Source organism: Pseudomonas sp. TE4620, from assembly GCF_056279045.1.
This window is the reverse complement of record NZ_JBWBQO010000001.1, coordinates 5,491,822-5,722,507: the sequence shown is the minus strand read 5'-3', so window position 1 is coordinate 5,722,507 and position 230,686 is coordinate 5,491,822. Positions and strand designations below refer to the sequence as shown.

General features: G+C 63.0%; 194 protein-coding genes, 2 tRNA genes, 7 pseudogenes and 2 riboswitches (2 of these 205 running past the window's edge). Of the genes and pseudogenes, 89 read left to right on the top strand and 114 right to left on the bottom strand.

The genetic code is table 11. The annotated features are described in order from the left end of the window. Together pncB and nadE are read left to right on the top strand one after the other, a co-directional pair. A protein-coding gene (gene pncB, locus ACZ9A3_RS26510) for a nicotinate phosphoribosyltransferase (RefSeq protein ID WP_045196893.1) crosses the window boundary here: on the top strand, positions 1-478 show its end. 725 nt of this gene lie to the left of the window's left edge; 478 of the gene's 1,203 nt are visible here — the last part of the coding sequence; its start codon lies beyond the left edge, outside the window; its stop codon occupies positions 476-478. Between the two features lie 3 nt (positions 479-481). Continuing rightward, entirely contained in the window at positions 482-1,309 is an 828-nt protein-coding gene (gene nadE, locus ACZ9A3_RS26505; protein ID WP_476253280.1) for an ammonia-dependent NAD(+) synthetase, read from the top strand. 62 nt (positions 1,310-1,371) lie between these two features. Here nadE and azu read toward each other — a convergent pair whose 3' ends face one another. Then, positions 1,372-1,818, bottom strand: coding sequence for an azurin (azu, locus tag ACZ9A3_RS26500; RefSeq protein ID WP_045196890.1), 447 nt, complete (start codon positions 1,816-1,818; stop codon positions 1,372-1,374). Between the two features lie 355 nt (positions 1,819-2,173). Here azu and ACZ9A3_RS26495 point away from each other — a divergent pair, with 355 nt between their 5' ends. Continuing rightward, positions 2,174-2,761, top strand: coding sequence for an LOG family protein (locus ACZ9A3_RS26495; RefSeq protein ID WP_045196888.1), 588 nt, complete (start codon positions 2,174-2,176; stop codon positions 2,759-2,761). A gap of 28 nt (positions 2,762-2,789) precedes the next feature. On the opposite strand, the gene ACZ9A3_RS26490 is transcribed toward ACZ9A3_RS26495, so the two are convergent. The 11 genes from ACZ9A3_RS26490 to rnr form a co-directional block, all read right to left on the bottom strand. After that, positions 2,790-3,695 carry a transglutaminase family protein gene (locus ACZ9A3_RS26490; protein ID WP_476253279.1) on the bottom strand — a complete coding sequence of 302 codons (906 nt, stop codon included), beginning with the start codon at positions 3,693-3,695 and terminating at the stop codon, positions 2,790-2,792. After that, entirely contained in the window at positions 3,695-6,181 is a 2,487-nt protein-coding gene (locus ACZ9A3_RS26485) for a circularly permuted type 2 ATP-grasp protein (protein ID WP_476253278.1), read from the bottom strand. Before ACZ9A3_RS26485 ends, ACZ9A3_RS26490 begins: the two co-directional genes overlap by 1 nt. Before the next feature lie 39 nt (positions 6,182-6,220). Next, the gene (locus ACZ9A3_RS26480; protein ID WP_258596137.1) at positions 6,221-9,505 is read right to left on the bottom strand and encodes a transglutaminase family protein; all 3,285 of its coding nucleotides are present in this window, start codon (positions 9,503-9,505) and stop codon (positions 6,221-6,223) included. A gap of 200 nt (positions 9,506-9,705) precedes the next feature. Then, on the bottom strand, positions 9,706-12,009 hold the full coding sequence (locus ACZ9A3_RS26475; protein ID WP_093376702.1) for a YgiQ family radical SAM protein: 2,304 nt from the start codon (positions 12,007-12,009) through the stop codon (positions 9,706-9,708). Positions 12,010-12,110: 101 nt separating this feature from the next. Next, entirely contained in the window at positions 12,111-13,508 is a 1,398-nt protein-coding gene (dnaB, locus tag ACZ9A3_RS26470) for a replicative DNA helicase (RefSeq protein ID WP_045196878.1), read from the bottom strand. A 110-nt stretch (positions 13,509-13,618) separates the two neighbouring features. Then, positions 13,619-14,065, bottom strand: coding sequence for a 50S ribosomal protein L9 (gene rplI / locus ACZ9A3_RS26465; protein WP_093376705.1), 447 nt, complete (start codon positions 14,063-14,065; stop codon positions 13,619-13,621). Positions 14,066-14,086: 21 nt separating this feature from the next. Beyond that, a complete protein-coding gene (locus ACZ9A3_RS26460) occupies positions 14,087-14,986 on the bottom strand; it encodes a hypothetical protein (RefSeq protein WP_045196874.1) in 900 nt (299 codons plus the stop codon). Between the two features lie 36 nt (positions 14,987-15,022). Continuing rightward, positions 15,023-15,253 carry a 30S ribosomal protein S18 gene (rpsR, locus tag ACZ9A3_RS26455; RefSeq protein WP_009403887.1) on the bottom strand — a complete coding sequence of 77 codons (231 nt, stop codon included), beginning with the start codon at positions 15,251-15,253 and terminating at the stop codon, positions 15,023-15,025. Positions 15,254-15,281: 28 nt separating this feature from the next. Further along, complete coding sequence (rpsF, locus tag ACZ9A3_RS26450) at positions 15,282-15,704, bottom strand: 30S ribosomal protein S6 (RefSeq protein ID WP_045196870.1); 423 nt, start codon at positions 15,702-15,704, stop codon at positions 15,282-15,284. Positions 15,705-15,958: 254 nt separating this feature from the next. Next, entirely contained in the window at positions 15,959-16,711 is a 753-nt protein-coding gene (gene rlmB / locus ACZ9A3_RS26445) for a 23S rRNA (guanosine(2251)-2'-O)-methyltransferase RlmB (protein WP_045196868.1), read from the bottom strand. Then, complete coding sequence (gene rnr, locus ACZ9A3_RS26440; RefSeq protein WP_045196866.1) at positions 16,708-19,305, bottom strand: ribonuclease R; 2,598 nt, start codon at positions 19,303-19,305, stop codon at positions 16,708-16,710. Before rnr ends, rlmB begins: the two co-directional genes overlap by 4 nt. A 266-nt stretch (positions 19,306-19,571) precedes the next feature. Here rnr and ACZ9A3_RS26435 point away from each other — a divergent pair. The 4 genes from ACZ9A3_RS26435 to ACZ9A3_RS26420 all read left to right on the top strand — a co-directional run bounded on the left by ACZ9A3_RS26435 (position 19,572) and on the right by ACZ9A3_RS26420 (position 22,590). Further along, positions 19,572-19,658 (top strand) — tRNA-Leu (locus ACZ9A3_RS26435). A gap of 87 nt (positions 19,659-19,745) precedes the next feature. Further along, positions 19,746-19,832 (top strand) — tRNA-Leu (locus ACZ9A3_RS26430). A 176-nt stretch (positions 19,833-20,008) separates the two neighbouring features. Beyond that, positions 20,009-21,022, top strand: a complete 1,014-nt coding sequence (locus ACZ9A3_RS26425; protein WP_045196863.1) for an extracellular solute-binding protein — start codon at positions 20,009-20,011, stop codon at positions 21,020-21,022. Further along, complete coding sequence (locus tag ACZ9A3_RS26420) at positions 21,022-22,590, top strand: ABC transporter permease (RefSeq protein ID WP_258609119.1); 1,569 nt, start codon at positions 21,022-21,024, stop codon at positions 22,588-22,590. The genes ACZ9A3_RS26425 and ACZ9A3_RS26420 overlap by 1 nt, the downstream gene beginning before the upstream one ends. 96 nt (positions 22,591-22,686) lie before the next feature. Here ACZ9A3_RS26420 and ACZ9A3_RS26415 read toward each other — a convergent pair whose 3' ends face one another. The 13 genes and pseudogenes from ACZ9A3_RS26415 to ACZ9A3_RS26355 form a co-directional block, all read right to left on the bottom strand. Continuing rightward, on the bottom strand, positions 22,687-23,391 hold the full coding sequence (locus ACZ9A3_RS26415; protein WP_408980944.1) for a methyl-accepting chemotaxis protein: 705 nt from the start codon (positions 23,389-23,391) through the stop codon (positions 22,687-22,689). 201 nt (positions 23,392-23,592) lie between these two features. Continuing rightward, positions 23,593-23,805 (bottom strand): annotated as a pseudogene (locus ACZ9A3_RS26410) (methyl-accepting chemotaxis protein); the annotation flags it as partial. Positions 23,806-24,759: 954 nt separating this feature from the next. Continuing rightward, positions 24,760-26,052, bottom strand: coding sequence for an adenylosuccinate synthase (locus ACZ9A3_RS26405; RefSeq protein WP_010221599.1), 1,293 nt, complete (start codon positions 26,050-26,052; stop codon positions 24,760-24,762). A gap of 54 nt (positions 26,053-26,106) precedes the next feature. After that, a complete protein-coding gene (locus tag ACZ9A3_RS26400) occupies positions 26,107-27,294 on the bottom strand; it encodes an ATP phosphoribosyltransferase regulatory subunit (protein ID WP_045193730.1) in 1,188 nt (395 codons plus the stop codon). 275 nt (positions 27,295-27,569) lie between these two features. Continuing rightward, positions 27,570-28,439: a protease modulator HflC gene (gene hflC / locus ACZ9A3_RS26395; RefSeq protein ID WP_045193732.1), complete on the bottom strand. Its 870-nt coding sequence runs from the start codon at positions 28,437-28,439 to the stop codon at positions 27,570-27,572. Next, on the bottom strand, positions 28,439-29,599 hold the full coding sequence (gene hflK, locus ACZ9A3_RS26390) for an FtsH protease activity modulator HflK (RefSeq protein ID WP_045193733.1): 1,161 nt from the start codon (positions 29,597-29,599) through the stop codon (positions 28,439-28,441). Before hflK ends, hflC begins: the two co-directional genes overlap by 1 nt. 96 nt (positions 29,600-29,695) lie before the next feature. Further along, positions 29,696-30,997, bottom strand: coding sequence for a ribosome rescue GTPase HflX (gene hflX / locus ACZ9A3_RS26385; protein WP_010221595.1), 1,302 nt, complete (start codon positions 30,995-30,997; stop codon positions 29,696-29,698). 12 nt (positions 30,998-31,009) lie between these two features. Next, positions 31,010-31,270 carry an RNA chaperone Hfq gene (gene hfq / locus ACZ9A3_RS26380; RefSeq protein WP_010221594.1) on the bottom strand — a complete coding sequence of 87 codons (261 nt, stop codon included), beginning with the start codon at positions 31,268-31,270 and terminating at the stop codon, positions 31,010-31,012. A gap of 96 nt (positions 31,271-31,366) precedes the next feature. Then, on the bottom strand, positions 31,367-32,338 hold the full coding sequence (miaA, locus tag ACZ9A3_RS26375) for a tRNA (adenosine(37)-N6)-dimethylallyltransferase MiaA (RefSeq protein WP_213602624.1): 972 nt from the start codon (positions 32,336-32,338) through the stop codon (positions 31,367-31,369). Position 32,339: 1 nt separating this feature from the next. Further along, on the bottom strand, positions 32,340-34,241 hold the full coding sequence (gene mutL / locus ACZ9A3_RS26370) for a DNA mismatch repair endonuclease MutL (RefSeq protein ID WP_045193737.1): 1,902 nt from the start codon (positions 34,239-34,241) through the stop codon (positions 32,340-32,342). Further along, positions 34,238-35,662 (bottom strand): N-acetylmuramoyl-L-alanine amidase, encoded by a 1,425-nt coding sequence (locus ACZ9A3_RS26365; RefSeq protein ID WP_213602626.1) that lies wholly within the window; start codon positions 35,660-35,662, stop codon positions 34,238-34,240. The genes mutL and ACZ9A3_RS26365 overlap by 4 nt, the downstream gene beginning before the upstream one ends. Before the next feature lie 3 nt (positions 35,663-35,665). Then, positions 35,666-36,136 (bottom strand): tRNA (adenosine(37)-N6)-threonylcarbamoyltransferase complex ATPase subunit type 1 TsaE, encoded by a 471-nt coding sequence (gene tsaE, locus ACZ9A3_RS26360; RefSeq protein ID WP_045193739.1) that lies wholly within the window; start codon positions 36,134-36,136, stop codon positions 35,666-35,668. Next, positions 36,124-36,984: an NAD(P)H-hydrate dehydratase gene (locus ACZ9A3_RS26355; protein WP_258596116.1), complete on the bottom strand. Its 861-nt coding sequence runs from the start codon at positions 36,982-36,984 to the stop codon at positions 36,124-36,126. Before ACZ9A3_RS26355 ends, tsaE begins: the two co-directional genes overlap by 13 nt. Before the next feature lie 62 nt (positions 36,985-37,046). Between ACZ9A3_RS26355 and queG the strand changes: the two genes are divergently transcribed. After that, a complete protein-coding gene (queG, locus tag ACZ9A3_RS26350) occupies positions 37,047-38,144 on the top strand; it encodes a tRNA epoxyqueuosine(34) reductase QueG (RefSeq protein ID WP_476253277.1) in 1,098 nt (365 codons plus the stop codon). A gap of 46 nt (positions 38,145-38,190) precedes the next feature. Here the strand turns inward: queG and ACZ9A3_RS26345 are convergent, their stop codons facing one another. Together ACZ9A3_RS26345 and orn are read right to left on the bottom strand one after the other, a co-directional pair. Continuing rightward, positions 38,191-38,802 (bottom strand): trimeric intracellular cation channel family protein, encoded by a 612-nt coding sequence (locus tag ACZ9A3_RS26345; protein ID WP_038997454.1) that lies wholly within the window; start codon positions 38,800-38,802, stop codon positions 38,191-38,193. A gap of 100 nt (positions 38,803-38,902) precedes the next feature. Next, on the bottom strand, positions 38,903-39,445 hold the full coding sequence (gene orn, locus ACZ9A3_RS26340) for an oligoribonuclease (RefSeq protein ID WP_045193742.1): 543 nt from the start codon (positions 39,443-39,445) through the stop codon (positions 38,903-38,905). Positions 39,446-39,536: 91 nt separating this feature from the next. Here orn and rsgA point away from each other — a divergent pair, with 91 nt between their 5' ends. Next, complete coding sequence (gene rsgA, locus ACZ9A3_RS26335; RefSeq protein WP_093376733.1) at positions 39,537-40,568, top strand: small ribosomal subunit biogenesis GTPase RsgA; 1,032 nt, start codon at positions 39,537-39,539, stop codon at positions 40,566-40,568. A gap of 258 nt (positions 40,569-40,826) precedes the next feature. Beyond that, positions 40,827-41,309 carry a TIR domain-containing protein gene (locus ACZ9A3_RS26330; RefSeq protein WP_045193744.1) on the top strand — a complete coding sequence of 161 codons (483 nt, stop codon included), beginning with the start codon at positions 40,827-40,829 and terminating at the stop codon, positions 41,307-41,309. Positions 41,310-41,375: 66 nt separating this feature from the next. On the opposite strand, the gene motB is transcribed toward ACZ9A3_RS26330, so the two are convergent. Together motB and motA are read right to left on the bottom strand one after the other, a co-directional pair. After that, the gene (motB, locus tag ACZ9A3_RS26325; protein WP_213602628.1) at positions 41,376-42,398 is read right to left on the bottom strand and encodes a flagellar motor protein MotB; all 1,023 of its coding nucleotides are present in this window, start codon (positions 42,396-42,398) and stop codon (positions 41,376-41,378) included. Between the two features lie 3 nt (positions 42,399-42,401). Continuing rightward, positions 42,402-43,253, bottom strand: coding sequence for a flagellar motor stator protein MotA (motA, locus tag ACZ9A3_RS26320; RefSeq protein ID WP_038997459.1), 852 nt, complete (start codon positions 43,251-43,253; stop codon positions 42,402-42,404). Between the two features lie 131 nt (positions 43,254-43,384). Between motA and ACZ9A3_RS26315 the strand changes: the two genes are divergently transcribed. The 3 genes from ACZ9A3_RS26315 to asd are packed head-to-tail and all read left to right on the top strand — an operon-like array spanning position 43,385 to position 46,649. Next, positions 43,385-44,920, top strand: coding sequence for an HDOD domain-containing protein (locus tag ACZ9A3_RS26315; protein WP_093376743.1), 1,536 nt, complete (start codon positions 43,385-43,387; stop codon positions 44,918-44,920). 46 nt (positions 44,921-44,966) lie between these two features. Beyond that, positions 44,967-45,776 carry a rhodanese-like domain-containing protein gene (locus tag ACZ9A3_RS26310; protein ID WP_093376749.1) on the top strand — a complete coding sequence of 270 codons (810 nt, stop codon included), beginning with the start codon at positions 44,967-44,969 and terminating at the stop codon, positions 45,774-45,776. A 9-nt stretch (positions 45,777-45,785) separates the two neighbouring features. Further along, positions 45,786-46,649, top strand: a complete 864-nt coding sequence (gene asd, locus ACZ9A3_RS26305; protein WP_045193749.1) for an archaetidylserine decarboxylase — start codon at positions 45,786-45,788, stop codon at positions 46,647-46,649. Positions 46,650-46,705: 56 nt separating this feature from the next. Here asd and serB read toward each other — a convergent pair whose 3' ends face one another. Further along, a complete protein-coding gene (gene serB / locus ACZ9A3_RS26300; protein ID WP_045193750.1) occupies positions 46,706-47,920 on the bottom strand; it encodes a phosphoserine phosphatase SerB in 1,215 nt (404 codons plus the stop codon). 135 nt (positions 47,921-48,055) lie between these two features. Between serB and ACZ9A3_RS26295 the strand changes: the two genes are divergently transcribed. Beyond that, on the top strand, positions 48,056-49,555 hold the full coding sequence (locus ACZ9A3_RS26295; protein WP_476253276.1) for a histidine kinase: 1,500 nt from the start codon (positions 48,056-48,058) through the stop codon (positions 49,553-49,555). Between the two features lie 505 nt (positions 49,556-50,060). Here the strand turns inward: ACZ9A3_RS26295 and ACZ9A3_RS26290 are convergent. From ACZ9A3_RS26290 to ACZ9A3_RS26250, 9 genes are all read right to left on the bottom strand, one after another. Then, positions 50,061-50,768, bottom strand: a complete 708-nt coding sequence (locus ACZ9A3_RS26290; protein WP_045193753.1) for a PqiC family protein — start codon at positions 50,766-50,768, stop codon at positions 50,061-50,063. A 176-nt stretch (positions 50,769-50,944) separates the two neighbouring features. Further along, on the bottom strand, positions 50,945-53,203 hold the full coding sequence (gene parC, locus ACZ9A3_RS26285; protein WP_045193754.1) for a DNA topoisomerase IV subunit A: 2,259 nt from the start codon (positions 53,201-53,203) through the stop codon (positions 50,945-50,947). 10 nt (positions 53,204-53,213) lie between these two features. After that, positions 53,214-53,732, bottom strand: coding sequence for a retropepsin-like aspartic protease family protein (locus ACZ9A3_RS26280; RefSeq protein ID WP_045193755.1), 519 nt, complete (start codon positions 53,730-53,732; stop codon positions 53,214-53,216). Beyond that, positions 53,729-54,715, bottom strand: coding sequence for an esterase-like activity of phytase family protein (locus ACZ9A3_RS26275; RefSeq protein ID WP_476253275.1), 987 nt, complete (start codon positions 54,713-54,715; stop codon positions 53,729-53,731). The genes ACZ9A3_RS26280 and ACZ9A3_RS26275 overlap by 4 nt, the downstream gene beginning before the upstream one ends. Next, positions 54,712-56,616 carry a DNA topoisomerase IV subunit B gene (parE, locus tag ACZ9A3_RS26270; RefSeq protein ID WP_045193757.1) on the bottom strand — a complete coding sequence of 635 codons (1,905 nt, stop codon included), beginning with the start codon at positions 56,614-56,616 and terminating at the stop codon, positions 54,712-54,714. Before parE ends, ACZ9A3_RS26275 begins: the two co-directional genes overlap by 4 nt. 36 nt (positions 56,617-56,652) lie before the next feature. Beyond that, the gene (locus ACZ9A3_RS26265) at positions 56,653-57,261 is read right to left on the bottom strand and encodes a YqiA/YcfP family alpha/beta fold hydrolase (protein WP_045193759.1); all 609 of its coding nucleotides are present in this window, start codon (positions 57,259-57,261) and stop codon (positions 56,653-56,655) included. Positions 57,262-57,363: 102 nt separating this feature from the next. Then, on the bottom strand, positions 57,364-58,179 hold the full coding sequence (gene cpdA, locus ACZ9A3_RS26260; protein ID WP_093376759.1) for a 3',5'-cyclic-AMP phosphodiesterase: 816 nt from the start codon (positions 58,177-58,179) through the stop codon (positions 57,364-57,366). An 84-nt stretch (positions 58,180-58,263) separates the two neighbouring features. Then, the gene (locus ACZ9A3_RS26255; protein ID WP_045193762.1) at positions 58,264-58,716 is read right to left on the bottom strand and encodes a DUF1249 domain-containing protein; all 453 of its coding nucleotides are present in this window, start codon (positions 58,714-58,716) and stop codon (positions 58,264-58,266) included. Next, complete coding sequence (locus ACZ9A3_RS26250; RefSeq protein ID WP_093376764.1) at positions 58,707-59,327, bottom strand: NUDIX domain-containing protein; 621 nt, start codon at positions 59,325-59,327, stop codon at positions 58,707-58,709. The genes ACZ9A3_RS26255 and ACZ9A3_RS26250 overlap by 10 nt, the downstream gene beginning before the upstream one ends. Before the next feature lie 186 nt (positions 59,328-59,513). On the opposite strand from ACZ9A3_RS26250, the gene ACZ9A3_RS26245 reads away from it, so the two are divergent. Further along, on the top strand, positions 59,514-60,260 hold the full coding sequence (locus ACZ9A3_RS26245) for an RsiV family protein (protein ID WP_093376769.1): 747 nt from the start codon (positions 59,514-59,516) through the stop codon (positions 60,258-60,260). Here ACZ9A3_RS26245 and cytX read toward each other — a convergent pair. Next, positions 60,229-61,521 (bottom strand): putative hydroxymethylpyrimidine transporter CytX, encoded by a 1,293-nt coding sequence (gene cytX, locus ACZ9A3_RS26240; RefSeq protein ID WP_195885542.1) that lies wholly within the window; start codon positions 61,519-61,521, stop codon positions 60,229-60,231. The two genes, ACZ9A3_RS26245 and cytX, sit on opposite strands and share 32 nt — an antisense overlap. Before the next feature lie 99 nt (positions 61,522-61,620). Continuing rightward, positions 61,621-63,507 (bottom strand): phosphomethylpyrimidine synthase ThiC, encoded by a 1,887-nt coding sequence (gene thiC, locus ACZ9A3_RS26235; protein WP_476253274.1) that lies wholly within the window; start codon positions 63,505-63,507, stop codon positions 61,621-61,623. Positions 63,508-63,664: 157 nt separating this feature from the next. Next, a riboswitch (TPP riboswitch) is annotated at positions 63,665-63,769 on the bottom strand. Positions 63,770-63,910: 141 nt separating this feature from the next. Between thiC and ACZ9A3_RS26230 the strand changes: the two genes are divergently transcribed. Further along, positions 63,911-65,344: a TolC family outer membrane protein gene (locus ACZ9A3_RS26230; RefSeq protein ID WP_476253273.1), complete on the top strand. Its 1,434-nt coding sequence runs from the start codon at positions 63,911-63,913 to the stop codon at positions 65,342-65,344. Between the two features lie 88 nt (positions 65,345-65,432). Here ACZ9A3_RS26230 and waaA read toward each other — a convergent pair whose 3' ends face one another. Next, a complete protein-coding gene (gene waaA / locus ACZ9A3_RS26225) occupies positions 65,433-66,701 on the bottom strand; it encodes a lipid IV(A) 3-deoxy-D-manno-octulosonic acid transferase (RefSeq protein ID WP_476253272.1) in 1,269 nt (422 codons plus the stop codon). 14 nt (positions 66,702-66,715) lie between these two features. Then, positions 66,716-67,606 carry a LysR family transcriptional regulator gene (locus ACZ9A3_RS26220; RefSeq protein WP_045193769.1) on the bottom strand — a complete coding sequence of 297 codons (891 nt, stop codon included), beginning with the start codon at positions 67,604-67,606 and terminating at the stop codon, positions 66,716-66,718. A gap of 86 nt (positions 67,607-67,692) precedes the next feature. On the opposite strand from ACZ9A3_RS26220, the gene ACZ9A3_RS26215 reads away from it, so the two are divergent. From ACZ9A3_RS26215 to ACZ9A3_RS26200, 4 genes are all read left to right on the top strand, one after another. Continuing rightward, entirely contained in the window at positions 67,693-68,025 is a 333-nt protein-coding gene (locus ACZ9A3_RS26215; RefSeq protein ID WP_476253271.1) for a DMT family transporter, read from the top strand. 67 nt (positions 68,026-68,092) lie between these two features. Next, positions 68,093-69,268, top strand: a complete 1,176-nt coding sequence (locus ACZ9A3_RS26210; protein ID WP_093376795.1) for an NAD(P)/FAD-dependent oxidoreductase — start codon at positions 68,093-68,095, stop codon at positions 69,266-69,268. Continuing rightward, entirely contained in the window at positions 69,265-70,074 is an 810-nt protein-coding gene (locus tag ACZ9A3_RS26205) for an aldo/keto reductase (protein ID WP_476253270.1), read from the top strand. The genes ACZ9A3_RS26210 and ACZ9A3_RS26205 overlap by 4 nt, the downstream gene beginning before the upstream one ends. 47 nt (positions 70,075-70,121) lie before the next feature. Further along, entirely contained in the window at positions 70,122-71,084 is a 963-nt protein-coding gene (locus tag ACZ9A3_RS26200; RefSeq protein ID WP_045193775.1) for a hypothetical protein, read from the top strand. A gap of 33 nt (positions 71,085-71,117) precedes the next feature. Here the strand turns inward: ACZ9A3_RS26200 and hldE are convergent, their stop codons facing one another. The 3 genes from hldE to ACZ9A3_RS26185 form a co-directional block, all read right to left on the bottom strand. After that, on the bottom strand, positions 71,118-72,539 hold the full coding sequence (gene hldE / locus ACZ9A3_RS26195; RefSeq protein ID WP_045193776.1) for a bifunctional D-glycero-beta-D-manno-heptose-7-phosphate kinase/D-glycero-beta-D-manno-heptose 1-phosphate adenylyltransferase HldE: 1,422 nt from the start codon (positions 72,537-72,539) through the stop codon (positions 71,118-71,120). A gap of 131 nt (positions 72,540-72,670) precedes the next feature. After that, a complete protein-coding gene (msbA, locus tag ACZ9A3_RS26190; RefSeq protein ID WP_045193777.1) occupies positions 72,671-74,479 on the bottom strand; it encodes a lipid A export permease/ATP-binding protein MsbA in 1,809 nt (602 codons plus the stop codon). Between the two features lie 15 nt (positions 74,480-74,494). Next, positions 74,495-75,670 (bottom strand): O-antigen ligase family protein, encoded by a 1,176-nt coding sequence (locus ACZ9A3_RS26185; RefSeq protein ID WP_213602637.1) that lies wholly within the window; start codon positions 75,668-75,670, stop codon positions 74,495-74,497. A 99-nt stretch (positions 75,671-75,769) separates the two neighbouring features. On the opposite strand from ACZ9A3_RS26185, the gene ACZ9A3_RS26180 reads away from it, so the two are divergent. Continuing rightward, complete coding sequence (locus ACZ9A3_RS26180) at positions 75,770-76,372, top strand: BUD32 family EKC/KEOPS complex subunit (RefSeq protein WP_093376803.1); 603 nt, start codon at positions 75,770-75,772, stop codon at positions 76,370-76,372. A gap of 5 nt (positions 76,373-76,377) precedes the next feature. Here ACZ9A3_RS26180 and ACZ9A3_RS26175 read toward each other — a convergent pair whose 3' ends face one another. The 8 genes and pseudogenes from ACZ9A3_RS26175 to ACZ9A3_RS26140 all read right to left on the bottom strand — a co-directional run bounded on the left by ACZ9A3_RS26175 (position 76,378) and on the right by ACZ9A3_RS26140 (position 84,534). Then, positions 76,378-77,472, bottom strand: a complete 1,095-nt coding sequence (locus tag ACZ9A3_RS26175; RefSeq protein ID WP_093376807.1) for a glycosyltransferase — start codon at positions 77,470-77,472, stop codon at positions 76,378-76,380. 48 nt (positions 77,473-77,520) lie between these two features. Beyond that, positions 77,521-78,294, bottom strand: coding sequence for a glycosyltransferase family 2 protein (locus ACZ9A3_RS26170; RefSeq protein ID WP_093376811.1), 774 nt, complete (start codon positions 78,292-78,294; stop codon positions 77,521-77,523). Positions 78,295-78,361: 67 nt separating this feature from the next. Beyond that, positions 78,362-79,318, bottom strand: coding sequence for a glycosyltransferase family protein (locus tag ACZ9A3_RS26165; protein WP_045193782.1), 957 nt, complete (start codon positions 79,316-79,318; stop codon positions 78,362-78,364). 51 nt (positions 79,319-79,369) lie between these two features. Beyond that, positions 79,370-80,464 (bottom strand): annotated as a pseudogene (locus ACZ9A3_RS26160) (PIG-L deacetylase family protein); the annotation flags it as partial. A 98-nt stretch (positions 80,465-80,562) separates the two neighbouring features. After that, a pseudogene (locus ACZ9A3_RS26155) lies at positions 80,563-80,770 on the bottom strand (PIG-L family deacetylase); the annotation flags it as partial. Continuing rightward, a complete protein-coding gene (locus ACZ9A3_RS26150) occupies positions 80,767-81,663 on the bottom strand; it encodes an antimicrobial resistance protein Mig-14 (protein ID WP_093376821.1) in 897 nt (298 codons plus the stop codon). The pseudogene ACZ9A3_RS26155 and the gene ACZ9A3_RS26150, both read right to left, overlap by 4 nt. Further along, positions 81,663-82,793, bottom strand: a complete 1,131-nt coding sequence (locus tag ACZ9A3_RS26145; protein WP_093376825.1) for a glycosyltransferase — start codon at positions 82,791-82,793, stop codon at positions 81,663-81,665. The genes ACZ9A3_RS26150 and ACZ9A3_RS26145 overlap by 1 nt, the downstream gene beginning before the upstream one ends. Then, on the bottom strand, positions 82,777-84,534 hold the full coding sequence (locus ACZ9A3_RS26140; RefSeq protein WP_038997493.1) for a carbamoyltransferase family protein: 1,758 nt from the start codon (positions 84,532-84,534) through the stop codon (positions 82,777-82,779). The genes ACZ9A3_RS26145 and ACZ9A3_RS26140 overlap by 17 nt, the downstream gene beginning before the upstream one ends. Before the next feature lie 311 nt (positions 84,535-84,845). Here ACZ9A3_RS26140 and ACZ9A3_RS26135 point away from each other — a divergent pair, with 311 nt between their 5' ends. Then, positions 84,846-85,673 (top strand): lipid II-degrading bacteriocin, encoded by an 828-nt coding sequence (locus ACZ9A3_RS26135; protein ID WP_082075371.1) that lies wholly within the window; start codon positions 84,846-84,848, stop codon positions 85,671-85,673. Positions 85,674-86,141: 468 nt separating this feature from the next. Here ACZ9A3_RS26135 and ACZ9A3_RS26130 read toward each other — a convergent pair whose 3' ends face one another. Together ACZ9A3_RS26130 and putP are read right to left on the bottom strand one after the other, a co-directional pair. Continuing rightward, positions 86,142-86,978 (bottom strand): 23S rRNA (adenine(2030)-N(6))-methyltransferase RlmJ, encoded by an 837-nt coding sequence (locus tag ACZ9A3_RS26130; RefSeq protein ID WP_476253269.1) that lies wholly within the window; start codon positions 86,976-86,978, stop codon positions 86,142-86,144. Between the two features lie 262 nt (positions 86,979-87,240). Then, positions 87,241-88,725: a sodium/proline symporter PutP gene (gene putP / locus ACZ9A3_RS26125; protein ID WP_045193789.1), complete on the bottom strand. Its 1,485-nt coding sequence runs from the start codon at positions 88,723-88,725 to the stop codon at positions 87,241-87,243. A gap of 352 nt (positions 88,726-89,077) precedes the next feature. Here putP and putA point away from each other — a divergent pair, with 352 nt between their 5' ends. Then, positions 89,078-93,031, top strand: a complete 3,954-nt coding sequence (gene putA / locus ACZ9A3_RS26120; protein WP_258609055.1) for a trifunctional transcriptional regulator/proline dehydrogenase/L-glutamate gamma-semialdehyde dehydrogenase — start codon at positions 89,078-89,080, stop codon at positions 93,029-93,031. A 285-nt stretch (positions 93,032-93,316) separates the two neighbouring features. Here the strand turns inward: putA and ACZ9A3_RS26115 are convergent, their stop codons facing one another. Further along, a complete protein-coding gene (locus ACZ9A3_RS26115) occupies positions 93,317-93,916 on the bottom strand; it encodes a hypothetical protein (protein WP_195885528.1) in 600 nt (199 codons plus the stop codon). Positions 93,917-94,105: 189 nt separating this feature from the next. On the opposite strand from ACZ9A3_RS26115, the gene ACZ9A3_RS26110 reads away from it, so the two are divergent. From ACZ9A3_RS26110 to yccS, 7 genes are all read left to right on the top strand, one after another. After that, positions 94,106-95,908, top strand: coding sequence for an acyl-CoA dehydrogenase (locus tag ACZ9A3_RS26110; protein WP_476253268.1), 1,803 nt, complete (start codon positions 94,106-94,108; stop codon positions 95,906-95,908). 32 nt (positions 95,909-95,940) lie between these two features. Further along, positions 95,941-97,383, top strand: a complete 1,443-nt coding sequence (locus ACZ9A3_RS26105; RefSeq protein WP_093376844.1) for a TldD/PmbA family protein — start codon at positions 95,941-95,943, stop codon at positions 97,381-97,383. Then, positions 97,383-98,714 carry a TldD/PmbA family protein gene (locus ACZ9A3_RS26100; protein WP_093376848.1) on the top strand — a complete coding sequence of 444 codons (1,332 nt, stop codon included), beginning with the start codon at positions 97,383-97,385 and terminating at the stop codon, positions 98,712-98,714. Before ACZ9A3_RS26105 ends, ACZ9A3_RS26100 begins: the two co-directional genes overlap by 1 nt. Positions 98,715-98,784: 70 nt before the next feature. After that, on the top strand, positions 98,785-100,212 hold the full coding sequence (gene mdtD / locus ACZ9A3_RS26095; protein WP_195885525.1) for a multidrug transporter subunit MdtD: 1,428 nt from the start codon (positions 98,785-98,787) through the stop codon (positions 100,210-100,212). 105 nt (positions 100,213-100,317) lie between these two features. Next, the gene (gene dbpA, locus ACZ9A3_RS26090) at positions 100,318-101,655 is read left to right on the top strand and encodes an ATP-dependent RNA helicase DbpA (protein ID WP_249744453.1); all 1,338 of its coding nucleotides are present in this window, start codon (positions 100,318-100,320) and stop codon (positions 101,653-101,655) included. Positions 101,656-101,754: 99 nt separating this feature from the next. Beyond that, positions 101,755-102,936, top strand: coding sequence for a BaiN/RdsA family NAD(P)/FAD-dependent oxidoreductase (locus tag ACZ9A3_RS26085; protein ID WP_045193795.1), 1,182 nt, complete (start codon positions 101,755-101,757; stop codon positions 102,934-102,936). 118 nt (positions 102,937-103,054) lie between these two features. Further along, on the top strand, positions 103,055-105,238 hold the full coding sequence (yccS, locus tag ACZ9A3_RS26080) for a YccS family putative transporter (RefSeq protein ID WP_093376854.1): 2,184 nt from the start codon (positions 103,055-103,057) through the stop codon (positions 105,236-105,238). On the opposite strand, the gene ACZ9A3_RS26075 is transcribed toward yccS, so the two are convergent. Next, positions 105,239-105,979 carry a substrate-binding periplasmic protein gene (locus ACZ9A3_RS26075; protein ID WP_093376858.1) on the bottom strand — a complete coding sequence of 247 codons (741 nt, stop codon included), beginning with the start codon at positions 105,977-105,979 and terminating at the stop codon, positions 105,239-105,241. It abuts the gene before it with no gap. A gap of 232 nt (positions 105,980-106,211) precedes the next feature. On the opposite strand from ACZ9A3_RS26075, the gene ACZ9A3_RS26070 reads away from it, so the two are divergent. Next, positions 106,212-106,664, top strand: coding sequence for a GNAT family N-acetyltransferase (locus ACZ9A3_RS26070; RefSeq protein ID WP_093376860.1), 453 nt, complete (start codon positions 106,212-106,214; stop codon positions 106,662-106,664). 80 nt (positions 106,665-106,744) lie between these two features. Here ACZ9A3_RS26070 and ACZ9A3_RS26065 read toward each other — a convergent pair whose 3' ends face one another. From ACZ9A3_RS26065 to tkt, 9 genes are all read right to left on the bottom strand, one after another. Then, positions 106,745-107,041, bottom strand: a complete 297-nt coding sequence (locus tag ACZ9A3_RS26065; RefSeq protein ID WP_093376863.1) for a winged helix-turn-helix domain-containing protein — start codon at positions 107,039-107,041, stop codon at positions 106,745-106,747. Positions 107,042-107,058: 17 nt separating this feature from the next. Further along, positions 107,059-107,559: a YgjP-like metallopeptidase domain-containing protein gene (locus tag ACZ9A3_RS26060; RefSeq protein ID WP_045193804.1), complete on the bottom strand. Its 501-nt coding sequence runs from the start codon at positions 107,557-107,559 to the stop codon at positions 107,059-107,061. A 39-nt stretch (positions 107,560-107,598) separates the two neighbouring features. Further along, on the bottom strand, positions 107,599-109,719 hold the full coding sequence (locus ACZ9A3_RS26055) for a putative bifunctional diguanylate cyclase/phosphodiesterase (RefSeq protein WP_213602647.1): 2,121 nt from the start codon (positions 109,717-109,719) through the stop codon (positions 107,599-107,601). Positions 109,720-109,932: 213 nt separating this feature from the next. Next, positions 109,933-110,997 carry a class II fructose-bisphosphate aldolase gene (fba, locus tag ACZ9A3_RS26050; protein ID WP_043863595.1) on the bottom strand — a complete coding sequence of 355 codons (1,065 nt, stop codon included), beginning with the start codon at positions 110,995-110,997 and terminating at the stop codon, positions 109,933-109,935. Positions 110,998-111,092: 95 nt separating this feature from the next. Next, positions 111,093-111,419 carry an MliC family protein gene (locus tag ACZ9A3_RS26045; protein WP_045193810.1) on the bottom strand — a complete coding sequence of 109 codons (327 nt, stop codon included), beginning with the start codon at positions 111,417-111,419 and terminating at the stop codon, positions 111,093-111,095. A 51-nt stretch (positions 111,420-111,470) separates the two neighbouring features. Next, positions 111,471-111,689: a hypothetical protein gene (locus ACZ9A3_RS26040; protein ID WP_045193812.1), complete on the bottom strand. Its 219-nt coding sequence runs from the start codon at positions 111,687-111,689 to the stop codon at positions 111,471-111,473. 31 nt (positions 111,690-111,720) lie between these two features. After that, entirely contained in the window at positions 111,721-112,884 is a 1,164-nt protein-coding gene (locus ACZ9A3_RS26035) for a phosphoglycerate kinase (RefSeq protein WP_045193813.1), read from the bottom strand. Positions 112,885-112,896: 12 nt separating this feature from the next. Further along, positions 112,897-113,964, bottom strand: coding sequence for an erythrose-4-phosphate dehydrogenase (gene epd, locus ACZ9A3_RS26030; protein WP_093376873.1), 1,068 nt, complete (start codon positions 113,962-113,964; stop codon positions 112,897-112,899). 103 nt (positions 113,965-114,067) lie between these two features. Then, positions 114,068-116,065: a transketolase gene (gene tkt / locus ACZ9A3_RS26025; RefSeq protein ID WP_476253267.1), complete on the bottom strand. Its 1,998-nt coding sequence runs from the start codon at positions 116,063-116,065 to the stop codon at positions 114,068-114,070. A gap of 259 nt (positions 116,066-116,324) precedes the next feature. Between tkt and ACZ9A3_RS26020 the strand changes: the two genes are divergently transcribed. From ACZ9A3_RS26020 to ACZ9A3_RS26005, 4 genes are all read left to right on the top strand, one after another. Next, on the top strand, positions 116,325-117,326 hold the full coding sequence (locus tag ACZ9A3_RS26020; RefSeq protein WP_045193817.1) for an ArsR/SmtB family transcription factor: 1,002 nt from the start codon (positions 116,325-116,327) through the stop codon (positions 117,324-117,326). 12 nt (positions 117,327-117,338) lie between these two features. Then, positions 117,339-118,529 carry a methionine adenosyltransferase gene (metK, locus tag ACZ9A3_RS26015; RefSeq protein ID WP_038997515.1) on the top strand — a complete coding sequence of 397 codons (1,191 nt, stop codon included), beginning with the start codon at positions 117,339-117,341 and terminating at the stop codon, positions 118,527-118,529. Between the two features lie 154 nt (positions 118,530-118,683). Then, on the top strand, positions 118,684-120,372 hold the full coding sequence (ligB, locus tag ACZ9A3_RS26010; protein ID WP_371128633.1) for an NAD-dependent DNA ligase LigB: 1,689 nt from the start codon (positions 118,684-118,686) through the stop codon (positions 120,370-120,372). Between the two features lie 59 nt (positions 120,373-120,431). Beyond that, on the top strand, positions 120,432-120,827 hold the full coding sequence (locus ACZ9A3_RS26005) for a DUF1090 domain-containing protein (protein WP_045193820.1): 396 nt from the start codon (positions 120,432-120,434) through the stop codon (positions 120,825-120,827). Positions 120,828-120,873: 46 nt separating this feature from the next. On the opposite strand, the gene ACZ9A3_RS26000 is transcribed toward ACZ9A3_RS26005, so the two are convergent. Continuing rightward, a complete protein-coding gene (locus ACZ9A3_RS26000; RefSeq protein ID WP_093387186.1) occupies positions 120,874-121,320 on the bottom strand; it encodes a c-type cytochrome in 447 nt (148 codons plus the stop codon). Positions 121,321-121,450: 130 nt separating this feature from the next. Between ACZ9A3_RS26000 and mltA the strand changes: the two genes are divergently transcribed. Beyond that, positions 121,451-122,602, top strand: a complete 1,152-nt coding sequence (gene mltA, locus ACZ9A3_RS25995) for a murein transglycosylase A (RefSeq protein WP_476253266.1) — start codon at positions 121,451-121,453, stop codon at positions 122,600-122,602. 6 nt (positions 122,603-122,608) lie between these two features. Here mltA and ACZ9A3_RS25990 read toward each other — a convergent pair whose 3' ends face one another. Continuing rightward, positions 122,609-122,995: an MAPEG family protein gene (locus ACZ9A3_RS25990; RefSeq protein WP_093376890.1), complete on the bottom strand. Its 387-nt coding sequence runs from the start codon at positions 122,993-122,995 to the stop codon at positions 122,609-122,611. Between the two features lie 25 nt (positions 122,996-123,020). Beyond that, positions 123,021-123,854 carry an EamA family transporter gene (locus tag ACZ9A3_RS25985; protein ID WP_476253265.1) on the bottom strand — a complete coding sequence of 278 codons (834 nt, stop codon included), beginning with the start codon at positions 123,852-123,854 and terminating at the stop codon, positions 123,021-123,023. Positions 123,855-124,054: 200 nt separating this feature from the next. Between ACZ9A3_RS25985 and ACZ9A3_RS25980 the strand changes: the two genes are divergently transcribed. Next, entirely contained in the window at positions 124,055-125,290 is a 1,236-nt protein-coding gene (locus ACZ9A3_RS25980) for a cation:proton antiporter (protein WP_045193825.1), read from the top strand. Between the two features lie 66 nt (positions 125,291-125,356). On the opposite strand, the gene ACZ9A3_RS25975 is transcribed toward ACZ9A3_RS25980, so the two are convergent. Next, positions 125,357-125,755, bottom strand: a complete 399-nt coding sequence (locus tag ACZ9A3_RS25975) for an acyl-CoA thioesterase (protein WP_010221517.1) — start codon at positions 125,753-125,755, stop codon at positions 125,357-125,359. 336 nt (positions 125,756-126,091) lie between these two features. On the opposite strand from ACZ9A3_RS25975, the gene ACZ9A3_RS25970 reads away from it, so the two are divergent. The 7 genes and pseudogenes from ACZ9A3_RS25970 to ACZ9A3_RS25940 all read left to right on the top strand — a co-directional run bounded on the left by ACZ9A3_RS25970 (position 126,092) and on the right by ACZ9A3_RS25940 (position 133,910). Continuing rightward, the gene (locus ACZ9A3_RS25970; RefSeq protein WP_123564896.1) at positions 126,092-126,598 is read left to right on the top strand and encodes an inclusion body family protein; all 507 of its coding nucleotides are present in this window, start codon (positions 126,092-126,094) and stop codon (positions 126,596-126,598) included. A 78-nt stretch (positions 126,599-126,676) separates the two neighbouring features. Beyond that, positions 126,677-127,186, top strand: a complete 510-nt coding sequence (locus ACZ9A3_RS25965) for a hypothetical protein (RefSeq protein ID WP_093376898.1) — start codon at positions 126,677-126,679, stop codon at positions 127,184-127,186. 99 nt (positions 127,187-127,285) lie between these two features. Continuing rightward, positions 127,286-127,390, top strand: a riboswitch (S-adenosyl-L-homocysteine riboswitch). Between the two features lie 21 nt (positions 127,391-127,411). Further along, a complete protein-coding gene (ahcY, locus tag ACZ9A3_RS25960) occupies positions 127,412-128,821 on the top strand; it encodes an adenosylhomocysteinase (RefSeq protein ID WP_045193826.1) in 1,410 nt (469 codons plus the stop codon). Positions 128,822-128,914: 93 nt separating this feature from the next. After that, positions 128,915-129,762, top strand: a pseudogene (gene metF, locus ACZ9A3_RS25955) (methylenetetrahydrofolate reductase [NAD(P)H]). Between the two features lie 109 nt (positions 129,763-129,871). After that, positions 129,872-130,954 (top strand): hypothetical protein, encoded by a 1,083-nt coding sequence (locus tag ACZ9A3_RS25950; RefSeq protein ID WP_093376904.1) that lies wholly within the window; start codon positions 129,872-129,874, stop codon positions 130,952-130,954. A 65-nt stretch (positions 130,955-131,019) separates the two neighbouring features. Then, positions 131,020-131,805 carry a substrate-binding periplasmic protein gene (locus ACZ9A3_RS25945; RefSeq protein ID WP_093376907.1) on the top strand — a complete coding sequence of 262 codons (786 nt, stop codon included), beginning with the start codon at positions 131,020-131,022 and terminating at the stop codon, positions 131,803-131,805. Positions 131,806-132,026: 221 nt separating this feature from the next. Further along, positions 132,027-133,910, top strand: coding sequence for an RNA helicase RhlE2 (locus tag ACZ9A3_RS25940; protein ID WP_045193831.1), 1,884 nt, complete (start codon positions 132,027-132,029; stop codon positions 133,908-133,910). Positions 133,911-133,974: 64 nt separating this feature from the next. Here ACZ9A3_RS25940 and ACZ9A3_RS25935 read toward each other — a convergent pair whose 3' ends face one another. The 3 genes from ACZ9A3_RS25935 to ACZ9A3_RS25925 form a co-directional block, all read right to left on the bottom strand. After that, positions 133,975-134,553, bottom strand: a complete 579-nt coding sequence (locus ACZ9A3_RS25935) for a YceI family protein (RefSeq protein WP_476253264.1) — start codon at positions 134,551-134,553, stop codon at positions 133,975-133,977. A 34-nt stretch (positions 134,554-134,587) separates the two neighbouring features. Continuing rightward, complete coding sequence (locus ACZ9A3_RS25930; RefSeq protein WP_045193834.1) at positions 134,588-135,139, bottom strand: cytochrome b; 552 nt, start codon at positions 135,137-135,139, stop codon at positions 134,588-134,590. Between the two features lie 262 nt (positions 135,140-135,401). Next, positions 135,402-137,252, bottom strand: coding sequence for a flavin monoamine oxidase family protein (locus tag ACZ9A3_RS25925; RefSeq protein ID WP_476253263.1), 1,851 nt, complete (start codon positions 137,250-137,252; stop codon positions 135,402-135,404). Between the two features lie 190 nt (positions 137,253-137,442). On the opposite strand from ACZ9A3_RS25925, the gene ACZ9A3_RS25920 reads away from it, so the two are divergent. Then, complete coding sequence (locus ACZ9A3_RS25920; RefSeq protein WP_045193839.1) at positions 137,443-138,849, top strand: adenosylmethionine--8-amino-7-oxononanoate transaminase; 1,407 nt, start codon at positions 137,443-137,445, stop codon at positions 138,847-138,849. 99 nt (positions 138,850-138,948) lie between these two features. Next, positions 138,949-139,668 carry a 16S rRNA (uracil(1498)-N(3))-methyltransferase gene (locus tag ACZ9A3_RS25915; RefSeq protein ID WP_476253262.1) on the top strand — a complete coding sequence of 240 codons (720 nt, stop codon included), beginning with the start codon at positions 138,949-138,951 and terminating at the stop codon, positions 139,666-139,668. On the opposite strand, the gene trhA is transcribed toward ACZ9A3_RS25915, so the two are convergent. The 9 genes and pseudogenes from trhA to ACZ9A3_RS25870 form a co-directional block, all read right to left on the bottom strand. Then, complete coding sequence (trhA, locus tag ACZ9A3_RS25910) at positions 139,665-140,282, bottom strand: PAQR family membrane homeostasis protein TrhA (RefSeq protein ID WP_045193841.1); 618 nt, start codon at positions 140,280-140,282, stop codon at positions 139,665-139,667. The two genes, ACZ9A3_RS25915 and trhA, sit on opposite strands and share 4 nt — an antisense overlap. A 55-nt stretch (positions 140,283-140,337) precedes the next feature. Further along, positions 140,338-140,805, bottom strand: coding sequence for a chemotaxis protein CheW (locus ACZ9A3_RS25905; protein WP_093376918.1), 468 nt, complete (start codon positions 140,803-140,805; stop codon positions 140,338-140,340). Next, a pseudogene (locus ACZ9A3_RS25900) lies at positions 140,798-141,184 on the bottom strand (response regulator); the annotation flags it as partial. The gene ACZ9A3_RS25905 and the pseudogene ACZ9A3_RS25900, both read right to left, overlap by 8 nt. Before the next feature lie 129 nt (positions 141,185-141,313). After that, positions 141,314-145,096 (bottom strand): annotated as a pseudogene (locus ACZ9A3_RS25895) (chemotaxis protein CheA); the annotation flags it as partial. A gap of 1,039 nt (positions 145,097-146,135) precedes the next feature. Next, a complete protein-coding gene (locus tag ACZ9A3_RS25890) occupies positions 146,136-148,181 on the bottom strand; it encodes a methyl-accepting chemotaxis protein (RefSeq protein ID WP_045193845.1) in 2,046 nt (681 codons plus the stop codon). 15 nt (positions 148,182-148,196) lie between these two features. Next, a complete protein-coding gene (locus ACZ9A3_RS25885) occupies positions 148,197-148,751 on the bottom strand; it encodes a chemotaxis protein CheW (RefSeq protein ID WP_082075373.1) in 555 nt (184 codons plus the stop codon). Beyond that, positions 148,748-149,113: a twitching motility response regulator PilH gene (gene pilH, locus ACZ9A3_RS25880; protein ID WP_045193983.1), complete on the bottom strand. Its 366-nt coding sequence runs from the start codon at positions 149,111-149,113 to the stop codon at positions 148,748-148,750. The genes ACZ9A3_RS25885 and pilH overlap by 4 nt, the downstream gene beginning before the upstream one ends. A gap of 43 nt (positions 149,114-149,156) precedes the next feature. Continuing rightward, positions 149,157-149,567 (bottom strand): twitching motility response regulator PilG, encoded by a 411-nt coding sequence (pilG, locus tag ACZ9A3_RS25875; RefSeq protein ID WP_045193849.1) that lies wholly within the window; start codon positions 149,565-149,567, stop codon positions 149,157-149,159. Positions 149,568-149,604: 37 nt separating this feature from the next. Continuing rightward, positions 149,605-149,883 (bottom strand): hypothetical protein, encoded by a 279-nt coding sequence (locus tag ACZ9A3_RS25870; protein WP_143013254.1) that lies wholly within the window; start codon positions 149,881-149,883, stop codon positions 149,605-149,607. On the opposite strand from ACZ9A3_RS25870, the gene gshB reads away from it, so the two are divergent. The 15 genes from gshB (at position 149,882) to ACZ9A3_RS25795 (ending at position 164,826) form a co-directional block, all read left to right on the top strand. Beyond that, on the top strand, positions 149,882-150,835 hold the full coding sequence (gshB, locus tag ACZ9A3_RS25865) for a glutathione synthase (RefSeq protein WP_045193851.1): 954 nt from the start codon (positions 149,882-149,884) through the stop codon (positions 150,833-150,835). The genes ACZ9A3_RS25870 and gshB overlap by 2 nt on opposite strands. 109 nt (positions 150,836-150,944) lie before the next feature. Continuing rightward, positions 150,945-151,850 (top strand): energy transducer TonB, encoded by a 906-nt coding sequence (locus ACZ9A3_RS25860; RefSeq protein WP_038997538.1) that lies wholly within the window; start codon positions 150,945-150,947, stop codon positions 151,848-151,850. A gap of 84 nt (positions 151,851-151,934) precedes the next feature. Then, on the top strand, positions 151,935-152,918 hold the full coding sequence (locus ACZ9A3_RS25855; RefSeq protein WP_093376935.1) for an ankyrin repeat domain-containing protein: 984 nt from the start codon (positions 151,935-151,937) through the stop codon (positions 152,916-152,918). A 71-nt stretch (positions 152,919-152,989) separates the two neighbouring features. After that, positions 152,990-153,559: a YqgE/AlgH family protein gene (locus ACZ9A3_RS25850; protein WP_045193852.1), complete on the top strand. Its 570-nt coding sequence runs from the start codon at positions 152,990-152,992 to the stop codon at positions 153,557-153,559. Further along, entirely contained in the window at positions 153,559-153,990 is a 432-nt protein-coding gene (gene ruvX / locus ACZ9A3_RS25845) for a Holliday junction resolvase RuvX (RefSeq protein ID WP_093376944.1), read from the top strand. The genes ACZ9A3_RS25850 and ruvX overlap by 1 nt, the downstream gene beginning before the upstream one ends. 62 nt (positions 153,991-154,052) lie before the next feature. Next, a complete protein-coding gene (gene pyrR, locus ACZ9A3_RS25840; RefSeq protein ID WP_010221492.1) occupies positions 154,053-154,571 on the top strand; it encodes a bifunctional pyr operon transcriptional regulator/uracil phosphoribosyltransferase PyrR in 519 nt (172 codons plus the stop codon). 12 nt (positions 154,572-154,583) lie between these two features. Then, the gene (locus ACZ9A3_RS25835) at positions 154,584-155,588 is read left to right on the top strand and encodes an aspartate carbamoyltransferase catalytic subunit (RefSeq protein ID WP_010221491.1); all 1,005 of its coding nucleotides are present in this window, start codon (positions 154,584-154,586) and stop codon (positions 155,586-155,588) included. Continuing rightward, positions 155,585-156,856, top strand: a complete 1,272-nt coding sequence (locus ACZ9A3_RS25830) for a dihydroorotase (protein WP_476253261.1) — start codon at positions 155,585-155,587, stop codon at positions 156,854-156,856. The genes ACZ9A3_RS25835 and ACZ9A3_RS25830 overlap by 4 nt, the downstream gene beginning before the upstream one ends. A gap of 177 nt (positions 156,857-157,033) precedes the next feature. After that, positions 157,034-157,564 carry an ATP-dependent protease subunit HslV gene (gene hslV / locus ACZ9A3_RS25825; RefSeq protein ID WP_028945572.1) on the top strand — a complete coding sequence of 177 codons (531 nt, stop codon included), beginning with the start codon at positions 157,034-157,036 and terminating at the stop codon, positions 157,562-157,564. A 77-nt stretch (positions 157,565-157,641) separates the two neighbouring features. Next, positions 157,642-158,979 (top strand): ATP-dependent protease ATPase subunit HslU, encoded by a 1,338-nt coding sequence (hslU, locus tag ACZ9A3_RS25820; protein ID WP_045193855.1) that lies wholly within the window; start codon positions 157,642-157,644, stop codon positions 158,977-158,979. A 97-nt stretch (positions 158,980-159,076) separates the two neighbouring features. Further along, positions 159,077-159,454 carry a gamma-butyrobetaine hydroxylase family protein gene (locus ACZ9A3_RS25815; protein WP_045193856.1) on the top strand — a complete coding sequence of 126 codons (378 nt, stop codon included), beginning with the start codon at positions 159,077-159,079 and terminating at the stop codon, positions 159,452-159,454. Positions 159,455-159,804: 350 nt separating this feature from the next. After that, entirely contained in the window at positions 159,805-161,484 is a 1,680-nt protein-coding gene (gene phaC / locus ACZ9A3_RS25810) for a class II poly(R)-hydroxyalkanoic acid synthase (protein WP_213602665.1), read from the top strand. Between the two features lie 60 nt (positions 161,485-161,544). Then, positions 161,545-162,396 carry a poly(3-hydroxyalkanoate) depolymerase gene (gene phaZ, locus ACZ9A3_RS25805; protein WP_045193860.1) on the top strand — a complete coding sequence of 284 codons (852 nt, stop codon included), beginning with the start codon at positions 161,545-161,547 and terminating at the stop codon, positions 162,394-162,396. 119 nt (positions 162,397-162,515) lie between these two features. Then, entirely contained in the window at positions 162,516-164,198 is a 1,683-nt protein-coding gene (phaC, locus tag ACZ9A3_RS25800) for a class II poly(R)-hydroxyalkanoic acid synthase (RefSeq protein WP_213602667.1), read from the top strand. A 13-nt stretch (positions 164,199-164,211) separates the two neighbouring features. Further along, positions 164,212-164,826, top strand: a complete 615-nt coding sequence (locus ACZ9A3_RS25795; RefSeq protein WP_045193863.1) for a TetR/AcrR family transcriptional regulator — start codon at positions 164,212-164,214, stop codon at positions 164,824-164,826. Positions 164,827-164,943: 117 nt separating this feature from the next. On the opposite strand, the gene ACZ9A3_RS25790 is transcribed toward ACZ9A3_RS25795, so the two are convergent. The 3 genes from ACZ9A3_RS25790 to ACZ9A3_RS25780 form a co-directional block, all read right to left on the bottom strand. Further along, positions 164,944-165,729, bottom strand: coding sequence for a phasin family protein (locus ACZ9A3_RS25790; protein ID WP_476253260.1), 786 nt, complete (start codon positions 165,727-165,729; stop codon positions 164,944-164,946). Positions 165,730-165,739: 10 nt separating this feature from the next. After that, complete coding sequence (locus ACZ9A3_RS25785) at positions 165,740-166,159, bottom strand: phasin family protein (protein ID WP_476253259.1); 420 nt, start codon at positions 166,157-166,159, stop codon at positions 165,740-165,742. Positions 166,160-166,393: 234 nt separating this feature from the next. Further along, entirely contained in the window at positions 166,394-166,669 is a 276-nt protein-coding gene (locus ACZ9A3_RS25780) for a polyhydroxyalkanoic acid system family protein (RefSeq protein ID WP_045193867.1), read from the bottom strand. Between the two features lie 124 nt (positions 166,670-166,793). On the opposite strand from ACZ9A3_RS25780, the gene ubiE reads away from it, so the two are divergent. The 11 genes and pseudogenes from ubiE to ACZ9A3_RS25725 all read left to right on the top strand — a co-directional run bounded on the left by ubiE (position 166,794) and on the right by ACZ9A3_RS25725 (position 174,762). Then, complete coding sequence (gene ubiE, locus ACZ9A3_RS25775) at positions 166,794-167,564, top strand: bifunctional demethylmenaquinone methyltransferase/2-methoxy-6-polyprenyl-1,4-benzoquinol methylase UbiE (RefSeq protein WP_045193869.1); 771 nt, start codon at positions 166,794-166,796, stop codon at positions 167,562-167,564. Then, entirely contained in the window at positions 167,564-168,187 is a 624-nt protein-coding gene (locus ACZ9A3_RS25770) for a ubiquinone biosynthesis accessory factor UbiJ (protein ID WP_123564872.1), read from the top strand. The genes ubiE and ACZ9A3_RS25770 overlap by 1 nt, the downstream gene beginning before the upstream one ends. Beyond that, a complete protein-coding gene (gene ubiB, locus ACZ9A3_RS25765) occupies positions 168,184-169,791 on the top strand; it encodes a ubiquinone biosynthesis regulatory protein kinase UbiB (protein WP_045193871.1) in 1,608 nt (535 codons plus the stop codon). The genes ACZ9A3_RS25770 and ubiB overlap by 4 nt, the downstream gene beginning before the upstream one ends. Before the next feature lie 72 nt (positions 169,792-169,863). After that, positions 169,864-170,256 (top strand): phosphoribosyl-AMP cyclohydrolase, encoded by a 393-nt coding sequence (hisI, locus tag ACZ9A3_RS25760; protein WP_093376980.1) that lies wholly within the window; start codon positions 169,864-169,866, stop codon positions 170,254-170,256. 1 nt (position 170,257) lies between these two features. Beyond that, complete coding sequence (locus tag ACZ9A3_RS25755; protein ID WP_010222337.1) at positions 170,258-170,593, top strand: phosphoribosyl-ATP diphosphatase; 336 nt, start codon at positions 170,258-170,260, stop codon at positions 170,591-170,593. A gap of 25 nt (positions 170,594-170,618) precedes the next feature. Beyond that, positions 170,619-170,888, top strand: a complete 270-nt coding sequence (locus tag ACZ9A3_RS25750; protein ID WP_045193875.1) for a twin-arginine translocase TatA/TatE family subunit — start codon at positions 170,619-170,621, stop codon at positions 170,886-170,888. A 3-nt stretch (positions 170,889-170,891) separates the two neighbouring features. Further along, on the top strand, positions 170,892-171,275 hold the full coding sequence (tatB, locus tag ACZ9A3_RS25745; protein ID WP_045193877.1) for a Sec-independent protein translocase protein TatB: 384 nt from the start codon (positions 170,892-170,894) through the stop codon (positions 171,273-171,275). Continuing rightward, positions 171,272-172,063, top strand: a complete 792-nt coding sequence (gene tatC / locus ACZ9A3_RS25740; protein ID WP_045193879.1) for a twin-arginine translocase subunit TatC — start codon at positions 171,272-171,274, stop codon at positions 172,061-172,063. Before tatB ends, tatC begins: the two co-directional genes overlap by 4 nt. Then, a complete protein-coding gene (locus tag ACZ9A3_RS25735; protein ID WP_476253258.1) occupies positions 172,060-172,767 on the top strand; it encodes a 16S rRNA (uracil(1498)-N(3))-methyltransferase in 708 nt (235 codons plus the stop codon). The genes tatC and ACZ9A3_RS25735 overlap by 4 nt, the downstream gene beginning before the upstream one ends. Positions 172,768-172,791: 24 nt before the next feature. Continuing rightward, a pseudogene (locus ACZ9A3_RS25730) lies at positions 172,792-173,907 on the top strand (methyl-accepting chemotaxis protein); the annotation flags it as partial. Continuing rightward, positions 173,890-174,762, top strand: coding sequence for a methyl-accepting chemotaxis protein (locus tag ACZ9A3_RS25725; RefSeq protein ID WP_374045263.1), 873 nt, complete (start codon positions 173,890-173,892; stop codon positions 174,760-174,762). The pseudogene ACZ9A3_RS25730 and the gene ACZ9A3_RS25725, both read left to right, overlap by 18 nt. A gap of 63 nt (positions 174,763-174,825) precedes the next feature. Here ACZ9A3_RS25725 and ACZ9A3_RS25720 read toward each other — a convergent pair whose 3' ends face one another. From ACZ9A3_RS25720 to hutC, 14 genes are all read right to left on the bottom strand, one after another. After that, on the bottom strand, positions 174,826-175,560 hold the full coding sequence (locus ACZ9A3_RS25720) for an amino acid ABC transporter ATP-binding protein (protein ID WP_093387192.1): 735 nt from the start codon (positions 175,558-175,560) through the stop codon (positions 174,826-174,828). Next, positions 175,553-176,515 carry an amino acid ABC transporter permease gene (locus ACZ9A3_RS25715; RefSeq protein ID WP_045193883.1) on the bottom strand — a complete coding sequence of 321 codons (963 nt, stop codon included), beginning with the start codon at positions 176,513-176,515 and terminating at the stop codon, positions 175,553-175,555. The genes ACZ9A3_RS25720 and ACZ9A3_RS25715 overlap by 8 nt, the downstream gene beginning before the upstream one ends. A gap of 76 nt (positions 176,516-176,591) precedes the next feature. Next, positions 176,592-177,392, bottom strand: a complete 801-nt coding sequence (locus ACZ9A3_RS25710; protein ID WP_176794300.1) for a transporter substrate-binding domain-containing protein — start codon at positions 177,390-177,392, stop codon at positions 176,592-176,594. Between the two features lie 251 nt (positions 177,393-177,643). Further along, positions 177,644-180,217, bottom strand: coding sequence for a glucans biosynthesis glucosyltransferase MdoH (gene mdoH, locus ACZ9A3_RS25705; RefSeq protein ID WP_045193885.1), 2,574 nt, complete (start codon positions 180,215-180,217; stop codon positions 177,644-177,646). After that, entirely contained in the window at positions 180,210-181,925 is a 1,716-nt protein-coding gene (locus tag ACZ9A3_RS25700; protein ID WP_258595970.1) for a glucan biosynthesis protein G, read from the bottom strand. The genes mdoH and ACZ9A3_RS25700 overlap by 8 nt, the downstream gene beginning before the upstream one ends. Positions 181,926-182,186: 261 nt before the next feature. Further along, positions 182,187-182,624 (bottom strand): D-aminoacyl-tRNA deacylase, encoded by a 438-nt coding sequence (gene dtd, locus ACZ9A3_RS25695; RefSeq protein ID WP_045193886.1) that lies wholly within the window; start codon positions 182,622-182,624, stop codon positions 182,187-182,189. Then, on the bottom strand, positions 182,621-183,592 hold the full coding sequence (pip, locus tag ACZ9A3_RS25690; protein ID WP_045193887.1) for a prolyl aminopeptidase: 972 nt from the start codon (positions 183,590-183,592) through the stop codon (positions 182,621-182,623). The genes dtd and pip overlap by 4 nt, the downstream gene beginning before the upstream one ends. Positions 183,593-183,752: 160 nt before the next feature. After that, a complete protein-coding gene (gene hutG, locus ACZ9A3_RS25685) occupies positions 183,753-184,556 on the bottom strand; it encodes an N-formylglutamate deformylase (RefSeq protein WP_045193888.1) in 804 nt (267 codons plus the stop codon). 10 nt (positions 184,557-184,566) lie between these two features. Further along, complete coding sequence (hutI, locus tag ACZ9A3_RS25680; protein WP_258608991.1) at positions 184,567-185,772, bottom strand: imidazolonepropionase; 1,206 nt, start codon at positions 185,770-185,772, stop codon at positions 184,567-184,569. 15 nt (positions 185,773-185,787) lie between these two features. Then, on the bottom strand, positions 185,788-187,191 hold the full coding sequence (locus ACZ9A3_RS25675; protein ID WP_093377005.1) for an amino acid permease: 1,404 nt from the start codon (positions 187,189-187,191) through the stop codon (positions 185,788-185,790). A gap of 112 nt (positions 187,192-187,303) precedes the next feature. Then, positions 187,304-188,836, bottom strand: coding sequence for a histidine ammonia-lyase (gene hutH, locus ACZ9A3_RS25670; RefSeq protein ID WP_045193891.1), 1,533 nt, complete (start codon positions 188,834-188,836; stop codon positions 187,304-187,306). A 67-nt stretch (positions 188,837-188,903) separates the two neighbouring features. Beyond that, positions 188,904-190,583, bottom strand: coding sequence for a urocanate hydratase (gene hutU / locus ACZ9A3_RS25665; RefSeq protein WP_045193892.1), 1,680 nt, complete (start codon positions 190,581-190,583; stop codon positions 188,904-188,906). 298 nt (positions 190,584-190,881) lie between these two features. Next, complete coding sequence (locus ACZ9A3_RS25660) at positions 190,882-191,451, bottom strand: HutD/Ves family protein (protein ID WP_093377014.1); 570 nt, start codon at positions 191,449-191,451, stop codon at positions 190,882-190,884. After that, positions 191,448-192,158 (bottom strand): histidine utilization repressor, encoded by a 711-nt coding sequence (gene hutC / locus ACZ9A3_RS25655; RefSeq protein ID WP_184959372.1) that lies wholly within the window; start codon positions 192,156-192,158, stop codon positions 191,448-191,450. Before hutC ends, ACZ9A3_RS25660 begins: the two co-directional genes overlap by 4 nt. Before the next feature lie 143 nt (positions 192,159-192,301). On the opposite strand from hutC, the gene ACZ9A3_RS25650 reads away from it, so the two are divergent. After that, a complete protein-coding gene (locus ACZ9A3_RS25650; RefSeq protein WP_476253257.1) occupies positions 192,302-193,666 on the top strand; it encodes a formimidoylglutamate deiminase in 1,365 nt (454 codons plus the stop codon). A gap of 64 nt (positions 193,667-193,730) precedes the next feature. On the opposite strand, the gene ACZ9A3_RS25645 is transcribed toward ACZ9A3_RS25650, so the two are convergent. Together ACZ9A3_RS25645 and ACZ9A3_RS25640 are read right to left on the bottom strand one after the other, a co-directional pair. Further along, the gene (locus ACZ9A3_RS25645) at positions 193,731-194,306 is read right to left on the bottom strand and encodes a lipocalin family protein (RefSeq protein WP_045193896.1); all 576 of its coding nucleotides are present in this window, start codon (positions 194,304-194,306) and stop codon (positions 193,731-193,733) included. After that, positions 194,303-194,557 carry an outer membrane protein assembly factor BamE gene (locus ACZ9A3_RS25640; protein WP_213602683.1) on the bottom strand — a complete coding sequence of 85 codons (255 nt, stop codon included), beginning with the start codon at positions 194,555-194,557 and terminating at the stop codon, positions 194,303-194,305. The genes ACZ9A3_RS25645 and ACZ9A3_RS25640 overlap by 4 nt, the downstream gene beginning before the upstream one ends. Positions 194,558-194,791: 234 nt before the next feature. Here ACZ9A3_RS25640 and ACZ9A3_RS25635 point away from each other — a divergent pair, with 234 nt between their 5' ends. Beyond that, complete coding sequence (locus tag ACZ9A3_RS25635; protein ID WP_476253256.1) at positions 194,792-196,684, top strand: methyl-accepting chemotaxis protein; 1,893 nt, start codon at positions 194,792-194,794, stop codon at positions 196,682-196,684. A gap of 98 nt (positions 196,685-196,782) precedes the next feature. Here the strand turns inward: ACZ9A3_RS25635 and ACZ9A3_RS25630 are convergent, their stop codons facing one another. The 3 genes from ACZ9A3_RS25630 to ACZ9A3_RS25620 form a co-directional block, all read right to left on the bottom strand. Continuing rightward, on the bottom strand, positions 196,783-197,379 hold the full coding sequence (locus ACZ9A3_RS25630; RefSeq protein WP_476253255.1) for a DUF924 family protein: 597 nt from the start codon (positions 197,377-197,379) through the stop codon (positions 196,783-196,785). Between the two features lie 3 nt (positions 197,380-197,382). Continuing rightward, positions 197,383-198,393 (bottom strand): class 1 fructose-bisphosphatase, encoded by a 1,011-nt coding sequence (locus ACZ9A3_RS25625; RefSeq protein WP_045193898.1) that lies wholly within the window; start codon positions 198,391-198,393, stop codon positions 197,383-197,385. 142 nt (positions 198,394-198,535) lie between these two features. Further along, on the bottom strand, positions 198,536-200,986 hold the full coding sequence (locus ACZ9A3_RS25620; protein WP_045193899.1) for a glycogen/starch/alpha-glucan phosphorylase: 2,451 nt from the start codon (positions 200,984-200,986) through the stop codon (positions 198,536-198,538). A 199-nt stretch (positions 200,987-201,185) separates the two neighbouring features. Between ACZ9A3_RS25620 and ACZ9A3_RS25615 the strand changes: the two genes are divergently transcribed. The 3 genes from ACZ9A3_RS25615 to ACZ9A3_RS25605 all read left to right on the top strand — a co-directional run bounded on the left by ACZ9A3_RS25615 (position 201,186) and on the right by ACZ9A3_RS25605 (position 202,383). Then, positions 201,186-201,596 carry a YkgJ family cysteine cluster protein gene (locus ACZ9A3_RS25615; RefSeq protein WP_230090916.1) on the top strand — a complete coding sequence of 137 codons (411 nt, stop codon included), beginning with the start codon at positions 201,186-201,188 and terminating at the stop codon, positions 201,594-201,596. Positions 201,597-201,703: 107 nt separating this feature from the next. Next, complete coding sequence (locus ACZ9A3_RS25610) at positions 201,704-201,955, top strand: helix-turn-helix transcriptional regulator (RefSeq protein ID WP_123564854.1); 252 nt, start codon at positions 201,704-201,706, stop codon at positions 201,953-201,955. Further along, the gene (locus ACZ9A3_RS25605; protein ID WP_476253254.1) at positions 201,952-202,383 is read left to right on the top strand and encodes a HipA N-terminal domain-containing protein; all 432 of its coding nucleotides are present in this window, start codon (positions 201,952-201,954) and stop codon (positions 202,381-202,383) included. The genes ACZ9A3_RS25610 and ACZ9A3_RS25605 overlap by 4 nt, the downstream gene beginning before the upstream one ends. 75 nt (positions 202,384-202,458) lie before the next feature. On the opposite strand, the gene typA is transcribed toward ACZ9A3_RS25605, so the two are convergent. After that, a complete protein-coding gene (gene typA / locus ACZ9A3_RS25600; protein ID WP_045193901.1) occupies positions 202,459-204,279 on the bottom strand; it encodes a translational GTPase TypA in 1,821 nt (606 codons plus the stop codon). Positions 204,280-204,407: 128 nt separating this feature from the next. Next, positions 204,408-205,862 carry a tRNA uracil 4-sulfurtransferase ThiI gene (gene thiI, locus ACZ9A3_RS25595; protein WP_093377039.1) on the bottom strand — a complete coding sequence of 485 codons (1,455 nt, stop codon included), beginning with the start codon at positions 205,860-205,862 and terminating at the stop codon, positions 204,408-204,410. Between the two features lie 330 nt (positions 205,863-206,192). On the opposite strand from thiI, the gene glnA reads away from it, so the two are divergent. The 4 genes from glnA (at position 206,193) to ntrC (ending at position 211,406) form a co-directional block, all read left to right on the top strand. After that, a complete protein-coding gene (glnA, locus tag ACZ9A3_RS25590; RefSeq protein WP_038997584.1) occupies positions 206,193-207,599 on the top strand; it encodes a glutamate--ammonia ligase in 1,407 nt (468 codons plus the stop codon). Between the two features lie 144 nt (positions 207,600-207,743). Further along, the gene (locus ACZ9A3_RS25585; protein WP_093377049.1) at positions 207,744-208,631 is read left to right on the top strand and encodes a chorismate mutase; all 888 of its coding nucleotides are present in this window, start codon (positions 207,744-207,746) and stop codon (positions 208,629-208,631) included. Between the two features lie 256 nt (positions 208,632-208,887). Beyond that, the gene (glnL, locus tag ACZ9A3_RS25580; RefSeq protein WP_038997586.1) at positions 208,888-209,973 is read left to right on the top strand and encodes a nitrogen regulation protein NR(II); all 1,086 of its coding nucleotides are present in this window, start codon (positions 208,888-208,890) and stop codon (positions 209,971-209,973) included. Beyond that, entirely contained in the window at positions 209,970-211,406 is a 1,437-nt protein-coding gene (gene ntrC / locus ACZ9A3_RS25575) for a nitrogen regulation protein NR(I) (RefSeq protein WP_093377053.1), read from the top strand. Before glnL ends, ntrC begins: the two co-directional genes overlap by 4 nt. A gap of 265 nt (positions 211,407-211,671) precedes the next feature. On the opposite strand, the gene ACZ9A3_RS25570 is transcribed toward ntrC, so the two are convergent. Next, positions 211,672-212,109, bottom strand: coding sequence for a hypothetical protein (locus tag ACZ9A3_RS25570; protein ID WP_195885494.1), 438 nt, complete (start codon positions 212,107-212,109; stop codon positions 211,672-211,674). On the opposite strand from ACZ9A3_RS25570, the gene ACZ9A3_RS25565 reads away from it, so the two are divergent. Beyond that, positions 212,108-212,563 (top strand): tRNA (cytidine(34)-2'-O)-methyltransferase, encoded by a 456-nt coding sequence (locus ACZ9A3_RS25565; protein WP_195885493.1) that lies wholly within the window; start codon positions 212,108-212,110, stop codon positions 212,561-212,563. The two genes, ACZ9A3_RS25570 and ACZ9A3_RS25565, sit on opposite strands and share 2 nt — an antisense overlap. Before the next feature lie 50 nt (positions 212,564-212,613). On the opposite strand, the gene secB is transcribed toward ACZ9A3_RS25565, so the two are convergent. From secB to ACZ9A3_RS25550, 3 genes are read right to left on the bottom strand one after another with little or no spacing between them, the layout of a single operon-like run. After that, a complete protein-coding gene (secB, locus tag ACZ9A3_RS25560; protein ID WP_476253253.1) occupies positions 212,614-213,105 on the bottom strand; it encodes a protein-export chaperone SecB in 492 nt (163 codons plus the stop codon). Between the two features lie 40 nt (positions 213,106-213,145). Further along, positions 213,146-213,400: a glutaredoxin 3 gene (gene grxC, locus ACZ9A3_RS25555; protein ID WP_045193908.1), complete on the bottom strand. Its 255-nt coding sequence runs from the start codon at positions 213,398-213,400 to the stop codon at positions 213,146-213,148. Between the two features lies 1 nt (position 213,401). Continuing rightward, the gene (locus tag ACZ9A3_RS25550; RefSeq protein ID WP_010222286.1) at positions 213,402-213,818 is read right to left on the bottom strand and encodes a rhodanese-like domain-containing protein; all 417 of its coding nucleotides are present in this window, start codon (positions 213,816-213,818) and stop codon (positions 213,402-213,404) included. A 217-nt stretch (positions 213,819-214,035) separates the two neighbouring features. Here ACZ9A3_RS25550 and gpmI point away from each other — a divergent pair, with 217 nt between their 5' ends. The 4 genes from gpmI to ACZ9A3_RS25530 all read left to right on the top strand — a co-directional run bounded on the left by gpmI (position 214,036) and on the right by ACZ9A3_RS25530 (position 219,221). Continuing rightward, positions 214,036-215,571: a 2,3-bisphosphoglycerate-independent phosphoglycerate mutase gene (gene gpmI, locus ACZ9A3_RS25545; protein WP_093377059.1), complete on the top strand. Its 1,536-nt coding sequence runs from the start codon at positions 214,036-214,038 to the stop codon at positions 215,569-215,571. Positions 215,572-215,723: 152 nt separating this feature from the next. Then, on the top strand, positions 215,724-217,010 hold the full coding sequence (locus ACZ9A3_RS25540; protein WP_213602693.1) for a murein hydrolase activator EnvC family protein: 1,287 nt from the start codon (positions 215,724-215,726) through the stop codon (positions 217,008-217,010). Positions 217,011-217,097: 87 nt separating this feature from the next. Then, positions 217,098-218,426 (top strand): S41 family peptidase, encoded by a 1,329-nt coding sequence (locus tag ACZ9A3_RS25535; protein WP_045193911.1) that lies wholly within the window; start codon positions 217,098-217,100, stop codon positions 218,424-218,426. Between the two features lie 9 nt (positions 218,427-218,435). Then, the gene (locus tag ACZ9A3_RS25530) at positions 218,436-219,221 is read left to right on the top strand and encodes a divergent polysaccharide deacetylase family protein (RefSeq protein WP_476253252.1); all 786 of its coding nucleotides are present in this window, start codon (positions 218,436-218,438) and stop codon (positions 219,219-219,221) included. A 7-nt stretch (positions 219,222-219,228) separates the two neighbouring features. Here ACZ9A3_RS25530 and ACZ9A3_RS25525 read toward each other — a convergent pair whose 3' ends face one another. The 3 genes from ACZ9A3_RS25525 to betT form a co-directional block, all read right to left on the bottom strand. Further along, on the bottom strand, positions 219,229-223,968 hold the full coding sequence (locus ACZ9A3_RS25525; RefSeq protein WP_476253251.1) for a dermonecrotic toxin domain-containing protein: 4,740 nt from the start codon (positions 223,966-223,968) through the stop codon (positions 219,229-219,231). Between the two features lie 79 nt (positions 223,969-224,047). Next, positions 224,048-224,788, bottom strand: a complete 741-nt coding sequence (locus ACZ9A3_RS25520; RefSeq protein ID WP_093377071.1) for a substrate-binding periplasmic protein — start codon at positions 224,786-224,788, stop codon at positions 224,048-224,050. A gap of 128 nt (positions 224,789-224,916) precedes the next feature. Beyond that, positions 224,917-226,920 carry a choline BCCT transporter BetT gene (betT, locus tag ACZ9A3_RS25515; protein WP_045193915.1) on the bottom strand — a complete coding sequence of 668 codons (2,004 nt, stop codon included), beginning with the start codon at positions 226,918-226,920 and terminating at the stop codon, positions 224,917-224,919. Between the two features lie 422 nt (positions 226,921-227,342). Here betT and betI point away from each other — a divergent pair, with 422 nt between their 5' ends. From betI to betA, 3 genes are all read left to right on the top strand, one after another. After that, positions 227,343-228,008, top strand: coding sequence for a transcriptional regulator BetI (gene betI / locus ACZ9A3_RS25510; protein ID WP_093377074.1), 666 nt, complete (start codon positions 227,343-227,345; stop codon positions 228,006-228,008). A gap of 31 nt (positions 228,009-228,039) precedes the next feature. Further along, positions 228,040-229,512, top strand: a complete 1,473-nt coding sequence (betB, locus tag ACZ9A3_RS25505; protein ID WP_045193917.1) for a betaine-aldehyde dehydrogenase — start codon at positions 228,040-228,042, stop codon at positions 229,510-229,512. A gap of 176 nt (positions 229,513-229,688) precedes the next feature. Next, positions 229,689-230,686, top strand: the 5' portion of a protein-coding gene (gene betA, locus ACZ9A3_RS25500) for a choline dehydrogenase (protein WP_093377077.1). The gene runs 694 nt beyond the window's last position; only the first 998 of its 1,692 coding nucleotides appear in the window; the start codon lies at positions 229,689-229,691; its stop codon lies off the right edge, out of view.

The following is a 230,686-nucleotide window of genomic DNA, read 5'->3' as shown; positions in this document are numbered from 1 at the left end:
TGCCGCGCTCGATTGTTGGGTGCGCGAGTACCGCGGGCTGCTGGGCATCGCCCTGACCGATTGCATCACCATGGATGCTTTCCTGACCGATTTCGACCTGTACTTCGCCAAGCTGTTCGACGGCCTGCGCCATGACTCGGGCGATCCGGTGCAGTGGGCGGAAAAGGCCATCAGCCACTATCGCAAGCTGGGGATCGACCCGATGACCAAGACCCTGGTGTTCTCCGACGGCCTGAACCTGACCAAATCGCTGGAGATCTTCCGGGCCCTGCGCGGGCGCATCAATGTCAGCTTCGGCATCGGCACCAACCTCACCTGCGATCTGCCCGGGGTGGCGCCGATGAGCATCGTGCTTAAAATGACCGACTGTAACGGCCAGCCCGTCGCCAAGATTTCCGATGAGGCGGCCAAGACCCAATGCCGCGACGAAAACTTCGTCGCCTACCTGCGCCACGTCTTCAAAGTGTCCAAGGAGTAATTCATGCAAGCCGTCCAGCGAGAGATTGCGCAAGCGCTCAAGGTCCAGCCGCCGTTCGCCGACAGCGCCGCGCTCGAAGCCGAAGTGGCCCGGCGCGTGGCCTTCATCAAGACCTGCCTGCACAACGCACGGCTCAAGACCCTGGTGCTGGGTATCAGTGGTGGTGTTGACTCGCTGACCGCCGCGCTGATGGCGCAACGGGCGATCAATGAACTGCGCAGCGAGACGGCTGATGAGCAGTACCGCTTCATTGCCGTGCGCCTGCCGTACCAGGTGCAGCACGACGAACACGATGCCCAGGCCTGCCTGGAAGTGATCAAGGCCGACGAGGTGCACACTGTCGACATCGCTCCGGCCGTGCGTGCCCTGGCGACCGAGGTCAAGGCCCTGGAAAACGGCGCGCCGGCGATGGTCGATTTCGTCGTCGGCAACACCAAGGCGCGCATGCGCATGGTTGCCCAGTACACCATCGCCGGCGCCCGCCAGGGCCTGGTGATCGGCACCGACCATGCCGCCGAAGCGGTGATGGGCTTCTTTACCAAGTTTGGTGATGGTTCCTGCGACCTGGCACCGCTCAGTGGCCTGGTGAAAAACCAGGTGCGGGCCATCGCGCGCAGCTTTGGCGCGCCGGAGTCACTGGTGGGGAAGGTGCCGACTGCAGACCTTGAGGACCTGGCGCCAGGCAAGCCGGACGAAGCGTCCCACGGCGTCACCTATGCGCAGATCGATGCGTTCCTGCATGGCGAGGCGGTGAGCCAGGAAGCGTTCGACATCATCAGCGCCACCTACCGCAAGACCCAGCACAAGCGCGAGATGCCGTTCGCGCCTTGAACGCATCGCGGGGCAAGCCCGCTCCTGTGGGAGCGGGCTTGCCCCGCGATCAGGTACCCGAATTACTTCAGGGTAACAGTGCCTTTCATCATCGAGATGTGGCCAGGGAACGAGCAGAAGAAGCCGTACTTCTCGTCAGCTTTCAGCTTGGACACGTCGATGGTCAGCGAATCCTTCTCGCCAGCGCCGATGATCTTGGTGTGGGCGATCACGCGCTCGTCGCCTTCTTTCAGGTAGCTCTTGTCGATGCCGGCAGCCAGGCCGTCGGTGGCGATCGGCTGCATGTCAGCTTCTTTGCTGATGACCAGGTTGTGGCCCATGACGTTCTTCGGCAACGAACCGGAGTGGGTCAGTTCGACAGTGAAGGTCTTGCAGCTCTTGTCGATTTCGATGGCCTTGGTGTTGAAGGACATCTGGTCGGTGGAGTCGATCGTCGCCTTGCACTCAGCGGCAAATACCTGAGTGCTGGCGAGGGTCAGCAAGGATACTGCGACAACTTTGGCAAACATCGTGAATCTCCATGGCAGGGGTTTTTTATCAGTTTGCAGACTGCCTGAAACCGCAAGGCCGGCCCATGATGTGGGTCAAGCACTGGCCGAAGAGCCAGGCAGTGAATTTGTTCTATGGATTGTATACAGGAAATCTAAGTGCCCATCATGCACCTTTGAGGGAGGATGAGACAACCTCTCATTTAGGAGTAAACGATCATGTCCTTTGGTACTTTCTTCAATGGCCTGCTGGCCGCCTACGCCTGCGGCGCTGCGGGCGCCTCATGCGAATTCGCCCGGCCGGAGTAACGACTGCGGGCTTGGAAGCGAGCGGCCAGCACCTTACTCTGTGTGCGCTTGTAACCGGAGAGAAGCAATGCCCGTACGTTCCGTTTGTGTGTTCTGTGGCGCCAGCACCGGCGTCAACCCGGCCTACCGCGAGGCGGCCATCGCCCTCGGCCAGGCCATCGCCGCGCGCGGCCTGACCCTGGTGTACGGCGGTGGCGCCGTGGGCCTGATGGGTATCGTTGCCGATGCGGCCATGGCCGCCGGTGGCGAAGTCATCGGCATCATCCCTGAAGCGCTGAAAAACGCCGAGATCGGCCACACCGGCCTGACCCGCCTGGAAGTGGTCGACGGCATGCACGCGCGCAAGGCACGCATGGCCGAACTGAGCGACGCATTCGTGGCCCTGCCCGGTGGCCTGGGCACCCTGGAAGAGCTGTTCGAAGTCTGGACCTGGGGCCAGTTGGGTTACCACGCCAAGCCCCTGGGCCTGCTCGACGTCAACGGCTTCTACAGCAAGCTGGGCAGCTTCCTTGACCATGTGGTGGAAGAAGGCTTCGTGCGCCCGCAACACCGCGCCATGCTGCAACTGGCCGACTCGCCAGCCGAGCTGCTCGAGGCCATGGACAACTTTGAAGCCCCGGTGCTGCCCAAGTGGGTCGACAAGAAGCCTGATTGACCCGCCTCATCGCGGGGCAAGCCCGCTCCTACAAGGCTGTGGCCTCATCCAGCGGCATCACCGTGACCTGCACCTGCGGGTCATGGCTGCCGCCACCGAGGATCACCCCACGCAGCGGCGAGACATCGGAAAAATCCCGGCCCCAGGCCAGGGTGATGTGTTCCAGCGCCGGGCGCAGGTTGTTGGTGGGATCGAAATCGATCCAGCCCTGCCCCGGGCAAAACACTGAAATCCACGCATGCGAGGCATCGGCGCCGATCAGCCGTGGCTGGCCGGGTGGCGGCCGGGTCAGCAGGTAGCCGCTGACATAACGCGCCGCCAGGCCGCGCGAGCGCAGACAGGCGAGCATCAGGTGGGCAAAGTCCTGGCACACGCCGCGGCGGCGCTCCAGCACCTCCACCAGCGGCGTGGCGACCTGGGTCGCCTCGGCATCGAAGGTGAACTCGCAGAAGATCTTCTCCATCAACGCCTGCACGCCTTCCAGCAATGCCCGGCCAGGCTCGAAAGAGGATTCGCTGAAGGCCACGAAGCGCTGCTTGAGGCGTACATAAGGCGACTCGAATCGATAACGGCAGGCTTCCAGAAGCGCCGCTGCCATCGGCTGACTGGCATAGGTCAGGGCCTCGCGCACCTGCTCCCAGGCCGGCGAGGCGGCAAAGTCCGGCGCCGCCCGCTCGAGCACTTCAACCTGCAAGCGCGCCACCACCCGCAACTGCTCATGCTGGCGCTCGAACGCCAGGCGCGTCAGCGGGTTGCCGAACACGTCCCACTCATCGCGCCGCAGGGTCGGCTGCGGGCTGACCTGCAGGGCCTGGGCCGTGCAGCGTTGCCAGGCGCAAGGCCGTGGCCACAGGTGCGCCAGCTGCTGGGCCAGGGACACCGGGCTGTCGTAGCGGTAATGGGTGTCGTGGATAATCTGGTAGCGCGCACTCATCACAGCGACACCGTCTGCTGGCTGACATCGTCGACGTGAGCGAAATGGCGCAGGGCCAGGCGCTCGGAAATCTCGCCACTGGCCAGGGCCACCCCTTGCAGCAGGTCAGCAAGCCCCGACAGCACCGCTTGTACACTGGCGCTGCCGAACAACGGGTCTTCCAGGCTGCGCAGGTCGAAGTGACGCAATTGCTCGGCCAGTAGCGCCAGAGCCGGGTCGCGCGGGCTGTCGAATTCCTCGCTCAAGCGTTGGTTGGCACGCACCAGCAGTTTGAGCTGGAACAGCACGGCGTGGGGGTTCTGTTCATCGAGCAGGAGCAGATCGAGCACCGGGATCAACTGCGCCACCGCCAGGTAGCGCGAGCGGTAGGTGATGCTGCTATTGCCCAGCTCCAGCAACCATTCAAGCCCGGCCTGGTCGTACACCGCCGGCCCGCGCAGAAACGCCGCCAGGCTGCTGCACAGTGACTGCAATCGCTCGATACGCCGGCCAATCATCAGGAAGCGCCAGCCTTCGTCGCGGGTCATGTCGTCGAGGGCAAAACCCGACAGCGCCGCCAGCGACATCACCAGGCGGTTGAGAAAATCCACCCGCTCGCCAAAGTCCGCCTCGGCATCTTCCAGGCATTGCGCCTCCCGCTGCAGCTCGACCAGCGCCTGCCAGTTCTCCCGCGAGAGCTTGCCGCGCACCTGCGACGCCGCCCAGTGCAGGCGCTGCAAATTGGCCCGCAGGCTGAAGGCCCAGTCGCCATCGTCCAGCGCCGCGCGCAGGCGCTCGGGCAACTCACCCTCCTCCGGCAGCAGCGACAATTCATCGGCCAGTTCCACCGCCGCCTGCAGGGCCAGCGGATCGTCGCCGTCCAGGTAGCGGGTGAGGATGATCCGCAGCAGGCGCGCACTGGCATCGCAGCGCTCGCAGTAGCGCCCGAACCAGAACAGGTTCTCCACCACCCGCGACGGCAGGTAAGGGTCCTGGCGGATCAGCTCGGCCACGCCGATGGTGCGCTGGGCCCGCCATTGCTCGCCCGCTGGCGCCGCTTCGCCGAGCACCCAGGTGTCCTTGCTGGCGCCACCGCGCTGCATCGACACCACCTCGGCGTCAGCTTGCGCAGCAACCCGGGTCAGGCCACCGGGCAGCACCCGATAACCGTCCGCCGAGGCCACCGCGTACACACGCATGCCAATGGCCCGCGGCTGCACCTGGCCCTTGTCGGCCTGCCACACCGGCGCCTGGGACAACTGCGCCAGCTCCTGGGCGACATAGGCGTAGGGCCGTGCCTGGATGCGTTCGGCCAGGGCCTGGCGCTGGGCCGGGTCGAGGTCACGGCCGAACACCGGGCTGAAACTCTGTGACGGGAACGCCGGCTTGACCAATAGCTTCGGCAACTGCTCCAGTGCCCGCGCCATCACCGGTGGCTCACCGCACCACCAGGTGGCGATCGACGGCAGGCTCAGTTCTTCAGCAAACAAGCGCTGGTTGATCGCCGGCAAGAAACCGAGCAGGCCCGGCGACTCAAGCACGCCGCTGCCCAGCGCATTGGCCACCAGCACCCGGCCCTGGCGCACGGCATCGAGCAAGCCGGGCACGCCCAGGGCCGAGTCGGTGCGCAGCTCCAGCGGGTCGCAGAAATCATCGTCCAGGCGCCGCATGATTGCGTGCACCCGGCGCAGGCCGCTCAGGGTCTTGAGGTATACGGTGGCATCGCGCACGGTCAGGTCGCTGCCCTCGACCAGTGGATAACCCAGCTGCCGCGCCAGGTACAGGTGCTCGAAATAGCTCTCGTTGAAGCGCCCTGGGGTCAGCAGCACCACCAGTGGCGCCTCCTGGTCATTGGGTGCCAGGCGCGCCAGGGTCTGTTGCAGGGTGCGGAAGAAACCGGCCAGGTGTTGCACCTGCAAGTCGCGGTATAGCTCGGGCAACGCCCGCGAAACGATGGTGCGATTCTCCAGCGCGAAGCCTGCGCCCGACGGTGCCTGGGTGCGGTCTGCCGTCACCCACCAGCGCCCGTCCGGGGCACGGGCCAGGTCCACCGCGTAGACATGCAGGTAGGTGCCTTCAGGTGGCGCTATACCCTGGCAGGGCCAGAGGAAATTGTTATGGCCATAGACCAGCTCGGCGGGCAGCAGGCCTTCGCTGATCAACTGCTGCGGCCCGTAGATATCGGCCAGTACCGCATTGAGCAAGCGCGCGCGCTGTTCGACACCGGCGGCCAGTTGCTGCCATTCGGCGGCAGGCAGCAGGTGCGGCAACAGGTCCAGCTCCCAGGGCCGGTCGGCGCCCTTGGGGTCGGCGTAAACGTTGTAGGTGACGCCGTTCTCGCGCAACTGGCGGGTCAGCGAGGCCTGGCGCTGGGCCAGCTGCGCCGGCCCGCTGCGCTGCAGGTAGGCGCACAACGGCTGCCAGTGCGCACGCACCGCACCCTGGCTTTCGAGCATCTCGTGATAAGTCCCCGCACTCAGCGGGTAAGCATCCAACAGGTCAGGCATGGCAATGCTCGAAGGCCACAGGTCAGTTCAGAGTAGCGCTCAGCCGCGGCGCAAATCCAGGGTAAAGGGTAGTTCCGGGTTCACCTGCGCCGATGGTATGTCCACTACACCCGGGCTGTGTCCGAGGCGGAAGAAGCGTGCCTGGCGCCGGCTCTGGGCTTCGTTGGCATTGACCGGCAGGGTCTGGTAGTTGCGACCGCCCGGATGCGCCACGTGGTACTGGCAACCGCCCAGCGAGCGGCCCATCCAGGTATCGAGCAAGTCGAACACCAGCGGCGCCTGCACCGCAATGGTTGGCTGCAGGCAATTGGCCGGCTGCCAGGCGCGATAGCGCACCGCCGCGACGAACTCACCGACGCGCCCGGTGGCTTGCAAGGGTAGCGCCCGACCGTTACAGGTCAGTTGATAACGCTCCGGCGGCAGGCCGCTGACCTTGACCTGCAGGCGCTCCAGCGACGAGTCGACATAACGCACCGTGGCACCGCCAGTACCCTCCTCGCCCAGTACATGCCAGGGCTCCAGGGCCTGGCGCAGTTCCAGCTCGATGCCGTTGACGGCATAGTCGCCGACCTTGGGGAAACGAAACTCCAGGTGTGCGGCAAACCACTCGGCACGCAGCGGGTAGCCTGCGGCGTTGAGCTCGACCAGCACATCGGCAAAGTCCTGCTCGATAAAGTGCCCCAGCATGAACCGGTCATGCAGCTCGGTGCCCCAGCGGGCCAGGCGCTTGGGCGCATAGGGCTCACGCCAGAAACGCGCGACCAGGGCCCGCAGCAGCAGTTGCTGGACCAGGCTCATGCGCGCATGCGGCGGCATCTCGAAGGCGCGCAGTTCCAGCAACCCCAAACGCCCGGCCGGGCCGTCCGGGGAGTACAGCTTGTCGATGCAGAACTCGGCGCGGTGGGTATTGCCGGTAACGTCGATCAGCAAGTTGCGCAGCAGCCGGTCGACCAGCCATGGCGGGCCTTCCTCGCCCGCTGCCGGCATCTGCGCGAAAGCGATCTCCAGCTCATACAGCGCATCGTTACGCGCTTCATCCACCCGCGGCGCCTGGGAAGTCGGACCAATGAACAGGCCGGAAAACAGGTAGGAAAGCGACGGGTGATTGTGCCAGTAGCTGATCAGACTACGTAGCAAGTCAGGGCGGCGCAGGAACGGCGAGTCGGCCGGGGTGGCGCCACCGAGGACGAAATGGTTACCGCCACCGGTGCCGGTGTGTCGGCCGTCGATCATGAATTTTTCGCTGCTCAAGCGCGTCAGGCGCGCCTGCTCGTATAGGAACTCGGTGCGCTCCACCAGTTCGTCCCAACTGGCCGAAGGCTGCACGTTGACCTCGATGACGCCGGGGTCGGGAGTCACCTTGAAGTTGGCCAGGCGCGGATCGGCCGGCGGCTCGTAGCCTTCGAGGATGACCGGGCAATGCAGCTCGGCCGCGGTGGCTTCGATCACCGCAACCAGTTCGAGGTAATCCTGCAAGCGAGACAGCGGTGGCATGAACAGGTACAGGCGCCCTTCTCGCGGCTCTGCACACAGCGCGGTACGGGTCAGCCAGTCGGCCGAGGCATCGACCTCGGGGGCTGCGTGCTCCTGCTCATCGAGCGCCTGCCCGGCGCTGGCCTTGAGCAGTTGGTCACGATCAGGCAGATCGCCGAGCACCTGGTTGGGATCGGTCGGATGCACGTAGGGATATTCCGCGGCCTTGACCCAGGGCTGCGCAGCCAGCGGCAAGCGGTAACCCAGCGGCGAGTCGCCCGGCACCAGGCGGCAATGCTCATCGCGCAAGTACCAGCGTCCGCTCTGCCAGCGTTGCTCGTCGGCGCTGCGGGCCAGCGGCAGCACCTGGCCGATGACCTTGTCCAGGCCCTGGCTGAACACCTTGCGCAGCCTTGCACGCTCCATCTCGTCGTCCAGGCGCGCAGCGTCGGGGCGCACGTTGGACGGCAGGCCGCCCTCGCGCCACAGGTAATAGAGTGAGTCTTCGTAGGCGCCGAAGACATAACGCGCAGGCAGCCTCAGCCGTTCGGCAACGCTGGCCAGGAAGCGCGCGGCCAGCGCGCTGTCGGCGCCGAGATCCTGGTGTTGGTCGGCGATCAACGCCGGATTGTTCCACAGCGGCACACCATCACGCCGCCAAAAGCAGTTGAGCGACCAACGCGGCAGTTGCTCGCCCGGGTACCATTTGCCCTGGCCGAAGTGCACCAGGCCATGGGGCGCGTAATGCTTGTACAGGCGCTGGAACAGCTCACCGGCCAGGCGCCGTTTGTTCGCGCCTAGCGCTGCGGTGTTCCACTCGGCGCCGTCAGGGTCGTCAATGGCCACGAAGGTTGGTTCACCGCCCATGGTCAGGCGCACGTCCGCTGCTTTCAGGTCGCTGTCCACCTGGCGCCCGAGGGCGACGATGGCCTGCCATTGTTCGTCGCTGTAGGGCAGCGTCACCCGCGGCGATTCCCACAGGCGCTCGACACTCATTTCATGCTCGAAAGTGCATTCGCAGGGCTCGACCAGGCCGCTGATCGGCGCCGCTGAAGTCGGATCGGGGCTACAAGCCAATGGGATATGCCCTTCCCCGGCAAACAGCCCGGAGGTGGCGTCCAGGCCGATCCAGCCGGCGCCGGGCAAGTACACCTCGCACCAGGCGTGCAGGTCGGTGAAGTCCTCTTCGGTGCCCGACGGGCCGTCCAGTGCCTTGATGTCGGCGGTCAGCTGAATCAGATAACCGGAGACGAACCGCGCCGCCAGGCCCAGGTGGCGCAACAACTGCACCAGTAGCCAGGCCGAGTCGCGGCAGGAGCCGGAACCCAGTTCCAGGGTCTGCTCCGGTGTTTGCACACCGGGCTCGAGGCGGATGAGGTAGCTGATGTCCTCGCTCAGGCGCTGATTGAGCGCCACCAGGAAATCGACACTGGCCTGGGGCGTGCGCTCGATGCTGTCCAGGTAGGTGGCGAACTTCGGCGTCAGCGGCAGTTGCTCCAGGTAGGGCAGCAGTTCGTGGCGTTCGTCTCGGCCATAACTGAAGGGAATCTGCTCGGCGTAGGGTTCGAGAAAGAAGTCGAACGGATTGAACACCGCCATCTCGGCGACCAGGTCGACTTCCACGCGCAGGCTGTCAGTCTTTTCCGGGAATACCAGGCGCGCCAGGTAGTTGCCCTGTGGGTCCTGCTGCCAATTGATGAAATGTCCGTCCGGCTGCACCTTCAGCCCGTAGGAGAGGATCCTCGTGCGGCTGTGAGCAGCCGGGCGCAGGCGAACAATTTGCGGGCCCAGTTCAACTGCACGGTCGTAGCGGTACTCGGTGACATGGTGCAAGGCGACATGAATCGACACGGCGGGCCTCCTGCGAGCCTGGGCGGTAGTGGAACCGCGCAAGACTTGTGCCATGGGCCCAGGCCTGCGATTCCCTGCATGCAGCCGGTACAGTCGCACCAAAAGCGCACCGTAGCGAGGCCGCCGTGCAAGCCTTGCACAGATTTGAGGCTTTGCCAGCGACGCAAACAAAAACGCCAGCCCGAAGGCTGGCGTTTCAGTTAGCGCGGCAGAACCGGCTGGCGGGCGGGCTTTTTCTTGCCCTTGCCGCCCTTGGCGGCATCCTTGCGCGCCTTGGCCGCTTCCTGGTTGCGGGCAAACGCCGCCGCCTTGGCCTGTTCACGCTTGTCCCACGGCTTGGAGCCATCGCTGGCACGCGGCGGCAAGCCGTTGTGCTGGGTGAGGATCTTCTGCTCTTTGGCCACCTTGTGGCTGCCGGCCGGGGTCGAGTTCTTGCGCCGAGCGCTCTGGTAGCTGTCGGTCGCCGGCTGGTGCAGCGGGATCAACTGGTGCTTGCCCGGGCCGATCAGGTCGGCGCGACCCATGCGCTCCAGGGCTTCACGCAGCATCGGCCAGCCCTTCGGATCGTGGTAGCGCAAAAAGGCCTTGTGCAAGCGGCGCTGCTGCTCGCTCTTGACGATGGTCACCGGGTCGCTCTTGTAAGTGACCTTGCGCAGCGGGTTCTTGCCCGAGTGGTACATGGCCGTGGCCGAGGCCATTGGCGACGGGTAGAACGCCTGCACCTGGTCGGCACGGAAGCCGTTGCCCTTGAGCCACAGGGCCAGGTTCATCATGTCTTCGTCGGTGGTGCCCGGGTGCGCGGCGATGAAGTACGGGATCAGGTACTGCTCTTTGCCCGCCTCTTTCGAGTACTTCTCGAACATGCGCTTGAAGCGGTCATAGCTACCGATGCCCGGCTTCATCATCTGGTTCAGCGGGCCTTCCTCGGTGTGCTCCGGGGCAATCTTCAGGTAGCCGCCGACGTGGTGGGTCACCAGCTCCTTGACGTACTCCGGCGACTCTACCGCCAGGTCGTAACGCAGGCCCGAGGCGATGAGGATCTTCTTCACCCCTGGCAGGTCACGGGCGCTGCGGTACAGCTTGATCAGCGCCGAGTGGTCGGTGTTGAGGTTCGGGCAGATGCCCGGGAACACGCACGACGGCTTGCGGCACGCCGATTCGATCTCGGGGCTCTTGCAGGCGATGCGGTACATGTTCGCAGTCGGGCCGCCGAGGTCGGAGATGACCCCGGTAAAGCCGGGCACCTTGTCGCGAATCTCTTCGATCTCGCGAATGATCGACTCGTGCGAGCGGTTCTGGATGATGCGCCCTTCGTGCTCGGTGATCGAGCAGAAGGTGCAGCCGCCGAAGCAGCCGCGCATGATGTTCACCGAGAAGCGGATCATGTCGTAGGCGGGGATTTTCTCCTTGCCGTACGCCGGGTGCGGGATGCGCGCATAGGGCATGCCGAACACGTAGTCCATTTCTTCGGTGGTCATCGGAATGGGTGGCGGGTTGAACCACACGTCCACTTCGCCATGCTTCTGCACCAGGGCACGGGCGTTACCCGGGTTGGTCTCCAGGTGCAGCACGCGGTTGGCGTGGGCATAGAGCACCGGGTCGTTGCGGACCTTCTCGAACGACGGCAGGCGGATGACCGTCTTGTCACGGGTCATGCGCGGGCTGGCGAGGATCTGCACAACCTTGGCTTCGTTGGGGTCTTCGACTTCGCCCTTTTCCTGCTCGATGGCACAGGCCTGGGTGTCCTGGGTGTTGACGTACGGGTTGATGATCTTGTCGACCTTGCCCGGACGATCGATACGGGTCGAGTCGACCTCGTACCAGCCTTGCGGGGTATCACGGCGTACGAAGGCGGTGCCGCGAATGTCGGTGATGCTCTCGATCGACTCGCCGAACGACAGGCGCTGGGCCACTTCGACGATGGCCCGCTCGGCGTTGCCGTACAGCAGGATGTCGGCGCAGGCGTCGATCAGGATCGAATGACGGACCTTGTCCTGCCAGTAGTCGTAGTGAGCGATGCGGCGCAGGGAGGCTTCGATGCCGCCGAGGACGATCGGCACATGCTTGTAGGCTTCCTTGCAGCGCTGGCTGTACACCAGGCTGGCGCGGTCCGGACGCTTGCCGGCCATGCCGCCCGGGGTATAGGCGTCGTCGGAGCGGATCTTCTTGTCAGCGGTGTAGCGGTTGATCATCGAATCCATGTTGCCGGCCGCGACGCCGAAGAACAGGTTCGGCTCGCCGAGCTTCATGAAGTCGTCTTTGGACTGCCAGTCCGGCTGGGCAATGATGCCCACGCGAAAGCCCTGGGCTTCCAGCAGGCGGCCAATGATGGCCATGCCGAACGACGGATGGTCGACGTAGGCATCACCGGTCACGATGATGACGTCGCAGGAATCCCAGCCGAGCTGATCCATCTCCTCCCTGCTCATCGGCAGGAACGGTGCTGGCCCGAAGCATTCGGCCCAGTACTTGGGATAGTCGAAAAGTGGTTTGGCTGCTTGCATGTCAGTGACCGGTGGCTAATCGATGAAAAATCGCGGGCGCGGAATATAGCACAAAAATTGACCAATTCCGACGCTCAAGGTCGGAATTGTCCAAATTGCCCTTACTCGTCGTCGTCGAAGTTGTAACTGCCCGGCGCGAGGTTTTCGAAGCGTGTGTACTTGCCGATGAAGGCCAGGCGGATAAAGCCGATCGGGCCGTTGCGCTGCTTGCCGATGATGATTTCGGCAATGCCCTTGTGCTCGGTCTCCGGGTGGTACACCTCGTCGCGGTAAACGAACATGATCACGTCGGCGTCCTGCTCGATCGCACCCGATTCGCGCAAGTCGGAGTTCACCGGGCGCTTGTTCGGCCGCTGTTCGAGGGAGCGGTTGAGCTGCGACAGGGCAACTACCGGGCAGTTGAACTCTTTGGCCAGGGCCTTGAGCGAGCGGGAGATCTCGGAAATCTCGTTGGTACGGTTGTCGCCGCTGGAGCCCGGGATCTGCATCAGCTGCAGGTAGTCGATCATGATCAGGGCGATGTCGCCGTGCTCGCGCACCAGGCGGCGGGTCCGGGCGCGCATTTCCGACGGGCTGATGCCGGCGGTGTCATCGATGAACAGCTTGCGGTCGTTGAGCAGGTTGACCGCCGAGGTCAGCCGCGGCCAGTCGTCGTCTTCAAGCTGGCCGGAGCGCACCTTGGTCTGGTCGATGCGCCCGAGCGACGACAGCATACGCATGATCAGCGATTCGCCTGGCATCTCCAGCGAGTACACCAGCACTGCCTTGTCGCTGCGCAGTACCGCGTTCTCGACCAGGTTCATGGCGAAGGTGGTCTTACCCATCGACGGCCGGCCGGCGACGATGATCAGGTCGGCCGGCTGCAGGCCGCTGGTCTTCTCGTCGAGGTCGGTGTAGCCGGTGGACAGGCCGGTGATCGCACTGTCGGTATTGAACAGCGTGTCGATGCGGTCGATGGCCTTGGTCAGCAGGTCGTTGACGCCCACCGGGCCGCCGGTCTTCGGCCGCGCTTCGGCGATCTGGAAGATCTGCCGTTCGGCTTCGTCGAGGATCTCGGCAGCATTGCGCCCTTGCGGGTTGAAGGCGCTGTCGGCGATCTCGTTGCTGATGCTGATCAGCTGACGCAGGGTTGCCCGCTCGCGGATGATCGCGGCATAGGCCTTGATGTTGGCCACCGACGGGGTGTTCTTGGCCAGTTCGCCCAGGTAACCCAGGCCGCCAACCTGCGAACTCAGGCCTTCCTTGTCCAGCTGCTCGTGCAGGGTCACCACGTCGAACGGGGCGTTCTGGTCGGCGAGCTTGTGGATGGCGCGGAAGATCAGGCGGTGGTCATGCCGATAGAAGTCGCCGTCGGAGACTTGATCGAGCACGCGCTCCCAGGCGTTGTTGTCCAGCATCAAGCCACCGAGCACGGCCTGTTCGGCCTCGATGGAATGCGGCGGCACCTTCAGGGCAGCGGTTTGCAGATCATATTGCTCGGGGGCGGTTATCTCGTTCATGGCCACGCAGGAATCAGGGTGATGAAAAAGACAAAGGGCACGACCTGCAAAGCAGGATCGTGCCCGATGTTAACCGGCTGACACCCAAGGTGCCAGCCGATCGGTACAGCTTAGGCTGCGACAACAACCACGCGAACGGTGGCTTCAACGTCGCTGTGCAGGTGCACGGCAACGTCGTATTCGCCGACGTTACGGATGGTGCCGTTCGGCAGACGAACTTCAGCTTTAGCCACTTCAACGCCGGAGGCGGTCAGGGCATCAGCGATGTCGTGGGTGCCGATCGAACCGAACAGCTTGCCTTCGTCACCGGCGGTGGCAGTGATGGTCACTTCCAGCTCAGCCAGTTGGGCAGCGCGAGTTTCGGCCGAAGCTTTTTTCTCTGCAGCGATTTTTTCCAGCTCAGCACGACGCTCTTCGAACGCAGCCAGGTTGGCAGCGGTCGCAGCGGTGGCTTTGCCGAATGGCAGCAGGTAGTTACGACCGTAACCGGACTTAACTTTTACCTTGTCGCCCAGGTTGCCCAGGTTGGCGACTTTTTCCAGCAGGATCAGTTCCATTTGGTAATAACCTCTTAACTTTTAACCTTCACCGTTCGCGGAATCGTTATCGGCACCTTTTGGGGGCGCCTTGCGACCGCGAAAATCAATCAGGCTGTCGACAATGGCCAGGACCACGAGCAACGGATAAGTCAGCTGCATAAACAGCACCAGCGTCACGTACAACCCGACCAGCCAGAACTTGGCCAGTCGTCCTTGCGCCACCAGCCCATGCAGCAGGGCGAGCCCTGCAAACATCAGTGGAATGCTGCACAGGGGTGTCAACATCGCCAGCTCAGGACCGAAATTCGGCCCCACCAGCATGAGCACCACCAGCACCAGCGCCGGCACCAGGGGGAGCCTGACCGCTTGAAACTCGCGACCAAAACCACCCGGGTTATACAACAACGCCTGCCAGTAACGGCCCAACATCAGGGCCAGCACACTGACGGCTTGCAACAACGCCGCAATCAGGCCGACGAGCACCGGTGCAATAAGGCTTCCAAGGCGGCCCCGCTCCTCTACCGATAACTGTTGGTAGAGACCGTCGAGCATCTGCGGCAGGGCTTTTTCAAGCGCTCCAGCCAGAGCTTCAATCGGTTCGCGGAACACCGAACCCAGTACAACCCCGTACACCAGGCCCATGCCGATGCTGAACAACAGCACCCGGTTCCAGGACTGCCCGGCGCGCAACAGCGCCGCCAGACCCAGCGTACCCAGCAACACCATCAAGGTGCGCGGCTCGCCGAAGAACCACCAGGCCATCGCCGGCAACAAAGCCCAGGCGAGGACACCGGAAGCGTCCTTGAAACCGCGCCGCAGGAACACCAGGCTCCCGGCGGCGGCACTCAACCAGAACAACAGCGGCAAAGCCGCACAACCCACCACCACGAGGGTGGCTTGCACGCGACCGCGCATGATGAAATCAGCCAAGGCGCGCATGCATTTTATCCTTTGCTACTTGTCGACGACCCGGTCTCAGCGGCCGTGGCTGTCGGTGTAGGGCAGCAGGGCCAGGAAGCGGGCGCGCTTGATAGCGGTAGCCAGCTGACGCTGATAACGAGCTTTGGTACCGGTGATACGGCTTGGAACGATTTTGCCGGTTTCGGATACATAAGCTTTCAGGGTGTTGAGATCTTTGTAATCGATCTCTTTCACGTCTTCAGCAGTGAAGCGGCAGAATTTACGACGACGGAAGAAACGTGCCATGTAATAGGCTCCTCAAAAGGTCCGTGGATTACTCGTCAGCGTTATCGCTGTTGTCGCTGTCATCACTATCAGCGCTTTCGGCGCTTTCGTGCTCAGGACGGTCGCGACGCTCACGGCGCTCACTGCGGTTCTCTTCAGCCTTGAGCATCTCGGACTGGCCGGTAACGGCTTCGTCGCGACGGATGACCAGGTTACGGATCACGGCATCGTTGTAGCGGAAGTTGTCTTCCAGCTCGGCCAGGGCCTTGCCGGTGCACTCAACGTTCAGCATCACGTAGTGAGCCTTGTGAACATTGTTGATTGCATAGGCCAGTTGACGACGGCCCCAGTCTTCCAGACGGTGGATTTTACCGCCGTCTTCTTCGATCAGCTTGGTGTAACGCTCAACCATGCCGCCGACTTGCTCGCTCTGGTCAGGGTGGACCAGAAAGATGATTTCGTAATGACGCATGAATGCTCCTTACGGGTTGTAGTCTGCCACCAGAGTGGTCAGACAAGGAGTGAAGGACACTTGTATGTCTTGCCCTGGGAAGAGGCGCGTGAACGCCTGCCAACATGGCAAGGGGCGCAATTGTAGAGAAGCGCCGGGGGACAAGCAAGGTCATTGGTGATTATTTGAACAGCCTTAAAAGCATCGCGGGTCCAGCCCGCCCCCACAAGGACCTGTGGGAGCGGGCTGGACCCGCGATAGATGCAACGCCGAAATCAAGCCTGGCGCTTTGCCTGGCGCTGACGAACGGCCTCGAACAGGCACACGCCCGTCGCCACCGACACGTTCAGGCTGCTGACGCTGCCTGCCATCGGCAGCTTGACCAGAAAATCACAGTGCTCGCGGGTCAAGCGGCGCATGCCCTTGCCCTCGGCGCCCATGATCAGGATGGTCGGGCCGGTCAGGTCCTGCTGATACAGCTCTTGCTCGGCCTCGCCCGCAGTACCGACCACCCACAGGCCACGTTGCTGGAGCTTCTCCAGAGTCCGCGCAAGGTTGGTGACCGCCACCAGCGGAATGACTTCTGCCGCACCGCAGGCCACTTTCCGAACCGCTGGGGTCAAGGTCGCCGACTTGTCTTTGGGCACCACCACCGCCAGCGCGCCGGCGGCATCGGCGGTGCGCAGGCAGGCGCCGAGGTTGTGCGGGTCGGTAACGCCGTCGAGTACCAGGATCAACGGCGCGCCTTCAGTGCGGTCGAGCAGCTCTTCAAGCATCGCCTCTCCCCAGACCTGGCTCGGGCTGACTTCAGCCACCACGCCCTGGTGCACGCCTTCAACCCAGGCATCCATCTCGCGGCGCTCAGCCTGGCCGACCGCCACGCGGTTTTGCCCGGCCAGCTCCAGCAGCGCCTGCAGGCGCGGCTCGCTACGGCCTTCGGACAGCCAGATCTGCTTGACCCGCTTGGGGTGGTGACGCAACAGGGCTTCCACGGCATGCACGCCGTAGATTTTTTCCAACTGACTCATGACTTGGCCTTGGGTTTACGTGACGCGGAGCCGGCTTTCGGCGGCCCTTTACGATGCTTGCTCGGTTTTTCCGATTTGCCCGACTTCGACGCAGGCTTGCCGCCTGCGTGCTTGGCATCGGACATCAAGGCCTTTTTCATTTCCCGGCTCTTGCGCACTTCGGCGTTGTTGGCCACGGCATTGGCTGGGAAATAGGCTTCGGCAGTTTCGTTCTTGCGGCTGCGACGGGCAGGCTCTGCAGCCTTGGCCGGCGCCTCGGCCTTCTTGTCGAGCACCGGCACCGGCTTGCCGTCTTGCGGGCGCACACCTTCACCACGCTGCTTGCGGCCAATCGGCGCCTTGAGGGTGTTCTCGGCCATCTCGAAGTCGATCTTGCGCTGCTCGAGATCGACGCGCATCACCCGCACTTCGACGGTATCGCCCAGGCGGAAGCTGCGCCCGGTACGCTCACCGGCCAGGCGGTGGTGCACAGGGTCGAAGTGGTAGTAGTCGCCCGGCAGGGCACTGACATGGACCATGCCTTCGACGTAGATGTCGGTCAGTTCGACGAACAGGCCAAAGCCGGTCACCGCGGTGATCACACCCGGGAAGCTCTCGCCGACGCGGTCTTTCATGTACTCGCACTTGAGCCAGTTGACCACGTCACGGGTGGCCTCGTCGGCACGCCGCTCGCTCATCGAGCACTGCTCGCCGAGCTGCTCCAGGGTCGCCTCGTCGTACGGGTAGATACGCGCCTTGGGGATGCTCATGGCACCGGCACGCTTGACGTGCGGGGTTTCCTGACGCGAACGGATCACGCTGCGGATCGCCCGGTGGGTCAGCAGGTCCGGGTAGCGGCGGATCGGCGAGGTGAAGTGGGTGTACGCCTCGTAGTTCAGGCCGAAGTGGCCGTTGTTGTCGGCGCTGTACACCGCCTGGCTCAGCGAGCGCAGCATCACGGTCTGGATCAGGTGGAAATCCGGGCGGTCGGCGATGCTCGCCAACAATGCCTGGTAATCCTTGGGCGACGGACCGTCCTTGCCCTTGTGCAGGGACAAGCCCAGCTCGCCGAGGAAGGCGCGCAGTTTTTCCAGGCGCTCCGGTGGCGGGCCGTCGTGAACACGGTACAGGGCCGGAATTTCGTGCTTCTTGAGGAACTCGGCGGTGGCCACGTTGGCCGCCAGCATGCACTCTTCGATCAGCTTGTGAGCGTCGTTGCGCACGGTCGGGCGAATTTCGGCGATCTTGCGCTCGGAACCGAAGATGATCCGGGTTTCCTGGGTTTCGAAGTCGATCGCGCCACGGGTATGACGGGCCGCCAGCAGCACCTTGTACAGCGCATAGAGCTGCTTGAGGTCCGGCACCACTTCGCTGTACTGCTCGCGCAGGGCCTTGCCTTCGCGGGTACGAGCGTGTTCGAGCATGCTGCTGACCTTGTTGTAGGTCAGGCGTGCATGGGAGTGGATCACCGCTTCATAGAACTGGTAATCGACCATCTGCCCGGACTTGTTGATGGTCATTTCACAGACCATCGCCAGCCGGTCGACGTGCGGGTTCAGCGAGCACAGGCCGTTGGACAGCTCTTCAGGCAGCATCGGTACCACGCGCTCGGGGAAGTACACCGAGTTGCCGCGCACCTGGGCTTCGGCATCCAGGGCAGAGCCCAGGCGCACGTAGCTGGAAACGTCGGCAATCGCCACGTACAGGCGCCAGCCACCGGAGAACAGGCGCAACTTGCCCAGGCTCTCGCAGTACACCGCATCGTCGAAGTCGCGGGCGTCTTCGCCGTCAATGGTGACGAACGGCAGGTGACGCAGGTCGACGCGGTGCTCTTTGTCTTTCTCTTCGACTTCCGGCTTGAGCTTGCGCGCTTCCTTGATCACCGCTTCTGGCCAGACGTGCGGAATGTCGTAGCTGCGCAGGGCAACGTCGATTTCCATACCCGGGGCCATGTAGTTGCCGATCACTTCGGTAACGTCGCCCTGGGGCTGGAAGCGCGGGGTCGGCCAGTGGGTGATCTTGACTTCGACGAACTGGCCGATCTTGGCACCGCCGTTACGCCCCGGGGTGATCAGCACTTCTTGCTGGACCTTGGGGTTGTCGGGGGTGACAAAGCCGATACCGCCTTCTTCGAAGTAGCGGCCAACGATGCTTTCGTGGGCGCGGGAGATCACTTCGACCACCACGCCTTCGCGGCGGCCACGGCGATCCAGGCCGGAAACCCGGGCCAGGGCGCGGTCGCCATCGAACACCAGGCGCATTTGCGCAGGGCTCAGGAACAGGTCGTCGCTGCCGTCATCCGGGATCAGGAAGCCAAAGCCGTCACGGTGGCCGGCGATGCGGCCGAGGATCAGGTCGAGCTTGTCTACCGGGGCATAAGTGCCGCGCCGGGTATAGATCAGCTGGCCGTCACGCTCCATCGCGCGCAGACGGCGGCGCAGGGCTTCGATCTGGTCTTCGGTGGTCAGGCCGAACTCTTCGACCAGCTGCTCACGGGCTGCCGGCGAGCCGCGCTCGTCCAGACGCTGGAGGATCAGCTCACGGCTAGGAATAGGGTTTTCGTATTTTTCCGCTTCACGAGCGGCCTCGGGATCGAGGGTCTGCCAATCGGCCATTAGGAGGGGTTCACCTTGTCTATATAAGGGTTAGTTTGGCATAGGCGTATTGAAACCGGAAATTTCAGGCTTGGACAGCCCTGTCAGAGCCCCCTGGATGCTGCCAAAACCATCATAAGGAACAACGACTTGAATTTTTTAAGATTTTTTCTGAACGGGGGTTTACAGCTCTCAGGAGCATCCGTATAGTGCGCACCACAACGACGGACACCGTCGTTATAGTTGAGAAGCAGCACGATGTGAAGCATCATGTTCCTCAGCGAAATGCCCAGATGGTGAAATTGGTAGACACGCCAGCTTCAGGTGCTGGTGACCTTACGGTCGTGGAAGTTCGAGTCTTCTTCTGGGCACCAATTTCAAATCTTAGAACTGCCGCTGGCTTCTGAGATTTACTGCAACACGCTACACTGTTTTCGTTACAAGCTACACCGCTTCATTTTGCCCAGATGGTGAAATTGGTAGACACGCCAGCTTCAGGTGCTGGTGACCTTACGGTCGTGGAAGTTCGAGTCTTCTTCTGGGCACCAATTCAGATCAAACCCGCGAAAGCGGGTTTTTTCGTTTCTGCCCTACCCTTTTCCTCGCCTGCAATCCCGAAACGACCGATAGCCTGCTCATGAATTTTCCCTCACAAGGGCATTTGAGAAGCGATATCGATTATCATTGTTTCCAGATATGTAGCCGCAAGCGAGGAAGTACCCGCATGACGTTCCGCAATAACCCCCTGTTGCGCGGCCTGGCCGTCTCTGTTTTCGCCATGCTGCTCGGCACCCCAGCCGCCATGGCCGCCGACCCGGTGTCGCTGACCCTGTACAACGGCCAGCACAAGGAAATCGGTGAAGCCATCGCCAAGGCCTACGAGGCCAAGACCGGCATCCACATCAATATCCGCAAGGGCAGCAGCAACCAGCTGGCCAGCCAGATCATCGAAGAAGGTGATCGCTCCCCCGCCGACGTCATCTACACCGAAGAATCGCCACCGCTGAACAACCTCGGCGAACTGGGCCTGCTGGCCAAGATCGATGATTCGACCCTGCAGGTCCTGCCCAAGGAATACGTCGCCGCCAACGGTACCTGGATGGGCGTTACCGCACGCACCCGCGTGGTCGCCTTCAACCCCAAGGTAATCGACGAGAAAGACCTGCCACCTTCAGTGATGGACTTTGCCGACCCCGAGTGGGACGGCAAGATCGGTTTCGTGCCGACCAGCGGCGCCTTCCAGGAACAGGCCGTGGCCATCCTCAAGCTGCACGGTCGCGAGGCCGCCGAAGAATGGCTGACCGGCCTCAAAGCCTTCGGCAAGACCTACACCAACAATATGGTTGCGCTCAAAGCCGTGGAGAATGGCGAAGTGGCGGCCGTGCTGGTCAACAATTACTACTGGTACGCCCTGAAGAAAGAGCGCGGCCAGCTGGATTCGAAACTCTATTACCTGGCCGACGGCGACGTCGGTGGCCTGGTGACCATCTCCAGCGCCGCGGCGGTAAAAGCCAGCAAGCACCCGAAAGAAGCCCAGGCCCTGCTGGCCTGGATGGCCAGCGAAGAAGGCCAGCGGGTAATCACCCAGACCACCGCCGAGTATCCGCTGCATAAAGGCATGGTCTCGGACCAGGGCCTGAAGCCCTTCGAAGACCTGCGTCCGCCAAAAATCACCCCGGCCGACCTGGGTAACGCTGAAGAAGCCCTGGAACTCGAACGCGAAGTTGGCCTGCTGTAATGAGCGCAGCCCTGCCCGCGGTCGCACTGGCCAGCCGTTATATTCCCAAGCGCAAGCGCCCGTCGATCTGGGTGGTGCTGCCGGTGCTGCTGCTGGTCGGGCTGAGCCTGCTGCCGCTGCTGTACGTGGCGCTGAAAACCTGGGAAGCCGGCTGGCGCGAAGCCTTGCACTTGCTCTGGCGCCCGTTCGTCTGGGGCCTGATGCGCAACACCCTGATGCTGATGGCCGGCGTCACCCTGGCCTGCATGGCCTTGGGTGTATCCCTGGCCTGGTTGCTGGAACGCAGTGACCTGCCCGGACGGCGCCTGTGGGGCGTGATCCTGTGCCTGCCGTTTGCCGTGCCAGCCTTTGTCAGCGGCTTTACCTGGGTGTCGCTGAGCCCGCGCTTCGAAGGCCTGGGCGGTGCCATCCTGGTGATGAGCCTGTCCAAGTACCCACTGGTGTTCCTGCCGGTTGCAGCGACCCTGCGCAACCTCGATACCTCACTGGAAGAGTCGGCACGGACCCTGGGGCAGACGCGCTGGGGCGTGTTCTGGCGCATCACCCTGCCACTGCTGTGGCCGTCGATCATTGGTGGCAGCCTGCTGATTGCCCTGCACATGCTGGTGGAATTCGGCGCCCTGTCGATCCTCGGCCTGCAGACCTTTACCACGGCGATCTACCAGCAATTTGAGCTGGAGTTCAGCAACGCCAACGCCGCGATGCTCTCGGCAGTGCTGTTGTTCATGTGCCTGCTGATGCTCTGGCTGGAGCTGCGTGTGCGCGGCAAGGCCCGCCATGTGCGCATCGGCCAGGGCGTGGCGCGTCGCGGTGCGCCGATTCGCCTGCGCGGGTGGATGCCGGTCGGGCAGCTGTACTGCCTGGTCCTGGCGCTGCTGGGCAGCGGTATTCCACTGGGCATGCTCGGTTACTGGCTGAGCGTTGGTTCGTCGGCGGCCTTTCCGGTGGCCGATATCAGTCGCGCGCTGTTCTCATCGTTGTCGCTATCGCTGGGTGGTGCCGGATTGAGCTTGCTGCTGGCACTGCCGGTGAGTTTCCTGGTGGTGCGCTACAAGGGACGCCTGGCGATCTGGGCCGAACGCCTGCCGTACCTGCTGCACGCCCTGCCCGGCCTGGTGATCGCCCTGACCCTGGTGTACTTCGCCCTGCACTATGTGCCGGCGCTGTACCAGACCACTGGCTTGTTGCTGCTGGCCTACGCGTTGCTGTTCCTGCCCCTGGCCCAGGCGCCGGTGCGCACGGCCTTGAACAAGGCGGCGCCGCAGCTCGAAGAAGCCGCCCGCACCTTGGGCGCAACCCAGTTCACGGCGTTTTGCCGGGTGACCCTGCCGATCATCTTCCCGGCCCTGGCGGCGGCGTTCGCACTGGTGTTCCTGGACGCCATGAAGGAGCTGACCGCAACCCTGCTGCTCAGCCCGACCGGCATGACCACCCTGGCCACCGAAGTGTGGGCGCATACCGCCAACGTCGAGTTCGCGGCGGCAGCGCCCTATGCGGCGTTGCTGATCCTGGTGTCGGGGCTGCCGGTGTACCTGCTGACCACGCGGATGTATCTGAACCGCGCGTGATACCTGAAAAGCATCGCGGGGCAAGTCGAGTCGTCGCACCGCCGCTCCCACCTTGGGAGCGGCGGTGCGACGACTCGACTTGCCCCGCGATTACTCTCACGCGCGGAACTGCCCCAGGCTGGCCTTGAGCTGCGCCGCCAGGTCATCGAGCACCTTGCTGCTGGCGGTGGTTTGCAGCACCACCTCGGCAGCCCGCTCGGCCTGGGCGTGAATGGTCTGCACCCGACCACGCACGGCCTGCGCGCCATGAGCCTGCTGCTCGGCCGCACGGGTAGCCAGGCCAATCGCCGCATGCACCTGCTCAACCGATGCCTGCACCGATTGCTGCAAGCGCGCGTTGTCGCGCAGCACCAGCAGGCCTTCGCTAGCCTGGCGCCCGGCCTGGCTGATCGCCGCCACTGCCTCTTTGGCGCCCTGCTGCAATGCGCCGATGTGCGCCTGGATATCGCCGGTCGAGCTTTGGGTCTTACTCGCCAGTGCTCGCACCTCATCGGCCACCACGGCAAAACCGCGCCCGGTTTCCCCGGCGCGCGCCGCTTCGATGGCAGCGTTGAGCGCCAGCAGGTTGGTCTGTTCGGCAATGCCGTGAATTACCGTCAGCACCACCTCGATCTGCTCACTTTGCTGGGCCAGGCGCTCGATGACCTTGGAGCCGGTCTCGACCTGCCCGGCCAGGTCTTCGATAAGCTTGGCCACCTGGGTGGAAGTGCGGCTGTTCTCGTCGGTGGCCTGGCGAATATCCACCACCTGCTGCAGGGCCGATTGCATCGCCTGGCTTTCGGCCTGGGCCTCATCGGCCATACTCGACAGGTCGCGCAGGCTGGCGGCAACTTCATCACGCTGCAGCTCGGCAGCAGCATCGGCGCCGGCATTGCGCTGGGTCATGGCGCCGATCTCGATGCCGGTACGCTGGGCCACTTCGCCAGCCTCACGCACAATAGGCTGCAGCTTGGCGACGAACTGGTTGACCGCCGCCGCCATGTCGCCGATCTCGTCGCGACTGTCGATGGAAACACGCTTGGTCAGATCACCCTCACCCGCCGCCAGGTCGTTCAGTGCCGCAATCAGCAGGCGCAGCTTGTTGACCACGCGCCGCCCCAGCACCACGGCGACCACCAGCAGCACGCCCAGGCCGACCAGGGCCAGCCCCACGCCGATGTTCCAGCGCAGGGTCGCGGCCGCGTCCTGAACGCTTTGCGAGGTGTTGGCCTGCATACCGGCAGCACTGCCCTGCGCTGCCTCCAGGCGCGCGCGCAAAGCCTTGTTGCTGTCGGCGGCGGCACCCACCAGGCTGTCGCCGACCAACTGATCACCGCTGGCGATCAACGCCGAGAAGCGCTTGTCCAGCGCCACCAGCTCGTGGTCGACCACGGCCGTGGAAACGCCCATCAATACCTTGCCGATCTCGACCCCGTTAGGGTTGATCGAGGCCTCGACGAAGTACACCGAAGGGTCGTTGCGCGCGGCGTCCAGTACCTTGTCCAGCGCCCGCTCGCCCTGGCCCTTTTCCAGCAGCGCCTGGTTGATCGGGTTCTGCCGGTTGAGGTAGCGGGTCAAGTGCTGACCCTGGGCGTCGTCGTACACCACGAACAGCACGCTAGGATTGCGCTGGGCCCGGCGGGAGAACTCCGACAGGGTCGGCACGTCGTTATCCCACATGGCCCGTGGCGCCACCGAGGCGAGCAGTTCGGCCATGTCGTTGGCCGAATCCTTGAGGTTCTTTTCCAGGGTCGCGCGCAACTGCGCCTGCTCATCCTGCAAACGCGTGGACAAACCTGCGGTCAGGCGCTGGCGGGTACTGGCGGAGAGGCTGTCGAGCCCGGAGCTGACTTCGCGCCCGGCCTGCTCAAGCTCGGCGGAAAGTTGCTGGCTGTCGGCGGCCAGACGCTTGCCCAGATCGGCCTCAAGGGCTGTGACCGTGCTCCGGGTCAGCGCGACCGCGACCAGCACTTGCACCAAAAGAGCGATACCGAGGGCAACAAAGACAGGCCGCAACAGGCGGCTTCGTAACAGTGAGAGAACGGCGGACACGAAAGAACCCTCTACTTCTGGGGCCATTAAAGTGATGGCACCACTGGAGTGATTCTTACAGCAAAGGTTGTGCCGATCAGCCGACAGAAACGACAAAGGCCCCTATCAAGGGGCCTTTGTCTTTACATCAGTCGCGAATCAGGCGAACGGATGACGCAGCACGATGGTCTCGTTGCGGTCCGGGCCGGTGGAGATGATGTCGATCGGCGCGCCGACCAGCTCTTCCACACGCTTGATGTAGGCACGGGCGTTGGCCGGCAGTTCTTCCAGGGTCTTGGCACCCAGGGTCGACTCGCTCCAGCCCGGCATTTCTTCGTACACCGGCTCCAGGCCGATGTAGCTGTCGGCGTCGGTCGGGGCATCGATGACCGCACCGTTCTCGTTCTTGTAGCCAACGCAGATACGGATGGTTTCCAGGCCGTCGAGTACGTCCAGCTTGGTCAGGCACAGGCCGGAGATGCTGTTGACGTCGATGGCGCGACGCAGGATCACGGCATCGAACCAGCCGCAACGGCGGGCGCGACCGGTGGTGGCGCCGAACTCGTGACCACGCTTGGCCAGGAAGGCACCGACGTCATCGAACAGTTCGGTCGGGAACGGGCCCGAGCCAACGCGGGTGGTGTAGGCCTTGGTGATACCGAGGATGTAGTCCAGGTACATAGGGCCAACGCCCGAACCGGTAGCGATGCCGCCAGCGGTGGTGTTGGAACTGGTCACGAACGGGTAGGTACCGTGGTCGATGTCCAGCAGCGAGCCCTGGGCGCCTTCGAACATGATGTCCTTGCCGGCGCGACGCAGGTTGTGCAGCTCGGCGGTGACGTCGAGCATCATCGGCTTGAGCAGCTCGGCGTATTCCATGCACTCGTCCAGGGTCTTCTGGAAATCGATTGCAGGTTCTTTGTAGTAATTGACCAGCACGAAGTTGTGGTAGTCCAGCAGCTCGCCGAGCTTGGCAGCGAAACGCTCGCGGTGGAACAGGTCACCGATGCGCAGGCCGCGACGGGCAACCTTGTCTTCGTAGGCCGGGCCGATGCCGCGACCGGTGGTGCCGATCTTCTGCTCGCCACGGGCTTTTTCACGAGCCTGGTCGAGGGCCACGTGGTAGGACAGGATCAGCGGGCAGGAAGGGCTGATGCGCAGGCGCTCGCGCACCGGTACGCCTTTCTCTTCGAGCTTGTTGATTTCACGCAGCAGGGCGTCCGGTGCTACCACCACGCCGTTGCCGATCAGGCACTGCACGCCTTCGCGCAGCACGCCCGACGGGATCAGGTGCAGCACGGTCTTCTCACCGTCGATCACCAGGGTGTGGCCTGCGTTGTGGCCCCCCTGGTAGCGCACTACGGCGGCAGCATGTTCGGTCAGCAGATCAACGATCTTGCCTTTGCCCTCATCACCCCACTGGGTGCCCAGGACTACGACATTCTTACCCATAACACTTGTCCTCATTCGCGCAAACTTGGCGCCGGCTCGTGCCGGCGGGGAATCTCAAATGGCCAGCGGCAGAACCTGCCAAAGCCCGTTTTGCTGAATCAATTGCCGATCGCAATCCGCCTCTACGGCGGCAGTCAATGGCTGCCCAGGCAAGGCCTGAACCACCCGCTGACCTTCACTGCGCAATTGGCAGACCAACTGCCAGAGTGCCGCATCGCTGCTGTCGGGCATCCAGATCCCGCCAGACGGCAATACCACCTCGGCTCGCCCCAGTGTGACCAGGGTCTTCAAATCCGTGGAGAAACCGGTGGCCGGGCGTGCCCGGCCAAAGTCCGCTCCGATGTCGTCGTAACGACCGCCCTGGGCGATCGACTGACCGACACCCGGGACGAACGCGGCAAACACCACACCGGTGTGGTAGTGGTAGCCGCGCAACTCGCCCAGGTCAAAATACAGCGGCAGCCCGGGATAACGCGTGGCCAGCCGCTCGGCGATCGCCATCAGGTCATCCAGTGCCGCCAGTACCGCAGCCGGTGCACGCCCCAGGCGCACGCGCGCCTCGGCCAGCACTTCACGGCCACCGCACAGCTCGGTGAGCGAGCGCAACATAGCGGCGAGGTCCGCTGGCAGCTTGGCAGTCAGCTCGATCACTTCGTCGACGGCCTTGCGCTGCAGGGCATCGAACAACTGCTGCTCGATTGCTCCGGACAGACCGGCGGCGCGAGCCAGGCCACGGTAGATACCGACATGACCGAGGTCCATGTGCACGTCCGGCACATCGGCCAGTTGCAGCATGGCCAGCATCAGGCTGATCACTTCGACGTCGCTGACCGGGCTGGCGTCGCCGTACAGCTCGGCACCGAGCTGGATCGGGCTGCGCGACGTCGACAACGCCCGCGGCAAGGCGTGCAGCACGCTGCCGGCATAGCACAGGCGGCTCGGGCCTTCACGACGCAGGGTATGCGCATCGATGCGCGCAACCTGTGGAGTGATGTCGGCACGGAAACCCATCTGCCGGCCCGATTGCGGGTCGATGACCTTGAAGGTCCGCAGGTCCAGGTCCTGGCCGGCACCGGTGAGCAGCGATTCCAGGTACTCGATATGCGGGGTCACGACAAAGTCATAACCCCAGCTCTGGAACAGATCCAACACCTGCCGACGCGCGATCTCGATGCGCGCCGCCTCAGGTGGCAGTACTTCTTCGATGCCATCTGGCAGCAGCCAGCGGTCTACCGTTGCCATTACGCCATTTCCCCTATGGTCCGGGCGGCTTGCCCACGGGCGAGCCTTGAGTGAAGCAGGTATCGGCAAACAATGGCGCGCAGCACCGATTCCAGCGCTACCGCCGTGCCTATACCCTCGAATACCTTGGGCTGCTCTGTAGACCCGAACCGGGTTTGAACCGTTCGATCTTGCAGACGCAAAAAAGCCGGGAATTTCCCGGCTGCCGCATCATACACCCGTTTTCTCGCGGGATCACCCCGCCAGGCGTTTTAGCCGCCCGGCGGGGTAGATGCTTATGGCTTGGACTTGCCCATGAAGCGGAAGAAGTCGCTGCTCGGATCGAGCACCAGCACATCGCTCTTGTCGGCAAAGCTCTCGCGGTAAGCCTTGAGGCTGCGATAGAACGCGTAGAAGTCCTGGTCCTGACCGTAGGCCTTGGCGTAGATCGACGCCGCCTGGGCATCACCGTCACCGCGGGTTTCTTCCGATTCCCGGTAGGCTTCGGCCAGCAGAACCCGGCGCTGACGATCGGCGTCGGCACGAATGCCTTCAGCCAGCTCGTTACCCTTGGCACGGTGCTCGCGGGCTTCACGCTCACGCTCGGTGCTCATGCGCTCGAACACGCTGCGGTTGACTTCCTTGGGCAGGTCGATGGCCTTAACGCGAACGTCGACCACTTCAATACCCAGCTCCTTGCTGGCCATGCGGTTCAACGAGGCAGTGATGTCAGCCATCAGCGCGTCACGTTCACCGGAGACCACTTCGTGCAGGGTGCGTTTACCGAACTGGTCACGCAGGCCGCTTTCCAGACGGCGCGACAGACGTTCGTCGGCAATCTGCTTGAGGCCCGAGGTTGCAGTGTAGAAACGCTCGGCATCCTTGACCCGCCACTTGGCGTAGGCATCGACCATCACCGCTTTCTTTTCCAGGGTCAGGAAGCGCTGGGTCGGGGCGTCCAGGGTCATCAGGCGGGCGTCGAACTTGCGCACCTGGTTGACGTAAGGAACCTTCACATGCAGGCCGGGCTGGACATCAGCCTGGACCACACGACCAAATTGCAGGAGTACCGCACGCTCGGTCTGGGCCACGATGTAGAAGCTGTTCCAGGCCACGATCCCCAGCACCACGGCCACGATCAGGGCGATCAGCGATTTATTGCTCATCAGCGGCTCTCCCTAGTACGCAACTGTGTTTGCTGCTGTTGCAGTTCCGCCGCACGGGCCGCATCAGCGTTGGCCGAAGGCGCAGCGCTGGTGGTCGGCGCAATACGCGAACCACTGTTCTGGATCATCTTGTCGAGCGGCAGGTACAGCAGGTTGCTCTGACCGTCCTTGCCGGAGACCAGGACCTTGCTGGTGTTGCTGTAGACTTCCTGCATGGTGTCCAGGTACAAGCGCTGACGGGTCACTTCAGGGGCCTTGCGGTACTCGGCGACCAGCTTGGTGAAGCGGTCGGCCTCACCCTTGGCGCGCGAGACGACTTCGTCGCGGTAACCGTTGGCGTCCTCGATGATCCGCTGGGCCTGACCACGGGCTTCTGGCACCACGCCATTGGCGTAGGACTCGGCCTGGTTGCGGGCACGCTGCTCGTCTTCACGGGCACGGATCACGTCGTCGAAGGCTTCCTGCACTTCACGCGGGGCTGCCGCGCTCTGTACGTTGACCTGGGTGACGGTGATACCGGTACGGTAGGTATCGAGGAAACGCTGCAGGCGCTCCTTGATTTCCACGGCCATCTGCTCACGACCTTCGGTCAGTACCTTGTCCATTGCGGTGGAACCCACCACATGACGCAGAGCGCTGTCGGTCGCGTGCTGCAGGCTGACTTCAGGCTGATCGACGTTCAGCACGAAATCCTGCAGGTTGGTGATCTTGTACTGCACGGTCAGCGGCACCTCGACGATGTTCTCGTCTTCGGTCAGCATCTGCCCCTGCTTGGTATAGGCACGTTCGCGGGTAACGTTCTCCATGTACTTGCGATCGATCGGCGGGAAGTAGATGTTCAGGCCCGGCCCTACGGTTTCGTAGTATTTGCCGAAGCGCAGCACGACTGCCTGCTCCTGTTCGTCGACCACGTACACGGCGCTGTACAGCCAGATAGCTGCAAGCACGGCGAGACCGATACCGAGCAGGCCGAAGCCACCGCCCTTGCCGATGCCGCCATCACCACCGCGTTTCTTGCCACTGCCGAACATGCCGTTCAGGCTGTCCTGCAGCTTGCGGAAGGCCTCGTCGAGATCCGGTGGCCCTTTCTTGTCGCCACCACGGCGCCCGCCCCACGGATCCTGATTGTTCGAGTTGCCACCCGGCTCATTCCAAGCCATAGCGCTCTCCATCTGATAAAGCAAAGACGCGCCCACGGCGCGCCGTCCAATGCTACAGAATGCCTGTCACGGCTGCCCGACCGCGTCGCCGGGCATTTATTGCAAAGTATGTTGCTCGATGAACTCCAGCGGCTGCAAACCTTCGCGGCTGACCAGGCGGTTCAACTCCACCCGCGGCAGTCGCACAGCCAGCAGGCTGCTGCCTTCATCGTCGTGCTCTTCGCTCTGCACCGCACCCAGTTCAAAGAACTGCGCGCGCAGCCGGGCAAAACGCTGCTCAAGGCGCAAGGTACCGACAAACAGGTCATCCCCCAGCAATTCGGCGACCGCCTGCCCCACCAGCTCCAGCCCCCGACCATCGCGGGCCGAGACCCAGACCCGTTGCGGCTTGCCATCGGCATCGCGCTGAATCTGCGGCTCGACGCCTTCAAGCAGGTCGAGTTTGTTATAGACCTCGAGGATCGGCAAGCCTTCTGCACCGATCTCTCCCAGTACCGCCATGACCTGCTCGATCTGCGCCATGCGCTCAGGCTCATGGGCGTCGATCACGTGCAGCAGCAGGTCGGAGTTGCTCGACTCTTCGAGCGTAGCCCGAAATGCCTCGACCAGCTTGTGCGGCAGGTGACGAATGAAGCCCACGGTGTCGGCCAGCACGATCGGCCCGAGGTCGTCGAGCTCGAGCCGGCGCAAGGTCGGGTCGAGGGTCGCGAACAACTGGTCGGCAGCGTAGACCTCGGACTGGGTCAGGGCGTTGAACAGCGTGGATTTGCCGGCGTTGGTGTAGCCGACCAGGGAAACCGAAGGGATATCCGCCCGTTTACGGCCACGACGAGCCTGCTCACGCTGGCTGCGGACCTTCTCCAGGCGCGCCTTGATCTGGCGCAGGCGTACCCGCAGCAGGCGGCGGTCGGTTTCCAGTTGGGTTTCACCCGGGCCGCGCAGGCCGATACCGCCTTTTTGCCGCTCAAGGTGAGTCCAGCCACGTACCAGCCGCGTGCTCATGTGCTCGAGCTGGGCCAGTTCGACCTGCAGCTTGCCTTCATGGGTACGCGCCCGCTGGGCGAAGATATCGAGAATCAGACCGGTGCGGTCAAGCACGCGACACTCGAAGACTCGTTCGAGGTTACGTTCCTGACTGGGGGTGAGGGTGTGATTGAAAATCACCAAATCTACCTGTTCGGCGTTGACCAGGTCGCGCAATTCTTCGACCTTGCCGCTGCCAATCAGGTATTTGGCGGTGGGCTGATGTCGCGCCACATTGGCGAACGCGACAATATCGGCCCCAGCCGACAGTGCCAGCTCCTGAAACTCCTGCGGATCTTCGCGCGCCTCAGGGTTCTGACCTTCCAAGTGAACGAGGACTGCCCGTTCACCACCACCGTGGCGCTCAAAGAACAAAGCAGACTCCTATCAGGCGTTACCTGGCTCAGCGTCGCCTTGCTCGGATTCGGTTGCGCTAGGCAGACGGATCGGACGCACAGGGACAACTGTCGAGATGGCGTGTTTGTAAACCATCTGGCTGACGGTGTTCTTCAGCAGAATCACGAACTGGTCGAAGGATTCGATCGTGCCTTGCAGCTTGATGCCGTTAACCAGATAGATCGAAACCCCAACTTTTTCTTTTCTCAAAGTATTCAAGTAAGGGTCTTGTAGCGAATGCCCTTTTGACATATGCCGCACTCCTGTAAGGATCAATAGTAAAAAAATCAAAGAAAAACTGATGGCTCAAGCCGCCCCACCCCAAGGATAGACGGCAATTGCAAGGACTCAGCTCAATATGGAGACCGATCCAAGGTATTTCAAGGTGCGAGACAGATTGTCGCAGTCCAGGCTGTCCAGCCAGTGCAGGTCAGCCCAACTACGCAACCAGGTGAACTGCCGCTTCGCCAGTTGGCGAGTGGCAATAATGCCGCGCTCCTGCATTTCAACTGAAGTCAACTTGCCATCAAGGTGATCCCAGACCTGGCGATAACCAACCGCCCGTATAGACGGCAGCCCCGCGTGCAAGTCACTTCTGGCTCGCAGCAATCGGACCTCGTCAACGAAGCCCTGTTCCAGCATTTGCCCGAATCGTAGCGCAATCCGCTCGTGCAGTATGTGCCGATCGGTTGGCGCAATGGCCAGGCTGGCGACAGTATAGGGCAATTGTCCCGCTGCGGACGCGCCTGCGGCGCTACTTTGCGCGGATTGACGCTGACGATGTTCGGTCATCGTCAGGCCGCTGACCCGGTAAACCTCCAGCGCGCGGATCAGCCGCTGCGGGTCATTGGGATGAATACGCGCCGCCGACTCCGGGTCGACCGCCGCCAGTTGCTGGTGCAGGGCGTGCAAACCCAGGCGCTGAACCTGCTCTTCGAGCTCGGCACGCACGTGCGGGTCGGCCGCCGGCATGTCCGCCAGGCCTTCGAGCAATGCCTTGTAATAAAGCATGGTGCCGCCGACCAGCAGCGGAATCTTGCCGCGCGCGGTGATCTCGGCCATGGCCTCCAGGGCATCACGACGAAAATCGGCGGCCGAATAGCTTTCGGCCGGGTCGAGGATGTCGATCAGCCGGTGCGGATGGGCGGCGAGGATCTCTTTCGACGGCTTGGCGCTGCCGATGTCCATGCCACGGTAGACCAGCGCCGAATCGACACTGATCAGCTCGCACGGCAACACCTTGGTCAGTTCGATGGCAAGGTCGGTCTTGCCCGCCGCAGTCGGGCCCATCAGGAATATCGCGGGGGGTTTGGCGCTCATGTCATCGACCGCGCAAGAACAGTTTGTCCAGATCGTCCAGGCCCATCTGGGTCCAGGTCGGCCTGCCATGGTTACATTGACCGCTACGCTCGGTGTTTTCCATATCGCGCAGCAGGCCGTTCATTTCAGCGATGGCCAGGCGCCGGTTGGCGCGGATGGCGCCGTGGCAGGCCATGGTTCCGAGCAGTTCGTTCAGGTGTGCCTGAATGCGGTCGCTGGTGCCGTACTCCATCAGGTCGGCCAGTACGTCCTGGACCAGGCGGTTGGCCTCGGCCTGCTTGAGCAGCGCCGGAATCTGCCGGATCGCCAGGCTTTCCGGGCCCAGGCGCTGCAACTCGAAGCCCAGGCGCTGGAACCACTCGGCGTGCTCTTCGGCGCAATCGGCTTCGCGCTGGCTCAAGGCCAGGGATTCGGGCACCAGCAGCGGCTGGCCGCTGAGGCCTTCGCTGGCCATGGCCACCTTGAGGCGCTCGTACATGATCCGCTCATGGGCGGCATGCATGTCCACCAGCACCAGGCCGACGGCGTTTTCAGCCAGGATATAGATGCCCTTGAGCTGGGCCAGGGCATAGCCCAGCGGCGGGATGTCGCCCTGGCCTTCGGGCAAGGCTGGCGGTGCTGCCTCGGCCAGCGGCGCGAAAAATTCCCGGTACACACCCTGGGCCTCGGCCGCAGGCAAGGCCTGGGTCGGCCTTGGCGTGTACTGGTATTGATAACCGGCGCCACTGCCATTGCTGCCCACGGACGGGCGCAGGCCCGGTTCAGCGGGCGGCTGCTCCAGCAGATTGGCGGCCAGGCGCATCTCGCCCTGGGGGCCGAATTCACCGGCCTGAATACCGCTCGGGCGGACGATCTCGCTGCTGGCAGCGGGCGCGGCCAGTTGGTCTTCCGGGCGTACATCGGCGAGGGCGCGGTGCAGGGTGCCGTACAGAAAGTCATGGACCATGCGCCCGTCACGAAAGCGTACTTCGTGCTTGGTCGGGTGCACGTTGACGTCGACACCGGTAGGGTCGACCTCGAAAAACAGCACGAAAGTCGGGTGCCGGCCGTTGAACAGCACATCACGGTAGGCCTGGCGCACGGCGTGGGCGACCAGCTTGTCGCGCACCGCGCGGCCGTTGACGAAGAAGTACTGCAGATCAGCCTGGCTGCGCGAGAAGGTCGGCAACCCGACCCAGCCCCACAGGTGCAGGCCGTTGCGCTCGACCTCGATCGGCAGTGCCTGCTCGAGGAAACCCGGGCCGCAGATTGCCGCGACACGGCGAGCGCGCGCGGTATCGTCATGGGCTTCATGCAGGCTGAGGATGCTCTTGCCGTTGTGGCGCAGGTGAAAACCCACATCGAAACGCGCCAGCGCCAGGCGGCGGATCACTTCCTGCAGGTGATCGAATTCGGTTTTCTCGGTCTTGAGGAACTTGCGCCGTGCCGGGGTATTGAAGAACAGGTCACGCACTTCCACCGAGGTACCGACCGGATGCGCCGCCGGCTGCACCCGCGGGGCCATGTCGCGGCCTTCGGTTTCCACCTGCCAGGCCTGTTCGGCGTCGCGGGTACGCGAAGTCAGGGTCAGGCGGGCGACCGAGCTGATCGACGCCAGCGCTTCACCGCGAAAACCCAGGCTCATGACCCGCTCAAGGTCTTCCAGGTCGCGGATCTTGCTGGTGGCGTGGCGGGCAAGGGCCAGCGGCAGGTCGTCAGCGGCGATACCACCACCGTCGTCGCGAACGCGCAGCAGCTTGACGCCGCCCTGCTCGACTTCGACGTCGATGCGCTTGGCGCCGGAGTCCAGGCTGTTTTCCAGCAGTTCCTTGATCACCGAGGCCGGGCGTTCGACCACCTCACCGGCGGCAATCTGGTTAGCCAGCCGCGGGCTGAGCAGCTCGATCCGGGCACTGCTGCTCATTGCTGGGCCGCCAGTGCCGTGGTCGGGATGTTCAGGTGCTGGCCGACTTTCAGTTCATCGGTCTTCAGGCTGTTGGCACTGCGCAGGCTGGCGACGCTGACCTGATAACGCACGGCGATCATCGCCAGGGTCTCGCCCGGGCGCACCGAATGCTCGCGCGGGCCCTGGGCGATCTTGCCGCTGTCACGCAACCAGGCCACATAGGTGCCCGGCGGCGGGTTCTGCTGGAAGAACTGGCGTACGCCACTGTGAATCGAACGCGCCAGCGACTGCTGGTGGCTTGGGGTGGCCAGCTTGGCCGCCTCGTTGGCGTTGGAGATAAAGCCGGTTTCCACCAGGATCGACGGGATGTCCGGCGATTTCAGCACCATGAACCCGGCCTGCTCGACGCGCTGCTTGTGCAGCGGGGTGATGCGGCCCATGTTGCCCAAAACCTTCTGGCCGACGTTGAGGCTGGAGCTCAACGAAGCGGTCATCGACAGATCAAGCAGCACGCCGGCGAGCATGCGGTCCTTGTCATCGAGGCTGACGTTGCCGGCCCCCCCGATCAAGTCGGAGCGGTTTTCGCTATCGGCCAGCCAGCGTGCGGTTTCCGAGGTAGCGCCGCGATCGGACAGGGCGAACACCGAGGCACCGAACGCGGCCTTGGACGGCGCGGCGTCGGCGTGGATCGAGATGAACAGGTCAGCGCCCTTCTTGCGGGCAATCTCGGTGCGTTTGCGCAGCGGGATGAAGTAATCGCCGGTACGGGTCAGCTCGGCGCGAAAGCCCTTCTCGGTGTTGATCTGGCGCTGCAGCTCCTTGGCGATGGCCAGGACGATGTCTTTTTCATGCTGGCCGCGCGAACCGGAGGCACCCGGGTCTTCACCGCCGTGACCGGCATCGATGGCGATGACGATGTCACGTTTGCCATTGGGCACCGGGGTCAGCTTGATCGCCGGTTGCGCCGGCGTGACCGGTACCGCAGGGGTGGTTGCCACCGGCGGTGTGGGCGGTGGCGGTGCGGCATCGGCTTCCTGGTCGAACAAGTCGACTACCAGGCGGTTACCGTACTGGGCATTGGGCGCCAGGGTGAAGCTCTTGGGCGTCACCGACTTTTTCAGGTCGACCACCACGCGCAGGTCGGTCGGCGTACGCTGGGCCGAGCGCACGCTGGTAATCGGGGTATTGGAGGTGGACACCGACAACGGCGCAGCCAGGGTCGCGCCATTGATGTCGATCACCAGGCGGTCCGGGGCGGTCAAGGTAAACACGCTGTGCTGCACAGGGCCCGAGAGGTCGAAGACCAGCCGTGTGTTATCGGGCGCTCGCCATAAACGCACACTTTTGACTTGCGTGACGGCCAGAGCGTTAACGGTCACTACCGTAAGCAGCAGTCCTACGACAGAAACCAGTGCGCGAATGCGCATACCTATCCCCATTTTCTATTTGAATTCCAAGGCCAGAGCGGCACACCAGGCTTCGCCACGTGCCCCCTGCGGCGACAGGTTGAGCGAACGACCGCCCGCCTGGGGGCTTATGGTAATGGTCAGGTCGGGCTTTGGCAAAATGCCTGCCCCTTTTTGCGGCCACTCGAACAGGCACAAGGCGTCACCTTCGAAATAATCGCGGATGCCCATGAATTCCAGCTCCTCCGGATCGACCAGGCGATAAAGGTCGAAGTGGAAGGCACGAACATCACCAATCTCGTACGGTTCAACCACAGTAAAGGTAGGACTTTTTACCGCACCTTGGTGCCCAAGGCCGCGAATAATGCCCCGCGACAGGGTGGTCTTGCCGGCCCCCAGATCCCCTTCAAGAAAAATCACACCGTGGCCTTTGGTCACTTCGGCAATACGCTTGCCCAAATTCACCATGGCCTCTTCATCGGCCAAAAACAGGGTTATGCCAGACACGCTGAATGTTCCTCCAATAACTGACGAATTGCCGGGACCATGTCGCTGGCGGCCAGGCCACGGCCCTGCGCGCCTAGGCGCTCGCCGGCGCAGGCATGCAGCCAGACGCCCAGGCAGGCCGCGTCCCAGGCCGACATGCCCTGGGCCAGCAAAGCACCGAGCACGCCGCTGAGCACATCGCCCAGACCGGCGCCGGCCATGGCCGGATGACCACGCGAGCACAGCGCCAACTGCCCGGCCGGATCGGCGACCAGGGTGCCGGCGCCTTTGAGCACGCATACGACCGCGTATTTGCGTGCGAGTTTGCGCGCCGCCCCGGGCCGGTCGGCCTGTACCGCTTCGGTCGATACACCGAGCAGGCGCGCAGCCTCGCCCGGGTGCGGGGTAATGATGCTGCCCTTGGGCAGCGGCAAGGGTTGGCGCGCCAGCAGGTTGAGGGCATCGGCGTCCCACACTTGAGGCAGTGGGCTGCTGGCCACCGCCGACAACAGGCTGCGCCCCCAGGCCGCCTGGCCCAGGCCTGGACCTGCCACCAGCACCGAGGCCCGCTCGATCGGCGCCATCAGCTGGTTGGCCGAATGCACGCCCAGGCTCATCACCTCGGGCAGGCGGGCCATGGCCGCAGGCACATGCTCAGGCCGGCTGACCAGCGATACCAGGCCGGCGCCGCAGCGCAACGCCGCTTCGGCGCTGAGCAGCACCGCGCCGCCAGTGCCGCGATCACCACCCACCACCAGCACATGGCCGAAGTCGCCCTTATGGGCGTCAGCAGAACGTGGCGCCAAGGGCGCAAGGGTGACGCTGGTGAGCCGATGGGGCTCGTTTGCGGGGTGTTTGGTCTGAGGCATGGGTCAAAGGCTCTGATGTCTGGCAGAATTATACGCACCTGAGTCCGTATTGCCTTATTCCCATGTCTGCTTCTGCCCCCGATCTACCTGCGCTGGCCCAATCGATCAAGGATTGGGGCCGAGAGCTCGGTTTTGCCCATGTCGGCATCACCGGGGTGGACCTGGGCGAGCATGAAAAACATCTGGAACGCTGGCTCGAGGCGGGCTACCACGGCGAAATGGATTACATGGGCGCCCACGGCAGCAAGCGCTCGCACCCCGATGAGCTGGTGCCCGGCACCTTGCGCGTGGTGTCGCTGCGCATGGACTACCTGCCGGGCGATACGCGCATGGCCCAGCAACTGGCGCAACCAGAAAAAGCCTACATCTCCCGCTACGCCCTGGGCCGCGACTACCACAAGCTGGTGCGCAAACGCGTGCAGCACCTGGCCGAGCGCATCCAGAAGGATATCGGCCCGTTCGGCTTCAGGGCCTTTGTCGACAGCGCCCCGGTGCTGGAAAAGGCCATTGCCGAGCAGGCTGGCCTGGGCTGGATCGGCAAGAACACCCTGCTGCTCAACCGCAAGGCCGGCAGTTACTTCTTTCTTGCCGAGCTGTTTGTCGACATGCCGCTGCCGGTCGACCCGCCGCAGGCCAGCGAACACTGCGGCCGCTGCAGCGCCTGCCTGGACATCTGCCCGACCCAGGCCTTTGTCGGCCCCTATGTGCTGGATGCCCGGCGCTGTATCTCCTACCTGACCATCGAACTGAAAAGCGCGATCCCGGAAGATCTGCGACCGTTGATCGGCAATCGGGTATTTGGCTGCGATGACTGCCAGATCGTCTGCCCATGGAACCGCTTCGCCCGACCGAGCGGTGAAAACGACTTCAAGCCCCGGCACAACCTCGACAGCGCCGGGCTTGCCGAGCTGTTCATGTGGGATGAACAGACCTTCCTCGACAGCACTGAAGGCTCGCCGCTGCGCCGTGCCGGCTATGAGCGCTGGTTGCGCAACCTGGCGGTGGGGCTTGGCAATGCGCCGTCGACCATCCAGATACTGGAGGCGCTCAAGGCGCGGCAGGATTTTCCGTCGGAGCTGGTGCGTGAGCATGTGCAGTGGGCGCTGGCGCAGCACGCCATGAAAGCAGCGGCAAGCGCCAAGCCACAAGCGTCAAGCTGATCGCCTCGACTTGCAGCTTGTGGCTTGCCACTTGCCGCTTAAGCCTTCAATGCTCGTCGTTGTAATGAAACTTGGGCATTTCCCAGTGGAAGCGAATCGCCAGCAGGCGTAGCAGGAAGCCGCCGAACAGGGTCAGCAGAATCGCCTGCTCGCCTGGCACATTGAAGTACACGCAGCCCAGGTAAAACCAGGCCGCGGCGAACGACACACTGGCATACAGCTCCCGACGGAAGATCAGCGGAATATCGTTACAGAAGATATCCCGGAGGATCCCGCCGAACACCCCGGTAATCACCCCACTGATCGATGCCACCAGCATGCCCTGGCCCATTTCCAGCGCGGTCATGCAGCCGATCAGGGTGAAGGCCACCAGCCCCAGGGCATCGAGCACCAGGAACAGCGAGCGCAAGTGGCGCATCAACGGCGCGATAAAGATCGTCATCAGCGCTGCGAAACTGGTCAGCACCAAGTATTCCGGGTGCTTGACCCAGGTCAGCGGGTAATGCCCCAGCAGCACGTCGCGCACCGAACCACCGCCCAGGGCGGTGATGCAGGCGATCAGCACCACGCCGAACCAGTCCATGCCGCGGCGCCCGGCAGACAGCGCGCCAGTCATGGCTTCGGCAGTGATCGCAATGAGGTAGAGCATCAACAACATGGCGCAGATCCGTGCAAAGGGGCGCGCAGTCTAACCAGTTGCCACAGGCACCAAAAGGGGGCGCCGCGCGGATTGTCTGTACAAGCCGGCGGCGTTGCGATCAGAACTTGATGAAGTGCTGGCGATAGTGGCGCAGTTCGTTGATCGACTCGCGAATATCGTCCAGCGCCAGGTGGGTGCCGCCTTTCTTGAAGCTGTCACGCACTTCAGGGGCCCAGCGTGCTGCCAGCTCCTTGAGGGTCGAGACGTCGAGGTTGCGGTAGTGGAAGTAGTTTTCCAGGCTGCGCATGTGGCGATAGAGGAAGCGGCGGTCCTGGCAGATGCTGTTGCCGCAGATCGGCGACTTGCCCTTTGGCACCCACTGTTCCAGGAAGGCGATGGTCTGCGCCTCGGCTTCGGCCATGCTGACGCGGCTGTCCTTGACCCGCTGGGTCAGGCCGGAGGCGCCGTGGGTGCGGGTGTTCCACTCGTCCATGCGCGCCAGCACCTCGTCACTGTGGTGAATGGCGATCACCGGGCCTTCGGCCAGGGTATTGAGGTCGCTGTCGGTGACGATGGTGGCCATTTCGATAATGACGTCTTGATCCGGATCCAGACCGGTCATTTCCAGGTCGATCCAGATCAGGTTCTGTGGGTTCTGCATGATTCTGCTCCTCGGTAGGTGCGCAGTTTAGCCTAGTGGAGCGTGCTAAACTCCCCGCGGTTAAATATTGCCTCCCGAACACGGAACCTTCATGGCCAAACGCCAGCTCAATCGACGCCAGAACTGGCGCATCGAAAAAATCCAGGGTGAACGCGCTGCCCGCGCCGCCAAACGCGAACAACAGACCCTGAAGGAGCTCGAAGGCGGTGACCTCGGCCCGGAGCAAATGGGCCTGGTCATCGCTCACTTTGGCGTGCAGGTCGAAGTCGAAGCCCAGGACGGCGACGTTGCCGGCCAGGTGTTCCGTTGCCACCTGCGGGCCAACCTGCCGGCGCTGGTCACCGGCGACAAGGTAGTCTGGCGCGCCGGCAACCAGGGCATTGGCGTGATTGTCGCGCAGATGCCGCGCCATACCGAGCTGTGCCGCCCGGACAGCCGTGGCCAGCTCAAACCGGTAGCGGCCAACGTCGACCTGATCGTGATCGTCTTCGCCCCGGCGCCGGAACCCCATGCCAACCTGATCGACCGCTACCTGGTCGCGGCCGAGCATGCCGGCATCCGCCCCTTGCTGCTGCTGAACAAGGCCGACCTGATCGACGAGCAGAACGCTCCGGCGCTCAATGCATTGCTGGCAGTTTACCGCCAGCTTGGCTACCCGTTGCTGGAAGTGTCGGCGCACCACGGCAACGGCATGGAGCAACTGCAGGCCCAGCTTGACGGCCATATCAGCGTGTTCGTCGGTCAGTCCGGGGTTGGCAAGTCGTCGCTGGTCAACAGCCTGCTGCCCGAGGTTCAGACCCGCGTCGGCGATCTGTCGGAATGGTCCGGCCAGGGTACTCACACCACCACCACCGCCCGTCTTTACCACTTCCCCGGTGGTGGCGAGCTTATCGACTCCCCGGGCATCCGCGAATTTGGCCTGGGCCACGTCAGCCGTGCCGATGTCGAAGCCGGCTTTATCGAGTTCACCGACCTGCTCGGCACCTGCCGCTTTCGCGACTGCAAACACGACCGCGAGCCGGGTTGTGCACTGCTCAAGGCCCTCGAAGACGGCCGCGTGCAACAGCAACGGATGAACAGCTACCGCTCGATCATCGCCAGCCTGCCGCAAGACACTTACTGAAACATCTGAGGCCCGGAAACGGGCCTCAAACGGTTCAAAGTAGGACTCATCCGTAGGATTTATTACCCAGCAAAGCAGGAAGCATCTGCTTTGCTGGTCGTACCTTGCTGTGCGAAAGACTTTCGCTGATTGTCACCTTTCAAGATTCGCCGCCATGAAGCGAATCGACCCCATGCCCTGCGTATGAAAGGAATCAACCATGACAATTCAGCCTTTACGCATCAACGCCACTCCCTCCAGCGTGGGAGGGCACTTCTGATGCCAGTCTTTATCAGTTATCGCCACAGCGAACGCCTGGACGCCTTCATCATCAATGAGCGGCTCAAGCTTGAAGGCATCAATACCCAGCTGGACCTGTTCGACAGCGAGGCCCAGCAGACCACCGACGACATCAGCGGAATCATCCGCCGCAACATCAGCCAGTGCACCCACCTGATTGCCGTGCTCGCACCGGAAACCGCCGAGGCCTGGTGGGTGCCCTTCCAGCTTGGCGCCGCCACCCTGGTCAATCGCCGGGTAGCCTTTTACCAGTGCGGCGAGGCCACGCTGCCGGGGTATCTGGAGAAGTGGCCAACCATGACCAACCGCGAACACATCGACCTCTACGTACGCGCCTACCATGACGAGCAAACCTTCAAGCGCTCGATCGACAGCGAAGCCTGCGAGGCCAATGCCACCAACCGCTCCAACGCCGACTTCTTCCATGCCGACCTCAAGGCCAAGATCCGCCGCGGCTTTTAGCCTGTAGCGCCAAGCAAAACGCCCGTGGGCATCGCTGCGCACGGGCGTTTTTTTCAGCTAGCAGGCTTACTGCTTGTTTTCGTCCATCTTCAATACACCGTCTTCGAAGATGTTCAGCTTCTGGCGCAACTCCCGTGGCTGCATCGGCTCGGGCTCGGCCGCCGGGGCTGGCTCCGGGGTCGCCCCTGGAGCCTGCGTCGCGGCGCCTGGCTGGCCGGCTTCGGGGGCGGCAGGCTGGGTCTGCTCGCCTTCGATGGTGCGCTGGGCCTTCTTGGTCAGGACGATGATGTCGATCCGACGGTTGACCGGGTTGAGCGGGTTTTGCCGGTCGAACAGCGACGACGAGGCATAGCCGACCACCCGCGCCACCTGGGTATCCGGGTAGCCACCGGCGACCAGCGCGCGGCGTGCGGCATTGGCGCGGTTGGCCGACAGTTCCCAGTTGCCGAAGTCGCCGGTGCCGGCGTATGGCTTGGCATCGGTATGGCCACTGATGCTGATCTTGTTCGGCACCGCCTTGATGGTGTCGGCCATGGCCAGCAGGATGTCCTCGAAGTACGGCTGCAGGCGCGCGCTGCCAAGGTCGAACATTGGCCGGTTCTCGGCATCCATGATCTGGATGCGCAGCCCGTCCTGGGTGATCTCAAAGAGGATCTGGTCCTTGAACTTCTGCAGTTGCGGGTTCTCTTCAACCTTGTTCTGCAGCTCCTGCAGGAGCAACTCGAGGCGCTCGCGCTCAACCTGCTCGGCCATGTTCTCGACCGTATTCTGGTCGATCGGGATGCTGGACTCAGGCGTTGGCTCGGACTTTTCTTCCGGGTTGATGGTTTTTTCCGGGGCGAGCTGGGGCGAACCGCCCAGGTCGATGATGTACGGCGTGCCGCTTTCGGAAAAGCCGATCGGGTCCTTGAAGTAGCCGGCAATGGCGATCTTCTGTTCCGGTGTGGCCGTCGACAGCAGCCACAGCACCAGGAAGAACGCCATCATCGCCGTAGCGAAGTCGGCGAAGGCAATCTTCCAGGCGCCACCGTGGTGGCCGTCGCCAAAGCGCTTGATGCGCTTGACGATAATGGGCTGATTGTTCTCCATGGCTTAGCGACCGCGAACTGCTTGTTCCAGCTCGGCGAAGCTCGGGCGGTGGGCCGGGAACAGCACCTTGCGCCCGAATTCCACGGCCAGCGATGGCGGCATGCCCGAGGCCGAAGCCACCAGCGAGGCCTTGATCGCCTCGTAGACGTTCAGCTCTTCCTTGGCGTCATGGCGCAGGGAAGTGGCCAGCGGGCCGAAGAAGCCGTAGGCGGCGAGAATACCGAAGAAGGTACCGACCAACGCCGCACCGACGTGCAGGCCAATCGACTTCTGGTCGCCATCGCCCAGCGAGGCCATGGTCACTACGATACCCAGTACCGCGGCAACGATACCGAAGCCGGGCATGCCGTCGGCGATGCCGGTAACGGCGTGGGACGGGTGCTCGAGCTCTTCCTTCATGCTCAGCAGTTCCATGTCGAACAGGCCCTCGAGCTCGTGCGGGGCCATGTTGCCGGTGGACATGATGCGCAGGTAGTCACAGATGAACGCGGTCATGCGTTCGTCACCCAGTACCGCCGGGTACTTGGCGAAAATCGGGCTGGCAGCGGCGTCTTCGATATCGGCTTCGATCGCCATCATGCCTTCGCGACGGGATTTGTTGAGAATCTCGTAGACCAGGCCCAGCACCTCGATATAGAAGGTGTGGGTAAAGCGCGTGCCGAACATCTTCAGCGACTTCTTGATTACATGCATGGTCATGTAACCAGGGTTGGCCTGGAGGAACGCACCGAAAGCAGCACCACCGATGATCAGCACTTCGAAAGGCTGGATCAGGGCCGCAATCTTGCCGTGGGAAAGTACATATCCGCCGAGCACACTCGCGAATACGACGATGATGCCGATAATTTTAGCCATAGATAGAAAGCACTTACTGTCGTGGTCAGGGTCGTGAGCGGAAGTTAAAAAAACTCTTCTTCTACTTATCGGCAGAACTGCGCCAGACTATAGTCAGTCAAGGCGAAAAGCCAGTTCGGCCTACCTCCAGCATGCCTATTGAAACCATCGTGCCAAGTCAAACACCAAAAACACTCGATGCCTGGGTCAAGCTCCTCGATAGCGTGCGCCTGCCGGTTCCGCTGGCCAGCTACGAACGGGTCAAAGCCGCCATTGGCGACAGCCGCCGCTCGTTGCGCGACATCGCCGAACTGATGCAGGACAGCCCGGCACTGGTGCTCAGCGTCATGCGCGAGGCCAACCACCACAGCAATACCGGCCTGGGCGAACCGGCCGAGAGCCTGGAGATCGCCCTCAACCGCCTGGGGCTGGCGCGTACCGCAGAACTGCTGGAGCGCCTGCCGGCGCTGCCCGAAGCCGAAATTGCCCCGACCCTGCGTCAGCTGCAGCTGGTCAGCCAGCACGCCAGCCAGCAGGCCAACGGCCTGTTCGCCAGCCGCCTGGCGCGGCTGTGGCAGGAAATCCATTGGGGCAGCCTGCTGTTTCTGTCACCGCTGTGGCCCCTGGCGCTGACTCACCCCAAGCTTCTCGATGAGTGGGAGCTGCGTGTGGTGCACAAAGGCGAATCGGCACTGCGGGTGGAACAAGAGCTGTTCGGCGTGCGGGTCATGAGCCTGTGCAAGGCCCTGGCCGAACACTGGCGCCTGCCGGACTGGGTAACGCGCGGTTACCATTTACTTCAGGAGGAGCGCCGGCTACTGGCCCAGGCGATCCTCATCGCCCGTGACCAGGACAGCCTGCACCAGCAGCAGCGCCTGGACGATCAACCAAGCCTGCGCCGCTGGTTCAACCAGCCGGCCAATACCGTGCTGCTGGCCAACGGCCTGGCCCTGGCCTCGCAGGTTGGCTGGACCAATGCCCATGTGCAGCGCTGGCAACTGCTCACCAGCCTTTACCTGCAAACGCCGCTGGATGATGTCCAGCAACTGGTGCACCAACAAGCGGCAATCAGCGCCCGTCATCACGCCTGCCCTGGCCTGTTCCACCCGGCCGAGGCGCTGCTCTGGCCATGGCACCAGCAACGCCTGCATCAGGGCCAGATCGCCCCGCCAACGCCTTCGGCCCAGGCCCTGGGCACCTGGCGCAAACTCTGCGGGGAGCTGCTGACCGAGCCCAGCCCGTTCAGCAATGCTATCCACCTGACGACGTTGGCTCGCGACGCGCTGGTCGCCTGCGGCATGCAGCGGGTGATGCTGCTGATGACCGACAAGACCCTGAGCCAGCTGCGCGTCCACCAGATTGCCGGCCTGCCGGCGGAAGCCGCCAGCCTGGTGCTGCCGATTGAACAAAGCAAACTGCTGCAACGGTTGCTGAGCAAAACGGCGCAACTGCGCCTGACCCCGGAAAACCACGCGCAGTTCTCAGCCCTGCTGCCGCCCAGCCTGCGCGCCCTGTTTCGCAGCGAACACGTGCTGCTGCGCTCGCTGTCGAGCAATGGCCGGGTGGTGATGCTGCTGGTCGCCGACCAGGGCGGCAAGCCGTTGGCGGACGTCAGCGTGCAAGCCTTCGGCAAAACCGCGCAATGCATCGAGCGGGCCCTGACCGCCTTCAGCAACCGCAGCGCCTGAGCCATGCGCTACAATCGCCCCCTCTGTTCCGCCCTGGAGACTCTGGATGACTGACTTTTCTGGCCTGCCCCTGGTTATCGAGCCGGCAGACCTGCTAACCCGCCTGGATGCGCCAGAGTTGATCCTGGTCGACCTAACCAGCCCCAACCGCTATGCCAGCGGGCATATTCCGGGGGCGCGCTTCGTCGACTTCAAGCGCACCCAGCTAGGCCAGCCTCCTGCGCCGGGCCTGTTGCCGGCCAAGGCCGACCTGGAAAAACTCTTCGCCGAGCTCGGCCATAACGCCAATGCGGTCTATGTGGTCTATGACGACGAGGGCGGCGGCTGGGCCGGGCGTTTCATCTGGTTGCTGGATGTAATCGGTCACTCCCGTTACCACTACCTCAACGGCGGTGTCCACGCGTGGCCAGCGAGCAACCTCAACACTGAAGTACCCGACGCTGCCAGCGGCACGGTCAACCTGACCCTGCACGAAGAGCCTACGGCCACCCGCGAATACCTGCAAAGCCGCCTCAACGCTGCCGACCTGGTGATCTGGGACGCGCGCAGCCCGGCCGAATACCGCGGCGAGAAAGTTCTCGCAGCCAAGGGCGGGCACATTCCCGGCGCAGTCAATTTCGAATGGACCGCCGGCATGGACCTGAACGATCACCAGCGCATCCGCAAGGACATGCCCGAGATCCTCGAGCAGCTGGGCATCAGCAAAGACAAGGAAGTGGTCACCCACTGCCAGACCCACCACCGATCCGGCTTTACCTACCTGGTGGCCAAGCATCTGGGCTACCCTCGGGTCAAAGCCTACGCCGGATCCTGGGGCGAATGGGGCAACCACCCCGACACCCCTGTCGAAGTTTAAGGAAACCCAATGAAATCCCGCTTGTTTATCATCAGCCAGTACCTGCTGCCCCACCACCTGCTCTCGCGCCTGGCCGGCTGCGTTGCCGAATGCCGCGTGCGCTGGTTCAAGAACGCCTTCACCAGCTGGTTCGCCAAGCGCTACCAGGTGGACATGTCCCAGGCCCTGGTCGAAGACGTTACCGCCTACGAGCACTTCAACGCCTTCTTCACCCGCGCCCTCAAGCCCGGTGCACGTCCGCTGGATGAAACCCCGGGGGCAATCCTCTGCCCGGCCGACGGTGCCGTCAGCCAGCTCGGCCCGATCGAGCACGGCCGCATCTTCCAGGCCAAGGGCCACAGCTTCAGCGCCCTCGAGCTGCTGGGTGGCGATCCGGCCAATGCCGCGCCGTTCATGGGTGGCCAGTTCGCGACCATCTACCTGTCGCCCAAGGACTACCACCGCGTGCACATGCCGCTGGCCGGCACCTTGCGCGAGATGATCTACGTACCGGGCCGGTTGTTCTCGGTCAACCAGACCACTGCCGAAAACGTTCCGGAGCTGTTCGCCCGCAACGAGCGCGTTGTCTGCCTGTTCGACACCGAGCGCGGGCCGATGGCCGTGGTACTGGTGGGTGCGATGATCGTCGCCTCGATCGAAACCGTCTGGGCCGGCCTGGTAACGCCACCCAAGCGTGAACTGAAGACGGTGCGCTACGACGAAGCCAGCCGCGCGCCGATCCACCTGGAAAAAGGCGCGGAGCTGGGCCGTTTCAAACTCGGTTCGACGGCCGTGGTGCTGTTCGGGCCAGAGCAGGTGAAATGGGCCGAAGAGCTCGGCGCCGGCTCTGCGGTGAGCATGGGCGAGCGCCTGGCACTGCCGGCACAGGCCTGAAACTGAAAAAGCCCGCAGCGATGCGGGCTTTTTTGTACCTGTGGGAGCCAGGTCCGTCAGGCGCGAGCGTCGCGATCGCGAAAACCCAGCAGGTAAAGCACACCATCGAGACCCAGGGTCGAGATCGCCTGCTTGGCCGACTGCTTGACCAGCGGCTTGGCCCGGAACGCCACGCCCAGGCCGGCGATCGCCAGCATCGGCAAGTCGTTGGCGCCATCGCCGACGGCAATGGTCTGCTCCATCTGCAGGCCTTCTTTGCGCGCCAGCTCACCCAGCAGGTCAGCCTTGCGCTGGGCGTCGACGATCGGCTCGACCGCCACGCCGGTCACCTTGCCATCCACCACTTCCAGCTCGTTGGCGAACACGTAGTCGATGCCCAGCTTGGCTTGCAGCTGCTTGGCAAAGTAGGTGAAGCCACCGGAGAGGATGGCGGTCTTGTAACCCAGGCGCTTGAGTTCGGCGAACAGCGTTTCGGCGCCTTCGGTCAGGCGCAGCGACGCACCGATCTGGTCCAGCACGCCAACGTCCAGGCCCTTGAGCAGCGCCAGGCGCTCCTTGAAGCTGGCACGAAAATCCAGCTCGCCACGCATGGCCCGCTCGGTGATTTCCGATACCTGCTCACCGACCCCGGCAGCCTTGGCCAGCTCGTCGATCACTTCGGCTTCGATCAGCGTCGAGTCCATGTCGAACACCGCCAGGCGGCGGTTGCGACGGAACAGCGAATCCTGCTGGAAGGCGATGTCGACGTTCAGCTCCTGGGCGACGCTGAGGAACTCGGCGCGCAGGGCTTGCGGATCAGCCGGCTCGCCACGTACCGAGAACTCGATGCAGCCTTTGCTCTGCTCGGCCGGGGTGTCCAGCGCGACACGGCCCGAGAGGCGATCGATATGGTCGATGTTCAGCCCGTACTTGGCGGTAATCGAGCTGACCCGCTGCAACTGCTCGGCAGTCACCCGACGGGTCAGCAGGGTGACGATGTGCCGGGCTTTGCCCTGGCCTTCGACCCAATTCTGGTAGTCGGCTTCGGAAACCGGGGTAAACCGCACCTGCTGGTCGAGTTCGTTACCCGCAAACTGGATGTTCTTGAGCACCGACGAGGCCTTCTCGGTATCCGGAATTTCGACCAGGATGCCAAAGGACAGGGTGTCGTGAATCACCGCCTGACCGATGTCGAGGATGTTCACTCCACCCTGGGCCAGGACGCCGGTGATGGCGGCGGTAAGACCCGGGCGGTCTTCACCGGTGATGTTAATCAGAACGATTTCGCGCAAGACGGGCTCCGACTCGTTGAAAAAAAGCGCATTCTACCGATTTTCGCTGACCATCGGGCGCAGTCGATACTTTGCCCGCCCCTGAGCGCTCGCTATACTGCGCAGCAACTTCTCCGACATAAAGAGCCGCGCTCTGTGAACCGGCCCACGCCCGTTAAGACCGACAACTTCTTCCTGCTGATCTTCCACGCCCTGCGCCAACGCCGAATACCGCTGGCGCTGCGTATCGCCTGCCATAACGTGTTTCTGGTGGCACTGGCGCTGGTGATCTACGCCTGCGTGATGGGCCTGCAGTTCAAGGAAGCCATGCATGAGCAGGCCGATGCCCTCGGGCAGAGCCTGACCACCCAGACCGCCACCTCGGCCACCGAGCTGCTGGTGTCCAACGACATCCTCAGCCTCAACGTGCTGCTGGGCAACCTGGTGAAGAACCCGCTGGTGGCCCATGCGGCGATCTACAGCGTCGACAACCGGATCCTCGCCGAAGCCGGCCAGCGCCCGAAAAACGGCCTGCTGGGTGAAGCCGAAGGCCTGTACCAGACCAAGATCACCTTCCAGGACGTGACCGCCGGGCAACTGCGCATCAGCCTGGACATGAGCCAGTTCCAGCAGCCGCTGACCATCAGCCTGCAGAGCATGGGCATCCTTGCCGGTATCCTGCTGGCCCTGGCGCTAGCCATGAGCCTGCGCCTGGGCCGCTACATCTCCACGCCGCTGTTGCAGCTGCGGGTCTGGCTGCGCGACATCAACGAGTTCACCCCGGCCATCGAACGCCAGGATGAAATCGGCGACCTGGCGCGTCAGCTGCACACCCGCCTGGCCCCGCCACCACGGGAAATCGAGCCTGAAGAAGAGTCCTTCGATGAGGATGAGGATGAGCCGGAGTTCGAAGTGCGCAACCTGCGCGACCCGAGCTTCGACGAACAACCGGCTGTGGCCAAGGCCGCCAAACCGGTCAAGCCTGTAGCGGACGACGACAGCGATGACGCCTTCGCCGACCTGCTCGACGAGGACCACAGCCCCGCCCCTGCCCTGGCAGCCCCGGTCAACCGCGAGCCACAGGCCAGCGCCGTGCTGGCGGTGCAACTGGGCTCCCAGGAGCAACTGCGACGCCTGCCGCGCACGCGCCTGACCGAGCTGCTGGAACGCTACCGCGACTGCCTCGACCAGGCAGCCTCACTGTATGAAAGCGAAGTGCATACCCTCAACGACGGCAGCACCCTGCTGTTGTTCCACAGCCAGGACAGCGGCGAGGACTACCTCACCAATGCCATCTGCTGTGGCGAGCTGCTGCGTGCCCTGGGCCATGAGCTGCAAATCGAAGTGGCCGACAGCGGCATTACCCTGCAACTGCAGCTGGGCCTGGCCCTGGGTGAAGACCTGCACGGCCTGAGCCAGATCGACCTGCTGCTGACCGAAAAAGCCCAGGACGCCCTGGCCCTGTCGCAGCACAGCCGCAACCTGCTGCTGGTCGAGCGCAAGATCAGCGACGACGCCCTGGTTCGTCAGCGTGCGCGGATTCGCCCGATCGCCAGCCCCGAAGGCGCTTGCTGTGTCGAGCGTCTGATGGAGCCGTACCCATCGATGCTGGAGCGGCAACTGGCGCGGATGCATGAGCGCCGGGTCAAGAGCTGACCCCTTGGCAGAGCAAAAGCCCGCAGTGATGCGGGCTTTTTTATGGCTTTTCACGGAATCCCGGGTTGGGATGTTGAGGCTGCGAGTTTATCCATTCAGTTTGGGGCTGCTGCTGGCCCCTTCCGCCTTTACGGCGGCCTACTTTTCTCTTGGGAAGAAGTAGGCAAAACCGCTTGCTCCTGCATACGGCCCTACGCTGGAGCGAGCGGTTTTGGTTCCTTTTGCCAAGAACAAAAGGGACCCGCCGTAAGGGCGGAAGGGGCCAACAGCGGCGCCACACCGAATGGATAAGTCCGCAACCCAACCCAAGAATCATAGCCCCCGGGATTCCGTGAAGAACCTTTTTTATTGCCCTGTAGGAGCGGGCTTGCCCCGCAAAAACGCTAGCAACCCGATGTGTCGCCTGCGCCGGCCGCATCGCGGGTCAAGTCGGATCGCCGCACCGCCGCTCCCACACGGGCACAAAAAAGCCCGCATCGCTGCGGGCTTCTTGTAAGTCCTCGACTTAGAAGCGGAACACTTCCAGGTCGGTACGAATCGGCGTAGCCAACGGGATCTTCGGCTTTTCCGGCTCTTTGCGCACTTGTACCGGTGCAGCTTTCTTCGGTTGTTGTTCTTCCACCACTGCCGGCTGGTTGGCCAGCGGCTTCAAGGCAATGCTCAACTGCTCGGCGAGCTTTTGCAGCAACTGGCCCTGGGCTTGTACCTGGGCGCTCTCGCTACCCTGGTGCTGCTGCTCCAGGTGCACGATGCGGTTGTCACGGACCTGGCCACGGCGATCGAGCAGGCGCCACTGGGCGTCGAGAATCGCTGGCTGGTTGGTGCCGGAGTCCAGGCGGGTAATCGACAGCAGCACTTGTACATCCGGGGTGAAACCGGTGCTGGCCGGGGCCAGGACCACACGTTGGCTGTCCAGACGCCAGGCCAGCTGACGGACCAGCAACTGGTCGATGTCGGCCGACAGGCTACCGGCCCAGCGGCCATCGGTGGCAGCAGTCAGGCTGCCATCGGCCTGGCGTTGCAGCAGGGTTTCGCGTTGCAGGTAGTCGGCAATCGACACTGGGCCGAGAACCACTGCCATACCCGCGCTTTGCTTGGGTTGGCCAGGCTCACCGCTGTCGAGCTGATACAGGGATACCGGTTGGTGCATGCTGCAACCAGCCAGTCCGAGCACGCCACACAGCAGAACCAACGGAAGGCGCAGAAATTTCATCATCCCATCCAGGCGGTCGCCACAAGGCAAACCGCAGTGATACTCATATAGATTCGTTCGGATACACAGCCACGCTGGTACCGCAAGGGGCCTATCATCCGCGAAATAGCGGCTCGACTCCAGTGTTTCAACCGCGAACGGGCACGAAAATACCCGTTCAGGCTGTCTAACCCGGCTTATCCGGGAATTTCGACCAACAGCGCGTCAACCCGCTGGAAGCCACGGGGCAATTTGTTGCCCCGGCGCCCACGTTCGCCCTTGTAATGCTCAAGGTCGTCGGCCTTCAGAGACAGGGTACGCTTGCCGGCCTGCAATACAAGGGTCGCGCCGTCGGGAATGACCGCCAGATCAGTGACAAATTCTTCACGCGAGGCCACCCGGTCGCCCGGGATGCCGATGATCTTGTTGCCCTTGCCCTTGCCCAGTTGCGGCAGGTCGCTGACCTTGAAGATCAGCAGGCGGCCTTCGGTGGTCACCGCCGCCAGCCAGTTGTGCTCGCGATCGGCGACCGGGCGCGGGGCAATGACCTTGGCACCGTTGGGCAGGCTGAGCAGGGCTTTACCGGCCTTGTTCTTGGCCTGCAGGTCCTCGCCCTTGACCACGAAGCCGTAACCGGCGTCGGAGGCGATCACATACAAGGCGTCATCTTCGGGCAGCAGCACGCAGTCGAAGCTTGCGCCCGGTGGCGGCGTCAGACGGCCGGTCAACGGCTCGCCCTGGCCCCGGGCCGATGGCAAGGTGTGGGCGGCCAGCGAGTAGCTGCGGCCGGTGGAGTCGATCAGCACGGCAAACTGGTTCGAGCGCCCGGCAGCGGCGGCCTTGAAGCCATCGCCAGCCTTGTAGGAAAGGCCCGTGGCGTCGATATCGTGGCCCTTGGCGCAACGCACCCAGCCCTTCTCCGAGAGCACCACGGTGACCGGTTCGGTCGGCATCAGCTCGTTTTCCGACAGGGCCTTGGCTTCGGCACGGGCGACGATTGGCGAGCGGCGGTCGTCGCCGTAGGTTTCGGCATCCTTGATCAGCTCGGCACGCACCAGCTTGCGCAGCTTGGTTTCGCTGCCCAGCAGGGCAATCAGCTTGGCTTGTTCCTTGGCCAGTTCGTCCTGCTCGTTGCGGATCTTCATCTCTTCCAGGCGCGCCAGTTGGCGCAGGCGGGTCTCGAGGATGTACTCGGCCTGGGTTTCAGTAAGGTCGAAGCGGGCAATCAGCGCAGCTTTCGGCTGGTCCTCGGTGCGGATGATGTGGATAACTTCATCCAGGTTGAGGAAGGCTACCAACAGGCCTTCGAGCAGGTGCAGGCGGCGCTCGACCTTGTCGAGGCGGAACTTCAGCCGGCGGCGCACCGTCTGCACGCGGAATTCCAGCCATTCGACCAGCAGCGCCCGCAGGTTTTTCAGCTGCGGGCGGCCATCCAGGCCGATGATGTTGACGTTGACCCGGTAGCTGGACTCAAGATCGGTGGTAGCGAACAGGTGCTGCATCAGCTCGTCGAGGTCAACCCGGTTGGAGCGGGCGATGATGACGATGCGGCACGGGTTCTCGTGGTCCGACTCGTCGCGCAGGTCGGCGACCATCGGCAGCTTCTTGGCCTGCATCTGCGCGGCGATCTGCTCCAGCACCTTGGCCCCGGAGACCTGGTGCGGCAACGCGGTAACGACGATATCGCCGTCCTCAATGCGGTAAACCGCGCGCATGCGCACCGAACCACGGCCACTTTCGTAGATTTTCAGCAGTTCGGCACGCGGGGTGATGATCTCGGCTTCGGTCGGGTAGTCCGGGCCCTGGATATGCTCGCAGAGCTGCTCGACCGTGGCCTTGGGCTCATCGAGCAGGCGTACGCAGGCCGAGGCGACTTCGCGCAGGTTGTGTGGCGGCACGTCGGTGGCCATGCCCACGGCGATACCGGTGGTGCCGTTGAGCAGGATGTTCGGCAGGCGCGCCGGCAGCACCGCAGGCTCATCGAGGGTGCCGTCGAAGTTCGGCACCCAGTCCGCAGTGCCCTGGCCCAGCTCGCTGAGCAGTACTTCGGAGTAGCGCGACAGGCGCGCCTCGGTGTAGCGCATGGCGGCGAAGGACTTCGGATCATCCGGCGCCCCCCAGTTGCCCTGGCCATCGACCAGGGTGTAGCGGTAGCTGAACGGCTGCGCCATCAGCACCATGGCTTCATAGCAGGCCGAGTCGCCATGGGGGTGGAACTTGCCGAGCACGTCACCGACGGTACGCGCCGACTTCTTGTGCTTGGAGTCGGCGTCCAGGCCCAGTTCGCTCATGGCATAGACGATGCGCCGTTGCACCGGCTTCAGGCCGTCGCCGATATGCGGCAAGGCGCGGTCCATGATCACGTACATGGAGTAGTTGAGGTAGGCCTGTTCGGTGAAGTCAGCCAGTGACCGGCGCTCTACGCCATCGAGGCTGAGATCAAGGGAGTCGCTCATGCGGGCCTCATCATTTCAGGTTCTGGCGCAGCAGCAAGGTGCCGCCACGCTGGGTAAATTCGAGTTGTTTCAGGGCACTCATGCCCAGTAAAACCTGTTCGCCATCGAGCCCCGGCACCACCAGCGCGCGCACATTGCGCAGGAGGATATCGCCCAGCTGCAGCTGGTCCAGGCGCGTGCGGTAGCCCTGGGTGCGGCCATTGGCGGTGCTCAACATCACCGGCGCGCCGCGCTCCAGGCCTAGCTTGCCGGCCAGGGCTTCGGGGATCGCCACGTCGGTCGCCCCGGTATCGAGCAGAAAATGTACCGTCTGGCCGTTGATCCGGCCATCGGCGACGAAATGCCCCTGGCCGTTGCCGGCCAGTTGCACTTCGATGTAACCCTCGCCGTGTTGCGAGGTGACCACGGCATTGGGGTTGGCCTGACGCTGCTCCCATTCGCCGAAAAAGCGCGTGGCCAGGAACAATCCGGCCGCCCAGGCCAGAATCAGCAGTACCCGGCCAGCACGCTTGCCCGGCGGCTGGCTCACGATTTGCCACTCCAGCCGCCGGCCGGCGCGGCAAAGCGCCAGACAATCGGTCGCGATTCGCCGTCCTGGCGGGTCGCACCGTTGTTGTCCAGGCCAATCCAGGCGCCCTTGTCATCGATCACCAGCGCCTCGGCCAGGCCGAATGGCTGCGAGTAACGCCGGGGTTCGGCCAGGGCATCGGCGGCAAACGACCAGCAGCGCTCGACCTTGGCTGTCTGCGCATCACGCCGGCAAATGCGATAGGCGTTGCGCTCCAGGGTAAAGAGCTTGTCGTTGAACAGGGCCAGGTCGGCAAAGTCGCGCGACACCGGGCGCGGCCTGGGCATCTGCGGCGGCTGCATCTCGACCCCGGCTTCGCTGAGCAGCACACAACCGTTGCCGCAGTTCCAGGTGGTCTGCTGGCGGTTGATCAGCAGCAGGCCGCGGCGCTCGCGCTCGGCCGCCAGCCAGATACGGTCGCCGGCCGGGCTCACCGCCAGGCCTTCGAACAGTGCATTGAAGTGCAGCAGCATGCCGCTGGCCCGCGCCTGGCGGACCATGCTCGGGTCGATCTTCAGCCAGTTGGGCGCGCCTTCCATTGGCACCTGCAGCACGGCCGCATGGGCTTCACTGACCAGGTAATGGTTGCCGGCGGCATCACAGCTGATGCCTTCGAAGTCCAGCTCGCCGCCGCGCACCTGCGCGGCAGCCCAGGTGCGCGAGCGCAAGCCCCAGGGCAAACCGCTGTCCGGTACCGGCGGTACATCCATGTGTAGCGCTTCGGCTTGCCAGACGGCAGCCGAGGTATCCAGGCGGTAAAGCAGCTCGTCATCGCGGTCGGAAACCGCCCACAGCCCGCCTCGGCATTCGCTCAGGCCAGACAGATTGCCGCCACGCATGCCCTCGACCGGGTGTTCGGCGACCAGCTTGAGCTCCGGCCACGGCGCGGCCAGTGCCGGAAGCGTCAACAGCGCCAGAGCCGCAGTCAGGGCCACACGTATCAAGCCAGGACCTCGGCCAGGTTGCCTTTGGATTCCAGCCAGCTCTTGCGATCGCCGGCGCGCTTCTTGGCCAGCAGCATGTCCATGATTTCGCGGGTGCCGTCCAGGTCGTCGAGGGTCAGCTGGACCAGGCGTCGGGTGTTCGGGTCCATGGTGGTTTCCCGCAGTTGCGGCGGGTTCATCTCACCCAGGCCCTTGAATCGGGTGACCTGCGGCTTGCCGCGCTTCTTCTCGGCCACCAGCCGGTCGAGGATGCCGTCGCGTTCGGCTTCGTCGAGGGCGTAGTAGATTTCCTTGCCCAGGTCGATGCGATACAGCGGTGGCATGGCCACATAGACGTGGCCGGCTTCGACCAGCGGGCGGAAATGCTGGACGAACAGCGCGCAGAGCAAGGTGGCGATGTGCAGGCCGTCGGAGTCGGCGTCGGCAAGGATGCAGATCTTGCCGTAGCGCAACTGGCTCATGTCGGCAGCGCCGGGATCGACGCCAATGGCCACGGCAATGTTGTGCACTTCCTGGCTGGCCAGGACTTCGCCGCCATCGACTTCCCAGGTGTTGAGGATCTTGCCGCGCAGCGGCAGGATGGCCTGGAACTCTTTGTCCCGCGCCTGCTTGGCCGAACCGCCGGCCGAGTCACCCTCGACCAGGAACAGCTCGGCGCGCATCGGGTCCTGGCCGGCGCAGTCGGCCAGCTTGCCCGGCAGTGCCGGCCCCTGGGTGACGCGCTTGCGCTCGACCTTCTTGCTCGCCTTCAGGCGCCGGCCGGCGTTGTTGATCGCCAGCTCCGCCAGCTGCATGCCCACCTCCGGGTGAGCGTTGAGCCACAGGCTGAAGGCATCCTTGACCACGCCAGAAACGAACGCGGCAGCCTCGCGCGAGGACAGACGCTCTTTGGTCTGCCCGGAGAACTGCGGCTCCTGCATTTTCATCGAAAGCACGAAGCTGATGCGCTCCCAGACGTCTTCCGGCGCCAGCTTGACGCCGCGCGGCAGCAGGTTGCGGAACTCGCAGAACTCGCGCATGGCATCGAGCAGGCCCTGGCGCAGACCGTTGACGTGGGTACCGCCCTGGGCCGTGGGGATCAGGTTGACGTAGCTTTCCTGGACACTGTCGCCGCCTTCGGGCAGCCACAGCAGGGCCCAGTCGACCGCCTCTTTGTTACCGGCCAGGCTGCCGCAGAATGGCTCGTCGGGCAGGCGCAGGAACTCGCTGACCGAGTCGACCAGATAGGAGCGCAGGCCGTCTTCGTAGTGCCACTCGACCTTCTCGCCGGTGCCTTTGTCTTCGAAGCTGACCAGCAGCCCCGGGCACAATACGGCCTTGGCCTTGAGCACGTGCTTGAGGCGGCTGATGGAGAATTTCGGCGAATCGAAATACTTGGGGTCCGGAGCGAAGTACACGCTGGTGCCGGTGTTGCGCTTGCCAACGCTGCCGACTACTTCAAGCTCGGTGGCCTTGTAGCCATCGGCGAAGGTCATCTGGTACTCATTGCCGTCGCGCTTGACCTTGACCCGCACCTGGCTGGACAAGGCGTTGACCACCGAAATACCCACCCCGTGCAGGCCGCCGGAGAACTGGTAGTTCTTGTTCGAGAACTTGCCACCCGCGTGCAGCTTGGTGAGGATCAGCTCGACCCCGGACACGCCCTCTTCAGGGTGGATGTCCACCGGCATGCCGCGACCATCGTCGGACACTTCCAGGGAATGGTCGGCGTGGAGGATCACCTGCACCGACTTGGCGTGCCCGGCCAGGGCTTCGTCGACACTGTTGTCGATCACTTCCTGGGCCAGGTGGTTCGGCCGGCTGGTGTCGGTGTACATGCCCGGGCGCTTGCGCACCGGGTCAAGGCCGGAGAGGACTTCGATGGCGTCTGCGTTATAGGCACTAGCGCTGGGAATGGCCATGGGTTCTCGTCGTCAGTCGTGGGTGAAAATAGGTTATCAAAATACAGAAAAATCGAGTGTTTGATACTGCTGCGGGGCAATGCCGGCAAAGCTCAGCAGGGCTGGCAGGCGTTCGGCAAAGCCCTGGAAGCTGTGATCGCCACCGGCCTGGATGCGCAGTGCACAGGCACGGTAGAACTGCTCGGCCTGGCGGTAGTCCAGGGTTTCATCGGCGGTCTGCAGCCACACTTGAAAGCGCCCGGCATCGGTCGGCGCCGGCACTTCCAGCTCGGCCAGAGCCTGCACGTGGTCCAGGGTCAGTTCCCAGGTTTCGCCGGTATAGAGGTTCTGCTGCGGCCCCAGGTAGCCGTCGAACAGCCGGTGCGGGTTGATCGCCGGGTTGACCAGCAGGGCCTTGAGCCCGTGGCGCTCGGCCAGATGGGTGGCATAGTAGCCGCCGAGCGAGCTGCCGACCAGTAATGGCGATTCGAGCTCGGCAATCGCCGCCTCAAGCTGGGCGATGGCCTGGCGCGGGTGATGATGCAGGGCCGGCACGCGCAGGCGCTCGGCCAGCCCCAGCTGGGCCATGACCGCTACCAGCTGGCTGGCCTTCTTCGACGACGGCGCGCTGTTGAACCCGTGAATATAGAGAATCGAACCCGACATGCCGCCCCCGATGCGCCTTGAATGCCTGGATCGCCAGGCAGGAAAGCGCGCATTTTAGCCTGTTAGACGGCAGATGCAGCAGTTTCAGCGATTTGGCAACACTTAATAGCCGTCGCCTTCGTAGTCGACGGTGAATTCGAAGTCGCTGACCCGCGACACGCCGGTGTCGATCGAGCCGTCCGCCTGCAGGCGCAGCCAGCGGTAGCCGGGGGCCTGCTCGCCGACTTTGAAGTCTTCGCTGCGCGGCTCGAACTGGATGCAGGTCGAGGGTGAGGCCAATAGCCGCACGCCGTCGCGAACCTGGTCCCACTCCTGGTGAATATGGCCCCAGAGCAAGGCCCGTACCTGTGGATAACCTTGCAGCACAGCAAACAGTGCGTCGGCGTTGCGCAAGCCGATCGGCGCCATCCAGGCGCAGTCGATAGATACCGGTTGGTGATGGAAACAGATCAGGTGATGGCGCTCGGGCGCTTCGTCCAAGGCGCTCTTTAGCAACCTGAGCTGGCCGTCATCGAGCAAGCCCGGCACCGAACCGGCCACCGCCGAGTTGAGCATGAGGATTCGCCAATTGCCGATATCCACCTGCGGATCAAGCAAATCAGTGCCCTGCGCCGCCTGTTCCATTGGCAGCGGCTCGTCATGGTTGCCGGCGAGCCAGCGCGCGGGGGCCTCAAGGCTCGCGGTCAGGTCACGAAAACAGCGGTAGGACTCGACCGAACCATCCTGGGATAAATCGCCGGTGGCCAGCAGCAGGTCGATCCGCGGCTGCTCGTCGCGTACCCGCTCGATCACCCGCTGCAGGCTGTCGCGGGTATTCATGCCCAGCAGCGTGCCTTGCGCGTCGGCAAACAAATGACTGTCGGTCAGTTGCACCAGATACACCGGCGCGTCGCTAGGGGGGATCGATGGTTGCGGCAAGGGCCGACTCCTTGAACGGATTCAGCGCGATTATGGCGGCTGGCGGGCGTTGAGCAAATACTCGAAAACGACCGTCATCACATTTCAGCGAACGACGGCCAACTCATGGCCACAGGCCAGGCAATGGCTCAGCCATTCACCGAGGAACAGATTGAGCTGGGCCTTTTCGTCCGGCTGGTGCATGGCCGCATTGGGGTACGGATAGATACTGCGAAAACGCCGGGCGTGCTCGGCGCTGACCACTTCGGCCATGCGCGCGTCGTGGTAGACCTGCACCTCCAGCTGCGGCACCGGCAGCCAGGGCAGGCTGTGCTCCTGGCGCACGCGCAAGGTGGTGGTGTAGGGACAGGCGAGCACTACATCGAGGACCAGCACGCCAAGCATCTGGTCGCCCTGGGTCATGCCGATCCGGCGCGAGCTCTGGGTGCTGCGCATGTCGGGCAGCAGGCGCATCAGGCGCGCATAGTTGGCCTCGCAGGCAGCCTGCAACCCGACCAGATCTACCCGGTAGCGCTCGCGCAGCAGATTCACGACCATAGCCCCCTGACTTCAGCGCGGTTCAAGGCCAGCCATTGCAAGGCAATGATGGTTGCCGCGTTGGCAATTTTGCCGTCGCGCACGGCCTGCAGCGCATCCTCGAACGCCCAGACCTTCACGCGAATATCCTCGCCTTCTTCTTCCAGCCCGTGCAGGCCACCGGCCCCAACGCTGCTGCAACGGCCCAGGTAAAGATGCACAAACTCGTCGCTGCCGCCCGGTGACGGGAAATACCGGGTCATCGGCCACAACGTACTGAACACCAGCCCAGCTTCCTCCTCGGCCTCACGGTGTGCAACTTCTTCCGGTTGTTCGTCCTTGTCGATCAGACCGGCGACCAGTTCGATCAGCCAGGGGTTGTCGACCTTGCCGATGGCGCCGACGCGAAACTGCTCGATCAGCACCACTTCGTCGCGCTGGGCATCGTAAGGCAGCACACACACCGCATCATGGCGCACGAACAGCTCGCGGCTGATCTCACGACCCATGCCACCGGCGAACAGCTCGTGGCGCAGGCGCACCTTGTCGAGGCGGTAGAAGCCCTTGTAGCAAGTGGCCCGATCGACGATCTCGACCTGGCTGGGCACAGCGTTGTTGAACGTGTCAGACATGGGAATCCTCATTACCTCATTTACCGCATCGCGCCATCCTAACCTGCGTACCGCTGCGTTTCACCTCTTTAAAGATACCGTCCAGGCTGCGAGGATAGGCACCCCGCTGGTCTATTCAGCTTAGTGGCGAACTGAAGGCCTTGCCGACGGTCCAAGTCCGATCACCTTTGCCTTACAAGGATCATCATGACGCTTGTGAAACTGACTTCCGTGGCCGTGCTGGCCCTGGCCCTTGGCGCTTGTCAGAGCCTGTTCCAGCCCAACATGCGCACGCCGCTGGAGGTCAAGCGCGACCGTTGGGAGCACATCAAGCCCGGTTGCAGCAATGCCGATTGCCCGCTGGTCAACATCGACACCATCCACTTCCCGGCCAACCCCAAGCTGGACGGGATCGTCGAGAAACGCCTGCTGCAACTGACCCAGGACAACGAGCGCAGCGCCCTGCCCAGCTCGCTCAAAGCCTACGAAGAGCAGTTCATGGCCAGCGCACAAAGCCGCAACAGCAGCTACCTGCAAGCCAAGGTACGCGAGCAGCATGACGGACTGGTGATCATCGAACTGTCCAGCTACCTGGACACCGGCGGCGCCCACGGCATGCCCGGACGCGGCTTCATCAACTATTCGCGCCAGCAGGACAAGGTACTGAGCCTGCAGGACATGCTGGTGCCGGGCCAGGAAGCGACCTTCTGGAAGACCGCCGAAGAAGCCCATAAAGGCTGGCTGATCAGCACCGGCATGGACAAGGACGCCGAGTTCGTCAAGACCTGGCCGTTCCGCCAGACCCCGCACATCGCCCTGACCTACGGCGCGGTGGTGCTGAAGTACGAGGTCTATGCCATCGCCCCGTACTCCATGGGCCATATCGAGCTGAAAATCCCCTACCCGCGCCTGAACGGCGTGATCAGGCCGGAGTTGTTTCCCGGTCGCGGCTGACTGCCGGCGCGGCGGCCCAATAGACCACCCCTGCCAGCAGCAAGGCCGGCAGGGTCGAGCCGACGTTCGGCGCGTAGTGCGCCAGCAAATGGTAAGCCGCTACGCCAATCGCCCAGGCCAGCAATGCCGGCCAGTGCAGGCTGTGGATCGGGCTTGAGTCGCTGCGCCGGCGGCGGACGATGAAGTGATCGACCAGCACCACGCCGAACAGCGGCGCGAACACCGAGCCGATCAGCAACAGGAAGTTCTGGTACTGCGCCAGCGGCGCCAAGCTGGCGATCAGGGTGCACAGCACGCCAATGGCCAAGGCCAGGTGCTCGACCTTCAAGCGCAGCAGAAAACCTGTGGAGACCGCCGCCGAGTGAATATCGGCAAAAGCTTTTTCCGACTCATCGAGCAGGATCAGCAGCAACGGAATGCCCAGGCCGGCGCCAGCCAGGGCCAGCAGCAAGGTATTGACCTCGCCCGCCGGGGCAAAGGCCAGGGTGTAGGCCACGCCCAGGCTCATCATCCACACGTTGCCGATGAAATAGCCCAGCGCCGTGCCGGCAAACACCCGGCTGGCGCGCTGGCTGAAGCGTGAGTAGTCGGCAATCAATGGCAGCCACGACAGCGGCATGGCGATGGCAATATCAATGCCGATCGCCAGCGGCATCGAACCATCACCGGCGCGCGCCCACAGCGCGGCCAGGTCGGCCTTGGCAAACAGGTTCCAGGTCAGCCACAGGCAGGCGCCGATCAGCAGCCAGATGCCCCACTTGCGCAAAATCTTGCGCACGAAGGTCAACGGCCCGCTGACCGCCAGCAAGGTGGCCAGCGCGCCGAAGCACAAGGTCCACAGCAACGGATTGGTCAGCACGCTGCCTTCGCCGAAGGCGCGCTCGCCAAGCAGGCTGGCGGCATCGCGCATGACGATGATTTCGAACGAGCCCCAGCCGATCAGTTGCAGGAGGTTGAGCATGGCTGGCAGACGCGCGCCATTGCTGCCCAGGCTGCGGCGCAGGGCGGCCATCGACGACAGGCCGGTATCACTGCCGATGACCGCGACCGCGGCGAGCAGCAACACGCCGACGCTGGTGCCGACGATGATCGCCAGCACAGCATTGGCCAGGCCCAGGCCGGGGCCGAGCAAAGCACCGGTCTGCAGCACCATCAGGCCGATGCCGAGGGAAAACCACAAGGAACAGAGGTCGCGGCCGCTGAGCACGCGTTGCTCGGCGCTGACCGGGTGATCGGGGGAAAACTGGCTGGGTGTGCTCACGAGTGTGGTCTCGACAGGAGGGAAGTAGTTGTTCTTTAAGGCCCTATCGCGGGTCGAGCCCGCTCCCACAGGGGGAGCAGGTTTTACCCGTTAATCGGGTCAGACTTTTTTGTACAACTGGCTGCCTTCCTGGCGGAACCGCTCGGCCTGCTCGCGCATGCCATCCTCGAGCGCCACGTCCACCGCTTCGATGCGCTGGTTGGCAGCGTATTCACGCACTTCCTGGGTGATCTTCATCGAGCAGAACTTCGGCCCGCACATCGAGCAGAAGTGCGCGACCTTGGCCGAATCCTTGGGCAGGGTTTCGTCATGGAAGCTGCGTGCGGTGTCCGGGTCCAGGCCGAGGTTGAACTGGTCTTCCCAGCGGAATTCGAAGCGCGCCTTGGACAGTGCGTTGTCGCGGATCTGCGCGCCGGGATGGCCCTTGGCGAGGTCGGCGGCATGGGCGGCGATCTTGTAGGTGATGATGCCGGTCTTGACGTCATCCTTGTTCGGCAGGCCCAGGTGTTCCTTGGGCGTCACGTAGCAGAGCATGGCGCAACCGAACCAGCCGATCATCGCCGCACCGATGCCCGAGGTAATGTGATCGTAGCCCGGGGCAATGTCGGTGGTCAGCGGGCCAAGGGTGTAGAACGGCGCTTCCTCGCAGCATTCGAGCTGCTTGTCCATGTTCTCCTTGATCAACTGCATCGGCACGTGGCCCGGGCCTTCGATCATGCACTGGACGTCATGCTTCCAGGCGATCTTGGTCAGCTCGCCGAGGGTTTCCAGTTCGCCGAACTGCGCTTCGTCGTTGGCGTCGGCAATCGAGCCCGGACGCAGGCCATCGCCGAGCGAGAAGCTGACGTCGTAGGCCTTCATGATTTCGCAGATTTCGTCGAAGTGGGTGTAGAGGAAGTTCTCTTTGTGGTGCGCCAGGCACCACTTGGCCATGATCGAGCCACCGCGGCTGACGATGCCGGTGACGCGCTTGGCGGTCAGCGGCACATAGCGCAGCAGTACGCCGGCGTGGATGGTGAAGTAGTCAACGCCTTGCTCGGCCTGTTCGATCAGGGTGTCGCGAAACAGCTCCCAGGTCAGGTCTTCGGCCACGCCATTGACCTTCTCAAGGGCCTGGTAGATCGGTACGGTACCGATTGGCACTGGCGAGTTGCGGATGATCCACTCGCGGGTTTCGTGGATGTGCTTGCCGGTGGACAGGTCCATCACCGTGTCCGAGCCCCAGCGGATGCCCCAGGTCAGCTTGGCCACTTCTTCTTCGATGGACGAGCCCAGGGCGCTGTTACCGATGTTGCCGTTGATCTTCACCAGGAAGTTGCGGCCGATGATCATCGGCTCCAGCTCCACGTGGTTGATGTTGGCCGGGATGATCGCGCGGCCGCGGGCGATTTCTTCGCGGACGAATTCGGCGGTGATTTCTTTCGGGATGCTCGCGCCGAAGCTGTGCCCGGCATGCTGTTGGTCAAGCAGGCCGGCGGCACGGGCTTCTTGCAGCTTCATGTTTTCGCGGATGGCAACGTATTCCATCTCGGCGGTGATGATGCCCTGGCGGGCGTAGTGCATCTGGCTGACGTTGGCGCCGGCCTTGGCCCGGCGCGGATTGCGCACGTGGGCAAAACGCAGCTTGGTCAGCTCGGCATCGGCCAGGCGCTGCTGGCCGAAGTACGACGACAGGCCGGCCAGGCGCTCGGTATCGCCACGGGCGTCGATCCAGGCCGAGCGTACGTCGCCCAGGCCCTTGCGCACGTCGATGATAACGCTAGGGTCGGTGTAGGGGCCGGAAGTGTCGTAGACCAGTACCGGGGCGTTGGCTTCGCCGCCGAAGTCGGTCGGGGTGTCGTCGAGGCTGATTTCACGCATGGGCACGCGGATGTCCGGGCGCGAGCCTTCGACATAGATTTTGCGCGAGCGGGTGAATGGCTGTACGGATTGTTGATCGACCCGGGCCGATTCACTCAGATTGGTATATTTTTCTTGTTTACTCATCACAGGCTCTCCAGACGGCTTCCTAGCAGTGGAATGTCGGGGAGAACCTGAAAGGCACGGACGCACCATGGGTGGTGCTGTGCCAAATGCGCGGTGATGCCTGCAGCTGTGGTGGCTGACTCGACATTCCCGGACCTGGCACAAGAGACTCGCCGGGAAAGCGAGAAATCTTGTTCCCTACGCAGGCGCTAACCTGATCAGGTTCAACGGGATCCGGATTATCCGATCTCAGCCTCAACACAAGGCACCCCGACAAGAACGCGGCCAGTCTAAGCTGGAGTGGCATACAAAGCCAAGCACCTGGACATGGACACGATAAATGGCGCAAATAGCGGATTGTTGCAAAATGGCTGCGCAACTACACTCACCAGTTCAGAAATTCTCACCGTTCAAGGATTGCCCTATGCTGCGCAAACTTTCACTGGCCCTTGCCGTGTCTTGTGCTACCAACGGAATGGCCTGGGCAGCGGACGTGCCCCTGTCGGCGAAGACCGACCTGGTCAGCGTCTATCAGGAAGCCGTGAACAATAACGCCGACCTGGCGGCCGCCCGCGCCAACTACGGCGCCCAGAAGGAAGTGGTGCCCCAGGCCCGTGCCGGCCTGCTGCCGAACCTTTCGGCCGGCGCCGAAATGATGAACAACCGCACCAAGATCGACAGCCCTTCGATTACCGCCAACCGCAGCGGCAACTCCTGGTCCGCAACCCTGGCCCAGCCGGTCTTTCGCGCTGATCGCTGGTTCCAGTTGCAAGCGGCCGAAGCGGTCAACGAACAGGCGGCACTGGAGCTGTCGGCCACCGAGCAGAACCTGATCCTGCAAAGCGCCGAAAACTATTTCGCCGTGCTGCGCGCCCAGGACACCCTGGCCTCGACCAAGGCCGAAGAAGCGGCGTTCAAGCGCCAGCTCGACCAGTCCAACGAGCGTTTTGACGTTGGCCTGTCGGACAAGACCGACGTGCTGCAGTCCCAGGCCAGCTACGACACCGCCCGGGCCAACCGCATCGTTGCCCAGCGCCAGGTCGACGACGCCTTCGAGGCGCTGATCACCCTGACCAACCGCGACTACAACTCGGTGCAGGGCATCGTCCACACCTTGCCGGTGCAACTGCCGGTGCCGAACGACGCCAAAGCCTGGGTCGAGACTGCCGGCAAGCAGAACCTCAACCTGCTGGCCACCAACTACGCGGTGAGCGCCGCCGAAGAGACCCTGCACCAGCGCAAGGCCGGGCACGCGCCGACCGTCGATGCGGTAGCGCGCTACCAGAAGGGCGACAACGACAGCCTGGGCTTTTCCAACCCCAACCTCACCGGGCAGAACTACAGCGGCGATGTCGAGCAGACCAGCATCGGCCTGCAGTTGAACATTCCGATCTACAGCGGCGGCCTGACCAGCTCGCAGGTACGCGAGGCTTACCAGCGCCTGAGCCAGAGCGAGCAGCAGCGCGAGAGCCTGCGCCGCCAGGTGGTGGAAAACACCCGCAACCTGCACCGCGCGGTGAACACCGACGTCGAGCAGGTGCAAGCGCGCAAGCAGTCGATCATCTCCAACCAGAGCGCCCTGGAAGCCACCGAAATCGGCTACCAGGTCGGTACCCGCAACATCGTCGACGTGCTCGATGCCCAGCGCCAGCTGTACACCTCGGTGCGTGACTACAACAACACCCGCTACGACTACATCCTCGACAACCTGCGCCTGAAGCAAGCCGCTGGCACCTTGAGCCCGCAGGACCTGAGCGATTTGAGCCGCTACCTGAAACCGGACTACAACCCGGACAAGGACTTCCTGCCGCCAGACCTGGCAGCAGCGGCCAAGGCCAACTTCGAAGCCCGGCCCTGAAAAGCATCGCGGGTCAAGTCGAGGCGTCGCACCGCCGCTCCTACTGTGGGAGCGGCGGTGCGACGCCTCGACTTGACCCGCGATGACGTCAGAGCAAGCGCCCCAAGCCTTCAAGCAAGCGCTGCAAGGCCCCCTGGTTGGCCTTCATCACCGCCAACCCCGCCGCGCCCATGCGCTGCGCATCCCGCGGCAACTCAATCAGGCGGCGAACTTCGGCCGCCAGCCCCTGGGCATCATCGACTTCCTGCAAGGCGCCGGCCTCGCGCAGCATCGCCGCAATTTCCAGGAAGTTGAACAGATGCGGGCCACTGAGCACCGGCAGCGCCAGCGCCGCCGGCTCCAGCAGGTTGTGCCCGCCATTGGCCACCAGGCTGCCGCCTACGAAGGCGATATCGGCCAGGGCATAGAGAAACAGCAGCTCGCCCATGGTGTCGCCAAGCAACACTGCGGTATCAGCCGCGACCGCTTCACCACTGGAACGGCGCACCGTCGGCAACTGCCCGCGGCACAGCTCGAACACGCTGTTAAAGCGCTCCGGGTGACGCGGCACAAGGATCAGCAAGGCGTCGGCATGGTGTTCGCGCAACTGCCGGTGGGCGGCGAGAATGATCGGGTCCTCGCCTTCATGGGTACTGGCCGCGATCCATACCGGCCGCTGGCCGGCCTGCCACTGCTCACGCAGGGCACGGGCGCGCGGCAACAGTTGCTCGTCAATGCTCAGGTCGAACTTGATCGAGCCGGTTACCTGCACGCATTCCGGTCGCGCGCCCAACTGGCGAAAGCGCTGGGCTTCGGTTTCGGTCTGTACCGCGATCAGGCTCATCTCGGCCAGCATCGGTCGGGTCAGGCCAGCAAAGCGCGCATAGCCCCGCGCCGAACGCTCGGACAACCGCGCATTGGCCAGGGCCACCGGAATACCGCGCTGGGCGCACTGATGAATGTGGTTAGGCCACAGCTCGGTCTCCATGATCACCGCAAGCCTGGGCTGCACGTGATCGAGAAAGCGCCCGGCGGCCCAGGGCAAGTCGTAGGGCAGGTAGCAGTGCTGGATGCGCGGCTCGTCGGCGAACATCGCCCGCACCCGCTCAGAACCGGTCGGGGTCATGCAGGTGATGGTGATCGGCAGCTGTGGATAAGCCTGCAGCAAGGCGCGAATCATCGGCGCGGCGGCAATGCTCTCGCCCACCGACACCGCGTGCACCCAGATGCCGCCCCTGGCCATGGCCGGCAGCTTGCAGGCAAAACGCTCGGCGATGCGCTGCCCATAGGCCGGCGCCTTGCGCGAACGCAGGAACAGGCGCAGCGCAACCAGCGGCAGGCCCAGGTGAAACAGCAAGGTATAGAGGGTTCTGTTCATGGCGCCGAAGTGTACTAGCCAATGGCGCGCAAGTGCACTGCGAAGCGTTCGGCCAACCACTGCGCGGCGGGCCCCAGTGGCTCGTCACGGCGCCACACCAGCTCGACCACCAGTGCTGGCGGTGTCCATTCGCTGGCAAGCTCGACCATCTGCGCCTGGTAGGTGGGGTATTGCACCACATGCCGCGGCAACCAGGCCCAGCCCAGGCCACGCATCAGCAATTCGGCCATGGCGTAGAAGCTGTCGGCGCGCCAGATCTGCGGGCTGATCGGCTCGCCACCGGGGTAGCCGCTTTCCTGCGGGGTGATCAGCAACTGGCGGTGGCGGGCCAGGTCCTGACGACTGACGCGCTCAAGACGGGTCAAGGGATGATCCACGGCGCAGGCAGTAACCATCTCGATCCGCCCCACCGCCCGGCGCTCGAGTGATACCGGCATCTGGTCATGGTGGAACAGCAGGCCAAGATCGGCGCGCCGCTCGATCAGCTTGCGCGCCACGTCGCCCTGGGCGCCGCTGGCCATCTGTACTTCGAGCAAGGGAAACTGCCGGGCCAGCTCATCGAGGCTGTCGATCACCGGTTGATAGGGCATGGCCTCATCCTGGGCCACCCGCAATTGCGCCTCTTGCCCGCGCATCAGCGCCAGGGCCCGGCCATCCAGGCGCTCGCACTGGCGCAGCAGCTCGCGGGCATCTTCCAGCAAGGTTGCGCCGGCTTCGCTCAGGCGCGGCTGGCGGCCGCTGCTACGCTCGAACAGGGTCACCCCCAGGTCAGCCTCAAGCAAAGCGATGCCGTTGCTCACCGCCGATTGCGCCTTGCGCTGTTCACGGGCTACTGCCGAGAACGAGCGCAGCTCGGCGACCCGCACGAACATGCGCAACTGCTCCAGATTCCACTGCTCGGCCATCAACCTATCTCCAGAAAAGATAGGTAATGACTTTACCCCATTCAGGCTTGCTCTAGAATGCCCAGCCAGAACAGAGGATCACCGTCATGAATGCCTACACCTACCTGGCTATCGCCATCTGCGCAGAAGTCATCGCCACCGCCTCAATGAAAGCCGTCAAGGGCCTGAGCACGCCCCTGCCGCTGCTACTGATGATCTGTGGCTATGCCGTGGCGTTCTGGATGCTGACCCTGGTGGTGCGCAGCATTCCGGTGGGCATTGCCTATGCCATCTGGTCGGGCCTGGGCATCGTCCTGATCAGCATCGCCGCGCTGGTGATCTACGGCCAGAAGCTGGACCTGCCGGCAATGCTCGGCATGGCCATGATCGTCGGCGGCGTGGTGGTGATCCAGGTCTTCTCGAAAACCGCCGGGCATTGATCGGCAACAGGTGCAATGGCTCACAGGCTGTATACTGGGCGTCTGTCCACGCTTGTGAGGTTCATGCATGCCAACCGTAATTTCCACCGATGTGCTGATCGTCGGCGCCGGAGTCGCAGGCCTCTGGCTCAATGCCCGCCTGCGCCGGCTCGGCTATTCGACAGTTCTGGTGGAACGCGCCAGCCTCGGTGGCGAGCAGACCCTCAAATCCCAGGGGATCATCCACGGTGGCGCCAAGTACGCGCTGCACGGTGCCCTGACCGGCGCCTCGGAAGCCATCGCCGACATGCCCCGGCGCTGGCGCGAGGCCCTGGCCGGCAATGGCGAGCTGGACCTGTCCGGCGTGCGCCTGCTGTCCGAAGCCCACTACCTGTGGTCACCTGGCACCCTGGCCGGCAACCTCACCAGCTTCTTTGCCAGCAAGGCCGTGCGCGGCCGGGTCGATCAGGTCAAGGGCGAGCAGTTGCCACCCGCCCTGCAGGACCGTGCCTTCAAGGGCAAGGTCTATCGCCTGGCCGAATTGGTCGTCGATGTGCCAAGCCTGCTCAACAAGCTCGCGGAACTGGCCGGTGACAGCCTGCTTGCCGGGCAAAGCATCGAACCGTTTGAAGAGAATGGCGAACTGGCCGGCCTGCGCGTCGATGGCCGCGAAATTCGCGCCCAGCGCGTGGTGCTCAGCGCCGGTGCCGGCAACGCCGCCTTGCTCGAAGCCTTGGGCCTGAGCCAGCCAGCCATGCAGCGCCGGCCGCTGCACATGGTCATGGCCAAGGGCGCCAGCCTCAAGCCGCTGTACGCCCATTGCCTGGGCGGCGGGCCGAAGCCGCGCATCACCGTCACCAGCCACCCGGGCGCCGATGGCCAGTGGGTCTGGTACCTGGGCGGCGACCTGGCCGAAGCCGACGGCGTAGCCCGCGAGCCTGAAGCGCAGATTGCCGCGGCGAAAAAAGAAGTCAGCAACCTGCTGCCCTGGATCGACCTCAGCCAGGTGCGCTGGGCCACCGTGCGCATCGACCGCGCCGAGCCTGCGCAATCGGGCCTGGTGCGCCCCGACAACGCCTTCCTCGCCGAGCAGCAACGCCTGCTGGTGGGCTGGCCGACCAAGCTGGCCCTGGCGCCGGACTTCAGTGACCGGGTGCTGGCCAACCTTGAGCGCGACGGCATCAAGCCAGGCGGCCAGCCGGCCCTGCCCGAATTGCCGCGACCGCCCATGGCCCTGCCGGTGTGGGAGCAACTGCTGCCATGAGCCTGCCGAGCCTGCACGATTTGCATCGGCCCCTCGGCAGTACCGGTCTGACGGTTTCGCCACTGGGCCTGGGCACGGTCAAGCTTGGCCGCGACCAGGGCGTCAAATATCCCAGCGGCTTCACTATTCCTGACGACAACGAAGCACGGATGCTGCTGGCCCAGGCTCGCGAGCTGGGCATCAACCTGATCGATACCGCACCCGCTTATGGCCGCAGCGAAGAACGCCTCGGCCCGCTATTACGCGGCCAGCGCGACCAGTGGGTGATCGTCAGCAAGGTCGGCGAGGAGTTCGAGGGCGGCCAGTCGCGATTCGACTTCAGCGCAGCGCACACGCGCTTTTCCATCGAGCGTAGCCTCAAGCGCCTGGAAACCGACTGCATCGACCTGGTACTGGTGCATTCCGACGGCAACGACTTGCACATCCTTGAGCACGAGGAGGTTTACCAAACCCTCGAAGCCCTCAAGCAGGAGGGCAAGATCCGTGGTTTCGGGCTGTCTGGCAAAACCGCAGCGGGCGGTCTCAAGGCGCTCGAACGCGGCGATTGCGCCATGGTCACCTACAATCTGAACGAACAAGCCGAACGGCCGGTGATTGATTACGCCGCCAACCACGGCAAGGCGATCCTGGTGAAAAAGGCCCTGGCCAGCGGCCATGTGTGCCTTAGCCCGGGTGTCGACCCGGTGCGCGCCAGCTTCGAACTGCTGTTCGCCCACCCCGGGGTCAGCAGTGCTATTGTCGGCACCATCAATCCGCTGCACCTGACCCATAACGTGGCAACCGTTGCCAAGGTGCTGCGCCGCTGACACTCACGCCGCCGCCGCGGCCGACCCCAACGCAAGACGGAGCCGACATGCCGCGAACGCTGATCCGCAAGAACCCGAGCAACTTCAAGACCCTGCCCTTGCACGTCGAGGCCAGCCCCGAAGGGCTGGTGTACCAGAGCATCGGCATGCCGCTGAACTTCGCCCAGACCCTGCAACGGCGCAAGCCGATCCAGGTTGCCGACAGCCAGCACTTTGCTGTCGAACTGGCCAACCTCGGCGTCTCGGTGCGCCTGACCCTGCGCTGGCAGAACCGCGATTACTGGGTGCTGGTACGCCAGCGCCGCCAGGACCGTGGCGATGTCGTGCTGAAACTGATTTCAGGCTATGTGCCGGCCCAGGAGCTGAACCTGCCGCTGCATACGGCAATTCAGGAGGTGGCCGAGGAATGCCTGCTGGAAACCCCGGAAGGCTGGCTGGGCGGGCGCTTCAACGATACCTGGCTGCCGGCGCCCTACGCCGACGCCCTGCACTACCGCGAAGCCCTGCCCTTTGTGCTGACGCCGCAGTCCGGCGCCGCACGCCCGGTACGCTGCGCCAACCTGCAATTGCTGGAACGGCCACGGGCATATGTGCACTTGCCAACTGCCTCGCTGCAACTGATCTACGACCTGTGCCTGCAAGTACCACGCGAGGCCAAGTCACTGAGCCTGTTCCACGTCGACGAACGCCTTGAAGGCGACCAACTGGTCGCGCGCCTCAACCGTAAACGCCCCGACCTGTACCTGATGCCGCTGGAAGACGGCCAGCCACGCGCCGAGCTCTACACCCTGAGCAAGGATCGCCTGGTGCCGGCCAGCACCCGCGGGCTGTACCTGGCAGAAAGCTTTGCCCAACAGGATGGCTGGCTGGTCAGGGATGAGCGGATTCGCTGGAAGGATTGGGTCAGGCAGCAAGGCCTGACACCCGCAAAACCGGACAGCGGCTTGAAGCGGCTGACCGGCAGGGCACGGGAGTTGTTGCAGATGGCGCGTGGCGGGCTGCGCAAGTAGAGCCGAGTGCGGGGCGACTTGCCCCGCGATGCTTCAGTTCTTGCGGATCTTCTCGACGATGGCGGTGGTCGAGCTGTTTTCCACCAACCCCAGCACCTTCACGGTGCCGCCGTAGGCCTTGACGATGTCGGCGCCGACCACCTGGTCGATGCCGTAGTCACCACCCTTGACCAGCACATCCGGCTTGACCTGGCTCAGCAGGTTTTCCGGGGTGCCCTCAGGGAAGCTGATCACCCAGTCCACGGCGCCGAGGCCAGCGAGTACGGCCATGCGCCGGTCAACGCTGTTGATCGGCCGGCCCGGGCCTTTAAGGCGGCTGACCGAGGCGTCGTCGTTGACCGCGACGATCAGGCGATCGCCCTGGGCCCGGGCCTGCTCCAGGTAGGTCACGTGGCCGGCATGGAGAATGTCGAAGCAGCCGTTGGTGAAGACGATCTTCTCGTTGTGCGCGCGGGCATCGTCGATGGCCAGCAGCAACTGGTCGAGGCTCAGTACGCCACGCTCGGAACCCTCTTCGCGCTGGATCGCGCGGCGCAGCTCGGGGGCACTGATAGCTGCAGTACCCAGCTTGCCCACCACGATACCGGCGGCAAGGTTTGCCAGGCCGACCGCATGAGGCAGCTCTTCACCGGCAGCGATGGCGGCGGCGAGGGTCGAGATCACAGTGTCACCGGCACCGGTCACGTCGAACACTTCACGGGCCCGGGCCGGCAAGTGCAAGGCCGGGTGATCGGGGCGCAGCAGGGTCATGCCGTGCTCGCCACGGGTCACCAGCAAGGCACCCAGTTCCAGCTCGCTCATCAACTGGGCGCCCTTGGCCACCAGCTCGGCCTCGTCGGCACAACGGCCAACGATGGTTTCGAACTCGCTGAGGTTCGGGGTGATCAGGCTGGCGCCTCGGTAGATCGAGAAATCCTTGCCCTTGGGGTCGGCCAGCACCGGAATGCCTTTGGCGCGGGCGGCCTGGATCAGGCTCTGGTGGTTTTTCAACGCGCCCTTGCCGTAGTCCGACAACACCAGCACCTTGACGCCGTCGAGCAAGGTATCGACCTCGGCGCCCAGGGACAGCGGGTCGGTGGCGAAGGGTTCTTCGAAATCGATACGCAGCAACTGCTGGTGGCGGCTCATGACCCGCAGCTTGACGATGGTCGGCTGATGGGCGATACGCTGGAAGATCGAGCGCACACCGGCAGCCTGCAGGCTGTTGGCCAGGCTGTCGGCAGCCTCGTCCTGGCCGGTCACCCCGACCAGCGCCGCCGGCGCGCCAAGGGCAGCGATGTTCAAGGCGACGTTGGCGGCACCGCCCGGACGGTCCTCGATCTGTTCGACCTTGACCACCGGCACCGGCGCTTCAGGTGAAATCCGTGAGGTACCGCCATGCCAGTAGCGGTCGAGCATGACATCGCCCACCACCAGTACCGGGGCTTGATCGAAACGCGGCATGGACAACTTCATGGGCAACCCATATACAAAATAATTAACAGGGGCAGGATATTAGCACAGGCAAAGCGACGGCTTGTTTACCGCCTTGTTGCCAGGCATTCCAGGGAAACGCTGCCGGGGCACAAGGCCCCGGCGCGGTTGACTCAGGTGATGTCGACCTTGGCCGGCTCGTCCAGGCCCATGGCGTGCAGCCTGGCGTAAAAGCCGTTGGCTGCCAGCAGCTCGGTATGGGTGCCACGCTCGACCAGCTTGCCCTGGTCCATGACCAGGATCATGTCGGCCTTCTCGATGGTCGACAGGCGGTGGGCGATCACCAGGGTGGTGCGGCCTTTCATCACATGATCCAGGGCGGCCTGGATGTGTCGCTCGGACTCGGTATCCAGGGCCGACGTGGCCTCGTCGAGAATCAGCAATGGCGCATTCTTGAGCAACGCCCGGGCAATCGCCAGGCGCTGGCGCTGGCCGCCGGAGAGCAGCACGCCGTTTTCACCGACCTGGGTGTCGAAGCCTTGCGGCAACTGCTCGACGAACTCCTTGGCATAGGCATCGGCGGCAGCGGCTTCGATCTCGGCCCGCGGCGCCCCGGCCAAGTCGCCATAAGCGATGTTGTTGGCCACGGTGTCGTTGAACAGGGTCACGTGCTGGGTCACCTGGGCGACGTGCTTGCGCAGGTTGCGCAGGCGGTAGTTCTCGATCTCCACGCCGTCGAGGAGGATCTGTCCGTCATCGTGGTGATAGAAGCGTGGTATCAGTGCCGCCAGGGTCGACTTGCCGCTACCTGAACGCCCCACCAGGGCGATCATCTGCCCGGGCTCTGCGGTAAAGGAAATATCGGTCAGCACCTGGCGGTCAGTACCCGGATAGGTAAAGTTCAGGTTGCGCACCTCGAGACGCCCGACCACACGGTCCAGCTCGACGGTGCCGCTGTCGACCTCCGGCGCCTCGTCCAGTTGCTCGAAGATGCTTTCGGCACCGGCCAGGCCTTTCTGGATGGTCGAGCTAACCTCCGACAACTGCCGAATCGGCTTGGGCAACAGGCCCGCTGCGGTAATGTAGGCTACCAGGTCACCGGCAGTAGCCTCGCCGCGCAGGAACAGCACCAGGAACATCAATGCCGCCATGGCGGTGTAGATCACCAGTTGCAGCATCGGCGTGTACACCGCGCCGGTCTTGGTCATGCGCAGCTGCTTGTCAGTGTTGCTCTGGCTGGCGTTGGCAAAGCGCTGCTGCTCGTAGCTCTCGCCACCGAAGCTGCGCACCACGCGGTAGCCCTGGATGGTTTCCGAGGCAACATGGGTGACATCGCCCATGGCCACCTGGATCTTCTTGCTCTGCTTACGGAATTTCTTGCTCGCGGTACCGACCATCACGGCGATGATCGGCAGGATCGCCAGCATCACCAGGGTCAGTTTCCAGTTCATCCACAGCAGGTAGATGAACAGGAAGACCACGGTCAGGCCTTCGCGGATCACCACCTTGATGGCATCGGTCGCAGCACCGGTGACCATGGTCACGTTGAAGGTGATGCGCGAAATCAGGTGGCCGGAATTATGGCTGTCAAAGTAGCGGTTGGGCAGCACCAGCAGCTTGTTGAACAACTCGACCCGCAGGTCGTGAACCAGACCCAGGGAAACCTTGGCCAGGAAGTAGTTGCCCAGGAACGAGCCCAGACCCTGCCAGGCGGCGATCAGCACGATCAGCAGCGGCACGGCCTGCAGCAGTTGCAGGTCCTTGAGATACGGCACGTTGGGGAACAACACCGCCTGCGGGTTGCTCAAGCCATCGACGAAGTACTTGAGGATGCCGGCCAGCATCGGCTGGGTCGAGGCAAAGATCACGAAGCCGATGATACTCAGCAGAAAAATGCCGATATACGGCTTCACGTAGCTCAGCAGCCGGAAGTAGATTTTCAGGCTGGAGCTCTGCTCCGCCTCTCGCGGTGTTTCGGCCATCGTCGAGCTCGCTGTTCAGATAGAACCGGAAATTTTATCACAGCCTGGTGCCCGGGCACGTACCCAGACCAGGACAGTGGCCAGGCCGACCGGCAGCCAGCTGATGAACCACTCGGCACGCGGGGTGCCGGTCAGGCTTGCGGCGTCGAACTGCATGGCCAGGGTCGAGAACAACCACAGGCCCATCAGACCTTTGCCAAAGGTTGTATCGCGGGTTTTCCAGATTTCGCGCAAAGTGCACAGCCACACCGCCAGCCACAACAGCATGCCGGGGATACCCAGTTCGATGGCAATGTGGGTGAACATGTTGTGGGTGTGGTCGAACTGCATACCGGCGGCGCTGATGGAGTAGAACGACCCCAGGCCCAGGCCGGTCCAGGGATGCTCACCGATCATCTGCAGGCTTACCTCGAAGATCTCCGGCCGGTAGGACGCCCCCCGGTACATGACCAGCGAGTACAACAGCGCAAAACCAATGGCAGCGCCTACCAGCGCTGTTGCAGCAATCACCCGGCTTCTGCGGTCACGGCACCAGAGCGGCATGGCCAGCATCGTGATCAGCAAGCCCAAGGCCGCACCACGACTCTGGCACAACAACACGAATGCCCCCAGGCAGAGCAGGGCAACACCCCAGAGCAACTGCATCAGGCGTTGTTTAACTGGCCAATGGATCATCCAGACAATCGCTGCGCCGATGACGTAAGAACCAAGGATTGGGTGGGAAATTTCACCGATGCCATACAGCCTGGATGCCCACTCCTCGCCGCGGACCAGATAAAACTGCACGATCGACAATACGGCACCGATAGCCAGCCCCGCCCCACCCAGAAGCATCAGCAGGCGAATGCGCTGCTCCCCGAGTTGGGCCAACAGGGGGAAGAACAGCAGGAATACCGCTATGTACAGCAGGCGCTTGAGTTCACGCCCGGGCTCCTCTGTGGCGGCCCACGACAAGCTCAAAGCGGTCCAGCCGAGCATCAGCAGCAACGCCAGGCACAGTGCCTTTTGTGCATGCCAAAGCTCGACCAGCAATGCGCGGGCAGACCACAGCATGACCAGCGTAGGCAGCCACAGAAACGCAACCAGCCCTTGCTGGTAAAGCTTGTTGCTTGGCGCCAGGGCAATGCCCACCAAAAACCAGAAAAAGCCAATTGCCAGCCAGGCCTGCGCCCAGCGCCTCGAATACATCATGCACTTCCCCATTGATTCAACAACACCGGCATGGTGCAACCCTGAACTTTTCGGCATTATTGCCGGTCATTTTGCTTGCCCGCTAACAAGGCCCCTACCATGCAATGTTCCCGGCTCCCCCAAGTCGACTTCAATCAGCTGACGCTTGGTGCCCAGATACTGGAGGCCGACAGCTACGGCGCTAAAGTCTACCTGTTAACAGACGGCAATATCCTCAAGCTCTTCAGGCGCAAGCGGTTAATTTCTTCTGCGCTGCTGCGACCTTACTCCCGACGCTTTATCGATAACGCGGTGATGCTAAAGAAAAAGGGAATTCCTACGCTTGAAGTGCTGGAGTACTACAAGCTGGACGCACCTGGAATGACGGCGGTACTGTACCGTCCACTGCCCGGCAAAACCTTGAGCCAGCTGTCTCGCGAGCCCGGTTTCAGCTGGCAGGAACGCCTTCCGGATCTGATCGGACTGGTGCGCCAGCTGCATCAGGCGGGTATTTACTTCCGCTCACTGCACCTTGGCAACATTGTTGTTACCCCTGAGCAGCAACTTGGCTTGATCGATGTCGCCGACATGCGTTTCCTGCGAGCCCCGTTGTCCAGCCGAATGATTCGACGCAACGTGCAACATTTTGCCCGGTACATTGCCCGGGAACAGTTGGCTGACCAGTTTCCCCTGGCTGAGCTTGAGCGCGCACTGCTGCCGTAAAGAACTCAGGCCCTGCCCAGTAACGCCCTGGAAGCCTGACTGAAGCGTTGCCAGGCCTGCTCGGGCTGCAGGGCCTGGTATTGAGCGTTGGCAACAGTGCTTGCCTGAAGATCCGAGCACGCGGCAATCGCGTTGCTCCAGGCGCCGACATCACCCGCCGGCGCATAGTAGCCTGCGATTCCCAACTGCTCGCGAAACACCGGCAACTCGCTGCACAGGACAGGCACATCGGCCATTACCGCCTCTTGCAGCACCAGGCCCAACCCTTCGGAGTGCGAAGGAATCAACAGCCAGTCAAATGCCCTGTAGAGCTTTTCCAGCCCGACACAGTGCCCTGGCATCGAGACTTTCTGAGCCAGATCAAGCGCCTGGATCCGCGCCTGCAACTGTGAGCGCAAGCCGCCCTCACCGAGGATCACCAGGCGCAGATCAGCTTGCTGCCGAGCAGCCTGGGCAAAGGCATCGAGCAAGTAGTCAAAACCCTTGCTATCGACCAACCGGCCGACTGCGCCCAGGACACGTACGCCGTGCTCCGCGAGCCCCAGCGCCTGACGTGCCTGTTGCCGGCCTAGCAAGTTGCGACGAAAGCCATCTGGTTCAAGGGCGGTACGCAACACCTGCACCGGCACCCCGAGGTCTTGCGCCAATGCATCGGCAAGGGTTTGTGAGACGGCGACAAACGTCAGCCGAGAGGCAGGAAAAGCGCGCAACAAGGCAATATCGGCCCGGCGCAGGCGGGTCTTGCCATGAAACACGACGGTGGCCCGCAAGTTCGGCATGACCTTGAGCAGCGGCAGTATCAAGCGCGACACGCCCAACCCGTCAAGCAACAGCACCTGAGCATTGGCTTGTTCCAGCGCATCGCGAAACCGCCCCCGCAACCAGGGACGCAATGCGCGCCAGACATGCCGCCCCTTGAGCAGGCGATGGGACAAATGCCACTCGCGCGTTGACTCACCGCCATAGCAGGCACCCTGCCCCTGCAGCAGCCAACTGCTGATTTTCGCCCCAGGCCCGGCCTGGGACAGAATTTGTTGATGCACCTTGTGCACCGAGACATACGGCGAACCGCCAGCCCACATAATGTTGACGATATTCACGGGGATGTACCCCTTGTATCGGACTGGATCACTGGCAAGCCAGTTGAATCAATTCGCAAGAAAGCCAATAGCCACTCCCACTGCCAAACCGATCAACAAGGCAGCTGCCAGCTTGACCCGCTCGCGCTGACGCCGGCGTGCTTTGCGCTGACGCTCTTCAGGCAGGCTGACGTGCATGCCGAAGCCGGTATGCAACACGGCATCACCTTCCAGGCTCACGCCGGTCAGGTTCAATTCTGCATAGCGCTTTGACAGTGCCTTTTCACCAGCATAGGCGGCGAACGGCGCACAGCGCTGATAATCGCTCAAACGGCGCAACCCCGGGTTCAGAGAAAAACTCTGCCACTCAGGCTTGTCCGACAACAACGGGTAGCAGGGCACACCGGCAATCACCTGGCGCTCACCAAGGTGGATGTAGGGGCTATGCAACTTCAGGTCATAGACATAACTGCGCAACCAGACCTGAAGCAGCTCAGGGCTGACCGCCAGGATCGCTTGCGAGTCTTCGACGAAGCCAGGACGGTAGAACTCCCAGTCATCTTCACAATGGAAGATGTAAGAGGTTTTTACATGGCTGTAAGCGAGATCGATCGAGGCCAGCTGACCCAGTTTCGGACGATTGACGAAGACCTTGCAGTGCGGCTTCCAATGCTCGGGCACAGCCTGGTGAACAGCGTCATCTCCCGAATCTTCGGTGATGAACACTTCACGGATAGGCGCGGTATTGAAGCGGTCAAAGCTTTCCAGCGTAAGTTTTAGCAAATCGAAGCGTCCGCAACTGGTGACAACCAGTGTTACGTCGCTATCTTGGCAGAATCGCACCGGACTCCCTCCCCATTAACTGTATTCAAATGTTCGAGACTACTTGCCTGGTTTCAGGACAGCCGGCTCATATGCCCAGTCTCAAACGCAAGCGCTGCCAGCCAGTCAGGGCTGGACGGGGACGAAGAGGTGGCTGCATTTTTTCCACGATGCTACGACCTACCTGGGCGAAGCTGAATTGCGAGACGGCCAGATCACGGCCGTTGTTGCCGATACGCTCGACCAGCCCGGGGTCGGCACGCAATACTTTCAGCTTCTCTTGCAACTGGGCAATGCTGTCATAGAGCACCACGTTATGCATGTCTTTCAAACCCAGGGCGCGATTTTCCGCCTCACCCTGGTCAAAGGCCAGCAAAACGCAGCCACAGGCCATCGCCTCGAAATTCTTGATCATGTATTCGCCCATGCCGACATCCGCGCTAACAAAAAAACGGATGCGGTTGAGCGTGTCGCAATACTCTTCACCGGACTTGGTACGGGTTACCAGCAGGTTTTCCACCTGCGCCAACTCATCGAGCAATGCCTTGCGGCCACTGTAGGCAACGCTGTTGGTGCTGCCGACAAAAGCCAGCTCGATATCCCGTTCACGACCCTGGTCGGCCAACAGCTGCTGGTCGTAGCCCTTGGGTACGAACTCGGCATCGAAACCCTCCTGACGCAGGCGCTCACTGACCATGTAACCGGAACTGATGACCCGCGCCCAAGGCAGTTGGCGGTAATGGGCGCTGAACTTGCCGGTGTACTTGCAGGGGATGTAGTTCTGGTAGGCATCATGTTCGAGGATGACCAGATTGGGCACCGTACGAATGAAACCGACCTGGCGAATCTCTTGCTTGAAGCGCAGGAAAAACACGATCCGGTCGTACTTGTCGACGTCGACTTCGCGGCGGAAGTAGCGGCGCAGGTTGCGCTGCTCGTCACTGCTCAGCCAGCGCAGGTCGCAGTCGCTGTGCGCAGCAACGCCGTCATACAAACGGTCGAGGATCGCCCGTTGTTCTTTCTGCACCAGAAATAGAACTTTCATTGTCTTCCTTGCGGCGCTCAGGCCACAGCTTTCAATCTTGTAGCATCGTGATCAGAGCTCACGACGCCAGAACAATTCGTGTCGACGCACAGCCTTGCGAAAGAATTCGTTCTCGCCATAGGGCGAAGGACGACGCCCGGCCAGCCAGCGTTGCAGCAGGCGGCGCAGGCGGCGCTTGAACGGCGCAGGCGGCTGCAGGTCGTGCATCATGCCCAGGGCCATGGCTTTGTCGCGCTGGGCGGGCAGGCCCAGCACCAGGCAGTAGGGAGACCAGGCCTGGGCTGCTTGCAGTTGCGGCGGCAAAGCAATGCCTGCACCGCTATCACCCATGGGCCAGCGGTCGTTGTCATGCAGGTGATTGGCATAGCACAGCAGGGTTTCAGGCTGCCACTCAAGGCCTTGCAGCGCTTCGAGCACAGCAGCTTGGGCGCAGATATGATCAGGGTGCGGATCGAGGGTCGGGTGCGGCATCACCAGCACCTGCGGCCGGGCCCTGAGCAACAGTGCACGCAGATCGGCCAGCAGGTTGTTCCAGGTTGGCGCGCCGTCTTCATCACCCGGCAGGGTCAGCGGGTTGAACTGGCGAAACAGGCGGGTATCGGCAAGCCCGGCCTCGCGCGAAGCCATTGGCTCTGCAGGCGCGGCCTGCATGGCCGGGAGTTGCAAGCAGAAATACCCCAGCTGCACGCAGCGAGACTCGGGCACCCCGGCCCAACGCGGCACAGCGATGCTGTCCCAGGCTCGTAAACGGCCTTTCAGGCGCGCAGCCTCGGCCTTTTCCAGGCCCATTTGCTGGTAGTGTTCGGCTTCGATTTCACCGGCAGTCAAGGTCACCACCCAGGTCTCCTCGGCCTGGCTGTAGAAGCCAAAGGCTGCGAGCTCGGCATCATCGGCATGGGGCGCGATGACCATGACCCGGCGCTGGCGAAGATCGGCCTGTGGCGCAACCCATAGCGTTGCCTCGCCCACCAGGCGGCAGTGGCGTCCACGCAGGCGCAACTGTCCAGCCATCAACGGCTCGGCCAGCCCGGTGAGGTTCAGGTAACGCAGGCCGTTCACGCCCCGCTCGAACGTCTGAACGTCGTCACTGCCCAGGCTTACCGCAGGATCAAGGAACCGCCCCAGCCAATTGCTTTTCAGGTGCACCTGAAGAATCACCGTCTGCTCAGCACCAAGCTGCAGCGGCGATTCCAGGCGCACAATTCCATCGACCAGTCCGACCGAATGCGCCACACAGTCTGACGGGAACTGATACTGATAGTCTTCAGCCGGAGAGTAGAACAGATGGTCGGCAAACCACGCCTCGTGGGCGACCCACAACAGCGGCAACAGCAGCAGCGGCAACCACCACTGGACAAAAAACCCCAGGGCAAGCAGCACCAACAAGCCGATCAGCAGCCCGAGGCGCTTGTTGCGCCGGTGGCGCTTGAGCAACTGCTGCTTGCGGCTCACACCTGAAACACCGGCACGGGGTTGCACCAACGGTCCTTGTACTCGCGATCGGCACGGCCGAAGGAGAACCGCAAGGGTTTGTTACGCGTACGGGCATCTTCCCAGGCAGCCTGGGTATTGAGGAAGCTGAGCACGCTACCGGGGCTGAAAGCCTTGGTTTGCGGATCGACACCACCGTTGATGTACTCGACGCTGATCCACGCTGGCGCTTCGACCCGATAAACCAGCTGGATGGCAATCGGCGCATCGTCAAGAAACAGCACCGAACCGATCAACAGCTCGCGCAGGCGCTCGATCACCTCGGCCATGCGCTCGGCGCCAGTAGCCGGAAACTCCCAGCGGCGCTGGAACAGGTCGCAGTAGATCGCCGCAAGTTCGCTACTGGAAAAATCCGTGACCGGCCGCACCTGGCCGCCCGCCTCTTCCAGCAGGCGCAGTTCACGGCGCTGGTTGTAGCGAAACTTCTTCGACAGGTCTTCCGGCGTACGCGCCATGGCCAGCAATTCGGCCTGCGCCTTGAGGTTGGCAAAACGGCCCTGGTTGAGCTCGGACAGATAACGCCCGGCATGACGCAGCGGCGCCTGGGCATCGGCAGCGGCGGGCAGGATCAGCTCGGCATTGCCCAGGTCGTACAGGCCTTTTTTGCCCTGACGCTTAAGCACATCTTTGGACAGCGCCAGGTAGCGACCCCAGGTGGGAATCGCAGCCTTGAGCTCGCCGTTTTGCTCCCAGCCCAGGTAACGCACCGGGATCTGCGCCAGGTCAGCCAGCTGCTCAACAACCAGTGGATGGGTGGCGACACTGCCGCCAAACTTTTCCCAGGCCAGGGCGTAGGTTGGCGCATCGATCTGCGTCCAGCCGCGCTCGCGCCAGCCTTGAATATGGTTGAGCATCAAGCCTCCGCTGTCAGGGCACGAACGTGCGGCAGTTGCCAGAAGGCCTCGCGCACTGCGGCATCGGAGAAGCGCTCACGCAAACGCTCAAGCATGCGCCCGGCGCACTCCTGGCGCTGCCCGGCATCCAGTGCGGCCAGGTGCTGCAAACCTTGCCCAAGACGCTCGGCGTCGCCCAGCGGGAAGAGGATGCCGACACCCTCGACCACCTCGACCGCACCGCCGCAGGCCGTAGCCAGTAGCGGCACGCCGGCGACCATGGCTTCGAGCAGGACCATGCCGAACGGCTCATGGTCGGAGCTCAAGGCGAAGGCGTCAAAAGCACGAAAGTAGCGACGAGCGTCAGGCACCTGACCGAGAAAATCCACCTGCGCGGCGATTCCCAGTTCGGCGGCCTGCTCTTTGAGTTGCTGCTCCAGGCGACCCTTGCCAAGAATGGCCAGGCGAGCGCCGGCCGGCAGTTGCGGCAAGGCCTGGGCGAAACCACGCAGCAAGGTGGCCTGGTCTTTGTCTGGATGCAGGCGGCCGACGTTGCCGACGATCCACGCTTGCGGGTCCAGGCCCAACGCCTCGCGCGCCTGCGCGGCGGGCACCTGGCTGGCCTGCAGCGCCTCGATGTCGATGCGGTTGTAGAGGGTCTGGATACGCTCGGCCGGCCACTTGCGCAGGCATTTGCGCATGTCGTCGCGCACTGCGTCAGAAACACCGAGCAGGCTCAGGCGTTTGCTGAACAGGTTGGCAAACAGCTGGCGGCTGCGGCGCAGGTAGTCACCGAAGGCGTGGTGCACGCCGATCACTGGCAAGTTGCTGCCGAGCAAGGCGATATAGATCGGCTTGAAGCGGTGCGCGATGCAGAAGCTGAACTGGCGGCTGGCGACGATCCGCCGCAAGGCGCGGATCGCCCCCAGCTTAAGGCCACGAATGGCCTTGGAGCTGAACTCGAGGAAGATCACCTCGTCCGAGGCGCAGCCGGCCGCAACCTGAGGGTCGGCAGCGCCGGTCAGGAACACCGTCGTGACCTTGTAGCCGCTACCGTCGAACAGGCTGGCGTACTGGCGCGCACAGTCCAGGAACGGACCGTCATAACCATGACAGAACTGCAGGACGCGTTTTTCAGCCCTGGACGTCATAAGTGTCCGCGCCGTCCTTGACCACCAGGATGTCTTCCATGATCAGGTACTGCAGGTCCGAGCCGAAGAACATGTTCAGCGCATCGGTCGGCGAGCAGATCATCGGCTCGCCACGACGGTTGAGCGAAGTATTCAGCGACACACCGTTGCCGGTCAGGGTCTCCAGCGCCTTCATCATGTCGTAGTAGCGCGGGTTGTACTCGCGCTTGAGCACCTGGGCGCGCGAGGTGCCGTCTTCGTGGACGACTTCCGGCACGCGGGTCTTCCACTCTTCAGCCACTTCGAAGGTGAAGGTCATGAACGGCGCCGGGTGATCGATCTTGATCATCTGCGGCGCGACGGTGTCGAGCATCGACGGGCAGAAAGGCCTCCAGCGCTCGCGGAACTTGATCTGGTGGTTGATGCGGTCGGCAACGCCTTCCACGCTCGGGCAACCGATGATCGAACGACCGCCGAGGGCACGCGGGCCGAACTCCATGCGGCCCTGGAACCAGGCCACCGGGTTGCCGTCGACCATGATCTTGGCGATCTGCTCGGGCATGTTCTCCAGCTTGCGCCATTTTGGCTGGCTCGGATGACGGGCACAGGCGGCGATCACGTCTTCGTTGGAGTACGCAGGGCCGAGGTAGACGTGTTCCATCTTCTCAACCGGTACACCACGGGCGTGGGACACATAAGCAGCAGCTCCGACCGCGGTGCCGGCGTCGCCGGAAGCCGGCTGGACGAACAGTTCCTTGAGGTCAGGGCGAGCAATGATCTTCTGGTTGAGCTTGACGTTAAGCGCGCAGCCGCCAGCGAAGGCCAGTTTGCCGGTCTCCTTGAGGATGTCGCCCAGGTAGTGGTCGATCATCTGCAGGGCGAGCTTCTCGAACAGCGCCTGCATGCTCGCGGCGTAGTGGATGTACGGCTCGTCGGCGATGTCGCCTTCGCGTTTCGGGCCCAGCCACTCGATCAGTTTTGGCGAGAAGTAGAAACCCTTGCCCTTCTCTTTATAACGACGCAGGCCGATGACGTTGGCGTAGTCGGTGTTGATCACCAGCTCGCCGTTTTCGAACGAGGCCAGGCGCGAGAAATCGTACTTGCTGGCGTCGCCGTAAGGCGCCATGCCCATGACCTTGAACTCGCCATCGAGCATTTCGAAACCGAGGAACTCGGTGATCGCGCCGTACAGGCCACCGAGGGAGTCCGGATCGAAGAATTCCTTGATCTTGTGGATCTTGCCGTTTTCGCCGTAGCCAAAGAAGGTCGTGGCGTATTCGCCCTTACCGTCGATACCGAGGATCGCGGTTTTCTCTTTGAAACCGGAGCAGTGGTAGGCACTGGAGGCGTGGGCCAGGTGGTGCTCGACCGGCTCGATCTTGACCTTTTTCGGGTCGAAGCCCAGTTGCTCCAGGCACCAGACGATCTTCTTGCGGTAACGCTTGTAGCGACGGTTGCCCATCAGGATCGCGTCAAGGGCGCGGTCCGGGGCGTACCAGTAACGCTTGGCGTAGTGCCAGCGAGCCTCGCCGAACAGGCTGATCGGGGCGAACGGAATCGCCACCACATCAACGTCGGACGGCTTGATACCGGCCTGTTCCAGGCAGAACTTCGCCGATTCGTAGGGCATGCGGTTCTTTGCATGTTTATCGCGCACGAAGCGCTCTTCTTCAGCGGCGGCAATCAGCTTGCCGTCGATGTACAGGGCCGCGGAAGGGTCATGACTAAGGGCGCCGGACAGGCCAAGAATCGTCAATGCCAAGGGTCTAGCCTCTTCAATCTGTAAAAGTGCGCCTCGGCCCGGAGGGCGGATGGCAGCGAAAGGGCGGGATTATAGCGCATTCACCTGCAACGCGGCACCGGGTGGAACTGGACAGATCGCAGGTGATGAATGAAGGCACCGCGCGGTCATTGCCCGAACGAAAGCCCCACAACGGCATGCACTCATACGACTTCAGCGAAAAGAAAAAGAAACAACTTACATTGCCGTGAGAAGTTTCTATATATACACAAAAGCCCAATAAGAATTAGATAGTCAACACCAGACGACCATCAACAAACAAGGGCACACACATGCAAATTGAACTTGCACCCACAATTGTTTACCCAGATGACTATGGAACCCCTACTTCAAAAGGCGGACAAACACCGCCAGGGCACCCCCTGGTTATTGCCAGAATGTGGAGCCAGCGAAACGAGGCTTATCTATCTGGCAATTGGTGGTCAATGCTTTGCCTCGACCTAAAAAGAGCGCAATACAACAAGCCTCCTTTCTCCCCCGGCCTAATGACCCTGGATCTTATTTGCGCCCACCACGCCGACCAACTAAAAGCGCTCGACCCGACACTAGAAAACAAAGTGGCATGGCATAAGGGGCGCATCAGGGCTAATACTTACGGAGCAGACAAATCACCATCCCTGACAACCGAAGTGCAATTTTCCGGAGGAATTTTTACCGCCACAAAAGCCATCGCGCATGCCATCTATGGCAAAGGGGCAAAAGCCACAGTCTCACTGAAAGACATCGGAATCTCTCCCAGCGTCGAAAAAATCCCAGAACTCAAGAGTCTAATCGAGGCTGCAGAAATCGGCTCAACACAAATTGACATCAATGTACCGTATTACACAGGCCAAGACTCGTTCGCAGCCAGGACCTATCTCGGCAATATAACATTGCGAATTATTGGCACAATAACTCGAGACAGCGAGGGAAACGTCAGCTTCTCGGGACAGGCAAAAGCGTACAACGATCTATACGATGCAGAAGCAAGCGATCACAGAATACCTCTCGACGAATCAGCTACTACGGCATTGAGAAGCATGTTCAAAGTCACCAATGCAGTGAGCTACGAAATTGAAATGCCGGGCTCATTGCCAATCAACTATTCAACGACCCCATGAAAGCGCCAACCCTTATAACGACGGCAACTCTACTTCTACCCTCATTACTCCTGACACTAGCATGGATCAGCCTTACATTGGCCGTTCAAGGCATCCCTGAAAACCCGGACGATCCACTCGACACCAGAGGGGTGCCGGCCTCCGCAATCTGGACGGTTATTATCGCCATGCTTGGAGCACCTAGCATCGCGCTCTCAAGCATTGCAAATTTTTTAGCCAATAAGACAAGACACAAAGAGATAGGCCGATCAGTGAGTCTGCTGGCAAACCTTCCGACAATAGCGACTTCATTACTTGGGTTATTTGTTACGACAAGCTATGGCAGCGTGTCTATCGCCACAATACTTCCCGGAGCCTTGTTCCTGGCAAGCGCTGCAGCATCGAGCATCCTGATCCGGGCCCGCTTCAAAGCACCTAGCCAGTAACTGTGGGCAATCAAAGTCTGATTGCCTACCGCCCCTGCCGCGCTTATTCGGCGATCAGCCAATCCATCCGCCAGCTGCCCTGAGTCTGCGCCAGCACCTGCGACAGCCATGGCAACAGCGTGCGCAGTTCTTCTTCCAGGCCCCATGGCGGGTTGGCGATGGCCAGGCCCGAGCCGTTGAGGCCCTGCGGGCTGTCCTGCGGGTGCACATACAGCTCGACCCGCAGCAGTTTAGGCGCGCCGGTACTGGTCAGGTCCTGGTAGAAGCGCACCAACTGGCGCTGGTCCTTGATCGGGTACCAGATGGCCGCGACAGTCTGGCGCATGCGACTGATGGTCTCTTTCATCGCCTGGGTGCAACGCTTGAGCTCGTCGGCCTGCTCGAACGGCGGGTCGATGAGCATCACCGCACGTTTTTCCTGCACCGGCAGCAAGGCCCGCGGCACATGCCAGCCCTCGCCCAGGTGCACGGCAACGCGCGGGTCCTTCTTCATGTTGTCTTTGAGCAGGCGACCGTCTTCGGGGTGCTTCTCGTTGAGCAGCACGCGATCCTGCTGACGGGCCAGGCGTCGGGCCAGTTCCGGGGAGCCCGGGTAATAGCACAGCTCGCCATCGGGGTTCATCTTGCGCAGGATGCGCAGGTAGTCCGCGGTGATTTCCGGCAGGTCGTCGCGCCCCCAGAGGCGGCCGATACCTTCCAGCCACTCGCCGGTACGTGTCGCCTGATCGCCCTGCAGGTCGTAAAGACCCAGGCCTGCGTGGGTGTCGAGGTAGGCAAACGGCTGCTCCTTGCGCGACATCAAGGCGATGAGGCGGGTCAGCACAAGGTGTTTGAAGACGTCGGCGTGGTTGCCGGCGTGGAAGGCGTGACGATAGTTCATGGCAACTCCTGCAAGACCGCGCAGTTTACCTTGTCATGCACAACAGGGGGAGCGGCGATGCGCAGATGCGGCTTGACCCGCGATGTCAGCCATCGCGGGTCAAGCCCAGTGGGAGCGGGCTTGCCCCGCGATGAGACCAATGCCGCCAGCCCACCTGCTGCTACCTGAATTGCGACCGCTTCGCGCTCGATCGCGGGACAAGGCCCGCTCCCACAAGACTCTTGCGAGGCCGGGCCGTGGTCAGGCGAAGCTCAACAGTCGATCAATGACCGGCCTTGAACGCCTCGTCGGCGGCTTCGAAGCGCGAAACCATCGCCTTCGACGGGCTGCCGGCCCGGCTGACGAAGTAGATCGCCAGGGCGCCGAGGATGAAGCCCGGGATGATTTCGTACAGGCCCCAGATGGAGAAGTGCTTCCACACCACCACGGTGATCGCACCGACCAGGATACCGGCCAGTGCGCCGTCACGGGTCATGCCTTTCCACAGTACCGAGATCAGTACCACCGGACCGAAGGCAGCACCGAAGCCGGCCCAGGCGTAGCTGACCAGGCCCAGCACGCGGTTCTCAGGGTTGGAGGCGATCAGGATGGCGACCACGGCCACCAGCAGCACCATGGCGCGACCGACCCAGACCAGCTCCAGCTGCGAGGCACCCTTGCGCAGGAAGGTCTTGTAGAAGTCTTCGGTCAGGGCGCTGGAGCACACCAGCAGCTGGCAGCTCAGGGTACTCATGACAGCCGCCAGGATGGCCGACAGCAGGACACCGGCAATCCATGGGTTGAAGAGGATCTTGGCCAGCTCGATGAACACACGCTCGTGGTTCTCGGTGACCGGGCCTGCGACTTCAGGGTGCGCCGAGAAGTAGGCGATACCGAAGAAGCCCACAGCGCAAGTACCGACCAGGCAGAGGATCATCCAGGTCATGGAGATGCGACGGGCCTTGGCGATCGACTTGACCGAGTCAGCGGCCATGAAGCGCGCCAGGATGTGCGGCTGTCCGAAGTAGCCCAGACCCCAGCCCATCAGCGAGATAATGCCGATGAAAGTGGTGCCCTTGAGCATGTCGAAGTTGCCCGCGTCCTTCAGCTCGATGGCAGCGAAGGTGGTGTCAAGACCGCCGGTTGCGATCAACACGATAACCGGGGTCAGGATCAGGGCGAAGATCATCAGCGTAGCCTGGACGGTGTCGGTCCAGCTCACTGCCAGGAAACCACCAACGAAGGTGTAGGCAATGGTTGCCGCCGCACCAGCCCACAGCGCTGTCTCGTAGGACATGCCGAAGGTGCTTTCGAACAGACGGGCGCCGGCAACGATGCCGGAGGCGCAATAGATGGTGAAGAACACCAGGATCACCACGGCGGAGATGATCCGCAGCAGCCCGCTGTTATCTTCGAAGCGGCTGGAGAAGTAATCCGGCAGGGTCAGCGCATCACCGTTGTGCTCGGTCTGCACCCGCAGGCGGCCGGCAACAAACAGCCAGTTCAGATAGGCACCGATGATCAGGCCGATGGCGATCCAGCTTTCCGACAGGCCCGACATGTAGATAGCGCCCGGCAGGCCCATCAACAGCCAGCCACTCATGTCCGAAGCACCGGCCGAAAGCGCGGTAACCACGCTGCCGAGGCTGCGACCGCCAAGAATATAGTCGGAAAGGTTGTTGGTAGAGCGATAGGCCATGAAGCCGATCAGCACCATTGCCGCGATATAGATCACGAACGTGATCAAGGTTGGATTGCTTACACTCATTGTTGCGCCCTGGCGTTTGTTTTTATGTAGCGACAGCCTCGAAGAGGTTGCACCCAGGCCGCGAATCCTATGCAACAACGCAAAGAGGGTGCAACCTGTTTTTACAATCAAGTTGCACCTCGTCGGAAATTTTGCGTAACAGCGGGTTTTTGCTCCCTTTTGGAGCAAGAAGACCTGTTTTCAGAAGAAAATGCACCACAAACAGCCATTTTTGCTGTGTGGTTTTACCCTCCGGACGAGTAGCACTTTTTTCCTGCATATTTTGGGTTGCACTAGGTTGCACCCAAAATCGCGCACGGCTAATCTTGGCGCCAGCTTAAGCCACAGCCTGTGGCAATAATGAGGATAAGAAATGGCGACGACCACCCTTGGGGTCAAACTCGACGACCCTACCCGTGAGCGACTCAAAGCAGCTGCGACCTCTATCGATCGCACGCCGCACTGGTTGATCAAACAAGCGATCTTCAATTACCTGGAGAAGCTCGAGGGTGGCGCCACCCTGACCGAACTCAACGGTCAGCCCGGCATTCATGCCGACGATGCCGGTGAAGTACAGGCCGACCACGCCCACCAATGCTTCCTAGAATTTGCCGAAAGCATCCTGCCGCAGTCGGTCTTGCGCTCGGCCATCACCGCCGCCTACCGCCGCCCTGAGCCGGAAGTGGTACCGATGCTGCTGGAACAGGCGCGCCTGCCGGCCGCCATGGCCGAGGCCACCAACAAGCTGGCCGCCGGCATCGCCGAAAAACTGCGTAACCAGAAGAGCGCTGGCGGCCGTGCCGGCATCGTTCAGGGCCTGCTGCAGGAATTCTCCCTGTCGTCGCAGGAAGGCGTGGCGCTGATGTGCCTGGCCGAAGCCCTGCTGCGCATCCCCGACAAAGGCACCCGCGACGCCCTGATCCGCGACAAGATCAGCACCGGCAACTGGCAGCCGCACCTGGGCAACAGCCCGTCGCTGTTCGTCAACGCCGCCACCTGGGGCTTGCTGCTGACCGGCAAGCTGGTCTCGACCCACAACGAATCCGGCCTCACCTCTTCGCTCAGCCGCATCATCGGCAAGAGCGGCGAGCCGATGATCCGCAAGGGCGTCGACATGGCCATGCGCCTGATGGGCGAGCAGTTCGTGACCGGCGAAACCATCGCCGAAGCCCTGGCCAACGCCAGCAAGTTCGAAGCCAAAGGCTTCCGTTATTCCTACGACATGCTCGGCGAAGCGGCGCTGACCGAACATGACGCGCAGAAATACCTGGCGTCCTACGAGCAGGCTATCCATTCGATCGGCAAGGCTTCCCACGGTCGCGGCATCTATGAAGGCCCGGGCATCTCGATCAAGCTCTCGGCCCTGCACCCACGCTACAGCCGCGCCCAGTACGAGCGCGTCATGGACGAGCTGTACCCGCGCCTGCTGTCGCTGACCCTGCTGGCCAAGCAATACGACATCGGCCTGAACATCGACGCCGAGGAAGCCGACCGCCTGGAGCTGTCCCTGGACCTGCTCGAGCGCCTGTGCTTCGAGCCGCAACTGACCGGCTGGAACGGTATCGGTTTCGTCATCCAGGCCTACCAGAAGCGCTGCCCGTATGTGATCGACTACGTCATCGACCTGGCCCGCCGCAGCCGCCATCGCCTGATGATCCGCCTGGTAAAAGGTGCTTACTGGGACAGCGAGATCAAGCGCGCCCAGGTCGAAGGCCTGGAAGGCTACCCGGTGTATACCCGCAAGGTGTACACCGACGTTTCCTACATTGCTTGTGCACGCAAACTGCTGTCGGTGCCGGAAGTCATCTACCCGCAGTTCGCCACCCACAACGCCCACACCCTGTCGGCCATCTACCATATCGCCGGCCAGAACTATTACCCGGGCCAGTACGAATTCCAGTGCCTGCACGGTATGGGCGAGCCGCTGTACGAGCAGGTTGTCGGCAAGGTCGCCGATGGCAAGCTGAACCGTCCGTGCCGCGTGTATGCCCCGGTCGGCACCCACGAAACCCTGCTGGCCTACCTGGTTCGCCGCCTGCTGGAAAACGGCGCCAACACCTCGTTCGTCAACCGTATTGCCGACCAGTCGATCTCGATCCAGGAACTGGTCGCCGACCCGGTCGCCACCATCGAACAGATGGCTACCCAGGAAGGCAATACCGGCCTGCCGCACCCGCGCATTCCGCTGCCGCGTGACCTGTATGGCACCGAGCGGGCCAACTCCGCCGGTATCGACCTGGCCAACGAACACCGCCTGGCTTCGCTGTCCTGCGCCCTGCTGGCCAGCGCCCACAACGACTGGAAAGCCGCGCCGATGCTCGGTTGCGCCTCCAGCACCGAAGCAGCTGCGCCGGTGCTGAACCCGGCTGACCTGCGCGATGTGGTGGGTCATGTCCAGGAAGCCAACGTCACTGACGTCGACAACGCCATCCAGTGCGCGCTCAATGCCGCGCCGATCTGGCAGGCCACCCCGCCGGCCGAACGCGCCGCGATCCTGGAGCGTGCCGCCGACCTGATGGAAGCCGAGATCCAGCCGCTGATGGGCCTGCTCGCCCGCGAAGCCGGCAAGACCTTCGCCAACGCCATCGCCGAAGTGCGTGAAGCCGTCGACTTCCTGCGTTACTACGCCGTCCAGGCGCGCAACGATTTCAGCAACGACGCTCACCGCCCGCTGGGTCCGGTAGTGTGCATCAGCCCATGGAACTTCCCCCTGGCGATCTTCAGTGGCCAGGTTGCCGCGGCACTTGCCGCCGGTAACCCGGTGCTGGCCAAGCCGGCCGAACAGACCCCGCTGGTTGCCGCCCAGGCCGTGCGCCTGCTGCTCGAAGCCGGTATCCCCGAAGGCGTAGTGCAACTGCTGCCGGGCCGCGGCGAAACCGTCGGCGCCCGCCTGGTCGGTGACGATCGGGTCAAAGGCGTGATGTTTACCGGTTCCACCGAAGTCGCCCGCCTGCTGCAACGCAACATCGCCGGCCGCCTGGATGCCCAGGGCCGTCCGATCCCGCTGATCGCCGAAACCGGCGGCCAGAACGCGATGATCGTCGACTCCTCGGCGCTCACCGAACAGGTGGTCATCGACGTCGTATCTTCTGCCTTCGACAGCGCTGGCCAGCGTTGCTCGGCCCTGCGCGTACTGTGCCTGCAGGAAGATTCTGCCGACCGCGTCATCGAAATGCTCAAGGGCGCCATGGCCGAAAGCCGCCTGGGCAACCCCGAGCGCCTGGCCGTGGACATTGGCCCGGTGATCGACGCCGAAGCCAAGGCCGGTATCGAGAAGCACATCCAGGGTATGCGCGACAAAGGCCGTACCGTGTACCAGATGGCAATCGCCGATGGTGAAGAGATCAAGCGCGGCACATTCGTGATGCCAACCTTGATAGAACTGGAAAGCTTCGACGAACTGCAGCGCGAGATCTTCGGCCCGGTACTGCACGTGGTGCGCTACAACCGCAAGAACCTCGACCAGTTGATCGAGCAGATCAACGCCTCCGGCTACGGCCTGACCCTGGGTGTCCACACCCGGATCGACGAAACCATTGCCAAGGTCATCGACAACGTCAATGCCGGTAACGTCTACGTCAACCGCAACATCGTCGGCGCCGTGGTCGGCGTGCAGCCATTCGGCGGTGAAGGCCTGTCCGGTACCGGCCCGAAAGCCGGTGGCCCGCTGTACCTGTACCGCCTGCTGTCGACCCGCCCGGCGGGCGCCATCGAGCAGTCGTTCCAGCGCACCGACGGCGAAAACGCCCCGGACACCCGCCTGCGCGACAGCCTGAGCAAACCGCTGCAAGCCCTCAAAGCCTGGGCGGCGAGCAATCAGCTGAACGACCTGAGCGGCCTGTGCGAGCAGTTCGCCCAGCAATCGCAAAGCGGTATCAGCCGCCTGCTGGCGGGCCCGACCGGCGAGCGCAACAGCTACACCATCCTGCCGCGCGAGCACGTGCTGTGCCTGGCCGAGGTCGAAGCTGACCTGCTGACCCAACTGGCGGCGGTACTGGCCGTGGGCAGCTCGGCGGTGTGGCCGGAAGGCGAGCTGAGCAAGACCCTGCGCAATCGCCTGCCGAAGGAAGTGCAAGCGCGCATCCAGCTGGTGGCCGACTGGAACAAGGATGACGTGGTATTCGACGCCGTCCTCCACCATGGCGACTCCGACCAACTGCGCGCCGTGTGCGAGCAGGTGGCCAAGCGCGCCGGTGCCATCGTCGGTGTTCACGGCCTGTCGTCGGGTGAAACCGCGATTGCCCTGGAGCGCCTGGTAATCGAGCGCGCACTGAGCGTCAACACTGCTGCTGCCGGTGGTAACGCGAGCCTGATGACTATCGGCTGATAGCCAGCAGCGCCTCTATCGCGGGTCAAGCCCGCTCCTACAGCGTAGGAGCGGGCTTGACCCGCGATGCTTTCTAGCCCAGAAACTTCGCACGTTGATGACGCACCAGCCACCCCAGGCTACCCGCCTTCACGACCTCGGAAGCAATGACGAAAACCAGGGGATCTGACCGCCACGAAAACTACCCTGGACATAAAAGACTATAAAAAATGCATCCATCCCACCCCACCCCACCAAAACCGGGTCATACGTGGGAGCTGATTCATAGGCTGACGACTGAAGGCCTCAGACATCAACAAAGATCCCGATGAAAAAACCTGCCAGCAAAACCACGAGAAAAGACACCAGCACTATCCAAACCAGAATCCCGACCGACATCCAGGCCCAATTCAGGAGTGACAAGCGGGAATTAGACTGGCCTTTCGGGTCGCCTACGCAGGTGTTTATCGCCCCCTGAATCCTGGCCATTACCCAAAGAATCACGACATCCATAGCCAATACCGCACTCAACAACGGCAGCGGCGCCAGCTCCATCATCTGGTTTGCCCACAACGAGAGCGCTGTCAGCAGGATCAAGGCGCATACCAACCAGAACGGTGACCACCTGTAGCTACGACCAGACAGGTGTAATTGCCGATCGACCCTGCTCAGCAGGCTGTAAAGAAACAGAATGCCGAAGATGCTTCTTACCAGCGGCAACACTCGCTCCCCGGTTTCCCGCCGGTAGAGCGCCCAGCTTTGGTAATGGCAAAAAAGCCAATAAAAACCAAAGGTGAACAGGTTCATCACGATCAACTTTCTGATCGATACGACGAAGAACATTGGCCCCCTGCCTGTGGCATCAGAGAGATCAGGGCTCATCGAAGCGGTGCTGTTAGTGGTCATGGCTACGGCCTTCGGTAATGGGCCGACTATCTAAGCCTGCTCGTGCATCACAGATCTGCCCTCTGGCTCCGAAGCAAGGGTACGAACATTCCCAAACGCCTTGTGCCTTGCCATCACCCGTATCTATTTCACTGTGCAGTAGCATCGTCACTACCTAGACTCGGCCCATCCCCAGACAGGAATGCCGCCATGTCCGAGACCCTGCTCAGCGCCCGCAACCTGGCCTTCGAACTCTACGAAGTGCTCGATGCCGAGGCCCTGACCCAACGCCCGCGCTTTGCCGAGCACAACCGCGAAACCTTCGATGCCGCTCTGAGCACTGCGCGGACCATCGCCGAGAAGTATTTCGCCCCGCATAATCGCAAGGGCGATGAGCACGAGCCGCGCTATGAAAATGGCGAGGCGCTGTTGATCCCCGAGGTCAAGCCTGCGGTCGATGCCTTCCTTGAAGCCGGCTTTCTCAACGCCAGCCGCGACTTCGAAGCCGGTGGCATGCAGTTGCCGACCTTGCTCTCGCAAGCCTGTTTCGCCCACTTCCAGGCGGCCAACGCCGGGACCACGGCGTACCCGTTCCTGACCATGGGCGCCGCCAACCTGATTGAAAGCTTTGGCAGCGACGAGCAGAAGCGCCTGTTCCTGCAACCGATGATCGAAGGCCGCTTCTTCGGCACCATGGCCTTGACCGAGCCGCACGCTGGCTCGTCCCTGGCCGATATTCGCAGCCGCGCCGAGCCAGCCGGCGATGGCAGCTATCGGCTGCGCGGCAACAAGATATTCATTTCCGGCGGCGACCATCCGTTGTCGGAAAACATCGTGCATATGGTCCTGGCCAAGCTGCCCGATGCGCCGCCCGGGGTGAAGGGCATTTCGCTGTTTATCGTGCCCAAGTTCCTGGTCAACGCCGACGGCAGCCTCGGCCCGCGCAACGATGTGTTGCTGGCCGGGTTGTTCCACAAGATGGGCTGGCGCGGCACCACCTCGACGGCGCTGAACTTCGGCGACAACGGCCAGTGCGTCGGCTACCTGGTGGGCAAGCCACACCAGGGCCTGGCCTGCATGTTCCAGATGATGAACGAGGCGCGTATCGGCGTCGGCATGGGCGCGGTGATGCTTGGTTATGCCGGCTATCTGTACTCGCTGGAGTACGCCCGCCAGCGTCCGCAAGGGCGCCTGCCAGACAACAAGGATCCGGCCACCGCTGCCGTGCCGATCATCAATCACAGCGACGTCAAGCGCATGCTGCTGACCCAGAAGGCCTACGTCGAAGGCGCCTTTGATCTGGGCCTGTACGCCGCGCGGCTGTTCGATGACACCCAGAGCGGCGAAAGCGATACGGTTCGCCAGCAGGCCCATGAACTGCTCGACCTGCTGACGCCGATCGTCAAGTCCTGGCCTTCGGAGTTTTGCCTCAAGGCCAACGAGCTGGCCATCCAGATTCTCGGCGGCCATGGCTACACCCGCGAGTACCCGGTCGAACAGTACTACCGCGACAACCGCCTGAATCCGATTCACGAAGGTACCCACGGCATCCAGTCGCTGGACCTGCTCGGGCGCAAGCTGGCGCAAAACGGTGGTGCAGGGCTCAAGCAACTGGTCCGCCTGATCGCCAGCACCTGCGAGAGAGCCCATCCGCACAGCAGCCTGGATCGTCTGCGGGTACCGCTGGAGCAGTTGCTCAATCGCCTGCAGGAAGTGACCCTCGGCCTGCTCGGCGATCTGGCCCAGGGCCAGGTCAATGCAGCCCTGGCCAACTCGGCGCTGTATCTAAAGGCTTTCGGTCACTGCGTGATCGGCTGGCGCTGGCTGGAGCAGGCAATCCACGCCGAACAAGGCCTGGCCCGGGGCAACCCGGCCGATCGCGACTTCTACCTGGGCAAATTGCAGGCCGCGCGTTATTTCCTGACCTGGGAAGTGCCGGGCTGCCATAATGAGCTGGCATTGCTCGCGGCCAGTGACGATACCTGCCTGAGCATGCACGACGAGTGGTTCTGAGGGGGAGCCACCGCGCACACGGAGGTTCCCGCATGTTCGAGTTGACCGCATTGCTGCGCCAGCGCTTCGCCGCTCTGCGCAGCAGTGGCGAATTTTTCTCCCTGCGTTATGTGCAGCAAAGCCAGCAACACCTGTCGGTGCGCAAGAATATCGCCGAGCCGCCGTTTCTCAGCCGCGACGAAGGCGCGATGCTCACCGTGCGCGTCCATGGCGTGGAAACCTACGCCGCCACCGCCGACCTCTCGCAAGCCGGCTTGCAGCGTGCCCTGGAGCAGGCTGAGGCACTGGCCCGGCAAATCGCCGGGCGCGCCCTGCTCGACCTGCGCGAGCAACCACTGGCCACCGGCCGCGCCGATTACTGCTCGCCCAACCTTGAGCAAGCCTTCCCGTCCCTGGCCGACTGCTACGCCCTGCTTGCCCAGGAATCTGCCAGCGTGCCGGACGACAGCCGCCTGGTGAACTGGCAGGCAAGCCTTGGCATCAGCACTATCGAGCAGATCTACCTGAACACCGCCGGCGCCGAACTGCGCCAGGCCCAGCGCTTTATCTACCCGGGTTTCAGCACCACCGCCTTCGACGGCCAGGACAGCCAGACCCGCACCCTGGGCCGGGAAAACTTCGGCCAGCAGGGTGGCCTCGATGTGATCGAGCGTTGCGGCCTGGTTGGTGCCGGGGCCAAAGTCGCCGAGCAGGCCCTGCAACTGCTGCTGGCGCCGAACACCCCCAGTGGTGTGCGCGACCTGCTGCTGATGCCCGACCAGATGATGCTGCAAATCCACGAATCCATCGGCCACCCGCTGGAAATGGACCGCATCCTCGGCGACGAGCGTAATTACGCCGGCACCAGCTTTGTCAAAGCCAGCGACTTCGGCAGCCTGCAGTACGGCTCGAAATTGCTCAACGTGACCTTCGACCCGTCGATCCGCGAAGAGCTTGCCAGCTACAGCCACGACGATGACGGCAGCGCTGCGCACAAGCAGTACCTGATCAAGGACGGTTTGCTGGTCCGCCCGCTCGGTGGTGCCCTGTCGCAGTTCCGTTCCGGCCTTGAAGGGGTGGCCAACAGCCGCGCCTGCGGCTGGAACCGCGCACCGATCGACCGCATGGCCAACCTCAACATCGAGCCGGGGGACAAGACCCTGGCGCAACTGATCGGCGGTATCGAACAGGGCATCCTGATGCGCACCAACCGCTCGTGGTCGATTGATGATGCGCGCAACAAGTTCCAGTTCGGCTGCGAATGGGGCCAACTGATCGAAAACGGCGAGCTCAAGGGCGTGGTCAAGAACCCCAACTACCGCGGCATCTCCGCCCGGTTCTGGGGCAATCTCAGCGCCGTCGGTGACGCCAGCACCTTGCAGGTACTGGGCACGCCAAACTGCGGCAAGGGCGAGCCGAACCAGGTGGTACGCGTGGGCCACGCCTCCCCCGCCTGCGTATTCAGCCAGATCGACGTATTCGGAGGAGACGCCTGATGGCTGCCACCCCACTGCAAAGTTTCCAGCACCTGGTCGCCAGCCTGCGCGACGCGGTGTGCGCGCCAGAGCATTTCACCTTGAGCTACAGCGGCGAGCACTCGCAGTTCATCCGCTTCAACCACGCCAGGGTGCGCCAGGCCGGCGAAGTGCAACAGGCCAGTTGCGTGCTCAAGCTGGTCGCCGACGGGCGCCAGGCCGAGCTGCAGTTCACCCTCGGCAACGACGCCGAGGTCGATCAGCTGCGCCTGCAACAAGCCCTGGAGCAACTGCGCCAGACCCTGCCGCTGCTTGAGCCCGACCCTTACCTGCAACTCAATGACAGCGCCTGGCACAGCCATAGCGTGCAGGATCAAGCGCTGCCAGACAGCGCTGCGGTGCTGGCGCAGATCGAGCAAGGCGCGGGTGATCTGGACCTGGTTGGCATCTACGCCGCGGGCCCGATCTGCCGGGGTTTTGCCAGCTCGTTCGGGGCCTTTGGCTGGCACCAGGCCAACAGTTTCAACTTCGACTGGAGCCTGTTCCACAGCAACGGCGAGGCGGTCAAAGCCAACTATGCCGGCCAGTCCTGGGACGGCGAAGCCTTCGCCCTGCGCCTGCAGCAGGCCCGCGAACAGCTCGACTACCTCGGCCGCCCGCTGAAAAAACTCGCCCCCGGCCAATACCGCGCCTACCTGGCACCGGCAGCGCTGGACGAGATCATGGGCATGCTCTGCTGGGGCGGCTTCTCGGCCCAGGCCATCGCCACCAAGAACAGCCCGCTGCAACGCCTGTACAGCGCCGATGCCAGCCTGAGCCCGTTGGTCCAGATAAGCGAGCAGGTCAGCGGCTCGCTGAGCCCGTCGTTCTCGGACGAGGGCCTGGTGCGCAGTGACCTGCGCCTGATTGACCAGGGCCGGGCCCACGATCGGCTGATCTGCGCCCGTAGCGCCGCCGAGTTCGAACTGGCGGCCAACGGTGCCGATAGCTACGAGTCGCCATGCGCGCTGAGCATGGCCGGCGGCGAGCTTGGGCAGAGCGAAGTCCTCGCCCGCCTGGGCACCGGCCTGTACATCAGCAACCTCTGGTACCTGAACTACTCGGACCTGCCCGCTGCGCGCATGACCGGCCTGACCCGCTTCGCCACCTTCTGGGTCGAGAACGGCGAGATCCAGGCGCCGGTGAGCACCATGCGCTTTGACGACAGCGTCTACAGTTTGCTGGGTTCGCAACTGGAGGCATTGACGACCGAACGCGAGCTGATTCTGTCGACCAGTACCTACGGCCAGCGCCAGACCAGTTCGAGCCATTTGCCGGGAGCGTTGGTCAAACGCCTGACGTTGACACTGTAATTAGCCCATCGCGGGTCAAGCCCGCTGCCACCGACCCGCGATGAGGCCCTCAAGGACTGCACACTAACCCATGCCCAACCGCGCCCCGCTGGACCCGACCACCGCCCGCTGGATTCCCTGGGTGGTGGCCATCGCCTTTTTCATGCAGTCGCTCGACGGCACCATCCTCAACACCGCCCTGCCGGCCATGGCCCGCGACCTGGCCGAAGACCCGCTGCGCATGCAGTCGGTGATCATCGCCTACATGCTCACCGTGGCCCTGCTGATCCCGGCCTCGGGCTGGATTGCCGACCGCTTTGGCACCAAGCGCATCTTCTTCGGCGCCATCCTCCTGTTCAGCCTCGGTTCGCTGCTCTGCGCCCTGGCCAGCAGCCTCGGCATGCTGGTAGCGGCACGGGTGATCCAGGGCCTGGGCGGCGCCTTGATGCTACCGGTCGGGCGCCTGGTGGTACTGCGTGCCTATCCACGCTCGGAGCTGGTGCGGATCATGAGCTTCATCACCATCCCCGGCCTGCTCGGGCCGTTGCTGGGCCCGACCATGGGCGGCTGGCTGGTGGAAATTCTCAGCTGGCACTGGATCTTCCTGCTCAACCTGCCGGTTGGCGCCATCGGCTGTTATGCGGTGTGGAAGTTCATCCCCGACCTGCGCGGCTCAGAGCGTACCCGCTTCGACGGCATCGGCTTCGTGCTGTTCGGCGCGGCAATGGTGTTGATCACCATTGCCATGGAAGGCCTGGGCGAGCTGCACCTGCCGCACCTGCGGGTAATGCTGCTGCTGTTTGCCGGCATGGCCTGCCTGGCCGCCTACTGGCTGCGCGCCGGCAGCGTCGACAACCCGCTGTTTTCGCCAAAACTGTTCCGCACCCGGACCTTTTCGGTGGGTATCCTCGGCAACCTGTTTGCCCGCCTGGGCAGCGGCGCCCTGCCGTTCCTGGTACCGCTGTTGCTGCAGGTGGCGCTGGGTTACTCACCGTCCCAGGCCGGCATGAGCATGATCCCCCTGGCCGCGGCGGCGATGGTCGCCAAGTCGATTGCCCGGCCGCTGATCGAGCGCTTCGGCTATCGCAATATTCTCACCGGCAATACCCTGCTGCTGGGCCTGCTGCTGGCAAGCCTGGGGCTGGTCGACGAACAGACGCCCTACGCCCTGTTGCTGTTGCAACTGGGCTTGCTGGGTGCAGTCAACTCGATGCAGTTCACGGCAATGAACACCGTGACCCTGATCGATCTCGACGACAACAGCGCCAGCAGCGGCAACAGCCTGCTGTCGGTAGTCGCGCAATTGTCACTGAGCCTCGGTGTGGCCTGTGCCGGCGCCCTGCTTGGCGGTTTTACCGCAGCGGGCAGTGCCGAAGGCGTCGAGAGCACCCTCGGGGCGTTCCAACTGACCTTTGTGACCATCGGCCTGATGGCCATGCTGGCGGCGGCGATCTTCATGCAGTTGTCCAGGGCAGACGGAAGGCGTGCCCCTCGTCCGGAACCGGAGATCGAGCCTTAGGGCTAAAGGCCATGAGGCTGGTACACTGCGCGACATTTTGTTTTGCAGGCCAGTCTCGTGACCACCATTGCCACCGCCTTCGCCACTTTGCCGCTGTCCGCCGCCATGCTGGCCAACCTGGACGCCCTCGGCTACGCCCAGATGACCCCGATCCAGGCCCAAAGCCTGCCGGTGATGCTCAAGGGCATGGACCTGATCGCCCAGGCCAAGACCGGCAGCGGCAAGACCGCCGCCTTCGGCATCGGCCTGCTCAACCCGCTCAACCCGCGTTACTTCGGGTGCCAGGCGCTGGTGCTGTGCCCGACCCGCGAGCTGGCCGACCAGGTGGCCAAAGAGCTGCGCCGCCTGGCCCGCAGCGAAGACAACATCAAGATTCTGACCCTCTGCGGTGGCGTGTCCCTGGGCCCGCAGATCGCTTCGCTGGAGCACGGCGCGCACATCATCGTCGGCACCCCGGGCCGCGTGCAGCAGCACCTGAGCAAAGGCACCCTGGTGCTCGATGGCCTCAACACCCTGGTGCTCGATGAAGCCGACCGCATGCTCGACATGGGCTTCTACGACGCCATCGCCGACATCATCGGCCAGACCCCGAAGCGCCGCCAGACCCTGCTGTTCTCCGCCACCTACCCGGCCGGCATCAAGCAGCTGGCCTCGGCGTTCATGCGCGACCCGCAAACCGTCAAGGTCGAGTCGCAGCACGCCGACAGCCAGATCGAGCAGCGCTTCTACGAGATCACCCCGGAACAGCGCATGGACGCGGTGAGCAAGCTGCTCGGGCACTTCCGCCCGCAGTCGTGCGTAGCGTTCTGCTTCACCAAGCAGCAGTGCCAGGAGCTGGTCGAGCACCTGCAGGCCAAGGGTATCGCCGCCCAGGCCCTGCATGGCGACCTGGAGCAGCGTGACCGCGACCAGGTCCTGACCCTGTTCGCCAACCGCAGCCTGTCGGTGCTGGTGGCCACTGACGTCGCCGCCCGCGGCCTGGATATCGACGCCCTGGACATGGTCATCAACGTCGAGCTGGCCCGCGATGCCGAGATCCACGTGCACCGCGTCGGCCGTACCGGCCGTGCCGGCGAGAAAGGCCTGGCGGTGAGCCTGGTGGCCCCGGCCGAAGGCCATCGCGCCCAGGCCATCGAAGACATGCAGAAGGCCGCCCTGCGCTGGGAACAGCTGGACAGCCTCAAGGCCCAGAATGGTGCACCGCTGCTGCCGACCATGAGCACCCTGTGCATCGCTGCCGGGCGCAAGGACAAGCTGCGCCCTGGCGACATTCTTGGCGCCCTGACCGGCGATGCCGGGCTGCCGGGCACCCAGGTCGGCAAGATTGCCATCTTCGACTTCCAGGCCTTCGTCGCCGTCGAGCGCGCGGTGGCCAAACAGGCGCTGCAGCGGCTCAACAGCGGCAAGATCAAAGGCCGCTCGTTGCGGGTGCGGATCGTCTGATTACTTTTTTCGCGGGGCAAGCCCGCTCCTACACACCCTCCCTGTAGGAGCGGGCTTGCCCCGCGATCGCTTCACCACCGAATTCTCGAGGATTTTGCAGTGCGTTCCACCGAAGTGATCATCATCGGCGCTGGCGCCGCCGGCCTGATGTGCGCCCTGAGCGCCGCCAAACGCGGCCGTCAGGTGCTGCTGCTCGACCACGCCAACAAACCGGGCAAGAAGATCCTCATGTCCGGTGGTGGCCGCTGCAACTTCACCAACATGTACACCGAGCCGAGCAATTTCCTCTCGCACAACCCGCACTTCTGCAAATCGGCCCTGGCCCGCTACACCCAGTGGGACTTCATCGAGATGGTCGGCAAGCACGGCGTGCCCTACCACGAGAAAAAGCTCGGCCAACTGTTCTGCGATAACAAGTCCAGCGACATCCTCGGCATGCTTCTGGACGAGTGCGACAACGCTGGCGCCGAGCTGCGCATGGACACCCGCATCGAGCAGATCGAAAAACTCGACAGCGGCTACCTGCTGGAAACCAGCGCCGGCCAGTTCCAGTGCCAGTCGCTGGTCATCGCCACCGGCGGCCTGTCGATCCCGACCCTGGGCGCCACCGGCTTCGGCTACCAGGTCGCCCGTCAGTTCGGTCACACCCTGCTGCCGACCCGTGCCGGCCTGGTGCCGTTCACCATCACCGAGCCGCAGCTCAAGGCGATCTGCACTGAACTGTCGGGCACCTCGGTGGATTGCGTGGCCAGCTGCAACGCCAGCAGCTTCCGCGAAAACCTGCTGTTTACCCACCGCGGCCTGAGCGGCCCGGCGATCCTGCAGATTTCTTCGTTCTGGCAGGCCGGCGACACGGTTGAGATCAACCTGCTGCCCGAGCACGACGCCCTGAGCTGGCTGCAACAGCAGCAAGCCGAGCGCCCCAACAGCGAGCTCAAGACCCTGCTCGGCGAAATCTTCACCAAGAAGATGGCCAACCTGCTGGCCGAGCACTGGTTCGTCTCCAAACCGATGAAGCAGTACACCCCGGCGGAACTGGCCCAGGTCAGCGACAAGCTCGGGGCCTGGCAGGTGGTGCCGGCCGGTACCGAGGGCTACCGCACCGCCGAGGTAACCCTGGGCGGCGTCGATACCCGCGAGGTTTCGTCGAAAACCATGGAGTCGCTGAAAAGCCCGGGGCTGTACTTTATCGGTGAAGTGCTCGACGTCAGTGGCCACCTGGGCGGCTTCAACTTCCAGTGGGCCTGGGCCTCGGCGTACGCGGCCGCGCAGTTCGTCTAACCTTCGCGGTAGAATCAGCGCATCAAGGAACAAATTTTGCTGGTCAGATGGCGGCGGTAACACCGCTGCCATCTGACTGGCTCAATTTCGATCATCGCCCAAGGCCTGCCGACCCGACATGTCATCTTCCTCGTTCAGCCAATCGTTGCGCCGCCTCTGGGCCCTGGACAAGTTCAGCTACGCCATCCGCGTTCTCATCGCCCTGACCGGCAGCATGCTGCTGTGCTGGTACAAGGACGAGATGAGCCTGCTGATCCCGCTGTTTCTGGGGATTATCGCCAGCGCCCTGGCCGAGACCGACGACAGCTGGCAGGGGCGCCTGAATGCCCTGGCGGTGACCCTGGTGTGCTTCACGGTTGCCGCGCTGTCGGTGGAGTTGCTGTTCCCCTACCCGATCATCTTCGGCTGCGCCCTGGCCCTGGCCAGCTTTGCCCTGACCATGCTCGGTGCGCTCGGCGAGCGCTACGGCGCGATTGCCTCGGCGACGCTGATTTTGTCGGTGTACACCATGATCGGCGTCGACCAGCGCGGCGGCGAAGTCACTGACTTCTGGCACGAGCCGTTGCTGTTGGTGGCCGGCGCCGCCTGGTACGGCCTGCTTTCAGTGCTATGGCAGGCGCTGTTTTCCAACCAGCCGGTGCAGCAGAGCCTGGCCCGGCTGTTCCGCGAGCTGGGTCGCTACCTCAAGCTCAAGGCCACCCTGTTCGAGCCGATCCGCCAGCTGGATGTCGAAGCCCGGCGCCTGGAACTGGCGCAGCAGAACGGCCGGGTGGTGGCCGCACTGAATGCGGCCAAGGAGATCATCCTGCACCGGGTCGGCAATGGCCGGCCTGGCTCGAAGGTCAGCCGCTACCTGAAGCTGTACTTCCTGGCCCAGGACATCCATGAGCGTGCCAGTTCTTCGCACTACCCCTACAACGCCCTGACCGAAGCCTTTTTCCACAGCGACGTGCTGTTCCGCTGCCAGCGCCTGCTGCGCCAGCAGGGCGTTGCGTGCCAGCAGTTGTCCGAATCCATCCAGCTGCGCCAGCCGTTCACCTACGACACCAGCTTCGCCCAGGCCCTGGAAGACCTGCACGCCTCGCTCGAACACCTGCGCATCCAGAGCAACCCGGCCTGGCGTGGCCTGCTGCGTTCGCTGCGGGCGCTGGCGGCAAACCTGGCGACCCTCGACCGCCTGCTCAGCGATGCCAGCAACCCCGACAACCTTGCCGATGCCAGCGACAGCAGCCTGCTCGACCGCTCGCCGCGCAACTTCAAGGACGTCTGGAGCCGCCTGCGCCAGCAGCTGACGCCGACTTCGCTGCTGTTTCGCCACGCCCTGCGCCTGCCTCTGGCGCTGTCGATCGGCTATGGCATGGTGCACCTGATTCACCCGACCCAGGGCTACTGGATCATCCTCACCACCCTGTTCGTCTGCCAGCCCAACTACGGCGCCACGCGGCGCAAGCTGGTGCAACGGATCATCGGTACGGGCATCGGCCTGACCGTCGGCTGGGCGTTGTTCGACCTGTTCCCCAGCCCGATCATCCAGTCACTGTTCGCCGTGGCCGCCGGGGTGGTGTTCTTCGTCAACCGCACCACCCGCTACACCCTGGCAACCGCAGCGATCACCCTGATGGTGCTGTTCTGCTTCAACCAGATCGGCGATGGCTACGGGCTGTTCCTGCCGCGCCTGTTCGATACCCTGGTGGGCAGCCTGATCGCCATCCTCGCCGTATTCCTGTTCCTCCCGGACTGGCAGGGCCGGCGCCTGAACAAGGTGCTGGCCAACACCTTGAGCTGCAACAGCACCTACCTGCGCCAGATCATGCAGCAGTACGCCCAGGGCAAGAGCGACGACCTCGCCTACCGCCTGGCCCGGCGCAACGCCCACAACGCCGACGCAGCGTTGTCGACCACCCTGGCCAACATGCTCATGGAGCCGGGGCATTTTCGTAAGGAGGCCGACGTCGGTTTCCGTTTTTTGGTGCTGTCGCACACCCTGCTCAGTTATCTGTCGGGCCTCGGCGCGCACCGCGACACGGCCCTGGATGCCGAGGTTCGCCAGCAGTTGATCGATGGCGCCGGGGCCAGCCTGGCCAGCAGCCTGGATGAAATCGCCGAAGGCCTGGCCAGCAAGTTGCCGGTAGCGATCCACAGTGATGCCGAAGAGGCCCTGGCCAATGAGCTTGAGCAGATGCCCGAAGAGCTCGACGAAAACCAGCGCCTGGTGCAAACCCAGCTGGCGCTGATCTGCCGGCAACTGGCGCCACTGCGCACCCTCGCCGCACACCTGATCAAGGACAGCGCGCCGGCCTGATTACAGGCCGTGCTGCTTGAGCAGCCGGGCATAACTGCCATCGGCTTTCATCTGGGCAATGGCGCGGTCGAAACCGGCGACGATCTGCTGGTGCTCGGGATTCTTCAGGCTGACGAGGATATGCAGGCTGTTCTCGCTGACCGGCTTGTCGAAGAACTCCACCGCCTCACGCACCTCTTTCGGTTCGCGCTTGAGGTAATAACCGGCAACGAACTCATCCTCCAGCGCCAGGCGTACACGCCCGGCGGCGAGCATGCCGACAGCAACGGAAAAACTGCGCACCGGAACCTTCTGCAATTGGGCGTCACTGTCGAACTCGGGCGAGTAGGCGTAATCGCGTACCACGGCGACAGGGAACGGATGGAGGTCGCTCAAGGCATTGAAGCGCAGCGCATCGCCTTTGCGCTTGAGCAGCCGAATACGGTTGGTCAGGTAGCTGGCGGAGAACTGGCCAATTTGTGTACGCGAGTCGTTGTACCAGGCGTTGACCAGCACATCGTAGCGGCCTTCCCCCACCCCCAGCAGCGCCCGGGCCCAGGGCACCTGCTCGTACTGGCTGGTATAGCCGGCACGGGTCAGGGCGGTGGTGACGATGGCTGTGGCCAGGCCGCCGTTGGCCATGCTGGCATCGGTGAACGGTGGCCAGCTGTCGGCCACCAGCCGCAGCCGGGTGGCCTGCGCCGATGTGCTCAGCAGTAGCAGTATTCCCATTGAAGCCAAGACTCGAAGCAATGGCCGCATGCTCAAATCCTTTAGCGAACCCCTGGTTCGCGCCGTTGATTTCAACTGCTTGAGAATGTTCAGTGCCTATCAGCCATCGCAGGTTACACAAAGAAGAAGTAATCGGGCAGAGGCAAATGATATCAAATGGCCTCTATTCCGGTCGACTTCGAGCCTGTATTGACCTGGCGCAATTAGACCCTCGCCGCGCAGTCTGCCATGATCAGGGCTATCAACCGCTTGAGAGACGCCCATGGCCATCGACTGGATCTGCAAACACCACAGTGACATTGGCAAGGAACAACTCTATGCCATTCTGCGACTGCGTACCGAAGTGTTCGTGGTCGAACAGAAATGTGCCTACCAGGAAGTCGATGGCCAGGACCTGGAAGGCGACACCTGCCACCTGATGGCCTGGGAAGGTGACCAGTTGCTGGCGTACCTGCGTTTGCTCGATCCACAGTCCCAGGGCGGTGACGTGGTCATAGGCCGGGTGCTGATCGCCCCCGAGGCACGTGGTCGTGGACTCGGCCATGAACTGATGGAGCATGGGCTCAAGTACGCAGAGCATTACTGGCCTGAAGTGCCGGTGTACCTGTCAGCCCAGGCGCACTTGCAGGGCTACTATGCACGCCATGGTTTCAAGGTGGCGGGAGAGGAGTATCTGGAAGACGATATCCCACACATTGGTATGCGGCGGGACTAGCAGCATCGCCGGTCAAGTCGGGTCGCCGCACCGCCGCTCCCACAATTATGTAAGAGCGGGATTGACCCGCGATGGGGCCTTCAGGGATAGCCCAGCACTTCACGAATACCGCGCAAATGCTGGGTGATCCACTGCTTGTCGATCGCCCCCCAATCGCGAATCCGGTAGTGCCCGGCATGATTGCGCGCCCCTGCCTGCTGCTCGAACTCACAGACGATGTCCAGGTCGGCCAGGGCGGCAATGGTGTCCTGGGCGGTGCGCCGCGGCATGCCGGTGGCTTCCATCAAGGCCGGGACGGTGCTGGCAGTCTGGCTGTCGATCAGCCAGGCGACATACAGCCGGCGGTAGAAACTGCTCTTGGTCTTGCTCACTTCCATTGGCAAATCCTCAGGGCCTACAGGCTGGCGGGCAGCTCGCGGTAGGTCAGGTAAACGCGCAGGTCGAATTCCAGTTGATGGTAGCCCGGCTGCATATATTCACAGAGCTGGTAGAACGCCTTGTTGTGATCGGACTCTTTCAGGTGCGCCAGTTCGTGCACCACGATCATCTTCAGAAACTGCGGCGCCGCCTCCTTGAACAACGAAGCGATGCGGATTTCCTTCTTGGCCTTGAGCTTGCCGCCCTGCACCCGCGACACCGCCGTGTGCAGGCCGAGCGCGCGGTGGGTGAGGTCAAGGCGGTTGTCGAACAGCACCTTGTCGAGGTTCGGCGCGTTGCGCAGGTGCTCCTGCTTGAGCGCCTGGGCATAGCTGTACAGCGCCTTGTCGCTTTGTACCGCGTGCCGGTCCGGGTAGCGCTGCTGCAAGTAGTCGCCCAGGCGATTGCTGGCAATCAACTGGCGAACCTGGTCTTGCAGGGCGGGTGGATAGGCTTGCAGGTACTTGAGCACGGTCATGGGCAAAACGGCTGACGGTAAAGGCGCCAGTGTACCCAACTACAGCTGCTGCCAGGCAAAAAAGCCCGGAAACGCCCCGGCATCACTGGCCGTCATCGGTCGCGCCACCAAAAAGCCCTGCACATATTCGCAGCCGTTGGCCTGCAGCCAGTGCGCCTGCTCGAGGGTTTCGACACCTTCGGCGATCACGCTGATTGCATACTGGCGACACAGGTCGATGACGCAACGCACCAGCGCCGCGTCCGCTTGCGAGCCGGGCAAGCGTGCGACCAGGTGGCGGTCGAGTTTAAGCGTGTCGATTGGCAGGTCGCGCAGCAGCCGCAGCGAACAATCGCCCGCACCAAAATCGTCGAGGGCGATGCGCACGCCCAGCTCGCGCAACTTGTGCAACTGTTTCAAAGCCACGTCGTTATTGACCATCAACGACGTCTCGGCCACCTCGACCTCCAGCTGCGCCGGATCAAGGCCCTGGATGGCGATCACCCGGCCCAGTTCCTCGGCCAGGTTGGGCATGGCGAACTGCACGCGGCTGAGGCTAATGCCCAGCACCAGTGTCGGCTCGAAGCATTCCTGCCAGTCACGCCGCTGCGCCGCGCCCTGGGCGTATATCCAGCTGGCCAGGCGCGAAATCAGCCGCGCCTCTTCCAGCAAGGGCAGGAACAACCCCGGCGGCACGTCGCCGACACTGGGGTGCTGCCAACGCAGCAGCGCCTCGAAGCCGCGTAGACGGCCGTCGGCAAATGCCACCTGCGGCTGGTAGACCAGGCTGAAATCCTTGTGCTCGATGGCGCTGCGCACCGAGTCTTCGAGCATCAGCCGCGAGCGCGCCCGGCCATTGAGGTCCTGGTCGTAGTAGCGATACTGCTGGCGCCCGGCCTGCTTGGCCGCATACATCGCAGCGTCGGCCGCGCGCAGCAGGCCGTCGAGGTTGGCGCCGCAATCGGGGTAGGTGGCAATGCCGATGCTCACGCCGAGGGTCACTTCCATGCCCTCTATCTGCTGGCAGATCGACATGCGCTCGATCACCCCCTCGGCGAAACGCGCCGCCTGCTCAGGGTATTCCAGGGCATCGAACAAGGCGGTGAACTCATCGCCGCCCATGCGCGCCAGGATCGCATTGGCGCCCAGGCAATCCTTGAGCTGCTCGGCGACCCAATGCAGCACCCGGTCGCCGGCCTCATGGCCGAGAAAATCATTGATACGTTTGAAACCGTCCAGGTCCAGGTACATCAGCGCCTGGGTCTTGTCGCTGCGCTCATTACGCACCAGGGCGCTTTCAGCGGCCTGGTAGAAGCCACGGCGGTTGAGCAGCCCGGTCAAGGGGTCGGTAACCGCCTGAAACTCCAGTTGCTGGTGCAGGTGACGCACCACCGACATGTCCAGCACCGTCACCACCATGGCGCGCTGGCCGTCGGTCAATGGCGAGCACGACAGCGCTACCGGCACCGGCTGGCCGCCGGCGGTACGCAGCAGGGCATCGTGGATACGGAAGATCTGCCGCTCCAGGTAGGCCTGGTAGAACGCCGATTCGGCCCACAAGGTCATCCCCGGCGACTGCACGAAATCCAGCAGGTTGGCACCTTGCAGCAGCTCGACCGGGGCTTGGAGCAATTGCGAAATGGCCGGGTTGGCAAAGCTGATCTCACCCTTTTCGCCCACCACCAGGATGCCTTCGGCGGCATTGTTGAGCACCGACGCGTTGAACGCCCGCGCCGCTTCCAGGTCGCGGCTCAAGCGCTGCAGCGAGCGCCGGTTGCGCTGCTGCTCGAGCAGGGCCTGAACCTTGGGCTTGAGGATTTGCGGATCGAAGGGTTTGAACAGGTAATCCACCGCACCACTGGCATAGCCCTTGAGCACAGCGGCCTGGGACTGTTCGTTGGCGGTGAGGAAGATGATCGGCGTCAACCGCGTACGCTGGCTACCGCGCATCAGGCGGGCAACCTCGAAACCGTCCATGCCCGGCATCTGCACGTCGAGCAGCACCAGGTCCACTTCATGTTCGAGCAGCGCGCTCAGGGCTTCCGTCCCCGAGCTCGCGGTGAGTACTTGCCAGTCCTGGCGGGCCAGCAAGGCCCGCATGCTGATCAGGTTTTCCGGATAATCGTCAACGACCAGCAGTACTGAGCCGCTATCGTGTGACTGAGGTTGCGCGCAATCCATGCTGCTTCTCTTAAGGCACCAATGCCGGGCTTCGGCTGAAATCTGTGCGTAACTCTAGACCCGGCTGCCATAAATCTGAAGTCAGCACATTGCCATCATGGGCGGAATGGCCTGTTAGCCGACTAACGGTCTGTCCGTCCGGGCCATGCGCATTGCCTTCCTGGCGCGCAGGCACAAAAAAGCCCGCATCGCTGCGGGCTTTTCTGTTCAGGCTTAGTTGACCTTGGCGGCCAGCTCACCTTTGGCGTAGCGCTGGAACATCGCTTCGAGGGAGATCGGCTTGATCTTCGAGGCGTTACCAGCAGTGCCGAAGGCTTCGTAACGGGCGATGCAGACGTCGCGCATGGCCTTGACGGTTTCGCCGAAGAACTTGCGTGGGTCGAATTCGCTCGGGTTGGTGGCCATCAAGCGACGCATGGCACCGGTGGACGCCAGGCGCAGGTCGGTGTCGATGTTGACCTTGCGCACGCCGTACTTGATGCCTTCGACGATTTCTTCAACCGGCACGCCGTAGGTTTCCTTGATGTCGCCGCCGTACTGGTTGATGATCGCCAGCCACTCTTGCGGTACCGAGGACGAACCGTGCATCACCAGGTGGGTGTTGGGGATGCGCTTGTGGATTTCCTTGATGCGGTCGATCGCCAGCACGTCGCCAGTAGGCGGCTTGGTGAACTTGTAAGCACCGTGGCTGGTACCGATGGCGATGGCCAGGGCATCGACCTGAGTGCGCTTGACGAAGTCGGCAGCTTCTTCCGGATCGGTCAGCATCTGGCTGTGATCCAGTACGCCTTCGGCGCCGATACCGTCTTCTTCACCGGCCATGCCGGTTTCCAGCGAACCCAGGCAGCCCAGCTCGCCTTCAACCGAAACGCCGCAGGCGTGAGCCATGGCAACGGTTTGCTGGGTAACACGGACGTTGTAGTCGTAGTCAGTCGGGGTCTTGCCGTCTTCGCCCAGCGAGCCGTCCATCATCACCGAGCTGAAGCCCAGCTGGATCGAGCGCTGGCAGACGTCAGGGCTGGTGCCGTGGTCCTGGTGCATGCACACCGGGATGTGCGGGAATTCTTCGATCGCAGCCAGGATCAGGTGGCGCAGGAACGGCGCGCCGGCGTATTTGCGGGCACCGGCCGAGGCCTGGACAATCACCGGGGAGTCGGTCTTGTCAGCGGCTTCCATGATGGCGCGCATCTGCTCGAGGTTGTTGACGTTGAAAGCTGGAACGCCGTAGCCGAATTCAGCGGCGTGGTCCAGCATCTGGCGCATGCTAATGAGTGCCATTGTGTATCTCTCTCCCGACAAGCGTCGTTTTTCGTGCAAGCCTGCCGCAGCGGCGGTTGCTATTCAAGTAGTGTGGGCCTTCGAGGCCCGGCCAGTCACGGCGCCTTGCAGCCCCGCCCTATCAAATCGTTGGTGGCGACCCAGTACACCAGGCCTTCGTCACCCTTGCTGTGGAACGCCAGCACTCCATCGCTGTACAACGCACCCGAGCCACTGGGCTCCGGCTTGAGCCGGTAGACCTGGTCGCCGCCACCCAGGCGTACGTCCACCTCCTGCTGGCTGCTGTCGGCAAAGCGCCAGAGCACTTCAACCTGGCTGTCGCAGACCCAGCGGGTCCAGTTGTCGGCCGGTGCCGGCGCAGGCTTGAGGCTTGCGCAACCACCGAGTACTGCCAGGGCCATCAAGGCCGCAACCGCTTTCATCCAATATCCTCTAGCAGACCACAAACCGGCCGGTAGGTTGCCGTGAACCGATCAAGGGCAACCCTGGGCCCGGCGCTGATGTTCGTCGTCGTATTTTTCCAGGCCATCCGGGCCCAGCCTTTTGTTGATCACCGGTGCCGTTTCAGCCTGCCATTCAGACTGATAGCAGCCGCCTTTCGGCGCGCCGGGCTTTGCCGGCGCCTGCTCCGGGTTACTGGAGCAAGCGCCGAGCAGACCGGCCAGGATAATCACAGGCAATTGCTTGACCATGCAGGTCGCTCCCTTTGCCAGGCCGAATGGATCAGGCCTTGGCTCGCTGTTCCAGCACTTCAACGGCCGGCAGCACTTTACCTTCGACGAACTCGAGGAAAGCACCGCCACCGGTAGAAATGTAGGAGATTTGCTCGGCAACGCCATATTTGTCGATGGCCGCCAGGGTATCGCCACCACCGGCAATGGAGAACGCCGCGCTCTCGGCGATGGCCTGGGCCAGGACCTTGGTGCCATTACCGAACTGGTCGAATTCAAATACGCCGACCGGGCCGTTCCAGAGGATGGTCTTCGACGACTTCAGCAGCTCGGCGAAGTTGGCCGCGGTTTGCGGGCCGATGTCGAGGATCATGTCGTCTTCGGCAACGTCGGCAACCAGTTTGACGGTCGCGGCGGCGCTTTCGGCGAATTCCTTGGCAACCACGACGTCCACTGGCAGCGGTACGTTGACCTTGGCAGCGATGGCCTTGGCGGTGTCTATCAGGTCAGGCTCGTACAGCGACTTGCCGACCGGGTGACCGGCCGCGGCCAGGAAGGTGTTGGCGATGCCGCCGCCGACGATCAGCAGGTCGCAGATCTGGCTCAGGCTGTTGAGCACGTCCAGCTTGGTCGACACCTTGGAGCCGGCAACGATCGCCGCCATCGGCTTGGCCGGGGCTTTCAGGGCCTTGCCCAGGGCATCCAGCTCGGCCGCCAGCAGCGGGCCGGCAGCAGCGACCTTGGCGAACTTGGCTACGCCGTGGGTCGAGCCTTCGGCGCGGTGAGCGGTACCGAAGGCGTCCATCACGAACACATCGCACAGGGCGGCGTACTTCTGCGCCAGCTCGTCGGCGTTCTTCTTCTCGCCCTTGTTGAAGCGCACGTTCTCGAACAGGACGATGTCACCGGCCTTGATTTCGACACCGTCGAGGTAGTCGGCAACCAGCGGCACGTCGCGGCCCAGGGCCTTGCTCAGGTACTCGGCGACCGGCTTGAGGCTGTTCTCGGCAGAGAACTCGCCTTCGCTCGGGCGGCCCAGGTGCGAGCAGACCATCACGGCCGCGCCCTTTTCCAGGGCCAGCTTGATGGTCGGCAGCGAAGCGAGGATGCGCGCATCGCTGGCAACCACACCGTCCTTCACAGGCACGTTGAGGTCTTCGCGGATCAGTACGCGCTTACCTTGCAGATCGAGGTCGGTCATCTTCAACACGGTCATGAATGCAGTCCTTCAGGGCTGTTTACAAGTGGAGCGGGTTTGATTGACGACGTGCAGAAAGTGATCGGCAACGTCGAGCATACGGTTGGCAAAACCCCATTCGTTGTCGAACCAGGCCAGCAGGTTGACCAGCCGGGGGCCGGAAACGCGGGTCTGGCTGGCATCGACAATCGCCGAATGCGGGTCATGGTTGAAATCACAACTGGCGTGCGGCAGTTCAGTGTAGGCCAGCAGCCCCTGCAGCGGGCCGCTCAGGGCGGCTTCGCGCAGCACCCGGTTGACCTCGGCCGCGGTGGTGTCGCGGGCGGTCTGCAGGGTGATGTCCAGGCACGACACATTGACGGTCGGCACGCGTACGGCTTTGGCCTGAATTCGCCCGGCAAGTTCCGGCAGCAGCCGTTCGATACCACGGGCAAGGCCCGTGGACACCGGGATCACCGACTGGAACGCCGAACGGGTACGGCGCAAGTCTTCGTGGTGATAGGCGTCGATGACCGGCTGGTCGTTCATCGCCGAGTGGATGGTGGTAATCGACACGTACTCCAGGCCAAAAGCCTGGTCCAGCACCCGCAACAGCGGCACGCCGCAGTTGGTGGTGCAGGAGGCGTTGGACACCAGCTTCTCGCTGCCGTCCAGGCAATCCTGGTTGATTCCGTAGACCACCGTGGCGTCGACATCCGCCTCGCTGGCCATGGGCTGGGAAAACAGCACCCGCGGCGCGCCGGCGTCGAGAAAACGCATGGCATCGGCGCGGGTGTTGTAGGCGCCGGAGCACTCCAGCACCAGGTCGACGCCCAGCGCCGCCCAGTCGATCCCTTCCGGGGTGGCACTGCGCAAGACTTTCACGCAGTCGCCATTGATATGCAGACAATCGCCGTCGACCTTCACCTCTCCGGGGAAACGCCCGTGGGTGGAGTCGAAGCGTGTCAGGTATTCGATACTGGCCTGGTCGGCCAGGTCGTTCAGCGCAACGATCTCGAAGCCCGCCTTCGCCCCCCGTTCAAAGAGTGCGCGCAAGACGCAACGACCAATACGGCCGTAGCCGTTGAGTGCAACTTTGTAAGGACGCGATTGGGGCATGGGATGCTCACGGAACAGAAGCGTTATCTGCAATCGCGGGGCAAGCCCGCTCCTACAGAACTGTAGGAGCGGGCTTGCCCCGCGATGATTCCAGCACTGTTGATCAGTCTTCCAGCAGCTCTTCAGCAGTACCCAGGATGTTTTCCAGGGTGAAACCGAACTCTTCGAACAGGGCCGATGCAGGTGCCGACTCGCCGTAGGTGGTCATGCCGATGACGCGGCCTTCGAGGCCGACGTACTTGTACCAGAAGTCGGCGTGGGCCGCTTCGATGGCGATCCGCGCGCCGACTTGCAGTGGCAGTACCGACTGCTTGTAGCCAGCATCCTGGGCATCGAACACGCTGGTCGACGGCATCGACACGACGCGGACCTTGCGGCCTTGCTCGGTCAGCTTGTCGAACGCCTGAACCGCCAGGCCGACTTCGGAACCGGTGGCGATCAGGATCAGCTCAGGCTCGCCGGCGCAGTCCTTGAGGACGTAGCCGCCGCGGCTGATGTTGGCGATCTGCCCGGCATCACGCTCTTGGTGCTGCAGGTTCTGACGCGAGAAGATCAGCGCCGACGGGCCGTCTTTACGCTCCAGGGCAAACTTCCAGGAGACCGCCGACTCGACGGCATCGGCTGGGCGCCAGGTGTCCAGGTTCGGGGTGCTGCGCAGGCTGGTCAGTTGCTCGATCGGCTGGTGGGTCGGGCCGTCTTCGCCAAGACCAATGGAGTCGTGGGTGTAGACGTGGATGACTCGCTGCTTCATCAGCGCCGACATGCGCACCGCGTTGCGGGCGTATTCCATGAACATCAGGAAGGTCGCGCCGTAAGGCACCAGGCCGCCGTGCAGGGCGACGCCGTTCATGATCGCGGTCATGCCGAACTCGCGCACGCCGTAGAACATGTAGTTGCCGCTGGCGTCTTCAGCGCTGACGCCTTTGCAGCCTTTCCACAGGGTCAGGTTGGAACCGGCCAGGTCAGCCGAGCCGCCGAGCAGTTCAGGCAGCAGCGGGCCGAAGGCGTTCAAGGCGTTCTGGCTGGCTTTACGGCTGGCGATGGTCTCGCCCTTGGCCGCGACTTCAGCGATGTAGGCTGCTGCTTTCTCGGCGAAATCGACCGGCAGGTCACCGCTCAGGCGACGCACCAGTTCGTTGGCCAGCTCCGGGTGAGCGGCGGAGTAGGCAGCGAAACGCTGGTCCCATTCGGCTTCGACGGCCTTGCCGGCTTCCTTGGCATCCCACTCGGCGTAGATCTCAGCCGGGATTTCAAACGGGCCGTGGTTCCAGTTCAGCTCTTTGCGCGCCAGGGCGATTTCGTCGTTGCCCAGCGGAGCACCGTGGCAATCTTCCTTGCCCTGCTTGTTCGGCGAGCCGAAACCGATGATGGTCTTGCAGCAGATCAGGGTCGGCTGCTCGCTCTTGCGCGCGGTGTCGATGGCGGTGCGGATTTCGTCGGCGTCATGGCCGTCGACATTGCGGATCACCTGCCAGTTGTAGGCTTCGAAACGCTTAGGGGTGTCATCGGTGAACCAGCCTTCGACTTCGCCGTCGATGGAGATGCCGTTGTCGTCGTAGAAGGCGATCAGCTTGCCCAGGCCCAGGGTACCGGCCAGGGAAGCGACTTCGTGGGAAATACCTTCCATCATGCAACCGTCACCCAGGAACACATAGGTGTGGTGGTCGACGACGTTGTGGCCTGCGCGGTTGAACTGGCCAGCCAGGACTTTTTCCGCCAGGGCGAAACCGACGGCGTTGGCCAGGCCCTGGCCCAGCGGGCCAGTGGTGGTCTCGACGCCCGGGGTGTAACCGAACTCCGGGTGGCCCGGGGTACGGCTGTGCAGTTGACGGAAGCTTTTCAGGTCGTCGATCGACAGGTCGTAGCCAGTCAGGTGCAGCAGCGAGTAGATCAGCATCGAACCGTGGCCGTTGGACAGCACGAAGCGGTCGCGGTCGGCGAAGTTCGGGTTGGTCGGGTTGTGCTTCAGGTAGTCACGCCACAGAACCTCGGCGATATCCGCCATGCCCATAGGGGCACCGGGGTGGCCGCTGTTGGCCTTTTGCACGGCATCCATGCTGAGGGCACGAATGGCGTTGGCACGCTCACGACGGCTGGGCATCGCTTATCTCCTGGGTGTTGAATTAGTTACGAAACGAAAAAAGGCGGCCATTTTCGCCCAGGCACGTGTCCGGGGGCAATGACGGATGGTCGATGCAGCATGATTTTCCTGTGATTGAGCAAAGAATCAGGCGTTAACCCGGGCAAACAGCCGGATCGGTCGCTTGGCCTGCGACGAATTGCCCCGCTTATCGAGCAATATCAAAACTTTTTGATATTGGCCTTGCGAGGCAATCGTTGCCTGACTAGACTGCCGCTCCATGAACCTACCCGTGCCGTCGATCCGCCAAGAGCAAAGCGATGCGCTGGCTGCCCTGTGCAAAGCCGGCGGCGACCCGCTGCGCCTTAACGTATTGCGCGCCCTGGCCAGCGATTCGTTCGGCGTACTGGAACTGGCGCAGATCTTCGCCATTGGCCAGTCGGGCATGAGCCATCACCTCAAGGTCCTGGCCCAGGCAGGCCTGGTCGCGACCCGCCGCGAAGGCAATGCGATCTTTTACCGCCGCGCCCTGCCCGATGGCCTGAGCCTGGGCGGCAAGCTGCATGCGGCATTACTTGAAGAAGTCGACGGGCTGAGTCTGGCCGATGAGGTCCAGGCCCGTATCGCCCAGGTGCAACAACGCCGGGCTGCCACCAGCCAGGACTTTTTCCTGCGTGTTGAAGAGAAATTTCGCGCCCAGCAGGATTTGATTGCCGGCTTGCCGCAGTACCGCGAAAGCTTGCTGGCCCTGCTCGACAAGCTCAGTTTTGAAGCCGGCGCCGAGGCCCTTGAAGTGGGCCCCGGCGATGGCGAGTTTCTTCCCGAGCTGGCCCGGCGCTTTGCCCGGGTCACCGCCCTGGACAACAGCCCGACCATGCTCGACCTGGCCCGTAGGGTCTGCGAGCGTGAAGGTCTGGCTAATGTGAACCTGCAGTTGGCCGATGCACTCAGTGCAACGGATGTGGAAGCCGACTGCGTAGTGCTGAACATGGTCCTGCACCATTTCAGCGCCCCGGCCGAAGCCCTGCGGCAGCTGGCCAACCGCGTGAAACCAGGCGGAAGCCTGTTGGTAACAGAGTTGTGCAGCCACGACCAGAGCTGGGCCAGAGAGGCCTGTGGCGATATCTGGCTGGGCTTCGAGCAGGACGACCTGGCCCGTTGGGCCAGCGCTGCGGGACTGGCTCCCGGGGACAGCCTCTATGTGGGCTTACGTAATGGTTTCCAGATTCAGGTCCGCCATTTTCAGCGACCGGCTGGCGACATCACCATCGGTAAATTTTAGGAACCCGTCGAGATGAGCGAATACTCCCTTTTCACCTCCGAGTCCGTGTCTGAAGGGCATCCGGACAAAATCGCCGACCAGATTTCGGATGCGGTGCTGGACGCCATCATCACCCAGGACAAATTCGCCCGCGTGGCGTGCGAAACCCTGGTAAAAACCGGCGTCGCGATCATCGCTGGCGAAGTCACCACCTCGGCCTGGGTCGATCTGGAAGACATCGTTCGCAAAGTCATCGTCGATATTGGCTACAACAGCTCCGACGTTGGCTTCGATGGCGCGACCTGCGCGGTCATGAACATCATCGGCAAGCAATCGGTAGACATCGCCCAGGGCGTTGACCGCAGCAAGCCTGAAGACCAGGGCGCCGGCGACCAGGGCCTGATGTTCGGCTACGCCAGCAACGAAACCGACGTGCTGATGCCAGCACCGATCTGCTTCTCGCACCGTCTGGTCGAGCGCCAGGCCGAAGCGCGCAAGTCCGGCCTGCTGCCGTGGCTGCGCCCGGACGCCAAATCGCAGGTTACCTGCCGTTACGAAGGCGGCAAGGTAGTGGGTATCGACGCCGTGGTGCTGTCGACCCAGCACAACCCTGAAGTGTCGCAAAAAGACCTGCAGGAAGCGGTGATGGAGCTGATCGTCAAGCACACCCTGCCGGCCGAACTGCTGCACAAGGACACCCAGTTCCACATCAACCCGACCGGCCAGTTCATCATCGGTGGCCCGGTAGGCGACTGCGGCCTGACCGGTCGCAAGATCATCGTCGACAGCTACGGCGGCATGGCCCGTCACGGCGGTGGCGCGTTCTCCGGCAAGGACCCGTCCAAGGTTGACCGCTCCGCCGCCTACGCCGGGCGCTACGTGGCCAAGAATATCGTCGCCGCCGGCCTCGCCGAGCGTTGCGAGATCCAGGTTTCCTACGCCATTGGTGTCGCTCAGCCGACGTCGATCTCGCTGAACACCTTCGGCACCGGCAAGATCTCCGACGACAAGATCGTCCAGCTGGTGCGCGAGTGCTTCGACCTGCGTCCGTACGCGATCACCACCATGCTCGACCTGCTGCACCCGATGTACCAGGAAACCGCTGCCTACGGTCACTTCGGCCGTATCCCGCAGCAGAAGACTGTCGGCGACGACACCTTCACCACCTTCACCTGGGAACGCACCGACCGCGTCGACGCCCTGCGCGCTGCTGCCGGTCTGTAAGGGCTGAAGCTACAAGCTGCAAGTTGCAAGCGAAGCCCCGGCCGGGTGACTGGTCGGGGCTTTTTCATTGGTCTAGACACATGACCTGACATGTTGAACACCTTCAAGGCGCTCAATCTTTCCTAGGCTTGGTATTCCACCCCGCCGAGCAAGGATGCTCGCCATGCTGCACACGCCCCTGCTGTCCCTTCTGCTCTTCTTCTGGCTGCTTCCGGCACACGCGCAGACTTGCCCCGACTGGCCGTCTGTTCAGGCCCGGGCTGAAATCCGCCAGCTCCAGCAGACGCTTGCCGACTGGGACGATCACTATCACCGTCAGGGTGTCTCGCTGGTCGCTGACGAACTCTATGACCAGAGCCGCACACGCCTGGGCCATCTGCAAAGCTGCTTCCCGACGCCAGCCAGGCCGCAGGACAGCCCGTTGAAAACCGCTGTCGGCCCCTTGCGCCACCCGATTGCCCATACCGGCCTTGGCAAGCTGGCCGACGATGCGGCGGTCAAAGCCTGGATGCACGGCAAGCAAGAGCTGTGGATTCAACCCAAGGTCGATGGCGTGGCCGCTACCCTGGTTTATCGCGACGGCAAGCTGGTGCAACTGATCAGCCGCGGCGACGGCGTCCATGGCCACGACTGGAGCCGGCACATCCCGGCCCTGGGCACACTCAACCAGCAGTTGCCCGAGCCCCTCGACCTGGTGCTCCAGGGCGAACTGTTCTGGCGCCTGGACGGCCACGTACAGGCCAATGCCGGCAGCCTCAACGCCCGCGGCAATGTCGCCGGCCTGCTGGCGCGCAAACGTATCAGTGCCGAACAGGGCGCGGTGGTCGGCTTGTTTGTCTGGGCCTGGCCACTGGGGCCGGCCGATCAGCGCGAACGACTCAAAGGCTTGAGCGCGTTGGGTTTTGAGCATAGCGAGCGTTACAGCGAGCCCTTGAGCAGCTTCGCCGAGGCTGCCCGCTGGCGCGAACACTGGTACCGCAGCCCGCTGCCCTTCGCCAGCGACGGCGTGGTGCTGCGCCAGGGCCAGCGCCCACACGGCAGTCGTTGGCAAGCGCGCGACCCGTACTGGGCAACCGCGTGGAAATACCCCTTTGCCCAGGCGCTGGCGCAAGTCCGGGGCGTACACTTCAACATCGGCCGTACCGGGCGTATCACCCCGGTGCTGAAGATCGAGCCGGTGCAACTGGATGACCGGCAGATCCGCCAGGTCAGCCTCGGCTCCTTCCAACGCTGGCAGCAGCTGGACATCCGCCCCGGCGACCAGGTGGCCATCAGCCTCGCCGGGCTGACCATTCCACGCCTGGATGAGGTGGTGCACCGCAGTGTTCAACGCATGGACATCGCAACCCCTGACCCTGCCCACTACCACTCGCTAAGTTGCTGGCAACCCGACGATGGCTGCCGTAGCCAATTCGTCGCCCGCCTCAATTGGCTCAGCTCCAAGCAAGGCCTGAACATGCCCCGTTTGGGCCCAGGCACCTGGGAAAAACTCATCGACAGTGGCCATGTGCAAGGCCTGGGCGACTGGCTCGACCTGCAGGATGAAGACTTGCAATCGGTGCCAGGGCTTGGCGAACGCAGCCGCCAGCAGTTACTGCAAGCCTTCGACCAGGCCCGCCAGCAACCCTTTGTTCGCTGGCTCAGTGCCCTCGGCGTTCCAGCCGCGACGCCGTTGGCAGCGGACACCACCTGGGCAGACCTGCGCCAGCGCGATGCCGGGCAATGGCTGGCCGAGCCGGGTGTTGGCCCAGGCCGCAGCGCGCAATTGCTGGCATTTTTCCGCTCACCGCAGGTGCAGATAGTGGCCGAACAATTGCGCAGACACACAATCGAGGGTTTCTAATTTCGCCGGATCAGGGCAGCATCATGGATTCTGCCAAGCCCGCGACAACGGAGCCCCTAATGAAACTGCTTTCCCCGCTTGCCCTGTTCACCGTCTGTTCACTCCTGGCCACGCCCCTGCTGGCTGCCGAACAACAGCCAGGCCTGACCGGTTGCGCAGCCAAGAAGCAAGCCATCAGCGAACAGATCGAACAGGCTCGCGCCCATGGCAACAGCAATCAGCAAGCCGGCCTGGAAAAAGCCCTCAGCGAAGTGACCGAGCATTGCACCGATGCCAGCCTGCGCAAAGAGCGCGAACAGAAAGTCCTCGATGCCCGTCACGAAGTGAACCAGCGCACCAAGGACCTGGACAAGGCCATGAAAAAAGGTGACGCCGAGAAGATCAACAAGCGCAAGGACAAGCTGGCAGAGTCCAAGCAGGAGCTGCAAGACGCTCTGAAAGAGCTGGAGAAGTAACTGACAGCGTTATTGTCGGAGCGGATTTATCCGCTCCCACAGCCACTCAGTGATTTCGAAACTCGGTATGACAGGCTTTGCACGCCGCCTCGACCTTGTCCATCGGCGCAGCCAGGTCAGCCGCCTTGAGCGGCTGGGTGCGGGTCACCGCGACCAGTTCGGCGGTACTGGCTTCCATCTGCCGAGCCAGGTCCTGGAAGCGTGCCTGCTTCTCCCAGACATCGGCGCGGGCGCTGGTATCATCCTCTTCGCGAACCTGTGGAAAGTGCTTCCAGGGCTCGCGGGACAGGTTGTCGAGCTTGACCGCGCCATCGGCGAACTTCTGCCCATCGAAGGCCAGGCGCCCACGCAGCATGCCGCCGAGGTCTTCACTGGTCTTGAGCATTTGCTTGAAGATCGTCTTGCGCTGGCCCAGTGGCGAGTTGGGATCGACCCCGCCACAGGCACTCAGGGTCAAACACGCCAGCAGTACAACAGAAAGTCGCTTGAGCATCTTGATCACTTCGGCTCACGGAAAAAGGCGGCCAGTATCCTCGCCTCACCGGCAAAGACCAATACCCTTATTAAAACTACGGTTTGCGAAAACGGCTGCAAGCCACGCCAACCGTCGAGGAACCCCGTTGATGAAACTTCCTTTGCGCCACCTCGGCTGGACCCTGTCGGTGCTGGCCCTGCTGGCCGGCTGCAACGGCAGCGCGCCGGAAAAACCCAAGCCACACCCGCTGGCTACCTACGTCGGCGCCACCTGGGAAGACCTGCCACAGGTCAGCGACAGCGACCTGGTCGCCGGTTTCGAGTCCTGGCGCAGTGCCTGCGAGCGGCTCAAGCGCGATGCGATCTGGGCCAACACCTGCAGCGCAGCGGCAGCCATTGCTGCCAGCCCGGCTGAAGTACGCAGCTTTCTTCAGGCGCAGCTGGACGTCTACAGCATGCGTTCGGCCGAGAACAACGCCAACGGCTTGATCACTGGTTACTACGAGCCGGTCTACCCCGGTAGCCTGACCCAGACCGACAGCGCCACTGTGCCGGTCTATGGCGTACCGGTCGACATGATCGTGGTGGCGCTGGACAGCGTCTATCCCGAACTCAAGGGCAAGCGTCTGCGTGGCCGCCTCGAAGGCCGGGTACTCAAACCCTACGACACCGCAGAAACCATCAATGCCCAGGGCGCCAAGGCACCGGTACTGGCCTGGCTGACCGACCCGATGGACCTGCAGTTCCTGCAGATCCAGGGTTCTGGCCGCATCCAGCTGGAAGACGGCCGCCAACTGCGCATCGGCTATGCCGACCAGAATGGCCACCCCTATCGCCCGATCGGCCGCTGGCTGGTGGAACAAGGGCAATTGAAGAAAGAAGAAGTGACCATGGGCAGCATCCATGCCTGGGCCCAGAGCAATCCGGCGCGGGTTCCGGAACTGCTGGCGAGCAACCCCAGCTACGTGTTCTTCAGCACCCGCCCGGACAGCAACGAAGGCCCGCGCGGCTCGCTCAATGTGCCATTGACCGCCGGCTACAGCGTGGCCATCGACCGCAAGGTGATTCCGCTGGGCAGCCTGCTGTGGCTCTCGACCACGCGCCCTGATGGCGCGCCGGTGGTGCGTCCGGTGGCCGCCCAGGATACCGGCGGGGCGATCACCGGCGAAGTGCGCGCCGACCTGTTCTGGGGCACTGGCACTGAAGCCGGCAAACTGGCCGGCGACATGAAGCAGCAAGGCCAGATCTGGCTGCTGTGGCCCAAGGGCGCAGCCTTGCCGGCCGTGCCCCAGGTGCCGTGACGCGGCTCAGATCGAGACGAAGAAGAACGACGCGATCAGGCCCAGGCCGACGAACCACACCAGCGAACGCAGGGCGGCCCAGTCGGCCAGGTAGCAGATGATGTAGAGCAGGCGGCTGGTGATGTACAGCACCGCCAGCACGTCCTGGGTCACCTGCTCGGCGTTGCCGACGATGTCGGCGATGATCACTGCCGCAGCGAACGCCGGGAAAGCTTCGAAGCTGTTCAATTGCGCCGCGTGGGCCCTGCGCGGCAAGCCTTCGAGTTTGTCGAGGAAAGCCCGCGGGTCGTGGTTCTGGCGCAGGTTGAAGCGCCCGCTGGCAACCTTGGCGATGCTGGTACAGACAATGGGCAAAAACAACGCAATCAGTACACACCAGAAGGCAACGGTCATGGCCAAGTCCTTGTCAGTAGAATTATCAGAGCTTCATGATCAGCATGCCGATCAGCACCAGGGCACAGGCTAAGAGCCTCGGCCCGCCAAAAGGTTCTTTGAGGTAGCGCATGCCGAACAGCACCACCAGAATCACGCTGACCTCGCGCAGCGCCGCCGCCTCGGCCACCGACCCCAGTTGTATGGCCCAGAGCACCAGGGCATAGCTGAACAACACGCAAAAACCCACCGCCAGGCCCAAGCGCCACTGCAGCCGCCAGAACAGCATGAACGGCGCGCGCCGGGCCACCCCTGCCAGCAGCGGAAACGGCCAGGCACTGATCAGCGTCAGCCATACAAGATAGTCCAGCGGCTGCGACCACAGGCGGATCGCCTGGCCGTCGAGCCAGGTGTAGCAACCGATACACAGGCCGATCAAGGCCACCACCGGCAGCATCGACCAGGGCAGCCGGTCACCGCCGCCGCCCTGCCAGAGCAGGCAGGCCATGCCACAGGGAATGAGCAGGATGCCGATGATCTGCTGGCTGCTCAGGGCTTCGCCGGCAAAGGTCAGGGTCAGCGCCAGCACCACCAGCGGCGACAGGCCGCGCATCAACGGATAGACCAGCCCCAGGTCACCGACCCGATAGGCCTGTATCAGCAGGAACCGGTAGAAGAGTTCAAACACTGCCGAGGCCAGCATCCACGGCCAGACCTCGGCCGGCGGCACCTGGACGAACGCGACCATGGCGAGGGCAAATACCAGCGCCACCACGTCCATGCTGGCAATCACCAGCAGGCGTTCGCCGCTGAATTTGATCAGGGTGTTCCAGGTCGCGTGCAGCAGCGCCGCGACCAATACCAATGAGGTGGCTAACACGCAATGGTCCTTGGCAAGGCAGGTGAGGTCATCAATGGCCAGGCGCTATATAACCACTTCAGCACAGGCGGCTGGAAACGAAATCGAAAGAACGCGGTCAACGAAACCAGTCAAAAGTGTGTCCCGAAGCCCTCGGCAGGTCATCAAAGAAATGCCCGAGGCTATCGGGTGTCGACTTGGAAGCCACTACAGGACCTAGGATGCTTGAGCTCGTTGCTGCGTTTATCTGTTTGACCACCCTCCTCACCTATGTAAATTACCGTTTCATCGGCCTGCCCCCAACCATCGGCGTGATGGTCACCGCCTTGCTGTTCTCGCTGCTGCTGCAAGGCTTGAGCGTGATCGGCTACCCCGGCCTGGAAGAGCGCGTGCAGGGTTTGATGAACCAGATCGACTTCAACGATCTGCTGATGCACTGGATGCTGTCGTTCCTGCTGTTCGCCGGCGCCTTGCACGTAAACCTTGCCGACCTGCGCAGCTACCGCTGGCCGATCGGGCTGCTGGCGACCGTCGGCGTGCTGATCGCCACCGTGGTCATCGGCTTTCTCGCCCACTGGATTTTCGCCCTGTTCGGCTGGCATGTGAGCCTGCTCTACTGCCTGCTGTTCGGTGCCTTGATCTCGCCGACCGACCCGATCGCGGTTCTCGGCGCACTGCGTACCGCCAATGCCTCCAAGCCACTGAAGACCACCATCGTTGGCGAGTCGCTGTTCAACGACGGCACTGCAGTCGTGGTGTTCACCGTATTGCTGGGCATCGCCCAGCTTGGCGAAACACCGACGGTGGCCGACACCGCGATCCTGTTCGCCCGCGAAGCCATTGGCGGCATTCTGTTCGGCGGCCTGGTGGGCTACATCACCTACCGCATGATCAAAAGCATCGAGCAGTACCAGGTCGAGGTCATGCTGACCCTGGCACTGGTGATCGGCGGTTCGGCCATGGCCTATGAGCTGCACGTTTCGGCGCCGATCGCCATGGTCGTGGCCGGCCTGATCATCGGCAACCTGGGCCGCAACCTGGCAATGAACGACATGACCCGCCGCTACCTGGACGGTTTCTGGGAACTGATCGACGACATGCTCAACGCCCTGCTGTTCGCCCTGATCGGCCTGGAGCTGTTGCTGCTGCCATTCTCGTGGATGCACCTGGCGGCGGCCGGCGTGCTGGCGGTGGCGATCCTGCTGTCGCGCCTGCTGACCGTGGCACCGGCCATCCTGATGCTGCGCCGTTGGCGCACCGTTCCGCGCGGTACCGTGCGGGTGCTGACCTGGGGTGGCCTGCGTGGCGGTGTGTCGGTGGCCCTGGCGCTGTCGCTGCCATCGGGCACCGAGCGTGATCTGCTGCTGAGCATCACCTACATCGTGGTGCTGTCGTCGATCCTGCTGCAGGGCCTGACGATCGGCCGGGTGGTGCGCGGGGTTACCGAGCAGCCTTGAGACCGCTATCGCTGGCAAGCCTGCTCCCACAGGGATATATGGGAGCCGGCTTGCCGGCGGCGCCTATCACTCCACCGCGGTATCGAACTGATCCTTGATGTACTTGATCTCAGTGCGCCCGTGCGGCGCCGGCAAGCCGTCTTCACCGAGGTTGACGAAGACCATGCGGTCGACGGTGAGGATGCTCTTGCGGGTGATCTTGTTGCGCACTTCGCACTTGAGGGTGATCGAGGTGCGGCCGAATTCGGTGGCGGTGATGCCCAGTTCGATGATGTCGCCCTGGCGCGAAGCGCTGACGAAGTTGATCTCCGAGATGTACTTGGTCACCACGCGCTGGTTGCCCAGCTGGACGATCGCATAGATCGCCGCCTCTTCGTCGATCCAGCGCAGCAGGCTGCCGCCGAACAGGGTGCCGTTGGGGTTGAGGTCTTCGGGTTTTACCCATTTGCGGGTGTGGAAATTCATCGTTACTCCTGACCTTGGCCTCTGAAAAACAAGCACCGAAGGGCAATCTCAGCCCTTGGGCTCTTGCGTTACATGGTAGTCCCATTCCGGGGGATTCGACCATTACGACCATTGGTCAGTAGCCAGCAAAATTCCGCTCGGCACGCTTTGACAGCCCAATCGATGCGGCTAGCCTGAGCATGTGATCCGCAGATCACTCCAGGTAGTCGGACCACCGGAACTTGGCATACGGCGCGGCAGCACCGGCATCGCAGGAAGCGAAGCTCCGGGCAGTGCCAGTGGAGAGCATCCGAGGCTCACCATTGACCTACTCGTACAGTGAAAAGGAATCCACTCATGTCCAGAGTTATCGACGTCAGCATCAACTTCGACACCGAAACCATCCTCAAGAAATTCCCCAATCCGAGCAAAGACCCGAACAAGCCCACGTTCATCCCGCCAGAACACATCTACATGGTCACCTACCAGGACAACGTCATCTCTGGCCAGGCCGGCGGCGAGTTGCACCTCAAGGGTCGCGTAGGTGATGTCGTGCGCTGGCGTGAACAGAGCATTTCCTTTGGCTTCGAGCAGTCGGTGATCCTCTATGGGTTCGTTTGCGACGACCCCAATCACCAACTGCTGGAAGACCCTCGGGCACTGAAGGCCAAAGTGCAATCGGCCGTGCCCAATGCCAACAACAAAACCGTGCCGACCTGCCAGATCAACGACAACTACTACTGGCGTGGCGACTTGCTTGCGCAAGGCAAGGTCACCTACCACTTCAAGTTCATGATCGTCGATCGTGATTGCAAGTGCTGCGGCTACTTCGAATGGGATCCGTTCATCACCATCACCAACTGATCCAGGGCAAGCGCCGCCGGCCAGCCGGCGGCGCACACCGCAACCCGCCCCAATTGGTGCTCATGGAAGGAGCTCATCATGGCTACGGAGAAACCTGAACACGTTGTACTGATCGTCGATGCCCAGGGCCTGCTTGCCTCGCTCGACCCTTTGCCCGGCAACCCGGGTACGCCCGTCGCGCTCAACCCTCGCCACCTGTGCATCTTGCACACCCGAGCGGAGCCGGACGGCTCTCTGCTTGTCGACTCCCCCCGACTGACCCTCGAAGCCGGGACCCCGCTACTGCTGCGCATGGTGCCGGTAGCACTGCTCGGCGAAGAAATACTGTTCAGCCACAGCCCTGCCAGCACGCCGCCGCTGACAATCGAGCTGATCGAACAGCACAATCTGCGCCTGGCACGTCCGGAGGCATCCGCACCATTGCAACCGTCGTGCCGCGAGGTCGACGACTACCACTGGCATCTGCACAGCGACCATCCGGGCGAATTCAAGCTGACCTGGCAGGTAATGCTGCTGACCCAGGGCTGCGAGCCGCTGGCATACCTGAGCCTGCACCTGGACCTGCTGGTCACGGCGCCGACCGGCTGAGCCGCAGATTTGTCTTTAGCGCTTGGGAAGCTCGAAAAGCCCGGCTATAATCGCCCGGCATTATTCGACGGTGGCTGCATTGGCCACCGTTCCCGCCACCTGTCCGAGGGGCGCTGCAGCAGGTTCAACCTGTCAGGCTCGGATGGGGCGTTGTCCCGCCAGGCCTGCCTGCGGACACTAAACGCACAACGGCGCCCATTCGCACACTACGAATGGAGGCTCTCAATGAGCGCTGTAAACACGCCTGCTGGTTTTACCGATTACAAAGTCGCCGACATCTCCCTGGCTGCCTGGGGCCGTCGCGAGACCATCATTGCCGAATCGGAAATGCCAGCGCTGATGGGCCTGCGCCGCAAGTACCTTGAAGAGCAACCGCTCAAGGGTGCGAAAATCCTCGGCTGCATCCACATGACCATTCAGACCGCCGTGCTGATCGAAACCCTGGTCGCCCTGGGTGCCGAAGTGCGCTGGTCGTCCTGCAACATCTTCTCGACCCAGGACCAGGCCGCTGCCTCCATTGCCGCTGCCGGCATCCCTGTGTTCGCCTGGAAAGGCGAGACCGAGCAAGAGTACGAGTGGTGCCTGGAGCAGACCATCCTCAAGGATGGCCAGCCATGGGACGCCAACATGATCCTCGACGATGGCGGCGACCTCACCGAGCTGCTGCACAAGAAATACCCGGCGGTACTGGAGCGCGTCCACGGCGTCACCGAAGAGACCACCACCGGTGTGCACCGCCTGCTCGACATGCTGGCCAAGGGCGAGCTGAAAGTCCCGGCGATCAACGTCAACGACTCGGTCACCAAGAGCAAGAACGACAACAAGTACGGCTGCCGTCACAGCCTCAACGATGCCATCAAACGCGGCACCGACCACCTGCTGTCGGGCAAGCAGGCGCTGGTCATCGGTTACGGTGACGTGGGCAAGGGCTCGGCCCAGTCGCTGCGTCAGGAAGGCATGATCGTCAAGGTTTCCGAAGTTGACCCGATCTGCGCCATGCAGGCCTGCATGGACGGCTTCGAGCTGGTCTCGCCGTTCATCGACGGTATCAACAACGGCACCGAAGCGAGCATCGACAAGGCCCTGCTGGGCAAGATCGACCTGATCGTGACCACCACCGGTAACGTCAACGTTTGCGATGCCAACATGCTCAAGGCCCTGAAAAAGCGCGCCGTGGTCTGCAACATCGGCCACTTCGACAATGAAATCGACACCGCTTTCATGCGCAAGAACTGGGCCTGGGAAGAAGTCAAACCACAGGTACACAAGATCCACCGTACCGGCCACGGCGACTTCGACCCACAGAACGACGACTACCTGATCCTGCTGGCCGAAGGCCGCCTGGTGAACCTGGGCAACGCTACCGGTCACCCAAGCCGGATCATGGACGGCTCGTTCGCCAACCAGGTCCTGGCACAGATCTTCCTGTTCGAACAGAAGTACGCCGACCTGCCAGCCGCTCAGAAAGCCGAGCGCCTGACCGTTGAAGTCCTGCCGAAGAAACTCGACGAAGAAGTGGCCCTGGAAATGGTCCGCGGCTTCGGTGGTGTAGTGACCCAACTGACCCCGCAACAGGCCGAATACATCGGCGTGACTGTTGAAGGGCCATTCAAGCCACACGCCTACCGTTACTGAAAGTTGGTAGCTGCAAGCTGCAAGCTGCAAGCGGTTCGCGCCGCTTCTGCTTGTCGCTTGCGGCTTGTAGCTTGCCGCTGAAGAGAACCTTCTATGTCTCAGGAACGTCGTTACAGCTTCGAGTTCTTCCCGACCAAGACCGATGCTGGACATGAAAAAAACTGCTCGCCACTGCCCGCCAGCTGGCCAGCTACAACCCGGATTTCTTCTCCTGCACCTACGGTGCCGGTGGCTCGACCCGCGACCGCACGCTGAACACCGTGCTGCAGCTGGAAAGCGAAGTGAAAGTCCCCGCCGCCCCGCACCTGTCGTGCGTCGGCGACAGCAAGGACGACCTGCGCTCGCTGCTGACCCAGTACAAGGCAGCCGGCATCCAGCGCATCGTCGCCTTGCGCGGCGACCTGCCGTCGGGCATGGGCATGGCCAGCGGTGAGCTGCGCTACGCCAACGAACTGGTGGAGTTCATCCGCCAGGAAAGCGGCGATCACTTCCATATCGAAATCGCCGCCTACCCGGAGATGCATCCCCAGGCGCGCAACTTCGAGGACGACCTGAAGAACTTCGTGCGCAAGGCCAACGCCGGCGCCGACAGCGCCATCACCCAGTACTTCTTCAACGCCGACAGCTACTTCTATTTCGTCGAGCGCGTGCAGCATCTGGGTGTGGATATTCCGGTAGTACCGGGGATCATGCCGATCACCAACTACAGCAAGCTGGCGCGCTTCTCTGACGCTTGCGGCGCCGAGATCCCACGCTGGATCCGCAAGCAGCTGGAAGCCTACGGCGACGATGTGAAGAGCATCCAGGCCTTCGGTGAAGACGTCATCACCCGCATGTGCGAGCAACTGCTGCAAGGCGGCGCTCCAGGGTTGCACTTCTACACCTTGAACCAGGCCGACCCGAGCCTGGCGATCTGGAACAACCTCAAGTTGCCCCGCTGATCGAACCGCTACACCGCAGGTAACAATTGCGTCAGAATACTGAAAAGGCCTTTAGCTTACGCTAAGGGCCTTTCTGCATTCCTGCCCCCAGACGGATTTTCGTGCCTTCATGCGCCAAGGACTTACCCCTGCTCGACCGCAACTCGTTTACCTGGTCTTCGGGCCGCCCACCTACCACCAGGAAGCCCAGTTCAGCATCGTCAGCGCCCTGGCCAACCTGCGCAAGACACCCGGGGAAGCACTTGATATCCAGGTTTACAGCGACAATCCCGAACCCTACCGGCACCTGCCGGTAACTGTTCATCCACTCGACGCCGCCACCCGTGAAGCCTGGAACCAGCCCTACGGCTACCACTTTCGCAGCAAGCACGTGGTGCTGCGTCAGGTGCTTGCCAGCGCGCCCATGGCCGTGCTGATCGATACCGACACGTTCTTCCATCAGTCGCCCATCGAGCTGTTTCGCCGGGTCAAGCCAGGCACCCTGCTGTGCAATGCCATCGGCAGTACCTATGGCAATGATCCGCAGTGCCCGCTGTTCCAGAGCCTGGCAGCAATGCTCGAAGAACGCGGGCTGGCCGACCGGCACATGCCGCTGCTGAACTCCGGGGTGATTGGCCTGATGCAGGAAGATGCGCCATTGCTGGACCGCTCCATCGCCTTGATGGACGAGTACTACCCCCACGCCAACGGCGCCTACACCCTGGAGGAGTTCTGCCTGGGCGTGGCCGCCTACCGGCAGATGCAGGTCAACCAGTGCACCGACCTGATCCATCACTACTGGAGCCGCAAGCAGCTGTTCCGGGCCAAGGTCCAGGCCTGGCTGGCCAAGCACCAGCACGCACCCCTGAGCGAAGAGGCACTGGCCGACGTCACCCGCGTCAATGCCCAGTTGCCCAAGCCGCCAACCTTGCAACGCCTGGGCTACAAGGCGCTGAGCCTGGCCCTGCCGAGCGAACAGCGCCAGTTCATGCGCGAGTTGCTCAATGGCTGCTACGACTACCCCAACGAGTTCGACCGCGCCTGCGCTACGGCCTGGTGGGACAAGGCCCTGGACAACGCCAGGGCCCGCCATCCGCGGCCGATCTGCGCCGATACCCTGCAGCGATGGTTCGAGCACCCAGGCATGCGCCTGTCGCTGGGCCGCAAGCACCGCACGGTGCGTGATTCACTGTTAAAGCGATCACAGCGCTGACAGCCAGGCTGGCTCGACATGCACGGCTACTAGCCATAGCCGTGCACACGTCGTAATCTCCAGCCATGCCCGATTTCACCCGCCTGTTGACCGCGCTGATTCTCACTTGCCTGAGTGCCTTTGCCCACGGCGAGAAGCTGCGTATCGTCACCGAACCCTGGGCCCCCTACGTCTATCTCGAAGACGGCCAGGCCAAAGGCATCGACTATGAGGTCACCGCCGAGGTATTCAAGCGCCTGGGGGTCGAGGTGGAATGGCAGTTCCTGCCCTGGAAGCGCTGCCTGGCGATGATCGAGCAGGGCCTGGCCGATGGCGTGCTGGACATCTTCCAGACCGAACAGCGCGACAGCCAGTTGTTCTACCCCAGCGAGCCGCTGTCCGACGTCGAATTTACCCTGTTCTATGCCAACGCTCGCCCGCACAAGGTCAAGCGCCTGGAAGACCTGCGCGGCCTTACCGTCGGCACTTCGCCCGGTTACAGCTATGGTGGCGCGTTTATCGACTCACCACTGTTCACCCGCGAGCCGGCCCCCACTCACGAGGCCAACTTCGGCAAGCTCCAGCGCGGACGTATCGACCTGTTGATCACCGACCGCCGTGTGGGCCGCTATATGATCAAGACATTGGGCCTGGAACAGCAGATCAGCGAACTGCCTCTGGTGATCAGCCGCCACAGCCAGTACCTGGCGGTGCGCCGCAATGTCGGCATGGACCTGCTGGCCCAGCGCTTTGCCGCCGAGCTGCGGCGCTTCAAGCGCGAGCCGGCCTATGCCGCGCTGCATGCACGCTACGCCGGCACTGCGGAAAACTTTCCAACCGCCGTTGAGCAGCAGGAAAGCAGCATGCGCTGAATGCTCTGTTATACTCGGGCCTTCCCGCCAGGCTTACGCCCGGACGCTCGGCCTTGCAAAAGGCATCCCGACCGGCAGGACAGCGCGGCCCAGAGCCCGCCCGCCGCCCCGGATGCGCATTGAAGACCCTGCTGGACCGGACGCGATAGCATCAGCTGATGCCCGTCGCGCCAGGCAAGATTATCCCATCGGGCTCAGCCCCCATTAGAACAGGATTACTCATGTCCTTTGCTTCCCTCGGTCTCTCCGAGGCTCTAGTTCGCGCCATCGAGGCTGCGGGCTACACCCAGCCCACTCCGGTGCAACAGCGGGCCATTCCCGCCGTGTTGCAAGGCCGCGACCTGATGGTTGCTGCCCAGACAGGTACTGGTAAAACCGGCGGTTTCGCCCTGCCGATCCTTGAACGCCTGTTCCCCGGTGGTCACCCGGACAAATCCCAGCGCCATGGCCCACGCCAGCCGCGGGTACTGGTGCTGACCCCGACGCGCGAACTGGCCGCCCAGGTTCACGACAGCTTCAAGGTTTACGCCCGCGACCTCAAATTCGTCAGCGCCTGCATCTTTGGTGGCGTCGGCATGAACCCACAGGTTCAGGCCATGGCCAAGGGTGTCGACGTGCTGGTGGCCTGCCCCGGCCGTCTGCTGGATCTCGCCGGCCAGGGCAGCGTTGACCTGTCCCACGTCGAGACCCTGGTGCTCGACGAAGCCGACCGCATGCTCGACATGGGCTTCATCCATGATGTGAAGAAGGTCCTTGCCCGCCTGCCGGCCAAGCGTCAGAACCTGCTGTTCTCGGCGACCTTCTCCAAAGACATTACTGACCTTGCCGACAAGCTGCTGCACAACCCCGAGCGCATCGAGGTCACGCCGCCGAACACCACGGTCGAGCGTATCGAGCAGCGCGTCTACCGCCTGCCGGCCAGCCACAAGCGCGCCTTGCTGGCACACCTGATCACCACCGGGGCGTGGGAACAGGTGCTGGTGTTCACCCGTACCAAGCATGGCGCCAACCGCCTGGCCGAGTACCTGGAAAAACACGGCCTGACCGCCGCCGCGATCCACGGCAACAAGAGCCAGAACGCGCGCACCAAGGCCCTGGCCGACTTCAAGGCCGGCAGCGTGCGCATCATGGTTGCCACCGATATCGCCGCCCGTGGCCTGGACATCGACCAGTTGCCGCACGTGGTCAACTTCGAACTGCCCAACGTTGAAGAAGACTACGTTCACCGTATCGGCCGTACCGGTCGTGCCGGTCGTTCGGGCGAGGCCATCTCGCTGGTCGCTCCGGATGAAGAAAAACTGCTCAAGAGCATCGAGCGCGTTACCCGCCAGAAGATCCCGGATGGCGACCTGATGGGCTTTGATGCCTCCAAGGTCGAAGCCGAGAAACCCGAGACCCGTGAGCGTCCGCAAAACAATCCGCGTGGTGGCCGTGGCCAGCGCGCCGATGGCAGCAATGCCGGTAGCGGCGGTCGCAAGGACAAGGGTAAGGACCAGGGCAAAGACAAAGGCCGCGACAAGGACAAGGAAAAAACCGCGGAGAAATCCGCCGGTGGTCGCCAGGAGCGCAAGCCCCGCGACAACAAACCGCGTCAGGCCCAGTCGGGCCAGCCAGGTGTTCCGCAAGTTCCGGCCAATCGTGATCCGGAAGAGTTCCTGGATGACGAAGTCGACAACTTCGGCAACCGCGCCGACTACGTCAGCCCTTACCAGAACAAGGGCAACCAGGGCCGTAACCGTCGTCCGGGCGCACCTGCCCAGACCGGCACCGGCGCCAGCACCGGTGGCCAGCCACGTGGCGGCCAGCCGCGCAGCAACAACGGTCCGCGCAGCGGTGGTGGTGCTTCGGCCAATGGCGAGAAGCGCGGCGGCGGTGCCCGTAATGGTGGCGGCAGCCGCGACGGTGGCGGTCGCAATCGCCGCCCGGCGCGCGACGATCAAGCGAGCAAAGAGCCGGCCGTGCGCAATCCGCGTGAGGGCCAGCCGCAGCCGAAGATCGTCCACAAGGAGTCGAAGGTCGACCGCTTCCCGACTGCCGAACAGCTCGAGCAGCTGCCAAGCCGTCCACGTGGCGAGAAGCCTGCGCTGCTGACGCGTAACCGCTGATTCAGCGACCGCGCCAACAAAAACGCCGCCCCTAGGGGCGGCGTTTTCGTTTATGCAGCAAGCATTACTTCTGCTTGATGCCTTCGATCGAGATGTCCAGATCCAGGGTCTGCGAAGACGGGCCTGGGCCTTTGATGCCGAAGTCGTTCAGGTTCAGCGTGGTCTTGGCGTTGAAGCCGGCGCGCTCGCCGCCCCATGGATCCTTGCCTTCACCGTTGAAGGTGGCCTTGAAGATGACTGGCTTGGTGACGCCGTGCAGGGTCAGGTCGCCAGTCACGTCAGCAGTTTTCTCACCGGTCGATTTGACAGCGGTGGAGACGAACTTGGCCTCTGGGAACTTGCTCACATCGAGGAAATCTTTGCTGGCGATGTGCTTGTCACGCTCGGCGTGGTTGGACCACAGGCTGGCGGTTTTCAGGTCGACGGCGATCTTGCTGGCTTCAGGCTTGGCGGCGTCCCAGCTGAAGGAGCCATCGAAGTCCTTGAAGGTGCCGTGGATGAAGCTGTAGCCCAGGTGGCTGATCTTCCAGTCAACGAAGGCGTGCTGGCCTTCCTTGTCGATCTTGTAGTCTGCTGCCATTGCCTGAGCGGCCGAGAACAGTGCGGTACCGAGCGCCAGAGCGGCAAAAGTCTTTTTCAACATGCGTCTATATCCCTTTTGGAGTTGAGGTTGAACATCAAGCTTTGCGGCCCAGCATGCGGATCAGGGTCGCGTCACGGTCGATAAAGTGGTGTTTCAGGGCTGCCAGGCCGTGCAGCCCGGCAAAGATCACCAGGCCCCAGGCCAGGTAGAAATGGATCTCGCCGGCGACATCGGCCTGATCGGGCAGGTTGCTGACCAGCGCCGGCACTTCAAACAGGCCGAACACCGGGATGCCAACGCCGTCGGCGGTAGAAATCATGTAGCCGGCGAACATCACCGCGAACAGCCCCAGGTACAGCAGGCCATGGCCGGCCTTGGAGGCGAGGCGGGTGAGTTTGCCGTGGTTGGGCAGCGCTGGCGGCGGTGGGCTGAGAAAGCGCCAGAGCACGCGCAGGAGCATCACACCGAGCAGCACCAGGCCGATACTTTTGTGCAGGTCGGGGGCGTCTTTGCGCCATGGGCTGTAGTAGTCCAGGCCCATCATCCACAGGCCCAGGCCGAACAGGCCGAATACAGCCAGTGCAACACCCCAGTGCAGGACGATGCTGACAAAGCCATAACGAGAAGGTGAGTTGCGCAGTTGCATTGCCGTGTTTCCCTGTAAGAACTGTGCTCAGACTAACGATTTATTAATCGAATAAAAGCAGAAAAACTTGCTCTGAAATATCGAGAAATATGATCTTTAGTATGAAACGAAGCTATTAAGGAAACATTAACTACGTGGGAAGGGAAGACCCTGCGGGCCTTGGGGCCGCTGCGCGGCCCATCGCCGGCAAGGCTGGCTCCCACAGGTTCGGTGTGTACTTGCCCCTGTAGGAGCCGGCGTTGCCGGCGATGAAGTCAGCGCATTACTGCGCCTTGGCCTGGGTGTTGGCTACCGGCTTTTTCACTGGTTCCGCCTTGGCGGCGGCTTTTTTCGCAGGCGCAGCCTTGGCTGCGGTTTTCTTCGGCTGTTGCGCCTTGGCTGCCGGCTTTTTCGCCGGTGCCTGCTTGGCCGCTGGTTTGGCCGGAGCGGCTTTCACCGGCGCCTTGGCTGGCTCTTCCTTGGCAACCGGGGCGACCGCAGGTGCTGGCGCCGGCGCAGGGGCCGGAGCCACCTCGGCCTGCTTGGCCACTGGCTGCTCGGCAGGCTTGTCATCGCTACCGAACATGCGCTTGAAGAAGCCTGGCTTGCCCTCTTCCTTCTTCACCGGCTCTTCGGCCTTGGCCGGCTTGTCGGACGATCCGCCAAACAGGTTGCTGAAGAAATTACCTTTGCTCGCCGCGGCAGCCGCGGTGCCGGCAGCGGCCGTGGCGGCAACCGCCTTGACCGGCTCGAACGACTTGCCCGCGGCCAGGTCCTGGACCTGGCTGGCAGCGCGCTGGCCACTGCGCAGAGCGCCTTCGAGGGTGCCCGGGTACATCGCATCGGTGTGCTCGCCAGCAAAGGCAACCCGCTGCACCGGACGCTCCCACAGGCGCCAGTACTTGCTGATCTGCCCAGGGCCATAGGCCAGGTAGGCGCCACCGGTACCCACGTCAGTGCTGTAACGGCGTACTTCGTAGCCGGTGAAGGCGCCACGGGCTTGCGGGTAGAAGGCGTGCAGACGGATCAGCACCTGGTCGACCATCTGCTTGTCGCCAAAGGCTTGCAGCAGGCGCGCGTTGTCACCGGAGAGGTTGATCACCACGTTAGCGCCGCCCTTGAGCGCAGGCTCGATCCAGAGCATGCCCAGGCCGGTGTTGCTGTAGATCTCGCCAGACATCCGCGCGCGGCTTTCCCACACCGGGGTCTTGAACTTGAGCATCAGCTGGTCGCGCCAGCCGTAGTTGGTGCCCTTGAGGGCGGCCAGGTGCTTGGTGTCCAGGCCCGGAGTCATCTGGATCTTCGACAGCGCGCGCAGCGGTACGGCCAGCACGACGTAGTCGGCCTGGTAACCGACGCTGCCAACCTTGACGGTGACGCCGTCCTTGTCCTGGATGATGGCGCTGACCGGCGACTGGGTCTTGATGGTTTTCAATTGCTTGACGAAGGCCTGGGCCAGCACCGGGCTACCGCCTGGCAGGCGTGCGGCGCGCAGGTCACGGTCGCTGACGCCGCGGTAGACGCGGGTCTGCTGGGCGAAATAGAGCAGCGACAGGCGCGACGGCTCGTCGTAACGGGTACGGATCTGCTGGTTGACCAGCTGGCGCGCGGTGGCCGGCAGTTGCAGCTTGTCGAGCCAGCCGGAAACGTTGAGCTGGTCGAGGGCGAACAGGGTACTGTTGGCCGCCGGGTTCAGCGGATCGTCGATCGAGCGTGCGAGGTCGTCGAGGGTCTTCTCGTAACGCTTGAGCGCTTCGGCGGTGGCCGGTTGCTTGGTACTGAGGTCGGCGGCGCTGAAATACTCGCCATCGATCAGGTAACCCGGGGTACGCACGAACTCAGGTGCCGGCAAGGTGCTGAGCTTGAAGGCATCCAGGTACTGGTTGAGCACCGGCTGGGCCTTGCTGTTGCCGATCCATTCACTGGTGGCCAGGCCCGAGCGCCCGCCCATACCGGTCTTGGCTTCCAGCAGGGTCACCTGCCAGCCCTTGTTCTGCAACTCATAGGCGGCTGTCAGGCCGGCCAGACCGCCACCGACGACGATTGCCGTCGGGGCCTTGTCCTTGGCCAGCGCAGTGCCGCTGAACAGTCCTATCATTACCAGCGCACAGGCGCGCAGCCAACCAGCAGACATTCGGCGAACTCCGGATCAAAGCAGAAGTGTTTGGGGGGATCCCCCAGAAAGAGTAGCCGAAGGATACGCCACGCCAAGCGCCCCCGCCAGCAACGCCAGCACCCTGATTGCAGCGCACGGGTTGTTCTCGACCGGCGCATTGCATAGGCTTGCGCGGCATGTCCGAGCCGCCGTCGCCAGGAGAATCGAAATGGGCCTCAACCAACAGTGGATGCAACGTGACCTCAAGGTCCTGTGGCACCCCTGCACCCAGATGAAAGATCACGAACAACTGCCGCTGATTCCGATCAAGCGCGGCGAAGGCGTGTGGCTGGAAGACTTCGAAGGCAAGCGCTACCTCGACGCCGTCAGCTCCTGGTGGGTCAACGCCTTCGGCCATGCCAACCCGCGCATCAACCAGCGCATCAAGGACCAGGTCGACCAGCTTGAACACGTGATTCTCGCAGGCTTCAGCCACCAGCCGGTGATCGAGCTGTCCGAGCGCCTGGTGCAGATCACCCCCGAAGGCCTGGACCGGGTGTTCTACGCCGATAATGGTTCGTCCTGTATCGAAGTGGCGCTGAAAATGAGCTTTCACTACTGGCTGAACAAAGGCCAGCCAGAGAAGAAGCGCTTCGTCACCCTGAGCAACAGCTATCACGGCGAGACCATCGCGGCGATGTCGGTCGGCGACGTGCCGTTGTTCACCGAGACCTACAAGGCGCTGCTGCTCGACACCATCAAGGTGCCAAGCCCCGATTGCTACCTGCGCCCCGAGGGCATGGGCTGGGAAGAGCACTCGCGCAACATGTTCGCGGCCATGGAGCAGACCCTGGCTGAACACCACGCCACGGTCGCCGCGGTGATCGTCGAACCGCTGATCCAGGGCGCCGGTGGCATGCGCATGTACCACCCGGTATACCTCAAGCTGCTGCGCGAGGCCTGTGACCGCTATGGCGTGCACCTGATCCACGACGAGATCGCCGTGGGCTTTGGCCGCACCGGGACGATGTTCGCCTGCGAACAGGCCGGCATCCGCCCGGATTTCCTGTGCCTGTCCAAGGCCCTGACCGGCGGCTACCTGCCGCTGGCCGCGTGCCTGACCACCAACGAGGTGTACAGCGCCTTCTACGACGATTACCCGACCCTGCGCGCCTTCCTCCACTCGCACAGCTACACCGGCAACCCGCTGGCCTGTGCCGCGGCGCTGGCGACCCTGGATATCTTCGCGCAGGACAACGTCATCGAGGCCAACAAGGCCCTGGCCCAGCGCATGGCCAGCGCCACCGAGCACCTGGTCGACCACCCGCAAGTTGGCGAAGTGCGCCAGACCGGCATGGCCCTGGCCATCGAGATGGTCCAGGACAAGGCCAGCAAGACCGCCTACCCGTGGCAGGAACGCCGTGGCCTGAAGGTCTTCGAACATGCCCTGAGCCGTGGTGCCCTGCTGCGCCCGCTGGGCAGCGTGGTGTACTTCCTGCCGCCATACGTGATCACCCCGGAGCAGATCGACTTCCTCGCCGAGGTGGCCACCGAGGGTATCGACATTGCCACCAGCAGCCGCGTCAGCGTAGCGGTGCCGGCTGATTTTCACCCTGATTTCCGCGATCCGGGCTAACAGCATCGCGGGGCAAGCCCGCTCCTGCAAAGATCCCTGTAGGAGCGGGCTTGCCCCGCGATGAAGCCCGCACTGCCAACACATTTTTAGAGTTAGTACATGAGACTGTCCCGCTTTTTCATCGACGCCCCCCTGAGCCTCGGCGCCCACGACCTGCCCGAAGCCCAGGCCCACTACATTGGCCGCGTGCTGCGCATGGCGGTTGGCGATGCCGTGCAACTGTTCGACGGCAGCGGCCAGGAGTTTCGCGGCCAATTGCTGGAAGTCGGCAAGAAAACCGTCCGCGTGCAGCTCGACGAAGCCTTCGCCGGGCAAGCCGACTCCAGCCTGCAGGTTCACCTCGGCCAGGGCCTGTCGCGCGGCGAGCGCATGGACTGGGCAATCCAGAAGGCCACCGAACTGGGCGTCAGCGCTATCACCCCGATCGTCAGCGAGCGCTGCGAAGTACGCCTCAAGGATGAACGCGCCGACAAGCGCATGGCTCATTGGCGCCAGGTGGCGATCAGCGCCTGCGAGCAATGCGGGCGCTCCAACGTACCGGTCATCCACCCACCACAGCCGCTGGCAGACTGGCTCAAGGCCTGCGACCAGGACCTCAAGCTGGTCCTGCACCCGGTCGCCGAACCCATGGTCAGCCATCAGCAGCCCGCCAGCCTGGCGTTTTTGATCGGCCCAGAAGGCGGCCTCAGCGAGGCCGAAGTCGAGCAGGCCAAGGCCACCGGCTTCCATGCCGCACGCCTGGGCCCGCGCGTATTGCGCACCGAAACCGCGCCAGTCGTGGCCCTGGCCGTGGCCCAGCAGCTGTGGGGCGACTTCTAGAGCACGTAGAAGAACACCGCGATGAAGTGCAGCAGGCTGCCGGCGATCACGAACAGGTGCCAGATGCCATGCCAATGGCGAAAGCGGCTGTCGTAGGCAAAGAAGATGATGCCGATGGTGTAGAACGCGCCACCGGCCGCCAGCCAGGCAAAGCCTGCGGCGCCGAGGCTGGCGAGCAGCGGCTTGACCGCCACCAGCACGATCCAGCCCATCAGCGCATAGATGATGATCGACATGACCCGCGCTTCGGAGCGCGGCTTGATCTCTTGCAGCATGCCGATCACCGCCAGCCCCCAGACCACCCCGAACAGGCTCCAGCCCCAGGGCCCGCGCAGGCTGACCAGGCAGAACGGCGTATAGCTGCCGGCAATCAACAGGTAGATCGACAGGTGATCGAGCTTGCGCATGATCACTTTGGCTTTGCCGCGCACGCTGTGATAAAGGGTCGAGATGCTGTAGAGCAACAGCAGGGTAAAGCCATAGATCGCCAGGCTGACGATCTTCCAGGGGTCGCCTTGCAGGCTCGCCACCACCAGCAGCCAGATGGCGCCGATGCAGGCCAGAACGGCGCCGACCAGATGGGTCCAGGCGTTGAAACGTTCACCGTGATACATGCAACAGGATCCTCCTGACTTAAAACAGGTCTCCCATCCTACACAGGCAAATGCTTCAAACCACCCCTGCGTCTACCAACAGTTGCTCCAGCGCGGGCAGGTCCGGCACCCGTGCCACCTGTTCGCCCACCTGTACCGCCGCCAGCTCCAGGCCGGCCAGCGGCACATCGACGTAGTTGAGCTGGCTGTCGAGCTTGCACGAGCGCGGAATACCCTGCACCAGCAAGGCGACAAAGCGCAGCGGGCTGTCGCCCAGGGCATTGAGCACGACGATCCGCGCCCGCTCGCCAACCTGCAACTGGCCGTCGCAGGCCGACTCGAAACTCAGCAGCGGCAGGCGCTGGCCGCGCCAGTCGATCCAGCCAAGCATCCACTCGGGCGCGTCCAGCGCCGGGCTGCCGGCCTGAAAGCCGATCAGTTCGGCCACGGCCACGTTGGGCAGTACCAGGCAGCGATCGCTCAAGGGCAGCAGCAGGCCGGTGAGGCTGCTGCGCCGGTTTTGCCGGGCCGGTTGTTCAAGCATCGCGGCGACTCCATTGGGCGATGCTCTGCAGCAGCACCGATTCCTGATAGGGCTTGCCCAGGTAGTCATTGACGCCGATGGCCATGGCCCGGTCGCGGTGTTTCTGGCCGGTACGCGAAGTGATCATGATGATCGGCAGGTCCTTGAGCCTGGGGTCGTGGCGGATCTGCGTGGCGACCTCAAAGCCGTCCATGCGCGGCATCTCGATATCCAGCAGGAGAATGTCCGGGCGATGCTCCTGCAGCAGGGCCATGGCATCGACCCCGTCCTTGGCGGTCAGTACGTTCATGCCGTGGCGTTCGAGCAGGCGCCCGGTAACCTTGCGCACCGTCACCGAGTCATCCACCACCATTACCAGCAGCGGCCGTTGCGGCAAGCTGCCATGGCTGTCCCGGCGCAGGCCTTCGCTGCTGTGCTGGTGCAGCGCCAACTGCTGCTGCAAACCGCGCAACTGGCCGAGCAGATCGAGAATCAGCACCACCCGGCCATCGCCCAGCAAGGTCGCCCCGGACAAGCCCTGGACCGCGGCAAACTGCGGCCCCAGGCTTTTGACCACGATCTCGCGGCTGGCCGCCAGGCCATCGACCTGCACAGCGTATTGCTGGTCGTGGGAGTGCACCAGCAGCACCGGCAGCGGCAGGCTCTGGCCCAACAGTTTCGGCTGCGCCGCCCCCTGCAGCAGCTCGCCCAGGTAGCGCAGCTCGTAGCGATGCCCGGCGTACTGGTAATGCGGCGGATCAAGCTGATAGCACGCCTCGAGTTCGGCCGGCGGCACGCGGACGATCCCTTCGATGGTATTGAGCGGAATCGCGTACTGCTCTTCGCCGTAGTGCACCATCAAGCCGCGGTTGATCGACACCGTGAATGGCAGGCGAATCAAAAAGCGCGCGCCCTTGCCCGGCTTCGACTCGATCACCATCGAACCTCCGAGCTGCTTGACCTCTTCATGGACCACGTCCATGCCCAGGCCGCGGCCGGAAATCTGGGTGATCTTCTCGGCGGTGGAAAACCCTGGCTGGAGGATGAACTGCATGATCTCGTGGTCACTGAGCACCGCTGCAGGGTCGAGCAAACCGCGCTTGATCGCCTTGCGCCGCACGGCTTCCAGCGGCACCCCGGCACCGTCGTCGGTCATTTCGATGACGATGTCGGCGCCTTCATGCAGCAGGTTCAGCGAGATCAGCCCGTGCGCAGGCTTGCCCGCTGCCAGGCGCGCCTCGCGCGACTCCAGGCCATGGTCGACGGCGTTGCGCAGCATGTGCTCCAGCGGCGCCATCATGCGTTCCAGAACGCTGCGGTCCATCTCGCCCTCGGCATTGCCGACCACCAGTTCGACCTGCTTGCCCAGCTCGCTGGAGACCTGCCGCACCACCCGCTGCAAGCGCGGCACCAGGCGCTCGAACGGCACCATGCGGGTGCGCATCAGGCCTTCCTGCAGGTCGCTGTTGACCCGCGCCTGTTGCTGCAACAGGCTGTGCGCGTCATGGGCGCGCACGCTCAGGGTTTCCTTGAGGTCGAGCAGGTCGGAGGCCGATTCGAACAACGCCCGCGACAACTGCTGCAGCTGCGAATGGCGGTCCATTTCCAGCGGGTCGAAATCGTCGTAGGCCTGGCCGTCGCCATCGGCCTGGCGGCTGAGGATGCGCCCCTGGGTTTCGGTATCCAGGCGGCGCAACTGGTCGCGCATGCGCTCCAGGGTGGTTTCCATCTCGTTCAGGGCCACTTGGGCGTCATTGACCTGCTGCTCAATGCGGCCACGGATGATCGAATTCTCTCCGGCCAGGTTGCCCAGGTCATCAAGCAGCTCCGAGGCCACCTTGACCATATCCCCAGCGCCACGCTCAGGGGCGGTCACCGGCAGCTCTGGCGGCGCCGTATCCGGGTGCGCCTGACCGGCAGCGGTATCGGCCAATGCGGCGCTGCTGAAGTTGCGGATGTAGTCGATCAGCGCCGTGGCCGCGTGCAACGGTTGCTGCAGGCGCACCGCATCGAGCATGTGCGCCAGGCGGTCGTGGCAATTCTGCAGCAGGCTGAACAGCGCCGGGCTCGGTTGCAACTGGCCGGCGGCGAGCAGTTCGTAGAGAAACTCCAGTTCATGGGCCAGATCGCCGATCGGCCCGATCTCGACCATCCGCGCACCGCCCTTGAGGGTGTGCAGGTCGCGCAGCAGGTTCTCTACCTCAACGCCATTACGCGGTTCGGCCTGCCAGCGCAGCAAGGCCGCGCTGGAGCTTTCGACCAGGTCCAGGCTTTCTTCGAGGAAGATCTCCAGCAGCTCTTTGTCGCCGGCATCCTGCTGCGCTTCGACGGGTTTATCCACAGGCACCGGCGGCGGCGCCTCATGACGAAACTCGCGCAGCGCCGCCAGCAGCTCTACCTGGGCAGCCGGCACCTGGCCTTGCTGCAGTTGTTCGAGCATCTGCGCCAGTTGCTGGTGGCTGCGCTTGAGCAGGGCAAACAGCTCGGCGCCAGGGCTGAAGCGCCGGTCCACCAAACCTTCGTAAAGCAGCTCAAGCTCTTGTGCCAGCACCTCGAACGCGCCCATGGCGGCCATCTGCGCGCCCCCCTTGAGGGTTTGCAGGTCGCGGGCCAGCGACGACAGCGCCGAGGCGTTGTCGGTATCCAGTAGCCAGCGCGCCAGGGCCTGGTCGGCGCTGTCGAGAATGTCGCTGGCTTCATCGAGAAACAGTTCGAGCATGGCCGGGTCCGGCGCTTGGGCCGCAAGTTCGGCGGTGGCACTGGCAAGCTCGGTGATTGTCCCGCCCTGGCTATTGACCAGGCCCATGGCCGATGGGTCGAGGCCTTCGTCAAGCAGCTCGCGCAAGGCCTGCAGGCGTTCCGGACGCGGGTCGACTTCCTGGCCGGCGGCGATCTGGTCGAGCATGTCGATCAGCGCTTCATGGGCGCTTTGCGCCTCGCTGAAGAACCGCGGGCTGACCGCCAGGCTGCTCTCCTCCACGGCGCCATAGAGGTCGAGCAAGGCTTCACACAGCTCATCCACCTGCCACAGGTCGGCCAGGTGTGCGCTTTGGCCGAGGGTGGTCAGTTCATCAAGCAGGGCATTGAGTTCCTGGCGCTCGCCCGGGTGCTCCTGCCAGCGCAAAAGCAACGATTCGGCGTCGAGCAGGATGTCCATGCCTTGGGCCAGGAAGCTGGCAATCAGTTGCGGGTCGCGCTTGACCCGCAGGCCCTGGCTTGGCGCCTCGAGCAAAGCTTGCAGGCGCGCATCGACCACCTGGTGAATATCGGCGATCAGCGTCGCGGCCCCGGCAATCGGCGCCAGAGGCGCGCTGGAGAGCTGCTGCACGCCACGGCGCAGCAGCGGCTCGGCAGTTTCCAGCAGGTAGATTTCTTCCAGGTCGAAGGCCAGCTGATGGGCCTTGAACTCCCGCGCCAGCAAGTCCAGGGCGCCGGCCAGCTCGGCAATCGGTACTACCCCGGCCATCGCCGCACTGCCCTTGAGGGTGTGCAGGGCGCGCTGCAGGTTATCGCTGACCGCCAGCGGCAACTGCTTGTCGGCCTCGTGCAGGAAGGCTTCGAGACTGTCCAGGTGACCCAGGGCTTCGTTGCGAAAGATCTCCAGCAATTGCGGGTCGATGGCTTCGCCGGCCTCGGCCTCGCTGCGCGGGTCGTTCATGGCCAGGGCGTGCAGGTGCGCGGCCAGTTGTTCAACCTGCGGATGCGCCGGCGCCAGTGCCTGGGCAAACTCGCCGAGCAAGCCAGGCAGTGTGTCCAGCGCTTGCTGCAAGGCGGCCAGGGGTGCTGCACCGATATCTACCCGGCCCTCGAGCACGCGATTGAGCAGGTGCTCCGCCGCCCAGGCCAGTTCCCCCAGCACCTGGGCGCGGACCATCCGCCCGCTACCCTTGAGGGTGTGCAGACCGCGGCGCAGTTCGATCAGGGCGTCACGATCGGCGCCGTCGGCTTGCCAGCGCGTCCACATCTGATTGAGCAAAGGCAGAAGTTCGTGGGCCTCTTCGAGGAAAATTTCCCGCAGCTCGTCGTCGATTGGTGCTTCTTCATCCGCCGCAACAACAGGCGCTTCCACCAACGCCGGTTCCGGCTCGGGCCGATAACCCAAAGCAGCCAGGCTGTGCTGCGCCGCCTCGAGGAACCGCGAAGGGTTGGCCTGGGGATCGGCAATCAGCCATTGCAGGTAGCATTCACAGGCACTCACGGCCTCGGCCAGGTGGCTCAGGGCTGCAGTATCCGCCAGGGTCTCGCTGCCCAGCAGCTGTGCATGCACGTAGTCGCCGCACTGCCCGATCAACGCCGCTGCGCGCGGCAGCATCAGCATCGCCAGCGCGCCACGCACCTGTTGCAGCAGGCCCGGCACTGGCTGCAGACGCTGCGGCTGCCAGCCGGCGTCGAGGCAATCGCCGATCAGGTCCTTGACCTGCTGCAGCACGGCGAAGGCTTCCTCCAGCACCAGCTGGCGAATCTCCGCCAGGTCGGTGCCCGGCAGCGGGCTCTGGCTGTTCTGCTCCAGCGGCCCGACCATGCCGGCCAGGGTGGCCTCGACATACAGCAGCGCGCCGGCGATATCCATCAGCAGCGCATCGGCAGGCTCGCGCTGACCCTGGGCCAGGCTTTGCAGCACCAGCACCTGGTCGATGATCACCCGCCGCGGCTGGCCGAAGCCGAGGACCGCCAGGGTGTCGGCGATCTGGCGCAGCGGGGCCAGTAACGGCTCCAGTTCATCCAGATGCTGGCGGTCGCCGCGCACGAACTGGTCGAGGCGCTCCTTGACCCGCTTGAGGTCTTCGCACAGGGCGGCGACCACCGAACGCAAGGCATCACGATCGGGCCCGGCCTGCAGGCGATCGCGCCAGGTGCCCAGGTACAGGTCGAGGTTGGCCAGCTCTTCGGCGTCGGCCGGGCTGCTGCTCAGCAGGCTGTCCTGGGCCAGGGCCTGGGCACCGCGCTCGGCACGCAATTGGTTGAGCACTGGCAACACCACCAGCGGCAAGTCGCGGCGGGCGCTGCGCAGGCGCTCCAGGTACAGCGGTAATTGCTCAAGGCCGCGAAACAACGCGCCCAGCGCTTCACCGCGCTGGCTGGCGCGGCCCTGGCGCAAGGCCAGGCCCAGTTGTTCCATTTCTTCGGCGAGCAGCGCCGCGCCGTGCAGTTCGAGCATCAGCAGGCAGCCGCGCACCTGGTGCAGCTGTTCGACGAATCCGTCGAGCACCGCTTCATCGCCGGGCTCGGCGGCAAAGTGTTCAAGGGTCAGGCGCGCCTGGCCCAGGCAGTCGGCGATCGCCCCTCTGACCCAGGCCAGCGCCACCGTATCGTGCCGATCCGCCATAACTGCTCCCATCACCATGATGCCCTCAACGCGGTGGCGTCGGCGGCAGGGTAAAACCGGACACCGAGCGGCGCATTTCACTGGCCATGCGCGCCAGGTTACCGATGCTCTCGGCGGTGGCGGTGGAGCCGGCCGAAGTTTGCGAGGTGATCTGCTGGATCACCGACATGGTATGCGAGATCTGCCCGGCCGAAGAGGTCTGCAGCTGGGCGGCGTCGGAGATGCTGTGAATCAGGTCGGCGAGGGTCTGCGACACGCCTTCGATTTCGGCCAGGGCGACCCCGGCATCCTGGGCCAGGCGCGCACCGCGCACCACTTCGGCGGTGGTCTGCTCCATGGAGATCACCGCTTCGTTGGTGTCGGCCTGAATGGTACGCACCAGCGCTTCGATCTGCCGCGTGGCCGACGATGAGCGTTCGGCCAGGCGCTGTACCTCGTCGGCAACCACGGCAAAACCGCGCCCGGCTTCACCGGCCAGCGAAGCCTGGATCGCCGCGTTGAGGGCGAGGATGTTGGTCTGGTCGGCAATGTCGTCGATCAGGCTGACGATATCGCCGATCTCCTGGGACGACTCGCCCAGGCGCTTGATCCGCTTGGCGGTGTCCTGGATCTGCTCGCGGATGTTGTCCATGCCGTTGATGGTGTTGTGCACCACCTCGTTGCCCTTGTTGGCGATAGCCACCGAACGCTCGGCCACCTTGGCCGATTCGTAGGCGTGGGTGGAAACGCGGTCGATGGATTCAGCCATGTCGCCCACCGCCACCGAGGCATCGCTGATCTGCTGGGCCTGGTGCTCGGAGGCCTTGGCCAGTTGGCGCGCGGTGTTCTGGGTGTCTTGCACGGCGGCGGCAACTTCCTCGGCGCTGAGGTTGATGGTCGCCACCAGGTCGCGCAGCTGGTCGATGGAGTAATTGATCGAATCGGCAATGGCGCCGGTGAAGTCTTCGGTCACCGACACGGTTACGGTCAGGTCGCCGTCAGCAAGGTCTTCAATTTCGTCGAGCAGGCGCATGATCGCCTGCTGGTTGCGCTCGTTCTTCTCGGCAGTTTCGTGCAACTGGCGGTGGGTGGTGCGAACCATCACCAGGCCGATGAGAATGATCGACGCCAGCGCCAGCAAACCCAGTACATAGCCGCCGACGGTATCCAGGGTTCGGCCGCCTGCCAGGTTTTCAAACCCGGTGGCCAGGCGCGAGGCTTCATCGAGCAGGGTTTGCGAAAGGCCGAAGATGCTCCCGGCGGCTTCGCGCACACGGAACAGCTCGGGCGAGGTTTCGAGGATTTCGTCGACGGAGCCTGCGACAAACTGGAACAGCTCGGCGATCTCGCCCAGGCGCGCGCGGGCGTCCGGATCCTGCACGCGGGTAACCTGGATCGCTTCGTTACCGCCGAGCATGGCCTCGAGCACCTGGCCGAAACGGCTGGCGTCGCGGCCGAAGGCATCGGCGGCCTGCACAGCGGTGTCGTCGCCGGCCAGTACGGTATTCACCGAGCCAAGAATACGCTCGGCCAGCAACGACTGGCGCTGGGCCACGGCCACCTGGCTGGCCGGCGCACCGCTTTGCAGGAGGATCTCGACGACCTTCTCGTACTCCACCTGCAACTGCGGCACGGTTTCGGCCAGGGTCGCGGCGACCTGGTGCAACGACAGCACGGTCTGCTCGCTGGCCAGGATGGTGTCGGTGTTCTTGCGCAGGTTTTCCCAGTCGCGCAGCACCGCGTCCATTTCCTTGCGCACCGCCGGCGGCGCAGCGGGCAGGCCGGTGCTGGCATCGCCCTTTTTCAGGTAGCCCCAGCGCTGTTCGAAGTCGTTGCGCGCCTCGCTCAACAGGCGGAAGGCCACGGCCTTGCCGGCCGCCGCTTCAGTGGCGTTCTTGGCGATGCGCTGGGACAGCACCCGCAGTTCGCCGGCATGGCCGATGTACTGCTTGTCGTAGTTGGCCTGGGTGTTGAGGTAGGCGAAGTTGGCGAACAGCAGGATGATCGACAGGATCAGCACCACGAACAGCGCCGCGATCTGCGCGCTGCTGCGGGAACCCTGGGGCGATGGAGCCGTCTTGGTCGTGGTCACGGAGGTGGCATTCCTTTACAGCGCGACATCGAGGAAACCCGGCGCCTGGGCCAGGGCGAAGGGGCTGAAGATCGCCCAGCTGCGCTCACGCTGGAAATGCCCCTGGACGAAGGGCGCGGCCGCACTGAGCAACGGCGTTGGCGGCGACAGGTCGAGGCTGTGCAGCGGGAAATGCTGCAAACCCAGCACTTCATCGACCAGCAAGCCGGCAAACAACTCGTCATGGTCGAGCACCAGCACTCGTCGCTGCTTGCGCGGTGCCGACAGGCCCAGGGCGAAGAAACCGCAGAGGTCCATCACCGGCAGCAGCCGGCCACGCAGGTTGGCGACGCCGCTGACCCAGGGCTTGACCCCGGGGATGCGGCTCAGGCGCGGCTCGTGCAGCACTTCGGCGACTTCGCCCATGGGCGCGACGAACCACTGTTCGGCAATGCGAAAGCCGATGCCGCTCCAGCTCTGCAGGCGGGTTTCCTGCAACGGCAGGTCGGCGGCCAGCAGCCGGCAGCGCCGGTCGATGTCCAGCAGCAGCTCGAAGGCCGTCAGCGACTCGCCCATGGGCTGGGTGGTCAACCTTTGAGCACGTCGTTGAGCTTTTTGATCAGGGTGTCTTCGTCCACCGGCTTGGTCAGGTAGTCCTTGGCGCCCTGGCGCTGGCCCCAGACCTTGTCGGTCTCCTGGTCCTTGGTGGTGACGATGATCACCGGGATATGCGCGGTTTCCGGGTCTTTGCTCAACTGGCGGGTGGCCTGGAAGCCGTTGACCCCGGGCATGACGATGTCCATCAGTACCGCATCGGGCTTTTCGTGGCGGGCCAGGGCTACGCCATCGGCGCCGTTTTCGGCCTTGAGCACTTCATGCCCGTGCTTTTCGAGCATACCGGTCAGTTTGTACATTTCGGTCGGCGAATCGTCGACGATCAGAACTCGGGCCATGCTGTTCCCCATAAGGAATAGACGCCTGCGCGGCGGCGCAACGTCAGGGTGCGTGTTGTTCTTCTGCGGCGAATCCGGGCACATGGGCCTTGATTGCGTCCAGCAGCTCTTCCTTGCTGAAAGGTTTGGTCAAAAATTGATCAGAGCCGACGACACGGCCACGGGCCTTGTCGAACAGGCCATCGCGGGACGACAGGAGAATCACCGGCGTGTCCTTGAAGGTGCTGTTCTGCTTGATCAGGGCGCAGGTCTGGTAGCCGTCCAGACGCGGCATCAGCACGTCGACGAAAATGATCTGCGGCTGGTGGTCGATGATCTTGGCCAGGGCATCGAAACCGTCGATGGCCGTGATGACCTCACATCCTGCTTCACCGAGCAATATCTGGGCGGTGCGGCGAATCGTCTTGGAATCGTCGATCACCATCACCTTCAATGCCGCGCCGGGCTGTTCCATAATTGCTCTACCATCGCTGCTCGCTATTAGCGGCAAGCTACAAGTTTCTGGCGGCAAGAAAAAGCAGGGTGAACGCGGCGTGCTTTTTCTTGTGGCTTATGGCTTGTGGCTTGCAGCTGGAGACGGCCGTGCAGGCCACGTGCCAGGCCTTTTTAGCACACTCTGGGGGGGGCATTCCATCGGCCCGCGCCGACACCCGGCGCAGCGCCGCCCAGGATGCGTTTTTCCCTTGACCGCCAGCGCTGCGAGCGCCACCCTGACGCCACTTTTCATTCGAGCCAATGCGGCCCATTGCCGCTGAGAGGATTTTGCCCATGAGCGTTCGCCTCGGGATTGTCATGGACCCCATTGCGCGCATTTCCTATAAAAAGGACAGCTCGCTGGCCATGTTGCTGGCCGCCCAGGAGCGCGGCTGGTCGCTGTTCTACATGGAGCAGCAGGACCTCTACCAAGGCGCCGGCCAGGCCCGCGCACGCATGCGCCCGCTGAAAGTGTTCGCCGACCCGGAGCACTGGTTCGAGCTGGACGCCGAGCAAGACAGCGCCCTGAGCGAGCTGGACGTGATCCTGATGCGCAAGGATCCACCGTTCGACATGGAGTTCGTCTACAGCACCTACCTGCTGGAACAGGCCGAAGCCGCCGGCGTGCTGGTGGTCAACCGCCCGCAGAGCCTGCGCGACTGCAACGAAAAGCTGTTCGCCACGCTGTTCCCGCAGTGCACGCCACCGACCCTGGTCAGCCGCCGCGCCGATATCCTGCGCGAATTCGTCAACCAGCAGGGCGACACCATCCTCAAGCCGCTGGACGGCATGGGCGGCACCTCGATCTTCCGCCATCGCCCGGGCGACCCGAACCTCTCGGTAATCCTCGAGACCCTGACCGGCAACGGCACCCAGCAAATCATGGCGCAAGGCTACCTGCCGGCCATCAAGGACGGCGACAAGCGTATCCTGATGATCGACGGCGAGCCGGTGCCCTATTGCCTGGCGCGCATTCCGGCCTCGGGCGAAACCCGTGGCAACCTTGCCGCCGGCGGCCGTGGCGAAGCCCGCCCGCTGACCGACCGCGACCGCTGGATCGCCGCACAGGTCGGCCCGACCCTGCGCGAGAAGGGCCTGCTGTTCGTCGGCCTGGACGTGATCGGCGAGCACCTGACCGAAATCAACGTCACCAGCCCGACCTGCATCCGCGAGATCGACAACGCCTTCGGCACCCAGATCGGCGTGCAGTTGATGGATGCCATTGATCGCAAGCTCAAGGCGCGCTGACAGCCGACGCGGAGCAACCGCGCAGAGTGGGGTATCATGCCGGTCGTTTTTATGACCTGGGCACCTGCTCTGCCGGTTTCCCTCGGTCTTTGCAGCTGCTGGATACCTGATGACGCTTCCTGCTGACATCCCTGCCGACTTCTCTCCACCCCGCGTACGCCCGGTGGATCGCCTGGGTTTTACCTTGTTCCTGGCAGCGCTGCTGCACCTGGCGCTGATTCTCGGTGTCGGCTTCACCTTCGCCAAGCCCGAAGAAATCCGCCGGACCATGGAAATCACCCTGGCCACCTTCAAAAGCGAGAAAGCGCCGCAGAAGGCCGATTACCTGGCCCAGGACAATCAGCAAGGCAGCGGCACCCTGGACAAGAAGGCGGTGCCGAAAACCACCGAAGTAGCGCCCTTCCAGGACAGCAAGATCAACAAGGTCACCCCGCCGCCGGCCGCCAAGCCCGAAGTACAACCGCAACCGACGCCGCCCAAGGCAGTAGTGGCGACCAAGGCGCCGAAGCCGGAAAAGGTCGAAACCCGACCCAAGGAAGCCAAGCCGCAGCCCAAACCCAAGGCCGCGACCCCGGACTTCGACAGCTCGCAGCTGTCCAGCCAGATCGCCAGCCTCGAAGCCGAACTGTCCAACGAGCAGCAGCTGTACGCCAAGCGCCCGCGCATCCACAGGCTTAATGCCGCCTCGACCATGCGCGACAAGGGTGCCTGGTACAAGGACGAGTGGCGCAAGAAGGTCGAGCGTATCGGCAACCTCAACTACCCCGACGAAGCCCGGCGCCAGCAGATCTACGGCAGCCTGCGGCTGATGGTGTCGATCAACCGCGACGGTTCGCTGTATGAAGTGCTGGTGCTGGAGTCCTCAGGCCAGCCGCTGCTCGACCAGGCCGCCCAGCGCATCGTGCGCCTGGCCGCACCATTCGCGCCGTTCACCGGCGACCTGGCCGATATCGACCGGCTGGAGATCATCCGTACCTGGCGTTTCGCCCGCGGCGACCGGCTGCAGAGCAATTGATCTAAGGCTCCGCCTGATGGCAAAACAATAGCCATTTTGCGATGATGCGCGCCCGTATATCCCCCTCAAGAAAGGATTCTGTTGATGTCGCGCATCAATTTCGCCCGCAAAACAGCCGCCCTCGGCCTGGCCCTGGCGGCCTGCGTCCTGCCTGCTACTGCCTTCGCCGACGCCGCCGAGCTGTCGCAGAAGCTGTACAACGAAGTTGGCGAGTACAAGTACGACGAAACCCCGGCGCGCCTGGCCAAGATCCAGGCCTTGCTCGACCAGGGTGCCGATCCGAAAGGCCAGCCGATGTTCCTGGCCGCCTCCTACAAGATCGTCGCGCCGTTCGAGCTGTTCCTGCCAAAGATCGGTGACGTCAACACACCTATCCAGGAAAACGGCGAAACCCTGCTGCTGTTCGTCCTCAACCAGGCCGAGCAATCGAAGGCCTCCGAGGCCGACCTGCGCATGGTCAAGGGCCTGATCAAGGCCGGCGCCGACGTCAACGTGCTGGCCCAGGGCGATTCCGCTACGCCGCTGAACACCGCAGCAGGCAAGGGCTCAGCCGAACTGATCAAGCTGCTGCTGGCTTCCGGCGCCGATGCCAAGGCCGTCCGGCCGAACGGCTTTACCCCATTGACCGGACCGGGTGCCTCGAACCTGGAGGTGATCAAGCTGCTGGTCGCTGCCGGCGCCAATCCCTACCAGGTAACCCTGACCGGCACGACGCCGCTGCACCATGTTTGCGAACGCGCCTTTGAGATGAACGGCCAGCCTGACCCACAAGCGGCCGAGCGCATTGCCCTGCTGCTGAAAAAAGGCAGCTCGATCGATGCCTACCACGAGCAGCACGGCACCTTCCCGGTCGGTACGCCGCTGGAAGAAGCCGCCCGCACGGACAACCCGGACTGCGTCGCCGCGCTGATCAAGGCCGGCTCCAGCCTCAAGGCCCCGGCGTTCCCGGAGAGCTACCTGGCCAAGTACCCGCAGGCCAAGCAGCAAACCGTCCAGGAGTACGTGCTGTCGGCCGCTGAAGAGTCGCCAACCCTGTACACCGAAGAAGTGGTCAAGCTGTTCAAGTAACCCCGCAGTAAAGCTGACAAGGTGACGCCAGCACCTTGTCAGCGTGGCCACTCACCGCCACACTATCAGGCATGAAGAACCTCAGCCCGGATTACCTCAAGCATCAGTTCCTGATTGCCATGCCACACATGGCCGACCCGAACTTCGCGCAGACCTTGACCTACATCGTCGAGCACAACGCCAATGGGGCGATGGGGCTGGTGGTCAATCGGCCACAAGACCTCAACCTGGCCGATATCCTCGAACAGCTGCGCCCGGACGTCGAACCGCCGGCCAGTTGCATTCATGTACCAATCTATATGGGCGGCCCGGTGCAAACCGACCGCGGCTTCGTCCTGCACACCAGCGAGCGCAGCTTCCAGGCCACCGTCGAACTCGACGGCCTGTCGCTGACCACCTCCCAGGACGTGCTGTTCGCCATCGCCGACGGCCTGGGCCCGAAACAGAGCCTGATTACCCTCGGCTATGCCGGCTGGGAAGCCGGGCAGCTGGAAGCGGAACTGGCCGACAACGCCTGGCTGAACTGCCCGTTCGACCCCGAGATCATCTTCGGCATGGCCTGTGAGCAGCGCCTGGCCGCTGCGGCGGCAAGCCTGGGGATCAACCTCAGCCTGCTGACCAGCCAGGCGGGGCACGCCTGATGGCCGAAGTACGTCTACTGCTGGGCTTTGACTACGGCAGCCGCCAGATCGGCGTCGCCGTCGGCCAGGTGATCACCGGCCAGGCCCGCGAGCTGTGCACCCTCAAGGCGCAGAACGGCACGCCGGACTGGGCCCAGGTGGAAAAACTGATCAAAGAGTGGAAACCCGACGCCCTGGTGGTCGGCCTGCCCTTGAACATGGATGGCAGCCCCAGCGAGATGAGCGAGCGCGCAGAAAAATTCGCCCGCCGCCTTAATGGTCGATACAACCTGCCGGTCCACACCCACGACGAACGCCTGACCACTTTCGAAGCCAAGGGCGAGCGCATGGCCCGTGGCGGCCAGCGCGGCAGTTACCGCGACAATCCGGTGGATGCCATTGCCGCCGCCTTGCTGCTGCAGGGCTGGCTGGAGGCCAATACCGGGGCCTGAGACCCGATCATCGCATTCAAGCCGGGCCAGCGCACCGCTCCCCGGCCTCTTGAGGAGCAAGCATGAGCCTACCCAATCCCGCCGAACTGATCCGGCAGATGGCCGTCGACCTTCGCGCCCATCTGGCCCGCCGCGCCATTGCCGAGCCGCGTTTCATCGGCATCCGCACCGGGGGTGTCTGGGTCGCCCAGGCCCTGCTCGAAGAGCTGGGCAGCGACGCCGCCCTGGGCACGCTCGACGTTTCCTTCTACCGCGACGACTTCAGCCAGAACGGCCTGCACCCGCAGGTGCGCCCGTCCGACCTGCCGTTCGAGATCGAAGGCCAGCACCTGGTGCTGATCGACGACGTACTGATGAGCGGGCGTACCATCCGCGCCGCCCTCAACGAGCTGTTCGACTATGGCCGCCCGGCCAGCGTGACCCTGGTCTGCCTGCTCGACCTGGATGCCGGCGAATTGCCGATCCGGCCGAATGTGGTCGGCGCCACCCTGTCGCTGGCTGCCCATGAACGGGTAAAATTGACCGGACCCGCACCGCTCGCCCTCGAGCGCCAGGACCTCGCCTCCGCTTCCGCCCTTTAAGAGTCCCCCGCGATGACGCCAATCGACGCCAAGCGCCCGCTGCAGCTCAATGATCAGGGCCAGCTGCGCCACTTTCTCTCGCTCGACGGTTTGCCCCGCGAACTGCTGACCGAAATCCTCGACACCGCCGACTCGTTCCTCGAAGTCGGCGCCCGGGCCGTGAAGAAGGTCCCGTTGCTGCGCGGCAAGACCGTCTGCAACGTGTTCTTCGAGAACTCCACGCGCACCCGCACCACCTTCGAACTGGCCGCCCAGCGGCTGTCGGCCGACGTCATCACCCTGAACGTGTCGACCTCTTCGACCAGCAAGGGTGAAACCCTGTTCGACACCCTGCGCAACCTCGAAGCCATGGCCGCCGACATGTTCGTCGTGCGTCATGCCGACTCGGGCGCCGCGCACTTCATCGCCGAGCACGTGTGCCCGGAGGTGGCGATCATCAACGGCGGCGACGGCCGCCACGCCCACCCGACCCAGGGCATGCTCGACATGCTCACCATTCGTCGGCACAAGGGCGGCTTCGAGAACCTCTCGGTGGCCATCGTCGGCGACATCCTGCACTCGCGGGTGGCGCGCTCGAACATGCTCGCGCTGAAAACCCTGGGCTGCCCGGACATCCGCGTGATCGGCCCGAAAACCCTGCTGCCGATCGGTATCGAGCAGTATGGGGTGAAGGTCTACACCGACCTCGAGCAAGGCCTCAAGGACGTCGACGTGGTGATCATGCTGCGCCTGCAGCGTGAGCGCATGGCCGGCGGCCTGCTGCCCAGCGAAGGCGAGTTCTACCGCCTGTTCGGCCTGACCACCGCGCGCCTGGCCGGGGCCAAGCCGGATGCCATCGTCATGCACCCGGGCCCGATCAACCGCGGCGTCGAGATTGAATCAGCGGTGGCCGACGGCGCCCACTCGGTGATCCTCAACCAGGTCACCTACGGCATCGCCGTGCGCATGGCGGTGCTGTCCATGGCCATGAGCGGGCAGACCGCGCAACGTCAATTCGAGCAGGAGAACGCCCAGTGACCCTCAGTATTCTCGGCGCCCGGGTCATCGACCCGCTGAGCGGCCTGGACCAGACCACTGACCTGCACATCGATGCCGGCAAGATCATCGCCATCGGCGCCGCCCCGGCAGGCTTCAAGCCGGCGCGCAGCATCGACGCCCAAGGCCTGGTAGCCGCCCCCGGCCTGGTCGACCTCAACGTCGCCCTGCGCGAGCCCGGCTACAGCCGCAAGGGCAGCATCGCCAGCGAAACCCGCGCTGCCGCTGCCGGTGGCGTCACCAGCCTGTGCTGCCCGCCGCAGACCAAGCCGGTGCTGGACACCTCGGCAGTGGCCGAGCTGATTCTCGACCGCGCCCGCGAAGCCGGGCACAGCAAGGTCTACCCGATCGGCGCCCTGAGCAAAGGCCTTGAAGGCGAGCAGCTTGCCGAGCTGATTGCCCTGCGCGACGCCGGCTGCGTGGCCTTTGGCAACGGCCTCAATGCCTTTGCCAACAACCGCACCCTGGCCCGCGCCCTGGAATACGCCGCGACCTTCGACCTGACGGTGATCTTCCACTCCCAGGACCGCGACCTGGCCCAGGGTGGCCTGGCCCACGAAGGCGCCATGGCCAGCTTCCTCGGCCTTCCGGGCATCCCGGAAACCGCCGAGACCGTGGCCCTGGCGCGCAACCTGCTGCTGGTCGAACAGACCGGCGTGCGTGCGCACTTCAGCCAGCTGACCAGCGCCCGCGGCGCGCGGCTGATCGCCCAGGCCCAGGAACTGGGCCTGCCGGTGACCGCCGACGTGGCCCTGTACCAGCTGATCCTCACCGATGAAGCGCTGCGCGACTTCTCCAGCCTCTACCACGTGCAACCGCCGCTGCGCACCCGCGCCGACCGCGACGGCCTGCGCGAGGCGGTGAAGTCCGGGGTGATCCAGGCGATTTCCAGCCATCACCAGCCCCACGAGCGGGATGCCAAACTGGCACCGTTCGGCGCCACCGAGCCGGGCATCAGCAGTGTCGAACTGTTGCTGCCGCTGGCCATGACCCTGGTGGAAGACGGTCTGCTTGACTTGCCGACTTTGTTGCAACGTTTGTCTGCAGGCCCTGCAGCAGCGCTGCGCCTGCCAGCGGGCGAGCTGAAGGTAGGCAGTGCCGCAGACCTGGTGCTGTTCGACGCCAAGGCCTCGACCCTGGCCGGCGAGCAATGGCGCTCGAAGGGCGATAACTGCCCGTTCATCGGCCACTGCCTGCCGAGTGCGGTGCGTTATACCTTGGTCGATGGGCATATCAGCCACGAAGTCTGAGTTTGCGCTGCTACATCGCGGGTCAAGCCCGCTCCCACAGGATTTCACCCATCTCTGTGGGAGCGGGCTTGACCCGCGATAGCCATTACCACTCATCCTGCAAGGTTGAAATCCTTCCCACCACCCCCATATGAGTCTGCATCAGGCATTTTCGCCCCGCTGCGTGGAGACTCTCCCTTGACCACCATCGTTTCAGTTCGCCGCCACGGCAAAGTCGTCATGGGCGGCGACGGCCAGGTTTCTCTCGGCAACACCGTGATGAAAGGCAACGCCAAGAAAGTCCGCCGCCTGTACCACGGCCAGGTCATCGCCGGTTTCGCCGGTGCCACCGCCGACGCCTTCACCCTGTTCGAACGCTTCGAAGGGCAACTGGAAAAACACCAGGGCCATCTGATCCGCGCCGCCGTGGAGCTGGCCAAGGAGTGGCGTACCGACCGTTCCCTGAGCCGCCTGGAAGCCATGCTGGCGGTAGCCAACAAGGACGCATCGCTGATCATCACCGGCAACGGTGACGTGGTCGAGCCCGAAGACGGCCTGATCGCCATGGGCTCCGGTGGCGCCTACGCCCAGGCCGCCGCCCGCGCGCTGCTGCAAAAGACCGACCTCTCGGCCCGCGAAATCGCCGAGACCGCGCTGAACATCGCCGGTGACATCTGTGTGTTCACCAACCACAACCTGACCATCGAGGAGCAGGACCTGGCCGAGTAATTCAGCTGTTCTGGCGCCCGGCCCCGGTGGCCGGGCTTTTCCACGCTGACTTATCGAGCCCAAGGACCATCACTATCATGTCCATGACCCCCCGCGAGATCGTCCACGAACTCAACCGCCATATCATCGGCCAGGACGACGCCAAGCGCGCCGTCGCCATCGCCCTGCGCAACCGCTGGCGGCGCATGCAGCTGCCGGCCGAGCTGCGCGTTGAAGTGACGCCGAAGAACATCCTGATGATCGGCCCGACCGGCGTCGGCAAGACCGAAATCGCCCGGCGCCTGGCAAAGCTTGCCAACGCCCCGTTCATCAAGGTCGAAGCGACCAAGTTCACCGAGGTCGGCTATGTCGGCCGTGACGTCGAGTCGATCATCCGCGACCTCGCCGATGCCGCGATCAAGATGCTCCGCGAGCAGGAAATCATCCGCGTCGGCCACCGCGCCGAAGATGCTGCCGAAGAGCGCATCCTCGACGCCCTGCTGCCACCGGCGCGCACCGGCTTCAACGAAGACCAGGTCGCCAGCCAGGACTCCAACACCCGCCAACTGTTCCGCAAGCGCTTGCGCGAAGGCCAGCTGGACGACAAGGAAATCGAGATCGAAGTGGCCGAGGCCGTGGGTGTCGATATTTCCGCGCCGCCGGGCATGGAGGAGATGACCAACCAGTTGCAGAACCTGTTCGCCAACATGGGCAAGGGCAAGCGCAAGAGCCGCAAGCTCAAGGTCAAGGAAGCGCTCAAGCTGGTGCGCGACGAAGAAGCCGGGCGCCTGGTCAACGAAGACGAGCTCAAGGCCAAGGCCCTGGAAGCGGTCGAGCAGCACGGCATCGTGTTCATCGACGAAATCGACAAGGTTGCCAAGCGCGGTAACGTTGGCGGCGCCGATGTTTCCCGTGAGGGCGTGCAGCGCGACCTGCTGCCACTGATCGAAGGCTGCACAGTGAACACCAAGCTGGGCATGGTCAAGACCGACCACATCCTGTTCATCGCCTCCGGTGCCTTCCACCTGAGCAAGCCGAGCGACCTGGTGCCGGAGCTGCAAGGCCGCCTGCCGATTCGTGTCGAACTCAAGGCCCTGAGCCCGGAAGACTTCGAGCGTATCCTCAGCGAACCGCACGCCTCGCTCACCGAGCAGTACCGTGAGCTGCTGAAAACCGAAGGCTTGAACATCGAGTTCGCCGCCGACGGCATCAAGCGCCTGGCCGAGATCGCCTGGCAGGTCAACGAGAAAACCGAGAACATCGGTGCCCGTCGCCTGCACACCTTGCTCGAGCGCCTGCTCGAAGAGGTGTCGTTCAGCGCCGGCGACCTGGCCAGCGCCCACAGCGAAGCGCCGATCCGCATCGACGCCGACTACGTCAACAGCCACCTGGGCGAATTGGCGCAGAACGAAGACCTGTCTCGCTACATTCTCTAAAGCGGCAAGCTTCAAGCGGCAAGCTGCAAGTCAAGTGCGCTGGACGCCTTCTCTTGTAGCTTGTAGCTTGCAGCTTGTAGCCCAAGAGCCCTTATCCATGACCAGAATCCCCACCGGCATCAACCTGCACAAAGCCTCCAAGACCCTTACCCTGACCTACGGGCCAGGCGAGGTGTACAACCTGCCCGCCGAATTCCTGCGCGTGCACTCCCCTTCCGCCGAGGTCCAGGGCCACGGCAATCCGATCCTTCAGTACGGTAAGCTTGGCGTTGGCCTGAGCGGGCTGGAACCTGCCGGCCAGTACGCACTGAAACTGACCTTCGACGACGGCCACGACAGCGGCCTGTTCACCTGGGAATACCTTGAGCAGCTGTGCCTGCGCCAGCAGGAACTCTGGGATGACTACCTTGGCGAGCTGAAAAAAGCCGGCAAATCCCGCGACCCCAACGAGTCGATCGTCAAGCTGATGCTCTAGCTCGGGCCCCTCAGGGTTTAGAGCGCATTTTCTAATTCTATTTGCTTGAATGCCTGCACCACGGCCAATGAATGGCCGTCTTGCGCTATACCAAAAAGTCGGGTAACCAATGGATCTGGCAAGTTCCCTGCATCGGATTTAATGCAGGGTCGGGCTGGTATGTAGAGGTCGCGAGCGAAAGCAGGCAGTCTTCTCACGCAGAAAAAACCCGCATGGCTCATCGTCGTTTGCATCCGGCCGCAGGACCGCAGTTCGTTATCACTGGTCACCCGAGCAGCAGTACCGGGCGTTCGTCTGTGTAACGCGCACAGTCAAACCGGTACTCGTCTCAGGACAACGGAGCGTCGTAGATGAGTAACAAGAATAACGATGACCTGCAGCGCCAAGCCTCGGAAAACACCCTGGGTCTGAACCCGGTGATCGGCTTGCGCCGCAAGGATTTGCTGACATCTGCTCGAATGGTCCTGCGTCAGGCCATTCGTCAACCGCTGCACAGTGCCAAGCATGTCGCCCATTTCGGCATGGAGCTGAAAGATGTGATCTTCGGCAAGTCGAGCTTGCAGCCCGAGGGCGATGACCGCCGTTTTCACGACCCGGCCTGGAGCCAGAACCCGCTGTATCGCCGCTACCTGCAGACCTACCTGGCCTGGCGCAAGGAACTGCACGACTGGATCGATACCAGCAACCTCTCCGACCAGGACATCAGCCGCGGCCACTTCGTCATCAACCTGATGACCGAGGCCATGGCGCCGACCAACACCGCAGCCAACCCGGCGGCGGTCAAGCGCTTCTTCGAAACCGGTGGCAAGAGCCTGCTCGACGGCCTGTCGAACCTGGCCAAGGACATGGTCAACAATGGCGGCATGCCCAGCCAGGTGAACATGGACGCCTTCGAAGTCGGCAAGAACCTCGGCACCAGCGAAGGCGCGGTGGTGTTTCGCAATGACGTGCTGGAACTGATCCAGTACCGGCCGATCACCGAGCAGGTGCTGGAAAAGCCGCTGCTGGTGGTACCGCCGCAGATCAACAAGTTCTACGTCTTCGACCTCAGCCCGGAAAAGAGCCTGGCGCGTTTCTGCCTGCGCTCCAACGTGCAGACCTTCATCGTCAGTTGGCGCAACCCGACCAAGTCCCAGCGCGAATGGGGCCTGTCGACCTACATCGACGCGCTCAAGGAAGCGGTCGACGTGATCCTGGCGATCACCGGCAGCAAGGACCTGAACATGCTCGGCGCCTGCTCCGGCGGTATCACCTGCACTGCGCTGGTGGGCCACTACGCGGCGCTGGGCGAAAAGAAGGTCAACGCCCTGACCCTGCTGGTCAGCGTGCTCGATACCACCCTCGATACCCAGGTGGCGCTGTTCGTCGACGAGCAGACCCTCGAGGCGGCCAAGCGCCACTCCTATCAGGCCGGTGTGCTCGAAGGCCGCGACATGGCCAAGGTATTCGCCTGGATGCGCCCCAACGACCTGATCTGGAACTACTGGGTCAACAACTACCTGCTGGGCAACGAGCCGCCGGTGTTCGACATCCTGTTCTGGAACAACGACACCACGCGACTGCCGGCCGCCTTCCACGGCGACCTGATCGAAATGTTCAAAAACAACCCACTGCTGCGCCCCGATGCACTGGAAGTGTGCGGCACGCCGATCGACCTCAAGCAGGTGACCACCGACATCTTCAGCGTCGCCGGTACCGCCGATCACATCACCCCGTGGCAGTCATGCTACAAGTCGGCGCAGCTGTTCGGTGGCAAGGTCGAGTTCCTGCTGTCCAACAGCGGCCATATCCAGAGCATCCTCAACCCGCCGGGCAACCCCAAGGCGCGCTACATGACCAACAGTGAAATGCCCGCCAGCGCCCTCGACTGGCAAGAGAACTCGACCAAGCACACCGATTCCTGGTGGCTGTACTGGCACACCTGGCTGGCCGAGCGTTCCGGCAAGCTGAAAAAAGCCCCGGTCAACCTTGGCAACAAGGCTTACGTCGCCGGTGCCGCCGCGCCAGGGACCTACGTTCACGAGCGTTGATAGCGAACACCGCCGCAGCTCGCGAGGGCTGCGGCGTTTATCCAACACAGGGCTTCGCGCATGCCGCAACCGTATATTTTCAGGACCGTCGACCTGGATGGCCAGACCATCCGCACCGCCGTCCGACCCGGCAAGCCGCACTTGACGCCCTTGCTGATCTTCAATGGCATCGGCGCCAACCTGGAGCTGGTGTTCCCCTTCATCCAGGCCCTGGACCCGGACCTTGAGGTAATTGCTTTCGACGTGCCGGGGGTCGGCGGTTCATCGACCCCGCGCCACCCCTACCGTTTTCCGGGCCTGGCCAAGCTCACCGCGCGCATGCTCGACTACCTCGACTATGGCCAGGTCAATGTCATTGGCGTGTCCTGGGGCGGGGCGCTGGCCCAGCAGTTCGCCCATGACTACCCCGAGCGCTGCAAGAAACTGGTGCTCGCGGCCACCGCCGCTGGCGCGGTGATGGTGCCGGGCAAGCCCAAGGTGTTGTGGTTGATGGCCAGCCCAAGGCGCTACGTACAGCCGTCCCATGTGATCCGCATCGCCCCGCAGATCTACGGCGGCGCCTTTCGCCGGGACCCGGACCTGGCCCTGTCGCACGCGGCCAAGGTGCGCTCAGGCGGCAAGCTGGGTTACTACTGGCAACTGTTCGCCGGGCTTGGCTGGACCAGCATTCACTGGCTGCACAAGATCCAGCAGCCGACCCTGGTGCTGGCCGGTGACGATGACCCGTTGATTCCCTTGATCAACATGCGCCTGCTGGCCTGGCGAATTCCCAATGCCCAGCTACACATAATCGACGACGGCCATTTGTTCCTGATCACCCGGGCCGAGGCCGTCGCCCCGATCATCATGAAGTTTCTCCAGCAAGAGCGCCAACGCGCCGTCATGCACCCTCGGCCCGCCCCCAGCAGCTGAGACGCCTGCCACACCCGAGCCCATGGCAGGATGCCAGGCACCCCGGGTGCGCGGCGTGAGGTTGGTGTCGCTCTTGCATTGATGTGTTTGTTGATGGCCTGACGACGGAGTGTTGCCTGATGAAAGACAAACCCGCTAAGGGATCGCTACCGGTCCCCGCCACCTATATGAACGTGCAGAGTGCAATCAGCGGTCTGCGCGGCCGCGACCTGCTCTCGACCTTGCGCAGCGTCAGCCGTCATGGCTTGCGCCATCCGCTGCATACCGCCAAGCACATGCTTGCCCTGGGCGGTCAGCTGGGCAAGGTGCTGCTGGGTGAAACGCCCTACCAGCCCGGCCCTCGAGACAACCGCTTCAAAGACCCCGCCTGGAGCCAGAACCCGATCTACAGCCGCGGCCTGCAGGCCTACCTGGCGTGGCAGAAGCAGACCCGCCTGTGGATCGATGAAAGCCAGCTGGCACCCGATGATCGCGCCCGCGCACACTTTCTGTTCACCCTGCTCAACGATGCCGTGGCGCCGAGCAACTCGCTGCTCAACCCGCTGGCGGTCAAGGAGCTGTTCAACTCCGGCGGCCTGAGCCTGGTGCGCGGCATCAACCACCTGCTCGATGATTTGCGCCACAACGACGGCCTGCCGCGCCAGGTCAATCCGCAGGCCTTCGAAGTCGGCCGTAACCTGGCCACCACGCCGGGCTCGGTGGTGTTTCGCAACGAGCTGCTGGAACTGATCCAGTACAAGCCGATGAGCGAAAAACAGTACGCCAGGCCGTTGCTGATCGTGCCGCCGCAGATCAACAAGTTCTACATCTTCGACCTCAGCCCGGCCAACAGCTTCGTCCAGTACATGCTCAAGAACGGCCTGCAGACCTTTATGATCAGCTGGCGCAATCCCGACCCGCGCCACCGTGAGTGGGGCCTGTCGAGTTATGTCGAGGCGCTGGAGGAAGCACTCAACGTGTGCCGGGCGATCACCGGCAGCCGCGAGGTCAATCTCATGGGCGCCTGTGCCGGTGGCCTGACCATGGCGGCGTTGCAAGGCCATTTGCAAGCCAAGCGCCAACTGCGCCGGGTCAGCAGCGCCACCTACCTGGTCAGCCTGCTCGACAGCCAGATCGACAGCCCGGCGAGCCTGTTCGCCGACGAGCAGACCCTCGAAGCGGCCAAGCGCCGTTCCTACCAGCAAGGCGTGCTCGATGGCCGCGAGATCGCCCGGGTGTTCGCCTGGATGCGCCCCAACGACCTGATCTGGAACTACTGGGTCAACAACTACCTGCTGGGCAAGGCGCCACCGGCGTTCGACATCCTTTACTGGAACAACGACAACACCCGCCTGCCGGCGGCGCTGCACGGCGACCTGCTGGACTTCTTCAAGCACAACCCGCTGGCCCGCGCCGCAGGCCTTGAGGTATGCGGCACGCCGATCGACCTGCAGAAGGTCAACGTCGACAGCTTCAGCGTCGCCGGCAGCAACGACCACATCACCCCCTGGGATGCGGTGTACCGCTCGGCGGCACTGCTCGGCGGCGACAAGCGCTTCATCCTTGCCAACAGCGGCCATGTGCAAAGCATCATCAACCCGCCGGGCAACCCCAAGGCGCACTACGTCGACAACCCGCGCCTGAGCAGCGACCCGCGGGCCTGGCTCTACGATGGCAAGCAGGTCGACGGCAGCTGGTGGCCGCAGTGGCTGGAGTGGATTCAGGCACGCTCCGGCGTGCAGCGCGAAACCCTGATGGCCCTCGGCAACCAGAACTACCCTCCCATGGACCCCGCGCCCGGCAGCTACGTGCAGGCGCGCTGAACAAGAAGAACGGATGAAAACCCGCGACCGTATCCTCGAATGTGCCCTGCAACTGTTCAACCGCCAGGGCGAGCCGAATGTCTCGACCCTGGAGATTGCCAACGAAATGGGCATCAGCCCGGGCAATCTCTACTACCACTTCCACGGCAAGGAGCCGCTGGTGCTGGGGTTGTTCGAACGCTTCGAGGACGAGCTCACGCCGCTGCTCGACCCGCCGCTGGAAGTGCGCCTGGATGCCGAGGACTACTGGTTGTTCCTGCACTTGATCGTCGAGCGCATGGCCCAGTACCGGTTTCTGTTCCAGGACCTGTCGAACCTGACCGGGCGCCTGCCCAAGCTGGCCCGCGGCATGCGCAACCTGCTCAACGCCCTCAAGCGTACCCTGGCGGCGCTGCTGGCCAGCCTCAAGGCCCAGGGCCAGGTGCTCAGCGATACGCGGGCGCTGGGGCAACTGGTGGAACAGATCACCCTGACCCTGCTGTTCTCGCTCGATTACCAACGGGTGCTGGCTCGCGAAGGTGAAGTCGGAGTGGTGGTCTACCAGGTGATGATGCTGGTGGCGCCGCACCTGGAGGCGGGGTCGCGGTATGCGGCAGAGCAGCTGGCCTTGAGGTATCTGGATGGCTGACCCTAGGACTGCTTCGCAGCCTGTTCGCCGGCAAGGCCGGCTCCCACAAACCCGGTACAACACCCATAATGAAAACGCCCGGCACAAGGCCGGGCGTAGACTGACAGCCGCCTGAAATCAGGCCTGGCTGGTCGGGCTTGCCGATGGCGACGATACCGCTGCGACCGGAGCAGCGCTGGCTGCTGGCGCCGGGCTTGGCGCCGGTGCAGCGCTGGCCGCAGGGGCCGCCGGCTTCGCCGCTGCAGGTTTAGCTGCTGGCTTGGCCGCTGGCTTTTTCACTGCCGGCTTCTTCGCCGCAGCCGGTTTGGCTGCAGGCTTGGCTGCTGGCTTGGCCGCGGGTTTAGCCGCTGCGGTTTTCGCCGCTGGCTTGGCTGCAGGTTTTGCCGCTGCCGTTTTCGCCGCTGGCTTGGCTGCAGGCTTGGCCGCAGGTTTCGCTGCAGCCTTGGCCAATGGCTTGGCTGCGGTCTTGCTCGCTGCCGGTTTCTTCGAGATAGGCGTAACCGATGCACCGGTCAGCTTCTCGATCTGCTTGGTCAGCGTATCGACCTTCGAATGCAGCGCCTTGACCTCACTGCGGCTCGGTACGCCAAGACGCGAGATCGCACTGTTCAGGCGCTTGTCGAAAGCACCTTCGAGCTCGTCCCACTTGCCCAGGGCGCGGTCCTTGACGTCGCTGATGCGCGAGGTCGCCGACTTGGCGGTTGCCTTGGCGGAGTCGACAGAGCCCTTGGCGAGTTTTTCAGCTTTCTCACCCTCCTTGACCAGGTTGTCAAACACCTTGCTGCCATCCTGATCGATCTTGGAGTAAATACCCAAACCAGCCAGCCAGATCTTGCGGGAATACTTCTCGATCCCCCCGACCCAGGAGCTGCCTTCTTTTTCAGTATTCTTCTTGCCAGCCATCCCGCTCTCCTTATTGTTTACGTGCGACACGTTCAAGCAATGCCGTGAGCTCATCGAGCTTGACAGAGAGTGTCTCCACGTCATGTTTAGACGGAATGCCGATGCGATTCAAGGCGCTCGCGACCCGTGTGTCGAAAGCCCTTTCGATTTTGTCGAGTTGAACCTCGACCTTGCCCTTCACGCTGCTCAGTTCGCCCTTCACCGAATCGATCTCGGAGTTGGCGGCATCGACCTTGGCATCGAGCTTTTTCTTGCCACGTTTTTCTACCGATTCACCGGCCTTGACCAGCTCTTTCAGGTAGTCGGCACCTTCCTGGCCGACCCGGGTGTAAGCCCCGAGACCTGCCAGCCAGATCTTGCGCGCGTAGCTGCGCACTTCACCCAACGTGCGCTGGGCGTCGTCTTTTTTCTTCAGGATAACTTTGGCCATGCTCTGCACCTCACGCTCTGAACGGAAATGGAGGAACTGCCCAGGGAAGTTGGGCTTGAGCACAAGGTAGGGGGAAAAATTAGAATTGGCACACTAATAAAGGGGGCAGCGACAAGCTTCAAGCTTCAAGCTTCAAGCGGCAAGAAAGGCAGCGGTGATCTTGAAACTGTCGTGCCCCTCCCACTCACCGCGAACCACTTGCAGCTTAAAGCTTGCAGCTCCCCCCTTGAGCCGCTAGGCGAGCGCCTTATCCAGCGCCCGCTCGATCTCGCTTTTGATGGTACCGCTCATCATCGACAGCATCATGCCCAGCTTCAGCTCGACCTTGATGCTGTCCTCGCCAATCTGCACGCTGCCGTTGGCGCCACTGCGCTTGACCTCGACGCGGTCGCCATTCCAGCTGGCCTTGAGGTCGTATTCGCGGGCCAGCTTGTCGACCAGTGCCTCGGCCTTTTGCCGGGCCGCGTCGCGGCCCAGGCTGTGTTTGCGTTCAACGCTGATCTGGGTCATTCATTCAATCCTGGGTTCGAAGGCATACTTATATTATGCCCGCGCCCCACCTGCGACACACCCCGCCAAGACAAATCCGACCGTACGCCCTAGAATGGCCAGTAATTTTTTCCGGTGAAGCGATATGAACGATCAGCGCAAAGGCGACCACGCCGAACCCACCACCCACTTCGGCTACAAAGACGTGCCGGAAAGCCAGAAGGCCGAGAAAGTCGCCGAGGTGTTCCACTCGGTGGCGGCCAAGTACGACCTGATGAACGATGTGCTCTCCGGCGGCATGCACCGCCTGTGGAAGCGCTTCACCATCGAGCTGTCGGGCGTGCGTCCGGGTAACCGGGTGCTCGACATCGCGGGCGGCACCGGCGACCTGGCGGCCAAGTTCTCGCAACTGGTCGGCCCCACCGGCCAAGTGGTACTGGCCGACATCAACGAGTCGATGCTCAAGGTTGGCCGCGACCGCCTGCTCGACCGCGGCGTGGCCGGCAACATCGAGTTCGTCCAGGCCGACGCCGAAAAGCTGCCGTTCCCGGACAACCATTTCGACTGCGTGACCATCGCCTTCGGCCTGCGCAACGTCACCCACAAGGAAGACGCCATCCGCTCCATGCTGCGGGTGCTCAAGCCCGGCGGCCGCCTGCTGGTGCTGGAATTTTCCAAGCCGACCAACAAGCTGATGTCCAAGGTCTACGATGCCTATTCGTTCGCCTTCATGCCGCTGGCCGGCAAGCTGATCACCAACGACTCGGAAAGCTATCGCTACCTGGCCGAATCGATCCGCATGCACCCTGACCAGGAAACCCTCAAGGCGATGATGGTCGAGGCCGGTTTCGACCGCGTCACCTACCACAACATGACCAGCGGCATCGTCGCCCTGCACCGCGGAATCAAGCCCTGATGCTCCTGGCCGGCCTGCTCGCCAGCGTCGAACACGGCCTCAACCGTGTTTTGCGCCTGGACAGCACAGCGCTGCCGCGCCTGCGCCCGCTCGACGGCAAGGTGATTGCCATCGACTGCCGCCAGCCGGCCCTGCAGCTGTTCATCCTGCCCAGTGACGAAGGCCTGATGCTTGCCACGCACTGGGCCAATGAGGCCGACTGCACCTTGCGCGCGCCGGCCAGCAGCCTGCTGCGCCTGGCCCTGAGCCAGGACAAGAGCGCCGTGTTGCACAGCCCGCAGGTCGAGCTTGAAGGCGACAGTGCGGTGCTGCTCGACCTGGTGGCGGTACTGCAGGACCTGGAGCTCGACTGGGAGTACGAAGTCTCGCGCTGGCTCGGCCCGGTCGCCACGCAACTGCTCAGCGGCCACTTGCGCAGCCGCGCCAACTGGACCCGCCAGGGCCTGGCGGCGCTCAACCAGAACCTTTCCGAGTACCTCGCCGAAGAGGCCCGGACCCTGGTCGGCCAGCGCGAAGCCGAAGCCCGTTTCAGCGAACTCGACACGCTCAAAGTCGATATTGAACGCCTTGAGGCGCGCATCGAGCGCCTTGCCCGATCCCTTGATACCAGCGATAACGCATGAAGCTGCTTGCCGTCCGCCGTCTGTTGCGCATCCAGCGCGTCGTGATCCGTTACCGTCTCGATGACCTGCTGTTCGCCCTGCCCCTGCCCTGGTGGCTGATGGGCCTGCGCTATGCCATGCCCTGGCGCTGGCTACCGCGCAAGGAGCTGCAGCTTAGCCGTGGCGCGCGCCTGCGCCTGGCGTTGCAGGACCTGGGACCGATCTTCATCAAGTTCGGCCAGTTGCTCTCGACCCGCCGCGACCTGCTGCCCGAAGACATCGCCGACGAGCTGATGCTGCTGCAAGACCGGGTTCCGCCGTTCGATCCGCAAAAAGCCATCGCCCTGATCGAAGAACAGCTCGGTGCGAAAATCAGCGAAGTGTTCAGCCGCTTCGACGTCGAGCCGCTGGCTTCGGCGTCGGTAGCCCAGGTCCACGCGGCCAAGCTCAAGAGCGGTGAAGAGGTGGTGGTCAAGGTCGTGCGCCCGGGCCTCAAGCCGATCATTGCCCAGGACCTCGCCTGGTTGTTCCTGATCGCCCGCGGTGCCGAACGGGTTTCGGCCGATGCGCGCCTGCTGCACCCGGTGGAAGTGGTCAACGACTACGAAAAGACCATCTACGACGAACTCGACCTGTTGCGCGAGGCGGCCAACGCCAGCCAGCTCAAGCGCAACTTCGAAGGCTCGGAGATGATGTACGTGCCCCAGGTCTACTGGGACTGGTGCCGGCCGAAGGTGCTGGTGATGGAGCGCATCTACGGTATTCAGGTCACTGACCTTGCGACCCTGGCCGACCAGCGCACCGACATGAAGATGCTCGCCGAGCGCGGCGTGGAGATCTTCTTCACCCAGGTGTTTCGTGACAGCTTCTTCCACGCCGACATGCACCCTGGCAACATCTTCGTCAGCACGGTCAAGCCGTGGAGCCCGCAGTACATTGCCATCGACTGCGGCATCGTCGGCAGCCTGACCCCCGAGGACCAGGACTACCTGGCGCGCAACCTGTTTGCCTTCTTCAAGCGCGACTACCGCCGTGTGGCGCAGCTGCACATCGATTCGGGCTGGGTACCGGCGCAGACCAAGCTCAACGAATTCGAAGCGGCGATCCGCACCGTGTGCGAGCCGATCTTCGAAAAACCGTTAAAGGATATTTCCTTCGGCCAGGTGCTGATGCGTCTGTTCCAGACCGCGCGGCGCTTCAACATGGAAGTCCAGCCACAGCTGGTGCTGCTGCAAAAGACCCTGCTCAACATCGAAGGCCTGGGCCGCCAGCTGTACCCGGACCTCGACCTGTGGAGCACCGCCCAGCCGTTCCTCGAACGTTGGATGCGCGAGCGCGTCAGCCCCAAGACCCTGCTGCAGAACCTGCATGGCCAGGTCGAGCAGATCCCGCACCTGGCCGGCATGACCCGCGACCTGCTCGAGCGCATGTCGCAGCCGCACCTGGCCGACCCGCCAGCACCCTGGCAGCACAAGAGCGATCACTGGGCCCTGCGCCTGCTCGGTGCCGGCCTGCTTGGCGGCGGCGCCACTCTGGCAGCCGGCGCGGTGAGCCTCAGCGCCCCTGCTGCCTGGCCGGCCTGGCTGATGCTGGCCGCCGGCCTCTACCTGATCGTGCGTCGATAGCCAGCCGGGCCGCTGGCTGGCACACTAGCGCAAGGGTTCGGCGAAGGATCGAACCCGGTTTTGGAGTCGAAGATGAAAGACTGGCTGGACGAGATCAACTGGAACAGCGATGGCCTGGTACCGGCTATCGCCCAGGACCACAAGACCGGGCGCGTGCTGATGATGGCCTGGATGAACCGCGAATCGCTGGCGCTGACCGCCGCTGAGCAGCGGGCCATCTACTGGTCACGTTCGCGTGGCAAACTGTGGCGCAAGGGCGAAGAGTCCGGCCACGTGCAAAAACTGCACGAAATGCGCCTGGACTGCGACGCCGACGTGATCATCCTGATTGTGGAACAACTGGGTCATATCGCCTGCCATACCGGCCGCGAAAGCTGCTTCTACCGGGTCTTCGAGCACGGTGAGTGGAAGACCGTCGACCCCGTCCTCAAGGACCCGAATGCCATCTACAGCGCAGGACACTGACATGAGCGACACCCTGACCCGCCTGGCCGAAGTACTGGAAGCGCGCAAAGGCGCCGAGCCCGACAGCTCGTACGTGGCCAGCCTGTATCACAAGGGCCTGAACAAGATTCTGGAAAAGCTCGGCGAAGAGTCGGTCGAGACCATCATCGCCGCCAAGGACGCCGCCCACAGTGGCGACTGCAGCGATGTCATCTACGAGACCGCCGATCTGTGGTTCCATAGCCTGGTCATGCTCGCTCAACTGGGCCAGCACCCGCAGGCGGTGCTGGACGAACTGGACCGCCGCTTCGGCCTGTCCGGGCACGCCGAGAAAGCAGCGCGTCAGCCGTCGGCCTAACTGAATTATTTCGAGGGATTGCACCATGGGTATTTTTGACTGGAAACACTGGATCGTCCTGCTGGTCGTGGTGGTACTGGTGTTCGGTACCAAGAAGCTGAAGAACTTCGGCAGCGACCTGGGCGAGTCGATCAAGGGCTTCAAGAAAGCCATGAACGAAGAAGAGTCCAAGCCGGCCGAGCAGACGCCACCGCCAGTGCAACCGGTCCAGCCCCAGGCCGCTTCGCCGCTGAACCAGCCGCAGACCATCGACGGCCAGGCCCACAAGGTCGAAGAGCCGATCAGGAAAGATTGATCAATGTTCGGGATCAGCTTCAGCGAACTGTTGCTCGTGGGCCTGGTGGCCCTGCTGGTGCTCGGCCCCGAGCGCCTGCCGGGTGCCGCGCGCACCGCCGGGCTGTGGATCGGCCGGCTCAAGCGCAGCTTCAATGCGATCAAGCAGGAGGTCGAGCGCGAAATCGGCGCCGATGACATCCGTCGTCAGTTGCACAACGAGCACATCCTCTCCATGGAGCAGGAAGCGCGCAAGATCCTCAACCCCAACAGCGTCACGCCCGAGCCGCCGGCAACCCCGGCAGCCACCAGCGAAAGCGCCCCGGCGCCCGCCCCGGTCAGCAGCGAACCCACGCCGCCAGCCACCAGCGCGCCCACCGAACCGACACAGCCACCGCGAGCCCCATGAGCGATATTCCGGAAAACGACCAGCCGATGCCGCTGGTTTCGCACCTCACCGAGTTGCGTACACGCCTGCTGCGCTGCGTCGCGGCCATCTTCCTGATCTTCGCCGGGCTGTTTTCCTTCGCGCAGCAGATCTACACCCTGGTCTCGGCGCCATTGCGCGCGCACTTGCCGGCCAACGCGACGATGATCGCCACCGACGTCGCCTCGCCGTTCCTGACGCCGTTCAAGCTGACCATGATCGTTTCGCTGTTCCTGGCCATTCCGCTGATCCTGCAGCAGATCTGGGGCTTCATCGCGCCGGGCCTGTACCGCCATGAAAAGCGCATCGCCATTCCGTTGCTGGTGTCGAGCATCATCCTGTTCTACGCCGGCATGGCCTTCGCCTATTTCCTGGTGTTCCCGCTGATCTTCGGCTTCTTCGCCAGCGCCACCCCGGAAGGGGTGTCGATGATGACGGACATTTCCAGCTACCTGGATTTCGTCATGACCCTGTTCTTCGCCTTCGGCGTGGCCTTCGAGATCCCGGTGGCCGTAGTGCTGCTGGTGTGGATCGGCGTGGTCGACGTGAAGTACCTGAGAAAGATCCGCCCGTACGTGATCATCGGCTGCTTCGTGGTCGGCATGATCCTCACCCCGCCGGACATCTTCTCGCAGACCCTGCTGGCGGTGCCGATGTGGCTGCTGTTCGAGATCGGCGTGCTGTTTGGCGGGCTGATCCGCAAGCGCAGCGAGCATCCGCAAGACGCTGCCGACGACCATAACGACCAGCCGCCAGCGACCCAGCCGTGAACCTGCTGTTACTCGAAGAAGCCGATTTCATCGCGGCCGACCGTGTGGTGCTGGCTGACCGGCGCTTTACCCACATGCAGGAAATCCACCGTGTGGCAGTGGGCGACAGCCTGCGGGTCGGGCGTATCGGCGGGCTGATGGGCCAGGCCGAGGTGCTGCGCCTGGAAGGTCACGAGGCCGAGCTCAAGGTCAGTTTCGACCAGCCGCCTCCGGCCAAACTGCCGCTGACCCTGGTGCTGGCGCTGCCACGGCCGAAGATGCTCCGCCGGGTGTTCCAGACCGTTGCCACCATGGGCGTGCCGAAGGTCATCCTGGTCAACAGCTACCGGGTCGAAAAGAGCTTCTGGCAAACACCGTTCCTCGAACCCGAGGCGATCCGCGAACAGCTGATCCTCGGCCTTGAGCAGACCCGCGACACGGTGCTGCCCGAAGTCATCATCGAGAAGCGCTTCAAGCCGTTTGTCGAAGACCGCCTGCCAGCCATCAGCGAGGGCACCCTCGGCCTGGTTGGCCATCCTGGCCAGTACCCGCCGTGCCCACGCGGGTTGGACGAGCCCGTTACCCTGGCCATCGGCCCGGAAGGCGGCTGGATTCCCTACGAGATTGACCTGCTGGGCAAGGCTGGCCTTGCCCCGGTACAGCTTGGCGAACGCATCCTGCGCGTCGAGACCGCGGTCACCGCGCTATTGGCACGCTTGTTCTGACTTCAGTTTTGCCGCTCCAGGCCGATGCATTGGCACCAGAACAATAATCGCCTCTGCCGATCGCAATGGAGTCCCACCATGTACCGTTGGTTAGCCCAGCACCTGGGTAACGTGAGCGTCAATCTCAAACTCGGCATCGGCTTCGGCCTGGTCCTGTTGCTGACCCTGGCCATTACCCTGACCGGCTGGCAGGGCCTGAACGGCATTACCGAGCGTGGCGACACCCTGGGCGGCATCTCCCAGGTGCACCAGGCCACCCTGGAGCTGCGCATTGCCCGCCAGGGCTTCCAGCTCAAGGGCGACGAGGCTGCAGCGCAGGGCCTGAGCAACGCCCTGGCGGCGCTTGAACGCCAGCTGCAAGCGGTCGACCAACGTATTGTCCTGCCCGAGAACCGCCGCCGGATCGAGCAGCAGCACGACGCCGTGCGCCAGTACCACCAGGCCCTGACCAGTGCCGACAAAGCCGCCCAGCAGCGCGAAGCCGCTCGCGCCGTGCTCGGCAGCAGCGCCGACGAGGCCGCGGCGTTGATTGCCCAGGTCGAGCAACAACTGCTCGGCGGCAGCGATCTGAACCTGTTCAACAGCGTGGTCGGCGCCAGCAAACTGCTGCAACAGGCGCGCTTCCAGGTGCGTGGCTATACCTACAGCGGCAAGCCCGAGTTCCAGCAAACGGCGCTTGAAGCCATCGACCAGGCCACCTCGCAACTCAAGACCCTGGCCGAAGTCCTGCCGGCCAGCTACACCAGCAACTTCAACCAGGCCGCCCGCGCACTGGGCAACTACCGTGGCGCGGTGATCGAGTTCGGCAATGCGCAAAGCGCCTCCGAGCAGGCCGCGCAGCAAATGATCGTGCTCGGCCAGAGCCTGATCGAGCAAAGCCAGCAACTGACCACCACCCTTACCGGCCTGCGCGATGCCGAGTCGCAACATGCCAAGTCGATGCTGGCCCTGGCCACCGTGCTGGCCCTGTTGTTCGGCCTGCTGGCCGCCTGGGCGATTACCCGGCAGATCGTCATCCCCCTGCGCCAGACCCTCAACGCCGCCGACCGCGTCGCCAGTGGCGATCTGCGCCACGACCTCAAGGTCGATCGCCGTGACGAGCTGGGCCAATTACAGCGCAGCATGCAGCGCATGACTGTGAGCCTGCGCGAACTGATCGGTGGCATCGGCGACGGCGTCACCCAGATTGCCAGCGCCGCCGAAGAGCTGTCGGCAGTCACCGAGCAGACCAGCGCCGGGGTCAACAATCAAAAGGTCGAGACCGACCAGGTCGCCACCGCCATGAACGAAATGGCCGCCACTGTGCAGGAAGTCGCGCGCAACGCCGAGGAAGCCTCCGAGGCGGCGGTGATGGCCGACCAGCAGGCCCGCGAAGGCGATCGGGTGGTCGGCGAAGCCATCGCCCAGATCGAGCGCCTGGCCAGCGAGGTCAACCACTCCAGCGAAGCCATGGGCCAGCTCAAGGCCGAAAGCGACAAGATCGGCAGTGTGCTCGATGTGATCAAGTCGGTGGCCCAGCAGACCAACCTGCTGGCCCTCAACGCCGCCATCGAAGCTGCCCGCGCCGGTGAAGCCGGGCGTGGCTTTGCCGTGGTCGCCGATGAAGTGCGCAGCCTGGCCCAGCGCACCCAGCAGTCCACCGAAGAGATCGAACAGCTGATCGCCGGCCTGCAAAACGGCACCCAGCAGGTTGCCACGGTCATGGACGCCAGCCGCGGCCTGACCGACAGCAGCGTCGAGCTGACCCGCCGCGCCGGCACCTCGCTGGAAACCATCACCCGCACCGTGTCGTCGATCCAGGCGATGAACCAGCAGATCGCCGCTGCTGCCGAGCAGCAGAGCGCGGTGGCCGAAGAGATCAACCGGAGCGTGATGAATGTGCGCGACGTGTCGGACCAGACCTCGGCCGCCAGTGAAGAGACCGCGGCGTCGAGCGTCGAGCTGGCGCGGTTGGGGACGCATCTGCAGACGCTGGTCGGCAAGTTCCAGCTGTAGAAAGCATCGCGGGTCAAGCCCGCTCCCACATAAGTGGGAGCGGGCTTGACCCGCGATGAGGCCCTAGAGCACCTGACGCAAAAACGCCTGGGCGCGCAGGTCCTTGGGTGAAGTGAAGAACGCCTCCGGCGGCGAATCTTCCAGCAGCTTGCCGTGATCGAAGAACAGCACCCGATCCGCCACTTCCCGGGCGAAGCCCATTTCGTGGGTGACGCAGACCATGGTCATGCCTTCCAGGGCCAGGGTCTTCATCACATCGAGCACTTCGCCGACCATTTCCGGGTCGAGCGCCGAGGTCGGCTCATCGAACAGCATCACCTTGGGGTCCATGGCCAGGGCGCGGGCGATCGCCACCCGCTGTTGCTGACCACCGGACAAGCGTGATGGGTACTCGTTGGCCTTCTGGGCGATACCAACCTTATCCAGCAGCGCACGGGCCTTGGCTTCGCGCTCGGCCTTGCCGCGCTTGCGCACGACTTTTTGCGCCAGGCACAGGTTCTCCAGCACGGTCATGTGCGGGAACAGGTTGAAATGCTGGAACACCATACCGACTTCGCGGCGGTAGGCGTTGACGTCGGTCTTCGGGTCGGCCAACTGCAGGCCGTCGATGGCCACGGTGCCTTCATCGAACGACTCCAGGCCGTTCAGGCAGCGCAGGAAGGTCGACTTGCCCGAACCCGAAGGGCCGAGCACTACCAGCACTTCGCCCTTGGCCACGTCGGTGCTGACGTGATCGACCGCGCGCACCACCTGCCCACGGGTGTCGAAGACTTTTACCAGGTCACGGACTTCAATCACTTTGCGCAAGCCTCCGCTCAAGCCGGCTGGCCATGTGCGACAGCGGCAGGTTGATCAACAGGTACAGGCCGGCGACGCAGAACCAGATCTCGAAGGTCGAGAACGAAGTGGTGATCGCCTCGCGACCGCTTTTGGTCAGTTCGGTGATGGCGATCACCGAGACCAGCGAGGTGTCCTTGACCAGGCTGATGAACTGCCCGGCCAGCGGCGGCAGCACGCGCTTGAAGGCTTGCGGCAGCACCACATGACGCATCGACTGGCCAGCGCTCAGGCCCAGCGAACGGGCCGCTTCACCCTGGCCCCTGGCAATCGACTGCACCCCGGCACGGACGATCTCGGCGACGTAGGCGCCGGTAAACAGCGCCAGCGCCGCCACCCCGGCAAACTCCCGGGACAGGTTGAGCACGGTGCCGATGAAGAAGTAGAAGATGAAGATCTGCACCAGCAGCGGCGTGCCGCGCACCAGCTCGACATAGACCGTCGACAGGTCGCGCAATGTCGGGTTGTTCGACAGCCGGCAGAGCCCGGCAAACAGTCCGATCAACAGCCCCAGCACACCGGAGGCGACCGAGATCCACACCGTGGTCCACAGGCCCCAGGCCAGCGGGCCCGCGGCCCAGTGATGGGTAACGCCGATCAGGTCGCCTTCGGCCACATCGTCGCCGCGCGACAGCTGTACGCTGGCCTGCTCGACCTCGAAGACCTGCTCGCCACCGCTCTCGTCACGTACGGTGACGCTGGCCATGTCGCCCTTGCTGACGATGGCTTCGATGGTGCCGTTTTCACTCACGCGCTGGGCGACTTCGGCCTGGTAGGCGAAATACTGCGGCACCCGGTTCCAGCGCCACTCGTAGGACATCAGCGAGGTCGCGTAATACAGGCTGATCGCCAGGCCGATCAGGACCAGCGCGGTCAGCCCGTGCCAGGGCCACTGGGCTTTGTTGTGTTTGATCACGAGGGTACTTCCGTAAAAGCGAACGCGCAGGACCAGCCTGCGCGTCGGGTTTCAAGCCAGGCGTGGGGCCTTGGCCTTATTCCATGTCCTTGAGCCAGGCGGTGTCCTTGAACCACTTGTCGTGGATTCGATCGTAGGTACCGTCGTGCTTGATCTGGTGCAGGAAGTTGTTGATGAAGTTGAGGCTGTCGTAGTCGCCCTTCTTCAGGCCGAAGGCCAGCGGTTCGAAGGTGAACGGCTTGTCGAGGAACAGCAGCTTGCCAGCGCCGGCCTTGTTCACCGCCACGACGTTGTACGGCGCGTCATAGACGAAGGCGTCGGCCTTGCCGTTGACCACGTCCATCACCGCTTCCTGCTCGTTGTCGTAGCCGTGGTACTTGGCTTTGCCGATCAGCTTCTTGGCGACCATTTCGCCGGTGGTGCCGAGCTTGGAGGTCAGGCGGTACTTGTCGTTGTTCAGGTCTTTGTAGGACTTGATCTCGTCTGCCAGTTCCTTGCGGATCAGCAGGGTCTGGCCGACCACGATGAAGGGTTCGCTGAAGTTCAGCTTGAGGTTGCGTTCCTGGGTCAGGGTCATGCCGCTGCCGATCATGTCGAACTTGTCGGTCATCAGCGCCGGGATGATGCCGTCATAGGCGGTGGAAACCATCTCCAGCTTGACGCCCATGGACTTGGCCATGGCCTTGAGGATATCGACCTCGAAGCCGATGATCTCGCCGCGCTTGTTGGTCATCTGGAACGGCATGTAGGTAGGGTCCATGCCGACACGCAGGGTGCCGCGCTTGACCGCGTCATCGATGGCACCAGCCGCCTGCGCGGCACTTACCGCAACCAGCGCCGTGACGCCGACCAGCAGCATCGACAGATACTTCTTAATCATCACCAGATCCCCTAGCAGGAAAGCTCGAATTTTATTTTTGGCGCGAACCGTCCTACAGCGACGGGTGCGAGATATTCGGGGTGGGATGCTAACGCATGAACGGCACGGTACATATAGCCGAAGATGACTTTGTTACGCATTGATACCAGAAAAAGCATCGCCGGCAACACCGGCTCCCCCAAGGTCAGTTGTGCATACAACCCTGTGAGAGCCGGCGTTGCCGGCGATTGCTTGAGCCTGTCAGACGATCAGGCGCTGGCCATCGAAGGCTGCGCCGCAGGCTCTGGATGCAGCGGCAGCAGCGGCGAGTGCGGATCGTTGGCGATCGACTGGCGCCAGACGCCCAGCCAGGCCTCGTTCTGCCCATCCCAGACTGCTGTGTGCAGGCGCGCCAGGGCGACCGGGTCGCTGAGCAGGGCCAGGCGGGTGTTGCCGTCCAGGCCGTTCGGGCCGACCTCCAGGGCCTTGGCGATACGCTCGGCACGCAGTGCCTCGATCGGCGCCGCGACACCGTGGCGAGCGGTGGCCAGGGCACAAGCCAGGGCGTTCTGCTGCGGATCGACCACGGCACGCACGAAACCGTCGTGCATGGCATGCCAGCGGTTCTCGTGGGTGTACTGGTCGGTGGCCAGCAGCTCCTGCGGCGTGGCGTATTCCTCAGGAATCAGGAACAGGCTTTCGTCCTTGGCACGCAGGCCCAGGTGCACGCGGCTGGAGATCACCGAGACCGGGATCGACAGCATCAGCGAACCGACGATCGGCACCAGCCACCACAAAAAGCTCGGGTTGAGCCAGGCCACCAGCAGCGCCCAGGCCACGCCCAGCAGGGTTTGCGGACCATGGCGGCGTACCGCTTCGCTCCAAGGAGTGGAGTCGTCGTCACGCTGCGGCGAGTTCCAGGTCGCGGCCCAGCCGAGGAACGCGGCGAGCACGAAGCGGGTGTGGAAAATCATCCGCACCGGCGCCAGGAGCATGGAGAAGAGCATCTCCAGCAGCATCGACACGGTGACCTTGAAGCGCCCGCCGAACTCTTTCGCGCCCTTGGCCCAGATCAGGATGACGCTGAGCAGCTTGGGCAGGAACAGCAGCACGATGGTGGTGGAGAACAGCGCGATGGCTTTCTCCGGGTGCCACTGCGGCCACAACGGGTAGAGCTGGCGCGGTTCGAGGAAGTACTGCGGCTCCATCAGGGTGTTGGTCGCCAGCAACGCGGTCGACAACACCAGGAAGAAGAACCACAACGGCGCCGACAGGTACGACATCACCCCGGTGAGGAACACCGCACGGTGTACAGGGTGCATGCCCTTGACCAAGAACAGGCGGAAGTTCATCAGGTTGCCGTGACACCAGCGCCGGTCGCGCTTGAGCTCATCGAGCAGGTTCGGCGGCAGTTCTTCGTAGCTGCCCGGCAGGTCGTAGGCAATCCACACGCCCCAACCGGCACGACGCATCAACGCCGCTTCAACGAAGTCGTGGGAGAGGATCGCACCGGCAAACGCGCCCTTGCCCGGCAATGGCGCCAGGGCGCAGTGCTCGATGAAGGGTTTCATGCGGATGATCGCGTTGTGGCCCCAATAGTGCGACTCGCCAAGCTGCCAGAAGTGCAGGCCAGCAGTGAACAGCGGGCCGTAGACGCGGGTGGCGAACTGCTGCATGCGCGCATACAGGGTGTCCATGCCCGAGGCTTTCGGCGCGGTCTGGATGATCCCGGCGTCCGGATTGGCCTCCATCAGGCGCACCAGGCTGGTCAGGCATTCGCCGCTCATCACGCTGTCGGCATCGAGTACGACCATGTAGCGGTAGTCGCCGCCCCAGCGCCGGCAGAAGTCGTCGAGGTTGCCGCTCTTGCGTTTGACCCGGCGACGCCGGCGACGGTAGAAGATCCGCCCGAAACCCTTGGACTCGCGGCAGACTTCCAGCCAGGCCTGTTGCTCGGCCACGGCGATGTCGGTGTCGTTGGTGTCGCTGAGCACGAAGAAGTCGAAACGGTCGAGGTCACCGGTGGCGGCCACCGACTCGAAGGTCGCCCGCAGGCCGGCGAACACCCGTGGCACGTCTTCGTTGCAGATCGGCATGACGATCGCGGTGCGGGCACCGGCCTCGATCGGCTCATTGCCGGCACTGCTGCCGGAGATGCGGTATTTGTCCCGCCCGGTGAGCAGCTCGAGGAAGCCCATCAGCGCGGTCCAGAAACCCGCCGAGACCCAGCAGAAGAGGATCCCGAAGAGAATCAGGATGCTGGTCTGCAGGGCATACGGCCAGACTTGCGTGGCGGTTTGCAGCAGCGGCTGGTGCATGACCTCGTCGAGGTCGACGAACGACCAGCCCTGGTACGGCAGGATGCCCTTCATGTACCAACCGGCGACGATGGTCTGGCCGAGCATCAGCGCCAGCAGGATGTAGCGGCGCATCGAACCGACCCAGCGCCAGCGTGCCTTGGGCAGCTCGCGTTTTTCCGGGGCCGGGGCGTTGGTGCGGCCGGTCAGGCGGCGCCAGGCGCGGATCAGGATGTTGGTCCGCCACGGCTCGGGGATGACCCGGGTGCGCCGGATCGGCGGCGTGGCCTTCAGGCACACCCGGCCGCTGCCGTCCACCGCGAGCATCTCGGCGTCTTGCAGCTCTTCGGCGCAGGTCACGTGCAGGCGCTCGCCCACCGAGGCCTGGACGGCCTCGGCAGCGTCGGCGCCCGGCTGGGCAGACAGGCGTTGATGCAGCTCGCTGAACGAGGAGCAGCGGGCGAGTTCCGCGCGCTGCTCGTCGCTCAGGGGCAGGTGGGCCAGGTATTCGCTGAGCGATTCTGGCCGGGTATGGGCATTACTCATCGGCAGGCAACTGATAGCTCCAGGTCTCGGTCAGCACCTGTTCGGTGGTGGCCGGTGCCCCGGTGGTGGAGGCCGCGTCGGCGGCAGGTTGCTCGGCAGGCTTGTCGGCCTTGGCGTGTTTGGCCGCGGCTTTGTCCTGCTTGCTTGGTTTGGCAGGCTTGGCCGGCTCGACCGGAACGTCACGCAGCAGGGCGGCGCGCATTTCCACGGACTTGCCCGGATCCTTGATCTTCAACCGCAGGGTCAGGCGCCAGCCCTTGATGTCCGGGTTGTAGCGCAGGTTGTTCTCGACCACTTCGGCATTGTCGCCAACGCTGACCTGGCTGCGCACGGCGGTGTCTTCCGGCAGTTTAGCCAATACCGGGCCTTCGAAGTCGACCAGGAAGGCCACGCTGCCATCGGGCTGACGGATCAGGTTGGACTGCTTGACGTCACCGGTCGAGCGCAGGGTCTGCTTGACCCAGCCCAGGTTCGGCGAATGCAGGTTGGACTCGTCGATGGTCCAGTGCAGGCGGTAGGCGTATTCGAACGGGGTACCTGGCTCCGGCAGTTTCTCCGGGCTCCAGAAAGCCACGATGTTGTCGTTGGTTTCGTCGGCAGTCGGGATCTCGACCAGATCGACGGTACCCTTGCCCCAGTCACCGACCGGCTCGATCCAGGCACTTGGACGCTTCTGGTAGTTGTCGTCGAGGTCTTCGAACTGGCTGAACTCGCGCTGGCGTTGCAGCAGGCCGAAACCACGCGGGTTCTCGACGCTGAAGTTGCTTACGGCCAGGTGTTTCGGGTTGTTCAGTGGGCGCCACAGCCACTCGCCGTTGCCGGCATGGATCGACAGGCCTTCGGAGTCGTGCAGGGCCGGACGGTAATTGAGTACCTTGGACGGCTGGTTGCCGCCGAACAGGAACATGCTGGTCAGCGGGGCGATGCCCAGGCGGCTGACGTGGTCACGCAGGAACACCTTGGACTGCACGTCGACAATGGTGTCGCTGCCCGGACGCAGGGTCAGGCGGTAGGCACCGGTGGAACGCGGCGAATCGAGCAGCGCGTAGATCACCAGTTGTTTGTCGGCAGGTTTCGGGCGCTCGACCCAGAACTCGGTGAAGCGCGGGAACTCTTCACCCGACGGCAGCGCGGTGTCGATCGCCAGGCCACGGGCCGACAGGCCATACACATGGCCCTTTCCGACCACGCGGAAATAGCTGGCGCCCAGCAGGGTCATGATTTCATCCTGCTTGTCGGCCTTGTTGATCGGGTAGAGCACGCGGAAACCCGCGTACCCCAGCTTCTCGGTGGCCTTGGCGTCGAACTGCAGGTCGCCGAAATCGAAACGGCTCGGGTCGTACTTGATCTCTTTCACCGCCTTGGTGGTGATTTCGTTGATCTTGACCGGCGTGTCGAAATGCATGCCCTGGTGGTAGAAGGACAGCTTGAACGGCGTCTTGTCCTTGGCCCACTCGGCTTTTTCGTTGAGGAAGCGGATTTTCTGGTAGTCCGCGTACTTCATGTCACGGAACACCGCCGGCAGATTGCTTTTCGGCGCTTCGTACTTTTGTCCGGCAAGATCCTTCGCCTTGGCCGCGACATCGTCAAGGTTGAACGCCCAGAGCTGGCCTGCGCCGAGCAGGCTTACCAGCGTTGCGCCTGCCAACAGCGCCGTGCGCAGCCGATTGCCAGGAGTTCTTGGTGCATTACAGGGACTTACAATCACGAGCAACCCTCGCCGAAAACAGATCATAAAACCAACGGCCAGCGACATATGCCAGGTTGGCGAGCACTGTTCGGACTCCGAAAGGGCGCAATGATTCCCCAAACGGTTCCGGACAGTCTCAAGTCAGAGTGAAACGAACCCACGAACGCAGGCCCACATGGCGCGCGATTATCCAGCAGGCTGCGTTACAACGCATCAGGCTGATCAAACTATTTATGCTACAAAACCCCTTGTTTTCCCGCAAACAGGGGTTTTTTGCCATCAGATTTGTAACATAAATGTTACGGGGCCATCATTGACCAGGTGCACTTGCATGTCAGCACCGAACTGACCACTGGCAACCGTTGCATGTTGCGCCTGCGCCTGGGCCAGCAAATAGTCGAAAAGCTCGGCCCCTAGCGCTGGCGGCGCAGCCGTCGAAAAGCTCGGGCGCAGGCCGCTCTGGGTATCGGCGGCCAGGGTGAACTGCGACACCAGCAGCAGGCCGCCGCCGATATCCTTGAGCGACAGGTTCATCTTGCCCTGTGGGTCGCTGAACACCCGGTAGTTGAGCAGCTTGTGCAGCAGCTTGTCGGCATGGCCGCGGGTATCGCCCGGCTCGACCGCGACCAGCACCAGCAGGCCCTGGTCGATCGCGCCAACGGTTTTGCCCTCGACATCCACCCGCGCGCCACGCACGCGTTGCAGCAAGCCCTTCATGCTTCTTCCAGGGGCAGGTCGAGCAGGCGCCGGGCCATCTGGTCGGCGGCGCGCACCAGGGCGTCGGTGATGCCGGGCTCCGAGGCAGCGTGGCCAGCGTCGCGAATCACCTTAAGCTCACTGTTCGGCCAGGCCTGGTGCAGCTCCCAAGCGTTGTCCAGCGGGCAGATCACGTCGTAGCGACCATGCACGATCACCGCCGGCAGGTGGGCGATCTTCGGCATGTCGCGGATCAACTGGTCCGGTTCAAGGAAGGCATTGTTGGTGAAGTAGTGGCACTCGATGCGGGCGATCGACAGCGCGCGCTGTGGCTCGGAGAAGCGATCGACCACCAGCGGGTTGGGCCGCAGGGTCGCGGTGCGCCCTTCCCAGGTCGACCAGGCCTTGGCTGCGTGCATCTGGGCGATCTGGTCGTTGCCGGTGAGGCGCTTGTGGAAAGCCTTGACCAGGTCGCCGCGCTCTTCGGCCGGAATCGGCGCGATGTAGTCCTGCCAGTAATCGGGAAACAGGCGGCTGGCGCCGGCCTGGTAGAACCACTCGATCTCTTGCGGGCGGCACAGGAAGATGCCACGCAAAATCAGCCCATGCACGCGCTCGGGGTGGGTCTGGGCGTAGGCCAGGGCCAGGGTCGAGCCCCACGAGCCGCCGAACAGCACCCACTTGTCGATCCCCAGGTGCTTGCGGATGCGCTCCAGGTCTTCGACCAGGTGCCAGGTGGTGTTGTTTTCCAGGCTGGCATGCGGGGTCGAACGGCCGCAGCCGCGCTGGTCGAAGGTGATGATGCGGTACAGATTGGGGTCGAAGTAGCAGCGGCTCTGGGCATCGCAGCCGGCACCCGGGCCACCATGGATGAACACCACCGGCAGACCTTCCGGCGAACCGCTTTCATCGACATACAGCACATGCGGTGCTTCCACGGCCAGATCGTGCCGGGCGTAGGGTTTGATCTGCGGGTACAAGGTCTGCATTACGCACTCCGTGTGGAAATTATTCTGCCGTTGGGCATCATAAACCTGAATTGCGCTTTGAGCATGTACCTGTGATGGCTTTGGGGCCTCATCGCGGGGCAAGCCCGCTCCAACGAGAACTGTGGGAGCGGGCTTGCCCCGCGATGCAGGCGCCGCGCAATCAGCGTGAATAGCGCTCCTTGCCCCACGCCAGCAAGGTCTGGAGCAACTGCTTCAACACCACCTGGGTCGGCGCCGCCAGGTCCTCGCGGTACTTGAACGGCTCGACCTCTTCCATGTAGGTGCTCTGCGCCAGCTCCAGCTGCACTGCATGAATGTTGTTGGCCGGGTCGCCATAGTGGCGGGTGATATGCCCACCCTTGAAGCGGCCATTGAGCACATGACTGTACTGCTCAAATTTTGCACAAACACCTTGCAGCCGTTCGGCCAGTTGCGGATCACAACTGGCGCCATTGAAGGTGCCGAGGTTGAAGTCCGGCAGCTTGCCGTCGAACAGGTGCGGGATGTGTGAACGAATCGAGTGGGCATCCCACAGCAAGGCATAGCCGAACTGCTCGCGCAGGCGCGCCAGCTCGCTGCGAATGGTGTCGTGGTAAGGCCGCCAGATGGCTTCCAGGTACCCCGCCCGCTCCTGTGCCGACGGCGCCTGGCCGTCCTTGAACAACGGCTCGCCCTCAAACAGCGTGGCCGGGTACAGGCCGGTGGTGGCGCCAACGTACAGCGGCTTGTCGTCGTCCGGGCGGTTCAGGTCGATGACGAAACGCGAGTACTCGGCGGCGACCACGCTCACGCCCAGGCCTTGGGCAAACTCATATAGCTGCGGAATGTGCCAGTCGGTGTCCGGCAAGCTTTGCGCCTGCCCGACCAGGCCGTCCTGCACCGCTGGGGTCAGCTTCAAACCGGCGTGGGGCATGCTGATCAGCAGCGGCAGCGTGCCCTGGTGAAATTTCAGTACCTTGTCCATACGCCCTCTCTCAATTGGAAATTTCATGGCCCAGGCGCACCACCCGCTTGGGCAGGTCGCCGCCGAGCCAGTAGGCCAGGTCGGCCGGTCGCTCGATCTGCCAGGCGACAAAGTCGGCAACCTTGCCCACTTCCAGTGAACCGTGGCTGTCGCCCAGCCCCAAAGCGGTTGCCGCATGCAGGGTGACACCGGCCAGGGCTTCTTCCGGGGTCATGCGGAACAAGGTACAGGCCATGTTCAGCATCAGCCGCAGCGACAGCGCCGGCGAAGTGCCGGGGTTGAGGTCGCTGGCAATGGCAATTTTCACCCCATGCTTGCGCAGCGCGTCCATCGGTGGCAACTGGGTTTCGCGCAGAAAGTAGAACGCACCGGGCAGCAGTACCGCCACGGTCCCGGCCGCCGCCATGGCGATGGCGTCGTCTTCGGTCATGAATTCCAGGTGATCGGCCGACAGCGCCTGGTAGCGTGCCGCCAGGCTCGAGCCTGCCAGCGACGACAGTTGCTCGGCATGCAGCTTGACCGGCAGGCCCAGTTCGCGAGCCTTGATGAACACCCGCTCGACCTGGGCCGGCGAAAACGCCAGGTACTCGCAGAAGGCATCCACTGCATCCACCAAACCCTCGGCCGCCAGGGCCGGGAGCATTTCGTCACAGATATGGCTGATGTAGTCGTCAGCCCGATCCTTGTATTCCGGTGGCAAGGCGTGGGCTGCCAGGCAGGTGCTGCGCACGGTGAGCGGCAGCTCCTCGCCAAGGCGGCGGATAACCTTGAGCAGCTTGCGCTCGCTGGCCAGGTCAAGGCCGTAGCCGGACTTGATCTCCAGGGTGGTGACGCCATCATGCATCAGCGCCTGCACGCGCTGGCGGGCACTGGCGAACAGCTCGTCTTCGCTGGCCGCGCGGGTCGCCCGCACGGTACTGGCGATGCCGCCGCCCTGGGCGGCGATCTCGGCATAGCTGACGCCTTGCAGGCGCTGCTCGAACTCGCCGCTGCGGTTGCCGCCAAACACCGCGTGGGTGTGGCAGTCGATCAACCCCGGAGTGACCCAGGCGCCGCCCAGGTCCACGGTTCTGTCAGCGACCAGGGCCGGCAGCTGCTGGCGCGGCCCGATCCATTCGATATGGCCGGCGCTGGTGACGATCGCCGCATCCTCGATGATCGAGTAAGTACCTTGCGCCATGCTTGCCACATGGCAATGCTGCCAGAGGGTTTTCATCCAGAGTCTCCTTGATCAGAGTTGAGAAGGTTCCTGCACCAGCGGCTGCTCGGCGGCAACCACCTGCGGCTTGCACCAGAGCTTGTAGGCCACCACCAGGAACAATACCCAGACCACGCCGACCAGCAGCGCGGCTTGAGTATCAGGGAAGTACCCGAGTACGCCAAAGACGAACAGCATGAAGGCAATCGCTGCCGCCGGGCCATAAGGCCAGAACGGTACCGGGAATTTCAGCTGGGCAACTTCTTCACGGCTCATGCTGCGGCGCATGGCAACCTGGGTCACCAGGATCATCAGCCACACCCAGACGGTCGCGAAGGTGGCGATCGAGGCAATCAGCAGGAACACGTTTTCTGGGATCAAGTAGTTGAGCACCACACCGCCGAGCAACGCTGCGCCCATGACCAGCACGGTCATCCATGGCACGCCATGCCGGGAGATCTTGGCAAAGCCTTTGGGCGCCTGACCTTGCTGGGCCAGGCCGTACATCATGCGCCCGGCGCCGAAAATGTCGCTGTTGATCGCCGAGACCGCGGCGGAAATCACCACGATGTTCAGCACGGTCGCCGCCGAGCCAATCCCCAGGTTACTGAAGATCTGCACGAACGGGCTGCCCTGGCTGCCGATTTGCGGCCATGGGTACAGGCACATCAACACGAACAACGTCAGCACATAGAACAGCAGGATGCGCATCGGCACGGCGTTGATTGCCTTGGGGATAACGCGCTGCGGGTCCTTGGCTTCACCGGCGGTGATGCCGATGATTTCGATACCGCCAAAGGCAAACATCACCACGGCAAACGAGGCGATCAGGCCACCAATGCCGTTGGGCATGAAGCCGCCATGCTCGAACAGGTTGCTGATGCCCACGGCGTTATCGGCAGCGGCATTGCTCAGGCCGAAGGCCATGATGCCGAAACCGGCGAGGATCATCGCGACGATGGCGCCGACCTTGAGCAGCGACAGCCAGAACTCCATCTCGCCGAACACCTTGACGTTGCACAGGTTCAGGCCGCCGATCAGGAAGACGATGCCCAGCACCCAGATCCAGCGCGCCACTTCCGGAAACCAGAAGCCCATATAGATGCCGAAGGCGGTGACGTCGGCGAGGCAGACGATGATCATTTCAAAGGCATAGGTCCAGCCGAGGATAAACCCCGACATCGGCCCCAGGTAGGTACTGGCGTAGTGGCCGAAGGAGCCGGACACCGGGTTGTGCACGGCCATTTCGCCCAGCGCGCGCATGACCATGAAGACCGCTGCACCACCGATCAGGTAGGCCAGCAGTACTGCAGGGCCGGCCATCTGGATGGCCGAGGCGGAGCCGTAGAACAGCCCGGTACCGATCGCCGAGCCCAGCGCCATGAAACGAATGTGTCGCGCGGTCAGCCCGCGCTTGAGTCCTTGAGCTTCTTGCATGTCACGTCCTTATTCTTGTTCTGGTCGTGAGAATGAACGGGCGCGCCAATCCCGGCGCAAGCCCGCCCCCAATGAGGGAGCGGGCTTGCCCCGCGAAGGGCCCCGGGAGCAATTACAGGCTAGGCAGGACCTTGGCCGGCAGCAGGCCGGTCAGGCGCCCTTCGGCCAGCAGGGCGATGGCCGCCTCGATGTCCGGGGCGAAGAAGCGGTCTTTGTCGTAGTAAGCAACTTTGCTGCGCAGGGTTTGACGCGCCTGTTCCAGCTTCGGCGAGGTCTTCAGGCCTTCACGCAGGTCCAGGCCCTGGCAGGCAGCCAGCCATTCGATGGCAAGGATACCGCGCACGTTGTCGCTCATTTCCCACAGGCGCTTGCCGGCAGCCGGGGCCATCGACACGTGGTCTTCCTGGTTGGCAGACGTTGGCAGGCTGTCGACGCTGTGCGGGTGCGCCAGGGCCTTGTTCTCGCTGGCCAGGGCCGCGGCGGTAACCTGGGCGATCATGAAGCCGGAGTTGACCCCGCCATTGGCAACCAGGAACGGCGGCAGCTGGGACATGTGCTTGTCCATCATCAGCGAGATGCGGCGCTCGCTCAGCGAACCGATTTCGGCGATGGCCAGGGCCATGTTGTCGGCGGCCATGGCCACCGGCTCCGCGTGGAAGTTACCACCGGAGATCACGTCGCCTTCGGCGGCAAATACCAGCGGGTTGTCGGACACGGCGTTGGCTTCGATCACCAGCACTTCGGCGGCCTGGCGGAACTGGGTCAGGCAGGCGCCCATGACCTGTGGCTGGCAACGCAGCGAGTACGGGTCCTGGACTTTGCCGCAGTTCTCGTGAGAGGCGGAAACTTCGCTGCCATCACCCAGCAGGTCGCGGTAGCACGCGGCTGCATCGATCTGGCCGCGCTGGCCACGGGCTTCGTGGATGCGCGCATCGAACGGCGAACGCGAACCCAGCACGGCTTCGACGGTCAGGCCACCGACCGACATGGCCGCGGCGAACAGGTCTTCACCTTCGAACAGGCCGCGCAGGGCAAAGGCGGTGGAGGCCTGAGTGCCATTGAGCAGTGCCAGGCCTTCTTTGGCCGCCAGGGTCAGCGGCTCAAGGCCAGCAACCGCCAGGGCTTCGGTGGCCGACAGCCATTGGCCGTTGTGACGCGCCTTGCCTTCACCCAACAGTACCAGCGACATGTGCGCCAGCGGGGCGAGGTCGCCGGACGCGCCGACCGAACCCTTGAGCGGGATGTGCGGATAGACTTCGGCGTTGATCAGCGCGATCAGGGCGTTGATCACCTTGCGGCGGATGCCGGAGAAACCACGGCTCAGGCTGTTGACCTTGAGCACCATGATCAGGCGCACCAGGGCGTCGTCGATCGGTTGGCCGACGCCAGCGGCGTGGGACAGCACCAGCGAACGCTGGAGGTTTTCCAGGTCGTGGCTGGCGATACGGGTCGAGGCCAGCAGGCCGAAACCGGTGTTGATGCCGTAGGCGGTGCGGTTTTCCGCGAGAATCTGCTCGACGCAGGCGACGCTGGCGTCGATCTGCTGGTCAGCGCTGGAATCCAGCTTGAGTTTTACCGGCTGCTGGTAGATCGCACGCAGCTGAGCCAGGGTCAGGGTGCCAGGCTTCAGGGTCAATTCAGTCACGTTAATGCTCCGTACTCGTGAGGCGTAGGCGCCTGCATAGATATCAGTATCAACCATTTAGTGCAGATCAGCGCGTGATCATCGGCAGGTTCAAGCCTTGTTCCTTGGCGCAGTCGATGGCGATCTGATAACCGGCATCGGCGTGACGCATGACACCGGTAGCCGGGTCGTTGGTCAGTACCCGGGCGATCCGCTCGGCAGCTTCGTCGGTACCGTCGCAGACGATGACCATGCCCGAGTGCTGGGAGAAGCCCATGCCTACGCCACCACCGTGGTGCAGGGACACCCAGGTCGCACCGCTGGCGGTGTTGAGCAGGGCGTTGAGCAGCGGCCAGTCGGAGACGGCGTCGGAGCCATCCTGCATCGATTCGGTTTCACGGTTGGGGCTGGATACCGAGCCGGAGTCCAGGTGGTCGCGGCCGATAACGATCGGCGCCGACAACTCGCCGCGGCGGACCATTTCGTTGAACGCCAGGCCCAGCTTGGCGCGCTGGCCCAGACCAACCCAGCAGATACGCGCCGGCAGGCCCTGGAAGCTGATGCGCTCGCGAGCCATGTCCAGCCAGTTGTGCAGGTGGTCGTCGTCCGGGATCAGTTCCTTGACCTTGGCGTCGGTCTTGTAGATGTCTTCGGCATTACCCGACAGCGCCGCCCAGCGGAACGGACCGATACCACGGCAGAACAGCGGACGAATGTAGGCCGGTACGAAGCCCGGGAAGTCGAAAGCATTGGCAACGCCCTCTTCCTTGGCCATTTGACGGATGTTGTTACCGTAGTCGAAAGTCGGCACGCCCTGCTTCTGAAACTCGAGCATGGCTTGAACGTGGACAGCCATCGATTGCTTGGCGGCCTTGACCACCGCAGCCGGTTCGGTCTGCGCACGGTCGCGGTATTGCTCCCAGGTCCAGCCGGCTGGCAGGTAGCCGTTGAGCGGGTCGTGGGCGCTGGTCTGGTCGGTGACCATGTCCGGGCGCACGCCACGCTTGATCAGTTCAGGCAGGATTTCGGCGGCGTTGCCCAGCAGGGCAATGGAGATGGCCTTGCCTTCGGCGGTGTATTTGGCGATGCGCGCCAGGGCGTCGTCCAGGTCCTTGGCTTGCTCGTCGACATAACGGCTGCTCAGGCGGAAGTCGATGCGGCTCTGCTGGCATTCGATGTTCAGCGAGCAGGCGCCGGCCAGGGTCGCCGCCAGTGGCTGGGCGCCGCCCATGCCGCCCAGGCCCGCGGTCAGTACCCACTTGCCCTTGAGGCTGCCGTTGTAGTGCTGGCGGCCGGCTTCGACGAAGGTTTCGTAGGTGCCCTGGACGATGCCCTGGCTGCCGATGTAGATCCAGCTGCCGGCGGTCATCTGGCCGTACATGGCCAGGCCCTTGGCATCCAGTTCGTTAAAGTGTTCCCAGTTGGCCCAGTGCGGTACCAGGTTGGAGTTGGCGATCAGTACGCGCGGGGCGTTGCTGTGGGTCTTGAACACGCCGACCGGCTTGCCCGACTGCACCAGCAGGGTTTCGTCGTCGTTCAGGTTGGTCAGGCTCTCGACGATCTTGTCGTAGCACTCCCAGTTACGCGCGGCACGGCCAATACCGCCGTACACCACCAGCTCTTTCGGGTTCTCGGCGACTTCCGGGTCGAGGTTGTTCATCAGCATGCGCAACGGTGCTTCAGTCAGCCAGCTTTTGGCGGTCAGCTTGTTGCCGCGCGCTGCGCGGATTTCGACGTCACGGAATTTCTTGAAGTTGTTGTCAGTCACGGAAATGGCTCCTAAGCGATCGGTCCAGAGCAACCCAGGCATTGGGTGGGTCATGGCACTTATACAAACACATCTTTACTTGTATGTACAAGCATAGGCAATTGAAGTGCCAACTCCTGATCAGTGCGCTTTTCCCGGCGCCAACGCAGGTGCTAGAGCCCCGCGATGCGCGGGCTGTGGCGAATTAAAATTTTTTCCAGGAGATGAGCGGTCAAGCCAAGGGGATCAGTGGCGTTGCACCACTTTGGGTCAATCGGTAACAGCCTCGGCCGCGCTGAACGGCCGAGGCGTAACACACTCAGCGCGGGCTGAGCTCGATCAGGCAGCAGCGCCCCTGAATGTTCAAGGTCTGCAGGCCCTGACTCGCCTCCAGGTGCAAGCAGTCATAGCGCCCAAGCAGCTGCACACCGCTGTCCAGCGTCACCTCGACCTGGGAAGCCACGGCAAACAGCAGCACGGTCGTGGCCGAACTGAACAGCCGCTGGCTGCCATCGAGCCACTGCAGGCGCGCGTTGTAGCGCTCGGGAGAATAGATCAGGTTGAAATCGCGAATTGCACCACCGAGCAGCGTGCAACTGACCTGGCTCTGGCCGCTGAAGGCAAAGGCGTCGAACGGCAGCAACGGCCGCGTCGGCTGGCCATCGACCTGCAGGCGCATGCCCTCGCCCTCGAGCACGGTGATGATCCGCTGATACCCGGCAAAGCTGGAAAAGCCACCGGACTCGCTGATATCGGCAATCGACAGGCGCCAGCCGAAGCCGTCCAGGCCGACGCCGGCATCGCGGGCAATCTCTTCGGTGCTGCCGCCGCCGTTCTTCCATGGCATGCGGGGGTAGTCTTTGGCGCGTAATACCTGCAACTGGCTCATTTGCTGAAGCGTCCTTCCAAGCGATGACGGGATCCGGGATGAATCAGACGAGCGGCAGTCACTGGCTGACGCCCCGACCAGGTGCGGCGGCGGATCAGCAGGCACGGCTCGCCCGGTTCGATTTGCAGCAGGCGGCATTCATCCGGGTCGGCAAGAATCGCCTCGACCACGTGTTCGCCCTCGGTCAAGGGTGCGACCTGGGACAGGTAGGCGTAGGGCGTTTGCCGGGTGAAGTCCTGCTGGAGGTATTCGGGCGCTACCGCAGCATTAACGAAGCGGTCTTCGATCTGCACGGCGACGCCGTTCTCGTAATGCACGATCAGCGAGTGGAACACCCGCTGGCCTTCACGCATGTCCAGGGCCAGGGCGCGCTCGGAACCGGCGGCCTCTTCGGCGAGGATGATCACCTGGCAGCTGTGCTCGTGGCCACGGGCGGCGATCTCGTCGGCAATGTTGTTGACCTCGAACAGCGCCGAACGGCTCTTGGGCTCGGCCACAAAGGTGCCGACGCCCTGCATGCGCACCAGCAAACCTTCGGCGGTGAGCTCGCGCAAGGCGCGGTTGATGGTCATGCGGCTGAAGCCCAACTGGTTGACCAGTTCGCTCTCGGACGGCACCCGGTGATGCGGCGGCCAGCTGCCATTCTGGATCTGCTGGGCGATCATCTGTTTGACCCGGGCGTACAGCGGCGCCGGACCCTCGCCCATCTGGGCAACCAGCGCGGAGACAGGAGGTGTCGGCACGGAAGATATCCTTGTTCGGTTGAATGAACGGTAGCTTGCCGGAGTTTACCCAGCAGGCAAACGTCTGTATATGTATATACAAATAATCACAATGAGGTGCCGTGCCGATGTCCGTCTTCTTTGCCGAACGTGCTTTGCTGCCTACAGGCTGGGCCGAAAACGTCCGAATCGAGGTCGGCGCCGACGGCCTGCTGACCCGCATCGAGGCCAACGCCTCGGCCGAAGGCGCCGAGCACCTGGCCGGCCCGCTGCTGCCGGGCATGCCCAACCTGCACTCGCACGCCTTCCAGCGCGCCATGGCTGGGCTTGCGGAAGTGGCCGGCAACCCCGATGACAGCTTCTGGACCTGGCGCGAGCTGATGTATCGCCTGGTCGGCAAGATCAGCCCTGAGAAGCTGCAGGTCATTGCCCGCCAGCTGTACATCGAGATGCTCAAGGCCGGCTATACCTCGGTCGCCGAATTCCACTACGTTCACCACGACACCCAGGGCCAGGCCTACGCCGACCCGGCGGAGCTGTCGCTGCGCATCAGCGCTGCGGCGCGCGCCAGCGGCATCGGCCTGACCCTGCTGCCGGTGCTGTACAGCCACTCCGGCTTTGGCGGGCAAGCACCGAACGAAGGCCAGCGGCGCTTTATCAACAGCACCGAACAGTACCTGAACCTGCAGGCACGCCTGGCACCGCTGCTCGCCGAGCAGCCGGCGCAGGCCCTGGGCCTGTGTTTCCATTCGTTGCGCGCGGTGACTCCGGAGCAGATCGCCGAGGTCATGGCTGCCAGCGACAAGGCCTGTCCGGTGCACATCCATATCGCCGAGCAACAGAAAGAAGTTGACGACTGCCTGGCCTGGAGCGGGCGCCGGCCGTTGCAGTGGCTCTACGAGAACACCGAAGTAAATCAGCGCTGGTGCCTGGTGCACGCCACCCATGCCGAGCCCGACGAAGTCGAGTTGATGGCCCGCAGCGGCGCGGTCGCCGGCTTGTGCCTGACCACCGAGGCGAACCTGGGCGACGGCATCTTCCCGGCCGTGGATTACCTGGCCTGCGGCGGGCGCCTGGGGATTGGTTCGGACAGCCATGTGTCATTGAGCGTGGTAGAGGAATTGCGCTGGCTGGAATATGGCCAGCGTTTGCGTGACCAGCGCCGTAACCGCCTGTACCGCGGCGATCAGCCGATGGTCGGGCGCACCCTGTACGACGCCGCCCTGAGTGGCGGCGCCCAGGCCATGGGCCAGCCGATTGGCGAACTGGCGGTGGGCAAGCGCGCGGACTGGCTGGTGCTCGATGGCAACGACCCGTACCTGGCGACAGCCAGTGAAGACGGCATTCTCAACCGCTGGCTGTTTGCCGGCGGTGACCGTCAGGTGCGCGATGTGATGGTCAACGGCCAGTGGGTCGTGCGCCAGGGTCGCCATGCCCAGGAAGAAGACAGCGCACGGGAATTTGCCGGGGTGCTGCGCAGCCTGTTGGGCTGATTACGCCATCGCGGGGCGAGCCCGCTCCTACACTGTCGGAGTTGGCTTGCCAGCGATTTGGGTATCAAGGCTTGTGCGCCGCCATGTCCTTGTCCGTTACCCGCCAGATCAGCCGCTGGGTGTCGTAGCCTTGCTGGCGCGCCTTGGCCAGCAGGCTTTCGCGCTGCAACGCCGGAATGGTCGGGGTGCGCGAAAGTATCCACAGGTACTTGCGATCCGGATTGCCGACCAGCGCGGTCTGGTACTTGTCGTCGACGTAAAGGATCCAGTAGTTGCCCTTGGCGACCCCAGGCAGCAAGGTCGAGAACCAGTTGTCGAACTCCACCCAGAGCTTGTCGGTCTTGCCCGGCACCTGCGCAGTGGCCGTGCCGCTGGCCTCCTGCCATTCACCTTGCAGGGTCTGACAGCGGTTGAGCACCCCGACATTACCGTCCGGCTTGAGGTTGTAATGAGCCTCGGACTGGGCGCAGTCGCGCTGGAAGAACATCGGCAGCCGCGCCAGTTCATACCACTTGCCCTGGTAGCGCTTGAGGTCGACGCTGCCGGCAGTCTTGGGCTCCAGCGAGCCTGCGCCGGTGCTGGCACAGCCGCCGAGGATCAACCCGGCGCACAGCGCCAGCAGCAGATGCAACCGCTTCATTTGAGGCCCTGCCCGGAATACATCAGCACTTTGTCACCGGCGTACTGGACACTGATAAAGGTCTTCTGGTCGCCCCAGGTGCAGCTGGACATGCCCAGGGCGCCCGAGCAATCGGTCGGCGCGCCGAGCAGTTTTTCGACCTCGGCCTTGGCCATCCCGGACTTGAGCTGTGAATAGTTTTCCTGGTTGATCTTGTTGCACGCAGTGAGGAACACGCACAAGGACAGCAGGGCGAGGGAACGCAACGACATGAAGGGTCACTCCTGGACATGAGGGTGCAGGCGCGGTGGCCTACCGACAGCTTAGAAGGGAAAAAGCTCATCCGGTTCCCGAGCGCCCAGGTTTTGTTGGCGTCAAAGCCCCGCCATTGGTCGACTGGTGAGTTCTGCGATTAATCTTTTGCCCATAACGGACGACACAGGAAGGCGCTGCGACCGATTGCCGCGCCCCACCCGTTGACCCGCCTTGTGCAGACAGACCTCGCAATGACAAAAAACCTGAAGTTCAGCCACAAGATTCTGCTCGCCGCCGCCCTGGTGGTCGCTGTCGCCTTCACCTGTTTCATCCTGTTCAACGATTACCGCCAGCGCCAGACCCTGCGCAGCAACACCGAAGCCTCGATGCAGGAGCTCGGCAGCCTGACCAGCAGCAATATCCAGACCTGGCTGCAAAGCCGCATGCAGCTGCTGCAGTCGCTGTCCCAGCAAGTCGCCATCGATGGCGCCAGCAAGGACAGCCTGACCCGCAGCCTGAGCTTGCCGGTGTACGGCAGCAATTTTTTGCTGACCTACTTCGGTGGCCAGGACGGCTACATGCAGTCGGTGCCGCTGGGCAATCGCGCAGCCGACTACGACCCGCGGGTGCGCGGCTGGTACAAGGCCGCCACCAGCGCCGGCCAGACCATCATTACCGAGCCGTACATTTCCGCTTCGGCCAACAAGCTGGTGATCACCCTGGCCACCCCGGTGCAGCACCAGGGCCGGCTGATCGGCGTCAACGGCGTCGACACCGATCTGGATAGCATCAGCGCGATCATCAACGCGCTGAACTTCGACGGCCACGGCCAGGCCTTCATCGTCAACGGCGCGGGCAAGATCCTCGTCCACCCGAAAGCCGACCTGGTGCTGAAGGACCTCAGCGACGCCTACCCGCAAGACACCCCGCAGGTCGGCAGCGGCCTGAAAGAAGCCGAGCTCAACGGCCACAAGCAGTTCATCACCTTCACCAAGGTCAACGGCGTGGCGTCGGCGGACTGGTACGTGGCGCTGGAGCTCGACCAGGATTTCGCCTTCGCCATGCTCAGCGAACTGCGCACTTCTGCAGTGGTGGCCACGGTGATTGCCGTGCTGATCATCATCGCCCTGCTCGGCGTGCTGATTCGTGTGCTGATGGAGCCGCTGCACGTGATGGGCCGGGCCATGCACGACATCGCCGAAGGCGAAGGCGACCTGACCCGGCGCCTGCGCATTCATGGCCAGGACGAATTCGGTAGCCTCGGCCAATCGTTCAACCGTTTTGTCGAGCGTATTCACGAGTCGATCCGCGAAGTGGCCTCGGCCACCGGCCAGGTCAACGAAGTGGCGCTGCGCGTGGTCAGTGCCTCGAACGCCTCGATCCACAATGCCGACCAGCAGTCGAGCCGCACCAGCAGCGTCGCTGCGGCGATCAACCAGCTCGGCGCCGCTGCCCAGGAAATCGCCCAGAACGCCGCCCTCGCCTCGCAACATTCCAGCGACGCGCGCAACCTGGCAGCGCAGGGCCAGCAGGTGGTCGAGCAGACCATCGAAGTGATGAACCAACTGTCGGCGAAAATCAGCGACTCGTGCGGCAACATCGAGACGCTCAATGCCAACACGGTGAACATCGGCCAGATTCTCGAGGTGATCAGCGGCATTTCCCAGCAGACCAACCTGCTGGCGCTCAACGCCGCCATCGAAGCGGCCCGTGCCGGCGAGGCCGGACGCGGCTTTGCCGTGGTGGCCGACGAAGTCCGCAACCTCGCCCACCGCACCCAGGATTCGGCGCAGCAGGTTAAGCGCATCATCGAAGAGCTGCAGGCTGGTGCTCAGGTGGCGGTCAGCACCATGACCGAAAGCCAGAGCCACAGCCAGCACAGCGTCGGCATCGCCAACCAGGCCGGCGAGCGGCTGGGCAGCGTAACCCTGCGTATCGGCGAGATCGACGGCATGAACCAGTCGGTAGCCACCGCCACCGAAGAGCAGACGGCCGTGGTCGAGTCGATCAATGTCGACATCACCGAAATCAATACGCTGAATCAGGAAGGGGTAGAGAACCTGCAGGCAACCTTGCGCGCCTGCAATGACCTGGAGAATCAGGCCAATCGTTTGAAGCAGCTGGTGGGGAGTTTCAGGATCTGACGTGAAGCTGATCGCGGGGCAAGTCGAGTCGTCGCACCGCCGCTCCCACAGGCAATGCAAATCTCTGTGGGAGCTGGCTTGCCAGCGATGAATTCAACTCAAAACCTCGAGCCTGGCTCCAGCAGAAAATCCATCTCTTCATCGGTACTCGGCCGATTCAGCAACAGATTGCGATGCGGGAAGCGGCCAAAGCGGGCAATCACCCGCTGGTGCTGCTCGGCGTAGTCAAGGAACCCTTCGAACAAGCGCCGATCGGCATCCGGCTGGGCATCGAGCAGCAACTGGTAACGCTCGACGCTGATGTTCTGCCAGTCCAGTACCTCGGCATGCTCCAGCACCAACAGGATGAACACCCGCTGGATCGGCAGCAACTGGTAATCCCAGGCCTTGTCCAGCCCCTGCATCACCAGCACCTGGGCACGTCGGTCGCCATCGAAGGCGCGCGGCGTGTCGCGGTGGATCATGCGCGGCAACTGGTCGAGCAGCAACACCAGGCCAAGCCAGCCCTGCGGGCTTTGCAGCCACTCATCGAGGCCGCCAGCCAGCGCTTGCTCGACCAGCTCGCCGAAGCGCTCACGCGCTTCGTCGTCGTGGTGCTTGCCGAACCACAAGGTGCTCTTCTCGTCAGCCACATCCTGGGGGCTGGTGCCCCAGCCATACCACCACTCCAGCAAAGGCTGCCAAGGTGCGAGCATGATTTACTCCTTGTGATAACCGGTAACGCGCTCGACTTCCTGCTTGGAGCCGAGGAACACTGCCACTCGCTGGTGCAGGCTCTCTGGCTGGATGTCGAGGATGCGCTGGCGACCGTCGGTGGAAGCACCGCCGGCCTGTTCGATGATGAAGGACATCGGGTTGGCTTCGTACATCAGGCGCAGCTTGCCCGGCTTGGACGGTTCGCGGGCGTCGCGCGGGTACATGAACAGGCCGCCACGGGTCAGGATGCGGTGCACATCGGCAACCATCGAGGCGATCCAGCGCATGTTGTAGTTCTTTTTCAGCGGACCGGTTTCACCGGCCAGCAGCTCGCCCACGTAGCGGGTCACCGGCTCTTCCCAGTGGCGCTGGTTGGACATGTTGATGGCGAATTCGGCGGTGGTTTCCGGCACCTGGATGTTCTCGTGGGTCAGTACGAAACTGCCCAGTTCGCGGTCCAGGGTGAAGCCCTTGACGCCGTTGCCCAGGGTCAGGATCAGCATGGTTTGCGGGCCGTAGATCGCGTAACCGGCGGCAACCTGCTTGGTGCCTGGCTGCAGGAAGGCCTGCTCGTTGAGGCTCTCGTTCTGGCTCAGGTATTCGTTCGGGCAGCGCAGTACCGAGAAGATGGTGCCGACCGAGACGTTGACGTCGATGTTCGACGAACCGTCCAGCGGGTCGAAGACCAGCAGGTAGGCGCCTTTCGGGTATTTGCCCGGGATCTGGTAGGCGTTGTCCATCTCTTCGGAAGCCATGCCGGCCAGGTGACCGCCCCACTCGTTGGCTTCGAGGAGGATGTCGTTGGAGATCACGTCGAGTTTCTTCTGGACTTCGCCCTGCACGTTCTCGGTGCCCATGCTGCCCAGGACACCGCCCAGCGCGCCTTTGGAGACGTTGTGGCTGATTTCCTTGCACGCACGCGCCACCACTTCGATCAGGAAGCGCAGATCGGCAGGGGTACTGTTGCTGCGGGTCTGCTCAATCAAATAGCGACTCAGGGTAACGCGGGACATGTAAGGCTCCGAAGGAAGGGGGTAATAAAAACCCACGCAGTTTACAGGGAGAGTGAAGCGCTAGCGAGCAATCAGACACGCTTGGCCGATCAGACGGCACATCGGCCCGAGAGTTCAGCGCTCCCGGGCCGGCCTTTGCAGCTTAGTCGAGGGCTTTCCAGATATCCGTGGCGTACTCGCGGATGGTCCGGTCCGAAGAGAACCAGCCCATGCGCGCGCTGTTGAGCACTGCCATGCGCCACCACTGCCTGGGCTCGCGCCAGAGCGCTTCGACGCGCAATTGCGCTTCCCAGTAGGCATCGAAATCGGCGCACACCAGGAAGCGGTCATAAGCCACCAGCGAGTCGACCAACCCGACATAACGGGCCGGGTCATCCGGTGAAAACACCCCGCCACGAATGGCCTGGAGCACGTCGTTGAGCCGATGGGAGGCACCGATCGCGGCACTGGCGCCAAAGTCGCCGCTGCGCTTGCGCGCCTCCACCTGCTGGGAGGTCAGGCCGAAGATGAACATGTTCTCGGCACCGACCTGCTCGCACATTTCGACATTGGCGCCGTCCAGGGTGCCGATGGTCAGCGCGCCATTGAGGCCGAATTTCATGTTGCTGGTGCCCGACGCCTCGTAGCCGGCGGTAGAAATCTGCTCAGACAGATCGGCCGCCGGAATGATGCTCTCGGCCAGGCTGACGTTGTAGTTGGGCAGGAACACCACCTTGAGCAAGCCGCGCACGGTCGGGTCGTTGTTGACCACCTTGGCGATGTCGTTGCTCAGTTTGATGATCAGCTTGGCCTGGTGATAGCTGGCGGCGGCCTTGCCGGCGAAGATCTTCACCCGCGGCGCCCAGCCGCTGCCAGGTTCGGCGCGGATGGCCTGGTACAGGGCCACGGTGTGCAGCAGGTTGAGCAACTGGCGTTTGTACTCATGGATGCGCTTGACCTGCACATCGAACATCGCCTCGGGGTTGAGGGTAATGCCCAGGCGCTCCTGGACCAGGCTGGCCAGGGCCTTTTTGCTGTGCAGGCGCTGGGCGGCGAACTGCTTGCAGAACGACGCCTTGTCGGCAAACGGCTCAAGGTCGCGCAGGCGTCCCTGCGGGTCATCGAGCAGGTCGGCGCCGAGGGCCTCGACCAGCATGCCGGTCAGTTGCGGGTTGGCCTGGAACAGCCAGCGCCGGAAGGTGATGCCGTTGGTCTTGTTGTTGATTCGCTCGGGGTAGAGCTTGTGCAGTTCGGCAAACACCGTGCTGCGCATCAGCTTTGTGTGCAGCGCCGATACGCCGTTGACACTGTGCGAACCGAGGAACGCCAGGTTGCCCATGCGCACCCGGCGGCCGTTGTCTTCCTCGATCAGCGACACCGCGCGCAGCACGTCGAAATCGTGGATGCCCTTGGCGCGCAGGGCGTCGATATGAAAGGCGTTGATCAGGTAGATGATCTGCATGTGCCGCGGCAGCATGCGCTCCATCAAACCCACCGGCCAGGTTTCCAGGGCTTCGGGCAGCAAAGTATGGTTGGTGTAGGCCAGGGTCTCGACGGTCAGCTGCCAGGCGGTGTCCCAGGGCACTTCGTGCTGGTCGACCAGCAGGCGCATCAGCTCGGCGACCGCGATCGAGGGGTGGGTGTCGTTGAGCTGGATCGCCGCCTGCTGCGGCAGGTTGAGCAGGCTGTCATGCATGTTCAGGTGCCGGCGCAGCAGGTCCTGCAGCGAGGCGGAAACAAAGAAGTACTCCTGCCGCAGGCGCAGCTCCTGGCCGGCCTCGGTACTGTCGGCCGGGTACAGCACCCGCGAGATACTTTCGGCGCGCGCCACTTCGGCGACAGCGCCAAGGTGATCGCCGGCATTGAAGCGCTCCAGGTGTAGTTCTTCCAATGCCCGCGCCCGCCACAGGCGCAAGGTGTTGACGCTGGCACCGCGCCAGCCGACCACCGGCGTGTCGTAGGCCACCGCACGCACCGTCTCGGCCGGCCACCACACCTGGCGCTGCTGGCCACTGGCGTCGTGCACGGTCTCGACACTGCCACCAAAGCTGATCGGGTAGATCACCTCGGCCCGCTCGAACTCCCAGGGGTTGCCGAAATCCAGCCAGTTCTCGGTCTGCTCCTGCTGCCAGCCATCGACTACCGCCTGGCGGAACAGGCCGTGCTCGTAACGAATGCCGTAACCGTGGGCGGCGATGCCAAGGGTCGACATGCTCTCCATGAAACACGCCGCCAGACGCCCCAGGCCGCCATTACCCAGCGCCGCATCGGGCTCCAGCAGGCGAATGCGCTCAAGGTCGACGTTAAGCCCGTCCAGCGCTTCACGGGCAACATCGAGCAGGCCGAGATTGCTCAGGCTGTCGTACAGCAGACGACCGATCAGGAACTCCAGCGACAGGTAATACACCCGCTTCTGGCTCTTGCGGTAGATCTGCCGGGTATGGTCCATCCAGTGGTCGACCATGTGATCGCGGGCAGCCAGGGCAATGGCTTCGAACCAGTCGTGATCGAAGGCATGCTCCGGGTCCTTGCCGACCGCGTAGGTCAATTTATCCAGCACAGCGGTGCGAAAAGCGGCCACCTCTGCGTCACGAGCGAGTGGTTCCTGAGACATGCGACGTCCTCGGGCAAGTTGACGAATGCGGATGGAGATTTCTCAGCCTAGACCGTTCGACACAGAGGGGAAGCTCTGGTTCGCGACTTTCTTGCGGCCAGCGGCAAACAAACCCGGAATAAAGCGGCAAATGGTTGTTCACAATTTGATCAACTCCGGTATCATCGCGCGCCCACAAGACTCTTCTAGCCTGAGCCCGATGAAACCGACCCTGATTGCCGCCGCCGAAGTCGACCGACTGGAAACCTGGCAGAAGTACCAAAGCCATATGTGCGGAGGCTGCAACTCGACCTGCTGCACCTTGCCGACGGAAGTGAAAATCAAAGACCTGATCCGCATGGGCGTGGTGGATGAGTTCGAGGTGGGCGAGCCGCCGAAGAACATTGCCAAGCGCTTGCAGAAGGACGGGATCATCCAGCGCTTCAACCAGAAGTCGGGGATTTTCACCCTGGCGCAGATGAGCAACGACGATTGCCTGTACCTGGACCGTAAAAGTCGCATGTGCACCATTTACGACAAGCGCCCGGACACCTGCCGCAACCATCCGCGGATCGGCCCGCGGCCGGGGTACTGCGCATATATCCCCAAGCCTGCGGTGCGCTCGCGCTAAGCGACGACCACTGATCGGAACGCCCGACCGAAACGAGCTGGGCGTTTGACGATGACACCATGTTATGTTTACCTGACATTAACCAGCTAATGTTATGGATACGTAACATGCAGACCACGCTAATTTCCCAGCGCATCGGGCACAGCATCGAGCAGATGAGAAAACGCCGCGGCCTGACCAAAGTGCAACTGGCGGAACGTATCGGCATCACTCGGCAGAAGCTCAGTGAGATCGAGCAGGGTTCAAGCACCGTCGCTATCTCGTTTTACAGCAGAGCATTGAATGCCCTCGGCTGCGACGTCGAGGTCGTGGCAAAGTCCCTGCCGACCCTGGATGAGCTTGAGGACGTGTTCCGGTGAGCGCGGCAGACGAGCTGCTGGTGTCAACGCCTCAAGGCGTCAGCGGCAAGATTTACCAGCAGCCAAACGGCGACTACATCTTTCGCTATAGCGACTCATCCTCGGCCTCGATTGCGGTGAGCATGACCATGCCCCCTCGCCGCGACGACTTCGTATCCAGGGACCTTCATCCGATTTTCCAGATGAACCTGCCCGAAGGCTATGTACTGGAGCAACTGCGCAATCGCCTGGCCAAGGTAGCAACCGTCAAGGCCATTCTCGACTTCGCCAAACGCTGCCGTGTCAGTGACCCCAAAAGCCGCATCCAGGCACTCCTGCAAGCCGTCGAAGGCACACTGCTGCATCATCAGGAGCTGACGGAACAAGCACCGGACATAGCTGCTGCCATCCGCGCCAGCGCCGCGCCGTTCGAACAGTCCTTCGGCTGATTCACACTTTCCGCGCACAAAAAAACGCCCCCGGCCTTGCGACCGGGGGCGTTTTCATTCAGCCGGAACTAAGACTCAGTTCTTGGCTTTCTTGGCAGCGCGGGTACGCTCGCCTTCGTCGAGGATCTTCTTGCGCAGACGGATCGACTTAGGGGTCACTTCGCACAGCTCGTCGTCCTGGATGAATTCCAGAGCCTGTTCCAGGGTGAAGCGAACAGGTGGAACCAGGGCGATGGTTTCGTCTTTACCCGAAGCACGCATGTTGTCGAGCTTCTTGCCCTTGGTAGGGTTGACGCCCAGGTCGTTGTCACGGCTGTTCAGACCAACGATCTGACCGTTGTAGATCTCCTGGCCGTGCTCGACGAACAGCTTGCCGCGCGCCTGCAGGGTTTCCAGGGAGTAGGTCAGGGCCTTGCCGGTTTCAACCGAAACCAGTACGCCGTTCTGACGGCCGGACATGTGGCCGGACTTCATCGGAGCGTAACGGTCGAAGATCGAGGTCAGGATGCCTGCACCGTTGGTCAGGGTCAGGAACTGGTTACGGAAACCGATCAGACCACGGGCTGGAATGTTGTATTCCAGGCGTACACGGCCCTTGCCATCCGGAACCATGTTGGTCAGGTCGCCTTTACGCAGACCCATTTCTTCCATGACCTTGCCCTGGGAGTCTTCAGGGATGTCGATGGTGACGTTTTCGAACGGCTCGTGCTTGGCACCGTCGACTTCACGGATGATCACTTCCGGACGACCAACACCCATTTCGAAGCCTTCGCGACGCATGGTTTCGATCAGAACCGAGAGGTGCAGCTCACCACGGCCGGAGACCTTGAACTTGTCAGCCGAGTCGCCTTCTTCAACGCGCAGTGCAACGTTGTACAGCAGCTCTTTGTCCAGACGTTCCTTGATGTTGCGGGAAGTCACGAACTTGCCTTCTTTACCGCAGAACGGCGAGTCGTTGACCTGGAAGGTCATCGAAACGGTTGGCTCGTCAACGGTCAGCGGCTTCATCGCTTCAACTGCGTCCGGGGAGCACAGGGTGTCGGAGATGAACAGCTCGTCGAAACCGCTGATGCAGACGATGTCGCCAGCCTGGGCTTCTTCGACGTCAACGCGGTGCAGGCCGTGGTGACCCATCAGCTTGAGGATACGACCGTTGCGCTTCTTGCCATCGACGTCGATAGCCACCACCGGGGTGTTCGGCTTGACGCGACCGCGAGCGATACGGCCAACACCGATAACACCGAGGAAGCTGTTGTAGTCCAGTGCCGAGATCTGCATCTGGAACGGACCGTCACGGTCAACAGCAGGGGCCGGTACGTTGTCGACGATCGACTGGTACAGCGGGGTCATGTCTTCGGCCATTTCGGTGTGGTCCAGACCGGCAATGCCGTTCAGGGCCGAGGCGTAGACGACTTTGAAGTCCAGCTGTTCGTCGGTGGCACCGAGGTTGTCGAACAGATCGAAGATCTGGTCCAGAACCCAGTCAGGACGCGCGCCCGGACGGTCGACCTTGTTGATCACCACGATTGGACGCAGGCCGGCTTCGAAAGCCTTCTTGGTCACGAAACGGGTTTGCGGCATAGGGCCGTCTTGAGCGTCGACCAGCAGCAGTACGGAGTCGACCATCGACATTACACGTTCAACCTCGCCACCGAAGTCGGCGTGGCCGGGGGTGTCGACGATGTTGATGTGGTAGCCGTTCCAGTTGATGGCGGTGTTTTTCGCCAGAATGGTAATACCGCGCTCTTTTTCCTGGTCGTTGGAGTCCATGACGCGCTCGTCGTTGAGCTCGTTACGCTCCAGAGTGCCGGACTGACGCAGGAGTTTGTCGACCAGGGTGGTTTTACCATGGTCAACGTGGGCGATGATGGCGATGTTACGCAGATTTTCGATCACGTGTGTATCTCGATCAGAGGATTCGGGTTGCCGCCCAGTCTAGGCGGCGAATATGAATGAATGGCGCTCAAACGGCCCGGTGGTCGGGAGGGCGATGGCGGATGCTCCCGCCATATAGCCCCGGCGTCTTATGTCGGACGATAAACGCGCACATTGGCATGTCCCTCACTGAGCAGATGATGGGCATGCAGGCGACTCATTACTCCCTTGTCGCAATACAGCAGGTACTGGCGCGTGGCATCCAGCTCCTTGAAGCGACTGTTAAGGGCGTAGAACGGCAAGGCCTGGACCTCGATGCCGTCCAGTTCCAGGGGCTGGTCTTCCTGGGCATCAGGGTGGCGAATGTCGATCACCACCTGCCCGGCCAGCGCCTGGCTGACTTCTTCGATCTGGATATCCTGGCTGAGTTCATCGATCACGTGGTCGATGGAGATCAGCCGAGCGCGCTCCAGGGCACGCTCGAGCACCGCCATGTCGAACTGCTTCTCTTCATGCTCGAGGCGATGACGCTTGGCGCAAGTGGTCGGGTTCACCGAAATCACGCCGCAGTATTCAGGCATGTGCTTGGCGAACTCGGCGGTGCCGATCTGCTGGGCCTGGTCGATGATGTCCTGCTTGTGGCTGGCCAGCAGCGGGCGCAGCACCAGCTTCTCGGTGGCCGAGTCGATCACCGCAAGGTTCGGCAGGGTCTGGCTCGAGACCTGGGAGATGGCTTCACCGGTCACCAGGGCGTCGATCTGCAGGCGGTCGGCGATGTTGGTCGCCGCGCGCAGCATCATGCGCTTGAGGGTCACGCCCATGTAGCTGTTGTCGACCTTGCCGAGGATCTCGCCGACCACTTCTTCGAACGGCACGCTGACGAACAGCACGCGCTGGCTGCTGCCGTACTTTTTCCACAGGAAGTGGGCGACTTCCATCACCCCCAGCTCGTGGGCGCGGCCGCCAAGGTTGAAGAAGCAGAAGTGGGTCATCAGGCCGCGACGCATCATCTGGTAGGCGGCGACGGTGGAGTCGAAACCACCGGACATCAGCACCAGGGTCTGCTCCAGCGCGCCCAGCGGGTAACCGCCGATGCCTTTGTGCTGGTTGTGGATGACGTACAGGCGCTTGTCGCGCACCTCGATGCGCACCTCGACTTCAGGCGTGCGCAGGTCGATACCGGCGGCGCCGCACTGCTGGCGCAGCTGGCTGCCGACGTAGCGGTCGACGTCCATCGAGGTGAAATCGTGGTGACCGCCGCGCTTGCAGCGTACGGCGAAGCGCTTGCCCGCCAGCAGGTGACCGAAGTGCTGCTTGCACTTGGCGACGATGTCGTCGAAATCACCCAGCGGGTATTCGTCGACCTGCAGGAAATGGGCAATGCCCGGCGTGCAGCTCAGACGCTCGGTCATCTCGCGCAGGACCTTCTCGTCCTCGATGTGAGTGATCACTTCGAGGTTATCCCAGACACCGTTAACCGCGAGCGCAGGATCGAGGTCCTTGAGCACGTTGCGGATGTTGCGGGCCAGTTGACGGATGAAGCGCTTGCGAACCGGCCGGCTCTTGATGGTGATCTCTGGGAAGACTTTTACGATTAGTTTCATGAAAAACAGCGCGCGAGGTGCCGACTAAAAAAGTGGGGCGCGGATTATAGCGGAAATTGCTCAAGCTTTGAGCAACTTTTGTACAGAAGGTTTTTCTCGCACCGTTATGGTGCATCATGGCTGTTTAGCGCATCGTATGGGTGCAGAAAAAACCGCTGATTTCAGCGAATCTGGCGAAAACGCTTGGGTTTGGGGCAAAAATCCCAACTCGGGGCACTGGCATGCAATTTGCTCCCTTGTGAGGCAGGTTGCCTTGGCCGACTATTCGCGCCCGGCATCACCCAAATTAAAGGGCTGCACAGGCAAGCTCTACCCCACCCGGAGGACACTATGTCGAAGTCGGTTCAACTCATCAAAGATCATGACGTTAAATGGATTGATCTGCGCTTCACTGACACCAAAGGCACTCAGCACCACGTGACCATGCCAGCTCGTGATGCGCTGGATGAAGATTTCTTCGAAGCCGGCAAGATGTTCGACGGTTCCTCCATCGCTGGCTGGAAAGGCATCGAAGCCTCCGACATGATCCTGATGCCGGACGACTCCTCCGCCGTGCTCGACCCGTTCACCGAAGAGCCGACCCTGATCCTGGTCTGCGACATCATCGAACCTTCGACCATGCAAGGCTACGACCGCGACCCACGCGCCATCGCCCGCCGCGCCGAAGAGTACCTGAAGACCACCGGTATCGGTGACACCGTGTTCGTCGGCCCAGAGCCTGAGTTCTTCATCTTCGACGAAGTGAAGTTCAAGTCCGACATCTCCGGCTCGATGTTCAAGATCTACTCCGAGCAAGGCTCGTGGATGTCCGACCAGGACGTCGAAGGCGGCAACAAAGGCCACCGTCCAGGCGTCAAAGGCGGCTACTTCCCGGTACCACCGTTCGACCACGACCACGAAATCCGTACTGCCATGTGCAACGCCATGGAAGAAATGGGCCTGGTCATCGAAGTCCACCACCACGAAGTGGCCACTGCCGGCCAGAACGAAATCGGCGTGCAGTTCAACACCCTGGTGAAGAAGGCTGACGAAGTTCAGACCCTCAAATACTGCGTGCACAACGTTGCCGACGCCTACGGCCGCACCGCAACCTTCATGCCTAAGCCACTGTACGGCGACAACGGCTCGGGCATGCACGTGCACATGTCCATCTCCAAAGATGGCAAGAACACCTTCTCCGGCGAAGGCTATGCCGGCCTGTCCGACACCGCCCTGTACTTCATCGGCGGTATCATCAAGCACGGTAAGGCCCTGAACGGCTTCACCAACCCGGCTACCAACTCCTACAAGCGTCTGGTACCAGGCTTCGAAGCACCGGTCATGCTGGCCTACTCGGCGCGCAACCGTTCCGCCTCGATCCGCATCCCGTACGTTTCCAGCCCGAAAGCCCGCCGCATCGAAGCGCGCTTCCCGGACCCGGCTGCCAACCCGTACCTGTGCTTCGCAGCACTGATGATGGCCGGCCTGGACGGTATCCAGAACAAGATCCACCCAGGCGATGCCGCCGACAAGAACCTGTACGACCTGCCGCCTGAAGAGGCGAAAGAGATCCCACAGGTTTGCGGCAGCCTGAAAGAAGCCCTGGAAGAGCTGGACAAAGGCCGTGCGTTCCTGACCAAGGGCGGCGTGTTCTCCGACGACTTCATCGATGCCTACATCGCGCTGAAAAGCGAAGAAGAAATCAAGGTCCGCACCTTCGTACACCCACTGGAATACGAGCTGTACTACAGCTGCTAAGCCAGTGACGCTCGCGCAAGCGGCGTAGCTTGAAAAAAGGCCTCCTTCGGGAGGCCTTTTTCATACATATTCTTCAGATGTTCCCGATAGGTCAGCCTCCTGACCTCGACCATGCTGGCTCAGCAATCCACGCCCGAGCCCATCATGACCCGCACCCCGATCACACTCACCCTGCTTGCCTTGCTGACAGGCTGCAGTACCCCGCCAGCACCGCTCGAATCACAGGTGCTGCTACGCACTAACACCGCCTGGGACGGCAGCCCCTACCCGCGCTACCCCGACGGGCCAGCGGAACTGACCCTGGTTAAAATCCACATTCCGCCTGAAACAACCCTCGACTGGCACAGCCATCCGCTGCCCAACGCCGGCTACCTGCTTGCAGGTGAACTGCTGGTGGAAACCCGCGACAGCAACAAACAGGTAAGCATCAAGGCCGGAGACGCCCTCGCCGAGATCGTCGATGGCGTGCATCGCGGGCGTACAGGCGCGCAAGCGGCCGAACTGATTGTTTTTTATGCCGGCAGCCAGGGTGTGCCGCTTTCCCAGCCCGCGCCAGCCACCACACCACTCACCGCCTTGCTCGACAGCATCGACCAGCGCCTGCACATCGCCCACGCGGTTGCCCTGAACAAATGGGACTCGGGCCAGCCAGTAGAAGCGCCTGAACGCGAGCAGCAGGTGATTGCCAATGCCCAGTCCCAGGCCCTGCGCTTTGGTGTCGACGGGCAACGGGCAGCGCTGTTCTTCGCCGACCAGATCGAAGCCAACAAGCTGCTGCAGTACAGCGCGCTGTCGCGCTGGCATGCCGTCGGCAGCGCACCGCAAACCCCGCGGGTCGATCTGGGCAGCCAGTTGCGCCCGCAGCTGGATCGCCTGCAGCGCACCCTGCTCAGCCAGTTGGCCGAGTTTGATCGCAACCGCCCGGCCCACTGCCCGGCAACCCTTGCCCAGGCCATCGCGCAACGAGCCCGAGACCCGCAGCAATCCGTGGCACTGATCCGTGCCACCACGCATTTGTGCTCGCCGCAGTAATCCTTCCTCTATGCTCTATATTGGTGCACGCATCTGCCTGCACCTGAGCAACTCAGCCCATTTTGGTTCACAAAAAGCGTGATCTCAGGACTTTGTAGGCATTTTTCGCGCAAATACAGGTCTTAATCCGGAAATTCCGCTTCTTTTCGGAGCCTTGGTTTGCTTTTTGCATTTTCTTTGTACCAGCGGATTACCAGCGAGCGCGACTTGGGCCCAGGCCGAGGTTGTATGAGCCAAAAGAGGTCACCGACGCCCCATGACCATCAGCGATGCACTGCACCGACTGCTACTGGACAACCTGACCACAGCCACCATCCTGCTCGACGCCGAGTTGCGCCTTGAGTACATGAACCCGGCAGCGGAGATGCTCCTGGCCATCAGCGGCCAGCGCAGCCATGGTCAGTTCATCAGCGAGCTGTTCACCGAATCGCCCGAGGCGCTGAACTCCCTGCGCCAGGCGGTAGAGCACGCGCACCCCTTTACTAAACGTGAAGCCCAGCTGACCTCGCTGACCGGCCAGACCCAGACCGTCGACTACGCGGTAACGCCGATCCTCAGCAAGGGCGCGACCCTGCTGCTGCTCGAAGTGCACCCGCGTGACCGCCTGCTGCGCATCACCAAGGAAGAGGCCCAGCTGTCCAAGCAGGAAACCACCAAGATGCTGGTGCGCGGCCTGGCCCACGAGATCAAGAACCCGCTCGGTGGCATTCGCGGCGCCGCCCAGCTGCTGGCCCGCGAGCTGCCGGAGGAGGGCCTGAAGGATTACACCAATGTGATCATTGAAGAGGCCGACCGCCTGCGCAACCTGGTCGACCGCATGCTCGGCTCGAACAAGCTGCCGTCGCTGGCCCTGACCAACATCCATGAGGTGCTGGAGCGGGTCTGCAGCCTGGTCGAGGCCGAAAGCCAGGGCGGCATCACCCTGGTGCGCGATTACGACCCGAGCCTGCCGGACGTGCTGATCGACCGCGAACAGATGATCCAGGCGGTGCTCAACATCGTGCGCAACGCCATGCAGGCCATCAGCGGCCAGAACGAGCTGCGCCTGGGCCGCATCAGCCTGCGCACCCGGGCCATGCGCCAGTTCACCATCGGCCACACCCGTCACCGCCTGGTGGCCCGAATCGAGATCATCGACAACGGCCCGGGCATCCCTGCCGAGCTGCAGGAAACCATCTTCTACCCCATGGTCAGCGGCCGCCCGGACGGGACCGGGCTGGGCCTGGCCATTACCCAGAACATCATCAGCCAGCACCAGGGCCTGATCGAATGTGACAGTCACCCTGGCCACACCACCTTCTCGATCTTCCTGCCGCTGGAACAAGGAGCCACCGCCTCATGAGCCGAAGTGAAACTGTCTGGATCGTCGATGATGATCGTTCCATCCGCTGGGTGTTGGAAAAGGCCCTGCAACAGGAAGGCATGACCACCCAGAGCTTCGACAGCGCCGACGGGGTCATGAGCCGACTGGCCCGGCAACAGCCCGACGTGATCATTTCCGACATCCGCATGCCCGGCGCCAGCGGCCTGGACTTGCTCGCGCAGATCCGCGAGCAGCACCCGCGCCTGCCGGTGATCATCATGACCGCCCATTCCGACCTCGACAGCGCGGTGGCGTCCTATCAGGGCGGCGCCTTCGAATACCTGCCCAAGCCATTCGATGTCGACGAGGCGGTATCGCTGGTCAAGCGCGCCAACCAGCACGCCCAGGAGCAACAGGGCCTGGACGTCGCCCCGAGCCTGACCCGCACCCCGGAGATCATCGGCGAAGCACCGGCAATGCAGGAGGTGTTCCGCGCCATCGGCCGCCTGAGCCATTCCAACATCACCGTGCTGATCAACGGCGAGTCCGGTACCGGTAAAGAACTGGTCGCCCACGCCCTGCACCGCCACAGCCCACGGGCGGCGTCGCCGTTCATCGCCTTGAACATGGCGGCGATCCCCAAGGACCTGATGGAATCGGAACTGTTCGGCCACGAGAAAGGCGCCTTCACCGGCGCTGCCAACCTGCGCCGCGGACGCTTCGAGCAAGCCGATGGCGGCACGCTGTTCCTCGACGAGATCGGCGACATGCCGGCCGATACCCAGACCCGCCTGCTGCGGGTGCTGGCCGATGGCGAGTTCTACCGGGTGGGCGGCCATGTGCCGGTCAAGGTTGATGTGCGAATCATCGCCGCCACCCACCAGAACCTGGAAACCCTGGTGCAGGCCGGCAAATTCCGCGAAGACCTGTTCCACCGCCTGAACGTGATCCGCATCCACATCCCGCGCCTGGCCGATCGTCGCGAAGACATCCCGACCCTGGCCCGCCACTTCCTCGGCCGCGCCGCCCAGGAACTGGCGGTGGAGCCGAAATTGCTCAAGGCCGAAACCGAGGAGTTCATCCGCAACCTGCCGTGGCCGGGCAACGTGCGCCAGCTGGAGAACACCTGCCGCTGGATCACGGTGATGGCCTCCGGACGCGAAGTGCATATCGGCGACCTACCGCCCGAGTTGCTCAACCTGCCGCAAGATTCAGCGCCGGTGACCAACTGGGAACAGGCCCTGCGCCAGTGGGCAGACCAGGCCTTGGCCCGCGGCCAATCGAGCCTGCTCGACAGCGCCGTGCCGAGTTTTGAGCGGATCATGATCGAGACCGCCCTCAAGCACACCGCCGGCCGCCGCCGCGATGCCGCAGTGCTGCTGGGCTGGGGCCGCAACACCCTGACGCGCAAGATCAAGGAGTTGGGGATGAAGGTCGATGGCGGTGACGAGGACGGCGACGACGAGGCCTGAGCGGTAACCTGATCGCGGGGCAAGCCCGCTCCTACCAATTGGTGTGGGAGCGGCGGTGCGGCGATCCGACTTGCCCCGCGATGCTTTTGCACCGAACCTGTGCCCTGCGCACCGCAGCAAAGCACAAATCCCCCGCCTACCCTCGCCTAAGCCCTTAAAATCCGCCATTTCCCGCACTGCAACAAAACTGGCACACACCCTGCATTAGTATCAGTACTTCCAGTTTTGGGGACCTTGGTACAGGCAGGCCGGGGAATCCCCTCTTTTATTCGCGCAGTTTCACCTGCACCCGCCAGCGTCCGCCCTCCTCTGCACCGGCCCATTCGCCGTGCAGGGGGCGGGCCGCGACCAGGGTCACAAGCAAGCCGCCGTCACTGTGCTGCACCCGCCAGCTCACCGGTTTGCCCTGCAACTGCAACTGACCCCGCGCAACCTTGCCCTCGGCCTCGAACAGCAGCGCCAGGGTACCTTCGACTTCTTCGCCGTGCAGTTGGGGTTCTTCGTTGAACCACAGGTTCAACCCCGCCTCGACCACCTCGACCTGCTCCAGCACCCGTGGCTCTGGCGCAGTCAGGCGACCGATCATCAGCCCCACCAGCATGCCGAACAGCGCCAGGGAAAACAGCACGCGCGGCCATAGCTGCGAACGCGGGTCCGGTTCAGGAGTAGAATGCTCGACATCTTTATGTTCGGAGCCGTGCATGTTTCACGTCATCCTCTTTCAACCAGAGATTCCGCCGAATACCGGCAACATCATCAGACTGTGCGCCAACAGCGGCTGCCACCTGCACCTGATCGAGCCGATCGGCTTCGAGCTGGACGACAAGCGCTTGCGCCGGGCCGGTCTGGACTACCACGAGTATGCCACGCTCAAGCGCCACCCAGACCTGCCCAGTTGCCTGGAAAGCCTTGGCCAGCCGCGGCTGTTCGCCTTCACCACGAAGGCCTCGCACCCTTACCACGAAACCGCCTTCCAGCCGGGCGACGCCTTCCTGTTCGGCCCCGAAAGCCGTGGCCTGCCGGCCGAGGTGCTGGACAGCCTGCCCGCCGAGCAGCGCCTGCGCCTGCCGATGCGCCCGGGCTGCCGCAGCCTGAACCTGTCCAACACGGTGGCGGTGACGGTGTACGAAGCCTGGCGCCAGCAAGGGTTTGCCTGAGCCAAGCAAAAAGCGCCCCGAGGGGCGCTTTTTGCTTCATCGCAACAGGCTTATTGCAGCGAAGGGGCTTCGCCAGTTTCCTGCATGCGTTGCATTTCCTGAGCGTACAGGGCGTCGAAGTTGACCGGCGAGAGCATCAGCGCCGGGAACGAACCACGGGTCACCAGGCTGTCCAGCGCTTCACGGGCGTACGGGAACAGGATGTTCGGGCAGAACGCGCCCAGGGTGTGGCTCATCGACGCCGGGTCGAGGTTCTTGATCAGGAAGATACCGGCTTGTTGCACTTCAGCGATGAAGGCCACTTCGTCGCCGTTCTTCACGGTCACCGACAGGGTCAGCACGACTTCGTGGAAGTCGCCTTCCAGGCCTTTCTGCTTGGTGTTCAGGTCCAGGGCAACGCTTGGCTCCCACTGCTGACGGAAGATCGCCGGGCTTTTTGGCGCTTCGAACGACAGGTCGCGCACGTAGATGCGCTGCAGGGAGAATTGCGGAGCGTTGTCGTCGGCTGCGGCTGCGGCGTCGTTGTTCTGTTGATCAGTCATGACAGATCCTTCTTTCCAGAGTCTTTAATGGGTTTCTGATTCAGGCCTTGAGCAGCGCATCGAGCTTGCCGGCGCGCTCCAGGGCATACAGGTCGTCGCAACCGCCGACGTGGGTGGAACCGATCCAGATCTGCGGCACCGAGGTACGACCGGCCTTCTGGCTCATTTCGGCGCGCACCTGAGGCTTGCCATCGACCTTGATCTCTTCGAAGGCCACGCCTTTGCTTTCAAGCAGGTATTTTGCCCGCGAGCAGTAAGGGCAGTAATCGCTGGAGTAGACGATGACGTTGCTCATGTCACTTCACCAACGGCAGGTTATCGGCCTTCCAGCTCGACACGCCGCCCGACAGCTTGGCAGCGGTGAAGCCGGCCTTGAGCAGTTCGCGCGCGGTGGTGCCGGCGTGCTGGCCCATGGCGTCGACGATGATCAGGGTCTTGTTGGCCTTGTGCTTTTCCAGCTCGCCGATGCGCGCGGCGACCTTGTCCTGGGGAATGTTCACGGCGCCCACGATGTGACCGGCGGCGTAGTCCTTGCTCGAACGGATGTCGATCACCAGACCCTTGTCGGCGTTGACCAGCGCGGTCAGTTCGCCAGTGCTGAGGCTGCGGCCGCCCTTGCGTGCTTCGGTGACGATCAGCAAAACCAGCAGAACGACGAAGATACCGACCAGCAGATAGTGATTTGTTGCGAATTCAATCAGGTGAGCAACCATCGGAGGGTGTTCCAGGCCATTAAAAATGTTGGCCAGTATACACAGCCCCCAAGGTCGGCCAAAGCCCGCCGGGCAGGGTTATCGCCAGTAATTCTCATTGCCGGGCTACAGCCCGTCGGCCCGCGCCGTCGGGCCTGCAAGGTTAATTCGTCATTCGTGGCCAATTTGCCCTAAAATGCGTGTCTTTATCATCTGAACAACCGTGAGTGTGGGATTGATGACGAGCACGCCAAAACCCTTGGTCCTGATCATCCTCGATGGTTTCGGTCACAGCGAAAGCCACGAATACAACGCCATCTATTCGGCCAACACGCCAGTCTACGATCGCCTGCGCGCCACCCAGCCGCACGGCTTGATCTCTGGCTCCGGCATGGATGTCGGCCTGCCGGACGGGCAGATGGGCAACTCCGAGGTCGGTCACATGAACCTCGGTGCTGGCCGCGTGGTTTACCAGGACTTCACCCGGGTGACCAAGGCGATCAAGGACGGCGAGTTCTTCACAAACCCCGTGCTGTGCGGCGCGGTCGACAAGGCCGTCGGCGCCGGCAAGGCGGTGCACATCCTTGGCCTGCTGTCCGATGGCGGCGTGCACAGCCACCAGGACCATCTGGTGGCCATGGCCGAGCTTGCCGCCAAACGCGGTGCCGAGAAAATCTACCTGCACGCCTTCCTCGACGGTCGCGACACCCCGCCGAAAAGCGCGCAATCCTCGATCGAACTGCTCGACGCCGCCTTCGCCAAACTGGGCAAGGGCCGCATCGCCAGCCTGATCGGCCGCTACTACGCCATGGACCGCGACAACCGCTGGGACCGCGTATCGGCTGCCTACAACCTGATCGTCGACAGCAGCGCCGAATTCACCGCCGACACCGCCCTGGCCGGCCTTGAAGCCGCCTACGCCCGCGACGAGAGCGACGAATTCGTCAAGGCCACGCGCATTGGCGAAGCGGTAAAGGTCGAAGATGGCGACGCAGTGATCTTCATGAACTTCCGTGCCGACCGCGCCCGCGAGCTGTCGCGGGTGTTCGTCGAACCGGACTTCAACGAATTCCCACGGGCACGCCTGCCAAAACTGGCTGCCTACATCGGCCTGACCCAGTACTCGGCAAAAATCCCGGCGCCGGCCGCCTTTGCCCCTGGCAGCCTGAACAATGTGCTCGGCGAATACCTGGCGAAAAACGGCAAGACCCAGCTGCGCATCGCCGAAACCGAGAAGTACGCCCACGTCACCTTCTTCTTCTCCGGTGGTCGCGAAGAGCCGTTTGAAGGCGAAGAGCGCATCCTCATCCCGTCGCCGAAGGTCGCCACCTATGACCTGCAGCCGGAAATGAGCGCACCGGAAGTCACCGACCGCATTGTCGAAGCCATCGAGCAGCAGCGTTACGACGTGATCGTGGTCAACTACGCCAACGGCGACATGGTCGGCCACAGCGGCGTGTTCGAGGCCGCGGTCAAGGCCGTCGAGGCCCTGGACCTGTGCGTCGGGCGCATCGTCGAGGCGCTGGACAAGGTCGGCGGCGAAGCGCTGATCACCGCCGACCACGGCAACGTCGAGCAGATGGAAGACGAATGCACCGGCCAGGCGCACACTGCGCACACCACCGAGCCGGTACCGTTCATCTATGTCGGCAAGCGCAAGGTGCAGGTCCGCGAAGGCGGCGTGCTGGCCGACGTGGCGCCGACCATGCTCAAGCTGCTGGGCCTGGAAAAACCGGCAGAAATGACTGGCACCTCGATTCTGATCGACGGCTAAAGCCGTTAGCGACAAGCTGCAAGCCGCAAGAAAGAGCCCATTGACCCGCTTTTCTTGCCGCTTGTGGCTTGCCGCTTGTAGTTAAAGCCGTTTTTTTTGCCGCCTATGGCGGGCATACTAGGCCAGTCTCTATGCCTGGTGCCGCCCACCCCATGTTTCGCGCCCTGATCGTACTCGCCCTGTCTTGCCTGCTCAGTCCGGCTTTTGCCGATGAGCGCGCGCAAACCCAGCAGCAACTGGACGCTACGCGCCAGGACATTGCCGAGCTGAAAAAGATGCTTGGCAAGCTGCAGGAAGAAAAATCCGGCGTGCAGAAAGACCTGCGCTCAACCGAAACCGACATCGGCAAGCTGGAAAAGCAGGTGGAGGCCCTGCAACTCGAACTAAAAAAGACCGAAGGCGAACTGGAGCGCCTTGATACCGAGAAAAAAAAACTCCAGAGCGCCCGCATTGAACAGCAACGACTGATCGCCATCCAGGCCCGTTCGGCCTATCAGAATGGCCGCGAGGAGTACCTGAAGCTGCTGCTCAACCAGCAGAATCCGGAAAAATTCGCCCGCACCCTGACTTATTACGATTACCTGAGCCAGGCGCGCCTGACCCAGCTGCGTAATTTCAACGAGACCTTGCGCCAATTGGCCAACGTCGAAAAAGACATCAACCTGCAGCAGGCCCAGTTGCTGGCCCAGCAAGGCACCCTCGACAGCCAGCGCCAAGAGCTGGAAAAAGTCCGCACCGAGCGTAAAGAGGTGCTGGCCAAGCTCAACAACGACGTCAAGGCCCGCGACCAGAAGCTGCAGGCCCGTGAGCAGGACCAGGCCGACCTGAGCAAGGTGCTCAAGACCATCGAGGAAACCCTCGCCCGTCAAGCCCGCGAGGCCGAAGAAGCACGGCAAAAAGCCCTGCTCGCCGCCCAGGAAGCGGAAAAACAACGCCAGCGCGAAGCCCTCGCCGCCAACAGCAGCGACGCGCCGAAAAAGCCCAAGGCGCTTCCCGGCCCGCTGGTGTCCAGCAGCGGCGAAACCTTCGGCGGGGCTTTTTCTGCTGCACGGGGAAAACTTCCATGGCCCGTCAATGGTCGATTGCTGGCACGCTTTGGCGAAACCCGCGGCGATGACTCACGGGCCAAGTGGGACGGGGTAATGATCAGCGCCTCCCAAGGCAGCCAGGTGCGCGCCGTGCATGGCGGCCGGGTAGTGTTTGCCGACTGGTTGCGCGGCGCTGGACTTCTGGTCATTCTCGACCATGGTAATGGTTACCTGAGCCTGTACGGCCATAACCAGAGCCTGCTCAAGAGCGCCGGCGATGTGGTCAAGGCCGGTGAGGCCATCTCCACCGTCGGCAACAGCGGTGGCCAGGACAGCTCGGGGCTGTATTTCGCCATCCGCCAGCAGGGCCGCCCCAGTGACCCCGCACAATGGTGCCGTGCCCAGGGATAGGCAACACCCCTTATTTGACGGCGTAGCGCAACTTCGGGCTGCGCCGATGCTCTACGGAGCGCTACCAGGATCAGGAGTTCGTTCGACATGCTGCAATCGCCTCGCCTCACCTCGCTGGCCCTGACCATCGCCATGGTCCTCGGCGCGCCCCTGGCCCGCGCGGCCGAGCCGGCCAAGCCCGCCGCGATTCCAGCGACGACGGTCTCGGCACCCTCGGCCAAGGCACCGCTGCCGCTGGAAGAGCTGCGCACCTTCGCCGAGGTCATGGACCGCATCAAGGCTGCCTATGTCGAACCGGTAGACGACAAGACCCTGCTGGAAAACGCCATCAAGGGCATGCTCAGCAACCTTGATCCGCACTCGGCCTACCTCGGCCCGGAGGACTTCCTCGAACTGCAGGAGAGCACCAGCGGCGAGTTCGGCGGCCTGGGCATCGAAGTGGGCATGGAAGACGGCTTCATCAAGGTGGTCTCGCCGATCGACGAGACCCCGGCCTCGCGCGCCGGCATCGAAGCTGGCGACCTGATCGTCAAGATCAACGGCCAGCCGACCCGTGGCCAGACCATGACCGAAGCGGTCGACAAGATGCGCGGCAAGGTCGGCGAGAAAATTACCCTGACTTTGGTGCGCGACGGCGGCAACCCGTTCGATGTCACCCTTGCCCGTGCGGTCATCCAGGTCAAGAGCGTCAAGAGCCAGATGCTCGAAGACGGCTACGGCTACATCCGCATCACCCAGTTCCAGGTCAAGACCGGCGAAGAAGTCGGCAAGGCCCTGGCCAAGCTGCGCAAGGACAACGGCAAGAAGCTGCGCGGCCTGGTCCTGGACCTGCGCAACAACCCAGGCGGCGTACTGCAATCAGCCGTGGAAGTGGCCGACCACTTCCTCACCAAGGGCCTGATCGTCTACACCAAGGGCCGCATCGCCAACTCCGAGCTGCGCTTCTCCGCCGACCCGGCCGATGCCAGCGAAGGCGTGCCATTGGTGGTGCTGATCAACGGCGGCAGCGCCTCGGCCTCGGAAATTGTCGCCGGCGCCCTGCAAGACCAGAAACGCGGCGTGCTGATGGGCACCGACAGTTTCGGCAAGGGCTCGGTGCAAACCGTACTGCCGCTGAACAACGACCGCGCACTGAAGATCACTACTGCGCTGTACTTCACCCCCAACGGCCGCTCGATCCAGGCCCAGGGCATCGTCCCGGACATCGAGGTGCGCCGCGCCAAGATCACTGCCGAGCAGGACAGCGAGAACTTCAAGGAAGCCGACCTGCAAGGTCACCTGGGCAACGGCAACGGCGGCGCTGACCGTCCGTCGGGCAAGGCCGGCAGTGCCAAGCCACGCCCACAGGACGATGATTACCAGCTGAGCCAGGCCCTGAGCCTGCTCAAGGGCCTGAGCATCACCCAGGGTAAATAAGGCCAGTCGATGCGTTACCTGCTGTTGGCCCTGTTGTACCTGATGAGCGGCGTCGCCCTGGCGGCGCCCGCTCATGGGGGCAAGGCCTACCTGACACTGATCATCGACGACCTGGGGCAGAACCCTGCGCGCGACTCACGCACCCTGGCCCTGCCCGGGCCGGTGACCCTGGCGATCATGCCCGATACCCCGCATGCCACCGACTTCGCCCGCCAGGCCCATCGCGCCGGCAAGACGGTGATCCTGCACATGCCCATGGACCCGGCGACCGGCCCCTACGCCTGGCACCCCGGCACGCCGCTGCCGGAGCTGGAACGACGGCTGAACGCGGCGCTCGACAAAGTCCCCTATGCCGTCGGCATCAACAACCACATGGGCAGCCGCATGACCGCCGAGCCTGCGGCTATGGCCTGGTTGATGGGAGAATTGCAGCGCCGCGGCCTGTTCTTCGTCGACAGCCGCACCAGCGCCGCCACGGTAGCCGCCAAATCCGCGCAGGACATCAGCCTGGCCAGCGTCTCGCGGGATGTCTTTCTCGATGACGTGCGTACCACCGACGCCATTGCCGGCCAGCTGCAACAGGGCATCGCCCTGGCGCGCAAGCAGGGCACAGCAGTGCTGATCGGCCATCCTTATCCACAGACCCTGGAGGTGCTCGAGCGCGAACTGCCCAAGCTCAAGGCCCAGGGCATCGAATGGATCGAAATAGCGCAGATGATCGCCGAGCGCGGCAACCGGGCGATGCCGGCTCACGGCAAGCAGGGCCTTTACAGCCCTGCTCGTGCGGCCCAGTGAGCCTTCGTCAATCCCAGGGAAGGATTCGTTCGAGCTGACTGGCCTTCAGGTCTGCCCGATAGATCTCCAGGAACTGCTGGTTAGTCTTCGCCGCCTGCAACTGTGTCTCGCGTCCCCACGTGCGCTCGGCCCAGAGTTTCAGATGGCCTTTGCTGAACTGACGCCGGTTGGCGGCCTGGGAGCTGTAGTGCAGATGCACTTCCCATAAACCGCTGTCCCGCACAGGCCCTTGCGCCTTGCGCACCTCATAGACATCCAGGTAATCGTCAGCTGCCAGCCTCTTGCGCTCAACGGTCCTGGCGATGGTGATCTGCCCTTCAGCGTGAAGGTAGGCAAGACTTTCACCCGTCGGTCGACTGCTGGCCAGATGCAGCGTCTTCAGCAGAGTGCGCTTGCGCTCATTCAAGTGGCTGATGCTCTGCTCCACAGTTGCTCGCAATGCACTGTCATTGGCTGCGGCGTCTGTGCCTTCAAGCATTTTGGCTACGCGCTGAAGTTTCTCGACATGACGTTCGATGACAAAAGACAAGCTGTGTGGTTCGTTCGAGGCGATGTAGCGCTTTGCCAGGGCGATTACACCGGCAACCTCGGTGTTCAGGCGCGGAGCCTGAGTACGTGCCTGCGCCCGCTCACTGGCGGTCACGGGCGCAGACTCAACCGGGAGCGTGGCCTCCACCACTTCGACCCAGACGTCACCCTGCTGGTGGTAGGTGCCAAGCACCTTTTTGCTCACGGGGTCACGCTGCTCGACCACTGGCTCGCCGAGCAGTTGCGTCTCTTCGCCGACCAGTGTTTTGCCTCCTCGCAAATGAACCACTCGACGCATGCCGGTCCGTGGCTTGTACGGCAAACGCTTGAACGGTAGCGGGGTCTTCCATTGCTGCTCGCGAACGGCCGCCTCCAGCTCAAGCTCCGCCGTCGCTTTAACCAGCCGCACCTGCTCCTTGTAATAATTGAGTGCCTGCTTGTTTACCGCCACACCACCAAAGCGCTCAAGATAGTCGACCATGGTCAAGGCATTGGCATACTCACTCTGCACGCTTTGCAGACCGCTGATGGTTTCTTCTGAGGTAAAGTTGCCGCTGATCAATTCATCCAGGGTACTGCCTGCACCGCTGACGGACTTGCCAATCAGGTAATCGTTGGTGGAAACAAGTGTCTGCTCATCGGCGCCAGACAGTCGTTCCAGCGAGAGCTCGGCAAGGTCCCTGATCAGGTCTGTTCTCAGTTGCAATGTTGTCACTGAGCGCTGACCAACAATACTGTGGACCTGCTCCTGCTTGCCGTCATAGGCAATAGTGCCGTCGTTCAATGTATTAATCAGCAGCACGTCCAGTTTTTCCATTATCTCCTGTATACGCAGCTGCAATGGCACCACAGCCATATGCCTTGCTCGGTAGGTGTTGTACACCGCCGCCTGTTCCGGGGTTGCCGGCAAGGTTACTATTTGTTTGCGAAGCGCAGCTAACTCATCGAACCTGGCCAGCAATATCAGTTCATCATGGACCAACACATAGTTCCTGAGGAGCTGCTTGCGCACCATGCCCCGTCGCTGTTTCATCGGCCTTGCCGTGACTTCAGGCATGAATTTGGCGTACTTCGGCGTGAGCAGCTCTTTCATGCTGACCTCCACCTTCAGGTCGATATTGATTGACTGTTCCAATGTGTCGATCAGCGCCCTGCGTGTCGTGTCCAGCATGCCCTTCTTATCAGCAATCTTCATACCTGTACTGTCGAGCAATGCGCTGAGACCTTCAGTGGTATCACCTTGATCAGTACGCGCCTGCAAGCTATCGCGCAGGTTCAGCAACCTCTGCAACTCACTCGAATGCTCCGCCATCGATGCCCACTGCGGTGTTATCTTGGCGACCAGTGCATTGTTTTTCAGGTCCAGTTCACCGATCTCGGACTGCAGCTTGCTGACCGCTTCCTGGTTGGCGTCCTGTTGCCCAGCCACTCGCCGCTTGGGGCCCCCTCCTCTGAGCCGCAGCTTCAGATCAAACTGCCACGAATTGTTGTCCAGGGTCAGCCAGGGGCCAGTCTGGCCTTGCTCGTCGACCACCTGCTCCCCTTGGGCGTCCGCCCTGACGGCATAAACATGACCTTCAATCGACGCGTAGTATCGTTCCCCAAGCAGGTAAAGCCCCCGGTACGGCCCTTGGCTCAACGGCGAATGATTCTCCAGTGAAGTCGCTGAGCGGTAACTGGAGAGCGGTCGAGGATAATCCGTCGGGCTCAGCTTGAGCCCCCGTGGCCCATACCAGGAAAAGTCCAGCTCCAGGTCCGCTTTCCCCCGCAGAGCAGCGCGCGGAAAGGTTTTGCCCTGGACAGCATTGACCCGGGGGAGGGAGGGAATGACCCGGCGCCGCGGACCAAAGACCGGAATCTCACGTTTGTCTGCGGCAACTGGCGGCTCGACCTTCGGCAGGCTGGCGTGAAACAACACCATGACCAGGTTGAGCAGCAGATCGACCACTGCCGTTGATTTTTCGAACTCATTGCCATTTTTCAATGCATCTGCATCTGCATGCACCGTCAGCGCACCTTGAACGAGCCAGGCAAGCACAGCCGCTGGGCCCCGTAAAAACGGCGTCGCCACGCTGAACAGCAGGTTGAACAACAAGCCTACACCCTCGAGCAACATCGCCCAGCGGTCTTCGGCATTGGAGATCGTCTCGCGCTCGGCCAGCTCCACCAGCATCTGCGTATTGGCCATGTACAAGTTGGTGTCCGCCCCCGGTTGCCAGCCCTGCAACTCCAGCTGTGCCGGCTGAACGGGCTCCAGCTCCAGTTGAGTATCGAGAACAGGCCGAAGCAGATGCGGCTCCTGGAAACCGCCATTGGCATATACCCGCTGAGCGTCGCTGCTCATCCAGGCCAAAATGCCTTGCTGCAGCCCCTCGTCTGCCAGGATCTGTTCAAGCAACGCCTGCTGGTTGGCAAACTCCTGGAAAGGCTTTTCAGCGCTCATTGGCCGGTAGAGCACGACCTTTCCCGCAGCGTGCGCCGAGATAAACACAAAGGTATTGGTCACTCGATCGGCTTCGCTGGCAGCCTCCTCACGCTTGAACGCCAAAGGCGCCAACAGGCTTTGACCCTCACCGCTGTCCGCTCGAAAGAACGCGACAACACGCTGGTAACCGGTTTCAGACAGCGCTCCATCGATCTTGGCCTTGAGCGCAAGGAGCGGCAACTGGCTTGCCTGCTCCATGGCAAACAGGCTAATCCGCTCAACGTTCTGCTCCGCATCCTGAAGTTTTTTGCTCAGGTACTGGGGGTAGGTGCGACCGAGATCTGCACGCTGGACCAGCGCTTTCAGGTAATCGGTAGTCAACCAGGACCATAGCTGCTGGTCGGTTTTATGCGTGATTTTTTCCAACCTGGCGCCCTTGGCCGAGCCCAGGTTGCCAATGGCAAATTCAGTCAGGGACAATCGCTTGATCTCAACACTCCCTGACGATGTACCCGCAACCCCGCGCGCCAACCAGAACTCCAGCACCAGGTCATCGGCGTCATAGTTAGCCTCGCTCGGATGGTCAGCGCGCATCAGTTCCAGCAGGGACTTGCGCGTGAAGGCGCGTAGATCAAGGATGCCATCAAGGGAGGATTTGCCGTTGGAGCTGGCTTGCGCGACCAGCAGATCCAGCACCCGCGCACGGTACTCCAGTCGATCAGCCAGGGAAGCTTGACGTAACCATTGCGGCAGTTCGGATTCGCCCTGCCGTAACTGCAAGAGCCGGTAAGGATGTGCGCTGAAGAAAGACGCTGGATCGGTCAAGGCAGCGTACCCCTGCTCCAGCTCGACTACGGTGCTGAAATGCCGCCCGTTCACAGGCTCCAGACCTTCAAGCAGCAAGTTCAGGAGCACTGCCCCCTGCATCGCGAACATGTCGGTTGTGATGGGGTATCGATCCCAACCGAATGAATCAAGCTGATACTCAAGGGCCAGCCCATCACTCAGGCTTTGGGCCATGCTGTCCAGCGAATCAAAGGCATCGATACGCCCACTGGGCTTGCACAACAGAACGATGTTGCGATCGGCCAATGTCAGTGTCACCAACAGGTCCGGCAGCAACTGCTGGTAACGGGCCTCGCCACTAGCCACCGTGACATCAAGCACAAAAACTTCAGGCACCCCGCTGGGATTGTGCCACTTGGTGCTATTACTCGCCGCCAACAGCGCATAAATGCAGTTGCGCTGCTCATCATCCAGGCCTTGTGCTTCAACCCCGCTGGCCAGGGCGGCCTTGAGCATGTGACTCACCTCCTGCAGAGGCGTACCCCCCGAACGGCTTCGCGCCTGCCAGAAGTCGACCTGGGCGCGATGAAGAAACGGCTCGACATTGGCCAGCAGCTCATTGAGCGCGTCAGTGACCAGGGTCAGATCAGGAAGTCTGTCCAGACCACCGGCCAGGTCGCGGTCATAAATGGGTCGGGGCGTAGGGGTAAAGCTCAGGAAACAATTGGTCAGCTCAACCCCGGTGAAATTGAAGGTTGATTGCGAGATGAGCTTTTCGAGAAAGACTTCGGCCAGTGACATTGTCGTCAATGTGTCGAGATCTTCAGGCTCTCGCGTACAGAGATAAATCTCTCTTGACTCGCGCAGTTGCGGGTAGCTTTTGTCGATTTCGGGGTATTGCTTGGCCAGCCGCTGCACCAATTGCTGATGCACTACAGCGCGCAGCGTTGGCCGGGAAGCAAACGCCAGACCGACAGTTTGCTCAAAGGAGTCCAAGGCGATGGTCATTGTCGTTGTCTCTGGGTAAGGGACCCGTGACGATAACGACACCTATCGCATTGCCTGCGTTAACTATTGCTCAGGACTTTTACAGGTAACGAGCGAACACCTGCTCGACAAAGCCGTCGCGGCGCATCTGCTCAAGGGCCTGCTGCAGTTTGTTCACCACCTCGTCCGGCACTTCGCGGTTGAGCGCCAGGTACAGCTCGGCACCGTGAAAACGCAGCACCGTCTTGAGCTTGCTCACACCTACCTGACGCGCCAGGTAGCGACCAGCCGGATCGCCACTGGCCCACAGGTCGATTTCGCCGTTCAGCAGTTTTTTCGCGTTGTCACGGTCGCGCAGCACCAGTACCGGGTTAAGGCCTTGCGCGGCCAGGTACTCGGCGATCGCATCACCCTTGTAGGCCCCGATGCGGTAACGCTTGGCCTCCTGGAGGTTGCTGACGGCAATCGGACTGCCTTCGGGGGCCAGCAAAATCCAGTCATCCGGCCCCAACGGCCCGACCCACTTGAACAGCTTTTCCCGCTCCGGCTGGCGGGCCATGACGAATACGCCGTAGCCGGGCGTTTGCAGGGCCTGCTCGTAGATGCGCTGCCAGGGGAAGCGCAAGGTCATGCTGTAGGGCACCCCGGCGCGCTTGAACATCTCGCGCACCAGGTCCGCGGCAATGCCGTTGATGCCATCGTCACGGGCGAAGCTCTTGCCGTTGATGGCCATGTTATAGGGCGGGAAGTTTTCGGTGAGCAGCACCACAGGCTCGCTGGCGCGGGCGAGGTGGCTGAACGACAGGCAACTGCACAACAACAGGACAAGACGCTTGAACATGATGGCACCGGGCTCCTTGGCAACGCCAAGAGTGCCGGGGCCTGCTGCGCCTGTCCAGTCTGCACCGGTATCACAACAAAAAGGGCCCTGTTCCTGCGAACAGAGCCCTTGCGGTGCATCAGCCGTTGTCAGCTATAGACACGCCCCAGCAACTGGCGGTGGCTTTCGAACTGATCGAGCACATCACGGGTGATCTGCTCCGGGGTGAAGCCCATCAGGTCGTACTCCTGGCTGCCATTGTGCAGGTACACCTCGGCGCGGTAGAAGCGCTGGCGCACTTCCGTCTCGCCTTCCACCGGTGCCTCGCTCGGCGCGGCCAGGTAACCGTCCAGGCTCACTTCATAAACGAACGGATTGCCTTCTTCCATGTCGATGCGCAGGCCCATGGCCGAGCGCGACTGGCCGACCCGGGTCTGCACCTGGAAGCCCAGGGTCTGCAACTGCGCAGCCGCTTCCTTGAGCGCCGGGCTGACGCGCTTGTCCATGAAGCGCTGAACGATGGCCTGGGTTGGCTGCAGGTCCAGCTGGCTCAGGCGCTCGCTGAAACCGCGACGACCACGGGCAGCCAGTTCGGCCTGCTCCTGCTCGACCTGGCTGTCCTGCTTCATGGCCTTGTACAGGCCGAACATGAACAGCACCAGCACCACCGAGAACGGCAGCCCCGCCAGTACCACCATGGTCTGCATGGCCTGGAAGTTACCGGCCAGAAGCAAACCGATGGTGACCACGGTAATGATCGCCGACCAGAGGATACGCAGCCAGTTCGGTGCATCTTCGTCGACATGGCCGCCTTTGCAGGAAAGGTTGGCCATCATCACCGCGCCGGAATCGGCCGGGGTCAGGAACAGTACGAAGCCAACGAAAATCGCGACACCGACCACGATCTTGGCGAACGGATAGTGCTCGAGCAACTGGTAGATCGACATCGCCGGCTGTTCCAGCGCTGTTCGCCCAAGCTCCACCGCGCCCTGGTTCATGACCAGGTCCAGCGCCGAGTTGCCGAAGATCGACAGCCAGGCCAGGGTGAAGCCCAGCGGGATCAGCAGTACGCCGGCGACCAGCTCGCGCACGGTACGACCGCGCGAAATGCGGGCAATGAACATACCGACGAACGGGCCCCAGGAAATCCACCAGGCCCAATAGAACACGGTCCACAGGCCCAGCCAGCGCTCGGACTTGTCACTGTCGCCTTCATAGACGTACAGGTCGAAGGTCTTGAGCACCACGCCGTTGAGGTAGTCGCCGATGTTCTGCACGAAGCTGTTGAGCAGGTGCAGGGTCGGGCCGTTGAGCAGCACGAACAGCAGCAGGCCGCTGAACAGGATGATGTTGAGGTTGGACAGGCGGCGGATGCCGTTCTCCACACCCGACACGGCGGCGATGGTCGCCACGGTGCTCATCACCAGGATCACGATCAGCAGGTTGGTGTCGCTGTGCTGCATGCCGAACAAATATTCCAGGCCCGAGGATACCTGCATCGAGCCAATGCCCAGGTTGGTCACCAGGCCCAGCAGGGTCACGAACATGCCGAAGATATCGACAGTGTGGCCTGCGGCGCCCTTGACCCAACGCTCGCCGACCAGCGGGTACAGCGCCGAGCGCAGGGCCAGCGGCTGGTTGTGGCGGTAAGCGAAGTAGGCAACGGACAGGCCGACCAGGGCATAGATCGCCCAGCCATGCAGGCCCCAGTGCAGGAAGGTCAGCTGCAGGCCTTCACGGGCCGACTGCAGGCTGGCCGGTGCGCCTTCAGGCGGGTTGAAGTAGTGATCCAGCGGCTCGGACGCACCGAAGTACAGCAGCGAGATACCGATACCGGAGGAGAACAGCATCCCGGCCCAGGCACCGTAGCTGAAGTCCGGCTTGTCATCCTTGCCGCCAAGCTTGAGCTTGCCGAAGTTGGAGAAGGCCAGAACGATGACGAACAGCAGGTAGCCGCCAATCACCAGCATGTAGTACCAGCCGAAGCTACGCGACAACCAGGCCTGAGCCTCGTTCAGCACGCGGCCGGCGGTTTCGGGAACTGCGATCAGCAAGGCAGTCAACAACAGGATCAGCAACGTCGAGGTGAAGAACACCACGCTGTTGACCCGGACCCTCTCGGCAGGGGTCTTGATTAGGGAGGCAGAACTCATTGCACATATGCTCCGGGCAGTGCGAGAGAAACACGAAACAATCGTTACCCGAGCAAATGGTGCAATAGCCCCACAGCTGCAGGTGTTATAAAAGCACCTTGAAAAAACCGTGATCCCGAATCGATTGCGTTGAAAAAAACAGGCCGAAAACCCCGTCCCGAGGGTTGGCCGCGCGGTGCTATACCGCTCGGCAGATCTGTTCAACGCGCCGTTTACACCCGTCAACACCTTGTATTCCGGGGGTTCCACGTCTTTTTGGGGTGCCAATTTGTGCAAACCGCAGGTAGGAAAAACCTGTCAATTGCACAGATTGTCGCAGAGCTTATTCTTTGTTGATTGAACGTTCAATCAAAACAAAATAGACTGGCCTTCGCCGAGGCAGCCGCTCGTCGACTGCTCGCAGGCCTGAGGAGATTTGCAAGATGCCCAAGGTCGGTATGCAACCCATCCGCCGTCAGCAGTTGATCGAAGCCACGTTGCTGGCCATCGACCAGGTCGGCATGGGTGACGCCAGCATTGCGCTGATCGCCCGTTTGGCCGGTGTGTCGAATGGCATCATCAGTCACTACTTTCAGGACAAGAACGGCCTGATCGCAGCGACCATGCGGTACTTGATGAGCGTGCTGAACGAGAACGTCGTCGCCAACCGGCAGGCGCTCAAGGACAACAGCCCGCGCGCCCACCTGCAGGTGATCATCGAAGGCAACTTCGACGCCAGCCAGGTCAACGGCCCGGCAATGAAAACCTGGTTGGCCTTCTGGGCCTCCAGCATGCACCAGCCGTCTTTGCACAGGTTGCAGCGGATCAACGATCACCGCTTGTATTCCAACCTGTGCTGCCAGTTCCGCCGCGCCCTGCCGTTGCCAGAAGCACGCAGCGCGGCCCGCGGGCTGGCAGCCTTGATCGACGGTCTGTGGCTGCGCGGTGCGCTGTCCGGAGACGCTTTCGACACCGACCAGGCGAAACAAATCGCTTACGAATACATGGATTTACAACTGGCGAAACAGACGAGCCCGGACACGCAAAACCAGGCCTCTGAACCACCGCGCGTCGCGATTGCCAAACAAGCAGGAGCGCTGCACGGATAGCCAAACACACATATGCACTTGCGAGGACACTATGGCCCGTTTCGAACTGCAAAAACTCTACATTGATGGTGGTTATGTCGACGCTTCCAGCGACGCTACCTTCGACGCCATCAACCCGGCCAACGGCGAAGTCCTCGCCCAGGTGCAACGCGCTACCGAAGCCGATGTCGAGCGCGCGGTAGAAAGCGCCGAACGTGGCCAGAAAGTCTGGGCAGCGATGACCGCCATGCAGCGTTCGCGCATCCTGCGCCGCGCCGTCGACATCCTGCGCGAGCGCAACGATGAACTGGCCGCCCTGGAAACCCTGGACACCGGCAAGTCGTACTCCGAAACCCGCTACGTCGACATCGTCACCGGCGCCGACGTGCTGGAATACTACGCAGGCCTGGTACCGGCCATCGAAGGCGAGCAGATCCCGCTGCGCGACAGCTCGTTCGTCTACACCCGCCGCGAGCCGCTGGGCGTGACCGTCGGTATCGGCGCCTGGAACTACCCGATCCAGATCGCCCTGTGGAAATCCGCACCAGCCCTGGCAGCCGGTAACGCGATGATCTTCAAGCCGAGCGAAGTCACCTCGCTGACCACCCTGAAACTGGCCGAGATCTACACCGAAGCCGGCCTGCCAGACGGCGTGTTCAACGTCCTGACCGGCAGCGGCCGCGAAGTCGGCACCTGGCTGACCGAGCACCCGCGCATCGAGAAAATCTCCTTCACCGGCGGCACCACCACCGGCAAGAAAGTCATGGCCAGCGCTTCGAGCTCGACGCTCAAGGAAGTCACCATGGAACTGGGCGGCAAGTCGCCGCTGATCATCTGCGACGACGCCGATCTGGATCGCGCCGCCGACATCGCCATGATGGCCAACTTCTACAGCTCGGGCCAGGTCTGCACCAACGGCACCCGCGTGTTCGTCCCGGCCTCGATGAAAGCGGCTTTCGAAGCCAAGATCGCCGAGCGCGTTGCGCGCATCCGCGTTGGCAACCCTGAAGACGAAAACACCAACTTCGGCCCGCTGGTCAGCTTCGCCCACATGGAAAGCGTGCTGGGCTACATCGCCAAGGGCAAGGAAGAAGGCGCACGCGTTCTGTGCGGCGGCCAGCGTCTGACCGAAGGCGAATTCGCCAAGGGCGCATTCGTGGCACCGACCGTGTTCACCGACTGCCGCGACGACATGACCATCGTCAAGGAAGAAATCTTCGGCCCAGTGATGAGCATCCTCTCCTACGAGACCGAAGAAGAAGTCATCCGCCGTGCCAACGACACCGAATACGGCCTGGCCGCGGGCGTCTGCACCAACGACATCAGCCGCGCCCACCGCATCATCCACCAGCTGGAAGCCGGTATCTGCTGGATCAACGCCTGGGGCGAGTCGCCAGCCGAAATGCCGGTTGGCGGTTACAAGCAATCCGGTGTTGGCCGCGAAAACGGCGTGAGCTCGCTGGCTCAGTACACTCGTATTAAATCGGTGCAGGTGGAACTGGGTGCGTACAACTCGGTTTTCTGAGGTGACACGTAGCCAGATGCTCTGAAGCCTCAAGCTTCGAGCTGCAAGCTGCAAGTAAAAGCCGGTGCGCGTTATGCCAACCGGCACTTGCAGCGCCCACTAAATCGCGAGCCTTGCACGACCGCTTTTTCTTGCGGCTTGTAGCTTGAGGCTTGCAGCTGCTTTCGGAGAAAGCCATGGAATATGACTACATCATCGTCGGTGCCGGCTCTGCCGGTAACACCCTGGCGACCCGCCTGACCGAAGACGAAGGCGTTACCGTCCTGCTGCTCGAGGCCGGTGGCCCAGACTACCGCATGGACTTTCGCACCCAGATGCCAGCCGCGCTGGCGTTCCCGCTGCAAGGCCGTCGCTACAACTGGGCCTACGAGACCGACCCGGAGCCGCACATGGACGGCCGCCGGATGGAATGCGGTCGCGGCAAGGGCCTGGGTGGCTCGTCGCTGATCAACGGCATGTGCTACATCCGCGGCAACGCCATGGACTTCGACGGCTGGGCAAAATTGCCAGGCCTGGAAGACTGGAGCTACCTGGACTGCCTGCCGTATTTCCGCAAGGCGGAAACCCGCGACATCGGCGCCAACGATTATCACGGTGGCGAAGGCCCGGTCAGCGTCACCACGCCTAAAGCCGGCAACAACCCGCTGTTCCACGCCATGGTCGAAGCCGGCGTACAAGCCGGTTACCCGCGCACCGAAGACCTCAACGGCTACCAGCAGGAAGGTTTCGGCCCAATGGACCGTACCGTCACGCCTAAAGGCCGTCGCTCCAGCACCGCCCGCGGCTACCTGGACACTGCCAAAAAGCGTTCGACCCTGACCATCGTCACCCACGCCCTGAGCGATCGCGTGCTGTTCGACGGCAAGCGCGCTGTTGGCGTGAGCTACCTGGTCGGCGCCAGCGAAGAGCGCGTCGAAGCCCGTGCGCGCAAGGAAGTGATCGTCTGCTCCGGCGCCATCGCTTCGCCGCAACTGCTGCAGCGCTCCGGCGTTGGCCCGCGTGCTCTGCTCGAAAGCCTCAACGTGCCTGTGGTTCACGACCTGCCGGGCGTGGGCGAAAACCTGCAGGACCACCTTGAGCTGTACCTGCAGTACGCCTGCACTCAGCCGGTATCGCTGTACCCGTCGCTGCTCTGGTACAACCAGCCGGCCATCGGTGCCGAGTGGCTGTTCAA

Bases quoted from the DNA above. Each gene is read 5' to 3' on its own strand.
- nadE (WP_476253280.1), top strand. From the start codon at position 482: ATGCAAGCCGTCCAGCGAGAGATTGCGCAAGCGCTCAAGGTCCAGCCG.
- azu (WP_045196890.1), bottom strand. From the start codon at position 1,818: ATGTTTGCCAAAGTTGTCGCAGTATCCTTGCTGACCCTCGCCAGCACT.
- ACZ9A3_RS26495 (WP_045196888.1), top strand. From the start codon at position 2,174: ATGCCCGTACGTTCCGTTTGTGTGTTCTGTGGCGCCAGCACCGGCGTC.
- ACZ9A3_RS26490 (WP_476253279.1), bottom strand. From the start codon at position 3,695: ATGAGTGCGCGCTACCAGATTATCCACGACACCCATTACCGCTACGAC.
- ACZ9A3_RS26485 (WP_476253278.1), bottom strand. From the start codon at position 6,181: ATGCCTGACCTGTTGGATGCTTACCCGCTGAGTGCGGGGACTTATCAC.
- ACZ9A3_RS26475 (WP_093376702.1), bottom strand. From the start codon at position 12,009: ATGCAAGCAGCCAAACCACTTTTCGACTATCCCAAGTACTGGGCCGAA.
- dnaB (WP_045196878.1), bottom strand. From the start codon at position 13,508: ATGAACGAGATAACCGCCCCCGAGCAATATGATCTGCAAACCGCTGCC.
- rplI (WP_093376705.1), bottom strand. From the start codon at position 14,065: ATGGAACTGATCCTGCTGGAAAAAGTCGCCAACCTGGGCAACCTGGGC.
- ACZ9A3_RS26460 (WP_045196874.1), bottom strand. From the start codon at position 14,986: ATGCGCGCCTTGGCTGATTTCATCATGCGCGGTCGCGTGCAAGCCACC.
- rpsR (WP_009403887.1), bottom strand. From the start codon at position 15,253: ATGGCACGTTTCTTCCGTCGTCGTAAATTCTGCCGCTTCACTGCTGAA.
- rpsF (WP_045196870.1), bottom strand. From the start codon at position 15,704: ATGCGTCATTACGAAATCATCTTTCTGGTCCACCCTGACCAGAGCGAG.
- rlmB (WP_045196868.1), bottom strand. From the start codon at position 16,711: ATGAGTCAGTTGGAAAAAATCTACGGCGTGCATGCCGTGGAAGCCCTG.
- rnr (WP_045196866.1), bottom strand. From the start codon at position 19,305: ATGGCCGATTGGCAGACCCTCGATCCCGAGGCCGCTCGTGAAGCGGAA.
- ACZ9A3_RS26425 (WP_045196863.1), top strand. From the start codon at position 20,009: ATGACGTTCCGCAATAACCCCCTGTTGCGCGGCCTGGCCGTCTCTGTT.
- ACZ9A3_RS26420 (WP_258609119.1), top strand. From the start codon at position 21,022: ATGAGCGCAGCCCTGCCCGCGGTCGCACTGGCCAGCCGTTATATTCCC.
- ACZ9A3_RS26415 (WP_408980944.1), bottom strand. From the start codon at position 23,391: ATGGCCGATGAGGCCCAGGCCGAAAGCCAGGCGATGCAATCGGCCCTG.
- ACZ9A3_RS26405 (WP_010221599.1), bottom strand. From the start codon at position 26,052: ATGGGTAAGAATGTCGTAGTCCTGGGCACCCAGTGGGGTGATGAGGGC.
- ACZ9A3_RS26400 (WP_045193730.1), bottom strand. From the start codon at position 27,294: ATGGCAACGGTAGACCGCTGGCTGCTGCCAGATGGCATCGAAGAAGTA.
- hflC (WP_045193732.1), bottom strand. From the start codon at position 28,439: ATGAGCAATAAATCGCTGATCGCCCTGATCGTGGCCGTGGTGCTGGGG.
- hflK (WP_045193733.1), bottom strand. From the start codon at position 29,599: ATGGCTTGGAATGAGCCGGGTGGCAACTCGAACAATCAGGATCCGTGG.
- hfq (WP_010221594.1), bottom strand. From the start codon at position 31,270: ATGTCAAAAGGGCATTCGCTACAAGACCCTTACTTGAATACTTTGAGA.
- miaA (WP_213602624.1), bottom strand. From the start codon at position 32,338: ATGAGCGCCAAACCCCCCGCGATATTCCTGATGGGCCCGACTGCGGCG.
- mutL (WP_045193737.1), bottom strand. From the start codon at position 34,241: ATGAGCAGCAGTGCCCGGATCGAGCTGCTCAGCCCGCGGCTGGCTAAC.
- ACZ9A3_RS26365 (WP_213602626.1), bottom strand. From the start codon at position 35,662: ATGGGGATAGGTATGCGCATTCGCGCACTGGTTTCTGTCGTAGGACTG.
- ACZ9A3_RS26355 (WP_258596116.1), bottom strand. From the start codon at position 36,984: ATGCCTCAGACCAAACACCCCGCAAACGAGCCCCATCGGCTCACCAGC.
- queG (WP_476253277.1), top strand. From the start codon at position 37,047: ATGTCTGCTTCTGCCCCCGATCTACCTGCGCTGGCCCAATCGATCAAG.
- ACZ9A3_RS26345 (WP_038997454.1), bottom strand. From the start codon at position 38,802: ATGTTGTTGATGCTCTACCTCATTGCGATCACTGCCGAAGCCATGACT.
- orn (WP_045193742.1), bottom strand. From the start codon at position 39,445: ATGCAGAACCCACAGAACCTGATCTGGATCGACCTGGAAATGACCGGT.
- rsgA (WP_093376733.1), top strand. From the start codon at position 39,537: ATGGCCAAACGCCAGCTCAATCGACGCCAGAACTGGCGCATCGAAAAA.
- ACZ9A3_RS26330 (WP_045193744.1), top strand. From the start codon at position 40,827: ATGCCAGTCTTTATCAGTTATCGCCACAGCGAACGCCTGGACGCCTTC.
- motB (WP_213602628.1), bottom strand. From the start codon at position 42,398: ATGGAGAACAATCAGCCCATTATCGTCAAGCGCATCAAGCGCTTTGGC.
- motA (WP_038997459.1), bottom strand. From the start codon at position 43,253: ATGGCTAAAATTATCGGCATCATCGTCGTATTCGCGAGTGTGCTCGGC.
- ACZ9A3_RS26315 (WP_093376743.1), top strand. From the start codon at position 43,385: ATGCCTATTGAAACCATCGTGCCAAGTCAAACACCAAAAACACTCGAT.
- ACZ9A3_RS26310 (WP_093376749.1), top strand. From the start codon at position 44,967: ATGACTGACTTTTCTGGCCTGCCCCTGGTTATCGAGCCGGCAGACCTG.
- asd (WP_045193749.1), top strand. From the start codon at position 45,786: ATGAAATCCCGCTTGTTTATCATCAGCCAGTACCTGCTGCCCCACCAC.
- ACZ9A3_RS26290 (WP_045193753.1), bottom strand. From the start codon at position 50,768: ATGAAATTTCTGCGCCTTCCGTTGGTTCTGCTGTGTGGCGTGCTCGGA.
- parC (WP_045193754.1), bottom strand. From the start codon at position 53,203: ATGAGCGACTCCCTTGATCTCAGCCTCGATGGCGTAGAGCGCCGGTCA.
- parE (WP_045193757.1), bottom strand. From the start codon at position 56,616: ATGGCCATTCCCAGCGCTAGTGCCTATAACGCAGACGCCATCGAAGTC.
- ACZ9A3_RS26265 (WP_045193759.1), bottom strand. From the start codon at position 57,261: ATGTCGGGTTCGATTCTCTATATTCACGGGTTCAACAGCGCGCCGTCG.
- ACZ9A3_RS26255 (WP_045193762.1), bottom strand. From the start codon at position 58,716: ATGGTCGTGAATCTGCTGCGCGAGCGCTACCGGGTAGATCTGGTCGGG.
- ACZ9A3_RS26250 (WP_093376764.1), bottom strand. From the start codon at position 59,327: ATGTCTGACACGTTCAACAACGCTGTGCCCAGCCAGGTCGAGATCGTC.
- ACZ9A3_RS26245 (WP_093376769.1), top strand. From the start codon at position 59,514: ATGACGCTTGTGAAACTGACTTCCGTGGCCGTGCTGGCCCTGGCCCTT.
- thiC (WP_476253274.1), bottom strand. From the start codon at position 63,507: ATGAGTAAACAAGAAAAATATACCAATCTGAGTGAATCGGCCCGGGTC.
- ACZ9A3_RS26230 (WP_476253273.1), top strand. From the start codon at position 63,911: ATGCTGCGCAAACTTTCACTGGCCCTTGCCGTGTCTTGTGCTACCAAC.
- waaA (WP_476253272.1), bottom strand. From the start codon at position 66,701: ATGAACAGAACCCTCTATACCTTGCTGTTTCACCTGGGCCTGCCGCTG.
- ACZ9A3_RS26220 (WP_045193769.1), bottom strand. From the start codon at position 67,606: ATGGCCGAGCAGTGGAATCTGGAGCAGTTGCGCATGTTCGTGCGGGTC.
- ACZ9A3_RS26215 (WP_476253271.1), top strand. From the start codon at position 67,693: ATGAATGCCTACACCTACCTGGCTATCGCCATCTGCGCAGAAGTCATC.
- ACZ9A3_RS26210 (WP_093376795.1), top strand. From the start codon at position 68,093: ATGCCAACCGTAATTTCCACCGATGTGCTGATCGTCGGCGCCGGAGTC.
- ACZ9A3_RS26205 (WP_476253270.1), top strand. From the start codon at position 69,265: ATGAGCCTGCCGAGCCTGCACGATTTGCATCGGCCCCTCGGCAGTACC.
- ACZ9A3_RS26200 (WP_045193775.1), top strand. From the start codon at position 70,122: ATGCCGCGAACGCTGATCCGCAAGAACCCGAGCAACTTCAAGACCCTG.
- hldE (WP_045193776.1), bottom strand. From the start codon at position 72,539: ATGAAGTTGTCCATGCCGCGTTTCGATCAAGCCCCGGTACTGGTGGTG.
- msbA (WP_045193777.1), bottom strand. From the start codon at position 74,479: ATGGCCGAAACACCGCGAGAGGCGGAGCAGAGCTCCAGCCTGAAAATC.
- ACZ9A3_RS26185 (WP_213602637.1), bottom strand. From the start codon at position 75,670: ATGATGTATTCGAGGCGCTGGGCGCAGGCCTGGCTGGCAATTGGCTTT.
- ACZ9A3_RS26180 (WP_093376803.1), top strand. From the start codon at position 75,770: ATGCAATGTTCCCGGCTCCCCCAAGTCGACTTCAATCAGCTGACGCTT.
- ACZ9A3_RS26165 (WP_045193782.1), bottom strand. From the start codon at position 79,318: ATGAAAGTTCTATTTCTGGTGCAGAAAGAACAACGGGCGATCCTCGAC.
- ACZ9A3_RS26150 (WP_093376821.1), bottom strand. From the start codon at position 81,663: ATGCTCAACCATATTCAAGGCTGGCGCGAGCGCGGCTGGACGCAGATC.
- ACZ9A3_RS26145 (WP_093376825.1), bottom strand. From the start codon at position 82,793: ATGACGTCCAGGGCTGAAAAACGCGTCCTGCAGTTCTGTCATGGTTAT.
- ACZ9A3_RS26135 (WP_082075371.1), top strand. From the start codon at position 84,846: ATGCAAATTGAACTTGCACCCACAATTGTTTACCCAGATGACTATGGA.
- ACZ9A3_RS26130 (WP_476253269.1), bottom strand. From the start codon at position 86,978: ATGAACTATCGTCACGCCTTCCACGCCGGCAACCACGCCGACGTCTTC.
- putP (WP_045193789.1), bottom strand. From the start codon at position 88,725: ATGAGTGTAAGCAATCCAACCTTGATCACGTTCGTGATCTATATCGCG.
- putA (WP_258609055.1), top strand. From the start codon at position 89,078: ATGGCGACGACCACCCTTGGGGTCAAACTCGACGACCCTACCCGTGAG.
- ACZ9A3_RS26115 (WP_195885528.1), bottom strand. From the start codon at position 93,916: ATGACCACTAACAGCACCGCTTCGATGAGCCCTGATCTCTCTGATGCC.
- ACZ9A3_RS26110 (WP_476253268.1), top strand. From the start codon at position 94,106: ATGTCCGAGACCCTGCTCAGCGCCCGCAACCTGGCCTTCGAACTCTAC.
- ACZ9A3_RS26105 (WP_093376844.1), top strand. From the start codon at position 95,941: ATGTTCGAGTTGACCGCATTGCTGCGCCAGCGCTTCGCCGCTCTGCGC.
- ACZ9A3_RS26100 (WP_093376848.1), top strand. From the start codon at position 97,383: ATGGCTGCCACCCCACTGCAAAGTTTCCAGCACCTGGTCGCCAGCCTG.
- mdtD (WP_195885525.1), top strand. From the start codon at position 98,785: ATGCCCAACCGCGCCCCGCTGGACCCGACCACCGCCCGCTGGATTCCC.
- dbpA (WP_249744453.1), top strand. From the start codon at position 100,318: ATGCTGGCCAACCTGGACGCCCTCGGCTACGCCCAGATGACCCCGATC.
- yccS (WP_093376854.1), top strand. From the start codon at position 103,055: ATGTCATCTTCCTCGTTCAGCCAATCGTTGCGCCGCCTCTGGGCCCTG.
- ACZ9A3_RS26075 (WP_093376858.1), bottom strand. From the start codon at position 105,979: ATGCGGCCATTGCTTCGAGTCTTGGCTTCAATGGGAATACTGCTACTG.
- ACZ9A3_RS26070 (WP_093376860.1), top strand. From the start codon at position 106,212: ATGGCCATCGACTGGATCTGCAAACACCACAGTGACATTGGCAAGGAA.
- ACZ9A3_RS26065 (WP_093376863.1), bottom strand. From the start codon at position 107,041: ATGGAAGTGAGCAAGACCAAGAGCAGTTTCTACCGCCGGCTGTATGTC.
- ACZ9A3_RS26060 (WP_045193804.1), bottom strand. From the start codon at position 107,559: ATGACCGTGCTCAAGTACCTGCAAGCCTATCCACCCGCCCTGCAAGAC.
- ACZ9A3_RS26055 (WP_213602647.1), bottom strand. From the start codon at position 109,719: ATGGATTGCGCGCAACCTCAGTCACACGATAGCGGCTCAGTACTGCTG.
- fba (WP_043863595.1), bottom strand. From the start codon at position 110,997: ATGGCACTCATTAGCATGCGCCAGATGCTGGACCACGCCGCTGAATTC.
- ACZ9A3_RS26045 (WP_045193810.1), bottom strand. From the start codon at position 111,419: ATGAAAGCGGTTGCGGCCTTGATGGCCCTGGCAGTACTCGGTGGTTGC.
- ACZ9A3_RS26040 (WP_045193812.1), bottom strand. From the start codon at position 111,689: ATGGTCAAGCAATTGCCTGTGATTATCCTGGCCGGTCTGCTCGGCGCT.
- ACZ9A3_RS26035 (WP_045193813.1), bottom strand. From the start codon at position 112,884: ATGACCGTGTTGAAGATGACCGACCTCGATCTGCAAGGTAAGCGCGTA.
- epd (WP_093376873.1), bottom strand. From the start codon at position 113,964: ATGCCCCAATCGCGTCCTTACAAAGTTGCACTCAACGGCTACGGCCGT.
- tkt (WP_476253267.1), bottom strand. From the start codon at position 116,065: ATGCCCAGCCGTCGTGAGCGTGCCAACGCCATTCGTGCCCTCAGCATG.
- ACZ9A3_RS26020 (WP_045193817.1), top strand. From the start codon at position 116,325: ATGAACCTACCCGTGCCGTCGATCCGCCAAGAGCAAAGCGATGCGCTG.
- metK (WP_038997515.1), top strand. From the start codon at position 117,339: ATGAGCGAATACTCCCTTTTCACCTCCGAGTCCGTGTCTGAAGGGCAT.
- ligB (WP_371128633.1), top strand. From the start codon at position 118,684: ATGCTCGCCATGCTGCACACGCCCCTGCTGTCCCTTCTGCTCTTCTTC.
- ACZ9A3_RS26005 (WP_045193820.1), top strand. From the start codon at position 120,432: ATGAAACTGCTTTCCCCGCTTGCCCTGTTCACCGTCTGTTCACTCCTG.
- ACZ9A3_RS26000 (WP_093387186.1), bottom strand. From the start codon at position 121,320: ATGCTCAAGCGACTTTCTGTTGTACTGCTGGCGTGTTTGACCCTGAGT.
- mltA (WP_476253266.1), top strand. From the start codon at position 121,451: ATGAAACTTCCTTTGCGCCACCTCGGCTGGACCCTGTCGGTGCTGGCC.
- ACZ9A3_RS25990 (WP_093376890.1), bottom strand. From the start codon at position 122,995: ATGACCGTTGCCTTCTGGTGTGTACTGATTGCGTTGTTTTTGCCCATT.
- ACZ9A3_RS25980 (WP_045193825.1), top strand. From the start codon at position 124,055: ATGCTTGAGCTCGTTGCTGCGTTTATCTGTTTGACCACCCTCCTCACC.
- ACZ9A3_RS25975 (WP_010221517.1), bottom strand. From the start codon at position 125,755: ATGAATTTCCACACCCGCAAATGGGTAAAACCCGAAGACCTCAACCCC.
- ACZ9A3_RS25970 (WP_123564896.1), top strand. From the start codon at position 126,092: ATGTCCAGAGTTATCGACGTCAGCATCAACTTCGACACCGAAACCATC.
- ACZ9A3_RS25965 (WP_093376898.1), top strand. From the start codon at position 126,677: ATGGCTACGGAGAAACCTGAACACGTTGTACTGATCGTCGATGCCCAG.
- ahcY (WP_045193826.1), top strand. From the start codon at position 127,412: ATGAGCGCTGTAAACACGCCTGCTGGTTTTACCGATTACAAAGTCGCC.
- ACZ9A3_RS25950 (WP_093376904.1), top strand. From the start codon at position 129,872: ATGCGCCAAGGACTTACCCCTGCTCGACCGCAACTCGTTTACCTGGTC.
- ACZ9A3_RS25945 (WP_093376907.1), top strand. From the start codon at position 131,020: ATGCCCGATTTCACCCGCCTGTTGACCGCGCTGATTCTCACTTGCCTG.
- ACZ9A3_RS25940 (WP_045193831.1), top strand. From the start codon at position 132,027: ATGTCCTTTGCTTCCCTCGGTCTCTCCGAGGCTCTAGTTCGCGCCATC.
- ACZ9A3_RS25935 (WP_476253264.1), bottom strand. From the start codon at position 134,553: ATGTTGAAAAAGACTTTTGCCGCTCTGGCGCTCGGTACCGCACTGTTC.
- ACZ9A3_RS25930 (WP_045193834.1), bottom strand. From the start codon at position 135,139: ATGCAACTGCGCAACTCACCTTCTCGTTATGGCTTTGTCAGCATCGTC.
- ACZ9A3_RS25925 (WP_476253263.1), bottom strand. From the start codon at position 137,252: ATGTCTGCTGGTTGGCTGCGCGCCTGTGCGCTGGTAATGATAGGACTG.
- ACZ9A3_RS25920 (WP_045193839.1), top strand. From the start codon at position 137,443: ATGGGCCTCAACCAACAGTGGATGCAACGTGACCTCAAGGTCCTGTGG.
- ACZ9A3_RS25915 (WP_476253262.1), top strand. From the start codon at position 138,949: ATGAGACTGTCCCGCTTTTTCATCGACGCCCCCCTGAGCCTCGGCGCC.
- trhA (WP_045193841.1), bottom strand. From the start codon at position 140,282: ATGTATCACGGTGAACGTTTCAACGCCTGGACCCATCTGGTCGGCGCC.
- ACZ9A3_RS25905 (WP_093376918.1), bottom strand. From the start codon at position 140,805: ATGCTTGAACAACCGGCCCGGCAAAACCGGCGCAGCAGCCTCACCGGC.
- pilH (WP_045193983.1), bottom strand. From the start codon at position 149,113: ATGGCCCGAGTTCTGATCGTCGACGATTCGCCGACCGAAATGTACAAA.
- pilG (WP_045193849.1), bottom strand. From the start codon at position 149,567: ATGGAACAGCCCGGCGCGGCATTGAAGGTGATGGTGATCGACGATTCC.
- gshB (WP_045193851.1), top strand. From the start codon at position 149,882: ATGAGCGTTCGCCTCGGGATTGTCATGGACCCCATTGCGCGCATTTCC.
- ACZ9A3_RS25870 (WP_143013254.1), bottom strand. From the start codon at position 149,883: ATGGGCAAAATCCTCTCAGCGGCAATGGGCCGCATTGGCTCGAATGAA.
- ACZ9A3_RS25860 (WP_038997538.1), top strand. From the start codon at position 150,945: ATGACGCTTCCTGCTGACATCCCTGCCGACTTCTCTCCACCCCGCGTA.
- ACZ9A3_RS25855 (WP_093376935.1), top strand. From the start codon at position 151,935: ATGTCGCGCATCAATTTCGCCCGCAAAACAGCCGCCCTCGGCCTGGCC.
- ACZ9A3_RS25850 (WP_045193852.1), top strand. From the start codon at position 152,990: ATGAAGAACCTCAGCCCGGATTACCTCAAGCATCAGTTCCTGATTGCC.
- ruvX (WP_093376944.1), top strand. From the start codon at position 153,559: ATGGCCGAAGTACGTCTACTGCTGGGCTTTGACTACGGCAGCCGCCAG.
- pyrR (WP_010221492.1), top strand. From the start codon at position 154,053: ATGAGCCTACCCAATCCCGCCGAACTGATCCGGCAGATGGCCGTCGAC.
- ACZ9A3_RS25835 (WP_010221491.1), top strand. From the start codon at position 154,584: ATGACGCCAATCGACGCCAAGCGCCCGCTGCAGCTCAATGATCAGGGC.
- hslU (WP_045193855.1), top strand. From the start codon at position 157,642: ATGTCCATGACCCCCCGCGAGATCGTCCACGAACTCAACCGCCATATC.
- ACZ9A3_RS25815 (WP_045193856.1), top strand. From the start codon at position 159,077: ATGACCAGAATCCCCACCGGCATCAACCTGCACAAAGCCTCCAAGACC.
- phaC (WP_213602665.1), top strand. From the start codon at position 159,805: ATGAGTAACAAGAATAACGATGACCTGCAGCGCCAAGCCTCGGAAAAC.
- phaZ (WP_045193860.1), top strand. From the start codon at position 161,545: ATGCCGCAACCGTATATTTTCAGGACCGTCGACCTGGATGGCCAGACC.
- phaC (WP_213602667.1), top strand. From the start codon at position 162,516: ATGAAAGACAAACCCGCTAAGGGATCGCTACCGGTCCCCGCCACCTAT.
- ACZ9A3_RS25795 (WP_045193863.1), top strand. From the start codon at position 164,212: ATGAAAACCCGCGACCGTATCCTCGAATGTGCCCTGCAACTGTTCAAC.
- ACZ9A3_RS25790 (WP_476253260.1), bottom strand. From the start codon at position 165,729: ATGGCTGGCAAGAAGAATACTGAAAAAGAAGGCAGCTCCTGGGTCGGG.
- ACZ9A3_RS25785 (WP_476253259.1), bottom strand. From the start codon at position 166,159: ATGGCCAAAGTTATCCTGAAGAAAAAAGACGACGCCCAGCGCACGTTG.
- ACZ9A3_RS25780 (WP_045193867.1), bottom strand. From the start codon at position 166,669: ATGACCCAGATCAGCGTTGAACGCAAACACAGCCTGGGCCGCGACGCG.
- ubiE (WP_045193869.1), top strand. From the start codon at position 166,794: ATGAACGATCAGCGCAAAGGCGACCACGCCGAACCCACCACCCACTTC.
- ACZ9A3_RS25770 (WP_123564872.1), top strand. From the start codon at position 167,564: ATGCTCCTGGCCGGCCTGCTCGCCAGCGTCGAACACGGCCTCAACCGT.
- ubiB (WP_045193871.1), top strand. From the start codon at position 168,184: ATGAAGCTGCTTGCCGTCCGCCGTCTGTTGCGCATCCAGCGCGTCGTG.
- hisI (WP_093376980.1), top strand. From the start codon at position 169,864: ATGAAAGACTGGCTGGACGAGATCAACTGGAACAGCGATGGCCTGGTA.
- ACZ9A3_RS25755 (WP_010222337.1), top strand. From the start codon at position 170,258: ATGAGCGACACCCTGACCCGCCTGGCCGAAGTACTGGAAGCGCGCAAA.
- ACZ9A3_RS25750 (WP_045193875.1), top strand. From the start codon at position 170,619: ATGGGTATTTTTGACTGGAAACACTGGATCGTCCTGCTGGTCGTGGTG.
- tatB (WP_045193877.1), top strand. From the start codon at position 170,892: ATGTTCGGGATCAGCTTCAGCGAACTGTTGCTCGTGGGCCTGGTGGCC.
- tatC (WP_045193879.1), top strand. From the start codon at position 171,272: ATGAGCGATATTCCGGAAAACGACCAGCCGATGCCGCTGGTTTCGCAC.
- ACZ9A3_RS25725 (WP_374045263.1), top strand. From the start codon at position 173,890: ATGCAGCGCATGACTGTGAGCCTGCGCGAACTGATCGGTGGCATCGGC.
- mdoH (WP_045193885.1), bottom strand. From the start codon at position 180,217: ATGAGTAATGCCCATACCCGGCCAGAATCGCTCAGCGAATACCTGGCC.
- dtd (WP_045193886.1), bottom strand. From the start codon at position 182,624: ATGAAGGGCTTGCTGCAACGCGTGCGTGGCGCGCGGGTGGATGTCGAG.
- pip (WP_045193887.1), bottom strand. From the start codon at position 183,592: ATGCAGACCTTGTACCCGCAGATCAAACCCTACGCCCGGCACGATCTG.
- hutG (WP_045193888.1), bottom strand. From the start codon at position 184,556: ATGGACAAGGTACTGAAATTTCACCAGGGCACGCTGCCGCTGCTGATC.
- hutI (WP_258608991.1), bottom strand. From the start codon at position 185,772: ATGAAAACCCTCTGGCAGCATTGCCATGTGGCAAGCATGGCGCAAGGT.
- ACZ9A3_RS25675 (WP_093377005.1), bottom strand. From the start codon at position 187,191: ATGCAAGAAGCTCAAGGACTCAAGCGCGGGCTGACCGCGCGACACATT.
- ACZ9A3_RS25660 (WP_093377014.1), bottom strand. From the start codon at position 191,451: ATGAGCCAGTTGCAGGTATTACGCGCCAAAGACTACCCCCGCATGCCA.
- hutC (WP_184959372.1), bottom strand. From the start codon at position 192,158: ATGGGCGAGGGTCCGGCGCCGCTGTACGCCCGGGTCAAACAGATGATC.
- ACZ9A3_RS25650 (WP_476253257.1), top strand. From the start codon at position 192,302: ATGTCCGTCTTCTTTGCCGAACGTGCTTTGCTGCCTACAGGCTGGGCC.
- ACZ9A3_RS25645 (WP_045193896.1), bottom strand. From the start codon at position 194,306: ATGAAGCGGTTGCATCTGCTGCTGGCGCTGTGCGCCGGGTTGATCCTC.
- ACZ9A3_RS25640 (WP_213602683.1), bottom strand. From the start codon at position 194,557: ATGTCGTTGCGTTCCCTCGCCCTGCTGTCCTTGTGCGTGTTCCTCACT.
- ACZ9A3_RS25635 (WP_476253256.1), top strand. From the start codon at position 194,792: ATGACAAAAAACCTGAAGTTCAGCCACAAGATTCTGCTCGCCGCCGCC.
- ACZ9A3_RS25630 (WP_476253255.1), bottom strand. From the start codon at position 197,379: ATGCTCGCACCTTGGCAGCCTTTGCTGGAGTGGTGGTATGGCTGGGGC.
- ACZ9A3_RS25625 (WP_045193898.1), bottom strand. From the start codon at position 198,393: ATGTCCCGCGTTACCCTGAGTCGCTATTTGATTGAGCAGACCCGCAGC.
- ACZ9A3_RS25620 (WP_045193899.1), bottom strand. From the start codon at position 200,986: ATGTCTCAGGAACCACTCGCTCGTGACGCAGAGGTGGCCGCTTTTCGC.
- ACZ9A3_RS25615 (WP_230090916.1), top strand. From the start codon at position 201,186: ATGAAACCGACCCTGATTGCCGCCGCCGAAGTCGACCGACTGGAAACC.
- ACZ9A3_RS25610 (WP_123564854.1), top strand. From the start codon at position 201,704: ATGCAGACCACGCTAATTTCCCAGCGCATCGGGCACAGCATCGAGCAG.
- thiI (WP_093377039.1), bottom strand. From the start codon at position 205,862: ATGAAACTAATCGTAAAAGTCTTCCCAGAGATCACCATCAAGAGCCGG.
- glnA (WP_038997584.1), top strand. From the start codon at position 206,193: ATGTCGAAGTCGGTTCAACTCATCAAAGATCATGACGTTAAATGGATT.
- ACZ9A3_RS25585 (WP_093377049.1), top strand. From the start codon at position 207,744: ATGACCCGCACCCCGATCACACTCACCCTGCTTGCCTTGCTGACAGGC.
- glnL (WP_038997586.1), top strand. From the start codon at position 208,888: ATGACCATCAGCGATGCACTGCACCGACTGCTACTGGACAACCTGACC.
- ntrC (WP_093377053.1), top strand. From the start codon at position 209,970: ATGAGCCGAAGTGAAACTGTCTGGATCGTCGATGATGATCGTTCCATC.
- ACZ9A3_RS25565 (WP_195885493.1), top strand. From the start codon at position 212,108: ATGTTTCACGTCATCCTCTTTCAACCAGAGATTCCGCCGAATACCGGC.
- ACZ9A3_RS25570 (WP_195885494.1), bottom strand. From the start codon at position 212,109: ATGCACGGCTCCGAACATAAAGATGTCGAGCATTCTACTCCTGAACCG.
- secB (WP_476253253.1), bottom strand. From the start codon at position 213,105: ATGACTGATCAACAGAACAACGACGCCGCAGCCGCAGCCGACGACAAC.
- grxC (WP_045193908.1), bottom strand. From the start codon at position 213,400: ATGAGCAACGTCATCGTCTACTCCAGCGATTACTGCCCTTACTGCTCG.
- ACZ9A3_RS25550 (WP_010222286.1), bottom strand. From the start codon at position 213,818: ATGGTTGCTCACCTGATTGAATTCGCAACAAATCACTATCTGCTGGTC.
- gpmI (WP_093377059.1), top strand. From the start codon at position 214,036: ATGACGAGCACGCCAAAACCCTTGGTCCTGATCATCCTCGATGGTTTC.
- ACZ9A3_RS25540 (WP_213602693.1), top strand. From the start codon at position 215,724: ATGTTTCGCGCCCTGATCGTACTCGCCCTGTCTTGCCTGCTCAGTCCG.
- ACZ9A3_RS25535 (WP_045193911.1), top strand. From the start codon at position 217,098: ATGCTGCAATCGCCTCGCCTCACCTCGCTGGCCCTGACCATCGCCATG.
- ACZ9A3_RS25530 (WP_476253252.1), top strand. From the start codon at position 218,436: ATGCGTTACCTGCTGTTGGCCCTGTTGTACCTGATGAGCGGCGTCGCC.
- ACZ9A3_RS25525 (WP_476253251.1), bottom strand. From the start codon at position 223,968: ATGACCATCGCCTTGGACTCCTTTGAGCAAACTGTCGGTCTGGCGTTT.
- ACZ9A3_RS25520 (WP_093377071.1), bottom strand. From the start codon at position 224,788: ATGTTCAAGCGTCTTGTCCTGTTGTTGTGCAGTTGCCTGTCGTTCAGC.
- betT (WP_045193915.1), bottom strand. From the start codon at position 226,920: ATGAGTTCTGCCTCCCTAATCAAGACCCCTGCCGAGAGGGTCCGGGTC.
- betI (WP_093377074.1), top strand. From the start codon at position 227,343: ATGCCCAAGGTCGGTATGCAACCCATCCGCCGTCAGCAGTTGATCGAA.
- betB (WP_045193917.1), top strand. From the start codon at position 228,040: ATGGCCCGTTTCGAACTGCAAAAACTCTACATTGATGGTGGTTATGTC.